170 protein-coding genes, 2 tRNA genes and 4 pseudogenes (2 of these 176 running past the window's edge) are annotated in these 230,686 nt (G+C 46.2%); 92 read left to right on the top strand and 84 right to left on the bottom strand.

Annotated elements, in window-relative coordinates:
* The 15 genes from hpsA to NDI48_02120 all read right to left on the bottom strand — a co-directional run.
* Window positions 1-4,220, bottom strand: the 5' portion of a protein-coding gene (gene hpsA / locus NDI48_02190) for a hormogonium polysaccharide biosynthesis protein HpsA (GenBank protein MEP0830011.1). Its footprint begins 1,618 nt before the window's first position; only the first 4,220 of its 5,838 coding nucleotides appear in the window; its start codon is at window positions 4,218-4,220; the stop codon falls past the left edge of the window.
* A 535-nt stretch (window positions 4,221-4,755) separates the two neighbouring features.
* The gene (gene rpmB / locus NDI48_02185) at window positions 4,756-4,992 is read right to left on the bottom strand and encodes a 50S ribosomal protein L28 (protein MEP0830010.1); all 237 of its coding nucleotides are present in this window, start codon (window positions 4,990-4,992) and stop codon (window positions 4,756-4,758) included.
* A 341-nt stretch (window positions 4,993-5,333) separates the two neighbouring features.
* On the bottom strand, window positions 5,334-7,349 hold the full coding sequence (gene htpG, locus NDI48_02180; GenBank protein MEP0830009.1) for a molecular chaperone HtpG: 2,016 nt from the start codon (window positions 7,347-7,349) through the stop codon (window positions 5,334-5,336).
* A 285-nt stretch (window positions 7,350-7,634) separates the two neighbouring features.
* A complete protein-coding gene (locus NDI48_02175; GenBank protein MEP0830008.1) occupies window positions 7,635-8,390 on the bottom strand; it encodes a cupin domain-containing protein in 756 nt (251 codons plus the stop codon).
* A 298-nt stretch (window positions 8,391-8,688) separates the two neighbouring features.
* On the bottom strand, window positions 8,689-9,888 hold the full coding sequence (locus NDI48_02170) for a hypothetical protein (GenBank protein ID MEP0830007.1): 1,200 nt from the start codon (window positions 9,886-9,888) through the stop codon (window positions 8,689-8,691).
* Window positions 9,888-11,726, bottom strand: coding sequence for an asparagine synthase-related protein (locus NDI48_02165; GenBank protein ID MEP0830006.1), 1,839 nt, complete (start codon window positions 11,724-11,726; stop codon window positions 9,888-9,890). The genes NDI48_02170 and NDI48_02165 overlap by 1 nt, the downstream gene beginning before the upstream one ends.
* A gap of 141 nt (window positions 11,727-11,867) precedes the next feature.
* A complete protein-coding gene (locus NDI48_02160) occupies window positions 11,868-12,833 on the bottom strand; it encodes a glycosyltransferase (GenBank protein ID MEP0830005.1) in 966 nt (321 codons plus the stop codon).
* 24 nt (window positions 12,834-12,857) lie between these two features.
* Window positions 12,858-13,844 (bottom strand): glycosyltransferase, encoded by a 987-nt coding sequence (locus NDI48_02155; protein MEP0830004.1) that lies wholly within the window; start codon window positions 13,842-13,844, stop codon window positions 12,858-12,860.
* A 2-nt stretch (window positions 13,845-13,846) separates the two neighbouring features.
* The gene (locus NDI48_02150) at window positions 13,847-14,833 is read right to left on the bottom strand and encodes a glycosyltransferase (GenBank protein MEP0830003.1); all 987 of its coding nucleotides are present in this window, start codon (window positions 14,831-14,833) and stop codon (window positions 13,847-13,849) included.
* A gap of 30 nt (window positions 14,834-14,863) precedes the next feature.
* Window positions 14,864-15,853 carry a glycosyltransferase gene (locus NDI48_02145; protein MEP0830002.1) on the bottom strand — a complete coding sequence of 330 codons (990 nt, stop codon included), beginning with the start codon at window positions 15,851-15,853 and terminating at the stop codon, window positions 14,864-14,866.
* Between the two features lie 20 nt (window positions 15,854-15,873).
* On the bottom strand, window positions 15,874-17,004 hold the full coding sequence (locus tag NDI48_02140) for a polysaccharide pyruvyl transferase family protein (GenBank protein MEP0830001.1): 1,131 nt from the start codon (window positions 17,002-17,004) through the stop codon (window positions 15,874-15,876).
* Between the two features lie 139 nt (window positions 17,005-17,143).
* A complete protein-coding gene (gene clpB / locus NDI48_02135; GenBank protein ID MEP0830000.1) occupies window positions 17,144-19,804 on the bottom strand; it encodes an ATP-dependent chaperone ClpB in 2,661 nt (886 codons plus the stop codon).
* Window positions 19,805-20,027: 223 nt separating this feature from the next.
* On the bottom strand, window positions 20,028-21,233 hold the full coding sequence (locus NDI48_02130; GenBank protein ID MEP0829999.1) for a 4-hydroxy-3-methylbut-2-enyl diphosphate reductase: 1,206 nt from the start codon (window positions 21,231-21,233) through the stop codon (window positions 20,028-20,030).
* A 93-nt stretch (window positions 21,234-21,326) separates the two neighbouring features.
* Window positions 21,327-22,169, bottom strand: coding sequence for an SGNH/GDSL hydrolase family protein (locus NDI48_02125; protein ID MEP0829998.1), 843 nt, complete (start codon window positions 22,167-22,169; stop codon window positions 21,327-21,329).
* Between the two features lie 160 nt (window positions 22,170-22,329).
* Window positions 22,330-23,727 (bottom strand): ammonium transporter, encoded by a 1,398-nt coding sequence (locus tag NDI48_02120; GenBank protein ID MEP0829997.1) that lies wholly within the window; start codon window positions 23,725-23,727, stop codon window positions 22,330-22,332.
* 459 nt (window positions 23,728-24,186) lie between these two features.
* Here NDI48_02120 and NDI48_02115 point away from each other — a divergent pair, with 459 nt between their 5' ends.
* On the top strand, window positions 24,187-24,642 hold the full coding sequence (locus NDI48_02115) for a hypothetical protein (protein ID MEP0829996.1): 456 nt from the start codon (window positions 24,187-24,189) through the stop codon (window positions 24,640-24,642).
* A gap of 255 nt (window positions 24,643-24,897) precedes the next feature.
* On the opposite strand, the gene NDI48_02110 is transcribed toward NDI48_02115, so the two are convergent.
* Complete coding sequence (locus tag NDI48_02110) at window positions 24,898-26,529, bottom strand: ammonium transporter (GenBank protein ID MEP0829995.1); 1,632 nt, start codon at window positions 26,527-26,529, stop codon at window positions 24,898-24,900.
* 722 nt (window positions 26,530-27,251) lie between these two features.
* Here NDI48_02110 and NDI48_02105 point away from each other — a divergent pair.
* Complete coding sequence (locus NDI48_02105; GenBank protein MEP0829994.1) at window positions 27,252-28,499, top strand: S-layer homology domain-containing protein; 1,248 nt, start codon at window positions 27,252-27,254, stop codon at window positions 28,497-28,499.
* A gap of 68 nt (window positions 28,500-28,567) precedes the next feature.
* Here the strand turns inward: NDI48_02105 and purE are convergent, their stop codons facing one another.
* Window positions 28,568-29,095, bottom strand: a complete 528-nt coding sequence (gene purE, locus NDI48_02100) for a 5-(carboxyamino)imidazole ribonucleotide mutase (protein MEP0829993.1) — start codon at window positions 29,093-29,095, stop codon at window positions 28,568-28,570.
* 91 nt (window positions 29,096-29,186) lie between these two features.
* Between purE and nagA the strand changes: the two genes are divergently transcribed.
* From nagA to NDI48_02070, 6 genes are all read left to right on the top strand, one after another.
* Window positions 29,187-30,368: an N-acetylglucosamine-6-phosphate deacetylase gene (gene nagA / locus NDI48_02095; GenBank protein ID MEP0829992.1), complete on the top strand. Its 1,182-nt coding sequence runs from the start codon at window positions 29,187-29,189 to the stop codon at window positions 30,366-30,368.
* A gap of 121 nt (window positions 30,369-30,489) precedes the next feature.
* Window positions 30,490-31,095, top strand: a complete 606-nt coding sequence (locus NDI48_02090; protein MEP0829991.1) for a site-2 protease family protein — start codon at window positions 30,490-30,492, stop codon at window positions 31,093-31,095.
* Between the two features lie 257 nt (window positions 31,096-31,352).
* Window positions 31,353-32,039 carry a magnesium protoporphyrin IX methyltransferase gene (gene bchM / locus NDI48_02085; protein MEP0829990.1) on the top strand — a complete coding sequence of 229 codons (687 nt, stop codon included), beginning with the start codon at window positions 31,353-31,355 and terminating at the stop codon, window positions 32,037-32,039.
* Between the two features lie 39 nt (window positions 32,040-32,078).
* Window positions 32,079-32,585 (top strand): hypothetical protein, encoded by a 507-nt coding sequence (locus NDI48_02080; GenBank protein ID MEP0829989.1) that lies wholly within the window; start codon window positions 32,079-32,081, stop codon window positions 32,583-32,585.
* A 29-nt stretch (window positions 32,586-32,614) separates the two neighbouring features.
* Window positions 32,615-33,016, top strand: coding sequence for a hypothetical protein (locus NDI48_02075; GenBank protein ID MEP0829988.1), 402 nt, complete (start codon window positions 32,615-32,617; stop codon window positions 33,014-33,016).
* A 17-nt stretch (window positions 33,017-33,033) separates the two neighbouring features.
* Window positions 33,034-33,411 carry a DUF423 domain-containing protein gene (locus NDI48_02070; protein ID MEP0829987.1) on the top strand — a complete coding sequence of 126 codons (378 nt, stop codon included), beginning with the start codon at window positions 33,034-33,036 and terminating at the stop codon, window positions 33,409-33,411.
* Between the two features lie 76 nt (window positions 33,412-33,487).
* Here NDI48_02070 and NDI48_02065 read toward each other — a convergent pair whose 3' ends face one another.
* From NDI48_02065 to NDI48_02055, 3 genes are read right to left on the bottom strand one after another with little or no spacing between them, the layout of a single operon-like run.
* On the bottom strand, window positions 33,488-34,051 hold the full coding sequence (locus NDI48_02065; GenBank protein MEP0829986.1) for a Uma2 family endonuclease: 564 nt from the start codon (window positions 34,049-34,051) through the stop codon (window positions 33,488-33,490).
* A 40-nt stretch (window positions 34,052-34,091) separates the two neighbouring features.
* Window positions 34,092-34,625, bottom strand: coding sequence for an SMI1/KNR4 family protein (locus NDI48_02060; protein MEP0829985.1), 534 nt, complete (start codon window positions 34,623-34,625; stop codon window positions 34,092-34,094).
* 9 nt (window positions 34,626-34,634) lie between these two features.
* Entirely contained in the window at window positions 34,635-34,949 is a 315-nt protein-coding gene (locus tag NDI48_02055; GenBank protein MEP0829984.1) for an HNH endonuclease, read from the bottom strand.
* A 98-nt stretch (window positions 34,950-35,047) separates the two neighbouring features.
* Here NDI48_02055 and NDI48_02050 point away from each other — a divergent pair, with 98 nt between their 5' ends.
* Window positions 35,048-36,055 carry a hypothetical protein gene (locus NDI48_02050; GenBank protein MEP0829983.1) on the top strand — a complete coding sequence of 336 codons (1,008 nt, stop codon included), beginning with the start codon at window positions 35,048-35,050 and terminating at the stop codon, window positions 36,053-36,055.
* 42 nt (window positions 36,056-36,097) lie between these two features.
* Here the strand turns inward: NDI48_02050 and NDI48_02045 are convergent, their stop codons facing one another.
* Window positions 36,098-36,334, bottom strand: a complete 237-nt coding sequence (locus NDI48_02045) for a helix-turn-helix domain-containing protein (GenBank protein ID MEP0829982.1) — start codon at window positions 36,332-36,334, stop codon at window positions 36,098-36,100.
* Between the two features lie 262 nt (window positions 36,335-36,596).
* Between NDI48_02045 and NDI48_02040 the strand changes: the two genes are divergently transcribed.
* From NDI48_02040 to NDI48_02030, 3 genes are read left to right on the top strand one after another with little or no spacing between them, the layout of a single operon-like run.
* A complete protein-coding gene (locus NDI48_02040; GenBank protein ID MEP0829981.1) occupies window positions 36,597-36,884 on the top strand; it encodes a hypothetical protein in 288 nt (95 codons plus the stop codon).
* Entirely contained in the window at window positions 36,881-37,207 is a 327-nt protein-coding gene (locus NDI48_02035; protein ID MEP0829980.1) for a hypothetical protein, read from the top strand. The genes NDI48_02040 and NDI48_02035 overlap by 4 nt, the downstream gene beginning before the upstream one ends.
* A 7-nt stretch (window positions 37,208-37,214) precedes the next feature.
* A complete protein-coding gene (locus NDI48_02030; protein MEP0829979.1) occupies window positions 37,215-37,604 on the top strand; it encodes a hypothetical protein in 390 nt (129 codons plus the stop codon).
* Window positions 37,605-37,682: 78 nt separating this feature from the next.
* On the opposite strand, the gene asnS is transcribed toward NDI48_02030, so the two are convergent.
* Window positions 37,683-39,074, bottom strand: a complete 1,392-nt coding sequence (gene asnS / locus NDI48_02025) for an asparagine--tRNA ligase (GenBank protein MEP0829978.1) — start codon at window positions 39,072-39,074, stop codon at window positions 37,683-37,685.
* Between the two features lie 189 nt (window positions 39,075-39,263).
* Here asnS and NDI48_02020 point away from each other — a divergent pair, with 189 nt between their 5' ends.
* Window positions 39,264-39,668, top strand: a complete 405-nt coding sequence (locus NDI48_02020; protein ID MEP0829977.1) for an NUDIX domain-containing protein — start codon at window positions 39,264-39,266, stop codon at window positions 39,666-39,668.
* A gap of 3 nt (window positions 39,669-39,671) precedes the next feature.
* Here NDI48_02020 and NDI48_02015 read toward each other — a convergent pair whose 3' ends face one another.
* Window positions 39,672-40,064 (bottom strand): DUF2203 domain-containing protein, encoded by a 393-nt coding sequence (locus NDI48_02015; GenBank protein MEP0829976.1) that lies wholly within the window; start codon window positions 40,062-40,064, stop codon window positions 39,672-39,674.
* Window positions 40,065-40,111: 47 nt separating this feature from the next.
* Here NDI48_02015 and NDI48_02010 point away from each other — a divergent pair, with 47 nt between their 5' ends.
* Window positions 40,112-40,405 (top strand): DUF6439 family protein, encoded by a 294-nt coding sequence (locus NDI48_02010; GenBank protein MEP0829975.1) that lies wholly within the window; start codon window positions 40,112-40,114, stop codon window positions 40,403-40,405.
* Here NDI48_02010 and NDI48_02005 read toward each other — a convergent pair.
* A complete protein-coding gene (locus NDI48_02005) occupies window positions 40,394-40,843 on the bottom strand; it encodes an anti-sigma regulatory factor (GenBank protein MEP0829974.1) in 450 nt (149 codons plus the stop codon). The two genes, NDI48_02010 and NDI48_02005, sit on opposite strands and share 12 nt — an antisense overlap.
* A gap of 489 nt (window positions 40,844-41,332) precedes the next feature.
* Window positions 41,333-42,727, bottom strand: a complete 1,395-nt coding sequence (gene rlmD, locus NDI48_02000) for a 23S rRNA (uracil(1939)-C(5))-methyltransferase RlmD (protein MEP0829973.1) — start codon at window positions 42,725-42,727, stop codon at window positions 41,333-41,335.
* Window positions 42,728-42,815: 88 nt separating this feature from the next.
* Between rlmD and NDI48_01995 the strand changes: the two genes are divergently transcribed.
* The gene (locus NDI48_01995; protein MEP0829972.1) at window positions 42,816-43,301 is read left to right on the top strand and encodes an allophycocyanin subunit alpha-B; all 486 of its coding nucleotides are present in this window, start codon (window positions 42,816-42,818) and stop codon (window positions 43,299-43,301) included.
* A gap of 483 nt (window positions 43,302-43,784) precedes the next feature.
* Window positions 43,785-44,234 (top strand): hypothetical protein, encoded by a 450-nt coding sequence (locus NDI48_01990; GenBank protein ID MEP0829971.1) that lies wholly within the window; start codon window positions 43,785-43,787, stop codon window positions 44,232-44,234.
* Window positions 44,235-44,290: 56 nt separating this feature from the next.
* Here the strand turns inward: NDI48_01990 and NDI48_01985 are convergent, their stop codons facing one another.
* Entirely contained in the window at window positions 44,291-45,058 is a 768-nt protein-coding gene (locus tag NDI48_01985; GenBank protein MEP0829970.1) for a hypothetical protein, read from the bottom strand.
* 259 nt (window positions 45,059-45,317) lie between these two features.
* On the opposite strand from NDI48_01985, the gene NDI48_01980 reads away from it, so the two are divergent.
* The gene (locus NDI48_01980) at window positions 45,318-45,722 is read left to right on the top strand and encodes a tetratricopeptide repeat protein (protein MEP0829969.1); all 405 of its coding nucleotides are present in this window, start codon (window positions 45,318-45,320) and stop codon (window positions 45,720-45,722) included.
* A gap of 49 nt (window positions 45,723-45,771) precedes the next feature.
* On the opposite strand, the gene NDI48_01975 is transcribed toward NDI48_01980, so the two are convergent.
* Window positions 45,772-46,743, bottom strand: coding sequence for an FkbM family methyltransferase (locus tag NDI48_01975; protein MEP0829968.1), 972 nt, complete (start codon window positions 46,741-46,743; stop codon window positions 45,772-45,774).
* Between the two features lie 56 nt (window positions 46,744-46,799).
* Between NDI48_01975 and NDI48_01970 the strand changes: the two genes are divergently transcribed.
* Both NDI48_01970 and NDI48_01965 read left to right on the top strand, forming a co-directional pair.
* Window positions 46,800-49,826: a glycosyltransferase gene (locus tag NDI48_01970; protein MEP0829967.1), complete on the top strand. Its 3,027-nt coding sequence runs from the start codon at window positions 46,800-46,802 to the stop codon at window positions 49,824-49,826.
* 29 nt (window positions 49,827-49,855) lie between these two features.
* Window positions 49,856-53,152, top strand: coding sequence for a hypothetical protein (locus tag NDI48_01965; GenBank protein ID MEP0829966.1), 3,297 nt, complete (start codon window positions 49,856-49,858; stop codon window positions 53,150-53,152).
* A gap of 52 nt (window positions 53,153-53,204) precedes the next feature.
* Here NDI48_01965 and NDI48_01960 read toward each other — a convergent pair whose 3' ends face one another.
* From NDI48_01960 to NDI48_01945, 4 genes and pseudogenes are all read right to left on the bottom strand, one after another.
* Complete coding sequence (locus tag NDI48_01960; GenBank protein MEP0829965.1) at window positions 53,205-55,454, bottom strand: O-linked N-acetylglucosamine transferase, SPINDLY family protein; 2,250 nt, start codon at window positions 55,452-55,454, stop codon at window positions 53,205-53,207.
* A 115-nt stretch (window positions 55,455-55,569) separates the two neighbouring features.
* The gene (locus tag NDI48_01955) at window positions 55,570-55,998 is read right to left on the bottom strand and encodes a type IV pilin-like G/H family protein (GenBank protein MEP0829964.1); all 429 of its coding nucleotides are present in this window, start codon (window positions 55,996-55,998) and stop codon (window positions 55,570-55,572) included.
* Window positions 55,972-56,094: pseudogene (locus NDI48_01950) on the bottom strand (prepilin-type N-terminal cleavage/methylation domain-containing protein). Before NDI48_01950 ends, NDI48_01955 begins: the two are co-directional and overlap by 27 nt.
* Window positions 56,095-56,252: 158 nt before the next feature.
* Entirely contained in the window at window positions 56,253-57,575 is a 1,323-nt protein-coding gene (locus tag NDI48_01945; protein ID MEP0829963.1) for a methyltransferase domain-containing protein, read from the bottom strand.
* A 261-nt stretch (window positions 57,576-57,836) separates the two neighbouring features.
* Between NDI48_01945 and trxB the strand changes: the two genes are divergently transcribed.
* On the top strand, window positions 57,837-59,237 hold the full coding sequence (trxB, locus tag NDI48_01940; protein ID MEP0829962.1) for a thioredoxin-disulfide reductase: 1,401 nt from the start codon (window positions 57,837-57,839) through the stop codon (window positions 59,235-59,237).
* Window positions 59,238-59,486: 249 nt separating this feature from the next.
* Window positions 59,487-60,650, top strand: a complete 1,164-nt coding sequence (locus NDI48_01935; protein ID MEP0829961.1) for a glycosyltransferase — start codon at window positions 59,487-59,489, stop codon at window positions 60,648-60,650.
* 2 nt (window positions 60,651-60,652) lie between these two features.
* Here the strand turns inward: NDI48_01935 and NDI48_01930 are convergent, their stop codons facing one another.
* Both NDI48_01930 and NDI48_01925 read right to left on the bottom strand, forming a co-directional pair.
* Window positions 60,653-62,164 (bottom strand): glycosyltransferase family 4 protein, encoded by a 1,512-nt coding sequence (locus tag NDI48_01930; GenBank protein ID MEP0829960.1) that lies wholly within the window; start codon window positions 62,162-62,164, stop codon window positions 60,653-60,655.
* A gap of 83 nt (window positions 62,165-62,247) precedes the next feature.
* A complete protein-coding gene (locus NDI48_01925) occupies window positions 62,248-63,843 on the bottom strand; it encodes a hypothetical protein (GenBank protein MEP0829959.1) in 1,596 nt (531 codons plus the stop codon).
* Between the two features lie 165 nt (window positions 63,844-64,008).
* Here NDI48_01925 and NDI48_01920 point away from each other — a divergent pair, with 165 nt between their 5' ends.
* From NDI48_01920 to NDI48_01895, 6 genes are all read left to right on the top strand, one after another.
* Window positions 64,009-64,887 (top strand): ABC transporter permease, encoded by an 879-nt coding sequence (locus NDI48_01920; GenBank protein ID MEP0829958.1) that lies wholly within the window; start codon window positions 64,009-64,011, stop codon window positions 64,885-64,887.
* Between the two features lie 139 nt (window positions 64,888-65,026).
* Window positions 65,027-65,266, top strand: a complete 240-nt coding sequence (locus tag NDI48_01915; protein ID MEP0829957.1) for a hypothetical protein — start codon at window positions 65,027-65,029, stop codon at window positions 65,264-65,266.
* Between the two features lie 45 nt (window positions 65,267-65,311).
* Window positions 65,312-66,022, top strand: coding sequence for a class I SAM-dependent methyltransferase (locus tag NDI48_01910; protein ID MEP0829956.1), 711 nt, complete (start codon window positions 65,312-65,314; stop codon window positions 66,020-66,022).
* A gap of 182 nt (window positions 66,023-66,204) precedes the next feature.
* Window positions 66,205-69,276 carry a tetratricopeptide repeat protein gene (locus tag NDI48_01905; GenBank protein MEP0829955.1) on the top strand — a complete coding sequence of 1,024 codons (3,072 nt, stop codon included), beginning with the start codon at window positions 66,205-66,207 and terminating at the stop codon, window positions 69,274-69,276.
* A gap of 4 nt (window positions 69,277-69,280) precedes the next feature.
* Window positions 69,281-70,036: a class I SAM-dependent methyltransferase gene (locus NDI48_01900; protein MEP0829954.1), complete on the top strand. Its 756-nt coding sequence runs from the start codon at window positions 69,281-69,283 to the stop codon at window positions 70,034-70,036.
* A gap of 98 nt (window positions 70,037-70,134) precedes the next feature.
* Window positions 70,135-71,070, top strand: coding sequence for an ROK family protein (locus tag NDI48_01895; protein ID MEP0829953.1), 936 nt, complete (start codon window positions 70,135-70,137; stop codon window positions 71,068-71,070).
* A gap of 3 nt (window positions 71,071-71,073) precedes the next feature.
* Here the strand turns inward: NDI48_01895 and xylB are convergent, their stop codons facing one another.
* Entirely contained in the window at window positions 71,074-72,540 is a 1,467-nt protein-coding gene (gene xylB, locus NDI48_01890) for a xylulokinase (GenBank protein ID MEP0829952.1), read from the bottom strand.
* Window positions 72,541-73,154: 614 nt separating this feature from the next.
* On the opposite strand from xylB, the gene NDI48_01885 reads away from it, so the two are divergent.
* The gene (locus NDI48_01885) at window positions 73,155-75,794 is read left to right on the top strand and encodes a PAS domain S-box protein (GenBank protein ID MEP0829951.1); all 2,640 of its coding nucleotides are present in this window, start codon (window positions 73,155-73,157) and stop codon (window positions 75,792-75,794) included.
* Window positions 75,795-75,935: 141 nt separating this feature from the next.
* On the opposite strand, the gene NDI48_01880 is transcribed toward NDI48_01885, so the two are convergent.
* The 6 genes from NDI48_01880 to NDI48_01855 form a co-directional block, all read right to left on the bottom strand.
* Complete coding sequence (locus NDI48_01880) at window positions 75,936-76,832, bottom strand: pirin family protein (GenBank protein MEP0829950.1); 897 nt, start codon at window positions 76,830-76,832, stop codon at window positions 75,936-75,938.
* A 276-nt stretch (window positions 76,833-77,108) separates the two neighbouring features.
* Window positions 77,109-80,066, bottom strand: coding sequence for a CHAT domain-containing protein (locus tag NDI48_01875; protein MEP0829949.1), 2,958 nt, complete (start codon window positions 80,064-80,066; stop codon window positions 77,109-77,111).
* Window positions 80,067-80,132: 66 nt separating this feature from the next.
* A complete protein-coding gene (locus tag NDI48_01870) occupies window positions 80,133-80,906 on the bottom strand; it encodes a tetratricopeptide repeat protein (protein ID MEP0829948.1) in 774 nt (257 codons plus the stop codon).
* A gap of 119 nt (window positions 80,907-81,025) precedes the next feature.
* Window positions 81,026-84,706 carry a tetratricopeptide repeat protein gene (locus NDI48_01865; protein ID MEP0829947.1) on the bottom strand — a complete coding sequence of 1,227 codons (3,681 nt, stop codon included), beginning with the start codon at window positions 84,704-84,706 and terminating at the stop codon, window positions 81,026-81,028.
* 73 nt (window positions 84,707-84,779) lie between these two features.
* Window positions 84,780-85,199: a hypothetical protein gene (locus NDI48_01860; protein MEP0829946.1), complete on the bottom strand. Its 420-nt coding sequence runs from the start codon at window positions 85,197-85,199 to the stop codon at window positions 84,780-84,782.
* A gap of 49 nt (window positions 85,200-85,248) precedes the next feature.
* Window positions 85,249-86,940 carry a CTP synthase gene (locus tag NDI48_01855; GenBank protein MEP0829945.1) on the bottom strand — a complete coding sequence of 564 codons (1,692 nt, stop codon included), beginning with the start codon at window positions 86,938-86,940 and terminating at the stop codon, window positions 85,249-85,251.
* Between the two features lie 379 nt (window positions 86,941-87,319).
* Here NDI48_01855 and NDI48_01850 point away from each other — a divergent pair, with 379 nt between their 5' ends.
* The 4 genes from NDI48_01850 to NDI48_01835 all read left to right on the top strand — a co-directional run bounded on the left by NDI48_01850 (window position 87,320) and on the right by NDI48_01835 (window position 92,024).
* Complete coding sequence (locus NDI48_01850; protein ID MEP0829944.1) at window positions 87,320-87,868, top strand: pyridoxamine 5'-phosphate oxidase family protein; 549 nt, start codon at window positions 87,320-87,322, stop codon at window positions 87,866-87,868.
* Window positions 87,869-87,999: 131 nt separating this feature from the next.
* Window positions 88,000-89,751 carry an N-acetylmuramoyl-L-alanine amidase gene (locus NDI48_01845; GenBank protein MEP0829943.1) on the top strand — a complete coding sequence of 584 codons (1,752 nt, stop codon included), beginning with the start codon at window positions 88,000-88,002 and terminating at the stop codon, window positions 89,749-89,751.
* 60 nt (window positions 89,752-89,811) lie between these two features.
* Complete coding sequence (locus tag NDI48_01840) at window positions 89,812-90,780, top strand: S-layer homology domain-containing protein (protein ID MEP0829942.1); 969 nt, start codon at window positions 89,812-89,814, stop codon at window positions 90,778-90,780.
* Window positions 90,781-91,121: 341 nt separating this feature from the next.
* Entirely contained in the window at window positions 91,122-92,024 is a 903-nt protein-coding gene (locus tag NDI48_01835) for a peptidoglycan-binding protein (GenBank protein ID MEP0829941.1), read from the top strand.
* Between the two features lie 185 nt (window positions 92,025-92,209).
* Here the strand turns inward: NDI48_01835 and NDI48_01830 are convergent, their stop codons facing one another.
* The gene (locus NDI48_01830; GenBank protein ID MEP0829940.1) at window positions 92,210-94,318 is read right to left on the bottom strand and encodes a TIGR00300 family protein; all 2,109 of its coding nucleotides are present in this window, start codon (window positions 94,316-94,318) and stop codon (window positions 92,210-92,212) included.
* 312 nt (window positions 94,319-94,630) lie between these two features.
* On the opposite strand from NDI48_01830, the gene NDI48_01825 reads away from it, so the two are divergent.
* Together NDI48_01825 and NDI48_01820 are read left to right on the top strand one after the other, a co-directional pair.
* The gene (locus NDI48_01825; GenBank protein MEP0829939.1) at window positions 94,631-95,443 is read left to right on the top strand and encodes a hypothetical protein; all 813 of its coding nucleotides are present in this window, start codon (window positions 94,631-94,633) and stop codon (window positions 95,441-95,443) included.
* 554 nt (window positions 95,444-95,997) lie between these two features.
* Window positions 95,998-96,168, top strand: coding sequence for a hypothetical protein (locus NDI48_01820; GenBank protein ID MEP0829938.1), 171 nt, complete (start codon window positions 95,998-96,000; stop codon window positions 96,166-96,168).
* Here NDI48_01820 and NDI48_01815 read toward each other — a convergent pair.
* From NDI48_01815 to NDI48_01805, 3 genes are all read right to left on the bottom strand, one after another.
* Window positions 96,165-98,294: a caspase family protein gene (locus NDI48_01815; protein MEP0829937.1), complete on the bottom strand. Its 2,130-nt coding sequence runs from the start codon at window positions 98,292-98,294 to the stop codon at window positions 96,165-96,167. The two genes, NDI48_01820 and NDI48_01815, sit on opposite strands and share 4 nt — an antisense overlap.
* Before the next feature lie 338 nt (window positions 98,295-98,632).
* On the bottom strand, window positions 98,633-99,256 hold the full coding sequence (locus NDI48_01810; GenBank protein ID MEP0829936.1) for a hypothetical protein: 624 nt from the start codon (window positions 99,254-99,256) through the stop codon (window positions 98,633-98,635).
* Between the two features lie 173 nt (window positions 99,257-99,429).
* Entirely contained in the window at window positions 99,430-100,011 is a 582-nt protein-coding gene (locus NDI48_01805) for a general stress protein (protein MEP0829935.1), read from the bottom strand.
* Between the two features lie 484 nt (window positions 100,012-100,495).
* On the opposite strand from NDI48_01805, the gene sbcC reads away from it, so the two are divergent.
* The 3 genes from sbcC to NDI48_01790 all read left to right on the top strand — a co-directional run bounded on the left by sbcC (window position 100,496) and on the right by NDI48_01790 (window position 110,806).
* Window positions 100,496-103,516, top strand: a complete 3,021-nt coding sequence (gene sbcC / locus NDI48_01800) for an exonuclease subunit SbcC (GenBank protein MEP0829934.1) — start codon at window positions 100,496-100,498, stop codon at window positions 103,514-103,516.
* Between the two features lie 914 nt (window positions 103,517-104,430).
* Entirely contained in the window at window positions 104,431-109,002 is a 4,572-nt protein-coding gene (locus tag NDI48_01795; protein MEP0829933.1) for a PAS domain S-box protein, read from the top strand.
* 286 nt (window positions 109,003-109,288) lie between these two features.
* Window positions 109,289-110,806, top strand: coding sequence for an ATP-binding protein (locus tag NDI48_01790; protein MEP0829932.1), 1,518 nt, complete (start codon window positions 109,289-109,291; stop codon window positions 110,804-110,806).
* A gap of 71 nt (window positions 110,807-110,877) precedes the next feature.
* On the opposite strand, the gene NDI48_01785 is transcribed toward NDI48_01790, so the two are convergent.
* On the bottom strand, window positions 110,878-111,567 hold the full coding sequence (locus NDI48_01785; protein ID MEP0829931.1) for a carbonic anhydrase: 690 nt from the start codon (window positions 111,565-111,567) through the stop codon (window positions 110,878-110,880).
* A gap of 768 nt (window positions 111,568-112,335) precedes the next feature.
* On the opposite strand from NDI48_01785, the gene urtA reads away from it, so the two are divergent.
* Window positions 112,336-115,128 carry an urea ABC transporter substrate-binding protein gene (urtA, locus tag NDI48_01780; GenBank protein ID MEP0829930.1) on the top strand — a complete coding sequence of 931 codons (2,793 nt, stop codon included), beginning with the start codon at window positions 112,336-112,338 and terminating at the stop codon, window positions 115,126-115,128.
* A gap of 79 nt (window positions 115,129-115,207) precedes the next feature.
* On the opposite strand, the gene NDI48_01775 is transcribed toward urtA, so the two are convergent.
* Window positions 115,208-115,465 (bottom strand): hypothetical protein, encoded by a 258-nt coding sequence (locus tag NDI48_01775; protein ID MEP0829929.1) that lies wholly within the window; start codon window positions 115,463-115,465, stop codon window positions 115,208-115,210.
* Window positions 115,466-116,213: 748 nt separating this feature from the next.
* Between NDI48_01775 and mnmE the strand changes: the two genes are divergently transcribed.
* Window positions 116,214-117,635, top strand: coding sequence for a tRNA uridine-5-carboxymethylaminomethyl(34) synthesis GTPase MnmE (gene mnmE, locus NDI48_01770; protein ID MEP0829928.1), 1,422 nt, complete (start codon window positions 116,214-116,216; stop codon window positions 117,633-117,635).
* Window positions 117,636-117,687: 52 nt separating this feature from the next.
* Here the strand turns inward: mnmE and NDI48_01765 are convergent, their stop codons facing one another.
* Window positions 117,688-119,208 (bottom strand): alkaline phosphatase D family protein, encoded by a 1,521-nt coding sequence (locus NDI48_01765; GenBank protein MEP0829927.1) that lies wholly within the window; start codon window positions 119,206-119,208, stop codon window positions 117,688-117,690.
* 155 nt (window positions 119,209-119,363) lie between these two features.
* Here NDI48_01765 and NDI48_01760 point away from each other — a divergent pair, with 155 nt between their 5' ends.
* The 4 genes from NDI48_01760 (at window position 119,364) to NDI48_01745 (ending at window position 124,206) form a co-directional block, all read left to right on the top strand.
* A complete protein-coding gene (locus tag NDI48_01760) occupies window positions 119,364-120,266 on the top strand; it encodes a hypothetical protein (protein MEP0829926.1) in 903 nt (300 codons plus the stop codon).
* Window positions 120,267-120,301: 35 nt separating this feature from the next.
* Complete coding sequence (locus tag NDI48_01755; protein MEP0829925.1) at window positions 120,302-121,615, top strand: aspartate aminotransferase family protein; 1,314 nt, start codon at window positions 120,302-120,304, stop codon at window positions 121,613-121,615.
* A gap of 577 nt (window positions 121,616-122,192) precedes the next feature.
* A complete protein-coding gene (locus NDI48_01750; protein ID MEP0829924.1) occupies window positions 122,193-123,245 on the top strand; it encodes a GAF domain-containing protein in 1,053 nt (350 codons plus the stop codon).
* 103 nt (window positions 123,246-123,348) lie between these two features.
* On the top strand, window positions 123,349-124,206 hold the full coding sequence (locus NDI48_01745) for a DUF72 domain-containing protein (protein MEP0829923.1): 858 nt from the start codon (window positions 123,349-123,351) through the stop codon (window positions 124,204-124,206).
* On the opposite strand, the gene NDI48_01740 is transcribed toward NDI48_01745, so the two are convergent.
* The 3 genes from NDI48_01740 to NDI48_01730 all read right to left on the bottom strand — a co-directional run bounded on the left by NDI48_01740 (window position 124,203) and on the right by NDI48_01730 (window position 126,360).
* Window positions 124,203-124,436: a hypothetical protein gene (locus NDI48_01740; protein MEP0829922.1), complete on the bottom strand. Its 234-nt coding sequence runs from the start codon at window positions 124,434-124,436 to the stop codon at window positions 124,203-124,205. The genes NDI48_01745 and NDI48_01740 overlap by 4 nt on opposite strands.
* Before the next feature lie 10 nt (window positions 124,437-124,446).
* A complete protein-coding gene (locus tag NDI48_01735) occupies window positions 124,447-125,841 on the bottom strand; it encodes a hypothetical protein (GenBank protein MEP0829921.1) in 1,395 nt (464 codons plus the stop codon).
* A 252-nt stretch (window positions 125,842-126,093) separates the two neighbouring features.
* Complete coding sequence (locus NDI48_01730; GenBank protein ID MEP0829920.1) at window positions 126,094-126,360, bottom strand: hypothetical protein; 267 nt, start codon at window positions 126,358-126,360, stop codon at window positions 126,094-126,096.
* Between the two features lie 652 nt (window positions 126,361-127,012).
* Between NDI48_01730 and NDI48_01725 the strand changes: the two genes are divergently transcribed.
* The 8 genes and pseudogenes from NDI48_01725 to NDI48_01690 all read left to right on the top strand — a co-directional run bounded on the left by NDI48_01725 (window position 127,013) and on the right by NDI48_01690 (window position 135,726).
* Window positions 127,013-127,219 carry a hypothetical protein gene (locus NDI48_01725; GenBank protein MEP0829919.1) on the top strand — a complete coding sequence of 69 codons (207 nt, stop codon included), beginning with the start codon at window positions 127,013-127,015 and terminating at the stop codon, window positions 127,217-127,219.
* 189 nt (window positions 127,220-127,408) lie between these two features.
* A complete protein-coding gene (gene ahcY / locus NDI48_01720; GenBank protein ID MEP0829918.1) occupies window positions 127,409-128,686 on the top strand; it encodes an adenosylhomocysteinase in 1,278 nt (425 codons plus the stop codon).
* Between the two features lie 593 nt (window positions 128,687-129,279).
* Window positions 129,280-129,891, top strand: a complete 612-nt coding sequence (locus NDI48_01715; GenBank protein ID MEP0829917.1) for an exopolysaccharide biosynthesis protein — start codon at window positions 129,280-129,282, stop codon at window positions 129,889-129,891.
* A gap of 137 nt (window positions 129,892-130,028) precedes the next feature.
* Window positions 130,029-130,226, top strand: a pseudogene (locus NDI48_01710) (exopolysaccharide biosynthesis protein).
* Window positions 130,227-130,289: 63 nt separating this feature from the next.
* Window positions 130,290-130,904 carry a DedA family protein gene (locus tag NDI48_01705; protein ID MEP0829916.1) on the top strand — a complete coding sequence of 205 codons (615 nt, stop codon included), beginning with the start codon at window positions 130,290-130,292 and terminating at the stop codon, window positions 130,902-130,904.
* Window positions 130,905-130,959: 55 nt separating this feature from the next.
* Entirely contained in the window at window positions 130,960-133,617 is a 2,658-nt protein-coding gene (locus NDI48_01700) for a pentapeptide repeat-containing protein (GenBank protein MEP0829915.1), read from the top strand.
* Window positions 133,618-134,130: 513 nt separating this feature from the next.
* On the top strand, window positions 134,131-134,664 hold the full coding sequence (locus NDI48_01695; GenBank protein MEP0829914.1) for an NYN domain-containing protein: 534 nt from the start codon (window positions 134,131-134,133) through the stop codon (window positions 134,662-134,664).
* 360 nt (window positions 134,665-135,024) lie between these two features.
* Window positions 135,025-135,726, top strand: coding sequence for a pentapeptide repeat-containing protein (locus NDI48_01690; GenBank protein ID MEP0829913.1), 702 nt, complete (start codon window positions 135,025-135,027; stop codon window positions 135,724-135,726).
* 2 nt (window positions 135,727-135,728) lie between these two features.
* Here NDI48_01690 and NDI48_01685 read toward each other — a convergent pair whose 3' ends face one another.
* The 3 genes from NDI48_01685 to NDI48_01675 form a co-directional block, all read right to left on the bottom strand.
* Window positions 135,729-135,866 (bottom strand): hypothetical protein, encoded by a 138-nt coding sequence (locus NDI48_01685; GenBank protein ID MEP0829912.1) that lies wholly within the window; start codon window positions 135,864-135,866, stop codon window positions 135,729-135,731.
* A gap of 178 nt (window positions 135,867-136,044) precedes the next feature.
* Window positions 136,045-136,437 carry a DUF2281 domain-containing protein gene (locus NDI48_01680; GenBank protein ID MEP0829911.1) on the bottom strand — a complete coding sequence of 131 codons (393 nt, stop codon included), beginning with the start codon at window positions 136,435-136,437 and terminating at the stop codon, window positions 136,045-136,047.
* On the bottom strand, window positions 136,434-136,778 hold the full coding sequence (locus tag NDI48_01675; protein MEP0829910.1) for a hypothetical protein: 345 nt from the start codon (window positions 136,776-136,778) through the stop codon (window positions 136,434-136,436). The genes NDI48_01680 and NDI48_01675 overlap by 4 nt, the downstream gene beginning before the upstream one ends.
* Before the next feature lie 677 nt (window positions 136,779-137,455).
* Between NDI48_01675 and NDI48_01670 the strand changes: the two genes are divergently transcribed.
* Window positions 137,456-137,812, top strand: coding sequence for a circadian clock KaiB family protein (locus NDI48_01670; protein ID MEP0829909.1), 357 nt, complete (start codon window positions 137,456-137,458; stop codon window positions 137,810-137,812).
* A 72-nt stretch (window positions 137,813-137,884) separates the two neighbouring features.
* Here the strand turns inward: NDI48_01670 and NDI48_01665 are convergent, their stop codons facing one another.
* The gene (locus NDI48_01665) at window positions 137,885-138,655 is read right to left on the bottom strand and encodes a class II aldolase/adducin family protein (protein ID MEP0829908.1); all 771 of its coding nucleotides are present in this window, start codon (window positions 138,653-138,655) and stop codon (window positions 137,885-137,887) included.
* 565 nt (window positions 138,656-139,220) lie between these two features.
* Between NDI48_01665 and NDI48_01660 the strand changes: the two genes are divergently transcribed.
* On the top strand, window positions 139,221-140,945 hold the full coding sequence (locus NDI48_01660) for an ABC transporter ATP-binding protein/permease (GenBank protein MEP0829907.1): 1,725 nt from the start codon (window positions 139,221-139,223) through the stop codon (window positions 140,943-140,945).
* Between the two features lie 185 nt (window positions 140,946-141,130).
* Window positions 141,131-141,379: a hypothetical protein gene (locus tag NDI48_01655; protein ID MEP0829906.1), complete on the top strand. Its 249-nt coding sequence runs from the start codon at window positions 141,131-141,133 to the stop codon at window positions 141,377-141,379.
* Between the two features lie 40 nt (window positions 141,380-141,419).
* On the opposite strand, the gene NDI48_01650 is transcribed toward NDI48_01655, so the two are convergent.
* On the bottom strand, window positions 141,420-141,794 hold the full coding sequence (locus tag NDI48_01650; protein ID MEP0829905.1) for a cytochrome c: 375 nt from the start codon (window positions 141,792-141,794) through the stop codon (window positions 141,420-141,422).
* Between the two features lie 293 nt (window positions 141,795-142,087).
* Between NDI48_01650 and petG the strand changes: the two genes are divergently transcribed.
* Entirely contained in the window at window positions 142,088-142,207 is a 120-nt protein-coding gene (petG, locus tag NDI48_01645; protein ID MEP0829904.1) for a cytochrome b6-f complex subunit PetG, read from the top strand.
* A 172-nt stretch (window positions 142,208-142,379) separates the two neighbouring features.
* Here petG and rsmD read toward each other — a convergent pair whose 3' ends face one another.
* Window positions 142,380-142,916, bottom strand: coding sequence for a 16S rRNA (guanine(966)-N(2))-methyltransferase RsmD (gene rsmD, locus NDI48_01640; GenBank protein MEP0829903.1), 537 nt, complete (start codon window positions 142,914-142,916; stop codon window positions 142,380-142,382).
* Window positions 142,917-142,973: 57 nt separating this feature from the next.
* Window positions 142,974-143,633 carry an imidazole glycerol phosphate synthase subunit HisH gene (gene hisH / locus NDI48_01635; protein MEP0829902.1) on the bottom strand — a complete coding sequence of 220 codons (660 nt, stop codon included), beginning with the start codon at window positions 143,631-143,633 and terminating at the stop codon, window positions 142,974-142,976.
* Between the two features lie 107 nt (window positions 143,634-143,740).
* Between hisH and NDI48_01630 the strand changes: the two genes are divergently transcribed.
* Complete coding sequence (locus tag NDI48_01630; GenBank protein MEP0829901.1) at window positions 143,741-144,253, top strand: peptidase C15; 513 nt, start codon at window positions 143,741-143,743, stop codon at window positions 144,251-144,253.
* A 24-nt stretch (window positions 144,254-144,277) separates the two neighbouring features.
* Here NDI48_01630 and NDI48_01625 read toward each other — a convergent pair whose 3' ends face one another.
* The gene (locus tag NDI48_01625) at window positions 144,278-144,763 is read right to left on the bottom strand and encodes a hypothetical protein (protein ID MEP0829900.1); all 486 of its coding nucleotides are present in this window, start codon (window positions 144,761-144,763) and stop codon (window positions 144,278-144,280) included.
* A 761-nt stretch (window positions 144,764-145,524) separates the two neighbouring features.
* Here NDI48_01625 and NDI48_01620 point away from each other — a divergent pair.
* Together NDI48_01620 and NDI48_01615 are read left to right on the top strand one after the other, a co-directional pair.
* Window positions 145,525-146,760 carry an LL-diaminopimelate aminotransferase gene (locus NDI48_01620; GenBank protein ID MEP0829899.1) on the top strand — a complete coding sequence of 412 codons (1,236 nt, stop codon included), beginning with the start codon at window positions 145,525-145,527 and terminating at the stop codon, window positions 146,758-146,760.
* Window positions 146,761-146,936: 176 nt separating this feature from the next.
* Window positions 146,937-147,350, top strand: a complete 414-nt coding sequence (locus tag NDI48_01615; GenBank protein MEP0829898.1) for a hypothetical protein — start codon at window positions 146,937-146,939, stop codon at window positions 147,348-147,350.
* Between the two features lie 84 nt (window positions 147,351-147,434).
* Here NDI48_01615 and NDI48_01610 read toward each other — a convergent pair whose 3' ends face one another.
* Together NDI48_01610 and NDI48_01605 are read right to left on the bottom strand one after the other, a co-directional pair.
* Window positions 147,435-149,066, bottom strand: coding sequence for an MBOAT family protein (locus NDI48_01610; protein MEP0829897.1), 1,632 nt, complete (start codon window positions 149,064-149,066; stop codon window positions 147,435-147,437).
* Between the two features lie 231 nt (window positions 149,067-149,297).
* Window positions 149,298-152,423, bottom strand: a complete 3,126-nt coding sequence (locus NDI48_01605; protein ID MEP0829896.1) for a DUF1574 family protein — start codon at window positions 152,421-152,423, stop codon at window positions 149,298-149,300.
* 294 nt (window positions 152,424-152,717) lie between these two features.
* Between NDI48_01605 and NDI48_01600 the strand changes: the two genes are divergently transcribed.
* The 4 genes from NDI48_01600 (at window position 152,718) to NDI48_01585 (ending at window position 160,712) form a co-directional block, all read left to right on the top strand.
* Window positions 152,718-152,957 (top strand): hypothetical protein, encoded by a 240-nt coding sequence (locus NDI48_01600; protein MEP0829895.1) that lies wholly within the window; start codon window positions 152,718-152,720, stop codon window positions 152,955-152,957.
* Window positions 152,958-153,924: 967 nt separating this feature from the next.
* Window positions 153,925-157,077: a phosphoenolpyruvate carboxylase gene (locus NDI48_01595; protein MEP0829894.1), complete on the top strand. Its 3,153-nt coding sequence runs from the start codon at window positions 153,925-153,927 to the stop codon at window positions 157,075-157,077.
* Window positions 157,078-157,298: 221 nt separating this feature from the next.
* Window positions 157,299-159,716: a PEP-utilizing enzyme gene (locus tag NDI48_01590; GenBank protein ID MEP0829893.1), complete on the top strand. Its 2,418-nt coding sequence runs from the start codon at window positions 157,299-157,301 to the stop codon at window positions 159,714-159,716.
* Between the two features lie 237 nt (window positions 159,717-159,953).
* Window positions 159,954-160,712 (top strand): DUF3891 family protein, encoded by a 759-nt coding sequence (locus tag NDI48_01585; GenBank protein ID MEP0829892.1) that lies wholly within the window; start codon window positions 159,954-159,956, stop codon window positions 160,710-160,712.
* A gap of 18 nt (window positions 160,713-160,730) precedes the next feature.
* Here the strand turns inward: NDI48_01585 and NDI48_01580 are convergent.
* Window positions 160,731-160,802, bottom strand: a tRNA-Thr gene (locus tag NDI48_01580).
* Window positions 160,803-161,108: 306 nt separating this feature from the next.
* Between NDI48_01580 and NDI48_01575 the strand changes: the two are divergent.
* The 5 genes and pseudogenes from NDI48_01575 (at window position 161,109) to NDI48_01555 (ending at window position 168,126) form a co-directional block, all read left to right on the top strand.
* Window positions 161,109-161,299: pseudogene (locus NDI48_01575) on the top strand (sulfate ABC transporter permease subunit CysW).
* Between the two features lie 58 nt (window positions 161,300-161,357).
* On the top strand, window positions 161,358-161,654 hold the full coding sequence (locus tag NDI48_01570) for an NIL domain-containing protein (GenBank protein MEP0829891.1): 297 nt from the start codon (window positions 161,358-161,360) through the stop codon (window positions 161,652-161,654).
* Between the two features lie 539 nt (window positions 161,655-162,193).
* Window positions 162,194-163,276, top strand: coding sequence for a photosystem II q(b) protein (psbA, locus tag NDI48_01565; protein ID MEP0829890.1), 1,083 nt, complete (start codon window positions 162,194-162,196; stop codon window positions 163,274-163,276).
* A 338-nt stretch (window positions 163,277-163,614) separates the two neighbouring features.
* Window positions 163,615-166,545, top strand: a complete 2,931-nt coding sequence (locus NDI48_01560) for a glycerol-3-phosphate acyltransferase (protein ID MEP0829889.1) — start codon at window positions 163,615-163,617, stop codon at window positions 166,543-166,545.
* A gap of 195 nt (window positions 166,546-166,740) precedes the next feature.
* Window positions 166,741-168,126: a pentapeptide repeat-containing protein gene (locus NDI48_01555; protein MEP0829888.1), complete on the top strand. Its 1,386-nt coding sequence runs from the start codon at window positions 166,741-166,743 to the stop codon at window positions 168,124-168,126.
* A 156-nt stretch (window positions 168,127-168,282) separates the two neighbouring features.
* Here NDI48_01555 and NDI48_01550 read toward each other — a convergent pair whose 3' ends face one another.
* Entirely contained in the window at window positions 168,283-170,193 is a 1,911-nt protein-coding gene (locus tag NDI48_01550; GenBank protein MEP0829887.1) for a family 10 glycosylhydrolase, read from the bottom strand.
* A gap of 1,249 nt (window positions 170,194-171,442) precedes the next feature.
* Here NDI48_01550 and NDI48_01545 point away from each other — a divergent pair.
* Entirely contained in the window at window positions 171,443-171,955 is a 513-nt protein-coding gene (locus tag NDI48_01545) for a hypothetical protein (GenBank protein ID MEP0829886.1), read from the top strand.
* Between the two features lie 326 nt (window positions 171,956-172,281).
* On the opposite strand, the gene NDI48_01540 is transcribed toward NDI48_01545, so the two are convergent.
* Window positions 172,282-173,199 (bottom strand): sugar ABC transporter permease, encoded by a 918-nt coding sequence (locus NDI48_01540; protein ID MEP0829885.1) that lies wholly within the window; start codon window positions 173,197-173,199, stop codon window positions 172,282-172,284.
* Between the two features lie 391 nt (window positions 173,200-173,590).
* Here NDI48_01540 and NDI48_01535 point away from each other — a divergent pair, with 391 nt between their 5' ends.
* A complete protein-coding gene (locus tag NDI48_01535; GenBank protein MEP0829884.1) occupies window positions 173,591-177,925 on the top strand; it encodes a PAS domain S-box protein in 4,335 nt (1,444 codons plus the stop codon).
* Window positions 177,926-177,964: 39 nt separating this feature from the next.
* Here NDI48_01535 and NDI48_01530 read toward each other — a convergent pair whose 3' ends face one another.
* Window positions 177,965-180,889, bottom strand: a complete 2,925-nt coding sequence (locus tag NDI48_01530; GenBank protein MEP0829883.1) for a CHAT domain-containing protein — start codon at window positions 180,887-180,889, stop codon at window positions 177,965-177,967.
* 241 nt (window positions 180,890-181,130) lie between these two features.
* Here NDI48_01530 and NDI48_01525 point away from each other — a divergent pair, with 241 nt between their 5' ends.
* Window positions 181,131-181,943: a DUF928 domain-containing protein gene (locus NDI48_01525; protein MEP0829882.1), complete on the top strand. Its 813-nt coding sequence runs from the start codon at window positions 181,131-181,133 to the stop codon at window positions 181,941-181,943.
* Window positions 181,944-181,963: 20 nt separating this feature from the next.
* Here NDI48_01525 and NDI48_01520 read toward each other — a convergent pair whose 3' ends face one another.
* Together NDI48_01520 and NDI48_01515 are read right to left on the bottom strand one after the other, a co-directional pair.
* Window positions 181,964-183,736, bottom strand: coding sequence for an NAD+ synthase (locus NDI48_01520; protein ID MEP0829881.1), 1,773 nt, complete (start codon window positions 183,734-183,736; stop codon window positions 181,964-181,966).
* Window positions 183,737-183,848: 112 nt separating this feature from the next.
* Window positions 183,849-185,789 (bottom strand): beta-lactamase family protein, encoded by a 1,941-nt coding sequence (locus NDI48_01515; protein MEP0829880.1) that lies wholly within the window; start codon window positions 185,787-185,789, stop codon window positions 183,849-183,851.
* A gap of 69 nt (window positions 185,790-185,858) precedes the next feature.
* Here NDI48_01515 and NDI48_01510 point away from each other — a divergent pair, with 69 nt between their 5' ends.
* Window positions 185,859-187,118: an MFS transporter gene (locus tag NDI48_01510; protein MEP0829879.1), complete on the top strand. Its 1,260-nt coding sequence runs from the start codon at window positions 185,859-185,861 to the stop codon at window positions 187,116-187,118.
* A 183-nt stretch (window positions 187,119-187,301) separates the two neighbouring features.
* On the opposite strand, the gene NDI48_01505 is transcribed toward NDI48_01510, so the two are convergent.
* Entirely contained in the window at window positions 187,302-187,526 is a 225-nt protein-coding gene (locus NDI48_01505; protein MEP0829878.1) for a CopG family transcriptional regulator, read from the bottom strand.
* Between the two features lie 114 nt (window positions 187,527-187,640).
* Between NDI48_01505 and map the strand changes: the two genes are divergently transcribed.
* The 3 genes from map to NDI48_01490 all read left to right on the top strand — a co-directional run bounded on the left by map (window position 187,641) and on the right by NDI48_01490 (window position 194,026).
* Window positions 187,641-188,468, top strand: coding sequence for a type I methionyl aminopeptidase (gene map, locus NDI48_01500; protein ID MEP0829877.1), 828 nt, complete (start codon window positions 187,641-187,643; stop codon window positions 188,466-188,468).
* A gap of 173 nt (window positions 188,469-188,641) precedes the next feature.
* Window positions 188,642-188,872, top strand: a complete 231-nt coding sequence (locus NDI48_01495; protein MEP0829876.1) for a hypothetical protein — start codon at window positions 188,642-188,644, stop codon at window positions 188,870-188,872.
* Window positions 188,873-189,769: 897 nt separating this feature from the next.
* A complete protein-coding gene (locus NDI48_01490) occupies window positions 189,770-194,026 on the top strand; it encodes a right-handed parallel beta-helix repeat-containing protein (protein MEP0829875.1) in 4,257 nt (1,418 codons plus the stop codon).
* Between the two features lie 88 nt (window positions 194,027-194,114).
* Here NDI48_01490 and hisIE read toward each other — a convergent pair whose 3' ends face one another.
* Window positions 194,115-194,765 carry a bifunctional phosphoribosyl-AMP cyclohydrolase/phosphoribosyl-ATP diphosphatase HisIE gene (gene hisIE, locus NDI48_01485; protein MEP0829874.1) on the bottom strand — a complete coding sequence of 217 codons (651 nt, stop codon included), beginning with the start codon at window positions 194,763-194,765 and terminating at the stop codon, window positions 194,115-194,117.
* A complete protein-coding gene (locus tag NDI48_01480) occupies window positions 194,752-194,916 on the bottom strand; it encodes a hypothetical protein (GenBank protein MEP0829873.1) in 165 nt (54 codons plus the stop codon). The genes hisIE and NDI48_01480 overlap by 14 nt, the downstream gene beginning before the upstream one ends.
* Before the next feature lie 147 nt (window positions 194,917-195,063).
* Here NDI48_01480 and hemL point away from each other — a divergent pair, with 147 nt between their 5' ends.
* Window positions 195,064-196,362, top strand: a complete 1,299-nt coding sequence (gene hemL, locus NDI48_01475) for a glutamate-1-semialdehyde 2,1-aminomutase (GenBank protein ID MEP0829872.1) — start codon at window positions 195,064-195,066, stop codon at window positions 196,360-196,362.
* 292 nt (window positions 196,363-196,654) lie between these two features.
* Here hemL and NDI48_01470 read toward each other — a convergent pair whose 3' ends face one another.
* The 4 genes from NDI48_01470 to NDI48_01455 all read right to left on the bottom strand — a co-directional run bounded on the left by NDI48_01470 (window position 196,655) and on the right by NDI48_01455 (window position 198,811).
* Complete coding sequence (locus tag NDI48_01470) at window positions 196,655-197,137, bottom strand: DUF202 domain-containing protein (protein MEP0829871.1); 483 nt, start codon at window positions 197,135-197,137, stop codon at window positions 196,655-196,657.
* A 155-nt stretch (window positions 197,138-197,292) separates the two neighbouring features.
* A complete protein-coding gene (locus NDI48_01465; GenBank protein MEP0829870.1) occupies window positions 197,293-197,784 on the bottom strand; it encodes a YajQ family cyclic di-GMP-binding protein in 492 nt (163 codons plus the stop codon).
* Between the two features lie 94 nt (window positions 197,785-197,878).
* On the bottom strand, window positions 197,879-198,304 hold the full coding sequence (locus tag NDI48_01460) for an MAPEG family protein (GenBank protein MEP0829869.1): 426 nt from the start codon (window positions 198,302-198,304) through the stop codon (window positions 197,879-197,881).
* A 3-nt stretch (window positions 198,305-198,307) separates the two neighbouring features.
* Window positions 198,308-198,811: a DNA recombination-mediator protein A gene (locus NDI48_01455; protein MEP0829868.1), complete on the bottom strand. Its 504-nt coding sequence runs from the start codon at window positions 198,809-198,811 to the stop codon at window positions 198,308-198,310.
* Between the two features lie 161 nt (window positions 198,812-198,972).
* Between NDI48_01455 and NDI48_01450 the strand changes: the two genes are divergently transcribed.
* Window positions 198,973-199,046: transfer RNA gene (locus NDI48_01450), tRNA-Val, on the top strand.
* Between the two features lie 158 nt (window positions 199,047-199,204).
* Here the strand turns inward: NDI48_01450 and NDI48_01445 are convergent.
* Window positions 199,205-200,581, bottom strand: coding sequence for a TniQ family protein (locus NDI48_01445; GenBank protein ID MEP0829867.1), 1,377 nt, complete (start codon window positions 200,579-200,581; stop codon window positions 199,205-199,207).
* A 190-nt stretch (window positions 200,582-200,771) separates the two neighbouring features.
* Between NDI48_01445 and cas6 the strand changes: the two genes are divergently transcribed.
* The 8 genes from cas6 to NDI48_01405 all read left to right on the top strand — a co-directional run bounded on the left by cas6 (window position 200,772) and on the right by NDI48_01405 (window position 211,108).
* Window positions 200,772-201,422 (top strand): type I-MYXAN CRISPR-associated protein Cas6/Cmx6, encoded by a 651-nt coding sequence (cas6, locus tag NDI48_01440; protein MEP0829866.1) that lies wholly within the window; start codon window positions 200,772-200,774, stop codon window positions 201,420-201,422.
* Window positions 201,419-202,972 carry a type I-MYXAN CRISPR-associated Cas8a1/Cmx1 gene (gene cas8a1, locus NDI48_01435; GenBank protein ID MEP0829865.1) on the top strand — a complete coding sequence of 518 codons (1,554 nt, stop codon included), beginning with the start codon at window positions 201,419-201,421 and terminating at the stop codon, window positions 202,970-202,972. The genes cas6 and cas8a1 overlap by 4 nt, the downstream gene beginning before the upstream one ends.
* A gap of 136 nt (window positions 202,973-203,108) precedes the next feature.
* Window positions 203,109-203,918 carry a type I-B CRISPR-associated protein Cas7/Cst2/DevR gene (locus tag NDI48_01430; protein ID MEP0829864.1) on the top strand — a complete coding sequence of 270 codons (810 nt, stop codon included), beginning with the start codon at window positions 203,109-203,111 and terminating at the stop codon, window positions 203,916-203,918.
* A complete protein-coding gene (gene cas5 / locus NDI48_01425) occupies window positions 203,915-204,562 on the top strand; it encodes a type I-MYXAN CRISPR-associated protein Cas5/Cmx5/DevS (protein MEP0829863.1) in 648 nt (215 codons plus the stop codon). The genes NDI48_01430 and cas5 overlap by 4 nt, the downstream gene beginning before the upstream one ends.
* A 507-nt stretch (window positions 204,563-205,069) precedes the next feature.
* The gene (locus NDI48_01420; protein ID MEP0829862.1) at window positions 205,070-205,474 is read left to right on the top strand and encodes a hypothetical protein; all 405 of its coding nucleotides are present in this window, start codon (window positions 205,070-205,072) and stop codon (window positions 205,472-205,474) included.
* A gap of 249 nt (window positions 205,475-205,723) precedes the next feature.
* A complete protein-coding gene (locus tag NDI48_01415) occupies window positions 205,724-208,114 on the top strand; it encodes a DEAD/DEAH box helicase family protein (GenBank protein MEP0829861.1) in 2,391 nt (796 codons plus the stop codon).
* A gap of 8 nt (window positions 208,115-208,122) precedes the next feature.
* Entirely contained in the window at window positions 208,123-209,943 is a 1,821-nt protein-coding gene (locus NDI48_01410; protein ID MEP0829860.1) for a type I restriction-modification system subunit M, read from the top strand.
* On the top strand, window positions 209,936-211,108 hold the full coding sequence (locus NDI48_01405) for a restriction endonuclease subunit S (protein MEP0829859.1): 1,173 nt from the start codon (window positions 209,936-209,938) through the stop codon (window positions 211,106-211,108). The genes NDI48_01410 and NDI48_01405 overlap by 8 nt, the downstream gene beginning before the upstream one ends.
* Window positions 211,109-211,272: 164 nt before the next feature.
* Here the strand turns inward: NDI48_01405 and NDI48_01400 are convergent, their stop codons facing one another.
* Both NDI48_01400 and NDI48_01395 read right to left on the bottom strand, forming a co-directional pair.
* The gene (locus NDI48_01400) at window positions 211,273-211,722 is read right to left on the bottom strand and encodes a hypothetical protein (GenBank protein ID MEP0829858.1); all 450 of its coding nucleotides are present in this window, start codon (window positions 211,720-211,722) and stop codon (window positions 211,273-211,275) included.
* Between the two features lies 1 nt (window position 211,723).
* Window positions 211,724-212,083, bottom strand: coding sequence for a hypothetical protein (locus tag NDI48_01395; protein ID MEP0829857.1), 360 nt, complete (start codon window positions 212,081-212,083; stop codon window positions 211,724-211,726).
* Window positions 212,084-212,584: 501 nt separating this feature from the next.
* On the opposite strand from NDI48_01395, the gene NDI48_01390 reads away from it, so the two are divergent.
* Complete coding sequence (locus tag NDI48_01390) at window positions 212,585-213,754, top strand: Fic family protein (GenBank protein ID MEP0829856.1); 1,170 nt, start codon at window positions 212,585-212,587, stop codon at window positions 213,752-213,754.
* A gap of 113 nt (window positions 213,755-213,867) precedes the next feature.
* On the opposite strand, the gene NDI48_01385 is transcribed toward NDI48_01390, so the two are convergent.
* The 4 genes from NDI48_01385 to NDI48_01370 form a co-directional block, all read right to left on the bottom strand.
* Window positions 213,868-214,050: a hypothetical protein gene (locus NDI48_01385; GenBank protein MEP0829855.1), complete on the bottom strand. Its 183-nt coding sequence runs from the start codon at window positions 214,048-214,050 to the stop codon at window positions 213,868-213,870.
* Window positions 214,037-214,645 carry a type II toxin-antitoxin system PemK/MazF family toxin gene (locus NDI48_01380; protein MEP0829854.1) on the bottom strand — a complete coding sequence of 203 codons (609 nt, stop codon included), beginning with the start codon at window positions 214,643-214,645 and terminating at the stop codon, window positions 214,037-214,039. The genes NDI48_01385 and NDI48_01380 overlap by 14 nt, the downstream gene beginning before the upstream one ends.
* A 6-nt stretch (window positions 214,646-214,651) precedes the next feature.
* The gene (locus tag NDI48_01375; protein ID MEP0829853.1) at window positions 214,652-215,137 is read right to left on the bottom strand and encodes a Panacea domain-containing protein; all 486 of its coding nucleotides are present in this window, start codon (window positions 215,135-215,137) and stop codon (window positions 214,652-214,654) included.
* Window positions 215,138-215,548: 411 nt separating this feature from the next.
* Window positions 215,549-215,812 carry a helix-turn-helix domain-containing protein gene (locus NDI48_01370; protein ID MEP0829852.1) on the bottom strand — a complete coding sequence of 88 codons (264 nt, stop codon included), beginning with the start codon at window positions 215,810-215,812 and terminating at the stop codon, window positions 215,549-215,551.
* A 104-nt stretch (window positions 215,813-215,916) separates the two neighbouring features.
* Between NDI48_01370 and NDI48_01365 the strand changes: the two genes are divergently transcribed.
* The 3 genes from NDI48_01365 (at window position 215,917) to NDI48_01355 (ending at window position 218,462) form a co-directional block, all read left to right on the top strand.
* Window positions 215,917-216,207 carry a hypothetical protein gene (locus NDI48_01365; GenBank protein ID MEP0829851.1) on the top strand — a complete coding sequence of 97 codons (291 nt, stop codon included), beginning with the start codon at window positions 215,917-215,919 and terminating at the stop codon, window positions 216,205-216,207.
* A gap of 13 nt (window positions 216,208-216,220) precedes the next feature.
* A complete protein-coding gene (locus NDI48_01360) occupies window positions 216,221-216,505 on the top strand; it encodes a helix-turn-helix domain-containing protein (protein MEP0829850.1) in 285 nt (94 codons plus the stop codon).
* Window positions 216,506-216,623: 118 nt separating this feature from the next.
* Window positions 216,624-218,462 (top strand): DUF262 domain-containing protein, encoded by a 1,839-nt coding sequence (locus NDI48_01355; GenBank protein ID MEP0829849.1) that lies wholly within the window; start codon window positions 216,624-216,626, stop codon window positions 218,460-218,462.
* A 37-nt stretch (window positions 218,463-218,499) separates the two neighbouring features.
* Here the strand turns inward: NDI48_01355 and NDI48_01350 are convergent, their stop codons facing one another.
* From NDI48_01350 to NDI48_01335, 4 genes and pseudogenes are all read right to left on the bottom strand, one after another.
* Complete coding sequence (locus NDI48_01350; GenBank protein MEP0829848.1) at window positions 218,500-219,519, bottom strand: TniQ family protein; 1,020 nt, start codon at window positions 219,517-219,519, stop codon at window positions 218,500-218,502.
* The gene (locus NDI48_01345) at window positions 219,516-220,706 is read right to left on the bottom strand and encodes an AAA family ATPase (protein ID MEP0829847.1); all 1,191 of its coding nucleotides are present in this window, start codon (window positions 220,704-220,706) and stop codon (window positions 219,516-219,518) included. The genes NDI48_01350 and NDI48_01345 overlap by 4 nt, the downstream gene beginning before the upstream one ends.
* Complete coding sequence (locus tag NDI48_01340) at window positions 220,706-223,501, bottom strand: DDE-type integrase/transposase/recombinase (protein MEP0829846.1); 2,796 nt, start codon at window positions 223,499-223,501, stop codon at window positions 220,706-220,708. Before NDI48_01340 ends, NDI48_01345 begins: the two co-directional genes overlap by 1 nt.
* Before the next feature lie 694 nt (window positions 223,502-224,195).
* Window positions 224,196-224,465: pseudogene (locus NDI48_01335) on the bottom strand (aldo/keto reductase).
* Window positions 224,466-225,195: 730 nt separating this feature from the next.
* Between NDI48_01335 and NDI48_01330 the strand changes: the two are divergent.
* The 4 genes from NDI48_01330 to NDI48_01315 all read left to right on the top strand — a co-directional run.
* Complete coding sequence (locus NDI48_01330) at window positions 225,196-225,357, top strand: hypothetical protein (protein MEP0829845.1); 162 nt, start codon at window positions 225,196-225,198, stop codon at window positions 225,355-225,357.
* 548 nt (window positions 225,358-225,905) lie between these two features.
* Window positions 225,906-226,061: a DUF4278 domain-containing protein gene (locus NDI48_01325; protein ID MEP0829844.1), complete on the top strand. Its 156-nt coding sequence runs from the start codon at window positions 225,906-225,908 to the stop codon at window positions 226,059-226,061.
* Between the two features lie 130 nt (window positions 226,062-226,191).
* Window positions 226,192-227,832 carry a hypothetical protein gene (locus NDI48_01320; GenBank protein MEP0829843.1) on the top strand — a complete coding sequence of 547 codons (1,641 nt, stop codon included), beginning with the start codon at window positions 226,192-226,194 and terminating at the stop codon, window positions 227,830-227,832.
* A gap of 494 nt (window positions 227,833-228,326) precedes the next feature.
* Window positions 228,327-230,686, top strand: the beginning of a protein-coding gene (locus NDI48_01315) for a translocation/assembly module TamB domain-containing protein (protein MEP0829842.1). The gene runs 3,832 nt beyond the window's last position; only the first 2,360 of its 6,192 coding nucleotides appear in the window; the start codon lies at window positions 228,327-228,329; its stop codon lies beyond the right edge, outside the window.

Genomic DNA, 230,686 nt, shown 5'->3' with positions numbered 1-230,686 from the left:
TCGGATACTGTTTCTGCTTCGTAAGGATTGCGGTAGAACAGTTGATTGGTGTTGTTATAACTGAGACCGTTTGAGGGATCAGCATTGCTATTCGTAATGACATTAGTTGCTGTTGTCGCGAACCAAAGTGCATTGTTTTGAGCGGCAGGCGGAATGCCGCCATAAGGATATGGCTGAATTTTTGTTTTTGTATTATCAGCAGGGTCTACGATAACTCCCAAAGGAATGGGTTGACCGTTTGCGTCTGGTTGCAGCAACCCACCCTGCCGTTGAAAAGCAACGCGACGGGGAAACAGGCGATCACCAAGAGCCACAAAGCGAGCTTGGTCTAATGGAGTTACTGGGGGATCTGCCGTTGGTGGCGCTGTTGTTCCAGCACCCTCTAGTACCCAATCAGTCGGTGTACAGTCCGATACAGGAAATTTCCGACAAATTTCCATCTTGTATTCTGGGAAACCTCCCTTCGTTGTCAGTACCCGGCGTTGGATGGGCGTTACACCATTGGTTAGATAAGAGCTTCGGTCTTGAATTCCTGTTGCTGGGTCTAAATCTGTAGGATATCCATCTGTGCCATACCAGGGATTAGTAGTCACAAAATTGTTCCACCAGAAGCCACTCTTCAGGCGATCTTCTACGGCTAAGTTGCCGATATTGTTGTTGAGGTCAAAGTCTCCGTCATTGCGGTAGCCATCTCTGAAAGTACCGGACAACAGAGTGACCGCATCCGCAAGAATTCTGGCCGGTCGCCACTGATCTCCATCACCGACACAACCCGAAGCATTTTTGCGACAAGCAAAGCTCTTGTCTAGACCGGTACGGTTATAAAACTGGGGCTTGGTAAATCCATCAGGCAAGGGAGTGGTGAACTCTTCCTTAAAGGTCGGGCTTCCCGATGGGTTTGGAGCAGCATGGAGATTGAAAGACCCTTTGATATAAACTGGCAAATCTGAAGCCAGAATCAATCCCTTTTCTGCCAATCGGTTTTCATTCAAATCAGAAGCGTTAATATCCGCCTTCCGCGCTAGAGTTTGACCATTGATCAGTCGGATACCATTGGGGCGACGAGTCGGGTCTAGCTTAAAGTCTGTGGCTGAACCTCTCTCAGGGTCGTCACTGACATCCGCTAATGCATCATCCCTCGTCGCGTAGATAATCCCCGTGTTGGGCAACATATATTCTGTGTTGTCAGCAATCCCCGCCCCCCCTGTGTTAGCTTTCACTACGGTGCTTCTGAGTTGAGCCAAATCGATTTGCGTTACGCGAATTTCTAAAGGCTGACGCTGCTCAATCGGGAGAGAATATTCCGGTGGTAATGATGATTCTTTCTTGGTTGCCGGATCGATTGGTGCCAATGAGCCAAGTTCCGCAATCTTCAGTTTGGCTGGATCGGTAATGTCTTGTAGTAAGGTTTGACGGTCTATCGGAACCGCCGCACCACCCACAGTGCGTGTGAGGGGTTGTCCTGCTGTATCAGTATTCCGTTTGTGGATTGCTTTAATTTGTCTGGCATCCAAGAACGTGCGTTCTTGAATCGCACCAAGGGGTACCAAGGAGTTAGCGACTGGCGTCGGCTTGTACAAAATGAGGAGAGCACAATTGGCTGCATCAATCGATGCGATTTCGTTGAGGGTCAGACTGCTCTCTCCACCAGTTCTTAAGTGCTCCAAAGCATCTTTGAGCGGTTTGTTCACCCACCGGCCGTTGGGGAAGATCATATTCGCCTGTCTTTGGAGGACGGCATTATTCGAGCCGGCTCTTAAGTTCTTTAGAGCGGATTCGTCAAAGGTTATTCCATTGACAGATGTCCCAAAGTTTGTAGGCTTTAGGCCATCTAATTGCTTGTCGGCACCGAATATAATCGCGTTCTGGGCTGTGTCAGCGTTAGTAGGGTCGTAATAAGTGGCAACACAAGCAATTGGTTTTTGAGCAGTTCCTTTGTCGATGGCATGGTGGTAAACCACTGAGGCTCTCATTTGCAGATCGCCTCGTTTAACTTCTCCAGCGCCCCAGGTATATTGACCGTCTCCATTGGTGTCGTCCCACCGGAACATGGGCATCGTGTCTGGCCATACCACTACATTAGTTGGATCAGTTGCGCTCTGAATTTCCTGTGGGAGCTTGACACCGTTTGCATCGCTTGCTGCTATCTGTTTGAGTTGAGCCACTGTGGGTGGTGCTGGCAAGAAGGAATTAACCCCACGCTTTCCAGTCCCTACCCCATTGCTCATAGCCTCGCCATCAATGTAAATCCCAGCTCCTGTGACTATCCGTAAACCACCAGCCAGTTCTTTATAGTTTCTCGCGGCGTTCCCACTGTAGGCTGCCGCTTCTTCCCAGAAGCCTCCGCGAGAGGTGTCGCCTAAGTCATCGAGTTGTTGAGCTTGGCTCTTGCGTTTTGTCGGTCCCTGTCCAGTAGCGCCCGTAATGTCCTGTTCGTCTCCTTTCTTGGCATAAGTGGCGGTGGGAGGAGCTGACTTCAACCACGCAGTAGGTAATGCATTACCCACTGAGATGCGATCGCCTATACGATTCTCTGTCCCTGTAGGAGAAATGGGGGGAGTGGTTGTCGGTAACTTAGAAAGAACTGGAGGCACGTTCTGGTCAGGTGGAAGTGTGGTAGGGAGCTGAGACATCCATGCCACTGGAGGGTTGATTGGAGAACCCATGGCGGCACAGGCTGCCGTTAAATCTGCATAAGGAACGTATGGATTAGTTCCAAAAGGCACTTCCTTATAGGAGACTCGACGAATACGCTTCGCAAAGTAGGTGGTTAAAACCTGAGTTAAGATGCTGCTCCCGGATGTCGGATTGGTGCTGTCATATCTACTCTTGAAATCGCTTTTAACCTCTGGAGGGAAGCCAGCGAAATTGCTTACATTGCTGTCAGTTGCAGCCTGGGTACCATACGAAGACAACGTACATTGGACTAATCCATTTAATCGCTTATCATAAGCTCCACTATTAGAAGCCGCTTCTCTCGGAACGGTCGTAGTCGTTGCGTTTGATCCGCCTGAGGCATCAATGTATTCGTTAGCTGTAGAGGGATACCGATGAACCTCAACTTTATCGGTAACAGTAGGAGTATTTGTAGTGCTGGCGATATTACCAATCAGGACATTACCTCCTACAGTAATTAAACTGTTTTCTCGCGTGTAGTAGCATGATTCGGTAGCACTGACTTGATAGAAGATAATAGGCTCGCCTCCGGTACCCACCATCAAGTTGCTGTTGGTATGTATCCGACCATTCACCCTGAAGGTCGGAACGTTGAATATTACCAAGTCATCGTCATACCAAACAGCATTGTTATCCAGCGAAATTCTGGCTTGGTCTTCCTGCATTTCTAGGGCAGAGAAGCCTTTATTCCCTTTATAGGGTTCATACTTGCTGCTTTGTGCCGTCGTCGGAAGTTGAGTGATGTCGGCTTGAGAAATGGGAACGTTGGCAACATAGACAAAGAACGCTTTTTTCAACTGACCATCAGTGTTATACCAACCCTCTGTGCCACTCGCCGAACCCCCACTACTGGCGGCGCAAGTACCACCCGTTCCCGTTGCCTGTGGTAGTGCTCTCGCTTCTACCGGGGTTCTCTTTCTTTTGGGATTACCATTAGTCTCGACAGGGGGATTGCGGAAATAAATCCCGTACAGGGTAAATGTGTCGTACTTCCCGTTATTATCCGTATCGACCGGAAACTTCCAAACCGTTTCTAGGGTTTGTTTGGCTGGATCATCTGGAGGAGCCACATTTGGATTGTTATAGACCAGCTTGAGCTGCGTCTCATCCCCGAATGTATATGGAGGTTGACTCAGGACATAAGAGATTGTCCCCTCATTAGCGATTGATTTTCCTTCACCGGGAGGGCTTCCGGTCAGTCGGTTTTCGTCCGGTGATAACAAGCGCTCTATCTTGGCCTTAGCCCGGTCAATGGCGGGTGTTGCCGCATTCAGAACCGCTTGATCCACGCGGAAGTTACTGGCGTTTTTGGAGCGATCAAACGACCGAATCACGATCGCCGTCGTCAGCAGCGCTACCACCAGCAGCACCATCACCACCGTAGGCAGCACAAAACCCGCTTGAGTTTGGCGTGAGCGGCGTTTGTTTACCCTTAAACCCCGCAAAACCCCATTGAGCAGTGCCTTGAAGAGAACATTAAAGGATCGCCAAACCCTTTTCAGGAGACGCTGGACAAAATTTGTTGGCTTTTTGCGAGTTGACATGGTGACTTTCCTGTCAAGCGTTGAATAGTTCTGAAGTTTAATAGCAGCACCTTGGCGTTAAGCTGATTGGCGCTGAGTTGGCAAATGGCTCACACCCCTAGTTCCTACAGTAATCGCTAAACGATATACTGTGGTGATCGCCATCCTCAGCTATGTTATTAAGCAGAAATCAAAAACTCAGCAGACAAGCCTGATTTCCTTTTGTGATTAATCCTTCTCCAGATAATCTGGAGCCAGGAAGACTCTATCGGTCTATGTCTCCAAAAGCGGATATTTTTAAACCCGCTTAGGGTTGACAAATGATTTTAAAAGTAGTAATAGAATCGAACACAGCTTAACGACCAGTTTGCGATAGGCTAACTGGACTTATCCTACCCACTTGTTTGGGAAAACTTATCACCCCAAAGAAAAATATCAAACCCATTCAAAATAAGAGGAAATTCTGTAGGGGCACGGGATGCCGTGCCCTGACACATTGCTCAGAAGAGCGATCGCACTCTCGCGAAGACCGCCGAGGCTTGCCGATCACAACATCTTACAAGCGATTCAGGTCAATCCCTGCTTGCTTCGCCATGGCTTGCAAACCCAACTTATCTAAGGTTTTGATCGCCTTAGTCGAAAGCCGGAGTCTAACCCAACGGTTGCCTTGAGGCCACCAAATGCGCTTCCACTGTAAGTTAACTTCCTGTACTTTCTTGGTACGACGGTGAGAGTGAGAAACAGCAAAAGCATTGTTTGCCTTTCTCCCAGTTAGCTGACATTTACGTGCCATAATCAATCTCCAGATAGTAGTCCGTTATCCATCATATCTTTGAGGAAGTGAGGACAGAGGACAATACTGCTCCCAAGGGTGAAATTCAACGATAGAAAGGACGGGCGAGACGCCCATCCCACAATCATTAGACCTATGACAAAATTCAAAAATTCACCTCCTCACTAAAGCTCCGGCTTAATCCCTCCTCACTAAAGCTCCGGTTATAAAGGGGGAAACTGGAAATCTTGCTCCCTCCCCTTAATAACCGGAGCGACCGGAGCGGAAGGTGAGGATGAGCAGAGGGCTGGGGAGGGGTCTTTCCAGGATTTTTGCAAGAGGTCTATTCGTTCTCTCTCTACCTAACGTTGCGTCAAGCGGGTGAGTACCTGGTTAGAACGCTCAACAAACGCCTTCATGCCTTCAGCATCGAAGCCTTTCTGAGCCATCAAGGCTAAATCGTAAACATGCTGACAAATCAGATTAGCTAACTCCCCGGAAGGCGACTGACCGCTACTTTGAACGATACTTCCCTGACTCAGATCATAGAGATTCTCAATCAGCGGGTGAGCGGTATTCACAATCAAGACATGCTCTTCAGGGAACTCGGCATTCTGCTGCTGAAGCAGCGCTGTCATCTCCCGCAGACGCCGCATCGCTTCCGGTAATAACACCATCGCCGGTGGTGTGCCTTGGGCGTCATCCGACTTCAGCGCTTGAGTTTTGATGTTGACTTTGGGCTTATTGAGTGATTTCTCAAATAGCTCTTTAATCACTTCGCTGCGAGTTTTGTTGGTTTTAGGGTCAACAATCTCTTTCTCTTTATCCTGATCAATCAGGGTTTGATCTAAGTCGGAGTCTACCCGCGAGAACTTGACCTCCGAATACTCGCGCTCTAAAAAGCTGATGAAGTGAGGGTCGATGAAGGAGTCCATAAACAGGACTTCCAAACCTTGATTTTTGTGCAATTCTACATAGGTCGCCTGAGACGCTTCATCATTACAGTAGAAAACACGGTTTTCGTTGTGTTCCTTGTTGCGATCTAGATACTCCTTGAGGGTGGTGTAGTTCGATGTTGATTTTTGGGTGTTGGATTTGGGATTGTCTTCTGTATTGCTTGGAGTGACCTCTTGCCAAGCATCGCCTTCTTGGGATTGCACCTCAACAGTTGGGGTTTCAGCTACCACAGGCGTCTCGCCTGAGTTCGGTTCCGGCTGATAGGTGGTGCGATAAATAATGATGTCTTCGACTTGCTTCTTAAACTTGTCGTCGTTGAGGGAGCCAAATTTGACGAAGGTGCCGACATCTTGCCAGCAGCGAATGTATTCGTCGCGTCCTTCATTGTAGAGAGACTTTAAGCGATCGCCGACTTTTTTCGCAATGAAGTCCGCAATGCGCCGCACGGTGCGATCGTTAGTTAGGGCGCTACGGGAAACGTTTAAGGGGATATCCGGGCTATCAATCACCCCCCGCAGTGGCATCAAAAATTTGGGAATGACTTCTTCACAGTGGTCGCTAACAAACACCTGATTGCAGAATAGCTTGATGTTACCCTTTGTCACATCCACATCCGGCTTGAGTTTGGGGAAGTAAAGAATGCCGTTGAGCAGGAAAGGATAGTCAGTGTTCAGATGCACCCACAGTAGCGGGTCTTCTTGGAAAGGGTAAAGGTAACGATAGAACTCTAAATAATCTTCTGTGGTCAGGTTTTGCGGCGATTCCTTCCAGAGTGCCCGCTGCTTGTTAATTTGTTCGCCATCCAGCTTAATCGACACGGGCATAAAATCACAGTAGGCTTTCACCAACTGCTTAATCCGCATCGCTTCAATGTATTCCTGTTCCTCGTCTTGGAGGGTCAGAGTTACAGTCGTCCCGCGCTGGGTACGGGTGGAATCGGTTAGCTCAAAAGCTGGGGAACCGTCACAAGACCAGTGAACGGCTTGTGATCCTGCTCTATAGGAGAGGGTATCAATTTCAACCTTCTTCGCCACCATAAAGGAGGAGTAGAAGCCTAAACCGAAGTGACCGATAATCTGTTGGTCAGCGTCTTTTTGATATTTCTGGATAAATTCCTCGGCGCTGGAAAAGGCGACTTGGTTAATGTATTTTTTCACCTCATCGGCGGTCATGCCGATTCCGTTATCACAGATGGATAGGGTCTTGTTGTCTTTATCAATGGTGATGACAATTTCTGGTTCTTCCAACTCACCGTCAACTTCCCCGGCGTAGGAGACCATTTTCAATTTTTGGATGGCATCGACGGAATTAGAGATCAGTTCCCGCAAGAAGATTTCGTGATCGGTGTAGAGAGACTTCTTGATAATGGGAAAGATATTTTCAGTATGAATAGTGATATTGCCCTGTTCTAGGATCGTCATAGGTGTAGTTTAGTGATTTAAAAGGTCTTCAAGTGTGATTTTGTGCGATCTCAGGGGGTTTTGTTCCTCGGATTACCCCCTAAGGGTGATTCGGATTTCCCTACCCTCCCACCTTTTTGAGCTGAGATAGCCCAGTAGATCTCTGGCAAGCCAATAGCTAGGACGGGCATCTTGCCCATCCCACTCTTAGTCATTTTTGCTTGTGGGGTAGGCGTCCCGCCTGCCCCAGAATTGGATGAAAAGGAATGCGATCAACAGGTCTAGTGGGGAAGCAAGTGAGCAATCCTATCTTAGACCTAGGGCTGAAAAATTCAGTTTAGCCAATTTATTTTTAATTTTTGGGCGGATTGTGGAAAGAATGGATGGTTCAAGGGGGCCATCATTGAAATTCTTAAAGGAAATGCCCAATGTTAAGTGTAAGGACTGTTCTTGTGACGCCACGGCAAAATGCCAATGTCCTCTGGGTATATATAATAAATCCCCTGGGCTTAACATGCATTCTAAATAAGGTTTATTAGTCTGAGTTAATTGGACTTGCCACTTTTTATGACCTTGCAGTTGTAACACGACAACATCAAAGCGATCGTAGTGTAAATGAGCGCCCGGATGATTGGGATGCGAACAGAATGCATACATCTTCGTAGAGGCTTTTAGTTCTCCGGCAATTTGCCTGCAAACCTGTTCTAACGCTGGCACTAATTTTTCAATTCTTTCAATATGAAGGGTTTGGCCTTGATGCCATTGCTCTAATAGTTCTGCCTTTTGCCCTACAATAGGGGCGCTGTTATCAAAACACCTGATGTGATCGTCTGGGCATTCCAATAATAAATTTTGTAGCTGCTCCCAACTCAAGAGTTTCTCAAACTTTTTGGACGTAATACCAGGAATCTGAACGGCTTTTTTTTTCCAGTATTTTCCAAAAAATTCTTTTAAAGAAAGCGGGTATATTAGTGTTTCTAGATGTTCAAAGCGTTTGAACGCAAGATAAGAGGGTTGCTGCCAATCAAAGCTGAACCGTTTGTTTGAGGAAATGGTTGCCATAATTTTTAAGTAGATGCATGAAAATTACCCCTCCACCCCTGGAAGGGTTATGACCTAAGAGAAATGTTGTAAATGTCCTCCGACATGTACAACATTTCCCCAAATAAACTATCCCTCGAATGAGATGGTTTTATGCAATATTTTGTCTGACTAAAGGCGAAGATTCTTCACCTCGTTTGAGTCGCGTCAATTCTATCGCGAATTCTGACTTAAGGATGTTGAGTTGTAAAACTTCTTGATGAGCTATCCCATCTTCCCGCCCCTGCCCCTAGAGATTGTCATCTGCTGTAACGCACTGCTAGTGAGATATCCGCCTTTTGAGTTGGCGTACTAGCTGAATCAGGGGCTTGGGCAAGCGCTTCATTATTGCAAATTTTAACTCTTGGCGTCCATCTTTAGGCTGATTTTTTTGAATACACGTTTCTAAGGCTTGAACCCAAGAATCAGATATCTCAGCGGCTTTAGCGGCTGCCAACACTCGCTCCATTTCAGTCAGTGGCCCTGCGTTTACCTGGATATTTTGAATTTGCTCATCGGTGATATCTTCCTCAAAGCATTCGGGTAAGCCAACGCCCAAAATCCGGAAATTCAAAATAGTCCGAACACATTTCTCGCAGCGTCCACAGTTACGGTCCTTTTGGGAACCTTGCCAGCATACTCTCAGGCTTTGCAGGGCTTCAGGCCAATGGGCAATTTCCCCCATTTTTTCCAGGCGAGGGAAGGCGGCACCATCATGAACGATTTGAAATGCTTTGGTTGAGAGCATCCAATCGGTGATGGGATTGGAGCCATAGGGGAATGAGAGTGCTTGGTAGGGAAAAGAGCTGGCAATTAGCCCAGTTGTATAGCCACCTTGTAACAGCATTAAGCAAGAGGCAAGAGCAGTGCCAAAGGCGTTTTCCCAATCTAGGGGTAACTGACGAAAGTTAGTGGCGAGGGGGATTAATTCTACCCCAAGGCTGGCGAGGAGTACTTTTGACTTTTCTGCGGCTTTGGCAAAGGGCTGCTGCTCTTCGAGGGGAATATCTAGCCCGTGTATCATTAAACCCGCTTGGAGATTTCGCTGCCACCTGCCACAACGATCGCTGCGATGGCGAAAAACGGTGAAGCAACTATCAACGCCCCCCGAGAAAGCCACCAAGGCTTTATCGGATGAGTCAGCCAGGGGTTGTTCCTGCTCCACGTCGGCACTAATTTTAACAGGATGATAGCGCTGTGGTTCCCAAGCTGACCAAGCGGCTTGAAATTCCTCCAAATTTTGCAGGAGTGTGGGAGAAAGTTGTCCGTGTACGGCGACGGGCGCTGCCCATTGCATGGACAAGAGTATAGTCGCAACAACAAAAGGGTCACAACTGGGCGTTAACAGAGAATTGTATTGAGTCGGAAGCCGATACCACAACTGGCTGCGCTCTTGGTTGGGTGACTCAATTGTGACAGGGATGGTAGTTTCGCCATCAACTTCGACGGCAGCTTCTCTCCATAGATGAGTTTGGCGCATTAGAGGTGTTCCCTTGACCAGAGTAAAAATCCAAGTAAAACTTTCAGCTTAGAGGATTCAGTTATTGGGTCGATCGCAAATTGTACCGGCTGATCAGGAGGAGGTAGTAATTCATTCAATACCTCTTCATGGAAGAGATGCCCCACTTGCTCCCGATAAGGTTCTGCTTGCTGCCGTACCAATCGCCATCCTGGGTTATTCAGATCGAATGTTCGGTAGTAGTGGCGTCGTTCATATCCTAGTTTCTGCTGAAACTGTCGCCATTTTGCCTGCGTTTCATAGAAGCGGCGAATATATCGTTGACCTCTACCCGTAAGTTGAAGCGGTTCTGTGTTAAATTGGTTGCGATCCAAAGGTAGCTGGGCGAGTGGGCTAAATCGCGTGCGGACTAATTCATATTGGGCACGGCGCTGAGCCAGCGATTCTACGGGCAATGCTGCTGTTGTTTTCAACACTTCCCAATCCAGACAAGGCAGAACCGGCCAAGCACCAAAACTGAGTTGCCATCCCGCAATCGAGCCGATCAGCAGCCGTTGTCGATGGTAAAGCTCAAACCACCAGGTTCGCTTAAACTCTACATCCGAATAGCTTTCGTAAACCGAACGGATGCGATCGCATCGTTCTTGTACTAAGTCACCGAAAACCTCTCGTCTTAGCAGTCTCTCTAGTAATTGGGGGGTAAACCCACAACGATTAATGCCTTGGGGAAAGAAGCTTTCAAAGGATAGACCTTTTTCAGAGAGATAGTAGGTGGATTTGCCGCCAATCACGCGATCGAGTAAAAAGCCAGAAATCACCCTCGGTGCTAAATTGCTCAGCTGGGAACCAACCCCCCAACCCAAACCCATGATGCTATCGCAGCCGTTCGCGAGGTGCTCCCAATTAACCACTAAGTCGGCGTAGGCAGGGTATTGGTTATCAGGAAGCGCTGTGGTGTGATATTTAAAACCAAGAGTACGAGCAACAGGAATTGCACAGGCCATTTCTAAGTCGGTGCGCCTACCGACAGTTAAGGCAACAGTGTCAATTGCTTGCCGATGCAGGAACCCTGCCAGCATTCGGGAGTCAAGTCCGCCGGAGAGGAACAGGCTATAGCGGTTACCGGTGGGTGCATGACGAGCGATCGGCTTTGCCGGTGCGCTTCGCGCAATCGCGCGATCGAGGACTTGTTCTAAAATATCGAGCTGCTGGGCAAAAGAAGTATTGGTATATTCGCCACTATCATCGGGAATTTGATATTGTCTCGTCTCTTTAGGGGCATTTTTAGCTTGCCAAGTTAAGCAATGTCCTGCTTCTAAACGGCGGACATTTTGCCATAAGGTTTGCCCATCAAAGATACCATTCGTTAGTAAAATTCCGACTAATCCCGTGGGGTTAAAGACTGGCTGAAAAAGTGGATGGTGTCTGAATAGTTGGGGACTCGAACCCACTAAGGCAACATCATTATGAATATAGTAATAAATTGGGAAAAGACCGAGTAGATCGGCGGCAATGCTTAAACCCAAATGAGGGTGGTAAACGGCTACGGCATGAAAGCCATCAAAGGAAGGTAATACTTGATTCGGCGCAGTTTTCCAGATGTTTTTTAGCGTCGAAGCATCTATTCGTTCTGAGCTGGTTTGAGCAATGGCTTCTCCCCAAACCATAGCAGCTCCTCCTGCGTCCGCCAAGTAGCTAATCGGAGCGTGGGGGGATGCTGCCCAGATGGCGTCAAAGTCTCCACTAGAGCAGGAATTGGTGTTTAGTCCTTCTACGAGTGGCAGGTGAGGCTTTATGGTTTTTATATAGTGCGATCGCCGCTCTGGGTCGGGATCGATAATGAGAATAAAATTAGCCATTGATATAGTAATTTGATGGGATTCGCAGGTAGATTTTATTAACCACAGAGAACGCAGAGTTCACAGAGAGAAAAGAATGAGGGAGAGATTCATAAATTATTTAGGTTGAGAGAAGTTTTTTTAGCGTTTACTTAAAGTTGTCTAAGTTGGCGATCGAGAGCTAGATCGCTTTTTGCTGACTTCTAATAAGGCTTGAGCTTGTTGAGAAGGGAGTACAATAGCTGCTGCAATTTTAACGAGTACTATCAACATAATTTTTACTCGGCGCAGCATCGAAGAGTCATATCGAATTACCTGCAAAAGGAAGCGAACCGCAACTAAGCCTTTTTTCCGTTCTAAATTCCCTTCAATCGCCTTAAACATCAGGTACTTGTAGCGGCTACCCAGAGTTTGTCGCTTTAAATGCTGTAGAGATTCAGGAGCTTGGGCGAAATGACGTTCAATGACTTTTAAGCTTCCTGCCTCCATTTTCCATACATTAAATGAGGCTGATTCAGGAGAAATTCGGTATAAAATCTGCGGTGAAGGAACGGCTACATATTCATAACGAGCCGCTAATCGTAGCCATAAATCCCAATCCTCAGCGAATGCTAATGATTCATCGAATGTCCCGACTTCCTCTAAAGCTTGTCTGCGAATTAAGGGGTTAGAACCACTTTCTACAAAATCTCTCAATAATAGCTTTTCATAAGCATTGCCATTGACAGTAATATGACCTCCAGCGCGTAAAAATTGACCCGACTCGTCAATCCAATCGCTCCAACTATAAGCCACAGCTGCTTGAGGGTTTTCCTGCAAGGCTTTCAACTGTGATTCTAGTTTATCCGGCGTCCACAAATCATCAGCATCCAAAAATGAGATAAATTCTCCCTTGGCTTCAGCTAGTCCACGATTACGACTTACGGAAACCCCCGAATTAGGAAATGAAAATACCCTGATACGAGCATCTTTTATCTCGTTAATCGCTGCTAAAGTTGAATCTTCGGAACCATCGTTGACTACAAGCAGCTCAAAGTCAGTGAAGCTTTGGCTTAAAACAGAATCAATCGTATTTTTAATTGTTTTTTCTCCATTGTAAACGGGAACAATAACCGAGATTAATGGCATTTTTAATCTTGATAACAGGTATACTTAAACCGTATTTAATTTCATATATCCTAAGAGAGTTGTGGTATTGGATAGGACTTTAAATTTATTGATAACGGCCTGAGCTAATTTAGGGGTTAGGAGAGTGATTGCCGCAATTCTAAATAATACCTTCCAGATAACTTTTGCTTGAAGTAAAGAAGGGTCGTTTTTGATGGCATTCCAAAGAAACCGAATAGCCGCTATACCTTTGCTGCGTTCTGGGTAGCCCTCAATTGCCTTAAATGTCAGGTACTTGTAGCGATTACCAAGGCATTGCGGCTTCAGGTACTGTAAAGATTCAGGTGCAACAGCAAATGCTTTATCAATGACTTGTAAGCTGGATGCCTCCATCTTCCACACATTAAACGAGGCTGAATTAGGAGAAATCCGGTATAAAATTTGTGGCGATCGCACGGCAACAAACTCATAACGAGCAGCTAACCGCAGCCACAAATCCCAATCTTCGGCAGGTGTTACTGAGGGATCGAAACCGCCAACTTCAGTTAAGGCTTGCCGCCGAATTAAAACATTAGAACCATTGGCTACAAAATCATTCAATAAAAGTTTTGTAAAAACCGCTCCCTGTTCGGTATTGTAGCTACCTTTACCTAATAACTGGCTCGATTCATCAATCCAATCCGTCCAACTATAAGCTACACCTGCTTTAGGATTGGCTTGCAAAGCTTGCAACTGTGCTTCTAGCTTATCGGGTGTCCACAAGTCATCGGCATCGATAAAGGAGATATAGTCACCTTTGGCTATCTCTATTCCCCTGTTGCGACTCGTAGATTGACCGGCATTGGGGTAGGAAAATACCTGAATTCGGGAATCTGGGATGCGCTCAACAATGTCTAATGTACCATCCTGCGAACCGTCGTTAATAACCAGTAATTCAAAATCTGTGAGCGTTTGATTCAAAACAGATTCAATTGTTTCTCTAATGGTTTTTTCACCATTAAAAACAGGAATAACAACAGAAACTAAAGGCATATTTAAAAAGGCTCTAGTTGCATGAGAAATAGTATCGTATGGAAATTTTTGAGTTGCTTGGTTCTGTTGGCTACTCTATAGGCATATCGATGGGTTAGTAGCAAGACAAGCACGCTAGTCAACAACATTTTCCAAGTTACTCTCCTGCGTAGGAGCGAAGAGTCATTTATAACAGCACTCCAGAGAAACTTGATCGCGATTAAGGCACGCGAGCGCGTTGGGAAGCGTTCAAAACACCTGTAAGCGAGAAATCGGTATAAGTTCGCAAGGCTGTGGCGTTTCAGATGCTGTAACGAGTCAGGAGCACGCTCAAATGAAAGCTCAATCACTCGCTCACAAGCCTCGGCCATTCTTAGTAGATTGGCAGATGCAGAAGTAGGGGACTGTCGATACAAAATATGGGGGTAGGGTACAGCTACAAAATGATAGCGTGCTGCCAATCGTATCCATAGTTCCCAATCTTCGGCGGGGGGAAGCGACTCATCAAAAGTACCCACTTCTTCTAAAGCTTTCCGACGAACTAAAGGGTTAGATCCATTGTCTAAAAAATCGCATAATAAGAGCTTGGCATAAACATCGCCACTGGTAGTACTTTGGCTCGCTTCCCGTAAAAAATGTCCCTTCTCATCAATACATTGGCTCCAACTGTAAGCCACTGCTGCTTGAGGGTTGTCTTGGAGTGCTTTGAGTTGAGCCTCTAACTTTTCAGGCTTCCACAAATCGTCAGCATCTAAGAAAGCCAGAAATTCACCAGTGCTGTGAGAAATTCCTCGATTACGACTCGCGGCTTGCTTGGCATTGGGGTAGGAGAACACTTGCAAACGAGGGTCTTTGATACTATTGACAATCTCTAGTGTTGTATCTTGCGACCCATCATTAATCACAATAATTTCAAAATCTTGAAATGTTTGATTTAAGACTGAGTCTATCGTTTCTTGAATTGTCTTTTCAGCATTGTAAGCTGGAATAATAACTGAAATAAGTGGCATATTAGCTCCAGTTGGCAGATTACCTATCAATTAAGGAATATCAGTTTTGAAGTACCTCAGCAAATCCTTGTGGATATGGGGAAGAGGAGGAGATTGCCAAATAATTTCCTCAGCTTTTTTAGGGGGATATAAAATCCACAAAGCTACTCTATGCATCACTTTACGCATAGCAGGCAGCTTCAGAAAACCCTCATCATTCATGATTAATTTTCCGATAAATTTAGCCGCTAGCAAGCCTCGTTTTCGAGTAGTCGGTCCATCTAAGACTTTAAAGGTTAGATATCTGTAAAGGTTAGCCCAGGTATACTTTTTTAAGTACTGTAGGGATGGAGGAGCCTCCTTGTAAGCTCGCTTTAGGACTTTCACACAAGCGGCTTCCTGCCTAGCCACATCACCAGACATTGACTTGGCAGATAATCGATATAATATTTGAGCAGAAGGTACAGCAACAAATGGATAGCGAGCCGCCAGCCGCAAAAAGATATCCCAATCTTCAGCCGCAGGAAGTGATTCATCAAAACCACCTACTTCGATTAAAGCCTGCCGACGAATCAGCGCGTTAGAGCCATTTTCCAAAAAATCAATCACTAAAAGCTTCGGTAAAACATCGCCGCTAGCCGTTAAATAGCCGCCTCGGCGTAAAAAATTACTGGATTCATCAATATAATCAGTCCAGCTATAAGCAACAGCCGCTTTGGGATTTTCTTGAAGTGCCTTCAACTGCGCTTCTAGCTTATCAGGCGTCCACAGATCATCACCATCTATGAAAGAAATATATTCACCCGTAGCATGAGAAAGTCCCCGATTACGACTTGCCGCTAAACCAGCATTGGGATAGGAAAACACTTGCAATCTGTGGTCTTGGATGCTAGATACAACCTCTAACGTAGCATCTTTAGAACCATCATTAATAATGATTAACTCGAAATCTTGGAATGTTTGATTTAAGACAGATGTAATGGTTTCTTGAATCGTTTTTTCGCCATTATAAACGGGTATAACTACAGAGACAGTTACCATATTAGATATTCTCTCAGTTATTATTTGGATGACTCTGCGAATCGGGATAGCAGTTCTTCTACCGATTCTTTAACTTGTGAAGGTTGTTTGACAAATTTACAATAAGGGATTTGATACGTCCAAGTTTCATAGAATGCCTCATTTTTATAGTAAGAATTGGGCAGTAATATGTTAGGGATTCCGAGCAAGGTCGAGAGAATGTGACCGTGTAATCGATTTGTAATGACTAAACGACTCTGAAGCAATTGATAGACTCCAGCGTGCATCAAACTCCACGAGAAGCGAGGAATAAATGAGTCGGGAATTTCATCAAATTTCTGAGCATAGGGATGAAACCGTTCCCATTTTTGGCGAGGAAGCCACTGTTTAGGATGAGCTAGCCCTCGTTGCCAACCTTCCCGAACGAGTAAAACCATGCCGGGAAGACGCCAATACCATTCCTTCAGTTCTCCGAACCGTCCTCTTCCTCGGTAAATCCATTGTTTTGGCGACTCATCCCACTCTTGAACCACTAAATTAGGAATTCCCAAAGCACTCGGTGAGAAGGTTTTCTCTAACTCGGTATCATCTCTACATAGATAAAGAATCGGACGCTTAGAGTTAAATTTATAAGCAGGTATCGGCATATTAACCATGCCAAACACCATATCTGGTGCTTTGATCACCTGACAGTTATAAAAATGTTTCAAAGCTAGTTCATAACTATAATCATCCCGTGTAAACAGTGTTAAATTGGGATGTGCATTAAAGATAGCTGCTGCTCTATTTAAATTCTCCGCATTGGTAAAATAGATACACTGCGGCATGATAATAATCGGGCGATCGCGATATTGTGCAATGATGCGTTCGCGAAAGAGTTGATGGTGAGGCCACAGGTCGCCCAAGTTGCCGCCACCTTGTAAAATGATCGGCGCTTCTTGACTGAGGCGTTGTTCTAGCCGTTGCTCAGAGAAATCATCAATGCTGGCAATATAGTTAATTTTGGCTTTGATTACATCCGTGATGTAAAAAATTGTAGCCAGACCAATCAGGTGATCTCCAATATTGAAATAATCCGGATAGTCCAGTAACGCACACTGCTCGAATATCCCAATTTTTTCTAGAGAACTCTGGAGACTATCCCTGATTTTTTCTAGCTTTGAAAGATCCATAAGATCCTTTTGAATATAATGCTGTCCACAATAATATGCTGTGGATGCATCTATTACAGATACATCTCATGCTATCTGACTTGCTCAACAGATAACTTAATGAGTTCCCTCCTTTTTTGAGAATCCAGCTCAAACTCTATCAGCTAGGAGTTGGGAGTACTGATAAGCTTAGCCGTTGCTTTTTGTTAAAGGTGAGGGCGTTATCGGCACAATCAATGATAATAGTGTCCCCCTCAACAAAAGTATTCTCAAGGATTTTGGTAGCGATCGCGTTTTCCAGTTCTCGCTGAATCGCTCGTTTAAGTGGACGCGCCCCGTATACCGGATCGTAACCGACTTCGACGATGTAGTCTTGAGCTGTTGACGAAAGTTCAAGCTTAATTTTTTGGTCAGCTAATAGACGTTCGATCCGTTTGAGCTGAATCTTGACAATCTGGCTGAGTTCGCTGCGATTCAAGGTGTGGAAGATGATGATGTCATCAACACGGTTGACAAATTCGGGACGGAAGTGTTTGCGTAAGGCCGTCGTCACCCGTTTCCGCATCTCTTCGTACTGCGAATCATCCCCAGCCACATTCAAAATATGGTCGCTGCCAATATTGCTAGTCATCACGATGATCGTATTGGAAAAATCCACCGTTCTCCCTTGAGAGTCGGTGATGCGTCCGTCATCGAGGACTTGCAGCAAAATGTTGAACACATCCGGATGCGCCTTTTCCACCTCATCCAACAGCACGACCGAGTAAGGACGGCGGCGAATCGCTTCAGAGAGTTGCCCGCCTTCTTCATAGCCCACATATCCCGGAGGCGCACCCACTAGCCGCGAGACGGCGTGTTTTTCCATATACTCGGACATGTCAATTCTGACTAAGGCATCCTGGCTGTCAAACAGGAATTGCGCGATCGCTCTTGCTAGTTCCGTCTTACCCACGCCCGTTGGCCCCAGAAACAAGAAGGAACCGATGGGGCGTCCGGGGTCTTTCATTCCCGCCCTTGCGCGACGAATAGCCGCCGCCACGGAAGTAACCGCTTCAGTTTGTCCAATTACCCGTTGATGTAAATGCCCTTCTAGCTGCAATAGCTTCTGGCGTTCCGTCTCTAGCAAGCGGTTAACCGGAATCCCCGTCCAATTCGCCACAATTTCAGCAATATCCGCTTCGGTGACTTGTTCACGGGATAAGGCACGCCCTTCCGCTTGGAGTTCTAAGAGCATACCTTCTTTGCTATCGCGATCGCGCTGTAACGTCTCTAACTTCCCATATTTAAGTTGAGCTGCCTTATTCAGGTCATAAGCGCGTTCTGCCTGCTCAATCTGCACCCGAATTTGGTCTTCTTCTTTTTTCAGGTTGTTGATTTCTTCGCGAAGTTTCTTTTCCTCTTCCCACCGCCCTTCCAGCGTGGCGTGTTTTTCTTCCAGGGTCAGAATTTCTTGTTCAATGCGTTCGAGACGTTCTCGTGAAGCACGGTAGGCGTTGCTGGTGGTGGGCAGATTCTGTTGATTTTCTGTATCTAGAGACAGCTTTTCCATCTTGAGCTGCATCAGCCGTCGCTCAATCGTCTCTAATTCCACCGGCTTGGAGGTCATCTCCATTTTCAGCTTGGCTGCGGCTTCATCGACTAAGTCAATGGCTTTGTCCGGCAGGAAACGCTCGGTAATATAGCGGTCGGAAAGGGTAGCTGCTGCCACCAGCGCCGAATCCGTAATAATCACATTGTGGTGGACTTCGTAACGCTCCTTGAGTCCGCGCAAAATCGAAATCGTATTCTCTACGGTCGGTTGACTGACATAAACTTGTTGAAAGCGACGTTCCAGCGCTGCATCTTTTTCAATGTGCTTGCGGAACTCATCCAGGGTGGTGGCTCCAATACAGCGCAGTTCCCCCCGTGCCAGCATGGGTTTGAGCAAGTTCCCCGCATCCATTGCCCCTTGGGTTGCCCCTGCACCGACAACGGTGTGCAATTCATCGATAAATAGGACAATTTGACCATCGGAGTGGGTCACTTCTCGCAGGACGGCTTTAAGTCGGTCTTCAAATTCTCCTCGATATTTGGCCCCGGCAATCAGGCTACCCATATCTAAGGAAATGAGTTGGCGATTTTTCAACGATTCGGGAACATCGCCATTAACGATACGCTGGGCGAGGGCTTCTGCGATCGCGGTTTTCCCCACTCCCGGCTCTCCGATCAGGACTGGGTTATTCTTAGAGCGGCGAGAGAGGACCTGAATCACGCGACGGATTTCCTCGTCCCGCCCAATCACCGGGTCAAGTTTCCCCGCTTTAGCTTGCTCTGTTAAATCTCGCCCATACTTCTCTAGGGCGTTGTAACGATTTTCAGGATTTTGGTCGGTAACTTTTTGACTCCCCCGTGTGGCTTTAGCGGCGGCTTCCAGCTTTGGGGTGTCCACATTGTGGGTTTTGAGCAAGCGGCGTCCGACTCGGTCATCTTCGGCTAACGCTAAAAGCAAATGTTCTACAGCAATGTATTCATCCTGAAAAGAGGTGCGGAACGCCTCAGCCTTATCCAGCATGATATCCAAGCCGCGACCGAGGTAGAGCTGGTCAAGCGTACTCACTTTCGGTTGGCGGTTGGCGAAGGCTTCCAGTTGTTGCTTAAACCGAGCCACATCAACCGTCACCTTGGTAAGAATTTGATTCGCCAGCCCGTCTTGTTCCAGCAGGGCGACCGCCACATGCTCTACCTCTAGCGTTTGGTTCTTGAAGAGTTTGGCAACGTCTTGAGATTGTGCGATCGCTTTCCAGGCTGTCTCCGTGAACTTGTTCGGGTCTGTGGGCTGCATTTCCTATAATGAATTCCAATTAAAAAGTATCTCCCCAGTCGCAGTATAACAATCTCCTCTACTCAACTAGGTATCTGTTGAGCGGAAAAAATCAATGGGAAAGGATTGTTAAATGCACATCAGCTTAGAAATACTTTTACGCCAGTTTCGAGTGACGACATCGCCTGATAAAATCCTGGGGTCGGGTGAGCATCGCCCAACCCGACTAACCAGCGCGAAAAAGCTAAACCACCGCCACCACCTTAAGCGCAAAAATCTTCTCGATCGCATCCTCTACCACTTTATCCGGCGTGGATGCCCCAGAAGTAACCCCGACAACAATTTCTCCCGAAGGAAGCCAGTTGTGGGTGACTTCCAAATCACGTCCTAAGGGCTTATGCTCCACCTGATTTCCTGGCCCTATTCGTGCAGCACTATCGATGTGATAAGAAGGAATCCCCTGCTCAATCGCAATTTGTTGCAGTTGGGTGGTGTTGGACGAGTTGAAGCCGCCAATAACCACCATCAAGTCTAACTTTTCTTCGACTAGCCCCAACATGGCATCTTGCCGCTCTTGGGTGGCATCACAGATGGTGTTAAAGCTGTGGAAGTGATTGTTTAACTGGGTAGGGCCATATTTCTTCATCATCGTGTGCTCAAACAGCTTACCAATCTGCTCGGTTTCACTCTTGAGCATGGTGGTTTGGTTGGCAATGCCAATTTGCTCTAAATCCCGATCCGGGTCAAACCCTAAAGAGCAAGCGCGGCTAAACTTGGTCATAAACTCGTCACGATTTCCGCCGTGGAGAATGTAATCCGCGACGTACTCTGCCTCTTTGATATTGAGTACCACTAAGTATTTGCCTGCAAAGGAACTGGTAGCGACAGTTTCTTCGTGTTTGTACTTGCCGTGAATAATGGAGGTGTAGTCTTTTTTCTTGTGCTTCTCAACCGTATTCCAAACTTTGGACACCCAGGGACAGGTAGTATCGACAATTTTGCAGTTTTTGTCGTTTAACAACTGCATCTCCTGGACACTAGCACCAAAAGCTGGTAAAATAACCACGTCACCGCCATCGACAACCGAAAAGTCTTTCTTCCCGCTCTGAACTGGGATAAACCCTACTTCCATCTCCTGCAAGCGCTGATTGACGGAGGGATTATGAATGATTTCATTGGTCATCCAAATGCGATCAGAGGGGAAGTGTTGACGAGCTTCATAAGCCATCGCCACGGCTCGCTCTACACCCCAACAAAAGCCAAAGGCTTGCGCCAGCAGGATGGTAACCTCTCCCCGCTGAAGTCGATAGTTGTTATTGCGAATTTCTTGAATCAGGTTACTTTGATATTCTGACTGTAGCTGAGTGGCAACTTCGGCTTCGTGACCAAATCCCTTGCGATGGTAATTTTCTGAACTATGGAGCGATCGCTTGAAGGCTTTTGTATCCATGCAGCGTGTCCTACCCAATGAATGATTGTAAATAAGTCTTAATTCCCCTTGATCATAGAATGTCAGAGTCTTGTTACTGGGAGAGTTATCTTTTCACTTCACCGCGACGGGTTCGAGGACGAGTTGGTTGAGAACTAAGAGTGCATTGCGCCAGACTAAGTAGCCTTGAGGATTGAGGTGCAAGCCATCCGTACTCAGTTCAGTCTTCAGGTTACCATCGGCGTCGGCAAACAGGGGGTAAAGGTCAAGGAAAATCACATTTTCCTCTTTGGCGATCGCCCTCAGCCGTTCGTTCAGCTCTCGGATGCGACGATTGGGGATAGGAAGAAGGCGAGCGCGTCCTTCCCAGGTGATGCGTTCGGCACTGTGGGGCAAAATCGATTGTAGGACTATCTTGCTGCGAGGATGAATTCGCCGTAAGTAGCGAATAATCAGCTCTTGGTTAGCCAAAATGGTCTCGTCTGTGATCCCCCGAATCAGATCATTGATTCCGATCATCACAAAAATCACTTCTGGCTGAGTCTTGTCGAATAGAGCCAATCGATTCAACAAACCCTTTGAGGTTTCGCCGGAAATTCCCTGATTTAGCCAAGTGCATTCTGAGGGCAATATCTCGCTGGGAAACCACAGCGAGAGTGAATCTCCAGCGAGGATGGTCAAACGTTTGGGCTGCTGTCGTGCGATAACATCTGCTTCTCGCCCTAGCAATTCTACCCACTGTTGGTAATTGAGCAGGTGGCGTGGCCCTAATTCAGACGCTGAGTCAGACGCTTTCGAGTCAGATAAGCGTGTTGCTGCCGCTGAGTGAATCATGGGAGAGGCCATTGACCAATCGTACTTGCGTAGTAATACTAAGGCGATCGCTAACATGAGTAACCCATTAGCCGCGAGGGAAAAGAACGCCCAAGTCGGAAAAGTCTTCGAGTGAGTGGACACTTGATCAATCTAGCATCGGGTTTGAATCAGATTTTAGTGGCATTGTACTCATCCACTCAAACAAACTTTTCCAGGTCAATGTCCCAACCGTCTCGCAGTGCCCCATGATGGATCACAAAGTCTCTAAGTGCAAAGGTGTCTGCTCGGTAGAACAGACAGGTTAACGCAATTCCCCAGAGGCTCCAGACAGACCCAATCCGGACGTAAATTCCTCTCCGTAACCTTCTTCACCATGCTCATTAATATCCAAACCTTGTTCTTCTTGTGAGGGTTTGACCCGCAAGTCCATAACAAAACTGAGAAGCTTGAGAATGATGAAGGTACCCACAGCCGCAAAAATGTAGGTTGCGACAACACTTACAATTTGTGGCACTAATAGTCCTGCATTCCCATAAAGTAACCCATTATTTCCGGCACTATTCACCGCTTTGGTGGCAAACACTCCCGTGAGAATTGCACCAACTGTACCACCGACTCCATGTACAGGGTAAGTATCGAGAGAGTCATCAAACTGCAACTTGACTTTCAGGCTGACGGCAAAGAAACAGCAAACCGACGTAATAGAACCCATCAAAATCGCCCCGATGGGAGTGACAAATCCTGCGGCGGGAGTAACGCCGACGAGTCCTGCGAGAAACCCACTGGCAATCCCCAGTGCCGTTGGTTTGCCTCTGAGTACCCATTCCAAAATGACCCAGGTAAGACCTCCAGAGGCTGGAGAAACTGTCGTAGCGACAAAGGCGACGGTGGCGAGAGAGCCGGCTCCTAAGGCACTACCGGCATTAAATCCGAACCAGCCAAACCACAGTAGTCCAATTCCCAACAAAACGAAGGGGAGATTATGGGGTGCAGCGGGTCGATCAGGGTAGGTTTTACGCGGACCAAGCATCCAAGCCGCTACTACGGCAGACACGCCAGAGCTAATGTGGACGACTGTACCGCCCGCAAAGTCCAACGCGCCCAGGGCACCGATCCAGCCTTTGCCCCAAACCCAGTGCGCCAAAGGAGAGTAGATAAAAGTAGACCACAGAAGGATAAAGAAGAAATACGCCTTGAAACTCATCCGTTCCACAATGGCTCCTGAGATCAGAGCCGGGGTGATGATGGCGAACATCATCTGATAAACCATAAACACCTGATGCGGAATCGTTGGGGCATAGCCAATGGGATCGGGTTTGTCGAAGGCAACGTTGTTTAAAAACATCCAGTTGACATTGCCAAAAAACTTTTCAAAGCCTTGGGCAAAACCGTCCTTGAGGGTAGAAACCTCGAAGGCTAAACTGTAACCCCACAAAACCCAGGTCACACCAATTACGGCTATGAGGATCAGGCTCATCATCATGGTGTTGAGGACGTTGCGCGATCGCACCAGTCCCCCATAGAAGAAGGCCAACCCTGGAGTCATCAACAGCACAAGAGCCGACGACACTAACATCCAGGCTGTATCGCCACTATTGACAGGATTAGCTTCCGCTGTTTGAGCCATTGCACTACCCATGAGTGGGCCGCACAAGAACCACAGGGCAATAGCCCCGAAGGCTAAAACTTTTTTTAGCATTTCGTTTGAATCCTCTACGTATGTCTCTAGTCAGAAATGTATCTGATTACACCAATTCCCTAACGGTCTATCTGTATCAGAAACTACAGAAGATGGCATGAAAGATAAATTTTTTAAATATTTCTAACAAACGTTTCCTGATGCTTCCGTTGCCCAGTCACACAAGCCAGTGATCGGCTCTCTCTGGCTGGAGCCAGAAAAATGAGTGAAGCGGGGGTGAGAAGGAACTGCAATTTTCATTCATGCAGAATTTGCATGACAACCTTCCTCCTTTTCATGAGCTGAGCCAAAGGAGGGTGGACACTTAGCAGGATAGGAGACATATAATCGTATCATAAGCTACAGAATATGCGGTTAGCTTGTGAATATGCAACGGTTAGAAAAGATTTTAAGTACGCATAGATAAGTTGAAAGCGAATTTTTAACTCCTCCAGCAGCGGAACTTATCCTCAAGTCTTTATGAAGCGTAAATTTTTTAGTCTTATTTCTGTCTCCTGTGCCACTTCAATATGGCTAGCACCGACGCCAGAAGCCTTCGCGCATAGTATCGAGCTTCAGGCAAATGTAGAAGTGCCACAGACGTTGATGTATGAGAAAGGCAACACTAGAAGTGATAGTCCTGTCTTAACGAACCCTCAAGGATTGAGCCTAAAATCTCAATTCCCTGGTGAGAGTACAACCTCTTTTATTACTGCCGCTTCTCAGTCCGCTGAATCTAGTCAACCGAACTCCTCTACTCAAACCGCTCAGGTCAATACCAATAACATCGTAGGAGGAATTTTTGTCATCTTCCTCTTAATTGGCTACGTCTTAGGAGGCCTTCAGTATAGAAAATATCGTTCGCGTCGGGCGGCAATTCTACTTCAGCAAATTGAAACCTTAGAAAGAATCTGGAAGATGGAGCGCTATCGATAGATCAAGGCAATCGTGAAAATTGCGATCGCAACGACAACCTCTTTGCCAGAGAGTTAGCTTCAGATCATTCCCAGGTTTTTGCCCAAAAAACAGAAAGAGTGGCTTCAACCTGAACACCACTCCTTTATTCGTTAACTAGATAACAGTGAACCAGAGTTGCTACGACTCTCACAGATGCCTTGAAAACTGAAGGTTTTTCTTCGACAAATCAAGCAATTAGGCGTAGAAAAAGTTGCATGTGTTTCCGCTTAACATTTACCGCATCGGGCTATCAATTACATTACCCGTGCTACCAGCTATACCACTAGACCTACTATGAAGGCCGCTTGCACCCGTTTCCTTGAGAAAACCACTGTAGGCTTCCATTCCATGTTCGCCAATATCTAAACCTTCTAGTTCTTCTTCTGGAGTCACACGAATACCCAGGGTTGCCTTGAGTGCCAGCCAGAAGATAGTACTCAGGAGAACAGTTGTTCCTCCTACTGTCAAAATGCCAACAATCTGAGGAATAAGTGTACTGACACCCCCTCCAAAAAGTAGTCCATGTGGTCCTACAGGCTTACCTGCAAGGTCAACCATCCAAGGAAAACCACCAGGACCAACACTGAACAAGCCCACGGCTAGGGTTCCCCACACACCGCAAACGAGGTGAACAGACGTAGCACCTACGGGGTCATCAATCTTGATTTTGTCAAAGAAAGTGACGGCGAAAACAACTAGGATGCCCGCCACAACGCCAATGATCGCAGCGGACGGAATGTTAATCCAAGCACAACTGGCTGTCACTCCAACTAAACCTGCTAGGATACCGTTGATAATCATGGAGAGGTCAGGCTTACCCATATACAGCCAAGCCGTAGCGGTGGCAGCCACACCACCAAATGCCGCCGCTGTATTGGTGGTGATGGCAATATGAGCGATCGCACCAGGGTCAACTGCCATGGTGGAACCTGGGTTAAATCCAAACCACCCTAGCCAGAGAATCAAGCAACCTAAAGTTGCAATACTCATATTGTGTCCAGGAAGTGCGGTGATTTGACCATCCTGATATTTACCCAACCGAGGCCCCAAGAAGGCCGCCCCCATCAGGGCTGCCCAGCCTCCAACCGAGTGAATCACCGTAGAACCCGCAAAATCCCAGAAGCCTAATTTCATCAGCCAGCCACCGCCCCAAATCCAGTGTCCAGTAATCGGATAGGCAATCCCCACGAGTAAGAGGCTGAAAATCAAGAAGTCAATGAACTTAATCCGTTCAGCTACAGCACCAGAAACGATAGTTGCTGCTGTTCCAGCAAACACCAATTGGAAAAAGAACTTGGCTAGCAGCGGTACTCCAGTCCAATTGAGGGAACCGAATATTCCTTTGTAGGCTTCTCCGGTTGCGGGACTGTTATCTGCTCCACTTAAAAAGAATCCGCCAGTCCCAATAAAATTATTTCCATCGGCGAACATCAAGCCAAAACCAATGACCCAGAAGGCGATGCTAGACAGAGCAAACACAATCAAGTTCTTAGCCAGAACGTTGACAGCATTCTTTTGGCGGCAGAAGCCCGTTTCTAACATACAAAAGCCAGCGTTCATAAAGAACACCAACATGGCAGCAACCATGACCCACATGGTATCTAGACCCACCTTGAGGTTGGCTAATTGCTCTTCGGTGCTGGGAGGAGCCTGAGCAACAGCGGCATAACTCCAAACCAAGAAAATAATTGAGGCTAGGGGGATGCAGGCTTTCCAACTGGGACTCAGCCGCTTAATTCCAGCCGTCAATTTCTGGAAAAATAAAGATGTACTCAAAAATTGGCCGGGTTGACTTGCCTGGTGTCGCCTCCTTTGATTGGGCGATTTTTTCTTATTGAAATTTTTTTTGAACCTTAGTCTAGACATCTTCACTGAACTTTCCTTAATGTGTGAAACACATCCCCATGTTTAACCAAAAAGCTGTCAATCAATCCAAATACAATTTGCAATCACAGCTTACTTCATAGAATCTGTACGAGATAAATCGGCTTCTCTTTACAGGTTCTACTGTCAGTTGTTAGAGTACTGCTGGCTTAAGCCAGCAGTCACTTTTCTAAGCTGAATTGTCATCTATAAGACAAAACCGTACAAATAAGTGGGGAGATAGTCAAGAGGCTGAATTCCTCTAAATAGCAGGTTATTCAGAGTCCAGAAGTTTCAAGTTTTGTATGTTCTCAATCCGGTTTCTGTATCAAAATATACTTTTTGCATCTGAGACTGTGAAACTTGAGTCGGTTCCAGAGGAGGGAAAAATATCTTAGGCAGCTTACTTAGTTGTAAATAGCTTTCAGAAAAAGAAGGGGAAAGGTTCTACCTTGTCAATACTATATTTAGATTTTTGATGGATTTTTGGCAATTTTTTTTGTTTATTTAACTAGTTCTTTGAAGCCAGTCATGGCAAATTTTAAGATATTAATTCTCTATGATGGCAGCATTTTTTTAGTTTTTTGTAAAAAAAATTAAAAAATTGGAACTTTTACGGTCTCCCTTTCGTCTCCGTCTGCAATAAGTGAAGGCAAAGTCTGTAGCCTCCGAAAAGCCAAAACTTCGGTAAGGTTAAATAATTCTTTTTTAGAGGACAGTGGTTTATGTCTCGTTTGTCTGTTTGGAACTCAGGAAGCTCTGCCCTGTTGGTTTTGGGATTAGCTGTTGGTGCCACCGCGCCAATTGTAATTTCAGCACCAGCTACCGCTGCTAACTTTGTAGATATTCAACGTCACTGGGCGCGACCCTTCATTGAAGCCTTGGCGCAAGAAAACCTGATTAATGGATTTTCAGATCAAACCTTTAGACCCGATCAACCGGTGACTCGTGCTCAGTTTTCGGCAATGATTCAACAAGCCTTTGACGAGAGTAACGTAGAGTTCGATCAGGTTGCCGCTGACGATTGGATCAGCCGCGACTTTGGCAATAACAGGACTAACAGGGCATCGAGTCGTCAGTCGCGTTTATCTGGCCCCCTGAGCAAAGCGCAGGTGCTTGCTGCCCTAGCGGATGGTTTGGGCTTGTCTCCAAAAGGTTCAGTGAATAATAGCTTAAGCGTCTACAGCGACGCCTCAAGAATCCCTAGCTATGCACGAGAAGCCGTAGCGGCTGCTACACAAGGGGGAATCGTTGTCAACTATCCTGATGTTACCTATCTCGACCCCACTAAGACTGCAACCCGTGCTGATGTTGCCGCTTTTATTTATCAAGCCTTGGCCAATGAAGGAGTATTAGCTCCCATTTCCAGCCGAACACAAGCGTCTAGCTATATTGTGCGAGTGGATTCTAACACTAATCAAACCATAAGCAACCGCCCTAATAACCAAAATGTAAGCACCAACAGAAATACCCGAACGGTGCAATACAAAGTGACAAAAGGAACGCCCATCAATATTGAATACCAGCAATCAGAGCAGATCATTTTAGCTCCTGGCGAAACTCGAAACCTGACATTAGTGGTTGCTGAAGACATCAAAAACTCACGGGGAGAAATCTTAATTCCAAGGGATAGTGAAATAGAGGGTCAAATTGTATCGCGTTATAGTGGCGCTCAGTTTCTAGGCGCTCAATTCGTGGCTCAAAGATTGATCATTGCTGATGAATCCTATAACAATATCAACGTAACATCCTCACTTCTGACCACTCAGCAACCTGAGGCTCCCAAGGCACCACGAAGCCTAGGAGAGGCTGCAATTAATGTCCTGACTGGCGTCTTAACAGGTCGCTCTTCTACGGCTAGCCAACAACAGAAACCCATTGTTCTTGACCCAGCCATCGATTTACAGTTGACCGTTGGTTCTGACTTCTACGTCAATAGCATTACTACCATCTCAACACCATCTGGAAGATAAGGAAACATCCCTAAAGCCGTGATCGTGATTTAACCCTTCCCCTATCTAACACTAGATTTTCTCTTGACTTAAGGCATTTTCGTTAAGTATTGTTGGTAGCCCAGTTCGTCGAGCTGGGCTTGTTTATCTAAAACAGATTGAGCTAAATTGTGGCGATATTGCTGTACTTTTTCGAGTAATTCTGGCTGGTGAGAGGCCAAAATCTGCACGGCTAACAAACCTGCATTTTTGGCATTGCCGATCGCCACTGTAGCCACTGGAATTCCCGCAGGCATTTGCACAATCGAGTAGAGAGAATCAACGCCTTGTAAGTGGCGAGTGGCTACAGGAACGCCAATCACAGGCAAAGGCGTCAGCGAGGCTACCATTCCCGGTAGATGAGCCGCTCCTCCAGCTCCGGCGATAATCACCTTAAGGCCACGTTGATGGGCTTCTTGGGCGTATTTCACCATTCGTTCTGGGGTGCGGTGGGCAGAAACGATCGCCACTTCGCAGGGCACACTGAATTCTTCACAAACTGCGATCGCACCCTGCATCGTGGGTAAATCTGAATCGCTGCCCATAATAATGCCAACTAAAGGTTTGTCAGTAGTCATTGGTCAAAGGGTTGAAGGTTAGAAGGTTGAAGGTTGAAGGTTGAAAGTTATAAGCTGCAACACATTCAACCAAAGAAAGGATAAAGCACACATGTCTCCCAATCTGGATATTATCAATGCTCGTGTGCCCGGTTATCAGGGTTTGCAGCAAATTAGGGTGGATGAGCAGGGCATTATTGCCTGCATTGAGCCGATGGACAGCCAATTATCTATAGGGGCAGCTCATGAATCGTTACAGATGGATGTGGCTGGGGATTGGGTGTCGCTGGGGGGTGTTGATTTACAGATTAATGGGGGATTGGGGTTAGCATTTACGGACTTGAGTCTAGATGATAAATACACATTAAAAGAAATTTGTCAATACTTATGGAATCAGGGCGTTGATGCTTTCCTGCCGACTCTCGTCACGACTTCGGTGGAAAATATTCAGCGATCGCTTTCCGTCATGGCTGAGTTTACTAAGGGGGGGCGAGAAGATGTTGCTCAGATTTTGGGTGTCCATTTAGAAGGGCCATTTCTCAATCCCCAAAAACGAGGAGCACATCCCGCCGAGTACTTGCTGCCGTTGACGATAGATCAGGTGAAGCGGGTGTTGGGGGATTATGCCCATATTGTGAAAGTGATGACGCTGGCACCGGAATTAGACACAACGGGGGAGGTGATTCCTTATTTGCGATCGCTTGGGATTACTGTGAGTTTGGGACACTCTCAGGCAACAGCTACGCAAGCTGAAGACGCCTTTAAACTGGGAGCATCAATGGTAACTCATGCCTTTAATGCCATGCCGGGGCTGCACCATAGAGAACCGGGACTTTTGGGTGCTGCCCTTATTTATCCTGGCGTCTACTGTGGTCTAATTGCGGATGGGCAGCATGTCAGTCCAACGATGATACAGCTACTTCTACGTGCGGGTTGCTACGAGAAAGGGCTGTTTTTGGTTAGCGATGCCTTGGCACCGATCGGATTATCAGATGGGGTTTACCCTTGGGATATGCGCCAGATTGAAGTGAAGAATGGCACAGCACGACTACCCGATGGTACCTTGGCGGGGACAACGCTGCCGTTGTTGGTGGGGGTCGAGAATTTGGTGCAGTGGGGGATGTGTGGAGTAGAAGAAGCGATCGCACTGGCTACAGAAGCGCCTCGACATGCGATCGGTCTACCTGGAATGGCTGTGGATCAAGCGGCAAATCTGTTGCGCTGGCATGTGGATGAAGCAACATCCAAACTCACCTGGCAACACTTAATCCTGGAAAAAACTATAAGCCATTAAAGTGGCGTTTGTGCAAGCCTAACAAGACTGAATAATTCCGTTAATCACCCGATGAATTGCATAAGAAGCAGAGGTTAGGGAGATAAGTACTACAGGTACTGTCTACTCCTAAGCACAACCTATGTTGATTAACGAATTACTCATCAACCCCTTAGTCTTCTTCCGGATTATCGTCATTGTCATCGCTTCTGTTTGCCTACACGAACTCGCTCACGGGTGGGCGGCTGTCAGCCAGGGCGATGAGACGCCTAGAAAAACAGGTCATTTGACACTCAATCCAGTAGTTCACATGGGTTGGTACTCCATCATCTTCCTCTGTATTGGTGGCATTTGCTGGGGTCAAATGCCTGTAAATCCGTCTAAGTTCCGCTCTCCAAAGTGGGGAAATATTCTGGTATCTGCCGCAGGGCCATTGCTCAATCTCGCTCTGGGTATTTTGTTTCTGATATTGCTCAAAGTATCTTACAACTCCCCTTTAGAGGGAATTGTCAGTTCTCAATTTCTGTTGCTAGGGGCACGCATCAACTTGATATTGTTTCTGTTTAATCTTCTCCCCATTCCACCATTAGATGGGTTTCATGTGTTTAGTGAATTTTTCCCTAGCTTTAAACCGCTGGAAAATAGCCCTTATGGATTGTTGGCTTTAATGATTATCTTTAGTGGTGGTTTTGCATCTGGACTGGGGGAGATTGCCGATTTAATTATCACAGCCGTGAGTGGGATGTGATGAACTCATGAGTTCTGCGATCGCGTTAAATTGTTAAATCGAGCATTACCCAAAAAGACAAAAACTTACGTCATGTTATTAACAGGTTGAGTGTTATGAGTTGGATGAGATGAGGAATCAGGGTAATCAGGACAATCTTGCTCTTACCCTCAACCCCCACTCCCACAAGGGGGAGAGCCGGAGCAGGATTTACCCTCTATCCGCAACAACTGGTAAAGTAAGTAACCGTCCCCAATTCCTCATGACCATCCAACTTTATGAACACCATTGATGACAAAATCGTTGTCAAAGAATATTTTAATGCTACGGGATTTGACCGTTGGCGGCGGATTTACGGCGATGGCGAGGTGAATAAGGTTCAGCTCGATATCCGCACTGGACATCAGCAAACCGTCGATACCGTCCTCAGTTGGCTGGAGGCTGATGGCAATTTAGCGGGTTTGTCCATCTGTGATGCAGGATGTGGCGTTGGTAGCCTGAGTATCCCCTTGGCGAAAGCGGGTGCTAAAGTCTTTGGCAGCGATATCTCGGAAAAAATGGTGGAGGAAGCCAAGGATAGAGCCAAGGATAGCTTGGGTAATGCGGACAATCTTACGTTTGCCGCACAGGATTTAGAGGGATTGAATGGCAAATACAACACCGTCATTTGCCTGGATGTGCTGATTCACTATCCCCAAGATAAAGCCGCCCAAATGATTGCCCATCTTGCCTCGCTTGCCGAGTCTCGCCTAATTCTCAGCTTTGCTCCCAAAACCTTGTGCTACAGTTTGCTCAAGAAAGTTGGAGAGTTGTTTCCAGGACCGAGTAAAACTACCCGCGCCTACCTGCATCGTGAAGCCGACATTATCAAAATATTGGAAAGTAATGGCTTTTCAATTCAGCGTAATGCGATGACGAGTACTCGCTTTTACTTCTCTCGCCTTCTGGAAGCTACCCGTCAATGAGGTTAGAATTTTGGTGACCTTGACGCATTCATTGAATCAATGAAGCTCATCAAGAAATTGCCAGCAGGCTTTCTCCTGACGCTAGGAAGTATTTGTTTGTTCGCCGCAGCTTATGCCCCATTTAATCACGAAATTAGCCCGGAGGAGCAACGCAGCGAAGCGCTCGCTTGTCTCCTCTTTGGCTTACCTGTGACTGGCGCAGGCGGATGGATGGCTTGGCGGTTGCATCAACAAGGGAAGAACAAAAGACGCGATCGCCTCCAGTCAATCTTTTACGGACTGCTCAAAAAAGGCAAGGGTCAGCTCACAGTTCTCCAGTTTGCGATGGAGGCAAAGCTAACCGGAACTGAAGCAAGGCAATTTCTGGATGAGCAAGCTAGAGAGTTTAATGGCAATTTTGAGGTTAACGATCAGGGCGAAATTTTTTATTTTTTCAACATTGGAGCTATTGATTCTCAATCTCAATATATAGAGGCTTCAAGTTATACAGTTCCTACCGCTTTACCCAAAAAAAAGAAGCGCAAAAGAAAAAGAGATTTAAACTAAATAGAATTAATCCAGGCAGAATTGTAACCATGAAGGCATTCAAAAAAATCTCTGCGGGTTTGCTCCTTACCATTGGATTTGTGTTTTTGATGGTTCCAGTGGTGGTGCTAACGAGGCAAGACGCAACCCCAGAGGATCGGATGGATGCCATAGGTGGTTCTGTGCTGGGTTTTCCGGCGGCTGCCTGGGGAGGGTGGTTAGCCTGGAGCCTCAAGCGCAAAAATCAAAATGAAGGATATGATCGCCTTCACTCTACGTTTTACCGATTGCTCCAACAAGGTAATGGGCAAATTACCGTCATGCGGTTTGCAATGGAGGCTCAGTTATCGGCGGCGGCGGCAAAGCAATATTTAGATGAGAAAGCTAAAGAGTTTGATGCTGATTTTGGCGTTAATGAAGAAGGTGGTATTTTCTATTACTTTATTCTTTAGGTGATTAAAGTTGATTTATGACTCGAATTTTTATTGTTATTGCTGCCATTTTGGCAGGCTTAGCCGTGGGTGCTGGAGCGTTTGCCAGCCATGCCCTAAAAGAAAAGCTAACTGAGCGTGCCTTGGAAATTTTTGAGACTGGCGCTCGTTATCAGATGTATCATGCCCTAGCGTTGCTGATGGTGGCATTGTTGTTAACCCGTGCTGAGAGTTCGCAAAATTTATTGACGGCATCGGGTTCGGCTTTTATTGTTGGCGTTGCTCTGTTTTCGGGTAGTTTATACGCCTTGAGTTTGAGTGGGATTAAGTGGCTGGGTGCGATCGCGCCGTTGGGAGGTGTGGCGTTTATGCTGGGTTGGGGGTGTCTGGCGATCGCGGCTTGGGGTTTCAAGTGAGGTAAAGGTGCGATAGCTTGCGCTGCTGCTTGTCAGCAGATCGCACTTGTAGTTGGAGCATTTGGATAGTTGACTCTTAATTTTTCGATAATCCTGCTTTTCTGAAAACTTGCTCAGGAGTGAGTTGCAGTTCAGGGAAAATCGGGTCTGCTAGTGACATCGTTCCCGTGCAGGTTTGAGGGGGTGCATCGGGATAAAAGACGGTGATACTTTGAGCTTGCGTATCTACAATCCAAACTCTCAGGATGCCCGCTACTAGGTAGTCGGTGGCTTTAGCTGTGAGTTCTCCAAAGGTTCGTCCAGGAGAAATAATTTCAATGGCAAGTTCGCAAGGGATAGGACAAGCCTCATCCTTTATCCAATCTGCTGCTAGACGTTCGTAGGAAATGTAGAGGAGGTCTGGTGTTGGCACCCAGTCTTTCCCTTGGCGTTTCAGGATAACTGACCATTCTGTACCCATTCGACCTCGACCCTCACACCACTCACGGATAAGAATCAGTAGAGCTGACTGCACCATTGAATGAAAAAACTTGGGTGACATCTTGGGTACAGCTTGACCATCGATTAACTCACAAGCTACATCATTGTCTGGCAGTGCGAGAAATTCTTCTAGGGTGAGTTGGTGTTGAGATTTGACCATTGCGGATGTCTCCAGATGAGTGTGCTACCTTACCTGTTACTCAAGCCGTGAGTTGGGCTTGGTTCTCCCAAAATTTGTCTCCATTGGCTGCTAGAAACTGACTCAAGAAATTTTCTAAGGAGTTGGCAGCAAGATACCATTCCTCACGGGAGTCTAACGGTAGTGCAATTATCACATTGCCGAAGTCTGGGGCAGTGGCATCGCACCGTAGTACAAGAAGGTCACTATCACCCAGGAACTCTGCGATGATTAAGTCTCCGGGACAGAAATCTTCTTGCCTTTGGGTAATTCGTTTGTCTTGCTCTGTAATAACCCGATCTGGAGACCAGAATATTAGACCCCACTGCCCATAGGTTACATCCTCAAATAAATGTAACCCTGATGTTCTATCCCACAGGTAGATGATAGCTAAGGGCAAAGTAATTCCGAGTGACTCCTCAAATGCCTTTTTATCCCAAGGTTGGGGTGGTAGAACTTGACAATGCATTGGCATTGGAATGGATACATCTGGAGAATCAACAATGCCTATAGATTCAATGGTATGGATTAATTTATCGATGTCTTGTTCTGCCATAATTAACTGCTACCAGTCCCGCCAGAAGGCATTGAATTCGTCGATGTGAACCTGTCTCAAAACAGGGACAAGATTCTCGAAATCGTTTGTCCCACCGTATTCTCTGGGTTTGATGTGGTGGATATCATATAGGCTCCAGCCTCCAGGAGGAGTGTCGTAACCTCTGCGATACCATTCTGCAATATACTCCCCACGCTCTTTCCTTCCCCACGCCACTCTGTCAGACTTCGGAACTTTAACTATGTCCCCAGTTGGAAACGGGATTGGGTTGTTTGTTCTTGGGTCAATGACACAGGGATAGGGTTTGCCAGCTCGGTTCACCATAAATTTTATCTCTGTAGCTTATCTATTAACAGTTAAGCTTTTGAGAATGTCATAAATTGGTGGTGAGACAATTCTCAGTTTTCTGAGAAATTATCAGTATGACCCCAAAACAAGTAAACGATATCTTCAATAAGCTACCGTCCAAGCGCCGAAAGGTACTTGTAGGGTTTTTAGCAGGTCATAGTCGGGAAAAAATCATGATTGATGCTGATATTCCCAGTGATGCTGCTCTAACAGGTCATTTGAAGGAGCTGTATAAGAATTTCCGCATCGATACTGCTTGGAATGACGCAGATGATCGGCGCTCAGGGGCACGTAAGTTACCATTGCTGATTTCTTTATTTGCCAGGTATATGCCTGAGTTAATCAGCGATCGCATTCCTGAAGTTCTTGATGCTGTGGAGCAGGAAGAGGCAATCGCCAAGCCGTCCCAAGAATTAGTAGAGAGCAAGGCGGGTTCAGGGGAGATTTTGATGTCTTTTGCTACCAGTATTCTGGAGCAAATTGGTTTCAACCAAAAATTTCAGGTGAATCGAACCTCTCAATATACAGGCTATCGGCTCAAAAAACCTGGAGAAAGAGCTAAAAGCTATCTACTTGTTTTAACCCAATACAAAGAGGGGTTATGTATTTCTATTTCTAGAGATATCTTAAATCCCTATGTACTAGAGTTGAAGTTTTATGATGATGTTTGGGTAAGGAATGAATATGACTATGATGAAGCTGACTGCCAAGAGTTTAACCATCTATATTGGGTGATACCCAGTAAAGAAGATATTTTTTTGGGGATAAGCCAAGATTACAAAGATATTTTTTCTGGTGAATCAACAGGTAGTTTTTATCTCGATCCAAAAGGAATCGATACTGATGACGTAATACATAAACATTTACAAGGATTCAAACTTAAACGTAGCGAAGCTCCTGGTTTTGATTGGCATTTCGATCACGGAGATCTCATAGCTCGTCTAGACCAGAGTGATTGCTGCATAAGCATGAATAACATCGATAGACTTTTTCCACATACTCGGAAAGCGTATATCAATTCAAGGGAAATCCTAGAGGAGTTTATTCATTACTTTGGAGAAATTTTCATGGATAACTATTAAAGAATATTGAGGATGTTCATCGCTCACCTAATCACTTTGGGATTACGATCGCACTGCGCCAAAGTCATCCGGCATTTCTTCTAACGTCCACTTCAGTAGCCGACAAAGCGCTTTGACTTCGCGAGGAGTCATCTTTGGCTCATATATGCCTGTCTCCCAATTACTGATGGTTTGATCGGTCTTCCCCAGAGCTAGGGCAATGTCTCTTTGCGTTAAGCCTAGTTCCTCTCTTCGCTTTCTTAGGGGTGACTCTCGCTCTTGCTGTCGTTCTTCCGTCATTCTTTCCAAGCAATATTATCCAAGCAGACTTGACAAAACAATTACAAGTTTGCTTGGATAAGATATATAGGATAAACAAGTAGGTTATCTGGAAAGCCCCAGTCTGGAGCAGTTGCCTCCAGCGCTTCTCAGATGCCTGCCCATTCCTCAGTGTCTTACATAACCGTCATTCCACCAACACCTAGGAAGTGACCGATGGTCGCCAACTTTGTTATGCCTTCTCGGTGAATTGACGGGCATCCCTCTATCAATCCGAATATCCATGAGGAAATCAAAAGCGACCGAAGCCTTACGAGTCGCGACAGATGTTGCTGCCATCCGAGCAGCACTCAATAAACGCGGCTACACAATTCGTAAACAACCCAAACAAGCAGCCTGGGCTATTTCTGTGAAGCCAAACGAGAGCTATCTGCTGACCTATCAACCCGCTCCCCTCAGCGCCTGGGTACTCCATCCCCAAAACGACCAACCCAACCGCCAAACCCTCTTAACCCTCATTCAAAACACATTAGCCAAACAACCCAAAACCACTACCAGCAAAGTCTCATGAACTACAAAGCTCAACTTTATCCGTGGTGCATCATCTGCCCCTTCCCCAACATGCGGACTCAAATCGTCGGACGCTTCCGCAACCGCAGTGACGCCGAAGGACATCTGCGAGTCCTCAAGCGAATGATTCCAAGTGTTGCCTACCAAATTATGTTCGACATCACGCCAGAATGCAGCGATTCGGAAGACCTCTCCTCCAACCCCTCTCCTCCTAGGAGAGGGGAGTTAGATTCAGGCTCCCCCCTTCCCTTGAAGGGAACCGGAGCGACCGGAGCTTTAGTGAGGATGAGGAGGGCTGGGGGGGTTAGGTCAACCGAGGAGTGAAACCATCATGACCCGATTATTTCGCCGCCTCCAACCCGCTCAGAAATTCCGAATTACAATAGGCGCGATCGCACAACTCCTAAAAATCCCCAAACACCTAATTGTGCGCGTCGAATGCTGGGCGTATGTCCTCTTTGTCCATCGCGGGGATCGGGGCGGACAATTCATCAGTTACCGCCAATTGCGACAATGGCAAAATGCCGTTGCCTGCCAGATTCAAAACTGCTCAACCTGGCAACAACTGCGATCACTATGGCTTGCGATCGAACACGATTACACCAAACACAAAGAACAGTACGCCGATGAGCATTACCCATTTTTGTGCCAATTCTGGGCAAAACATTGGGCAATTCTTGGGAAAAAACCAGACTTAGGTCTCTTACTCCCCCCTTTTTAACCGGAGCTTTAGTGAGGAGGGCTGGGGGGATCTAATTAAAACTCTCCCGTTTTCAAGGGCGGTTAGGACGGGATCTCATTAAAACTCCGCACTCAACGGCGTCCGAGGGAACGGAATCACATCACGGATATTCCCCATACCCGTCATAAACTGCACCACCCGCTCAAATCCCAAACCAAACCCTGCATGAGGTACAGTACCGTAGCGACGTAAATCCAGATACCACCATAAATCCTCTGGATTCATCCCCTGACTCTTAATCCGCCTCTCCAAAACATCCAGACGTTCTTCCCGCTGAGAACCGCCAATAATCTCACCAATCTTAGGCGCGAGAACATCCATTGCAGAGACAGTTTTCTCGTCATCGTCCAAACGCATATAGAAGGCTTTGATCCCCACGGGGTAATTGCTGACGATCACGGGCTTTTTAAACAGTTCTTCTGCCAAGTAACGCTCGTGTTCGGATTGCAAATCTGCACCCCACTCAACGGGAAACTCAAACTTACGGTCTGCTTTTTCCAAAAGTGCGATCGCATCCGTATAAGTAATCCGCTCAAACTGGTTATTGATAATATTCTCCGCCGTTGCCAGAACCGTATTATCAATCCGCTGGTTGAAAAATTCCATGTCCTCTGGACACTTCTCCATCACCGACTTAAAGATGTACCTGAGGAACTCCTCCGCCAAGTCCATGTCCCCTTGCAAATCGCAGAACGCCATCTCAGGTTCCACCATCCAAAACTCTGCCAGATGTCGGGAGGTGTTAGAATTTTCTGCCCGGAACGTGGGGCCAAAGGTGTAGACATTGGAAAATGCCATTGCCATCACCTCAGCTTCCAATTGCCCACTGACGGTTAGGTAAGCGCGGCGTCCAAAAAAGTCCTGGCTAAAATCAACTTCTTGATTGTCAGTCTTAGGAACGTCTTTTAAGTTCAGGTTGGTAACGGTGAACAACTCACCTGCCCCTTCACAATCACTTGCTGTGATAATCGGGGAGTGAACCCACAAAAAACTTCGCTCTTGAAAGAACTGATGGATGGCATTAGCACAAGCATTGCGGACACGGAAGACAGCACCCAAGGTATTTGTGCGCGATCGCAAATGCCCAATTTCCCGCAAAAACTCAAAGGAATGGCGTTTCTTTTGTAATGGGTATTTTTCGGGATCAGCCTCGCCATAAACCTGCACAGACGAAGCCTTTAACTCAATTCGCTGCCCTTTCGCCGGAGACTCTACCAGCACACCCGTCACTTCTACAGAAGCGCCAGTGTTCACTTGCTTGAGTACAGCTTCATACTCTGGCAAGTCAGAATTGAGTACAACTTGCAAATTAGCCATCGATGAGCCATCGTTGACCTCGATAAAAGCAAATCCCTTCAATTCCCGTTTCGTGCGTACCCAGCCTTTGATGGTTACCGATTCGTCAGGCTGACCGTTTCGTAATAGTTCTACAATCCGTTGAGTTACCATGTTTCAGACAATCCCCAATAGGTCAATCTAATAAACAATACAAAATACTAAGAAAAGCAATCAGCATTAACCTCAGTTTAATCACTATTGCCTGCGGGGATCGGAGGAAAACTGAGAGCGCTGAATCAATTTTGAGCAAAAGGAAGGGTAAATTCTGTGGAGCCAGATATTAGATTACGAATCAGCGTTATGGGTTTATTTGTCCAATCTGGCACTGTACTAATGATTCACAAAATGACAGGGCCAGAACCCGACTGCTGGGACTTACCTGGTGGTGGACTCCAACCCGGTGAACCCATAGTTCAAGCTTTAAAACGAGAAATCCGGGAAGAGACGGGTTTAAGGGACGTTAGAGTCGGAAATCTCTTAACCCTTGTGGAAGGCTTTTTTGCCAATTGGCGAGGAAAGCTGTTACATTCTTTGATCATCATCTACGAATGCGCTGTTGAGGGCGAATGTGTGGTTTACCCAACTGGGGATCGCGAAGTGGGAACGAAGGGAGTCCTGTGGTTACCCGTTACTGAGTTAACTCGTGATACCTGCTCAACTCGTAGCTGGAAAGCTTTGCAAGATATTGGCCTTGTTGCAACCTAAAAGTTAGCCAGCACAAGACTTCAGTATCCAACCAACAACCACACCCAGTCCTCCAAAGCGAACAGCTTGCCAAAAGGGTTCCTTGAGACTGCCCCAAGAAAATAGTCGGCTTTCTAAATTTAGTTCTATTGTTTCCAGTTGCTCTTTAATTTGCTTTAATTCTGCTTGCAGCGCTTGCCTATTGCTACTTTGGCGCGGTGAGTGCCTGATTTGTTCTCGACGATGCTGGAGTTCGGCTTTCCGCTGGCGATCGCGCTGTACCTGCTCATAGCGTTCCTTTAAAGCTTGCAGATCTCGCTCTACTTCTGACAAAGCCTGCTCAAAGTCGTCTGCATCGGTATCCGGCTGGTTTGGGTCTGAACCAGAAGGCGAGCGCTGTAGGGGATCTTCAGGCATATTCAATTTGCAGTAAAGTAAGAGTAATTGAGAATGAACCTGAAGTCATGCCTGAACCCACTCAACTGACCAAAATCAATGCGCTTAGTGAATTTAGTACTCTTGAACTCGCGCAGGCGCTTGCAGAGCGTCTGACTATCACGCCCAATGATTGGCACCGATTAAAATCTAATCGCAAAGCCAGAGCTTGTGAACAAGCTACTGCCGCCTTGGTATTCCTACTGAAGGAACAACCTGAAGAAGCTCTGATCCGATTCCAACAGGCGTCACGATGGCTAGATCGCTCAATCTCTGCGCCTCCATGCCCCTCTCATGGGGATCATGGTAGATCAGGGAATTAAGGGCAATCGGGAGCGGCTGTTTACCTGTTTACAGAGTCTTAGTTCTGTCCCCTGGCGATTCCAATGAACTCGATCGAAAATTTGGTGGAGAAGACACAACCCTCTACCATTTTCTGACTCATCACACGGCAGGATACAGCCCTCTTCGTCATGGTTACAACTGGTGTGAGAAAAACCGGAACCTTCGTCTGATATTACCCACCAATATTCATCATGAGCTACTGAAAATTGAACCACTACTGTCTTGCTTGGGTCTAAATTATTGCCGTGCTTTGCCGCATTCACTAAAGCCTCTTGCAGTCCAAGCCGGATTTCCGGCTGCCATTGATGGGGGATCTGTTCAAGAAGCAAATCGAGAATTGGGGCAAGGTAGAGGGTAGAAGCGAAGCTAATCGTTCCCCAGTTGCGCCCTATGGGACGCGTTGATATAGCAATCACTCAAGAAACCTCTAGCTTTTATTTGGTGGACTCTATACTTTACACAGCTAGTTGCTGTGCCTAGTTGCCGTGCCAATTTAGTCTCAGTATTTCCCAAACCAGAGGCTCTAGCTTAGGCATGACTAAGTTGTCCGGGCTGTTGAGCGTCAGCTCCAAAAATCTTTAAAATCCGCACAGACATAGCGTGGAGATTTGGCGATTGTTTGGAACTGCTCTACAACCTTTTCCGTGGATTGGCTACAGCTACTGCTTGCTTGCCAACGGATAGTAATGAAGTGCGCTTACTTCTTGCCTCTAGAGGAGTAGATGTTCTCTCGCTTAATAGCGAGGAACCTTTACTTTCCATTGTATCGAAACACTTTCTTAAACACCAGAGCTATGTCTCAAATCAGTCTAGAGACTGGGTTGAAGGTTGAACATTCCAAACTTTGAGCTGGGTCTTTTTCCTCTGGGCTAACTTTCAACTCTTCTTCCCAATCTCTTCCTGGCTCAGCGCACTAAAAAGGCAGCACACTCAACATGAGGCGTTTGGGGAAACAAGTCAGCCGGCTGAACATGGACTAGTTGGTAACGACCTGTATGACACAGAAGTTTCAGATCCCGTGCCAAGGTAGCGGGCTTACAGCTGATGTACACAATGTGTTTGGGGGCACTCATCAGCAGAGCCTCGATGACTGCGCGATCGCATCCCTTACGGGGTGGGTCGAGTAATACGACATCTGGCTTGATTTCTAGTTGAGGCAGCAAGGTTTCTACTGCTCCAGTCTTAAACGTCACATTACTGATCCCGTTGAGCTGGGCATTAAGTTGTGCTTGCTCCACGGAGGCTGGGTGTACTTCTAAACCCATGGCCTGCCGAACACGTTGTGCTAGGGGTAGGGTGAACGTACCGATGCCACAGTAGGCATCAAGTAGTATTTCATCCCCTTTGAGCGTTAGCTGTTCCACAATGGCATTTAACAGCGCCTCAGCCACTTCGGTATTGACTTGGAAAAACGTTTCAGCTTTCAGTTGTAGCTGAAGACCCGCAAATTCTTCCCGTAAATAAGGCTGACCTGCAATACAACGAGTTTCATCCCCAAAAATCACATTCGTGCGGTTTGGATTTCGATTCACACAGATGCCCACCAGTTTGGAATAACGACTCAGCCACTTTTGGGCTTGGGCATCAAGGTTCTGTAACCTCCAGTCCGTTGTTACCAAGGTCAACAACATTTCCCCTGTCCGCCGTCCAATCCGCAGCGATAGGTGACGCAACCGTCCCTGATGGCGCTCTTCGTTATAGACTGACCACCCCAACTGCTCGATGTCCTGCTTGATTTCTGCCAACAGGGGGTTCAATCGCGCATCTTGTACAGGGCATTGATTGAGATTAATCAGTTGGTGGCTGCCTTGGTGGTAATAACCGGCCTGCACTTGACCCGTTGCTGAACGTTTCAGGGGATAGGTTGCCTTATTGCGATAGGCAAGGGACGTTTCAGTGGTTAAGATCGGGGCCACAGAGGGTGAAGTGAATCCGCCAATGTGTTCTAGAGCTTGGATGACTAAGTTTTGTTTTGCTTCTAGCTGGTAGTGGTAATCAATATGTTGCCACTGGCAGCCGCCGCACTTATCCGCCACGATGCAGTTCGGTCGGATGCGGTGGGGAGACGGCTCCAAGAGTTGGTGAACCTTACCATTGGCATAGTTGGATTTGACGCGGACGAGGCGAACTAAAACGCGATCGCCCGTTACGGTATCGGGCACAAAAATGACCCGACCTTCCAGGCGTCCAACACCTTCGCCTGTATCATTTAGGTCTGTAATCGTCACCTCCACTAGCTGACCTTGCTGCCAAAAGTCTGGGGTGGGATCGCGACTTTTTTGATTTGTATTGCCAGTCATCTGGGTTGTAGACACAGTCTTCTCCTCCCTTTATTTGTGTCGCCTTGAGTCGTTAAACTACAAATGTTACCTAAGTTAACCCGATAAGATGAGCGTAGTTAGCCAAGTTATTCTCAGAGCAGACGACGAACTCCGATATCCGAGCTCCGGCGAACTCAAGAGTATCAATGAGTTTTTGAAAACGGGCGAACAGCGGACGCGGATTGCTTCCACGCTAGCTGAAAATGAGAAAAAGATCGTTCAAGAGGCCAGTAAGCAGCTTTGGCAGAAACGTCCCGACTTCATTTCTCCCGGCGGAAATGCCTATGGAGAGAAGCAGCGGGCACTATGCTTACGCGACTACGGCTGGTATTTACGACTGATTACCTATGGGGTGTTGTCTGGTGACAAAGAACCCATTGAAAAAATTGGTCTGATTGGGGTGCGGGAAATGTACAACTCCCTCGGTGTCCCCGTCGCCGGGATGGCTGAATCAATCCGTTGTTTAAAAAATGCTTCTGTGAGCTTGCTGAGCCAGGAAGATGCCTTAGCAGCGGCTCCTTACTTTGATTACATCATTCAAGCCATGTCCTAATTTTTGGGCAAAAGCACCTTCGTTGTTAGTCAATAGTAACCAGTTCAACGCCAGGTTGAAAGTTAGCAGGTTGAAAAGTTGGCAGGTTGGAAAATGTACTCCCCTGGTCGTTACGGTCAGTTGAGACGTTCTAACCTTCTAACCTTTAACGTTCTAACCTTCAACCGGCTAGCCTTGCCTACTCCTAATCTTCAGCAACAGCTATGCTGAACCCACCCTTGACTCAGAACTTCAGACAAAACACCGACAGCTTCTACAGGAGAATCTGCCGGCTCATTGTGTGTTCCCTATTGATGACTCGCGTCGAGTTCAGTCGTTCTTTAGTATGCAAAAGCCTGTAATGTGTATAGGGCGATCTGGATCAGCCGACCTTTGTGAATCTGATCACTCTCAAAAACTCCCAAAAAAGCATATTCACTGCTTTCCACTCCGCTTTTCGGAAACGATTACACTCGCTATAGCTCACCTTGAGCCCTGTCCCTCGTGAAGAAACTGCCCTGGACTTCACTGTTGCTTCTGCTATGTACCTATAGCATCTTTGGTTGGTTGATCACAGCCTCGGATAGTTCTGGGTTAATTTGGCTGATGGGAGCAGCATATACCTTGCTAATTAGTTCCGCCATGACGGCTCCTTGGGAGCTGCTGAAGGGATTTTATGGGAATTTCCTGCAATCTGATAGCAGAGCGTTTGTATCTGTGATTGTTGGAGCTTTTGTAGCTGTTGTCATCATGCATTGGATCGAGGTTTTTTTCCGAGTTCTGGTTCTGATCTCTGCTAGTGCGTTGGCTAGGTTAGATCTTCAGACGGAAAGTTACAACAAATGGCAAGCCTTTGGGATTCTCCTTGTCGTTTCCCTAACTGGTTTTGGTTTAGGTATCTTGGCGAAGCTGTGGGATTGGCCTATTGACACCAAGAATTTACTCCCTGGGTGAAGAGCATATTGCTTCGGGAGGAAATAATCTTTGACCTAATTCAGAGGTGTTGAAGCTCAATCGCTCTGTGGTGGTCGAATTTTTACCTCTCCTTGAGGTGTCACAATCACTTGACCTCCTAACGCTTCAATGCGGGTTATAACAATCTGACGAGTCCGCTCATCCGTGACGTTACTGAATATCATTGCCCAAGCTCCCACTTGAGCCGACTTACTCAAAGGGTTACGGGCTAGAAACTGAGCCGTTTGGAGTGAAAATGCGGCGATTTTCTGACTTTCTGGAGCGGGATAGAGGGTTGCCCACTCGGCTGCTTTCTCAAAAGATTGTCTTGCTGCCTGAGGATTGCCTAAAAACAACAACTCATCAATTCCCTTAAGACGCCAAACGTAGTAGGACTTGGGGGGTGACTTGGGAGACATTGACTTTAACCCCTGTTCCATCAAAGCGACTGATAAATCTGGCTTTGCAGCGTACAAAGAAATACTGGTAGACAGAGGGATGTAAGCACCTAAAAACCGGGGATCGCGAGCAATAATAATTTTGAAGTAGTCTGGAGAGAGAGCATAACCCGTTTGTAAACGAGCATTATCATCTCCGAAATATTGTAGGAAATTCAGGAAGACCCAATCGGCTAGCAAATTGTCAAAGCCAAAAGCCGGAGTTTGCCCAAGGAGATTGAGACGTAAGTTCTCAGAGTTGACTTCTCGCTGGAGAGCTTCGGGTGTTGCGTCTTGGGTTCCGCTCCTCAGAGCGTTCAGCTGAGGAACCTGTAGCATACCAACGGCTAAAACACACACTACAGCAATAATAGATGTGGGAACCACTTGACTTAGGCTGTGACGAGATGGGGAAAGCATAAACACATCAGTCAACTACTGAGCGATTATAGTTTTCAGCAGGCGCTACTCAGCTGCCACGGTGGAAAATTTAACTGGGGGCGATTGCCTACGGCACCAGCTCTCGCTGATCGCTAAAGGCCATGAACTGGGTAAGTTAAAGATAGCTCTTTCACTGACCCCCAAGGTGCATGAACAAGCCAAAAAGCTCGATGATCCATAACCTGACATAACTTTAGACTAGGGCATGACTCAAAATACATCTTCTCAGAAACCTCTAATGCGGTTTCTCATCATCCTTTCCGGCTTAGCCTTTGCTGGTACCTCAATATTTGGTATGGCTGAGCTATTCATGAAGGGCTTCCAAGAACCTCCAAAAAATGCTCAGACAGCTACCCCCTCGCCCAACTCTCAACTGAAAGAGATAGAAAAGGGATATGAAAGAGTTTTAGAGCGGGAACCAGAGAATCAGTTTGCTTTGCAAAAGTTAGTTGAAATTCGGATACAGATGAACGACCTAGAGGGGGCAGTTGCACCGATGGAGAAGCTGGCTAAGTTAAATCCTGATAATGCTCAATACAAAGCATTGCTGACGGGAATCAAGGAGCGCGTCGGTACAGCAGGTACAACAGGGAAAAAGGGCGATCGCTAAAATAGGAGTATACCAGCATTGAACATGACAATGCGGGTATGAAAATTAATTAAAGGCGAGTACGAATATTAGTAACTACAGGTAGAGAGTCCAATCCTCGTTCAACTAACTCTGGCAGTTGGGATAAACTTTTAATAATGGGGTTAGCTAAGTTGTATTTCGGATCATCACCATGATGCACCGTCAAATATTCTAGTAATTCCAAAGCATAGTCAGGAAAGCCAAGAATGTCAGCGATACAAGCTAATTTTAATATGTGCAATGGTGTTTTTAAGGGGCTATTAATATCTTCTCGAATTAAATCTCTAAAGTATAAAGCGTCTGCCCAAAGTAATTGACCTCCACGCTTCGGTGAATAAATCGGTGATCGAGAACGGGTATATCGGCTACACCCTTCTAGATCGAATAGCGTAAAGTCTTTTTTTCGGAGATAAATGTCTATATCAGCAAATAAAGGTTGATTCATGTAAAGAGCAGAAAATTCAACTTCTGTCTGAATGGCTAAAACACTACGACTTAATAACAAAGATGCACCTTTTAATACATCCAGATCAGCTCCTTGAACATCTATTTGCAAAAAGTCTATTTCGTTAATACCTTCCTGCTGACAGTAAGTGTCTAATGTTGTCGTTTCCATCTCAAGAGTAAGGTTTACCCTAAAAGAATCTGGAATAATTTGAGTAAACCGCGCCAAATAAGTACTATTAGGTGGATATAAAGAGGTGCAAGCTAACTGTTCGGTAACATATAAGGTAGATTCTCCTACAGAACTATTTAGAGCCAGAGGGATATGTTTCTCTTTCCAATTGACCTGCCGTACTGCTATATCGGTATTAGCTTCTTCACAAACATCATCATCAGCATCAAATCCGTAAATAGTCAGATTAGGTGCCAGTAACCTCCAGTCAGCCGAACCATAATCATCACCAATTGATAATTTGCGAGAACCAACAATACCCACCGTCATAAAAACATTATCAAGCTTTCCACTTTCTTTGAGACTAGCGAGGAAAAATGACATAATTAAACTCCTTATTAAGCTATTTTTATAATGCTTGATTGATTTTTGTAAAGCGTATGCCTAGCATTTCTGTTTGTATGATGGTGCAAAATGCAGAAAAAACCCTAGCAATTGCCCTAGAATCTTTGAATTATGTTTATGATGAATTGATAATTGTTGACGGAGGTAGCAATGATGGAACTTGTGACATTGCTTTAAGGTATGGGAGCCGAATCATTCACTCTCCTTGGACTGGTAACCATTCTCAACAAAGAAATATTTATTTGCAGGAAGTAAAAACTGATTGGGTTTTTGTATTGGATTCCGATGAATTTATAGATAAAGAAACTCTCAATCTTTTGATAAATATAAAGGAAAAAGGAAATGCCTTGGAAACCCAACAGGAAGGCAATCCAATAGAAGTTGACAATTTGTGGATAACAAGAAAGTGGATTAGTCCATTTAGTAAGCAACATTATATCGCTCAGAATCCTCATTATCCCGATCCCCAGCGCCGTTTGTTTAAATACAATAAAAATCTTTACTATTCTGGAAAAATCCATGAATTTATTCACGAATTAAAGCATTCAGGTGTGTTTATAGAAGGGGTAAGTATATATCATTTAGATTTATTTATAAATTCTGAGCTTTGCAGAAAACAAAAGGTCATGCAGTATTCTCAGGTAACTTCAAAAGATGGGATGCCACATTACTATTTACCTAACACTAATGATCTCAAGTTAAAAAAATGGAAAAGTAAGGATCTTCTGCCATCTGTAAAAAAAATACTGGACAATATTCCCATGAAATGCAAAGTTTGTGAAGCCGAATCCTTGAAAATTGCCAATTCTAAATTACTAAATAAATATTATGTAGATTATTTTCAGTGTTCAAGCTGCGGGTTCATCCAAACAGAGGAACCTTACTGGCTCAAAGAAGCTTATTCATCACCCATAGCAAAGAGTGATGTTGGATTAGTTTTTAGGAACACTAATTTTTCGCGAATAACTAGCGAACTGATCTTTAAGATTTTCGCTCATGAGGCCAAATTTTTAGACTATGGAGGCGGATATGGCTTGTTTGTTCGGATGATGAGAGATATGGGATTCGATTTCTATTGGCATGATACTTTTTGTCCTAATTTATTTGCGCTGGGGTTTGAAGTTGGGCAAAATGGAGATACTTATTATGAACTCGTTACAGCCTTTGAAGTATTTGAGCATTTCGTCAATCCTTTACCAGAAATTGAAAAAATATTAAAATTTTCTAAAAATATTTTGTTCAGTACTGAATTGCTGCCCGACAATAACCCTAAGCCACATGAATGGTGGTACTATGCACCTGAAGAAGGTCAGCATATTTCTCTTTATACAAACAAGGCCCTGCTTTTCATAGCGGAGAAGTTTAGCCTTAATCTTTACTCCAAAGGTTCAACTCTCCACTTGCTAACTGAAAAAAAATTATCGGCTTCTCAAATTGAGAATTTATTTCGTTTTGAACAGATAGAACTGGAAAAAGAGTCACTAATCTCCAAAGATTACTTGAAAGCTCTGGCTTATTTGGATGATAGCGAAACTATTAGTAGTTCAAACAAGAAGAAACAAGAACGTCAAGAAGCAAGCAAAACAAATATAAAAATTATAGTAGATGGCGTATTTTTTCAGTTATATCAAACCGGAATTGCTAGATTATGGAAATCTTTATTAGAGGAGTGGAGTGATAATGATTTCGGTCGGTATCTAGTTATATTAGATCGAGCTGGAACTGCCCCAAAAATTTCTGGTCTCTGGTATCGGACTGTATCCCAATATGACTACAACAACACAGAAGCCGACCGGAGTATGCTACAGCAAGTATGCGATGAAGAAGAAGCTAACCTATTTATTTCAACTTATTATACAACACCCCTATCTACTCCTTCTGTGTTCATGGCATACGATATGATTCCAGAATACATGGGATGGGATCTTAATCATCCCATGTGGGTAGAGAAACACTACGGAATTAAACACGGCTGTGACTATATAGCTATCTCAGAAAATACGGCAAACGATCTAGCAAATTGGTTTCCTGAAATTCCTGTAGAGTCAATAACCATTGCCCATAGCGGAGTCAAAGCAGTTTTTTCCCCTGCAAACGTTGAAACTATAAATTATTTCAAAAATAAGTACGGCATTACCAGACCCTACTTTATATTAGTTGGGGCTGGCAGTGGCTATAAAAACTCAATTTTGTTCTTCAAAGCGTTTGCCCAACTTGTTAGTAAACACGGCTTTGAAATTGTCTGTACTGGAAGCGGAACTTTACTAGAACCAGAATTTAGAACTTATACATTAGGCAGCGCCGTTCATATGCTGCAACTTAGTGATGAAGAATTGCGAGTTGCTTATTCTGGGGCTGTGGCGCTGATTTATCCATCGAAGTACGAAGGGTTTGGTTTGCCTGTACTTGAGGCAATGGCTTGTGCTTGTCCAGTTATTACTTGCCCCAATGCTTCTATTCCTGAAGTAGCGGGGGAAGCGGCTATATACGTGAATGATGAGGATGTTGATGGAATGGTTGATGCTCTTTGTGAAGTCCAAAAGCCTGATATTCGTAAATCTTTGATAGCCGCCGGACTTCAACAAGCGCAAAAGTTCTCATGGTCAAAAATGGCAAGAATCGTGAGTTCTGTATTAATCGATGCCACTCTTAGACCCTTAAAGTTGAAAGACATCAATTTAATTATCTTCCCGAATTGGTCTCAATCCGAAGACTCACTGGAAATAGCAATCGAACGAGTACTCGCGGTGATCGCCAATCATCCGGATAGAAGTAAGATGACGATTCTGATAGATACCAACGGCATTTCTGAAGAGGATGCCAATCTGGCTTTGTCGGGAATTGTGATGAATCTGCTCATGCAGGGTCTAGATGTAACTGAAGGACTGGAAATTTCTCTGGTTAGCAATCTGGAAGACATCCAGTGGGAAGCGCTTTTGCCTCGCCTCAAGGCTCGCATTATCTTGGAGAATGAAAATGAACAAGCGATCGCTAAAGTGAAAGCGGGGAGTCTTCCCAGCTGCGATCTCGATAGTCTGTTAGAGATGCGAACTTTGCAGTAAAATTCAGCCAAATTGGCGCAATTTGAACAATGAACGATGCTCTTGCTAACGTCCCATCCCCTCCTCAATGTTCCTTTGAAGGTCAAATATTTTTTTATTGCCTGCCAAGCGGTTACCAGCCTTTAAGCATCTGTCTGGCTGAAGGACTCAAGCAACTAGGAATTCCGTTTTACTCCAATGTCGATTTTTGGAAGATTTCACCTGAGAGAGAAGACTATCTATTTCGCTATCATCCCAACATGACTCCCGATGATTGTACCGTTGTCGTCGTCGAAAAAGGATGGGTTATCCAACATCATTCTCTTCCAGAAAATCTTTTTCACCCAGGGCGCAACTATATAACGGTCTATTTAGATGATATGGATGGGCCGATTTCGCCCGCTTGGTATCCAGCTTCTCGAAATTTTGACTTCATCTTTAGAACCCATTTAAATAGCCAAGCGGAGTATCCTACTAACTTTTTGCCATGGGTTTTTGGGCTTTCTAATCGTGTACTTAGAGAAACTTGCAATCTACCAGATTTCCAGCAGCGAAACAAATACATGCTGGCGAATTTCCGCGTTACTCAAGACAAAATCACATTGATGTATTTTGGAGATGTTCAGCCTCCCCTGCCTCCAGGAATGGCTAGAATCAACTCGACGCAGCTAAAGGTTGAGCATCCTCTGAGAAAGCTGTTTGGCGAACAGTTCTGTTCCCGCTTTCAGGCGATTTTACCAGTTGAAGATACCGTTGACTATTTTGATGAACCCCCCTCAGACCCTTATCACTACTTACAGTGGCAGCAAACCGATCGGCGTCATTACCCGAATTACTACCAACGATTGAAAGCGGCAGCAGCTTGCGCTGCTTTTGGCGGATATCTGGTTCCACCCAGAGATAGCCAACCTCCTTACTTGGAATGGTGGGATAGCTGGCGATTTTGGGAGTCCTTGGCAGCGGGATGCGTGACCTTTCATGTTGATTTACAGAAGTATGGTGCTGTCTTGCCAGTAATGCCGGAGAACTGGCGGCACTACATCGGCATTGATTTAGATAATATCGAGGATACCGTTCACCGCATTGCCAGCGATCCAGGACTTTTAGAACGCATTTCTGTAGCAGGACACCAGTGGGCAATTGAAAATTATAGTCCGGTTCCTACGGCGGTTCGGTTTCTGGAGACGATCAGGGGAAACCCTTTGTCGGGAGATAGCAGATTATGGAGAAAGGACTATTCCCTTACGCTTTCACTCCCGGTTCATCTGAGCGAAATTAACTACATTATTTTTCCCAATTGGTCACAGCCAGAAGAGTCGCTTATCGTAGACTTAGAACGGGTTTTTCGTTGGATCGCATCTCACCCAGATAAAAACCAGATGACTTTGCTCATCGACACTAGCGGCATTTCTGAGGAGGATGCCAATCTGATTGTGTCCGGTGCTGCAATGAATCTGCTGATGGAAGAGGATTTAGATGTTACTCAAGGACTAGAAATTTCTCTGGTTCACAGGCTGGGGGAAATTCAGTGGCAAGCGCTTCTGCCTCGCATCCAGGCTCGAATTATTCTAGAAAATGAAAATCAGCAGGCGATGGCACAAGCTAAAGCAGAAACGCTTCAAGTCTATGAATTAGATAGCCTGATCAATAAACAATCTGGACAGGTTCTTCCTCCACTCAGCCACGAACTATTCCAGCAAGCTAAATGGCAGGAGGCAATTGACTACTATGAAAAAATTATAGAAGCTCAAACGGGAACTCCTGAGCTTTATTGGTGCTTAAGTGAGTGTTTTAGACAACTTAATCGTCCCGAACGTGCGTCGAGTATTCTTCAAGAAGGAATCCAGATTTACGGGACAGTCGGCAATTTTTATTTTTCAGCTATCATCAATTTGCAGCTTAATGGTTATATTCAAGAATCTTTATCTTGTGCAAATACTGCCTGCCAGCTTTTACCCCATGATTATACATTTAAACTCCTTAAAAACTTACTTTTACCGATTATCTACCAGACTTCAGAAGAAATTAACCTTCATCGACAGCGATTTATAAAAGGATTACAAACATTAATTCAGCAGACCTCTTTAGAAACTCCTGAAGAACAGAAAAATGCGCTAGCAGGTATTGCTCGGTTCACAAATTTTTACCTTTCCTATCAGAATCAAAATGACAGAGAGCTTTTAGGTCAGTATGGAACGTTAGTCCATCAAATCATGGCAGCTAACTATCCTAACTGGATTGCTCCTTTGTCAATGCCACCGCTTAAAGATAATCAAAAAATTCGCATTGGCTACGTTTCTAACTATTTTCACGCTTATAGTGGCACACTTTGGTTAACGGGTTGGTTGCGATACTGTGACAAAGAAAATTTTGAAATTTACTGTTATTACATTGGGGATTATATAGATCCAGTTACCCAACAGTTTCAAAACTCTAGTGATGTGTTCCACCATTTTCCTCATAATTTGGAAGCTACCTGTGAACAAATCATTGCCGATCAACTTCACATCCTGGTATTTCCCGAAATTGGTATGAACCCGCAAACCCTGCAAATCGCAGCGCTGCGGCTTGCGCCAATCCAATGCGTTGCTTGGGGTCATCCCGTTACATCCGGTTTGCCAACAATGGATTACTTTTTATCTAGTGAGTTAATGGAGTCGGAAAAGGCTCAAGACCATTATTCAGAAACCCTAATTCGGTTACCCAATATTGGTGTTTCTTATCCCAAACCTTACATTCCAACAGTGACAAAAACTAGAGCTGATTTTCAGTTACGGGATGATGCGGTTATTTATCTATGCTGTCAAGCTCCTTTTAAGTACCTACCGCACTATGATTTTGTGTTTGCTGAAATCGCTCGTCGTGTTCCTCAATCTCAATTCTTGTTTCTTCGTGGTCATTTACTTAAACCGCGCCTAAACCGTGCTTTTGCGGAGGTGGGACTCAAGAGCGAGGATTACTGTGTATTCCGCACCATTCCAGAGCGGTTTGATTATCTGATGATTAATTTACTCTCAGATGTATATCTAGATACGTTCAGCTGGTCAGGTGGGAATACAACATTAGAGGCGATCGCGTGCAATCTTCCCGTCGTCACCTGTCCGGGAGAATTCATGCGAACTCGTCACTCCGACAGTTTTCTAAAAAGGCTGGGAGTAACGGACACAATCGCTCAAAATGAAGCAGAATACATTGAAATAGCTGTGAAATTAGGTCTAGACCCCACTTGGCGACGTCACGTTGCTGATCGCATGAACGAGCGTCACAACTATCTCTATGACGACAAAGCCTGTATTGCAGGGCTTGAAGCATTATACAAACAGGTCGTTCGGGAACGTCTGGCGTAGCTAAAAGAAACTCCACTGGGGTTCGTAGTTGTAGCTTAAGCGCTAAAGCCAACTACAAGCCTTTTGGACTAGCGCCAGCATACCTCTGCCACATTTGCTCGTAAGCTTTTTCCATCTCATGGGTAAACTGCTTGCCATTCCATAGAGGTGCGGTTTTCCTTGACTGCCACAGTTTCCAGGCTATATTTTGCCGTAGTGCCTCGTCTTTACCCAGGCGTACTCCCCACTCGACATAGTCTTCATCTGTCCAGGCAATGCCTTCTGTAATGCTAGCATTCATCATCATGGTGTAGCTGTTACGCGCCGCAAATTGTTCGCCCACTCGCGTTACTAAGGGAATGCACATCCAAAGGGTTTCGAGCGTTGTAGTTGCGCCGTTGTAGGGATAAGTATCCAATACCACATCTGCAATGCCTAAATTAGCACGATGAGTGGCTTCTGTGGCATCGGACGACAAAAATCGCAGGCGATCGCTCTCTACCCCTTCTTCTTCTGCTAGCTGGGTAAAGAAGCGTTTTATCGATTCTTTGTCAGATCCTCCTTTGATTAAGAAATAACTCTTAGGTACTTGTTTGAGAATTTTCATTTGCAGTCGTGCTGTATCGGGATGACGTTTGTATCCCCGTTGAGCACTCAGATAAACTACAGCATCGCTCTCAATCCCTAGATGTTCACGGCGTAGGGTTGGCACACCCACCTCAAAACCATCCACCGCAATATAAGTTTGAGGTAATCGCCAGATTTTTTCTTGGTAATACTCTTGGGCTGACTCCGGTAAAACATAAGGATCGGCAATAAAGTAATCAACGGCAGGGATTCCTGAAGCATCCCAACCCAACCAAGTCACTTGAATGGGTGCCGGTTTTAGCTGCATCACCTGATAGGTACCATCCAGGGTTAGGCTATCCAAATCAACGAGAATATCGATTTCATCCTGAAAAATTTCCTCGGCAACATCTCCGCTACCTTTTGATTTGTAAGTTTTGTGAACCTGCTTTAAATACCAATCGTGTAAAGGGTCAAAGATTGGGTCGCAAGCCATGCAATAGGCGTAGAGTTGAAAACGCTCACGGTCATGATGCTGAAATAACCATCGTGCTAGCCAGCCCACCGAATGCAATCTGAAACAGTGAGAGATGTAGCCAATTTTAAGCGGTTTCGTCGTTACCCCTGACCCTTGCTGCCCTGCATGTCGCTGGCGATATCGTTCAGCTTGCTCCTTTGCCTCAATTTCTGTATTGGTTTGGCAAAATGCCGATAATTGATTCTGAAGTTGCCTAAATTGCCTCGGCTTGTCTTGAAAATACGGTGCAAAAAAATTTGAATTGAGTAGACGCGAGATGATAATTGATGGCAGCGGTGTGCGATGTTTCTCAATGACTTCGCTTAAGAGGGACTGTTGCCGTTTAAAGATTGTCAAGGCTTCTTGCCAATTCCCGGCAGCACTCATCAACCCTCTCAAAATCACCGAGTTAGCAGCGGTTTTATCAGGCAAGGATTCTAAGAGAGAATAATAGAGTTTAGCTGTTTCTATCCCCCGCTCGAATTGATCGGAATTTTGATAACAATGGGCTAAGTGACGCAGACACTCCAGATTTTTCGGGTCTAAACGTACACCCAACTCTAAAAAGCGTGCAGCGATTCCAGGCTGACTGTAAGAGTAGGCTATTTCTACTGCCGTTGGCAGCAGGAGATTGAGAAAGTGATATAACCTCGTTCTTTGTGTAATATACGGCAAACAAGCTTCTGCCAATTCCACCGAGGAGGGAAGCACAGGGGCATACTCTAAAACACTCTGCAACCCCGAAAGTAATATGTCCCAGTCTACGTCTATGAGTGGCTCCGACTTGAGCAGTTCAATGATACCCAACTCGATTAATTCATCACCCGTATAGGTATCTTGCTTGATTGCCAACTGCACGAGGCGTAACAAATTATTAATATCTGTGGGACAAATTTCCCGAATGTGATGCCGAATCGTCAAAGCAGCAGCCTCGTCTTCAAGAGTCTCCCGCCGATTCGCCTCTTGTTGCAGCACCTCATGCAATTCTTCTGTCCACTGCTCAACGTGACTGGAGTCCCCCTCCATCATCCCCATCAACCAAGTGGTTTGGGCTTCTGACTCTTGCCCCTGCAACAGCAATACTAGCCCCAGGTACCAATAGTGAAACTTAACATCCGGTTCGGCTGCTATTGCCTGTTCGTAAAGCGTTGCGGCTTGATGGTAGTTTCCTTGCAGCAGGAACTGATAGCCCTGCTTCTGCCATTGCTTGTGAGTTAGGATTGAAGACTGATCGCTCATGAAAAAACGCTTCCAATAGAGAAAAGTGAGTAGTTTAGAGTCACACTACTCACTTCTCTGCAAAACTCTAGCTCGTACTGACCGGGAATACTCCAGCTAAAATACAACTTCTGTCTTACTTGTTGCCAGTTCCAGCCAAGTCCTTGTAGCCTGATGGACAACTAGTACCGTTGGTAAGAGTGGATACGTTTGATACGTTCTCCGCAGCATTTGAGGTGGGGGTATTAGACTCGCAAGCAAAGGCAACTGTGAGAGCTTCACCCGTTTGGGTGTTTCCTATAACAGTACCCACAATTCCAGTATAGGCTTTGAGTCCCTTCTTGTTTAGAGCTGGGTCTGAATAAGCCTTGCTGTTAATTACGCCACTGGCATCCGCGATCGTGTAAAAGAAATTGGTCGTTTGGGTTTTAATCCCGACGCCGAGTTGAGTGAGGTCAGTTGTAAATTCTTGATACTCCAGGAAGTAAGCCTGTTGCGCCCGGTTGATAGCACCAACATTATTTTTGGCTTCCGCTTGCTTGGCTTTATTAACCTGACCAAGCAACGAGGGTAGGGCAATAGCCGCTAGAATACCGATGATGATAATGACGACCAACAGCTCAATCAGCGTGAAGCCCTCATCTTTTTTCTGGCGGTTCAGGTATTGCAGGAACTTGGCTTGAAATTCCGGCTTCATAGTAATTCTCTCCTTGAGGTCTGTGATGCTTGATGAATAACGCCTGGATGTAGCTTACCCAGTCTCTTGGCTTTTCCTATCACCCACCTCAAAAAATTTTGCCGGGTGCCATCTTGAACCACTCATGATTGACGTTCTAACAGTACATATCCCCATTCTTCTAGCCCACTCAGCGTCTCTGTAAGGACTTCAAGAGCCTCCTCTTGAGTGGTTGGCTCCAAAGTTATAGGATTAACGGGTCTTAATTGCAGCCATCGTGCCACTAGAGACGGCAGATCCTGAACTGACTCCCATAGGGGTAATAGGCAAGCCGCAACAGTACTATCCACTAGACTCGACTGTGCCGTTACCTGTAGATACTGACTGATTTCAAAGGGTTGCAGTTGGGTTACGCATCTGATCAGTTCTGCCTGGATTTCAGGTCTTCTCATCTGGGGATGGAGATAAACCTTAGTGTTATGCCAGTCCGAAGCTGTCCACTCAGTCATGGGTACAAAAGGTTGAGCTTGATTCGGATGTCCGCACCAGAAATCCAACACCCGGTGGATGGGATTTAATAGTTCAAACAAATGCAGCCGCTCCTCTGCTGAAGTCTCTGGTAAGCTCAATGCTAAAAATACGGGAAGATTGTCTGGGTCTTTGAACAAATCCATCAGTTCCCATTTCCGCCAACTGACCATGCTGATAAATTCCAGATCCGCAGCTCTTAATGCAGAAAACATGCCTGGAATAGTAAAGCCTTTGTCACCCAGAAGTAACTGATTAGTAAGGACAGCCTCTTTATTCTCTTCAAATACAGAACCCCAAGTTTGCCGTTTCAGCACCACTTTATCTTTTAAAGCGTTCATGGTTTCATGAACTAATTCAATCTCCATTTCTCGTGGATTTCCTTCCATCAAGCCCATCATTTTAAAGACTTCTTGAGCGCGGAAATAATTTGCTCTATTGATTGCGCTATGAAGATTGGATCGGATAATTCCCTCAGGTTTTAACACGGACTGCATCGCTTTTAAACCAATGACTGGGTCGGGTAAGAGATAAAGAACTTCATCACAGTTGATATAGTCAAATTCAATCCCTAAATTAGGGACATTTTCGAGCGCCAATGCATGGAAATCAACATTTGTAAAGCCGTGATATTCTAATCTTTTTTCAGCAAGATTAACAGATTCTTCGGATAAATCCACACCAATAATCTTTGCACCAGGATTAGATTCGGCTAAAACTAAGGATGTAAATCCAGTTCCACATCCTGCATCTAAAATAAATTTCCCTTCGGTTGTAATAACTTTCTTATTTCTTAAATAATAGGGAGTTACTAAGTTTTGAATATAGATCCACCCTAAATTATCTTTGGGAGATTCTTCCAGAGGATTTCTCGGATAGGGGCTGTTATCGAATTGCTGACGAATTTTGTCGAGTGATTCAGAGGTATGTTTATCCATGGCACCTATGTTCATTAATGAAGAATTGTTTAAATCCTAGGAGCAGTCAACCTAGGAGGGATAGATTAACCCAGTTTAAGGATTCCCCTTTTGTCGTCAAGAATTAAACTCATCAGCTCAATTGCTTGCTGCCCTTGCCAATGCAGGCGACTGATAGAGGTTGATTGACCCCAGACTACACTAACAATCAAGGGGCTGCACGAGCGGATGAAAAACCGCTATACTGCAAATAAACGTAGTCGTTATGAGTTTGCTTAGTTTATGTCCAACCCAACTGTAGAAAATCTTGTAATCATTGGTTCTGGTCCTGCTGGTTATACGGCTGCCATCTATGCCGCACGGGCAAACCTGAAACCTGTTATGTTTGAAGGCTTTCAAGCTGGAGGGCTACCGGGTGGACAGTTGATGACTACGACGGAAGTAGAGAACTTTCCTGGTTTTCCGGAAGGGATTACGGGTCCACAACTGATGGAACGGATGAAAACGCAAGCTGAACGCTGGGGGACACAGTGCTATACAGAAGATGTCACGTTTGTGGATTTGAGCCAGCGTCCCTTTATTGTTCGTTCTGAGGAACGGGAATTTAGAACTCACAGCGTGATTATTGCCACGGGTGCTACAGCGAAACGGTTGGGGCTACCCAGTGAGAAGGTGTTCTGGAGCCGTGGAATCTCTGCTTGTGCGATCTGCGATGGTGCAACTCCAATTTTCCACGGTGCGGAACTGGCAGTCGTAGGGGCTGGTGACTCAGCGGCTGAAGAAGCGGTGTATTTGACAAAATACGGCGATCGCGTCCACTTGCTGGTACGTCGCGATCAGATGCGGGCGAGTAAAACTATGCAAGACAGGGTGTTAAACAACCCCAAAATTACGGTTCACTGGAACACTGAACCATTAGATATCTTCGGTGAGAATGATCGCATGACAGGGGTGAAACTCCGCGATACCAAGACAGGCGAAGAGCGTAACCTGCATGTTAAGGGGCTATTTTACGCGATCGGTCACACACCCAACACTTCCTTATTTAGAGGACAGCTAGAATTGGATGAAGTCGGTTACGTTGTGACCAAGCCAGGGTCAGTGGAAACCAGTGTAGAAGGTGTTTATGCCGCTGGCGATGTCCAAGATCACGAGTTTCGTCAAGCAATCACCGCAGCAGGGACGGGCTGTATGGCGGCAATGCTGGCAGAACGCTGGCTTTCGGTGAATCACTTGATTACTGAACACCATCAGCAGCTACAGTCCTCGGAAAGTCCACCCGCAGCTGAACTGACCCAAGAAGAGACGACAGCAACACCCGAAGGGACGTTGGATGTTAACAACACGCGGCATGAAGGTGGATATGCGTTGCGGAAGTTGTTCCATGAGAGCGATCGCCTGATTATGGTGAAGTATGTTTCTCCCTCCTGCGGTCCTTGCCGCACCCTAAAACCAATTCTTAACAGGGTGGTAGAAGAGTTTGAGGGCAAAATTCACTTTGTCGAAATTGATATTACGGAAGATCCAGACATTGCTGAGAATGCCCAGATCATAGGTACACCTACAGTGCAGTTCTTTAAAGATAAGGAATTATTGGAGCAGGTTCAAGGTGTCAAGTCCAAGAGTGAGTTTCGCCGGATAATTGAGAAGTATCTGCCAGCCAGTGTTTCAGCAAACAGTTAAGGTTAGCCTGGTAGCAACTCGCCGCTGGATTTAGCTGAGTTAAACTGAGTGTTTTTATTGAGTTGAATCCAGCTACTTTAATATATAGGTTGTCTTTATTTCTTTTCGTGGATTTATAGCAAAAGGCAGAGAGCAGACGGCAAACGGCAGAAGGGATGCATATTGACGGGTCTTGGTTTCAGTATGTGGCGAGAGTCCTAATCCCCTTGGCGACTGCTATTGTTAAAGCGGCAACAAAGAGGCTTATAGATGAATAAAATTCCAAAATCTCTCCCTAAATTGTCTCTCTGTATGATTGTCAAAAATGAACAACAAAATTTATCTCGTTGTTTAGATAGCGTTAAACCTTACGTTGACGAAATTATTATCATCGATACAGGTTCTCAGGATGGTACACCTGAGATCGCGCTTCACTATGGAGCAAATCTGAAGTTTTTCGAGTGGTGCGATGATTTTGCAGGGGCTCGGAATTATTCAATTTCCCAAGCCACTGGTAATTGGATTTTAGTACTTGATGCAGATGAGGAGCTAGTTGTAACCAAAGATGAGTTAAGAGGACAGCTAACTTCTCAGCCTGAATTTTTAGCCTATTCCTTAATCCGAACTGAAGTCCATGATCAAGAGGGGATGACCCCTTTATATACCCTTAGATTATTCCGCAATCTTCCAGAACTTAGATATGTCAATCGGTTTCATGAGCAACTACAGTATCAGAATCAACCGATTCAGCCGCACTTAATCGGACACCTAGAAAGCCCTAGGATTGTGCACTACGGTTATGCAGAGCAACAGGTACTACAGAAAAATCTCACCCGTAACATTCCCATCTTAGAATCTATCCGAAAGAAAGAAGGTCTGAGTTTAATGCTTCTGTACTGCCTTGCGGGAATGTATAACGCGACTCAGCAACCAGAGCAAGCTCAAGAATGCTATGTAGAAGCGTTTGAGCGACTCCTACCCAATTTAATCGAAGGAAATCCCCCTGAGGACTTCAAGTTTGTTCCCTCTCTTCTTTTTACCTTAGCAGGGCAATCTTTACAGCAGAAGGATTATGAAACGGCCAGATTGCTCTGTCAACGGGGTCTTGAATGGTGCGCCAATTTCCCACCCATAAACTATATTACTGGTTTTACTTTAATAGAATTAGGATTTCCGCTGGGAGCGATAACGTACTTCAAAACCTGTATTCAATTAGGCCAAGAGGGCAATTATTATACGGGAGAACCTTTTGAGTTGGGTTTCACGACAACGGAGCCAGCTTGTGGTTTAGGGGCAGCTTACTTAGCTATGAACCGCTGGCAGGAAGCAGAAGACTCCTTTGAACTTGCACTATCTTTCGATCCCAACTGCAACGTGGCTCAACAAAATTTGAACCAAATTAAACGACTCCTAGTAGAGCGCTCATCCTTTTAACCCTAAATTGAAAGGGAATCGGTTGTAATTTCTTGAATATAGTGTTGAATTCGCTCAACAATATGCTCATCTGCAACGTCTTCTAAGCGCTTTGCTTCTGCTTTTAACACTTGCACCAATTCAGCTTTCCACAAATCGACTTGCTCTGACTCACCATTGATCATTGCTAACATCCAAGTGGCTTGGGCATCCTCTTCTTGATTTTGTAAAAGGAGTGTCAAGCCAAGATACCAGTAGTTAGACATGACTGTAGGGTAACTCTCAATCGCCTGCTCATAGAAGGTCGCCGCTTGAGGATATTCTCCATAAATCAGGCATTGGTAGGCTAGTAACGCCAAGTCGGCTGACTTAATTAGAGTTGAGTCTAGGGGCCCCACAGATGCGGCGATCGCACTTTTTGCCCCAATATTACTCAACCACTGAACCCACTGCTGAGCGCGAACGAACCAACTGTATTCACAATTAACATACTCCACCTGTTGCCTCAGATGTGTTTCGATATCTGTTGTGTCTGTAGCGGTACATTGTCTAAGAAGCTGCACAGTCTCTTCAACAAAACAGTCTTTGTAGAATTCCCAGTCATCTTCAAGGGGTATTAAACGGGCAAATCCAGCTGTGGTTTCCGGCAATGCGCCTAAGTCACTAGTAACAATTGAGCAACCACTGGCCATCGCCTCCATCACTGCAATACAGGAGGTTTCGGCAAAGGTGTTGGGGTAGGCGAATACCATAACTGACTGAAGTTCGCGAGCTAACTCAGGTTGTGGTAGAGAACCTATGTATTCCACTCCTGCTGTTTCCTGGCATCGACGATAGAGTGAACCATACTCAGACTCATCTTCAGCTTCAGCAACCTGATAGACCTTCATACTAGAAAATACCTTGAGTCTCGTTCCCGGTACGGCGCTGCGAATTCTGGGAAAAACGTCTAGTAGGATATCTAGTCCCCGAAAGGGTGTACTGGTGTAGGCAAGGATGGGTGGCTTGGACTTGTGTGTGAGGATGGGAATGCTATCGGAGAACAGTCCACAAAAAGACGGTGCGATCGCATTACGCAAAACCCCAATACGAGTTAGGTTAATGCCAAAGTTCTCATGGAAGCGATCGCGCTGCCAATCGCTGACTAGAGCAATGCCGTCATAGATATCTCGCTCAACGGGGTTTTGCAAAGTCTGCACAGATGGCTGATCGTGAGCGTGTTGTGTCCAGAGAATCAGACGAGTATTCTCTGCAATGAGAGGTTTGATGTGCGTTCCCTGTCCTGCCACTTTTAGCACAATCACAGCATCAAGGGACTGTAGTATTTGCTGAGGCACAGTATTTAAGGGTAGGCAAATCACTCCACGGGACTTGCCAGGTACTGAGGTGTTATTGAGTAAAAATACTTGATGTCCCTGTTTAGCAAGTGCCTCAGCCAGGTAACAAAGGGCTGACTCAGAACCTCCCATCGGCATCTGGTAAGCACTGGCAATGTTGTATTCCCATGTAATCGGGTCTATAAAAGCAATTCGCATTACTCGTATTTATTTAACCTTCATTTCAAGGTAGCTCAGGAGCAAGCCGACAAGATTTTACAAACCTTTAAAAAGTAATAACTCTAGACGCTGTTACTAACTTTTCTGGTATACAAGTATATTTTAAAAACACTATTGGGACTCGTAGCAGCCTTGAATATATTAAGCTTAAATTTATCAATTACAAACGAATTTTCTGCTTTTTGGGTAAATTTTTTATTCAAATCTGGTGTTAATATAACTACACAATCAAATTGGTTTTTGCCTGTAAGTTCACTCGAAAGGTGATAATATTCAAAAATTTTTGCACGCTTAGGGTTAAGAAGCGTAGTACGAAAATCTTTAAATTCCTCATCGTTTAAATATAAATGGTTTCTTCTAGCAATATACTTAAGATATCGTTTTAGAGATAGTATCCACTGCTGATGAGTTGTGGGATCAGCCACTATTAATATTTTACTTTCCGGCTGAGTATTCATTTCTAGGGTATTTAGTAATGCTGTTGTAATCTTGCCAGAATTTGAAAACAGAAAAGAATTATTCCAAGCTAAATAAAATTTTCCGCAAAGGTTCAGGCTAAGGATTAACAAGAATAAAACAGATACAGTTTTATAGGTTTTCAGAAAATCTGTAATAAATAAAATCAAGAGAGCATAACCAAAAACAACAGGGAGTAAATATCTGTAGTCAGACATTCCCGATTTAGAATAGAGCAATAGTTGAGGAAGTAGTACTAGAATAAATGCAGCAAATGGCTTATATAGTTTTTGGGCTATATAAATATATGATTGATTTTTAATTACTCTAGCTACCAAAATGACTAAAATCAGACTTAATAAGATCAGCCAACCTGAAACATACTGATTGATACTATTTAAAGTTTGAAAAAATTTAAGATAATGAAAACCTTCATAACCAGCGTAACCAAAATCAGTACCTACAAAATATTTTATATAAGCAATTTCTAAACTAAAAAAAAATGATAAAAAAACAATTAATGTGCTGTTTTTTTTAAACGATTCATGCCAGGAAAGATTATTTATATCATGTGAAAACCAAACATTTATAAAAATCATAACTGGGATAATCAGGCTAAAACTCTCTTTAGTTAAAGACATTAAAATAGTAAAAAAACAAAATAAAAATTTCCAAATGGCTTTAAACTTTTCTGATAAAACACTAAACACTAAACACATCAAAGTTACTGAAAGAAAAAAAGTTCCTAGGGTTTCAGCTGGCCCTAGCTGCCACCAAACTTCTGATTGTAGCCCCAACACGTTAAAAAATGAGAATAAAAGTGATTCAGTAAAAGTAAAACCGAGTTTCTTGGCAAATATAAATAGGAAAAATGTTGAAAAACCTGCCAAAAACAAGTTATAAACTGACAAGGCAAACAAATTAAATCCCAATATTTTAATAATTAAGATTCTATGGATATAGTAGACAGGTCTAAATCTGCCGAACACATGATCATTTTGAAGCCATTCAAGGATACTCTTAATTAGACCAATCTTCTTAATATCAAGATCGTAATAAATAGAGGCAAACTCATGATCGTCAACCAAATGGTATCCATCATAAAAAGCTCCACTGCTGAGTAACAGGAGTAGCCAACAGGAAAAGCTTATAACTAACGCAGTAATGTAATATTGTTTAATACGAAGAGTAAAGTGAGGCATACTTTTTAAAAGTTTTAATGTGCTATGAGCATTAGGCGCAATGCACTAGCCGCATTTGAGCCAGTCCTATGTCTTGGTGTTTACTTTACATCAACTTAGAAAAAATCAGACATAATTAGACAATACTGATACTTTTTGCAATAGCTTTTACAAAATGATTGCTCTATGACTCAGACTCGACTACGGTTACCCCAATTTTTGAAATTTTCTGAACGTCCCAGCCTCTCAATGCAGCTAATGGCGATAGGGCTAGTAATCACAGTTTTCTTCGTAACCGTCGCTATTCTCGCTCCCACCTTTCAGACGTGGGGATGGCTGCAAAATCCTATAGAATCACTAAGTAACCCAATTCATGAGCCTCCAGGTGCAAAGCACTGGTTCGGGACGACTAACCAGGGTTATGATGTCTTCTCTCGTACTTTGTTTGCTTCTCAAGCTGCCTTACGAGTCGTATTGCTGGCGACAACCCTGAGTCTGATTATCGGTGTCCCCTTGGGTTTGGTCAGTGGTTATCTGGGTGGCAAATTAGATCGGGTGTTGCTGTTTTTTATGGATACCATCTATACACTACCGGGACTGCTATTATCAGTAACGCTAGCTTTTGTGGTTGGACGGGGGATATTAAATGCTGCGATCGCACTCAGCATCTCGTACATCCCCCAGTACTATCGAGTAGTTCGCAACCACACGGCTAGCGTTAAAAATGAACTCTTCATCGAAGCAGCTCAAGCTATGGGCGCTTCCACAAACCGAGTGTTGTCTCGCTACTTATTTCTCAACGTGATTCAGAGTGTACCTGTATTATTTACCCTCAACGCAGCAGATGCCATCTTAATTTTAGGTGGCTTGGGATTTTTGGGACTGGGACTGCCAGAACAGACGCCAGAATGGGGCCAAGATTTACGTCTAGCACTCAGCGCCCTCCCCACTGGAATTTGGTGGACAGCCCTTTTCCCGGGTTTAGCCATGACCTTAATGGTGGTGGGATTGTCACTTTTAGGAGAGGGTTTGAGCGAGTTCATCAATCCTCGGTGGCAGCGATAGAACTTTTCTTGAATAGGGTTTAAACAATTACTCCTCAAACCCGCCAACCTGAGGGCAATTAGCTCTTATTCTTTCTTAAGAGTAATTTTAAAATTTTTGTTGTTAAAACAGATTTATGGCCTCTAGTCCGGAACAACACATGCAGACTGAATTTCTTCCAAAAAACCAGCCTTGGAACTTACGACCAGGAGGCTATTTTATTTTACATGATTATTTCGGTTGGTATGACAATGAAGGACGAAATAATTTCCCTGTTAAAAAAGTCATTGATGAACTTATTGATGAGGGGATTTTTCAACACATGCTCATAGATACAGGATATCAGTCGTTTGTTGTTTTTAGAAATTTCGATATTACAATTGAGAATTATAGCGGATAATTGGATTTTTCTAGGTAACTAAAAAACTCAAATTTTAGTTAAACAATGCACAATAGACGCCAAATAAAAAAGCATCATTGGATACCTTACTCACCCATGCAGCAAGTGATGGCTTCCATTGCATCCGAAAGCTCGTTGGTAGTGGAAATTGGCCCTGGACACATTCCTTTTGCCTTGGCAACTGAATTTGTAGATTGGCAGACTTCACCAAGCTTGGCTGGCAAGACTATTCATTGCCTGGATATCAACAACGATCCGCTACCCTATGAGGACAAATGTGTAGATTTTATCTATTGTCGGCATACTCTTGAAGATTTATACAATCCATTCTGGCTGTGCAAAGAGATGTCACGAGTTGCCAAGGCTGGGTATATTGAGACTCCCTCACCCGTTGCCGAAACTTGTCGCGGTGTGGATGCTGGTTCACCTCCTTGGCGGGGCTACATTCATCATCGGTATCTTGTTTGGAGTGATGAAGACGTATTAACCTTTCTTCCCAAATATCCAGTGATCGAGCATCTTCACTTCGGCGATGAAGAAGATAATATGGTGGAAATTCTCAATTCCGGTCCCCTTTATTGGAACACCTATTTTATTTGGAATAATTCTCTTGAGATCAAGTTAATTCAACACGATAAAGATTTTACGATACAGACAGATTATTTAGATATATTGGCTGAAGCTATGCAAAAGTCAGTTGAAAATAATTTAAATTTAGCATTACATTACAATTTTATTCTATCAAATAAAGCCTAAAAAAGTTTAAAAAATCTAAATTAGGAAAATACATATACGGCAGTTTAAAAAAAAAGAAGCTGAGTCAGCGACATTAGTTAAGGCACTTCAAACCTTCATCTGACTTAGTATAGGTGATGACGATAAATTTTAACTTTTAGTCCGTATTATAATTTAATTACTAATAATTTTGCTTGTTTAGCATGAAATATCAAAGATTTATCGAGCAACTTGCCAACTTTTATGATAACTGGGGTAAAGATTCAGTATATCCAAAATCGAATCAATTTGAACCTATAATAAAGCAAGTTAAGGGGATTACTTCAGCTAACGTAATGCAGTTACTTAACTTCGCAGTGGGGTGCCTGGAAGCCAAGGAAGTCTACTGTGAAGTAGGCTGCTTTCAGGGAGCCAGTTTAATTGGAGCTTTGCTCGAACATCCAGAGCGCATGGCTTATGCTGTTGATACTTTTTCGCATTTTAATTCCTTGGAAGATAGCTTTGATAAATTAATAGAGAATATATATAATTTTGATCTAGAAGAGCAAGTTATATTTTGCAATCAGGAAGTTGAAGACTTCTTTTTTGAATTTAAGTCCAGCAAGATTGAAGAGAAAATTGGATTGTATTTTTATAATGGGGCACAAGATTACCGCTCCCGTTTAATGGGGCTTCTTTTAGTTAAGCCCTTCCTGGCAAGCCAATCTATTATTGTTTTAAGTCAGTGTCATTGGGAAGCCTGTTATCAGGCAAGTCTGGACTTTATAGCCTCTCATCCTCAAAGCCGATTAGTGCTGGATTTCTCAAAAGATCAAAGTAATACTTCTATAGGTTGGAATGGTTTGCAAGTGATTAGCTGGGATGTCAATGCCAATCATACAATGGATTGGTCAAGCTTTCAGGAATTCCGAAAGCCCGCTTTGATTAGTTCCATTTCTCAACTTCATATTAATTCCCGCCAAAAGGTAGTAGATAGCTGGTATAGAGAAGCGATCGAACTGTACTTTTCAGGAAAGCCTGAAAAAGCCGAACAGAAATATAAACAAATATTAAGCTGTGATATGAGCCAAGCAGAGGCTTGGTACAACCTTGGTAAGATCTATTACCAAACTCAACGCTATCAAGATGCTTTGGAGTCTTTACTCAGGGCTTTAGAGCTAGATTCATCAAAAGCAATCTGGCACTATGATCTAGGCGTGGTACTGGAAAAAATTGGTGCTCTTCCCCAAGCGATTCGAGCGTATCAAGAATCGCTCGTGATCGATCCACAATGGATTTCTGCTTATAACAGCTTAGGAAATATTTGGTTTGAATCTGGAGAGTTAGAGCAGGCAGAATCCATGTACCGTCAAGTCCTTTCAGCCTGTCCCGATCATTGCGCTGGCTATATTAACCTAGGGAACATCTTGATGGCTAAACATCACGTTGAGGAAGCCATAGAAGCTTATGAAAAAGCGCTTTCCTTAAAACCTCGTGACCCTGATATCCTTCATAACTTGGGGGTAGCATTTGAGGCAAAAAATGACCAAGCTGAGGCATACAGCTACTTTGGATATTCTTTTTATCGTCAAGGAAACTACAAACAAGCGATTAATTATTATCAAAAATTTCTAGAGACTAAAACAGGAGACGTGGCTTTTTATGTAGCTCTTGCGGATTGTTATAAAGCTCTTAATCACTATACAGAAGCAATAAATATTTACCGAGAAGCAATTAGGCTGTATCCCAAAGCAGGCTGGCTTTACTTAAACTTAGGACTGGGTTTTCAAGATTTTGGGGATACGGAAAAATCAATCGCTGTTTTAACAGAAGCATTACAAGAGTTACCTGATAATTTAACTTTGCAGATTTATCAGCAGTTAATGCTTCCGATTATTTATGAAAATCCTGAAGAAATTGAGATTTACAGACAACGATTCACTCAAGGTCTATCAGCCCTAGTGCAGCAGACAAGATTAGATACCCCAGAAGAGATAAACAATGCTTTAATGGGCATCAGTTCTAGAACAAATTTTTACTTACAGTATCAAGGGAAAAATGATTTAAATCTACAAAGGCAATATGGAGAATTTGTTCATCGAGTTATGGCGGCTAACTATCCAAGTTGGTCAAAATCGCTGCCGTTGTTACCCATCAATGAAGGAGAGAAGATTCGCGTTGGTTATATATCCAATAACTTTAAAAATCAGACAGTCGGTAAGTTGATGTTTGGCTGGGTTAAACATCATAACCAACAGGATTTTGAAGTTCATTGTTACTACACGGGACGTAAAGTCGATCAAATGACTCGAAAATTTCAACTTTACAGCCATGCTTTCCATCATTTACCCGATGATTTGGACGCTGTCTGTCAAAAAATAGTAGCTGATCAATTGCATATACTGGTTTTCCCCGATATCGGGATGGATACCAATACCAATCAAATCGCTGGATTACGTCTCGCTGCTATTCAATGTGTCTCCTGGGGACATCCGATAACTACGGGTTTACCCACAATTGATTACTACATATCCAGTGATTTGATGGAGCCAAATAATGCACAAGAACATTATTCCGAAAGGTTGGTTTGTTTGCCCAACATCGGAATTTGTTATGAAAAACCAAATCTTCCTGAAGTAACCAAATCACGTTCAGACTTTCAGTTGCGAGATGATACAACTGTGTATTTATCTTGCCAATCTCTGTTTAAATATCTACCGCAATATGATTATATTTTTCCAGCGATCGCGCAACAGGTTCCTCAAGCTCAATTTGCCTTCCTTTCTCATCACTTGAGTTTGCCGATTACGGAAAAATTTAGGAAACGTCTCAAGCAGGCATTTGCTCGTTTTAGCCTGAACAGTGATGACTACTGCGTCATAGTACCGCGCCAAGATTGGGTTGGGTATGCCAGTCTGAACTTAGTTTCAGATATTTATTTAGATACATTAAGTTGGTCGGGTGGTAATACGACATTGGAAGCGATCGCATGTAATTTGCCCATTGTTACTTGTCCCGGTGAGTTTATGCGGGGCCGTCATTCTTACGGTATTTTAAGACAGTTAGGAGTAACAGAAACGATTGCTAAAACTGAAGCGGAGTATATAGATATTGCGGTCAGGTTAGGTCTTGATTCTACGTGGCGAGAGAGTCTCGTCCAGCGAATGATAGAACACCACGGTAATCTATATGACGATAAAACTTGTGTAGAAGCGCTTGAAGCATTTTACCGTCGCGTAGTTCAGGAAGTTCAGTCAGCTACTACAGCTATAGAAAATAAAATTGTTGGTCAATAAACACATGCACTATCAGAAATTTATTCAACAGCTCCCCGATTTATATGAAAACTGGAATCAAATCTCAGTTTCTCCCAAATCTCATCGGTTTGCTCAAGTACTACAGCAACTTAAGGGAATGACTACAGCTAATGTAATGCAGCTCTTAAACTTTGCTGTAGACTGCCTGGAACCTGATGAAATTTACTGTGAAGTGGGTTGTTTTCAGGGTTCAACTTTAATCGGTGCACTCCTGGATCATCCTAACCAAATGGCCTATGCTGTAGATAATTTCTCTGAGTTCGACACTTCGGGCGAAAACATAGAAAAATTAATCGAAAATTTGACAAAATTTAATTTAAAAGAACAGGTATGTTTTTGTAATCAAAGTTTTGAAGAGTTTTTTGTTGCTCTGAGAACAATGCAGACCGCAGATAAGATCGGTGTCTATTTTTATGATGGAGCTCATGATTACCGATCTCAACTTTTAGGGCTGCTTTTAGTTAAACCTTTTCTGGCTGACCAAGCCTTAATTATTGTAGATGATAGTAACTGGCTTCCTGTGAAGCAAGCTAACTGGGATTTTATGGCAACTCATCCTCAATGTCATTTGCTATTGGATATACAAACTGCACAAGATGGTCATTGGACATTTTGGAATGGTCTTCATGTTTTAAGCTGGGATATCAACAGCGAGTTTAATTATGATTGGTCAACTTTGGAGCAATTTCGTCAGCCCTCAGTCATAGAATCGATATATCAATTGAGGACAAGTCGCTGAATTATGCGCTCATCATAGTCGCGACATGGGGTAGAGGAACCATAAAGAGCAACAGCTACTCTATGGTAAAACCAGATTAAGCTTTCACGGGTTGCGATATGGGTATAGATAGGGATGGTCTTATAGAGAAATGGAGTGAGTCCGAGGTCATTGGCATCGATTTAGGGGGAACTGCAATCAAGCTGGGACGATTTCACAAAGAGGGGAATTGCTTACAGTCTGTAACTGTGGCAACCCCTCAACCCGCAACACCAACGGCGGTTGTGGAGGCAATAACCCAAGCTATTACCCAACTTAATGCTAATCCCCCAAGTATTGCAGCGATTGGTGTGGGTACACCTGGCCCTACTGATGCAGCCGGTCGGATTGCCAGAGTCGCGATTAATCTGTCAGGCTGGCAAGATGTCCCTTTAGCGGATATGTTAGAAGCCAAGACAGGTTGCCCTACCGTTATTGCTAATGATGCCAACTGTGCCGGTTTGGGAGAAGCTTGGTTAGGGGCGGGGCGGCGGTTTTGCCATCTGATTTTGCTGACGTTAGGCACGGGGGTTGGCGGTGCGATTATTTTAGATGGCAAACTCTTTACCGGTCATCAGGGGGCTGCCGGGGAGTTGGGGTTAATTACGTTAAGCCCGGATGGCCCAATGTGTAATAGCGGGAATCAAGGTTCTTTGGAGCAATATGTCTCGGTTCAGGCTATTCGACGCCGCACTGGAAAGGAACCCGCCGAACTTGGATTTATGGCGAAAGCGGGTGATAAGTCCGCTTTGGAATTTTGGCAAAACTATGGACGCGACTTAGGAATTGGGTTAGCTAGCCTGATCTATGTTCTGACTCCGGAAGCGATTGTGATTGGCGGTGGAGTCAGTGCGAGTGCGGAGTTTTTCTTTCCGGCGGCTTTAGCTGAAATTGAGCAACGAGTGTTGCCAAGTTCCCGTGCAGGTTTAGAGTTACTGGTGGCTGAGTTGGGCAATCAGGCGGGGATGGTGGGGGCAGCAAAATTGGCTTGGCAAAAGCTAGAAGTTGGTGGTTAGTAGTTAGCGGTTCTCTCTGGACTCGTGAATCTTATTTTTGAGCTGCGGATATAGGTTTTGATATCGCCTCCAAGCCTCTAAAAATGCTGACTCATCTGAGTTAGGAGTTGCCGCCAGCGTTGGCGTCGGTGTTAAATTAACTGTTGCCTTCGCATCCTTATATACCCCAATTCCAATCCCCGCCAGTAAAGCAGCACCTCGTGCCGAAGCGGCTACAACCGTCGTGGTGTACAGGGGAACTCTCAACACATCAGCGAGTAACTGTTGCCAATCCCTCTCTAACGTTCCCCCACCTGCCAAGCGCAGTTCTGTCACAGTTACACTGGTTGCCGCAAGGGCTTCCATTCCTTGCTTTAAGGAAAACGCTACCCCCTCCAATGCGGCACGCATGAGATGCGCCCTGGTATGATGTAGTCCCAATCCCACCCAGGCACCTCGTACATGAGGATCGAGGTGGGGTGTTCGTTCTCCTGTAAGGTAGGGCAAAAAGGTCAATCCTTCACATCCTGGGGGAATGGTAAACGCGTCTTGATAGACTTGCTGCCAACTCAAGCCCAGAATAGTTCGTACCCACTCCAGCGCTAACCCCGCATTTTGCATAGCTGCCAAAGTGTACCACTGGTTCGGCAAGGCTGCCCGATAAAGATGGGTACAACCCAGGGGATCGAGAACAGGTTGAGAGCGAATTGTGATAATTTGAGCCGCCGTACCAATGGTTAACTGTACTAATCCAGGCTCTACCAATCCATTGCCCAGCGCTGCTGCTGCCGTATCCGCCGCACCTGCGATTACAGGTACACTAACGGGTAAGCCAAGATGTTCTGAAGCCGTCGCTGTCAAAAAACCTGCGATCGCACTTGATGGCACAATAGTTGGTAGCCAATCATTCCGTAGATTGAGCGCATCTAATGCTTCCCAAGCCCAATCATCTGAGACGACATCATAAAGTAAGGTACCAGAAGCGTCGGATGGTTCTGTGGCAACTTCTCCGGTTAGTTGTAAACGCAACCAATCTTTAGGCTGAAGTACCCAGCGCGCTTCTGCATAGATATGAGGCTGGTGTTCTCGCAGCCATAATAAAGTTGTACCCGCCATTCCTACTGTAATGGGATTACCCAAACGCTTGCGGATACTGACATCAAGGGAGTGATAACCTTCCAGCATCTGCGTTGAGCGAGTATCTGCCCAGAGGATAGCCGAATGCAGCGGTTTCCCCAAACTATCCGTCAAAACGACACCATGCATCTGTCCGGAAAGTGCGATCGCTCTGACTTGATGCTCTCGATCTTCTACGACCTTGCGGGCAGCTACAGCAACAGCTAACCACCAGTCTACGGGATTACTCTCAGCCCATCCAGGATGCGGTGCTTGGACAGGATAAGAACTCGATGCCTCATTAATTACAGTTCCATCTATATCCAAAAGCAAGGCTTTAGCAGAGCCGGTACCTAAATCAATACCTAGTAGCATCTTTTCTGGTGCCGTTTAGAGGAAGTCACTGAGTATTTTCTCTATTAGTCCTCAACCCTAAACTGAATCCCTACAGTAGTAAAAGACGGCTATTTATAAAATAGGGATTAGAAGTTAGGAAATTTTACAATCTAGGAGTCTAATTTTCCCACAAAATCAAGCTGAAATCTGAAGCTTGTAACATTTTAAATCATTGTATCTTTCAATGGAAGATTGCAACTCTCCCAAATCATAAACCGAACTCAAGAGATGGGACGATTGACCCCCTCAGAGCGGAAAAAACTTCACACATCCTGAGAATTTACGTCTAAAGTAGTAGATATGGGTACACATAAAAGGGTAAAGGAAAATTCTTCAGTGCTTTCGAGCAGGTTGTGTTGTAATTTCAAATACTTTGGACTCAGAGCTGAGCGAGTTACAAATGTAGATGTACTCCCTTGCTTGAAACTGCCAACTTATTGCTCGGTTAACACGAAAGCACCAGGCAAGTTCAACGAAAATTCAGCCTCTCCCTGCGCTAGCGATACTTAGCGACGATTGAGCCTAACAGTTATTGAGAATCGGGAATTGGTACTCGCTGTTGACATTAAGACAACAGTACAAATACGTTATTTATGCGAACAAGCGAACAGATCAAGGCAGAAATTGCGGAAAAGCTGGGCTTTTTTCCACCCTTCTTTAGTCCGGCACTACAGACTCCACAGGTGCTAGAAAATTTATGGCATCAGACAATGTATGCCTATCTCAATAATCCGCTACCCGATCTATTTAAGGAAAAGCTTTCTGCTTACCTCTCGCGCTTCTGTGTTGTTCCTTATTGCATGATTTGTCACAGTTGTTCCTTGTATTCCTTAGGAATGCAGGCACGGGAGGTGTTGGAGCTACTTGAATCGCCTCTCCCAAGTCAAATAGATATTGATAAACACCTGAGTTTGCTAGCGACGCAGCTAAATGGCCTAACACTATGGCCACAGGAGAACTCAACACTAGAAAATAGTTTACTGTATTGCTCAATTTTTATTGCCCAGGAACGAGACCAAGCTGAACATTGCCGTAGGGAGTTGCGGCGTCTGTTGGGTTGTGTAAACTACCAGCATTTAGTGACGTTTATCGCTTACGTAAAAAGCTGTCATATGTGGATGGAAGCCCATCCGGAAGTAAGTTATTTAGCTGACAAGCGAGCGATCGCTCATTTTGATGCTTTGGTTAAAGAAGAGCCAGGTTTGGCTGACTTCTTCAAAAACTACTGGGAAAGAGCCAAGCTAGAACAACGTAGTTGGGCGGAACAGTTGGCAGCCAACGCTCTGCGACAGCATCATCAACAGGAGTTGCGGAAGGCAGCAGTAGAGAATCTGCGACTTGCCCGTGCGATCGCCTCCGTCTCTGATGGGGTTTTGATCACCGATCCAAACCAACCTGGCAACCCGATTATTTACTCAAACCCAGCTTTTTCGCGGATTACCGGCTATCAACCCGAAGAGATTTTTGGTCGCAACTGTCGTTTCTTGCAGGGTGCAGAGACTGACTCAGAAGCCCTGAGATCGATTCGTAATGCGATCGCCCAACGACAAGAAGTGAAAGCGACGCTGCTGAACTATCGTAAAAATGGTCAGCCTTTCTGGAACGAGTTGAAAATCTCGCCCGTCTTCTCAGAGCAAGGCGATTTACTTTACTTTATTGGTATTCAGACTGATATCACCGAACGCAAACAGGCTGAAGAGAAAATTCGTTTCCAAGCGGCTCTGCTCGACATCACAACCGACGCTATTCTGGTGCGAGATTTACAAGACCAAATCTTATTTTGGAACCAAGGAGCGAGTCGATTATACGGCTGGCAGGCAGAAGAAGCCTTTGGCAAGAAGGCTCAACCTCTGTTGAACGAAGAAAAAACGCCTCAACTGGCAGCCGTTCTTTCAACCGTTGCGATGAAAGGCAATTGGCAGAGTGAGTTGCATCAAGTTAGGAAAGATGGCAAAAAAATCCTTGTCGAAAGTCGCTGGACGCTGATGTACGATGAGGAGGATAAACCCAAAGCCTTCTTAGTTGTTAATACTGATATTACCGAAAGAAAACAACTTGAAGCCCAGTTTCTTCGTACTCAACGATTAGATAGTATCGGTACTCTTGCTAGCGGCATCGCCCATGACTTAAACAATGTGCTGGCACCCATTCTGATGTCGGCTCAACTGCTTTCACAGACCCAACTCTCGGAGAAAAAGAAGCCAGAGCTGCTAAAGACTATTGAAAGTAGTGCTAAACGTGGGGCGGCTTTGGTCAAGCAAGTTTTATCATTTGCTCGGGGTGTCGAAGGTCAGCGGACAGCTATTCAACTGAAACATTTAATTTCAGAAATTCGGCAAATTGTCAACGAGACATTTCCTAAATCCCTTGAAATTAATACAGATATTTCGCAAGATCTATGGATAGTTTCTGGAGATGCGACACAGCTACATCAGGTTTTAATTAATCTGTGTGTTAATGCTCGTGATGCTATGCCAAGAGGCGGCACTTTGAGTGTAAGTGCTGGCAATATTGTCATCGATGAAAGTTATGCGCGAATGAATCTTGATGCTCATGTGGGAGCTTATGTGGTGTTCACCGTTAAAGATACGGGAATCGGTATGCCTCCTGAAGTTATGGAGCGAATCTTTGAGCCATTTTTCACCACAAAAGAGCTAGGTAAAGGCACGGGATTAGGACTTTCAACTGTACTGTCTATTGTGAAAAGCCACGGTGGATTTTTGGAGGTGACAAGTAAGGTAGACGAAGGAACACAAATTTCTGTTTACTTACCTGCAAGCGAGGCAACCCAAATTCCCCAAATTTCAGATAGTGAATTCTCACAAGGACAGGGGGAATTAATTTTAGTGGTGGATGACGAAGCGGCGATTCGTGAAACGACTAAAACTTCGTTGGAAACTTACAACTATCGGGTACTTACAGCAAATGATGGAATTGATGCGATCTCGTTATACGCCCAACATCAGCATGAAATTAGCCTAGTGTTGGTTGATATGATGATGCCCTTGATGGATGGAGCAACGACAATCCGCACCTTGAAGAAAATCAATTCTCAGGTCAAGATTATTGCGGTTAGTGGCCTTATATCCAGCACTCGACTGACTCAATCCACGAGCTCTGGCGCTCAAGCTTTTTTGGCGAAGCCCTACACAACAACCGACTTATTAAAAACGATCAACGAGGTTATTCCCATTTCCTCAAGTTTTAGTTCTGGTATTATTCGAGAATTTTGAACAACTTCAACCCTGGTTACAACACCACGGTTTTGAGCTTTGAGCTTTGTCTGGTCAGGTGCCAGATCACAGTTGAAGCTGAACAAAAATAAACCTCGGTTCTCTCACAACTCACAAGCCGTAGGAAGGATACTCCTATACCTATAGCGGTTGTCCTTCTTTGGGATTCGATTCTTCTGGTAATGGAATGAATTCTGTTTCATCAGGAACCTGCTCAAACCGTCCCTCTCTCCAATCCTGCTTCGCTTGCTCAATGCGATCGAGGCGGCTGGAGACCAAATTCCACCACTTATGGCGCTTACCTACAGATTCACCTCCAACCACAATACAGCGAGCATTGCGTTCGCAAGAGATATCTATCGATGTACCTGGAGTCAGAACTGCTAACCGATGTTGCTCCAGAGGGACACCATTAACAAGCAATCCTTCAGTTACGCTGTAAACCGCTTGCTCAGTGTAATTGCTTGGTAAGGTAAACTGCGCTCCGGCAGACAGTTGCACATCTAAATAAATCATGGGAGAAAACGTTTGTACTGGAGAAGTACGACCATACGCTTCTCCCGCAATCAGTGTAAATGAAACTCCTGCATCTTCCCAAGTCGGCAGATCAGTTGCCGGATGATGCCGGAACCAGGGGTCTGTTTCCTCATGTTCATCAGGAAGTGCTATCCAAGTTTGGATTCCGTGCAGGGTGGCTTCTTGAGTCCGCACATGCTCAGGTGTCCGTTCTGAGTGAACAATTCCTCGCCCTGCCGTCATCCAGTTCACGGCACCCGGATGTATTTCCTGAACACTGCCCACACTATCGCGATGCAACAAAACTCCCTCAAACAGGTAGGTAACTGTTGCCAGGTTGATATGGGGATGGGGTCTGACATCAACGCCCTTGCCTGGTGGAAATACCGCAGGTCCGAGATGATCGAAAAAGATGAACGGGCCTACCAGTGTCACAACATCTGAGGGAAGAAGGCGACGGGCTTGAAATCCGCCCAGATCTTGAATATGTGGCTCAATGACGTGTTCAATGCAATCAGTCATGATTTCGCTTTAGGAATTAGGTTTTCCAGACTCAGATCATTGAGGTGTTGGCAGAGCAAGGGATAAGGTTTCTCGATCCGCGTATGAGCTGAAGTCGATCATTTCATTGAATGATTCCAATTTTAAGGTTTAAACGGAATATATATTCAAATTTCCAGGTGCCAAGATGTGAGTTCAAGCCAGATTCTAAACTGACTAGAAGAAGCCGGAGCTTATAGGAGGAGCTTTAAACCCATTAATGGCGGTCAACTGAAGCCGTACCAGCAGTAGTATGTCTTATCTCCACTCGCCCTGTAGTGTAAAAGCTGCCCAGTAATACGGGGCTTGCCATTGCTTTTGTTGCCACATTTCTATCTGTGCTGCCCTCAAAGCGGCTGCTGGTTTCAGTCCATCTTGCAGCATTTTTTTGTAAAATTTCACCATCAGCTCCGATGTGGCTCGATCGCTCACACTCCACAAACTCACCACCACTCGTGGAGTACCCGCATACATAAAGCCTCTTGTCAAGCCCACCAATCCTTCTCCCCTGACTTCCTTACCCAGCCCGGTTTCACAAGCACTCAGGACAACTAATTCCGCTGGCAGGTTGAGGTTGAAGATATCACGCAGTTGTAAAAAACCATTTTGCAGGGTACCTTTTTCATCCACCAACGACAGCACGACTCCTGATAATTCTGGCTGCGTACTATTCAGGATGCCGTGAGTCGCCAAATGAACAATGCGATAGTTTTGCAGTTCAGGGTTGGTTGCGATCGCACGATTGGCGGCAAAGTCAAACGCCTGCATTCGCTCCGTTGTAGGGACTAGCGCCAAAATCTGCTCAGCTTCCTGTCGGCTAAAGGGTAAACGATTAAAGCTAACATTAGCTGTTGTAGCCGATCGCTCCAAGGCTCGGCGGTTGATATTACTGTTTTCCGGTTGCGTACCAGAACCCTGTCCCGAACTTGACTTAAGACGCGGATCGTTTGTACCAAAGACAGGATCGGCAAGAACTGCGATCGCTTTAGCAGCACTTTTGCGATCGTTCAATTCCTTTCGCAACACGGCTAGTGTTGAGGCTGAGGGCAAGTTGATGATTTCGTGATTAACCAGTAAGGGCACGACATGTCGTGCCCCTACCCCTAGCGTTCCTGGTACTGGCAGTGCACCGAACGGCACATACTGCAACGCACCATCACTAACAATAAGTAAGCGCTTGTTTCCCAATTGTGCAGCCACAGGTGCGATGAGCATCTGACTCAACTTGGTAGCGGCTTCGTTGGTATCGACGGAGGAACCTGGATGCCCTTCAACCCCAAACCCTTTCTGCGTTCCCAAGTGATAGTCTCGGTTGTTGAGTAACTGATAAAATTCCTTGGCAGCAGTTTCAATCTCCTCGCGTTTCGGCAATTCGTAGCTAGTGATGCCTGTTTTAGTCACTGCCCAGAGATAGCTGCGTTCTTCCCCTAAAGAGTATTCCAACAGCATCGTGTCGTTATCGAGTACCTGCTGCTGAATTTCTGCCAGGGTAAGCGGTTGTGGCTGAGCCAGTGCGGCATAGCGCGGACTGGTGCGACGGATTTGTTCCTGGACTTGCCGATACTCTGTGAGCAGTGCTGCCGTCTCTTTTTCTAGCGCTTCTACCTGTTTGTCAGTCCATTGTCCGTTAAATAGCTCGATTCGGCGTTTTTCCACAGCATCGAGTTTTGAAAGCAAGGTGCGCTCTTGTTCTAAGAGCTTTGGCTCGACTCCTTGCCGAATATCAGCATTAGCCTCGGTTAGGAGTTCCAAAAGACTCCGGGCGCGGGCGCGTTCCGAGGCGTGTAGTGCTAGAGCATCGTACCCAATAGAAGGCTCTTTTTTGTGCAACTGCATCAGCACGTCGATGTAGAACTGGTAGTAATTCTGCACGGAGGCAAAGTAGGAAGTACGCAGTTGTTGGCTGGTGACTCTGGTGCGTATATCCTCAACGATTTTGATTGCTGCTTCGATTTGGGTACGGGCTTCGTTGAGATTACCCTTATCGCGTTGTGTAATCGCTACGTTATAGAGTGTATGCGCTTCCCCTGTGCGATCGCCCAACATCCGCCTGAGTGCTAGATCGCGATCGTAGGTTGAGAGCGCTTTTTCGTACTGCTTCAATGAATTGTAGATCTTGCCCAGGTTGTACAGGGCGTTGGCTTCAGCTAGGCGATTCCCTACCTTCTGGAACCCAGTCACTGCCTTATTAGTGTATTCCAGTGCTTTGTGATAATCCCCCGATGCTGAATACACTCTGCCGCTCATAATGAAGTACATGGCTTCCCTAAAGCTGCTATTCTGTTGGCGCGACAGTGCAAGGATTTGGTTAGCGGCATCAAGCGCCTTGGGATAATCCTTCAATGACTCATACGCTCTAACAATAGAGGCGAGTATGCTGCCTTGCCGCGAGAAATCGTCGTTTTGTCTCGTCAGAGCCAGCGCTTGGTTGTGATACTCCAGCGACTTCTCATATTCTTTTACTTCTTGGTAGAGGATGCCAATCTCGTCAAGGATTTCAGCTTGGTGGGTACGATCGCCAATGCTTTTGAATATCTCTAGTGCTTGGGTCTTTGTATCGATACTAAGCTTATAATCCCCTAAGGACTTGTAGACTTCAGCAATGCTGTTGAGGGTGACGGCTTCTTGAGTGCGATCGTCCACGCGACGCTGGATATCTAGGGCTTGGTTGTAATCGTCGAGCGCCTGCTGAGGCTGACCCATTGAATGATAGATATCAGCGATTTTCCGGAGGGTAAAAGCTTCCCTATCGGGAGCGGGAATGGCACGCCACATCACGAGTCCTTGATTTAAAACGTTGAGGGCTTTCTGCGTTTCCCCCAATTGATTGTAGACAGAGCTGATGTTGAGGAGAAGCGACGCTTCGCCATATTGGTTTCCCGCCTTTTGGTAAAGCGATCGCGCTTGGTTATAAGAGTCCAGCGCTTTGGAATAATCGCTAAATCCAAAGGTGTAGGTTGAAGCGATACCCATGAGAATCAGAGCTTGCTGAGAAAGGTTTAAGGCTGATTCTGTTCCAGATAGATTTTCCTGTGCTGCTTGTTGGAGTTCCAGCGCTTGGTTAAAAGAGTCAAGCGCCTCCTGATACTGACCCAACGAGAAGTAGAGCGAGCCAATGCTGTTGAGAATATTCGCTTGCCCAGCCAAATCCTGCCTTTCCTGTTGGATTTTCAATGCTTGTTCGTAAGCAGCAAGCGCCTGTTGCGATTCGCCCAAGTTATCGTAGATTAAGCCGATAGCCTGGAGTGTCTGGGCTTGTGCGGCGGTATCCTTCTCGGCACGTTAGATCTCCAGTGCTTGATTGTAGGAATCGAGTGCCTCTTGAGACTTGCCCGAATTAAGGTAGAGATTACCGATGTTGCTCAGTGTAAGAGCTTCATTCAAAGGTCGTTTCTCTGCTCGAAACAGCGACAGGGCTTGGTTGTAAGATTCGAGCGCTTTTTGCGTTTCGCCCAAGCGGGAGTAAGTATTGCCGAGGGAATTGAGCAGGATAGCTTCCCCAACGTTGGTGGTTACAAGTGCTTGCTTATACGAGTCGAGCAGTTTTTGTTTGCCGTCTGAGTTGGAGCCAGAATTATCGGCAGAGGTGCGAGCGAGCGATTCCTGAAGGTGGTTTTTCAACTTGCGACTGACAGATAGCCCCCGTTCCAAATAATCCAGCGCCTTCTGAAGCTCGTTCTGGACATAGTAGATCGTGCCCATGCTGAGAAGAGTCGTAGCTTCAAAAGTGCCAGCCACATACGGAGGTGCTTCATTAACCGCCAATTGCTGCCAGATTTTGAGTGCTTCTTCGTATTTGGCAAGTGCCTGTTGCCTCTGTTCTGCCGTTCCTCGCTTCTCTAGTTGCTGTGCTTGCTCGAATAGTTGCCGTGCCCGTTCGTAAGCTTGTTGCTTATCGGTAGTTGTTGCATTTGGCAAGGAAGTCGCTGGCTGTTGGGCAATTGAAACGCTTTTTGCCGTCGCCGTTGCCGCTACCGATGACAGCAACAGAATGCCGAATGGTATTCCAAAGAGCAATTTCCCTATACTCCGGCTGCAACCCCTTTGCTTTGCCACCCCACACCTCTACTCTTGCCAATGTCAATTTTTGTCATGAACCAGTAGTACTTATCTCTCCAACCCCCGCGCCTTATGCAGCTCCAGATAAACTGAAGCCGTACCAGCCGTAGAATGTCCTATCTCCACTCGCCCTGTAGGGTAAAAGCCGCCCAGTAAAATGGCGCTTGCCAACGCTGCTGTTGCCACATTTCTAACTGTGCCGCTCTCAAAGCGGCTGCTGGTTTCAGCCCGTCTTGCAGCATTTTTTTGTAAAATTTCACCATCAACTGCGATGTAGCCTCATCATCCACATTCCACAAACTCACCACAACTCGCGGACTGCCCGCATACATAAAGCCTCTTGTCAAGCCCACCAATCCTTCTCCCTTAACTTCCTCACCGAGTCCGGTTTGACAAGCACTCAGGACAATTAGTTCGGCAGGCAAGTTGAGGTTAAAGACATCATGAAGTCGCAAAAAGCCATTCTGGGGCTTACCCTTTTCATCCACGAGCGACAGCACCACTCCTGATAATTCAGGTTGCTGACTATTCAGGATGCCATGAGTGGCAAAATGCACAATCCGATATTGGCTAAGTTCAGGACTGCTTGCCGCTGCTAGATTGGCGGCAAAATCAAAGGCTTGCAGCCGGGAATTGGCAGAGACTAGTGCCAAAATTTGCTCTGCTTCTTGGCGGGTGAAGGGCAAGCGGTTGAAGTCTACATCAGATTCTCTGGCAGCTCTTGCTAAAGCTCGACTGTCGAGATTCCCGTCGTTCAATGCTGGTGTGGAACGGTGTTCCATACTTCCTGCCAACCGCGTATCATCTCGGTTAAACACAGGATCGGCGAAAATGGCGATCGCTTTAGCAGCCGGTTTCCGTCCGTTCTGTTCTTTCCGTAAAACAGCTAACGTAGATGCTGAAGGTAAGTTGACGATTTCATGCTGAACCAGCAGGGGCACTATATCCTTACCCGATGTTGCAGGTGTCGGCAAGGCGGCAAACGGCACATACTGTAAAGCCCCATCACTCACGATGAGTAAGCGCTTATTTCCCAACTGCCCCGCTACGGGTTGTAATAGCATCTGACTCAGTTGGGTAGCAACTTCGCTACGTTGTGAATCAGAACGAGGTTCAACCGTTAGCCCTCTGGGTGAATTCAGGCCATAGGCAGGTGAATTCAGCCGTTTGTAGAATTCCTGCGCGGCAGCTTCAATTTCTGCACGTTTGGGCAGTTCATAACTGGTTAGGCTGGTTTTAGTGACAGCCCACAAATAGCTGCGTTCTTCCCCTAATGAGTATTGCAACAGCATCGTGTCGTCATCAAGTACCTGCTGCTGAATTTCTGCCAGAGTAAGCGGTTGTGGCTGGGTGAGTGCGGCATAGCGCGGACTGGTAGCCCGAATTTTTGCCTGAATTTGCCGATACTCCTCCAGGAGTGCTGTGATTTTCTGGTCTAATGCTTGTGCCGAAGCGTTGCTGTTGCTGCGCGTCAATCCTTCAAGACGGTGTTTTTCTGCAACATCGAGTTGTTGCTTTAAGGTGCGTTCCACTTCCAACAGCTTTGGCTCAACGCCAGTGCGAATATCGGCTTGAGCTTCCGTCAGTAGTTCCAAGAGACTGCGGGCACGAGCACGTTCAGAAGCTTGCAGAGCCAAGGCATTGTATTCTTTGCCCGGTTGCTGTTTGTGCAGCCGCATCAGTATGTCGATGTAGAACTGGTAATACTTCTGGATGGAAGCAAAGTAGGTGTCACGCAATTCTGGGCTGGTGACTTGGGTGCGGATATCCTCAACGATTTTAATTACGCCTTCGATTTGATTCCGGGCTTCATTAAGATTGTTGCGATCGCGCTCAGCCTCCGCTGTATTGTAGAGGGTTTCCGCTTCCCCGGTGCGATCGCCCAATTGCCGCCGCAATGCCAGTTCTTCAGTGTAAGTCTCGATCGCCTTTTGCGGCTGCTTCCATGCCTTGTAAGTGTCGCCAATGTTCCCTAAAACGTTGGCTTCTGCTGGACGAATCCCCAGTTTTTTCCATACTGCCAGCGACTGGGTAGAAACATCCAGGGCTTTGGCATAATCCCCTGCCGCCAGGTACACGCGCCCCATCATCGCCAAGGCAGAGGCTTCTCCAAAGCTGCTTTGTTGTTTACGGGAAATCGACAGTGCTTGATTGGCAGCGTCAAGCCCCTTGGGATAATCGCCTAATGCTTCATAGGTTCTGATAATACTCGTGAGTGCCGCAATTTCTCGAAAAGAATCTCCTTGTTCGCGCCAGATCGATAGTTCTTGGTTGTAAAATTCCAGCGCCTTGGGATAATCTTTGGCAAGTCGGTAGGCACTGCCGATATTATCTAGGGTTTGGCCGATCTGGGTGCGATCGCCAATAGTCTTAAATATCTCTAGTGCCTGAGTGTAAGTGTCGATACTGAGCTGATAATCGCCCAAAAGGCTGTAAACGGCAGCGATACTATTGAGCGTGAGCGCTTGTTGAGGGCGCTCACTGCCTCGACGCTGGATATCCAGTGCTTGGTTGTAAAAGTCAATCGCCTTCTGCGCCTCACCCAAGGAATTATAAATAGCAGCAATATTACTCAGGGTAAACGCTTCTCTGGATGGGTTGCCAATGGCACGCTGTAGCACGAGAGCAGCTTGCAGAGACTTGAGGCTGGATTGATTCTCACCCATTCGGCTGTAAACAAAACTCATTTGGTTGAGAACTTCAGCTTCCCCAGAGCGATCACCAGCCTTTTGTAGGAGCGATCGCGCTTGATTATAATAATTCAACGCCTGCGGATAGTCGCTGGATGAAGCGTAGGTTCCAGCCATACTCATCAGGATCAGAGCTTGCTGAGACAGGCTCAATATTAAAGCCGTCCCTGACACATTCCTTTGTCCTGTCTGTTGGAGTTGCAGGGCTTGGTTATAAGATTCCAGAGCTTTCTGAGATTCGTTTAATGAGGTGTAGAGTATACCGATTTGAGTGAGCGTCATGGCTTGCCCAGTCAAATCCTGTTCCCCTTTTTGGATTTCCAGGGCTTGGTTGTAAGATTCAATGGCCTTGTTCGGCTCACCTAAGGAAGTATAAACCCTGCCCATGGCCTGAAGCGTTTCCGCCTGTCCAGCCATATCCTTCTGAGCACGCTGAATCACCAGTGCTTGATTGTAGGCATCGAGAGTCTTTTGAGTTTCGCCCGATTTGAAGTAAATTCCGCCCAGACTCACCAACGTGTTGGCAGCTAAAGCGGGTTCGTTTTGTGCTTGAAACAGAGACAAGGCTTGGTTGTAAGCGTCCAGTGCCAATGGAATCTGGTCTAACTTAGCGTAAGCACCGCCAACGGAAAACAGCATAATCGCTTCCCCAGTCCGATCCTTGAGTTCGCGTCGGATGGCGAGTGCCTGCTGGTAATACTCCAAACTTGATTGGTTTTCGTTTAAAAAAGAGTAGAGCGTGCCAATACCTAGCAGTGTCGAAGCTTCCTCCGAACGAGTACCAAGCTGACGCCAGATGGAGAGGGCTTCTTGGTATTTGGCGATCGCCTGTTGACGTGCTTCTCCTGTGCCTTGCTCACTCAGCTTTTGGGCTTGCTGCAACAGTTGCTGCCCTCGCTTATAAGCTTGTTGTTGCTCAGGACTCTGCGTGTTGGGTGAAGTCGTCGTCGGCTGCTGAGTGATTAAAAGGCTTTTGCTACTAGCGGTTGCTGCCATTGACTGTGACAACAACAGAATACCCAGGGGTATGCTCAGGAGCGATCGCGCACAGCGCAGCGCCAAAGGCGATCGCACCAATATCCAACCATCACCTATCCGTCTAGCCACTTTCACGTCCCCTAGTCTCCCACTTTTCGAGTCTCCCAGTCTTCCCCAGTCTCCCCCTCCCCCCTCCACTCCCCTAAGGCAGCATATGCCCCGTCTTGCGAGCAATAAAGTCTATCAGCTTTTGATAAGCATCCGGGTCTTTTTGCTCATTAATCACGATGGGAATCGAACTGTCGGGTAACCAAAACGTAATCCGGTTGGCAGGAGTGTAACAAAAACTACTAATACGATTGAGGTCGATTACATAGTCATTTCGCTCGTAACTCAAATGAATCCACGAACTTGACAGGGAATGAGCGGATACCTGTTGAATGTAGTCCAGAACTTGTTGATAACCCTCTGGATTACTCTGCTGGTTGATGATAATGGGCACAGCACTATTGGGCAACCAGAAGGTTATCTTGCCATTGGGAGCGCAGGCAAATGCACTGAGACGATCAAGATCGACAACGTATTCATTCCGATCGTAAGTCACTTTGATCCAGTACGCCACACAACCTCCTCTCTCAAATGGCGAGTTCTGGCACTACACACGTTTTGGCTCAACTCGGTGTCACAGTAGACAGGGGTGAGGATACCTCGGCGGGAGATGGCTCACTTGAGGTAACGCTGGGCGCTGCGATTGGTGCTTCGCCATGGGCGGCGCGTCCAGAAGCTTGGACAAACCCTTGAAACAACGGATGAGGTGCACTCGGACGAGAACTAAACTCTGGGTGAAATTGAGTGGCAATAAAGAAAGGATGTTCAGGGAGTTCAATCATTTCTACCAGACGACCATCTGGAGATGTTCCACTAATCGCATAGCCTGTATCCAAAAACAGGTTGCGGTAAGCATTATTAAATTCATAACGGTGCCGATGGCGTTCGTAAATGACCTCTTCTTTGTACAACATCAACGCCAGAGTATGGGGAGTCAGGCGGCAAGGATACAATCCTAACCGCATGGTGCCTCCCAAATCTACAACATCCTGTTGTTCCGGCAACAGATTAATCACTGGATTGGGAGCGTGAGGGGCAAACTCGGCACTATTGGCATCCTCTAGTTTGGCAACGTTCTGTGCCCATTCGATTACAGCACACTGCATTCCCAGACATAAGCCTAAGAAAGGAATCTTATTTTCACGGGCGTATCGAATCGCGGCAATCTTGCCCTCAACACCGCGACAGCCAAAACCCCCTGGCACCAGAATGCCGTTCACACCCGCGAGGAAGTGTTCTGCACCATAAGCTTCAATATCTTCCGAGTTCACCCAGCGCACGTTGAGCTCACTTCCCATGGCGATCGCGGCATGACGCAGCGCTTCCACGACAGAGAGATAGGCATCATTGAGCCGGATATACTTCCCGACTAGAGCAATTTCAATCTCGTGGGTGGGGCAATACAAGCGCTCAATGATCGTCTGCCATTGGCTTAAGTCGGGTTCGCGCTGTTGCATTTGCAACAGTTCCAGCGCTTGATGGGCTAATCCTTCTCGCTCTAAGTTAAGCGGCACTTCGTAGATACTGCTGGCATCCTGAGACGTAATCACTGACGCTACAGGGACATCACAAAATTCCGAGAGTTTCTCTTTTAACCCAGGCTGTAAAGGGCGATCGCATCGGCAAACCAACATATCCGGTTGAATGCCTATAGAACGCAATTCCTTCACCGAGTGCTGAGTCGGCTTGGTTTTCATCTCACCGGCTGCCGGAATCCAGGGCAACAAAGTCACATGCATATACAGCACATTATTCCGCCCCACATCCTTACGGAACTGACGAATCGCCTCTAAAAACGGCAGCGACTCAATATCACCCACCGTCCCGCCAATTTCCGTAATTACCACATCCGGATTCGTATTTTTGGCAACTCGGTGGATGCGCTCTTTAATTTCATTAGTAATATGGGGAATGACTTGCACGGTACCCCCTTTATAATCCCCCCGACGCTCTTTATTAATCACCGCCTGATAAATCGAGCCTGTGGTGACGCTGTTGAGGCGCGACATCAAGGTATCCGTAAACCGTTCATAGTGCCCCAAGTCCAAATCCGTCTCAGCCCCATCAGCCGTCACAAACACCTCTCCGTGTTGAAAAGGACTCATTGTGCCCGGATCGACGTTAATATATGGGTCTAACTTGAGAATCGAGACAGAATAGTCACGAGATTTTAGCAGACGCCCTAAGCTAGCCGCGACAATTCCCTTGCCGATGCTAGAGACGACACCGCCGGTGACAAAGACAAACTTAGTCATAAAATTTTTAAGAACACAGACTTGTAGAGAATACCCCCGTCAATTGTGCCACACTCTTCAAAAGTTGTTGGCAGCCACGGGAATGCGTAAAGTCCCATGAATGGAACAAACTTACCATCTTAGCCTTTCTGGCCTGGATTGGGGAATTTAATCCCTTGCTGGCTAACTCTTGCCCATAAACTAGATTCTGCTACGACAGTGCTGCCGTTTCCTAGCATAAAATCTACAGCTTAGAGACTCTATTTTTCCTGATGTACTCATCACCGTACTCCACCCAGTTTAAGTTTATGTTCACCTAACAACTAAGTTCTGATAAATCTCTATTTTAACGCTAAAAACTTGCCTCTTTTTTAGACAAAAAATGCTTTTAAAAGGTTGAATGATGGCTAAATTTTACACCGCAATTCCTGCTTCCTTACAAGATTTTATTAAAGAGCAAAAAATATTTTTCACCGCAACCGCCCCTGAGCAAGGTCGCATTAACTTATCCCCCAAAGGAATCGATACCTTCCGCTGCATTGATCATCAGACAGTCGCTTATCTGGACTTGACTGGTAGTGGTAATGAAACGGCTGCTCACTTAATTGAAAATGGTCGCATCACGATTATGTTTTGTAGCTTTTCAGAGCAGCCCATGATTTTACGCCTTTATGGTCAAGGTAGGGTAATTCATCCCAGAGATCAGGAATGGCAAACCGTCTCACCCCTATTTGATTCTTTACCTGGAAAGCGTCAAATTATTATGATTAACGTTGAATTGGTACAAACGTCTTGTGGTTACGGCGTGCCAATTTATGAATTTCAAGAAGAACGCCAGAAGATTATCGACTGGGCAACTAAAAAAGGAGAACAGGGGATTAAAGAATATTGGGAAGCAAAAAATCTGAAAAGTATTGATGGTTTGCCAACACAACTCTTGGACGATTGAGAAGAGTATTGATAGACCACACCAGCGTACCCTATCGGCTCAATGATAAAATATCCCAAAATATCGATATAATTTTTAACTCAACAACCGATAAACTCAAGCTGAGTAGTAGAAAATAACTGGAATTGAGCATGAGATACGTTTTGGGATTGGCTCTGCTAGGAACAGTGATTGCGTCTCCCGTTTGGGCAGAACAACCCCTTTCTGTTGTCTATCCCCCACCCAACCATAAAACAACAGCCGATCGCATCTTTTTTATTGGCACAGCACCCCCATCAGGAGAGGTGCTAGTGAATGGTAAAGCGATCGCACGGAGTTCGGCAGGGCATTTTGCTCCCAGTTTCCCCTTACAACTGGGGGAGAACCAATTTACATTGCGCCATAAAAACCAGCAAGTCCAAATCAACGTTACCCGGACATCGACACAAGCCACTCTACCCACCGGTTTAGAGTTTGCCAAAGATTCCCTCACACCTGCCGTGGATATTTCCACAATGCCAGGAGAGTTGGTTTGTTTTGGCGCAGTCGCACCCGCCAACTCCACCGTCTCCGTTAAGCTAGCCAATCAAACTATTCCTTTACTGGCTCAATCCCCAGAGGTTGAACTTCCCCCCAATTCAGCCGCATTAACGCAAGCCAATCAACCCACTCCCGCAGGTGGGGGGGTAGGAAAATATCAGGGTTGTGCCACAGCCGAAGCACCTGCTGAGTTGGGTACACCCCAATTCCAGTTAACCCTCAACGGTCAAACCATATCCCAAACCGGTGCAGGAAAAATTTCCATACTATCTCCAGCCAAGCTAGAAGTCGCAGAAGTCATCGCTGATGCAGGCGTTGCCCGAACTGGCCCAAGTACCGACCATTCTCGCCTGACACCCCTGCCTAAAGGGACGAGGGCAACCGTTAGCGGACGAGAAGGAGAGTGGGTAAGACTCGATTATGGCGCTTGGATTAAAGCCTCAGAAGTGCGTGTTGTTCCGGGTGCTGTCCCTGTGCGATCGCTCATTCGCAGTATCCGTTCTCGTCAACTTGAGGGTGCAACAGAAATCTACTTCCCCTTACAAGCGCCAGTCCCCATGAGCGTTCAGCAAGGCAGTAGCACCTTGACCCTCAATTTATACAACACGACAGCCCAAACCGATATCATTCGCCTTAATGATGACCCCCTAATTTCTCGCCTCGACTGGCAACAAACGGCACCCGGACAGGTGCAATATACCTTTAACCTCAAATCTTCCCAACAATGGGGTTACAGCCTGAGATACGAAGGAACAACCCTAGTATTATCTCTGCGTCACCCGCCCAAAGTCTCTTCCGGTCGAAAGCCCTTAACTGGAGTCAAAATTCTCCTCGATCCGGGACATGGTGGTGCTGAAAGCGGTGCACTTGGGCCAACCCGCTATCCAGAAAAAGCCGTTAACCTCGCCGTTTCTAAATTATTACAACAAGAGCTTGTGGCACGAGGGGCGACGGTGTATATGACGCGGGAAGAGGATAAGGATGTTTCACTCCAAGATCGGGTGGCAATGATTGACAAACTCAAACCTGCGATCGCAATTTCCGTTCATTACAATTCCCTACCCGATAACGGTGATGCTGAGAAGACTCAGGGAATCGGCACCTTTTGGTACAACACCCAAGCTCACAGCCTTGCCGTATTTTTGCACAACTATCTCGTGAAAAAACTGGAGCGTCCTTCTTATGGAGTGTTTTGGGACAACTTAGCACTCACTCGTCCGGCAACAACTCCATCCGTACTACTGGAATTGGGATTTATGAGCAGTCCAGTAGAATTTGAATGGGTTACAAATCCCAAGGAACAACCTAAATTAGCCCGTGCGATCGCCGATGGTATAACTGAATGGTTTTTCTCTAGAAAATGAGTTACAGACGTTGGGAGATAGAAGCGGTTAATCTGGAGAGAAATAGTATGTTAACACTCTATGTCTAAGCTTTCTCCTCCTGATCCACCTCCTCTAAAGTTGGATAATTGCATTACAGTTTTTGTGGCTTTTACGGCGATCAATGGCTTGTTATATGCTTGGGCAGCGAATAAACAAAATGACCTACTCAGCCTGAAAAAATTAGGAGTTTCACCACCTTCACCACAACCCAAGTCTGCGCCAGAGGGAGTAGCGATATCAAAACCAACCACTACTGCTCCTGAATCGTCTCCCCTGCCATTGAGGGAACCTCTAAGCACTGATGCTCCTGAGACCTCATCGGCTCTAAGCCGTAGCCGTTTAAGCCAACAGGGACCTAAGCCTGAATCGACAGCGTCGGATCTAGATACTAATCGCTCAAAACCAAAACCCGCTGCTCCTAGCCCAACATCTGTTGTGGAATTTTCTGATGTCCCCGATAGCTCTTGGGCGAGTCGTTTTATTAAATCGCTCAATCAGCGTCAGATGATTGCAGGCTTGCCGGATGGCAGTTTTCGACCGAATAAGTTTGCGACACGGGGAGAATTCGCTACCCTGCTACAAAAAGTATTGAATAAGGAAAATAGACAAACTGCAATAAAGTTTAAGGACTTACCAGCTGATTACTGGGCTGAGGATGCGATTAAAGAAGTTTCCCAAACGGGTCTTTTAAAAGGATATCCAGCCCAAGATTTCCGCCCGGATCAACCGATTACTCGTGCGGAAGTTTTGGTGGCTCTTGCTACAGCCTTGAAGCTTAAAACCCCATCAGTACCCGTCAAATCGTTACAAGCTTTTCAAGATAGCGACCAAGTTCTGAATTATGCCCTGGCTAAAGTAGCAGCGGCAAAAGAAGCGGGTCTGGTTGCTGGCTACCCTAAAGATAAAATATTGATACCCAATAAACCGGCGACTCGTGCTGAGATGGCTGCGATGGTTTATCAAGCCTTAGCGATTTCAGGAAATGGAGAAAAAATCGCCTCTCGGTAGCCGCTTGCGGCTTGACGGAAGAGGAGCAGCAGAGTCGGGAAGGGAGATTTTGGCGCGTCCCTTATTCGACTTGGGTACAAAAGTTTCCACAGGTTGAGCAACAGAGATAAAGAACTTTTGTGTAGAAATCGAGTCTTTTTTTACAATTGTCCTCTATCTTAAGAAAGAAATTTTCTAGAGATCCTGATGGGGGCAAAAAATATTGAAAAACTGTTATCCCTGCTGTCAAGAGTAGTTTTACCGTTTTTAATCAATGTTGCCAAAAACCCTAAAATAATATCAGGAATTTTGCCAAAAGGAAATTACTTCTATTAACCTTATTCTTCCTGAATCCAAGACTCATGAACCTTTACGAATTCTCTAACAAAAAGCTTGAATACAGTATAGACGCGATCTCAGCAGATCTAGAATTAGCGAAACATATTCAAGATGTTTTAATTTGGCTGAAACTCCTCAATCCTCCATCGGATGGCAAGTTTGGTCCCATTTCTGCTGCTGCACTCAAAGAGTTTCAGAAAATCATGAAGTGCGAAGAAGACCACTTCTTAGGACCCAAGACGGCTAAAGCATTGGTTTCAACCAAACCCGAAGACCTGCCGAAGCCCGCTCTTAAACTCGACAATGACTTACCTAGCCGCATCATTAAGTACATGCAGAAAAAGGGCTACCCATTTTCCACCGGAGCTGGAGAGTACAACATCATTTATGTGGAGGGAATGGACGCCGATGGCACCCCTAATTCCGATCAGCCTAACTACTTTAACGACCGTCGGTTCGTGATCGAAATTGTCAATGGAAAACCGAAAATAGTCGGCAACTGGGAAGCCACAACTGAACCGGGTTTGTATTATACTTACAATCCGATTAACAAAGGCAAAGGTGCTGCCCGGATTGCATTTGGACAATATAAATCTTGGAAAGTAGGTACTCATTACGGCGGCGGTGCAGACCCCCACGAAGCTTTAGTTCAAGCCGCCCCAATCACGGTACATAGGGATTTTAACAAAGACCTAAAACGCACAGGCGATAAGCTCGATACGGGCTTCTTCGATGTTAATCAGCACTGGGGGTTTGACTTACCCCGCAACAACATTAGCTTTGCTAGCGCTGGCTGTCTGGTGGGACGCACTCGCGACGGTCATCGGGAATTCATGAAGCTAATCAAGCAGGACAAGCGTTACCAAATGAATAAAGACTACCTCTTCCTGACGACCATTATTCCAGGCAATGAGTTAGAAAAATAATCTCGATCACTTCTTGAATATTTCTAGTTGTTAGTCGGGTGGGTTACGGCTGCGCCTAACCCACCCGATGCATGTTATTCCATCTATATGGATGCGTTACGCTTACGATCACGCTACAAATTCACAGGTCACGAGAATCAAAATAAAGCCCACTATCATAAAGCAGGCTTTAGTTTCACCAACCTCTAGACCATGGCCTGATAAGGACTCGTCAATTTATCGAGTTGCTGTACCAACAGACTGAGGAATAAGCCGACATCTGTGACGACGCCGACGGATTCCACAGAACCGCGATCGCTCAATTTTGTGACCACCGATGGGTTGATATCCACACACACCATCTTCACGCCCGCAGGCGTCATATTTCCCACACCAATCGAGTGCAGCATACTGGAGAGCATCAAAATCATGTCTGCCCCTTCCAACTGCTTGGCATACTCGGTTTGAGCTTTAATTAAATCCATCTCGGTATCCGGCAGGGGGCCATCATCGCGGATCGAACCGGCGAGAGCGAAGGGCACATTGTTGTTTATACATTCATACATCACGCCTTTTGTCAATATCCCCTGTTCTACGGCGGCGGCAATATTGCCACAGCGACGGATTAGGTTAATCACTTTCAGATGGTGCCGATGTCCACCTCGAACCGGAACTCCGCGTTTCATATCCACGCCGAGAGAGGTTCCCATCAGGGATTGCTCAATGTCGTGAACTGCGATCGCATTTCCTCCCAAAAGCGCCTGCACATAACCTTCCCGAATCAGACGCGCTAGGTGCTGACTTCCACCCGTATGAATCACCACCGGCCCGGCTGTTACAACGACCTTACCACCCCGATCGCGCAGTTGACGCAATTCCCAAGCAATTTGCTCAACCACCAATTCCACCCGACGTTCGCTGGAAACACCGGACGCCATAAAGCTAAATTCCTGGGTGTTGCGCTGTTCGCGAGATTCCGTCTTGCGTACTGTGCGAATCCCTTCCACCCCGACAATCACATGTTCACCCACTTTTAAATCCCGCAACAGTTTGCAGTGAGCCACTGAGCCGTCGGAGGTATGGGTAACGGCGATCGCGCCATCCATGCGCTGATTGTGTACCTTAATCCACTTCCCATTAACCCGCACTTCTGTCGGATAGATCGTCGTGACATAAAAATCATCCGGAGCCACACCATCTTGGATCACAGGTTCCAGATTCGTATCACACACCTCTTGGGGCGGAGTCACTGCACCCAAATCGATCAGCAGGGTCATCATCTCTTCCATCAAATCATGGGAAGGAGCCGATACCCTGACCTCTGCACTGGAGGTACTTTGCCGCTGTTCTCCCAGATTGAAGTTGAGAACTTGGAAACTGCCCCCATTTTCTACAATCAAATCCAGCGCCCTGCTGATCAGGCCAGAATCGAGTAAATGTCCCTCCATCCGCACGACGCGGCTTTCCACGGCTGTATTGGCATGGACTTCGGTGCGAACCGGTTCAGTAACTCGCAGCGTCAGGCACTTCGCTGCACCACCTGCTTTCAAAAATTCGGTGAGGGGTGTTTCAACGACTTCAAATCCAAGGGCGGTGAGACGCTTTTTCAAGTCCTCACTGGCTTTATTCATCACCACCACTTGGTCGATATTCACCGCATTGCAGGCGAAGTTCACCGCATCTGGCTCCTCCAAGGCAATCCGTTTTTCAGGTGCCACCCGCATTTCAATCAAGCGGTTGGAGTAGGCGTCGAAGGCGGGGGGGTAGTAGAGTAAATACCCACCCGTGAGGGGACAGAAGCAGGTATCGAGGTGATAGAACCGTTCATCGGCTAACCGTAGCGATACCACTTCGATGTCGAGCCATTTGGCTAGGTAAGGGTGGGAGTCGAGTTCGGAACGGAAGCCATAACCCGCCCATAGCCAGCGCCCTTCTCGGTCGAGTAACGCATCCCCCGCCCCTTCAAAGGGGAGGTCTTTCGGGAGTTCATGGACAGTGTAACCTTGGCTTTCAAACCACTGTTTAAAGTAAGGTTCCTCACCCTGACGCTCTTTGTGGAGGAAGCGGCTGAGGACTACCGTCTTACCCAAAACTAAACCGGCATTGGCTGTAAATACCATATCCGGCCAACCGGGTTGAGGTTCAACCAGATCGACGAGTGCACGGTCTTTCAGGGCATAATGAAGCTTTTGCCACTGTTCAACAGCGCGATCGCGCGAAGACTTGTGTATATTGCCCTCCATCCATGGATTAATCACATAATCCACGTCGTAGTGTTGGGGGGAGCACATGAGAAAGCGAATCGAATCAGTCATAATGGGTTTTAAGCTGAGGTGGATGCTGAAAAGGCGAGAAATCCCCTTTCTACAAGCGAACGCGAAAGGCAATATAGCCACTGCAAGAGCCACTCCTTATCGTTTTCTCCAGGAGTGGGCGGCTGGCTAAGAGAAATACCAAATGTCTATTTTACCGTCCTAGGAGAAATTAGAAGGCTTATTCTGAACAATTTTTAAGGAATGACAGAAAATCTCTGGAGTCTGCGCCAAGGCTTGTGTATACACCGATGTTAGAGTCTAGGGAGATTTTTTCTGGGCTTGATTATTATTTTATTCAGGGAGTGAAGATTGATGAATAAAAAGATTCTTATTTCAGGTTCTTTATTAGCTTTTTTATTAACTGGGTATGCATCTATTCAAAGTGTTCAAGCTAAGCCAAGTCTTTTAATCGCTCAATCAATCTGGAAGCCATTCTCTTCAACAGAAGGCGGATTTAGAGTCTTGATGCCTGGGACACCCACTCAAGAGCGGAGAACGACTAAAACTCAAATAGGTGCTTTCCCGACCAATACATTTACTGTTATTCGAGATCAAGAAGCGGGTTATGTCGTCGGTTATTTAGATTTCCCGAAAAATCTCTCTTTAAATTCTCGAAATCAAAACCAGTACCTAACGGCGGTCGCCACTGGATTTGCCCAGGGTGCTGGAGGACGGCTCGTGAGTCAACGAAATATTCGTTTACGGAATTTACCCGGTAAGGAAATTCGACTGCAATTTGAGCAAGGGGTTATTGGTAGAGGCAGAATGTTTTTGGACAACAAACGTTTGTATGTCGCCCTAGCCATTACAGATAAGGAAAGCAGTTTAACCAAAAGTATTCAAGGATTTTTAGATTCGTTCCAACTCGTTAATCGTTCCACCGGTTCCGGAAAACCCGCACCCCCGAAACCCACCATTGATGAACTCAATGGAGATTTGAAACAAGCTGTTTGTGGTCAAAACTGGCCTCAAGCTCTTAAAGTCATTGATCAAATGATTGCGATCGCGCCTTCTCCAGAAGCCCGCGACCAGTTGGTAACTTATCGAACTCAAGTACAAGGGCTTGCCAATTCTGGGTCACAGATTCCTCCGGAGTCGCTTCCTGGTTGTACCCCTAGCAGCTAAAGATTTTCGCCCTAAATATTGATTTTACCGGAAGTTTCCCTTTAGGGAAACTTCCGGTTTTCTTCAACATTTGAGACTAAATACAAAGCTATACAAATTCTCAGGTGCTTGATTCTAGCGATTAGCTCATTCATCTCAGCAATGAGCTGTTCAGTGTCGCGGTAATTATCCCTACCCTCAGTCGAGAGTTGAGTTGTAGGTTCTTTTTGCATACTGACGACCTGAATTCCATTGATTGTCCCCAAGATTGTGACAAATTTTTATCTATGCAAAGTTCTCCCTAAGGGATTAGATTAATGTATAAATTTTTGGTATCTGCTAATACTTTTTACCCCTTTGTATATAGTCGGCCGCTCCATCGAGTCCCAGAGGTCATGAGCGCTCGCCAAAGTTTGGCCGACCACTACCTAAAGACATATATCTTTAGTCATATCAGTCAACCCGTTCAATGTTAAGAGTTTATAAAGGATACTTACTCATCTATCCTAAGAAAGAACTTGTAGAGCTCGGTGTCAGTAAGAATTGAACCAAGATGTTGACTTGAAAATTTTGATGTGAATAGTAGACGCAAAGCAAATAAAGGTAACCCAACGATTTGGTTGAGCATTGATCCGATGACCATTAAGCAAAGAATCGATACGATTACTGAGCGTCTGGAAAGGGTGCGACGCAAGTTTGAGTCTAAGGTTGAAGCGGGTTACTCTAATAACCAAAAAGAAGATTAATTCCTATTCCTCTTTGTAGCAAGGCAAGCCTCCATTTCTCTCTCGCTGGCGCTGGATATAACATCTGGGTGCGCCCAAGCTAATTTGCCACTGGAAAGTTTCACTTGTATCCAGCCCTGATCAGTTCGCTTGTCCGTTACGGGCAGGGCTCCCTTGAAGGATTCAATCACCTCACTCTCAAGTGAAACCGGATGAGAGCGGAGATTGCCATTCACAAATATCATGCAATCTTGGCTTTTTGGCGATGGAGAAGGCGTCGGATTCGTGTTTGGCTGAGAATTTTTCCCGGTTGGAGCTGAATCAGAGGAAGAGCCAGCCGATGAAGAGGCTCTATCTACCTGATTAGCAGGAGATGTTACTGGATTGCGGCTGGAGATACCAATGGCTAAAGCGACGGTAATTAAAACCCCTGCAATTGCCAGGGGAAGCAGGAATTTATTAGGAAAAGGAGAGGCAGAGGGAGAGTTAGTGGCTGACTCTGCTGAATTTGATGATAAATTTCCGGCAGGCGTTGGGGGAGTGGGTTCTACAGCAACAAGACGAGTGGAGTGTTGCAGCACCGTCTTCTGTCCGGAAGATGCCAGCGTGGGCTGAGTGTCGCTATGGGCGGGAGTTAACGGCTCCGCCTCATCTTCAGCTTCAGGCATTACGGGAGTGGGTTCTACAGCAACAAGACGAGTGGAGTGTTGCAGCACCGTCTTCTGTCCGGAAGATGCCAGCGTGGGCTGGCTGTCGCTATGGGCTGGAGTTAACTTATCCACCTCATCTTCAGCTTCAGGCATTACGGGAGTGGGTTCTACAGCAACAAGACGAGTGGAGTGTTGCAGCACCGTCTTCTGTCCGGAAGATGCCAGCGTGGGCTGAGTGTCGCTATGGGCTGGAGTTAATGGCTCCGCCTCATCTTCAGCTTCAGGCATTGCGGGAGTGGGTTCTACAGCAACAAGACGAGTGGAGTGTTGCAGCACCGTCTTCTGTCCGGAAGATGCCAGCGTGGGCTGGCTGTCGCTATGGGCGGGAGTTAACTTATCCACCTCATCTTCAGCTTCGTGGAGACGGGCTAGCCTCGAACTCATTTGCTCTTCAATTGGCGCGACATCTTGCTGTCTAAGCCCTAAACACTGTTGAACAATCTTTAAATGTTTGCGCTCTGGAGTTGCCAAGGGGTAGTCATAGCTAATCACTTTCGCCAACTCCCGCTTATATTGCTGCAACTTTTCTTGGTACTCGTGATCAGGTTTGAGGACTTCAGCTTCGATAACGCTACACTCTTGAGAAGTAAGGCGTAAACTCTGAGCCAGTTTATCCAAGCTAGAGCGACCCGTGAGAGCAATTTTTCCCTCACTAACCCAACTATTTACGGCTCTGCGGTACTTGAGATTCGGGTCATCAAGGGGTGCTTTGAACAGTACCATCTTCTCTCCACCTTCAGTGGAATAAAACTCTGGTTTCAGGAGGGGAGCTGCGATTTGAGTTCTTTGGGTAGCGTACTCATGTAACTCACGCACTGAAATCGAGCCTTCATGATTGAGATCTGCGGCTCCTGTTTTAATTCCCTCGACTAAGTAACGTGTATAGATGGAGTGGGGATAGTCTCTCGGCTCCGAGATCTCCTGAATCGGAGTGAAACAGGCGAGAATGGATTGTCTGTTACCACCCAATAAAGATTTGATCTCTAGCGTCTGCTCCTCAAGGGTTGCCGTTTCTGGGGCAGATACCAAGTTCAAACAACAATCTAGGATGACGATATGGTGTTGACAAGGGCTATGGCTGATCAAGTCATGCACAAAACTGATAGGAATAGCGCTGACTCTAATCAGTTCCGCTCGAGGACTTTTGGGAGTGATGGCTGTTGCCAAGTAAAGCTTACCGCTATCATCCCAAACAATATGACCGGAAAAAAATAGCAGTACTACGTCATCTTGAGTACGGCCTGAAAACAAGGTTTCTAGAGCCTCTCGCATCACGGGGGGATTAGGATTTGACAGGTGTTTCACTTCGTCAAAACCGCCCATTGTTAAAGGCTGCAAAACTTGCTGCACCGCCTCGACATCTTTCACTGCGTCAGGGAGTGGGTGTAAACCAGACCCATACTCACCGACCCCAATCAGGAGTGCTACCTTGACCATTGTTAATTTCCTACGTTGCTATGAATTCTTGTGCGTCCAAGTCTGGATAATTCAAGACCGTTGTGAACTTAAATGTTGGATGCACCGACTGTCTTAGCCCCTGGAAAGTGATCGAGAGTGTATTACGCTGATTCCAATTCCATACTCAGGTATTTCCCTTGTCCCTCTGTTATATCCTGTTAAAAAGGCAAGCATCCACCCACAGCTTTCCATAGGGGAATCACCATGCGCGATATCTGGGTATGGAATGTCAGGTTTATGAAGATATCAACAAATGCCTGAAGACTCCGCCCTGCTACACGAGGACGGAGTCTTGAATAATCTAGACTTGGCAACAGTTACGACGTTGCAGTCTTTTTGCCATTTTTAGCATCCTTGGGCGGTGCCTGGGATTCTTGGGAGGTGACTTGAGCCTCTGACTCATTCATCTGAGACTCACTGTTTTTGGAGTCTTTGGGGAGCATGGGTGCTAAAAGTTCCCACGCTTGCTCGGCGGTAGGCAGAAATTTATCATGAGCGGCTCTGGCTTCGGCAAACTTAATTAAAGTTTTGGAAAAGTTTTTATCCATTGCCTGCTGCATCTGTTCTGGTGTCAGTGGTTCTGGAGAAAATAACGCCTCAATCACAGGGCGTAATTCTGCTGCGCCTTTATAAGCATCTTCCAAGGAACCCCTTAAACTAGCTAAAGTGGCGATCGCTTTAACGGCCTGAATCACCTCTGGTTCATTATCCTCTGAAGAGTCAGTGGTGGGTGGCTCGACCATAATTAAATCCTCAGTGCTCAACCCATCGGCAAAGCTTTCTCGGTTCAGGGTCGCATCGTCTGGGTCATCCATGCGGCGTTGAATTTCTTCGAGGGCTTTTTGTCGAGTTTTATCATTGTCGGTTCGCCCTTGAACTTCAACAAATAGACCCAGTTCTCTTAAATCCTTGGTCGTATACTGTACTGTAGCTTTTGCCATGATTGTCGGTATTTTTTTGATCGTTTGGTATTCCCGTGCCGTGATTTTACAACGGGGACTTCCCACAGTACAGTTGTATTATTGTTGATTTAATGTTTAGCAACAAAGAGCCTGTCACTTTTTCTCCCAGCAACAGGCTACCCAGTAGGATTGCTATCAATTCTTAATCGACACTAAAGCACACCCGTTCGACCCGCACCCGGACCCATTGTTGTTGGTGCATCGGCATCATAAATACCCCAATCTAGAACCCCTCGATTATCTAGAATCGCTTCGGCTCTCAAGATGTCCTCGGCGGTGCTCTCTACGATAATCAGATAATCCCCTTGGGAAACTCGATCGCCATAATATTTAGCTTTATCTTCCGGAACTCCCCAACCAAGGAGTGCTCCCACAAGCGCACCACCAGCAGCACCAATGGCACCCCCTAAAAGAGTGTTAGCCAGAAGAACACCCGCTTCTGCAACAGGGCCGACTCCAGGAATGGCCAACAAACTCAAGCCGCCGATTAAACCAATTAAACCTCCCGTCACGGCACCGGCAGTTGCTCCGGCTTTGGTTCCGCCTTCAACTTGGTCTTCTTTGCCATCGCTCACACCAGCACCGCCAATTTGGTCATTGGGGTCTGCGTTTTTGACAATGACAGATACTTTATTCATGTCAAAACCAGCATCTCTGAGCTCAGTGAGCGCGTGTTCTGCATCGCGACGGTTAGAAAAAATGCCGACAGCCCGTTGGATTCGTCCTACAGTCATGCTTTCCTCCTTCTGGTTGAGCACACATGAGCCTGCAATCACGCAGAGTCATTTTTGTGCGCTTAGCTACCGTTTCATTTTGCTCATTGAGTTTGACAAATTCATCACTCTGTAGCAGTAAGCGAGTCTCTGTCATTAGAGAGGTGAATTTCTCCTCAGCGACGCTCATTCAATCCCATCACTGGGTTCGCGGTTGAGGGATCATCGGGTTGAGCGGTGAATGGCACCGAATCAGAGCCTTCAGAAAGGATCGATATTAATAAAGCTGCTTTCTTAAAATCCGTCCTTCTATAAACTCAGGCGGAGGACTTCGTTTTCTATCCGCGAATTGTATCCGCCAGTCAGTGAGACTCTCAGGGGATTATTAATAATTGTAAAGTTAAAGACGCAAGGGCTAGAAAGCTCATTATTACGTAGATAAACTAGGCAAGGTGCAGATGTACTCATCATTTCTCATGACAAAGTGTGAGGCATTAAAGCCTGAATGATTCCGCTACAACTAACATTAAAAAATTTCCTCAGTTACCGCGATGCCATTCTAGACTTTCGCGGTCTGCATACAGCTTGTATCTGCGGGCCGAATGGCGCGGGGAAATCTTCCCTTCTCGAAGCGATTACCTGGGTGATTTGGGGGCAAAGCCGTGCTGAATCAGAAGATGATATCATCCACGCCGGCGCGAAAGATGTCCGGGTCGATTTCATCTTTCAAAACAACCAGCAAACCCATCGCATTATTCGCACTCGCCACCGGGGACAAAGTAGTTCTCTAGAATTTCAAATTGAGACAGCAGGAGGCTTCCGCTCTTTAACCGAGAAAGGAGTCCGAGCCACCCAACAGTTAATTCTGTATCATCTAAAACTGGATTACGACACATTTATTAATTCGGCTTACCTGCGTCAAGGTCGAGCCGATGAATTCATGCTCAGGCGTCCGAGTGAACGTAAACAAATTCTGGCTGACTTACTGAAGCTCGACCAGTATGAAACATTGGCAGAGCAGGCTAAAGATTTATCCCGACAGTTTAAAGGTCAAGCGGAACAACTAGAGCAAAGTTTGCAGACCATTAAGCAACAGTTGGAACAACGAGACGAGACACTAGAACAACAAACTCTCCTCAAAGCGACTCTCCAACAACTGCAACAAGCCCAAGATATAGACCAAAAACAACTGCAACAACTGCAAGCCGTTGTAAGCCAACGCAGCACCTGGCAACAACAGTTGACCTTTGTGCGACAACAAGATCAGAATCTGAGTCAAGATTGCGATCGCCTCACTCAAGACATCGCCGCAACCGAAGCGCAACAACGGCAACTCGCCACCCTTCTGAGTCAAGAAGAGTCCATCAAAGCCGGTTATGCCCAATACATCAGCCTGCAACAGCAAGAAGAAATTTTCACAGCCAAATTTCAGGCTTACCAAGAAGCCCAACAGCAAAAACAACAACTACAACAACAGCTAACGCAACAAATTAACGAACTGAATTTAAAAATCCGCGACACACAAGCTCAACTCCAAGCCCTGCGCCCTCAAGAACAAGAAATTCAGGATGCACTCTCGCGTTCCGGGGAAGTATCCGCCGCCCTGGAGCAACTGAACCTGGCTCGCAAGCGCCTGGTTGAGTTGGATCATTTGCAACTGGAAGTCTCTCCCCTACTGCAACGCAGCACCTCACTGCAAACTGAACTGGATCGCGCCCAAGCTCGACTCAGTGCCAGATTAGAAGAACTGTATTCTTCTGAGAAACAGCTCAATGCACAAATTGCTGTCACTCCTGAGTTGCGACAAACCGTGCTACAAGTGGGTGCAGAAATTGGACAGCTCGAAAAAAAGCGTGTTTATCAACAGCGAGTGCAGGAGAAAGGACTCGAACGACGCCACTTTCAAGAACGCTTGCAGGAAAACCAACGCCGTTATGAGAAGCAGTTGGCAGAACTCACGCAAAAAATGGAGATGCTGCAAGTGCAGAATGCGGTTTGCCCCTTGTGCGATCGCCCTCTGGATGAAGCACACTCTCATCACGTCATTCAGAAAACCGTTAGCGAACACCAGGGCGTTCAAGAGCAATTTTGGCTGGTGCGAGAACAGCTAACTGTCTGCGAACGAGAATTACAGGTTCTCAGACATGAGTACGCCCAACTCTCGCAAGAACTGTCTCCTTATGAAAAATTACTGGAACAACGAGGACAATTGGAAGCCCGCTTGGAAGCGACAGACGAAGTTTATGATCGGCTGTATGAACTCTCCGAGGAAAAGGAACAACTGGAGCGATCGCTTCATGCGGGTGCTTACGCAGTCGAGTTACAGGCACAATTACAGCAAATCGAGGTTCAGTTACAGCAACTCAACTACAGTGAACAAACCCACGCCCTAGCACGCAGCGAGGTCGATCGTTGGCGCTGGGCAGAGATCAAGCAAGCTAAGCTGGAAGACGCGCTCAAACGTCGGCGTCAAATTGAGGACAAGAAGCCACAACTCCAAGCTCAGCTTGATGCCCTCCAGGCTTCAGTGCACGAGTTGCAAACGACTTCTGAACTCAAGCAGAAACTCGATGCCCTCGACCTGGATATGACACAAATCGGCTATAACTTAGCTGAACATAACGCCCTGCGAGCTTCGGTGCGTCAAGCCCAATCCTGGCAACTGCGTTATCAGGAAGTTATGTCTGCTCAGCAGCAATATCCCCAAGTTTGCCAACGTTTGCAAGCGCTGATGCAGACACTACAAGCACGACGCACTGAACAGGGTGAAACTAAATCGCAACTTGAGAATATTGTCAAGCAAATTGAACAGTATCCCGACGCCACGCCAGAAATTCAAGCCTTAGAGTTAGGGATGCAACAACGGCGACGACAACTCGATGAACATCTTGCTTTTCAGGGGCGTTTGCAACAGCAATTGACTCAATTGGAATCGCTCCAAACGCAATATGAGGATGAATACAAACAATTTCAAGAGCTGCAACGGCAATATCGCGTTCATCAGGAATTAGCGATCGCCTTTGGTAAGAATGGTATCCAAGCCCTGATGATTGAGAATATTTTGCCTCAATTGGAGGCAGAAGCCAACCACATTCTGGCACGACTGACAGGAAATCAATTACATATTCAATTTGTTACGCAACGAGCAGGGCGTAGGGCATCGAAGAAAACCACGAAACTAATTGATACCCTCGATATTCTGATTGCTGATGCGAATGGTACTCGACCTTATGAAACTTACTCTGGGGGGGAAGCGTTTCGGATTAACTTTTCCATTCGTCTTGCCTTAGCGCGACTGTTGGCACAACGAGCGGGGACATCGTTACAAATGTTAATTGTCGATGAGGGGTTTGGCACACAGGATGCGGAAGGATGCGATCGCTTGATTGCGGCGATCAATGCGATCTCGTCTGATTTCTCTTGTATTTTGACGGTAACGCATATGCCGCAGTTTAAAGAGGCGTTCCAGACGCGAATTGAAGTCCGCAAAACTGAGGGGGGTTCTCAATTAAGTCTGTCGATTTGACATACTCCCCCATGATCCGGGTGCCTGCCTCGGAGCTTTAGTAAGGAGGCATTGCCCCCTACTCCCCCATTCCTTTCACCTGACTGGTGGGGAACTTTCGCCGCCCTGCACTAGTCGCCGATCTGAAAGCCGCAAACCACAGTTATAATATGAGCCTTACGTAGTTTTTCTACATCTCACACACTGACCCACATGCACCACTCGAAAAAACCTTCGAGACCCGGATAGAGCTTACCAAACTCAGTAGGATTCCTGCTCAGATAATTCTCTGAATGTGATTTAATGTAGTACAGGAGTCCGTACAATTACGGTTATTTCATCTGTATTTGTAATACATATACTTTCCGTATCTTTACGGTGTATTTGCTACTTAAGCAACCTTTATGGTATTTATATAGCCCAACCCGAGGTGCAGCAGCCTCAAAGATGTTCAATAAATAGTAGCCAAGCTATTTTCCTATTTTCGCTACGGCAAGAGCTGAGTTGAACAATCACTTGCCAGAGTTGGGGTAACAGATTAGGGCATCTACTACTTAGGCGTTTTGATGTTTTCTTGCCTATTACGGTTGTTTCAAACACAACAACGAATCCTTTAGTGAGAGGAAAATCAATTTCCCCAGTAGCCATTTAAATCTTTCGTCATCCATCAGGAAGGCAGAAATAAAAAGTAGTGGCAAGCAAGAGAAGAAAAACTTGCTCATTGGGGTTCCAAGCCTATTGGAGGGCAACTGTTGAGGGATCTCAATTCCTGAACACACAGGCAAGTGCATAGCATTAAACGGCGAGGTGAGTACTAATACTCGGAGTGTAAATCTCCTAAAGATCTGGAATGGGGATCAAATATGCGAACGACTAGTACCAACAAGCTGCCCCTTCCCGAGCTAAAACTGGCGTATGGCATTACAGTAAGCATTGTGAACAGAGCATATGACTCCTCTGTTCAACGGGTAGAGCAATTCAGCAGCATTCCAGAAAAACGTGATTCTCGTTTCCACTGGCTGCTTGTTGGGAGTGTGAGCATTGGGAGTTTTATCTGGTTAATGCAATTGATCCCCCTAGAAGGATGGAGTATTCAGTGGGCTGGCTTCTCGACTGCCGTGCTAGTCGTACTGCTAACACTTGTATTCCGGCGTCGCAAGCGCCTTGCTGAGGCACAGGCAAAGTCCGTTACGAGGTCAGGCGAACTCGCCTTTGATGTGCCCCTAGAGAGCATTCAGCGCCTGCAAAAACAGAGTCAGGTACTCATGGCTCTGACCCAAGCGCAGACGCTCAACCGTGAAAATTTCCAAGCTATCATTGAGCAGATTTCAGCCTCGGCGGCTGATGCTCTTGAGGTAGAGCGCGTCAGCGTGTGGTTATATAACAAAGACCGCTCCCAGATGGAGTGTGTTGAGGTATATGACCAAAATACCGACTCCCATTCGCCAGGAAGTGCTTCACCCCACGAGAAGACAAAGGAACAGGAGGACAGAGGGAGAGGGGGCACTCTTCACGCTTCACCTCACCTCACCCCCTCTGAGGGGCGTCCAGCTTTACCCACTCGCCCTCTCACCCCCTCACCCCACCATCTCAAGCCAGTGGCGATTGCCAATCGCTTAGATGCCCCGATTTGGCTCCATGAAAAGATAGTTGGGGTTGTCTGCTACGAACATCTCACCGCAACCGCCCCATCGTGGACGCCACAAGATGAAAACTTTGCCAGTGCGATCGCCAATTTAGTTGCTATAGCCCTAGACGTGAAGCTAAAGCTGACGTCCAAGGAAAATTGCCAGAGTAGCTATCCCCTGAGCGTGACCGCTAGCGAATTAGGGATTCGCCATAGTGCAGCCATAGTATCACCAGAACTGCCTAAGGGTAACCGAGCCACGGCATCGAGTGCATTAACACCTCCCTTAGCAGAGCAGGATGCTCCCAAGCCTAAGGAATTAAAGCATCGCCAACAAGCGGCTGGTCCCGCCGACAGTCAAGCGAGTTACCGATTCGTCGCTCCCAACTCCAGCGAACTAATTTGCCAATATACATCCGAAGGTATTTTTTTATATGCTTCGTCCGCTTACTGCACGCTCCTAGAATACGCACCTGATCAGCTAATCGGACACTCGGTGTACGACTTTTGTCATTCTCAAGATGTAGCTGCGCTCCGAAAATCCCACGCCAACCTCCTGAACCAGGAAGCGAGCGAACGCCTCAACTACCGCATTCGTCGTCAAAACGGTGAATATGTCTGGTTGGAAACCACGAGCCACGCCATTCGTCATCCCAATACAGGAGCCGTGACAGAAATTGTAGCTCTTTCGCGTGATATTACCCAGCCCAAACAGACCGAAGAAGCGTTACGAGCCAGTGAACGCCAGCTCCAGAAACTAACGGCTAACGTTCCAGGCATCATTTTTGAATGTTTGCGGCGAGCGGATGGTTCGATGTCCTTCCTGTTTGTGAGTGGTGGTGTGCGCGAAATCTGCAACTTAGAGCCTAGAGAAATTCAGCAAAATCCTGAAGTACTAATTAATTTAATTCATGCCGATGACCGTCTCCGTTTCAATCGCTCTGTTGCTTGCTCCGCCAAGAGGCTACAACCTTGGAGATGGGAAGGGCGGATTATTCTAGCGTCCAGGCAAGTCAAATGGATTCAAGCCGCTTCCCGACCGGAATTACAAGCCAATGGCGATATCCTTTGGGATGGCGTTGTGATTGATATCTCGGAGCGCAAGCAAGCTGAAGCCATATTACATGAGAGCGAAGAGCGGTTTAGAGCCACCTTTGAGCAAGCGGATGTGGCGATTGCTCAAGTCGCAGCCAATGGTCAATTTCTGCGAGTCAACCCAAAACTGTGCGGCATCATCGGCTATAAGCGCAGAGAGTTACTCACCAAAACCCTGATAGAAATTACCCACCCAGAGGATCGCGTCGCCACTCAGGCTTACCTGAGCGAATTTTTTAACAACCAGAGGGAAACCCTGCACTTTGAGAAACGCTACGTCCACAAAACGGGTTCTTTGATTTGGGCGAGGGTGACGGTGTCCCTCGTGCGGGAACCGTCGGGAGTTCCCCAATATTGCATTAGCGTGATCGAAGACATCACGGAGCGTAAGCAAGCGGAAGCCGAGTTACACCGAGCTAACCGCGATCGGATCAATCTGTTAGAAAGCATTACTGAAGCCTTCTTTGCCGTTGATCGCGAGTGGCGATTCACCTACATCAACTCCAAAACTGAGCAATTTTTATCCCGCTGTGCTGAAGAATTATTAGGTCAGAGTCTTTGGGAAGTTTTTCCCTATGCCGTCGATTCCCAGTTTGAACAGCAGTATCGTCGAGCAGTTGCCGAGCAAACCAGCATCAAATTTGAGGAATTTTATCCCCCATTACAGCTATGGCTACAAGTACGTGCTTATCCTTACGAAGGGGGTTTATCGGTTTACTTTAGCGATATCACGGAACGGAAACAAGCAGAAGCAGGCTTGTTAAACCGCTCGCGTCTCTCCAGTCTCGCCGCCGAAGTGGGGATTGCCCTCGCCAATGGTGGAAGCTTACTGAGAATTCTCCAACTTTGCACCGAGGCCATGGTGCAACAACTTAACGCCAGCAGTGCGACGATATGGACATTAAATCCGGCCTCACAAAGGCTAGAACAGCAAGTCGCGACCGGTCAACATTTCCCTCTACAACCTGACCTGATCAATTTAGTTGCACAAACCCGTCAACTTTACTGGACTTCTGACGAGGCTGGGACTAATGTGTCCACCTCTTGTTCCCCATCCTCACTCTGCCCTCATTTTTCGGGATACCCCCTGGTGGTGGAAGACCGATTGATGGGCGTTATGGCGGTGTTAGGCAATCACCCCCTTTCCGAAGAAGCCCGTGATACGCTCAGTTGGGTTGCTAATGCGATCGCAATTGCTATTGATCGATATTGGGCACGCTCAGAACTCCTCACCCGTCGAGAATCCCTCCTATTTGGGTTAGCCAATCAAATCCGCAACTCCCTCGAACTGGATATCATCCTGGAAACCGCAGTCCAGTCCATTCGCAGCCTGTTTCAAATTGACAGATGCCACTTTTTGTGGTATATGCCCCATGAGAGTGAGCCGTATTGGGAGGTCGTCCATGAAGCCAGCAATCCCAACCTCAAAAGCCATATTGGTCGATACACCATGACTCAGGTGAGGCTGTCTGCGGAGCAACTGCTCAATCGGCAAATCATTCAAATTGATCAAGTCGAGACGTTCAGAAATCCTCGCTTGCGAAAGTTCTTACTCAACATGGGCTACACCTCAGTCTTATCCATACCGATTAAGACCTATGGCGGGGCGATTGGGGTGATTAGCTGCGGTCACTGTACGGGTTCACGCCCTTGGGATGAGAGCGAGGTAGAACTGCTACTGGCTGTTGTTGCCCAACTGGCAATTGCCCTCGATCAGGCCGAACTCTACGCCAAAGCTCGTCAAGCCGCGACTGAGGCTCAAGCCAAAGCCCAAGAGGTAGAACGTGCGCTTAATCAACTACGCATGACCCAAGCCCAGCTTGTGCAGAGCGAAAAAATGTCTAGCTTAGGACAACTCGTGGCTGGTGTGGCTCACGAAATTAACAACCCGATTAACTTCATTCACGGCAATCTTGCTTACGCTGGCGCTTATATTTACGACTTGCTCAACCTAGTACACCTTTATCAGGAACACTACCCCGTACCGCCTGTCGCCATTGCCGAGCAAGCTGAGGTGATTAACATCGACTTTATCGCCACCGACTTGCCTAAATTGCTGGGTTCCATGCAGCGGGGAACTGATCGTATCCGCTCCATCGTCCAGAGCTTGAGGAAATTCTCCAGGGCTGACGAAGCCGATATGAAGAAAGTTGACGTGCATGAAGGGATTGAAAGCACTTTATTGATTTTGCAACATCGGTTAAAGGCAAAAGGGAAACATCCGGAAATTACAATCTTCAAAGAATACGGTAGCCTGCCTCCCATAGAGTGCTATCCCGGAGAACTCAATCAAGTGTTTATGAACATTTTGATTAATGCCATTGAAGCGCTTAAACCGTTAGACATTGGCATTCAGCCACATTCCTCTCTATTTGTCCCTCATCCTTCGCCTACCATCACGATCCGTACCCGAATCTTAGAGTATTGTGAATCTCCTACTGTTACAGAAGACTCACCCGGTGCAATCGCCCAAAAGGCTTTACCAGAGGCAATCGCAGAGCATCCTACCTCTACTAGTTCCCAAACAGAAACCTTATCCCGGCAAAGCTCCCAAAGAGTCGTGATCCAAATTTCTGATAATGGCCCTGGCATGACCGATTCCGTCAAGGCCAAGTTATTCGATCCCTTCTTCACCACTAAACCCGTTGGACAAGGTAGCGGATTAGGATTATCCATTAGCTACCAAATTATCGTAGAACACCATCACGGAATTTTGACTTGTACTTCCACACCTGGACATGGGACTGAGTTTTGGATCGAAATCCCGATTCAGCAAGTTCTTTGATGAAACAATGATCATCGACCCAAAACGCCAAGCTCGTACCGTCAAAATTTAAAGGAATGGTAAATACATTGTTAATAACTCTAGATATTTTATAGCATTGACTTGTATGGCTCTGTATAGAGAAGGACAAAACTTGGCGACTAAGTCACGCACAATTTATTAATGAGTTAGAGAGTTTTCGATCACGCTCATCGCTCCCCTGCTGACTATAAATAACTCAGCTTTTGGGCGGCAAGATCTGTTGCCTGATTGAATCAAGTGATCCCATCAATTTTTTCGAGGAACTATGCAGAAAACATTAAGATGTGCTAGTATTTTCGGAAATTTATGCTATTTAAAATTGCTGCCGATTATTACTTTGGCGCTCTGTTTCGACCTCGATAAAATTATCTCAGTACGGGAAATTAATGCTGCTGTAATCAATATTAGTGGTCGCCTGCGGATGCTGTCCCAACGAGCGGCTTTGTTCGCCTTGAAACTCGTTTCTACTCAAGACCCAGGGGAACAGGAAAAGCTGCGTCAAAAAATGTTAGCAGCGATTGACTATATGGAAAAATCACACAATGGGTTGATTCATGGAGATGCTGAGATGAGGCTACCAGGACAACCCTCTGAGCAAATCCAATCTATTTATTTTCAAGCCCCATTCTATCTTGACCGACAAATTCGCCACTACATCTCTCAAGTTAGAGCTTTGGCTCAAACCCCTAGCTCAGAACTGACCTTAAATAATCCCCATTTAACCACTATTCTGACAGCTTCAGAAAAAGACCTGCTTGACGCTTTGGAGGCGTTAGTTAGTCAATATCACAAAGAAAGCGATGAGGCTCAGCTCGAAGTGGAACTGTATCAGGCTCAACTCTATCAAGAAAGTTGTGCTGCCACCGCTGCTGCTCAAGCTCATGCTCAACAGTTAGAGAAAGCCTTACTGGACTTGCGACGAACTCAAGCCCAGCTCATTGAAACTGAAAAACTTTCAAGTATTGGTGAGATGGTTGCTGGTGTCGCTCATGAAATTAATAACCCCGTCAGCTTCATTTATGGAAATTTGCGCTACGCCAGCGACTATGTCGAAGATTTATTAGCGTTGCTGAAGCTCTATCAGGAGTACTACGGGAAACACCATCCACCGGTACAGGCCAAAATTGAAGCGATCGACCTGGATTTTCTGCTCAAAGACCTACCAAAAGTTCTAGAATCCATGCAAGTTGGGGCGGATCGCGTTCGCCAGATTGTCCTGTCGTTGCGTAACTTTTCTCGCTGCGATCGATTGTTAATGGAAGCCGTCGATCTTCACGAAGGAATTGATAGTACTCTGCTCATCTTGCAAAATCGCTTAAAACCTCGCTATCATCGCCCTGGCATTGAAGTGGTTAAAGAATACGGTGACTTGCCATCGGTGAAGTGTCATGCCGGACAAATCAATCAGGTATTTATGAACCTCTTCAGCAATGCCATTGATGCACTAGAGGAAGCCCCTAATCACCACGGTCGTATTACGATCCAGACGAGCGTCAATTCTGCTTGTTCTCACGTCATGATCCGAATTACTGACAATGGTCCAGGCATAGCTCCAGAAGTTCAATCACAACTGTTTGACCCATTTTTCACCACTAAGCCGATTGGCAAAGGCACGGGGCTGGGGCTATCTATTAGCCATCAAATTGTAGTGGAGAATCACGGGGGTATCCTCAGGTGTGAGTCGGCACCGGGTAAAGGCACAGAGTTTTGGATCGAACTTCCCCTGCAAGTGAGTAGGGGTTTATCCACCCTCAAATCAACTGCTATGGCTTTACAAGGATGAAGGATGAAGGATAAAAATAGTTTCATACTTCATACTTCACACTTCATACTTTATCTTTCATACTTCTATCGTTAAGATTTATGAGACCCTTTGTAGATGCGCTCCTGCTGTTCGGGTGTAATCCATGCAGCCCTAGAAAACATCGCTTGAGGCGTCATGTACTTACCCGTGGTCGGGTTGTATTCTAAAACTTGTCCCGTTTCAATCTCATAAACCCAAGCATGAAGTTGGATTTGTCCGCTTTTGAGTCGAGATTGGATAACTGGATAAGTTCGCAAATTTTCTAATTGGGTGAGAACGTTCTCTTCAATCGCGGCATTGAGCAGTTCTTCACCCTCATAGTTTTGATAATGTTCTTTCATAATCCGACGGGTGGCTTCAGCGTGCTTTAGCCATTGGTAAACCGTTGGCATTTCATCCGCAAGCTTGTCAATTTTCAGCAGCCCTTTCATGGCTCCACAGTGAGAATGACCGCAGACGATAATGTCCTGAACAGCTAAAGCATGAACCGCATACTCAACGGCGGCTCCTTCGCCCCCATTCGTCGCCCCATAAGGCGGAATGATGTTGCCAGCATTGCGGATGATGAACATTTCACCCGGTTCTGTTTGGGTAATCAGATTCGGGTCAATCCGGGAGTCGGAGCAGGTGATGAACAAAACTCTCGGCTGCTGCCCTTGAGAGAGCAGCTCAAATAGGTCACGGTGGGTGTTAAAGTAATTGGTCTGGAATTCATGTAGCCCTTGAATGATCCGCTTCATTAGTTCAAATTGCTCCAAGCTGAAAAAGATACATTTCTATACATATAGCGAGTTTAGGTTGCAAATGGGAGAAGAAGGGCTGAAAAATTTTTCTGGATCTAGTGGTAACGCCGTGTAATGATTGGATAGGTCGGTGTATGAACCTAAATACTCTGCGTCAGCCCTGACCCTCACAGAGCTTACCTGAAAGCCTCAGCGTCAGAGACTTGAAGTGGTGCGTCAAAAAACAAACGCTAGGGTGGGAAGTAACAAAATGTGATAACGTACCTGGCTCAACTCAAGTCAGGGAATAATAATTATCTTACTTTTTAGTACCTAAAAAGAAAAGCCCGTTCACAGATAAAGGACGACTGGGGAGTGTTGACTCGTCTGTGTTTTTTCTGTGGCTTTGCGGCTTCAATCAAAAAGATTGGATTAAGAGTAAAAAATACTACAATTCTTACTTTTAGAATTCGGTTACTATTTCAACAGTTTATCTAAAAGACTGTTGCCCAATATCAGGTTGAAGGAGGGAAATTCTACAAAGCTTAACAGTTTATTGACGAGGGATGAGAGATTAGTGATTGGATTAGGAAATAAGAGGAAGACTGGGATTTTTTCTGGAGATGTCCCTGTGTCCTTCTGTCCCCAGTCCCTTAAGGGTGATGGTAAGAGGTTTAACAAATAGCCTATCAAACGTCAATCCAGCTAGCACCTTGAAGCGCCAGAAGGGTGATGGGCGCTTTTGCGTGATCTCCAGAGCAAGAACATTTCGGGAACAGTCTAGAGATGAGTGAAACAAGCCAGCGCTGTGTTAGTCCCGGTGCCAGTGTGCGCGTCGGAATTCTCCACTCGTTAAGTGGAACGATGGCGATTAGTGAGGCATCTTTAAAAGATGCAGAGTTGATGGCGATCGCAGAAATTAACGCGGCTGGTGGTGTCTTAGGTAGAACCATTGAACCCGTGATCGAAGATGGAGAATCTGACCCCATAACCTTCGCCCTCAAAGCCAGAACCCTGATCGAACAAGACCAGGTGGCTACAATTTTTGGCGGCTGGACTTCATCTTGCCGCAAATCGGTTTTACCCGTTTTGCAAGAACACAACGCGCTACTCTGGTATCCCGTTGAGTATGAAGGACTAGAATGCTCACCTCACATTTTCTATACAGGCATTTGTCCCAATCAACAAGTGGGCCCAGCCGTTGATTGGTTACTGGTACACGAAGGAACCCGCTTTTATTTAATTGGCTCTGACTACGTGTTTCCCCGAACCGCCAATAAAATCATGAAAGCTCAGCTCATTCGCCAAGGCGGTACGGTAGTAGGGGAAGAGTACGTACCCTTGGGAACCACAGAATTTGGCAATGTGATTCGGCGCATTCAGCAAATTAAGCCCCATGTCGTGTTCAATGCCCTGAATGGTGATAGCAATCTGGCCTTTTACCAACAATATAAAGAAGCTGGAATTAGTGCCGAAGAAATCCCGATCATGGCGACCAGTATCGCCGAAGAAGAACTACGACGGATTGGGGGAAGCACCGCTGCCGGTCACTATGCCAGTTGGAGCTACTTTCAAAGTATCGACACAGCCAAAAATCGCGCCTTTGTCGAGAATTTTCAGAAGCGGTATGGTAACGAACGTGTAACCTGTGACCCGATTGAAGCCGCCTATACCCAAGTCTACCTGTGGAAACAATCGGCAGAAAAAGCTGGCTCATTTCAGGTCGATTTGTTGCGTGAAGCCGCCTACGGGCAAACGTTTGAAGCACCGGGGGGTATGGTTAGCATTGAAAAAAATAATCATGTCCGCAAGCATTGCCGCATTGGCAAAATTTTACCCAATGGTCAATTTCAGATCGTTTTCACCAGCGCGGGTGCGATCAAACCCCAACCTTGGTTAGGACTTGAAGAATTAAGTGAGAGTGTCTCGCCGGTCGTCTTTGATATGCTGGCGGAAGTCTCGCAATCAATTCAATACAGCTGTCTGCTGGAACAAAAGTCCCGTGAAGTGGAAGCGGCGATGGCTCAATTGCTGGCAACCAACCAACGACTCCAAAAAACCCAGGATGAACTCGTACAAGCAGAAGCGCGATTTCGAGAAGTGCAAGCGCGGGAAGAATTGCTCAAACGCCGTCTCTCTAGCCAAATCCGGAGTTCCCTGGAGTTAGATGAGATTTTAAAAACAGCCGTTCAAGAAGTCCGCAGTCTACTTGAGATCGATCGCTGTCAGTTCTTCTGGTACCACAAATCTACAGACTCCTCTCGATATGAATTGATGCACGCGGCTTACGATCCGCAACGTCCCATTGAATTGTACTGGCCGAGTACCATTGAGCAGGTGAAGACCATCAACGAACCCGTGCATGAGCGGGAAGTCCTGCGAATTGATGAGATTGCCAGCGATGAGCAGTTGGAAATCAATAGTCGCGCTCGCCTACAAGCTTTAGGTTTGAGGGCACTACTGGTTGCACCGGTGCAAACTCGCTCCCACCAAAAGGGGGTGATTGTTTGCGAACACTTTCGCGGGAACCGCCCTTGGAACCCTCATGAAGTGGAATTAATTGGTGCAGTAGTGGATCAAGTGGCGATCGCCATCGACCAATCCGCACTTTATGCTCAAAGTCGCACAGCGGCAAGCTTAGCTACCGCTCAAGCTGAACAACTCAAGAAAGCGCTGCATGATTTGCATTCTTACCAAGCGCAATTAGTGCAAACAGAAAAGATGTCTACCTTAGGCACGCTGGTTGCTGGTGTGGCTCACGAAATTAACAACCCCACCAGTTTTATTTACGGCAACCTGCACTATGCCAACGAATACATTAAAGATTTATTGGACTTAGTCCGTCTCTATCAAAAGTATTACCCCAACCCCGTCCGGGAAATTCAGGCTCATGCTGAAGCGGTGGAATTGGATTTTTTAATCGAAGATTTACCCAAAGTTCTCTCCTCAATGGCCACTGGCGCAGAACGGATTCGCCATTTGGTATTGAGTTTACGCAACTTCTCACGCCGTGACCAAACCAAAATGCAACTCGTCAATATTCATGACGGGATTGAGAGTACTCTGTTAATTTTAAATAACCGCCTGAAAGCGAATAGCGATCGCCCTGCTATTAATTTGATTAAGGACTATGGAGAACTCCCCTTGGTGGAGTGTTATCCCTCTCAGCTCAATCAAGTGTTTATGAATCTCCTAGGAAATGCCATTGATGCTTTGGAAGAAATGCAGGACGAGTCTCAAAATTTCGCATCAGATGTTTCTCCCACCATCTGGATTGGGACAAAAGTTTCATCTCTCAATCAAGTTACAATCAGAATTGCAGATAATGGAGCGGGAATCACAGAAGAGGCTAAGAGTCAACTATTTGACCCGTTTTTTACGACGAAACCCATGGGGAAAGGAACAGGTTTAGGGCTATCTATCAGCTATCAAATTGTAGTAGAGAAGCATAAAGGGAGACTGATATGTGAATCAAATTCCGGACAAGGGACGGAGTTTTTGATTGAAATACCGATCCAACAAAGTAGCGATCGGGCGAATATTAATTCTGCCTCTGTAGCCGTACTTGAGCCATCTTAACCAAACGGGTTTCCTCAGCTTCTTTACTAGAACTGAGGTCAGATTCAGCGGTTTGTTTTCTTGTCCAACCTCAGTAATACTAATCTGATTCATCAACAGATTCTAGAAGAAAGCCTTCCCACCAGCCTATCCACCAAATTTCTTGCTTCCCACCTAATACCGCCTCTAATTGGAAGACTTGACAGGTGATGATGTAATAGTATTGCTCAGAATGAATACCATAAACTTTTACCCACTGTTCCGGATGTAATGTATTTTTATCCTCAAAAGGAATGAATGCATCCATTTCGGGTTCAGCGCTGTTATCGTTACAAAAACTTTCTTTTATAGACAGCAATTGCGTCCTCTTCCTGATGGGCTTTAGTCAATATAGAGCCTCAATGTTTGCGTTTGTGTATAACTTATGTTCAATTTATGTATAATTTATTTACATTTCGTAATGATTAGCCTTGAAGAATTGACCGGAGTTTTAGCAAATCGCACTGACTTTGCTCAACAATTCCGGTAAATAGCTCAAGCGCCGTTCGCCACTGAGTTAGAACAAAATTTTCCACTCAAGATAAAAAATCTAACTAGAGACAGATGACAATAACTTATGCCAGACTGGTTGATGGCTCAGTTCACACTCCGCCTTGAGAGACTTAACTCCAGCAATTTCATGAGTACTTGAAGGGCAACCGGGTCAAGGAGGGAGTTTGGATGGGCTACACGTTCACCCTCTGTTTTGAATTCAATGCTCAATGCTAATGTTACGTGGAAAGTACAACACTGCCCGAAATGTAGCCGCTTTGCTGTCAAAAGTCTGGACGAGTTTTTCGGATGTCTGAAGTGTCGGGAAGTACCCCGAAAGCAAGTGAGCGATTGCGATTCTCCAGAAGGGGGATGTGTCTATTGCGGTCAACCCTTAATTCTATTGATGGACGCTTGCTTGACTTGTGGAAATCAACCCAGGGATGAAAGTTAAAGTGTGAGACACGAGAACTGAATACCGTTGAACTCCGGATCAGGCGTAGCACATCAGTAAAGCCTTTCGCATCCCCTCATCTCCTTGATAGGCTGGGATAAGTGAGGGTTTGAATAGCAAGATGTCCCAAATGTTCGTCCAAGGCGAAACCATTGCTGCGATCGCAACAGCCGTAGTCCCGCAACAAGGGAGTGTGGGGATTGTGCGAATATCGGGGAAACAGGCGATCACCATTGCTCGTACCCTATTCCACGCATCAGGGCGTCAGGCTTGGGAAACGCACCGGATTCTCTACGGCTACCTGCGCCATCCCCAAACCCAACAGGTGGTGGATGAAGCATTACTATTGATCATGCAAGCCCCCCGCTCTTACACTCGCGAAGATGTGGTGGAGTTCCACTGTCACGGCGGGATTATGCCCGTACAGCAGGTATTGCAGTTGTGCTTGGAGCAAGGTGCAAGGTTGGCACAGCCTGGAGAGTTTACCCTACGGGCATTTTTAAATGGACGTTTGGATTTAACGCAGGCAGAAAGTATTGCCGACTTAGTGGGTTCTCGCTCACCCGCGGCGGCACAAGCTGCCCTCGCGGGTTTGCAGGGGAAGCTAGCTGCACCCATTCGCCAACTGCGATCCACTTGTTTGGATATCTTGGCAGAAATTGAAGCCCGCATTGATTTTGAAGAAGATTTACCGCCCCTGGATGAAGCCGCCGTTGTGGTTCAAATCGAGCAAGTAGGGGCAGAAGTCACCCATATCCTAGAAACGGCAGATCGCGGGGAGTTGCTCCGCACGGGTTTAAAAGTTGCCATTGTCGGGCGTCCGAATGTGGGAAAATCGAGCTTGTTGAATGCCTGGAGTCGAAGCGATCGCGCCATTGTCACTCCCCTACCCGGTACTACCCGTGATGTGGTTGAGTCGCAGTTGGTCGTTGGAGGAATCCCGGTGCAAGTCTTGGATACAGCTGGAATTCGGGAAACCGCCGATCAAGTCGAGAAAATTGGCGTAGAGCGATCGCACCGTGCCGTTCAAGCGGCTGATTTAGTCTTACTCACAATTGATGCCTCAACCGGCTGGACACAAGCCGATCAAGAAATTTATGAACAAGTCAAACATCGTCCCGTCATTTTAGTCATTAATAAAATTGACTTAGTAGAAGAAGCAGAAAGGAAAACTCTGCAAGCCCAAATCCAAGGGGCGGTGGAAGCTCACCAAACATTTAACCCAAAATCTACAATTCTCACGGCTGCTGCTCAAAATGAAGGAATTGAAGATTTGGAAACAGCGATTCTTGAGGCAATTCATACGGGCAACCTGAAAGCTGCAAACCTGGATATAGCGATTAACCAACGCCAAGCGGCGGCATTAACTCACGCGAAAACCTCACTGCAACAAGTGCAAGAAACTATTGCCCAACAATTACCCCTAGATTTTTGGACAATTGATTTACGGGGAGCTATTCAAGCACTAGGAGAAATCACAGGTGAGGAAGTGACGGAATCTGTACTTGATCGCATTTTTAGTCGCTTCTGCATTGGGAAGTAGCAGTGAAAGTTTATCCTCAACCTGATAAGATAATCCTGTGTTTAAACACACTCTAAACTTCTGGCGGCAAGTCCACACTGTAAAGAGTTTTACCTTCCAAATTGTGTAGCTTAACCGTCATCACTTCAGTATCACCATCAATTTTCACAGTACCAAAAAACTGAAATTCTTCAGTGGGAGGGCGATTTTGTTTTAGGTTTGGCGGTATGCTTTGAAACTTGACTTGAGGGCCGAAGGTATTATCCATCGCACTTGGTCCAAAGGTTCCCGCATGGAGTGGGCCAGCGACGAACTCCCAGAAGGGTTTAAAATCAGTAAACTGTGCTTTTCCTGGGTCGTAATAATGCGCGGCGGCGTAATGCACATCAGCTGTCAGCCAGACGACATTGCGGATATTGTTTTGTTGGATAAAGCGCAATAAATCGGCAAGTTCGAGTTCGCGTCCCAAAGGCGGGCCATCTCCATTAGCAAAGTTCTCAAACTTGCTCTCGCCATCTCGAACCACTAGTCCGATGGGCATATCACTAGCAATCACCTTCCAAGTTGCTTTTGAGTTTTGCAACTTATTTTTTAACCAGCGTACTTGAGCATTTCCCAAAAAGTCTGTTTCTGCACTCGCCACTGTCTGACGGTTGGGTGTATTAGGCCCCCGGTAACTACGCATATCGAGCATAAAAATATCCAGGGAAGGGCCGTAATTAAAGGAACGGTAAATGCGTTCAGAATCGTTGCAATCTAAGCGCATGGGAGTATATTCCAGGAACGCTTGCTTTGCTCGCGCCGCAAGCAATGATACACTTTTTACCTTGTAACGGTCATCGTCCATTAGCATCTGATCGGGAGACCAATTATTGCGGGTTTCGTGGTCGTCCCACTGCACAAGTTGAGGCACTTGGGCGTTAAAGCGGCGAACATTTTCATCCAGCAGGTTATAGATGAAATTACCGCGAAACTCAGCCAGTGTTTCCGCCACTTTTGACTTCTCTGGGGTGGTGAGGTTTTTCCAGATACTGCCGTCATCCAGCTTCACTTCTGCGGGAATAGGGTTATCCGCATAGATAGTATCGCCGGAGTGGATGAAAAAGTCGGGATTTAACCGCCTTATCGCTTCATAGATTTTCATCCCACCCCACTCCGGGTTAATTCCCCAACCTTGTCCAGCCGTGTCTCCCGACCAAGCAAAGAGGATATCGCGCTTTCTTGCAGAGGGTGTGCGGAAAGTCCCAATAACGGGGGCGCTATAGATATTCGTATCGGCTAAATCTTGAAATGTGACTCGGTAGTATATCTGTTGACTGGGTGGCAGGTTGGCAAGGTTAATGCGTGCTGTATAGTCGCTGGTTTCCAAAGCGGCTGGCCCAAGAATACGCTTCGGGTTACGGAACGACTCGCGGGTGTCATACTCGACTATCATCTTAGCGGCGCGATCGCATCGACTCCAAATCATCGCACTGCCAGTTGTAATGTCGCCACTCGCAACACCATAAGGTATAGTGGGACGCATCTTATCCGAAGTGATAATTCCTGGTGCCTTGACCTGTGCCAGTCCCGATTTTGAGAAAGCGTCTGCCACAATGAGACTCCCGCCAGTTATAACTGAGCGAAGTAGGAAGCGACGACGCGTTATGTACCCCTGATTTTTGCGTTCCATGAGTCCCTTTTGATTTCGAGATGCGTAAACCTTAGCCGTACTGATTAATGAATTGAATCAAAATTATAGGGGATTGCATGACTGTTGATCGAGCAAATTGGATGCAATTAGCTTTACAATGGCGAGGCTCAGTTGCCTCTAAGGTTTTTTTTCGTATCCTGTTGTGTGGAGGATTGGGGGTTGTTGTCTCTCTCTTCGATTATTTTGGATTCTCTTTATCTTGGCAGGGATTTGATACGATTATTACCAATGTTTCCTATAACTTAGTTTTAGGTTTATTATTAGTTTTTCGCACCAATAGCGCCTATGATCGATTTTGGGAAGGGCGTAAAGCGTGGGGAACGATAACCGCTTCCATCCGGAGTTTAGGGCATTTCATTTGGGTAGCCATTGCTGAATCGGAACCCCAAGATAGAGAAGACAAAGCCTTTGCTTTACGCCTGTTAGTGGCTTTTGCGATCGCGACTAAATTAAAATTGCGACAACAGCCCATCAACAGTGAATTAGAATCACTGATTACACAAGAGCAAATTCTCCAACTTCAAACCATTCAATCGACTTCGCTGCAACTTTCTGTTTGGATTGGAAATTACTTACAAAAGCAATATGACCGGAAATTACTCAGTGTTAATCAACTGACCGCCATGAATGGGTTAGTTAACGATATGCTAGGAGGTTTAACGACTTGTGAGCGTATTTTATCAACGCCCATTCCCTTAGCCTATGCGATTTATTTGAAGCGATTGCTGCTGATTTATTGTATTTCTCTTCCCTTCCAAGTGGTTAACACATTGCATTGGTGGACTTCCCCAATTGTGATTATCCTGAGCTTTGTGCTGTTGGGCGTTGAAGAAATTGGCACGGAAATTGAAAATCCGTTTGGAGAGGATGCCAATGATTTGCCTTTAGAAGAAATTTGCACGACTATATCGCAGGATATTGAGGATTTAATTCGAGTTAACAGTCAGGAGAAGTTATAAAATGCTATAATCCCTCATCTGCTGGAGTTGAATCGGTGCCTACCAATCTCGAAGCCTATTGGATGCCCTTCACGGCTAACCGCCAATTCAAAGCAAACCCCCGCTTACTCGCCGCCGCAAAAGACGTACACTACTTCACTCCTGAGGGTCGTCAGATTCTCGACGGCACAGCCGGGTTATGGTGTGTAAATGCCGGTCATTGTCGCCCCAAAATAGTCGAAGCTATTCAAAAACAAGTCGCCCATCTAGATTACGCCCCTCCCTTTCAAATGGGACATCCCGGTGCCTTTGAATTGGCGGAACGCTTAGTCAAGATGATGCCAGGAGGTCATTTCGACCACGTATTTTACGGTAATTCCGGTTCAGAAGCGGTTGAGTCAGCCCTAAAAATTGCGATCGCCTATCATCGAGTCCGAGGAGAAGGTGCGCGTCAGCGTTTAATTGGGCGGGAACGGGGGTATCATGGCGTGGGATTCGGGGGCATTTCTGTTGGTGGCATCGCCCCCAACCGCAAATTCTTCGGCAGCTTAATGCCGGGAGTCGATCATCTGCCCCATACCCATAACCTCGAACACAATGCCTTTACTCGCGGTCAACCGCAGTGGGGGACACACCTGGCAGATGAGCTGGAACGCCTTGTTACCCTGCACGATGCCTCAACCATAGCAGCGGTGATTGTCGAACCCGTTGCCGGTTCAACGGGAGTGCTGATTCCTCCGGTGGGCTATTTGGAACGTCTTCGTACTATTTGTGACAAGTACGGCATTCTCCTGATTTTTGATGAAGTGATTACAGGGTTCGGGCGGTTAGGTGCCAGTTTTGCAACAGAGTACTTTGGTGTTGTACCTGATATGGTGACAGTAGCCAAAGGTATTACCAATGGTACGGTGCCGATGGGGGCGGTGTTTGTCCGCAAAGGGATTTATGACACCTTTATGGATGCGGCGGCAGAAAATGCGATCGAATTGTTCCACGGCTACACCTATTCTGGGCATCCCCTCGCTTGTGCGGCGGCAATGGCAACCCTTGATGTGTATGAAGAAGAAGGGTTGTTTGCCCATGCTAATCATCTGGCAAGTTACTGGGAAGACTGCCTTCATTCCCTCAAAGGCTTACCTCATGTCATCGATTTGCGGAACTTGGGACTGGTGGCGGCAATTGAGTTAGAGTCAATCCCCGGAAAGCCTTCGGTACGAGGGATGGATTGTCTTCAACGGTGTTTTGACAAGGGGTTACTTATCCGCACCACAGGAGACATTATTGCCTTATCTCCGCCTTTGATGATTCAGAAAGAGCATATTGAGCAATTGTTTGAAATTCTGGCAGGGGTGTTGAAAGAGTTGCCGTAGGGGAAATGCGATCGCTTTGTTGACCCCAAAAGCAGGAGCATACCTATAAAACTTGTCTCAAAACAGGGACAAGCTTTAGATGAGGTGCGATCGCTTTTGATTGAATGATCAAACTCCAACTGTGTTGCCGTCACGTTTTTATTCCGCCCGGAGTTTAAACTCCGACCTAATAGATCAAGTCTACTCAAGTGGACTGAAAGCCTTACGCCGGAGGAGTCATGAGTGTTAATGAAACCGATGATTTGACAGAACTGAGACTCTGGTTGGTGCGTTTGGTCGTTGGATTTATTGGTTTGGTAGTATTCGCGGGTTTGCCTTTTCTTTTGCTTAGTTTGCTTATCCGCAAACAATCCAGGTAAGATCCATGTGATTGTTACAACAAATAGTTAATTAGGTTAAGTACACAGAACATCAATGCTCAAACATTTTTAGACTGTCTCGGTAATATTAAGGAAGGTAAAGGACTACTGCTGCTTCGCCTCTACAGGTTAATCAACACTTTTGGAGAAAATTATAGTTTTGTTACGGCACTAATCTAACTTATGATAAATAAGGAGAGACTTTCCGATGCTCAGACATGGCAATGTGGTGTAGTGTACAGACAAAGTACCTCCAAGAAGTTAACCTGGCTTGGAAGCGTAAGAGTGATGGACGCGAGCAAGAGGTAGCTGAGAAATTAGGACTGTCTCTGCGGCTCGTGATCGATAATCTTTTTCTAAAAGGCGAACCCGTTAATCGTGTAAATTTTATTGAAATTTGCCAGTTCTTGGGGATGAACTGGCAAGAAATCGCAGGCTTAGAGGAGCCAGAAATTCAGATTAGCCCCCTGCCTCAAGAGGCTAATACTGACGAGGCAATCCTGCTCCGTAGACCAACAAAGGGAGTTAATGATGTTGATGAGGCCATTAATGAGCTTGTTGGCACTCTCTGCGAAATGCTGCGTCGGATCACGCGCAAAGCGGGAGATTTAATTAGAGCCGATCGCATCAGTATTTTTTTACTGGATAATCAAACCAAAGTACTGGGCACAATTATTGCTGACGATGGCGACGGGGGATGTCTCCTAATTGATATTCCTGCAAATAGAGGAATCGCTAGTTTAGCGGCTACCTCCTTGCAAGTGATCAACATTCCATTCGATGTCTATGATGATCCACGTTCTGAACAGGCGAAGAGAACCGATCAAAGAACAGGATACCGGACTTACACGATGCTGGCTTGGCCTCTATTAAATAAGCAAAAAGATTTAGTTGCTGTTGTGCAATTAATCAATAAGTTAAAGCCCAGCGATAACCCTGAAGATGATTTATCTAACAGAATCGATAAAAAAGGTTTTACGCCAGAAGATGAAGAAAAGTTTGCTAAATTTGCCCCTTCGATTCTAAAAATCCTGGAAAAATGCCAGCTGTGTTATGAATTAGCTCAGAAACTCAAAAAAAACTCAGGGAGAAAGCGAGGGGGTTCTCTCATCCAAGATGCTGCCTTGATTGCGGAACTCAAGCGCCAAGAGCAACAGTTACGTAAGAATCTTAATAAAATTCAGCTCTCCAAAAAAACAGATTCTCTGGGAAAAGGAGTCGTCTATTCCTCTCAAACCCGCTTAAAAATGCATAGAGCGCAGGAGCGTTAGGCCAATTTCCTGAGCTTCTTCGATTGACTTTTGAAACTAGAATGGTTTCAGCTTAACGTTCTGGAAGTCTTGGTAGGCTAAATAATAGTCTCAATTTTTGACCATGAACTTTCTCATCGGGTGTGCAGTTTGGGCTTACAAAGGTTGGGTGGGCGAACTTTATCCCAAAGGAAGTAAAGCCGCAGAATTTCTACCTCTTTATACTCAACGTTTCACCACAGTTGAAGGGAATACGACCTTCTATGCCGTGCCTAATCAGGAAACGGTGATAAGTTGGGCATCACAAATGCCACCAGGGTTTGAATTTTGCCCAAAGTTGCCGCGCCAGTTGACTCACAACGGCTTGTTGAAACCTTCAATTCCGGGTGCTTTAAAGTTTTTAGAACAGATGCGGGTTTTGGGTGAGCACCTTGGCCCCATCTTCGCCCAACTTCCTCCCAGCTACGAACCTGCTGCCTTAGAAGACCTCGCCGCCTTTCTCAAGGCTTGGCCTCGGAATGAAGCCCCCTTAGCCGTTGAAGTCCGCCATGCTGACTGGTACAAAGAACCCTACGCCAGCCATCTCAACACCCTCCTGGAAGAACTGGGGGTTGGACGAGTCGTATTAGATACCCGACCCGTTTATAGTGGTTCAGCTAGCTACAAGCAGCAACCAGTAGACTCACGAAAGCCTCAGGTACCTCTGCAAGCTGTTATAACGGCTCCATTTAGCCTGGTGCGCTTTATCAGCCATCCTGACCAACAGGTGAATCAGCCTTTCATGGAAGAATGGGTAAGTTTGGTTGACCAGTGGTTGCGCTTGGGTAAACGTATCTACTTCTTTATGCATTGCCCACAGGAACAGTATTCTCCTGGAAATGCGCGTCACTTTCAGCTGTTACTTGAAAAGGGGGGTGTTCCAGTTCCACCTTTACCCTGGAATACTATTGACCAAGCACCTATTCAACTGAGTCTTTTCTAATCAATCTTCTCTATTACAACCCCATCAACAACTTCATAACCCCAGCTAGAATTTCGATTCGCTAGTTGCTGGGCGGCATCATATTCCCCTAAACGACAGAGTTCAGCTAATTGTTGATATCCCTCCTCCTTCTGTTGTTGTAATTTAGCCCCTTGTCGTTTTTCTATTTCCTCCTGTGAAATATTAGGGCGTCCTAGATCCATGAAATCAATTTTGCCAACTTTTTCCATAATCCCCCCCCTAAAACGGAAGTACATCTACCACTTGACCATCAATAATTCCATATCCCCATTCTGGATGTTCAGCAATTTGCTTTTTAACCAGAGTTCGACCCATAGGCGTTTTATAAGCCTCCTGTAAAGCCGAAATCAGAGGAACATTAGAAGGTGAGTTTAAAGATTCATCCTCAACATTTTCCTGCTCTAAACTCTGGTTAATCAGTGAATCAGAAGATGAGGATAGGGACAATTGAGGAGTAATTTCAGAAAGTTTATTAATTACACCTTGTTTCGTAACTTGAGGTTTAGGGGTAAACGAGGGTGGAAGATAGGGCGTTTTTACTCCTAACTGCTTAGCTTTAATCGCTTCATCAGCCATGCGATCGCATTTTCTCAAAAATCCTTCCCACAAATCTTTCCCAAGTACTGGATTTCTTAAATCAGAACGTGCTCTAGATACAGCAACCTCTAACGGTTCTCCTTTTTGTAAGTAATACTGAGTACGCTCCTCTTCAAAGGCTGGATAGGGTATCCCAGGTTCAATTTCCCAATCCCGCTGAACTTTTTGGCTTTCTCCTAGCGGCATTCCTGCCACAAATTCATCCCAAAATGGAGATACTAACCCTTTTGTCATACCATCTATAATGCGAAAAACCCATCCTCCAGGATTATCAACTCCCTGCTGTTTAAAATGTTCCAATAAAGCTCGTTGAAATTCCTCAAATTGTTCAGGAGATTCCCAAGGGCCGCTAAATTGATAATGAGGGGTGACTTTCACTGCAACGGGTTGACGACGCACAGGAAAAAATTTATCCGTTTTAACCATTCGGGATGGGGTAGGCAATTCTTCAAGTCTTTCTTCAGAAAGATGGGTGAAAGAATAGGCGGAAGAAGTATATTTTTTGGTGCTGTAATTAGGATTCTCTCTAGTTTCTTCCCTCGGCACCACTACCTCTACAAAAGCTTCTGTTGTTCTCTGTGATGGTACAGAATTTAAATTATTTTCTAAAGGAAGTTCGGATAAATTAGGTTTTTGTAAAGGCATTTCATCGTTGGCAAGAAAAGCCGGGTTATTAGAATTTTCCTGATAAAAATTGTTCAATCGCTGCTCTAGAGTATCAATATCAGGCCAAAACTCCAGCGTATCAAAGTGACCCTTAACAAGCCGTTCTTTTAAGAGTGATCGCTCTATCAGTTGACTCCGTGCCCATTCTTGTTCCAGACGACTGAGACCCGTTTCCTTCTCAATTTCATCAAGCGTCGTTCTCACCCACTGATCAGGATGGCTCAATTGGGACTGCCAGTGAAATAGTTGACAAAAAAGGATAGAAGCGGTTGCCCCACCCGTGACTTTAGCCAACCTGGGGTAGTAAACAGTTGAATTTCCTAGATTTCGCCACAATACTCCAAGTTTCATGCCTAGAGTCTCCTCTCAACCTTTAAGAACCGCCTTGAGCGGCTGCCACACCTTTCACGGGTCAGTTGATAGGTCGCAGATTCTTGTAGGATGAGCCGGAAAGTCTATCTAGACTAGGCCAGCTAGATGTGTAGCCGCTTCAAACCCAGCTTACCTTACCCAGGTTGCAGGAATTGGGCGGGCAGGATGCCCAGCCCCCAAGCAATCTCTGCTCTTGAAACCTGCTTTCTCAGAGGATTGTTAGCTAATTAATCAAGCGACCAATTCCGAGGGGTGCGGCTTGGTCGCAACGGTTGCCACATCTATAGGAACCCTCTGGTGTTGTAGATTTTGCGCTTTTTCTAAGACGGTGACTTCAATATTGACAGCCACTAAATAAGAACCCGTCTCCTCTCCCACCGCTTCAGCAATCAACGTGGCAAAATCTGGGCGTTCGGCTGTCAGGGGGTCGCGCAAGATGTACTGATCCCAGTCGTACTGAGCATTGGGATTGAGGCTGAGAATATAATGCTTCGTCATGGAGAAAAAACCTTCTATTTACAGGGGTTCAGGCGTTAACTGACGGTCAAATCCCACCTTTATTATAGTACATTTGTACTGAATTGGGGATAAACACCCTAGTGCAGCATGGCGGAAATAACTATCCAGTTGAAAAAGCTTAAAAAGCTTACTGTATAAACTTTCTTTCCTTCTGCCTCCTGTCCTCACTCTCATCTCCGGTCTTCCTTCTGCCTTCTTGTACTAGTTGTTTCCCGGCGATTTCGTAGAGAAAGCGTTATTGAACCAAACCTCCTGTTGGGGCATGGGAATCGAAATTCCGGCTTTGTCTAAAGCGACCTTGAGGCGTCGGCGGAGGGGCTTGTACCAGTTGGCAGATTGTCCACTAAAAAACGCTGGTAACTCCAAAGAATTGGTCTAAAGCTATGAAAAATGGAAGTCATTTAAGAGAAGTTGCATAGTGCAACCTTTAAAGCCATCTCATAATTTCTACAGTGAAAGTATCAATCGTTGGAGTTAAACAAATGCCAATCATTATCGGTTCTATTCTTTTTGGTGCTTTTGCAATTACCGCCGCCATTGTTGAAGGAGATTGGCAATCCGAACCCACTAGACTGATCGGTAAAAAACGCAAAAGCCGTAGAGGTCAATAATCAGTCATAGGAGTCGAAAGATGTTTGAAGCGAAAAATATAGAGGACGGTAACACAAACAGATCGGTCGAATCTGTTCCAGATCCAGTAGCTCTCACAAGAGAGGAAGTTGCAGATCTGATCCGCCTCGCTGAAACCCACGGCATATCGGGTACAGCCCAACTTAAACTCATCTTACGGGTGAAAAACCTGAAACAGCGAGCTTACGCTAAATTGAAACAGAATTGAAGAGTGTTCTTAGAATCCCTGTTTTCGGCATCATCCCATTGGTACGATCGCCTGAAGTGGGTGTAGAGAGTTGAGGTTGGGGCATCACAAACGTGCAGCAAAGTAATGTTTTGGTAACCGAGGCGCAGTCAATTAGAGTGATAAAGGTTAATCTAGTTAGACGTTTGTTGTGTTAGACAATCCAATTATATGACTGCAACTTCCACTCAGCCTAAGCACGAGGTAAGAGACCTTTCCCTGGCTCCCCTAGGCAAACAACGGATCGAATGGGCGGGACGGGAAATGCCAGTGCTGCGGCAAATTCGCGATCGCTTTGCCCAAGAAAAGCCGTTTGCAGGTATTCGGTTAGTTGCCTGCTGTCACGTTACGACAGAAACCGCTCACTTGGCGATCGCTCTTAAAGCCGGTGGTGCTGATGCTGTCCTGATTGCCAGTAATCCCCTCTCCACCCAGGATGATGTCGCCGCTTGTTTGGTGGCTGATTACGGGATTCCCGTCTATGCCATGAAAGGCGAAGACGCCGAAACTTACACTCGCCACGTTCAAATTGCCCTCGATCACAAACCCAACATCATCATTGATGACGGTAGTGATGTTGTTGCTACATTGATTCAGGAACGCCAACATCAAATTGCCGATATCATTGGCACCACAGAAGAAACCACCACAGGCATTGTCCGTCTGCGTGCCATGTTCAAAGATGGTGTTCTGACGTTCCCGGCGATGAACGTGAATGACGCCGACACCAAGCACTTCTTTGACAACCGCTACGGCACCGGTCAATCCACTCTGGATGGCATTATCCGGGCAACCAACGTGCTGTTAGCGGGTAAAACCATTGTTGTTGCAGGTTACGGTTGGTGTGGCAAAGGCGTTGCTCTGCGGGCGCGGGGATTAGGAGCCAATGTAATTGTCACCGAAATTGACCCCACCAAAGCGATCGAAGCCGTCATGGATGGTTTCCGCGTGATGCCGATGGATGAAGCTGCATCTCAGGGAGATTTGTTTGTCACCGTTACGGGGAATAAGCACGTCATTCGCTCCGAACATTTCGACATGATGAAAGATGGGGCAATGGTTTGTAACTCCGGTCACTTTGATATTGAAATTGACCTCAAGTCTTTAGGAGCTAAAGCCACAGAAGTCAAAGATGTTCGACCGTTTACCCAACAATATCTACTCGGAAACGGTAAATCCGTCATCGTTTTAGGCGAAGGGCGTTTGGTGAACCTGGCAGCCGCAGAAGGCCATCCCAGCGCTGTCATGGATATGAGTTTTGCCAACCAGGCGATGGCTTGCGAATATTTGGTGAAAAACAAGGGTAAGTTAGAACCGGGGCTTCACTCGATTCCGGTGGAGGTCGATAAAGAAATTGCACGCCTGAAGTTGCAAGCGATGGGCATCACGATTGATAGCTTGACCGCCGACCAAACCGAGTACATTAACTCTTGGACTTCCGGAACTTAGTGCAAGTCGGCAGAAGTTTTGATCAATCTCGGTATCAATCAAGGGGAGAGGCGGATATTTTAACCGATGGATTATTCCTGTTGCGTTGAATTAGTAATCTGTCAATCAATACTTTGATAGGTATTCGTAGGGGCAATCTCCTCGTATGAAATCCGGCGTGGTTGCCCCTTAACATTGGGAGCCAGCACCCGGAGATGAGAGTAGGAGGCGCTACCCCTCTTGGTAAAGGGGGTCGCAAACTTCTGCCAGCCTTCATTAGTCAGTTAGGGTGGGTTCAGCTCACCCTAATGCCTTTAAATTCGCTAGAGACTTAATCACAGTGGGTGTATTAAATCTTGCTGATTCCGCATTCTCTATCTTCTATGAAGCTTTGAGCGACTAATGAGAATTCTGTACGAAGTTGTAATGAAAATTCAATCCGCCTAGGCTCTATTCTCCGAAAAACCTGCTAGAGTTGAGCAAGTTTGGCGATTTGGATAAGAATCTAAACAGAGCAATTTCAGGCTGAGATAGCCTAATAACTGGGTGAGCGCTTACAGCTTTATGGGTGTTCTAACTCTAGGATTTGCAGCTCTTAAAGTTTTCTAAGTGTAATGGATCGACTTTCTGTAGAATTACATTACTATTTTTTCAGGGAAGAACGACCCACCCAAGTGACTCTAGCTGATGTACTCAAAGTTGGCAAAGAGCGAATATTTGGGTTGATATTTGCCTTTTTCGGCTCGATTTTGGCTCTACCCTTGCCCATTCCTGGTCTGGGTATCTTGGTTGGATTTATCATCTTGGTAGTGTCAGTTCAGCTCGCTGTCGGTGCCAAAAGCCCTTGGATACCGAAAGGATTAATCAACAAACCGCTCGCGCTGAAGACCGTTCAAGGCGTTATGAAGCAGGGAATTCTCTGGTTGAGGCGAATTGAGATGTTTTCTCGTCCCCGCCTATTCTATATCTTCAACAGTTTCATCGGTCGCTTCGTGGCGGGAATTGCCCTCGCGTTCGTGGCAATTTTCCTGATGATTGGGCTACCTGGACTGCACACCCTAGCAGGTGTTGGCGTCTTGATGACGGGGTTGGGTTTATTGGTGGACGATGGTGTAATTTGTCTGACGGGTGTAGCGGTTTGTATAGGTGCTGACCTGATCGGTGTCTCTACTGTGCTATCCCTTTTGATGGGGGGTTCTAGTGTTTTCGGCTGTCCCTCAACCTGATTGAGCAGTGGCAGGGTCATTACACAAACCAACACACGATTTACTCACTTAAAAATGTACTCAGATTGACTAGCTTGGGTTTTCTAAGGGTGCTAATTTTAAGATTTAAAGTCTCAACGTTCTCTGAGTGTAATGGCATGATGATTCCCATCCCTGGCACCAATACCCGACCCGCTATGGGCATTTTTGTCACAGGCTTTGGATTAATTGAAGATGACGGCGCAATCAGTTTGAGAGAGTTAGTCCTTTGTCTGATGGGAGGTATTCCTAGCAGCTCAATCCTGATAGCCCTCTTAGAGGGTGGTACAAGTCTACTAGATCTGATCAAAGATTAGCTTCGCTAGAAGTCGCCAAATTTCTAATTTCCTACACTTATCAACCCATCGCTGGCACCGCTTATGAAGGAATGGATCATTAACATCATGACTTCCCTAAGTTATTGGGGAATTGGACTACTCATGTTCGCCGAGAATCTCTTTCCCCCCATCCCTTCAGAATTAATCATGCCGTTAGCTGGCTTTACGGTGTCTCAAGGGAAAATGAGCTTTGTGCCTGCTGTTTTAGCGGGAGTCATCGGCACGATTATCGGGGCCTTACCCTGGTACTACGCCGGGAAATTAGTGGGCGAGGAGCGTTTGAAAGCTTTAGCTGACAAGTACGGTAAGTGGATTACCGTATCCAGTCAGGAGATTGATAAAGTAACCCGTTGGTTTGATCGATATGGCAATAAAGCTGTGTTATTGGGTCGTCTCGTACCGGGAATTCGGACATTAATCTCACTTCCCGCCGGTTTGAGCAATATGCCATTAGTCCCTTTTCTGATTTACTCAACTCTTGGCACGACCATCTGGGTGATGCTTCTCACCTTCTTGGGCTTCATATTGGGTGATAACTATGAGTTAGTGGACGAGTATCTTGCCCCAGTTTCTAAAATCGTGCTGGTTTTTCTGATTGTGGCATTTATCGCTTGGGTCGTGATCAAACAGAAAAAAGCCAAACAAAAGAAACGCTAAGTCATCAGAAGCGGTGGGTTAATACCCTTACTCCTGGTATTTTTATCAAATTGGGATGCACCTATCGATCGCTTGCCCAAATCACAATCGTAAGTTCATCACGACTGAGCCTTTAAATAAGAGTGGTGAAGAGAGTGAACAACAGGTTTGGGATACGATTCGAGAGGTTTTTGCAGATCGAGAATGTCTCGCTTACTGGCGCTATCCCATATTTTCTAAAGTCGGCAAGTCCCGCAAAGAACCCGATATTTTAATTGCCGACCCACAACTCGGTCTAATTGTCATTGAAATCAAATCTGTGACAATTGACCAAATTGTTGCGATCGCAGGTCATCGCTGGCAATTCCAACACTACTACACCATCAGCAGCAACCCTTACGAGCAAGCGGAAAATCAGCTATTTGCCTTGTTGGGATATTGCGATCGCGAACCCTCCCTCCGTCGCAAAGTGAGTGGACGCGCCCTCGTTTGCCTGCCTCTGATTACCGAAGACCAATGGTACGATAGCGGCTTTTACCAACTCCCTAGTTGCCCACCGATTATTTTCCAAAATCATCTGCGTGTATCTGCGTCCATCTGCGGTTCGTTAATCAAACAACTTCAACAAACCTCCCCCATCATCAAAGGTTCTCCCCTCACGGAGAAACAATGGAAACTACTGCAAGCTGTCATTAGCGGCACCCCAGTCTTCCGCACAAGGGCAGGGCGTCAGGCATTTGTGCCCCTACAACAATCTGGAAAAACCCGTGCCAGTGTCCTTGCTGAGGTGCGGCAGCGCCTCTCGGAATTTGACTTACAACAAGAACACATTGGCAAAGAAATTCCCCCAGGCCCGCAGCGAATTCGGGGTATTGCCGGGTCAGGTAAAACCGTGATCCTGTGCCAGAAAGCGGCTCACATGCACCTGAAGCATCCCGATTGGGATATTGCCTTGGTCTTTTTCAGCCGCAGCCTGTACCATCCCATCATTGCTCAGCTCAATAAGTGGCTTTTGCGCTTTAGTGGAGGTGAGGTGGAATATGAGCCAAAAAATGGGAAATTACAGGTGCTTCACGCTTGGGGAGCGAAAAATCAACCCGGACTCTATAGTACGCTTTGCCAAGCGGCTGGAGTGAAGCGTCTAAGGGTTGAAGATACCCAAAGTAATCGACCGAACGAGGCTTTAGCTGAGGTATGCATACAGTTATTGCACAATACGGTCGTCCCTACGCTATATGATGCCATCTTAATTGATGAAGGTCAAGACTTAATTGTGGATGACCCTCTGAAATTTCAGGGTAAGCAGCCGTTTTATTGGATGGCGTATCAAGCCTTACGTCCCGTTGACTCGGCACAGCCCCAACAGCGACGGTTAATCTGGGGGTACGATGAAGCGCAAAGCTTGGAAAGCCTGAAGATTCCCAATGCCAGTGAGTTGTTTGGGGAAGACTTGGGGCATTTGGTGACGGGACAGTATAGCGGCGGTATTAAAAAGAGTGAAATCATGCATCGCTGCTATCGTACTCCTGGCCCCATTCTTACCGCCGCCCATGGGATTGGCATGGGGTTGCTGCGTTATGGGGGGATGATCACGGGGATTACTCGTGCAGAGGATTGGCGTGCGATCGGGTATGAGGTGACGGGGCGTTTTATTCGGGGTGAGCAAATTACTCTACAACGTCCAAAGGAAAACTCTCCCAATCTGGTGCCGGAACTTTGGGAAGGGTCGGCGTTGGAGTTTGTGGCGTATCGATCGCGCCAAGAAGAATTGAGTGCCCTGGCACAAAACATCCTCTACAATCTCCGCCATGATGGACTCAAACCCAGTCGCGAGATTCTAGTCATCGTTTTAGGTTCGGGTTTCGAGGCGATGAAACTGGAAACGGCTGTGGCGGAGTTTTTGATATCCCAAGGTATCGACATCTATATTCCTAGTACTCCAGATTGCAATATCTTGCAAACCGACAAAGAACAGCGCAATCCTAATCAGTTTTGGTGTGAAGGTGGCGTTACCGTCTCTCGCATCCACCGATCTAAGGGGAATGAGGCAGACATGGTGTACGTGGTTGGGTTGGACAATGTCGCTAAAGATGAGAGTAATCTCCAACTGCGAAATCAGCTATTTGTCGCGTTAACCAGGGCAAAGGGTTGGGTAAAGTTGAGCGGGATAGGTTCTTATCCGATGTATGAGGAGATGTGGCGAGTGATGCGGAGTGGGGACACCTTCACCTTTACCTTTCGGCGTCCGCCGCAGCGAGAGATTGGGGTTACGGATACGAGTGAATTGCTGAAGCGCTATGACACTGGAGGGAGGAATTTTCAGAATGCAGATTTATCGGGGGCGCAGTTGGCGGGGGCGGATTTGAGGGGTGCGAATTTAATTGGTGCGATTCTCAGGAATGCAGATTTGAGAAATGCCCAGTTGGATGGGGCGAAGTTGGTGATTGCGGATTTGAGTAATGCGGATTTAAGTAATGCTAATTTGCGGAAGGCGAAATTGGTAGGGGCAATGTTGAGGGATGTGCGGTTGAGTGGCGCGGATTTGAGTTGGGCAAAGTTGGGGAATGCAGATTTGAGGAATGCTCAATTAGTTGGGGCGAAGTTGGTGGGGGCAAAGTTGAGTGGTGCTGATTTAAGTGGGGCGGATTTAACGGGTGCGAATCTTGAAGGGGTGGATTTGAGTGAGGTGAATTTGGATGGGGCGACGATGCCGGATGGGAGTGTGCAGGAGTAGACGCGATCGCTGATATCTTTTTCTACTTTAAATACTGTGACAGAAGAAAATTTTGGTATCCAATTGGTAACTCCCAAAGAGTTTGTACCACTTGCTTATAGTCTGTAGGGCGCGAATTTTGAGACAGCGGATTCGAGTTATGTGAATTTGACTAGAGCGACAATACCAAATGTAATTTATGTAAACAAAAGTTGCTCATGGCTTGACGTTTTTGGAATTAGCTCCTAAAATTATATGTAATTATTAAAATTTTCGCCCACTTAGGGCAGCCCACCTAGGGTAGTTACGGCTACAAAAACTACCAACTAAATACTCAAGGCGAGTTCTCAGGTTTGAGTGAAGGCTTAGCTTCACATGTAGATCTATTGAGCTCATCCTTGTACCATACTCGTTGCTTCTTCAATTTAGCTGAACGGCATCATCGCAGAAGAGGCAGATGAGATGGATTAGCTATTGGCGGGCTGCTCCTATGTGTAAACCTTAAACCTTATAAGTAAATAGGACTTAACAGCTATGGCTAATTTTGTATACGTGGATAACTCGAATCTTTGGATTGAGGGAAAGCGCATCAGCGCCGTTAAAAAAGGGCTTGCTCCCGATATTCGGATTGCAAGTAAAGACAAGATAGTAGACGACCTATGGAGAATTAATCTGGAAAGGCTTTACCAGTTAACAGTAGGTAAGTCGGGACATGGTTACTTCTATGGTTCTCGTACTTCAGGCAATGGCTCTGTCTTGGAGAATGCAGAAAAAGTAGGATTCATTCCAGTCACCTACAATCGAAGCTTTGTCAACAAAGAAAAGGAAGTCGATCAGAGCATCGCTTGCGATGTCGTGGAACACTCTTATGAGCTAATGCAATCTGATGACCGAGTAATTATTCTTAGTGGAGACCGTGATTTAGTTCCTGCCATTAACAAATTAATTAAACGGAGGTTCAAGGTTGAGGTATTGTTCTGGAACCATGCGGCATCTAATAAGCTCAAGCAAGCTGCTTCAAATTTTGTCCCTCTGGATCGATGGCTTAACTATCTAGCACTCAATTAGGTTCAGTATTCAGAGAGGACTGCAACAGCGATTGCTCTCTCCTATCTTCCTCATCCTTCCATGAAAGAATGAGGAAGATAGGAGAGGAGAGTGATCGTATCCTTCACAACTACAGTTCCGTAGGAGCAACGCAGCTTTCAGAGTTGCTTCATCCAAGCCTACATTAGCCATGAATGTCCTAAGTACAGTTGGCATAAATGTATTTTGACAAGTTGGTGCGCGATCGCTTGCTCAAAACTCTGAAGATGCGATCGCAGTTTGAGGTAGCTAATCATTCTTTATACCTATAGACAGACCTGAATCAAGCCTAAGGTTAGGTTATGGTGAAATGGAGGTGAACTACTGGAAAAGGCTGGCGAGATGAACCGTGTGGAACTTTTGCAGCAATATGCAGCAGGAAGAAGAGATTTTCAAGAGATAATTCTACAAGAGGTAAACCTAGAACACAAAGACCTGAGACAGATCAACCTAGTTGGCGCGGACTTGAGAGATGCATATTTAAGACACACACTCTTAAACCGAGCAAAACTAGGATGCGCCAACTTGAGAGGGATTGATTTGAGTGAGGCAAACCTAATTGGGGCAAACCTAATTGGGGCAAGCCTGTGTTGTGCATACCTGAATTTGGCAGAAATGTTTGGGGTAAACCTGAGACAGGCAAACCTAACAGGGGCGAAGCTAATTGGGACAGATTTAAAGCACTCAAACTTGGAACAAGCAATCTTAGTTGATGCCAAACTGATTAATGCAGAGTTAAACCAAGCGAACTTATATAAAGCTAACCTAATTGAGGCAAACCTAACTTGGGCTAACTTGGAGCAAGCCAATCTACAAGGAGCAAACTTAACTGAAGCGAAGCTATATGGGGCAAATCTGAAAAGAGCTAACCTCAGTGGGGCAATCTTGTGTAAAGCTAACTTAGAGGGAGCTGACCTGAGTGAGGCAAACCTGAGTGGAGCTGACTTCAGTGCTGCAATGTTGTGTGAAGCCAAACTGGAAGGCGCTAACCTAGGTGACGCAATCCTAAATGGGGCAATACAGTACTGTCAGAGACACATCTAGTTCTAAACTTCGCCAGCCAAAGAGAATTTTTTGTGTGTGATTGGCTTCCGCACCGCCCAAAGAGCGATTCGCTGACGCGACAGCTGACGCTCGTTCCAGGCTAACGCCTCGGCTTCGCCTAACGCTAACGCTTTACGCATCCTCACAAATCCCCCATCAATTCAGGAAAGCATGGGGAAAATGGAAGTGCGATCGCTCCTCTAGTGTTGCTTGCCTAACAGAATGCGACAGCATTCGCAATTGCTGCGGCTTCTCTTGCTTTTGCGATCGCTTCCCCTAAGTTATTTGGCATAACGGCTTGTGATCGCACACTATAGTTCACTTAACCTTTTGTCGCTTTTGCAGTAAAAACTCAGCGAAATCCTGCACCTCAGCTAACAAATCCTCCGATAGCTCATCCAAAACAGCAGCTAATCTTGCCCGTACCCCCAGCGTTTCTTCGACAGGTTTAACTAATTGCAACTGATGAGGATAGACCATTTCCACAGCAAGGGTTTCCAGAAAAGACTCTGCATCTTGGCGATTAGCTGGGACAAAATTCTTTGCTGCATCGTACTTTACCCAGTCGCCAAACAGTTCTACCATGTAGGCTTCGCCCTCTTTAAAAACTTCGACAACAGCACCCAGTGTCCCTGGTGGTGCCGTACCCCCATCAGTTAAGGCGATCGCTTCGGTCAACTTCACTGAGTCAAACAGCTCAAACCTAGTCATTGCCGTCCTCCCTTCCGGTCTGGAAATGCTGTCACAAATCTAGCTACGTCCTCTCCAAATAGCACAATCCAAACTGTTAGAATCTGCCGGGACAAACCTGTTGGCCCCGTAATAGGAACATAGGCTTGGTAGCGATCGCCAAAAGCATTTTGTCCTTGAGGTTGCAGCATATCAGTTGAGAATACTGCTAGCAATGCCTCTCTAATCTCATCTGCTGATTCAAAACCCATGACGCCTCGCCAAAAATTTTGCTTATCGCCACCCTGTCCTGGTTCAGCTGCACGGGTCAGGAGATACTCGGCCTTAGCTAGGGGAAACTCTAGGCGTAGTCGTTGATTCATCTGCTCCGTACTTCCTAATCCGATTTTACAAGAACATAGATCGGACAAGGAGATCTAGTTGCGATTCGAAGAGCGCGATAGCTCCGCTTCACGCTTTTTTGTGTTGCTTGTCTCACATTGTGTCTTTCTGCGATCGCTTACAAGGCACTGCCCCAAGGAGCGATGGCCTAAACCACCCAAAGGCGATCGCGACTTAACTCAGCCATCTGCATGAGTACTTTCTCCATACAAAAGCACAATTGTCAAGTTTATTAATGGATAATTTGATAAATCTAACTTTTGGATGACCTTTAGCCAGGTTTTGACTACACCCCTGTCTCGATTCTCTGACTCGACAAAATACTTATACTGATTTATTAGTTTTTAATCCAAATTTTGTGGGCGATAACATTAAACATACCTGCCCAAATAATTGTTTCAATTACTCCCCACTTGACAAACCTGGTAACACATAACCTTACTCAAGATGACAACAAAGTGACACAAGCCTATGTTTGCCAAATGCCCAACTGGCATCCAGGGACTTGATGATATTAGGAACGGGAGGCAGCCTCCGAGGCTTCAACATGGATTTGTGCCAAGGCAGGCTGTGGTAAAACCCGAATGGCCATGGCTCTTGTAGTACACAGTGCATTAACGAGGAAGAAAATTTTATGTCAAAGTGCAGCAGGATAGTTATGAATAATCCAATAGAAGGAAAAGACGGCTCCAGTGAATTCACCACCAATGCTGAAGAAAATTTAGAGCAAAGTTACTTAGATCTAGAATCGCAACAATATATGTTTCGTCTGTATGTAGCTGGAAATTCCCCTAAATCTTTACGTGCGATCCGGAATTTGAAAAGAATCTGCGACGAACATCTTCCAGGACATTACGAAATTGAAATTATTGATATCTATCAGCGACCTGAACTTTTAGAGCAAGAACAGATTTTTGCAATCCCCACACTTATTAAAAAACTACCACTTCCTTTACAACGGTTAATCGGCGATATGACAGATACAGAAGAAGTTTTAATTTATTTGGGTCTTTGAGGTTGTTAAAATCAAGGGGTTTTTAACAACCTCCTGAAATGGATAAATTTTTCTTCTGGAGATTAATAGAACTTAATCAAGCAAGTCCGGTTGTTGATGCACAATCATCTCGTAGAGGGGTTGAAAGCTAAACCATCCCATGTGATGTGACCCTACCTGGCGCTGGGTTAAATGAGCGTGTTCGGGGTCAATGAGGATGGGTTGACCGGCTGCCTCTGCCATGAGTTGTGCCTGACAGGTGCGATCCATGGTGATAAACCACCAAGCGGCTTCATCGATGGTATGACCCACCGTCAACAGTCCGTGGTTGCGTAAAATTACGGCTTTATGATTCCCTAAGGCATTGGCAATGCGATCGCCTTCTTCAATTTTGAGAACCACACCTGTAAAGTCATCAAACAGACCATGGTCTTCATAGAAGCTACAGGCATCTTGGGTTAGAGGATCGAGGCGGCGACCCAACGTTGACCAGCTTTTGCCGTAGGTGGAATGGGCATGTGCGGCAGCGACAACATCGGGGCGGGCGGCATGAATTCGCGAATGAATGGCAAAGGCCGCTTCGTTCACAGGCTTATTTCCCTCAACCACCTCACCTCTATGGTTGACGAGAATCAGGTCACTGACTCGGATCAGACCGAAATGCATCCCAAACGGATTGACCCAAAAGTGATCCAGGCGTTCAGGGTCGCGGGCGGTTATATGACCCGCAATTCCTTCGTCAAACCCAAAGCGAGAGAAGAGGCGAAATGCCGCTGCTAGGCGTTGTTTGCGATGGATACGCTCATCCTCAATCGAAGCAAATGTTGGGGGGTGGGGAATTTTAGGAATATTTAATGTCTGCATCGATGTAGCCTCCCTGAAAAGATTACTGCTAATTATGTGGGCAATTCGTAGCTGTCAATTTTAATCATTTTAAGCAACGGTAATCAGGCTGTGTTTCCACAAGCAACGGGCTGCAATGGTGGTGATTGGATTCTACAGTAGCTAAGGCGCAAGAGGGGCTGTCTCTCAAGCCGCAGGGAATCCTGTGGGATGCTGAAGGAAATTTTTTCCTTCTTAAACAGCTATTGACATCCGAGCAAGGACTACAAAGATTAATGTCTTCAGCCAAGTTGCAAATTAACTTCAGATGTTTTCTGAGCAGACCTGAAATTAATTCAATAAATGTATCTTGTGTGAGTTTTTTAAGCCCATATATTCTCTATTTTAGACTCATTGCTTTGAGTTGTTTTCATAAGTTTGTAAAGTTAAATATCTCCCTAATAATAGAGAGAGGCGATCGCTCACTAAGATCGCGGCTCATTTATCCTGACAAAGGCGGAAACCTCTTAAGTCACACAGATGTCTGTGTATCAAGCAGGAAAGCTGATAGCCTAAATCACAGCAAAGATTGTTCTGGACTAGCACCTTGAAGACACGATCGAATTACTGGCAACTGCTGCCTTATATCCGCCCTCATTGGAAAACCATTGCTCAGGCATTGGCTTGCACCTTATGCGTCACGGTGTTCTGGCCGATACAGGCGGCAGTGGCAGGCCAACTCGTAAGTTTGATCGGACAGGGTAGTATGGTCGGGCTGGGTCGATTAGCGGGAACGCTTGTGCTGGTGTTTCTCGTTCAGAAAATCTTGATGTACGGTCAAGACTCCCTGATGGCTAAAGCCGCCTTGTTTGTTGCCTTAGACTTACGCAAGCAGGTATATGCCCACCTCCAACGCCTCAATCTGGGCTTTTTTGAAACCGCTCAAACCGGTGACTTATCCTATCGCCTCACCGAAGACATCGATCGCATCGGAGAAGTCGTCAATAAACTCTTCCATGACTTTACTCCCTGTGTGTTGCAGCTCATCGTTGTGCTGGGCTATATGATTTATCTCAATTGGCAACTAACCCTAGCAACCTTTATTGTTGCCCCGTTGATGGGAGTTTTAATTGGCTGGTTTGGGGAACAGATGCTCAAGTTTTCCCGCCGCAGTCAAAATCGTACCTCCAATTTATCTGCGTTACTCACCGAAGTCTTCAGTGGCATTCGTTTGGTGCAAGCCTTTGCCGCTGAGGAGTATGAGATCGAACGTTTTACAGTCGAAGCCGAACAGAATCGTCAAGCCAAATATGCGGCTGAACGGTTGAAAGCAATTCAGAATCCAGTGGTCGGATTTTTGTATGCCATGAGTGTGTTGCTGCTGTTTCTCCTCGGTGGCTGGCAAATTTCTGTGGGCAACCTGACAGGGGCACAATTTGCCACATTTGTGGCAGCTGCATTACTGCTCATTGACCCCATAGCTCATATCACAAGTAACTATAACGATTTCCGACAGGGTGAGGCATCGGTTGACCGCATCTTTGAATTGATTGCGATTCAGCCGACGGTGGTGGAAAAACCGGGTGCAACTGTCCTGCCGCCAGTCACAGGCAAAGTGGAATATGGCAATGTGTCTTTTGCTTATAATCCTGGGGAACCGGTGCTGCAAAACCTGAGTTTCCTGGCGCTACCTGGGGAGATGATTGCGTTGGTTGGGCCATCGGGTGCGGGAAAAACGACGTTGGTGAATCTTCTCCCTCGCTTTTATGAACCCCAAGCCGGGAAAATTTTAATCGATGGTGTTGATATTCGGGATGTCACCCTGCCGAGTTTGCGGCGACAGATTGGGATTGTGCCGCAGGAAACGATTCTATTTTCCGGGACGATCGCCCAAAATATCGCTTTTGGTCAGAAAGATTTTGACCTCAAAGACGTTCAGGCAGCAGCAGAGATTGCCAATGCTCACCAATTTATTACTCACTTCTCTCAGGGTTATCACACCTGGGTGGGAGAACGGGGGGTTAACTTATCAGGTGGGCAAAAACAAAGAATTGCGATCGCGCGTGCTGTCCTCCTCAACCCCAGCATCCTGATCCTTGATGAAGCCACCTCTGCGCTGGATTCGGAATCCGAAGCCTTGGTGCAAGAAGCACTAGAGCGAATTATGCAAGATCGCACCGTTTTTATCATCGCTCACCGACTGGCAACCGTGCGTAGTGCCGATCGCATTCTTGTTGTGGAACAGGGACAAATTGTCGAATCTGGAACCCATGAGGAACTGTTAGCGAAAGGCGATCGTTATGCCGGATTTTATGCTCAGCAGTTTAGTTAGAAATTAGAAAACCGTTGTGATGCCACAACCCGCGTTATGTTTCATAGAGGGGTCTGGCTGTTCGAGGTGCGATCGCATAAATCAATACTGGGGTGACGAGGAGAATCTTTCTTGGTTATCATCGCGTCAGCACTGTTGATGACTGGTACGAGTATTTAATTTAACCCAGCAAGGACGCTCTCCGGATGATACCCAAAGCGACAATTTACCCGATTATTGATAATGGCTCGACTCACTCTCTGAATTGGGCAGGAGCCTTTTCGGTGGAGTTTCAGCGAGGAGAGTTTCATGCTGTTCAATGCTACCGCTATCAAGCACTGCGGACGGCAAAGAAGGGGCAACATAGAATTGCTGACCTGCTGCAAGGACGAGGATGGGAAGTAGAGATTGTTTCTAAGACAGGAAACCGTGTGAACAATCTGGGATGGGAGTAGGGTAGATAACTGAGCTACAAACGCTTTGTGAACCAACACTCTAGAGTGTCTCCAGGTAGCTCAATAAGTCTGCCATTTCCTGGGGACTAGGCTGGAACTTGGGCATCGGTGGTGTCTGACCGCTAGTGACTTGATAAATCAGACTGATTTTCGACTTTCGCTTAGAGACATGCTGTAAGCTAGGTCCGACCTTCCCATCAGCCTGTAATCCATGACAGCCTGCACAGTTAATTTGAAACATGTCATGACCTCGCCTTGAGTCACCGGTCAGCGACAAGACATTACTCACATAAGGGTCTGAAACCTGAATCAAGTGGAAACCTAAGAGGCTTGCGCTGATAGCCAGAAGCAACGCGAGTACCACTAAGGTAATTCGCCGAATCAAGATTTCAGGTTGGGCAAGCTTGTTCTCCAAACGATCTCCTATCACATCGAGAATTTAGAAAATGTTTTTAATCTGAGCTGAAATCGCAAACCGAATTTGGTATTCAAAAAAGTGATGACGTAAAGGATTGTCCTAAAGTATGTCGATTAATAAACATAGCTTAAGATTTTGAGAGTCACTAAGCAAGCCGGAATTGATCGGATGGTTTCGGATGGGTAGCTGCAATACCATTAAAATCGACGGTGGTGGTCTGTAGAAGTTTGGGCATGAGAGCGAGTACGATGAGAAGCAGGTAAAAAAACTTATCAATCAGGAGGACTAACGTGGTAGAACCGCTGCTTTCAGGGATTGTTTTGGGTCTAATCCCAGTTACCCTGGCTGGACTCTTTGTCGCCGCGTATATGCAGTACAAGCGTGGTGACCAGTTAGGTATCAATAAGTAAAGATACTGGGAGAGACAATCTCCCCTGGTTGCCCCGTCAGGTTGGGGGTAGGCACCCGGAACTCATACGAGGAGGCACTACCCCTACAACCTATAAAATTTACCCTGACAGACCACTCAGATTATCCAAAACCCTTCCTTTCTCACGACCTACTTCCATAATCCCCTCTTGCTTAACAGGGGCGATAGAAGGTTACAGCCGTGTTGCCATAGACTTTCTGACGGTAGATTTCCAAGTTGGAAAGCGGTTGACAAGTCCAGTTGTTGGGGCTATGTTCCACAGCTAGTTCACCTGCGTCGTCGAGAAGTTGGTAATCAGCGATCGCTTCTAGCACAGGCTGGTACAAGTCACTAGCATAAGGGGGATCGAAGTAAATGTGGTCAAACGATTGACCCGCCAGCGATTTTAATCGCACAACCACATCCCCGCGTATGACCTGAAAAGTTTGTTCAGGTTGAGCCACCTGCTCCCAGTTTTGTTCAATGATGGCGCAGGCTTTCGCCCATTTTTCAATTCCGATCACTAGAGATGCTCCCCGACACAGTGCCTCGGCACCCATTGAACCTGTACCGGCACATAAATCAAGCCATCGGCAACCTTTAATATTACCATGCCAGATGTTAAATATCGCCTCCCGTACCCGTGCCGATGTCGGTCGGGTGGTTTGCCCGGATAGGGTTTTGAGCTGGCGATTGCCGTAAATTCTCATTTATATCGGGTTGAAGGTTAGAAGGTTTTAAGGTTGAAGGTTAAAGGGTCGAACTTGCTAACTTTTAACTCCGATTGAGACTAATGACTCCGCGCATCGGTTGACTTGGGCCACGAAGTTAGACAGAATTTGCAGTCCTGTTGTCGAAGATTTTTCCGGGTGGAACTGAACCGCCATCAAGTTGTCACGAGCGATCGCAGCGGTTACCGTCTGAGAACCATGTGTCATTGTTGCCGCCCGCATCGTAGGGTTAAGGGGGTCAACGTAGTAGGAATGGACAAAATAGACGCGTGGACTGCCAGATAATTGCTGCCAAAGTGGGCAATGGCTTTGAGTAAACTCTAACTCGTTCCAGCCCATGTGGGGAATGGTGATTCCGGGTTCTGGCTGGAAGCGGCGCACTTGACCCGCAATAATGCCTAATCCGGGTTCAGTCCCTTCTTCGCTGCCCTCAAACAAAATTTGTAACCCCAGGCAAATACCCAAGAACGGTTTACCACTCGCGATTGCCTGTTTGATCGGTTCTTCGAGTCCACGCGATCGCAAATGTTGCACCGCTGGGTCAAATGAACCGACTCCGGGGAGCACGACAGCATCCGCCCGCTCAATATCTATCGCTAAATCGGTCACTTGAGGTGTCGCCCCAGCTTTCTCCAAACCTTTACAGGCCGAGTGCAGGTTTCCCATGTCGTAGTCTATAACAGCAATTATTGGCATTAACCTGCTTCTCCCACATCTATGATTAAATCTATATCTATTTTATGTTGTTGCCGTCTGTCTCCTGTGGACTCAACGGCTTGTCAAATGTCTATATTTTCAGATTTGTGATGTCACACATTCTGCTAACCTCATTTCAAACCTGGCTACCTCATCAAAAATCTAATTCGTCGGATGATTTACTCGCAGAAGTTGCCAAACTTGAGTCATTCTCCCACTCTTTGACCTTCTTGAGGCACCTACCCGTTGATATTTCCCAAGCGAGTGAGCGTGCGATCGCTAAAATCAACGAACTGCAACCGGATATTATTATCTGTTGTGGTATGGCAGAATCTCGCCGTCAATTAAGTGTTGAGTCCAATGCCAGTCAAGGAGACACCGTACTGCATAATTCGGTGGATTTTGATCGATTATTAGATAGTTCAATTGGAACAACAATTAGCCATAATGCTGGAAAATTTGTTTGCGAAGGATTGTATTATTCCGTTTTGAATCATTTGCAAAAAAATGACCTAAAAAAACACGGTCTATTTATCCATGTTCCCGTTTTGACTCGAAACAATATAGCTGAGGTTCTCACTGATGTTGAATTAATCATGCACAGATTAACCTCTCCATAATTTAATTTGCCAGCTCATTCAAAATTAACGACCAAAAAGCTGCTGTCGCCTAACTCTTAAGTACACCCCGATGGGAAATTGATAAAACTCAGTCACCAGCCATAGGACAATCGCCAGATGGGACAAAAAGGTTAACCCAGTCCAAGCTATGGGTAGCCAAGATAAGGTACTACCCGGTTCTGGGGGAAAAGTGTAAGCTGAAAAACCAATCAGGCTAGTGGGGAAAACGATAAGTCCTAGCCCAAAAATCCAGGAACTCCATCCCCATTCAACTCCCTCCAAGTGCCCCCCTTTCCAAGTCCTACCATTCCAGTGCCAGGTTAGGGGAGGGTTTCGATCCGCCATTTTTAGCTGTTGTCTTTCCAAATCAGCAATAAAAATGTGGCGACAGCAGTCACAAGCCATGGCATCCATTAACGGCATGGCTTTGAGTTGATTGAGGCGGCAGACTGGACAGGGGTAAACTTCCTGATAGTGGAACGGGTGGCTTTTGTTTTTGGAACTGTGCATTGGAAAAGCAATCTCGTTAGTTTTTCGTTCTGTAGTATCTATTGAGTTTTAGTGACCTGAGGGAGGGCTAAAGTCTCTCTTTGAATCATAAAGAGAAATTTCTTTTCTATGCAGAGGTAGCGCCGTCTTCTCTTTTAAGATCAATGTCACTGACTTAATAACTCTCCTCCCTAACCCCTCAACCCTTGCAGACTGGAGCTCATACGAGGAGATCTGGGGGACACGCCGTGCGCTACGTGCCTCGCTTTGCTAACGTCCCCAGCCGGGGGTTTGGGGGGAGACCTCCCAATCTTGGTTTTTCCCAAAGAACGACCCCTTTTCCCTTAAGTGAGTGCCATTCCTTTTAAGGTAGCTTTACCCTGTGGTGATCAAGTTAATGTTCACTATCCCAGCTTGGGAAGGTACTGATACTCTATGTATAATTTTTAACAAAGCTAACCCACAAAAAACCCTTGACGAGCGTTCACTTCACTGCCAAGGGGATTCCCAAACAACCTATGAATAAGGATATGACAACACACAACCTAACACGGTGTTTCCCAAGATGATGATGTTTGGTAACTATATATACAGAAAATTTAAAATACTTAGTCATTAAACAAGATTTCATATAGATGGGGCTGTGTGCTTTAAGGCTATAACCCATGCGCGATCGCTCGTTGTGAAGTGAGCCTGTTAATGATGGGTGTGAAAACAGCCTCCTGGACTCGTAAGGCAGCGATTGGCAGTAAGCTATTTTACGGCATTCATGGCGATTCAACATGGCAACCATTAACGATAATTACCTAAAGCTCAAAGCCGGCTACCTGTTTCCCGAAATTGGTCGAAGGGTTAATGCCTTTGCACAAGCAAATCCTGAGGCAAAAATCATTCGGCTGGGTATTGGCGATGTTACGGAACCCTTACCGGAAGCTTGCCGCACAGCGATGATTAAAGCCGTGGACGATATGGGCGATCGCACCTCGTTCAAAGGCTATGGCCCAGAGCAAGGCTATGACTGGTTACGAGAGAAAATTGCAGCCCATGATTTCCACGCGCGGGGTTGCGAGGTGGATGCGTCTGAAATCTTTATCTCCGATGGCTCAAAGTGCGACACAGGCAATATTCTCGACATCTTTGGTGACAATAACACCATTGCAGTCACTGACCCCGTTTATCCCGTGTATGTGGACACCAATGTCATGGCGGGACATACCGGAGAGGCGAACGATAAGGGGGAGTTTGAGGGCTTAGTTTATCTGCCGATTACCGCCGAGAACAACTTCACGGCTGAAATTCCCACTGAGAAAGTGGATTTGATTTATCTATGTTTCCCCAATAACCCCACGGGAGCAACCGCCACGAAGGAACATCTGAAGGCGTGGGTGGACTATGCGAAAACCCATGGTTCAATCATTTTCTTTGATGCCGCTTACGAAGCTTATATTACCGATCCAGAACTGCCTCACTCGATTTACGAGATTGAAGGCGCGAGGGATTGTGCGATCGAGTTTCGCTCGTTCTCCAAGAATGCAGGTTTTACCGGAACCCGTTGTGCGCTGACGGTGGTGCCAAAGACGCTGACAGCAAAAGCTGCCGATGGTTCGGATGTGGAACTGTGGAAGCTGTGGAATCGCCGCCAGTCTACCAAGTTTAATGGGGTGTCTTATATAGTCCAACGAGGGGCTGAGGCGGTTTACTCGGAAGAGGGACAGGCGCAAATCAAGGCACTGATTAGTTTCTATCTGGATAATGCCAAGATTATTCGGGAGCAACTGACGGCAGCCGGAATCGCCGTGTATGGGGGTGTGAATGCGCCCTACGTTTGGCTGCAAACGCCTAATAATTTATCGAGTTGGGATTTCTTCGATAAGTTGCTGAATACTTGCAATGTGGTGGGAACGCCCGGTTCTGGTTTTGGTGCAGCCGGTGAAGGTTATTTCCGCATTTCGGCATTTAATAGTCGGGAGAATGTGGAGGAGGCGATGAAGCGAATTACCGAGAAGTTTAAGGTGTAATGATTGGGGTGGGCACTGCCCACCCTACTCTTACGTAGCTCTTCGCTGTATATGCATTTAAATTGCACAATCTTCTCCCCCAGCATCCCCAGCTTCCCCTCTCGGAAGTTCAATCCATACGTTTGAGTAGAGTCAATATGGCAAGATCAAAAGAGTAGCGATCGCAATCCTGATCCATGTCTTCAGCCAATCCTCCTCTCGACTTCCCCTTCCAACGCCTACGCGAGGTACGTGCTGCACTGCTGCGTCTCCACAAGGCACTACTCAACTCAGAACGAGATAGTTACGAGCGTTTACACGGACGCATCCAGTCTAAGGGAGAATTTTTTCAGCTAGTAATTCAAGATGAATGGTTTAGCTGGCTACGTCCGTTTTCTCAATTTATTGTCCAGATTGATGAAGCCTTAAGTGCCAAAGAGCCAATCACCTTGGATAAAGCGAATGAACTGTTAACCGAAGTTCGTTCCTTGATTTCTCCGGCAGAAGAGGGAACCATGCAACAGCAGCGTTACTTTCAAGCGATTCAACGTGATCCAGATATTGCACTCATGCACGCAGACGTGTCAAGACTGCTACCGAGTAAACGTTAACGGAGTCAACAACCCCCGATTTCTAATTGGGGGCTACTAGCCTAAACAAGGAGAAGCCAGCGCCCAATTCCACAGCCACACCGCTTAAAAATCAAAGTAAATATAAGGTTGCAGACCCGTGTTCGGAGCCAAAATCCAAACACAAAACAGACATAGGGGTACTAACAGTAGCTTCAACGGCCAGTTGAGTTGTAACTTCAGCTCCCGTTGGATAAAAAATACAAGACCCATTGATGCAAATAAGGTTGCTAAAAGTAAAGCAATTTGAAAGCGCTCCAAACCCAGCGCCTCAATATAAACCTTTTGGGCAAATTGGATATCCGCCGAGTGCCCCCAAAGATTCCGCAAGACTAAACCCGCATCTTGGAGGTTGGGTAACCGGAAAAAAATCCAGGACGTGAATACCATCAACTGGGTCAATAACCAGGCAACTAATAGACCTAATCCACTTTCCCACCAATGTTTCACCCCCTCAAAACGATCAGCCAGTGATTGGGTTAAACGGTGAGCGACTAAAGCCAGTCCATGCAATCCGCCCCAAACAACAAACCCCCAAGCCGCTCCATGCCAAATACCCGTAATCAGCATCACAATTAGCAGATTAAAACAGGTTCGAGCCAGACCTTTCCGTGAGCCACCCAAGGGAAAGTAAAGATAATTGCGTATCCAATCTCCCAACGTAATGTGCCAGCGTCGCCAGAAATCGGCAATGCTAGTACTGAAGTAGGGAAAGTCAAAGTTTTCTGGGAGATTAAAGCCCATCAATATAGCACTACCACGGGCAATATCCACATAACCACTAAAATCCAGATAAAGTTGGAAACCGTAGGCAATTACAGCCAACCATAAATCCCCACTCCCGGCTCGCGGTAAGTTACCAAAGCACAAATCCACAAAAATAGCCAATTGATCTGCTAAAAGGGCTTTTTTTACAGCACCCGAAGCAATCAGCCACAGTCCTTCAGTCAAGGCTGAAGCATTGGGAAAGTTTAAGGTTTTCAGACTCGCTGCAAACTGATGGTAGCGAGTGATCGGGCCGGAAATTAGCTTAGGAAAAAACAATTTATAGGCAGAAAATTGTAGTAGCTGATCGGTCGCAGGTGCACCCCGATACACATCAATTAAATAAGCAATGCACTCAAAAGTGAAAAATGAAAGACCGAGGGGAGCCATTAAGTGATTATCCAGCCAGCTTGCGCTTTCTTGAACAACCGGTAAGCCTAAAAGGGTTGCTAGGTTGGTTAAGAGAAAAGGCAGGTATTTAAAGCTGAGTAACCCAATCACATTCAAAACAATCCCTAACCACAGCAGCTTGAAACGTCGTCGATTCCAAGCCTTTTGAGCACGTTGCCAAGCGGCGTTAGAAAGGCGCTGATTGGTGGCGTGCGCTCCTGGTGTGGTGTTACTGCCAAGCGCTTTTCCTAGAGAAAAGTTAATTAAAGTAATGATTAATAGCAGGGGGATATAGAGTAGTTGAATTTGAAGTGAAGTAGAGGAGTTTTCATGAACTTTCTGTAAGACATAAAAGATTAGACTCGCAATGAGTAAAGCCCAAAGTAGCCGAGATAGGGTTTGCGATCGCCTTCGGGTAGCGGTGCTAGAAGAGTGACGCAGACCGACACTCTTGAATTCTGCGGCTGATGTTCTTCCTAAGAACCAATAAAGACCCAGAAAACTCAGCAAGAAAAGACCATAAAAAATTGAAATAAATGTCATTGCTCAAAGGGGAATTGTGAATTTTCAAGAATTAACTATGAATACTTTAGGGTTTAATCATCCTACTTGAAAAGGGGAATTTTTCTTAGGATTGGTCGTTTAAAAAAGTCTGTAACCTTGAGGAAAGATGAACCAGGATTTCATCTTCCCTCCGACGCTAAACGCCACCTAAAAGTTTATCGATTAGGGCAACGGTAACAGCTAGGCTTAATAGGCTTTACACTTCATAGTTTATGGAGTAGGCCAAGGAATCATTGGGTCTTGAGCCAGATGATTAGATACTCGATAAGCACCATAACGATTGAGGTGGCTGGGGTCGGAAAAGAAATCGGGTTTGGTGAGTAATAACCGGCTTAAGTCACGAAAAATTAATCCCTTTTCCCTAGCAGAAGAGTGCATATACCGTTGGAATTTTTCTTCGTATTCGGTACGCGCTGGGTCTAAATAATCTTTGGTGAGGGGGAGGTTGACAAAAGCCATCCCAATATTATTAACTTGGGCAAATTGCAGAAGTGATTCTAGGGCTGTGTCCTGCTCTCCCTTCAGTTGAAAGGATTGGAAATCTCCATCATAATCCCCGGCTACTCTTGGGTGGTTCTTGTAATAAGTGGCAGGATTAAAGCGACCCGATAGAGGCAAGAATCCATCTAAATCAATGGCCTCTTCCAATGGGGATAATTTCTGAGAGTTCGCCTCAGTTTGAGTAGGGGAAACATTCGTATGTTTAAGGAAGCCGACAAATTGTTCACGTAATAAAGATTTCAGCTTATCTCGTTGAGGATAGGTCGAGGAAACATGACCCAGTGACTGATTCAACCACTCACTGATGGATTGATAACTGACTCCTAAAGCAGGCGAAGATTGGGCAGTTTTTTCATTTTGAGAGTTGTCGAGTTGTGCGGTTTTCCCAAAGCGACGATCGCGATTTGTCCCCATCAGGGCGGGAAAGGTTCCAGCTTGGAGACGCTGGTAGCCTTCGGAGGTGGCGATCGCTCTATACGTAGCATCTTCCCGACCACTATTAAAGGCTCGTGCCCCATCTGCCCAGATAATCAATTTCGGGAGTTGTTCTGGGGTTAAGATGCGGCGGATGATTAAGTCTACAACCTGAGCCGTAGCGCCGTTAATGGCAAAGTTAAACACTTCCAAATTTGGATGACCCTGAGCGGCTAAAGCATCTTGGAGGGCGATGGGATCGACCCCTCGCAAGGCTCTAGAACTGCCGATAATCAGAATGTCAGGAGGCCCACTTTGTAGCAGTCGCTGTTGGTACAGAGCCAGTTTGTCATCTAAGAGTCGGTTGTTGAAGGAGGGATTGGGCGATCGCGCGGCGGCTAAAATAGCCGCTTTGGCGGCATTCACTTTTTCGGGGGTTAAGGAAGCCTCCGCTTCAGTTTTATTAATGATGACGCTTGTCTTGCCATCTCTCGTAAAACCGGAGGAATTGAAGCCGCTTGCTCTAGGAATCTCGCCTTTTTGCAAGGAAAGTTGAGGGAGAGAGACTTTAGTGGATGACTCGCCAGCCGTTGGATCAACGGGGGACTGCGTCGGTCTTTTTAGAGTTTGACCCATGAGCCAATCCGCTTGCACCGTGAGCAATAATCCCAACAAACCCCACACCACTGCGACTCGGAACCCTTGAAACGAGGCGAAATTTTTAGCGCTTGAGCCTTGAGGCACCAGGGTTGTTTCTTGGTCGTCTTCGCTCAGAACAAACAGCTGGGTGGCACAAAAACCCCGTTGCAGGAGGCGTCGTGCTGATTGAACCGTCTGTTTCAGACCGTCTTGAACATCTTCGGGCGTTAAATCGGGACGTAGAATCGGTTCCTCGGTGGGAGCCACCAATTCATTCACGTAGGCATCTGAGGCGGCAAACTCTGGGGTGGCTTCTGGAACCAGACGCTGTCGTTGGACGAAATCAACGCCATAGTTCCACGAGGGGGAAGTCGAACCTGCACGGCGTCCATAGATCCGCACTCCAGCCATTTCCGGAATCCCTAACTGACGCAGGAAGCGGGCAATGGGGGGAGCAACTTCAGCTTGGGGGGGACAAATCGGTGCCTCGCTCATAATGTGCAACAAGTCTTGCTTGCGGCGCAGTTTCAGATGAATGCCGCCAGTCGCTAAGCGTCGATCCAGGTCAGGATTGAGTAAGCGTTCGAGCAAGAAAGCCAAGGCTTCTTGATGTCCCTTTTGGGCGAGGGACAAGGCCGATTCTCCTAAGGTGGGGTTGTTGGTGGTGGATAAGTTGAGCCACTCGATCCAGACGGGCTTTTCTTGCTCAGGCGCAAGTTTACGCTCCTGGAATTCGACCCCATAAACTGTTGCGGCTTGGATACCTTGAGGGGTGATCGATTCCAATACCCTTGCGATCGCATTCATCGCCTTGCGCTTGTCTGGAGCCGTCGTCGGCTGCCGCTCCAAGGGGCTACAGAATAAATGCAGGGTCGCATCTTTGAGAACCGCCCGTACTTCCATGCCCACGTTCAGGATTGCCTGGTTGATAGAGCGAGCGAGCGCCTGCACATCACCCCAGCGTGCCCATTCTTTCAGCATTTCTTCGGGAGGGGTCAAATCCACCCGCAGCATCCATTCTGGAGAAGCTTCCCCGCTTACCTGGCTACAAATCGCCGCATCTCGGAAACCGTTGAGTCGCAAGGAACGCAACTGCTGAACCACCGGTTCAGCTAGCACGGAGGCATCGGGACTGTAGTCAGAATTACAAATCACCCAAAGACGACGGTTAGGAACTGAGGCGTCCCCATCGAAAGGAAAGGTTTCTGATGATTCAGCCGCAGACTCAGTTGCCGTGGAGCCAGAAGCAAGGTCTTGATGCGCTGTGGCTTCAGGAAGAGTTTGGATCAGGACTTTAACCCTGACGCCCAGGGAATTCAACGTTTCGCTCAGATAACGCGAAATGGCTTCGGGTGAACCCGAACGAGCCAAACTTTCGTGGGAAACCCTTAACTCTGATTCCGGGGTTACCGTTTGGGCCGCTGTCTCCGCTGTCTCCTGAGACGTTGAGATTCCTTGGGTGACGGGCGGCTTGAGCCGAATTTGCTTAATCCAATCCGGGCGATCGTGACCGACGGTACGCCCATAGAGAATGATTTGGTAAACAGGGTTTTCCGGGTCGATCGGAAACGCCTCTCCCGCCTCTCGGCTGCCAAGCGCATCGAGCAAACGATTCACCACCGTCTTCGCATCTAAACTCTGGCGGCTCTCACACAGAATGTGCAGGTTATTTCCTCCTAGACGGACTCGGAGGCGTACCCCCGATTGCCCGATTGCACCATATACCCATTGGGCAAGGGAGGATGAACGAGCTTTTGGGATATGCTGATCGACATCCAACATTACAAACCTGTCACCTGGACTGATAAAGAATCTAATGATTTTTCCTGGAGTAATTGCACACCCGGTTTAAGCATACTTATAGCTTTTTTTGCACTATGTAGCATTACCATGGGTAATCACCCAGCAGGCCAGCACAATTACTTCATCAAAATACATCTAAATAGCCTTAACACAAAACTAAGCCCTCAAGGTTGACCAAATTCTGGTCAGGCAGCGTTAGGATATTTGCACGAGGTGGGCAACATTAGCTCCCTCACTGGCTTCAGTTCAGGATGGTTATTTTTAGCTTCACTCATGTCCTCTTATACCAACAAACTCCCGGAAATGACAGTGACTAACCTCTCTCAGTCCCAAGGGCCAACAGAATTCTTCTTAAGTTTAGCCGTTGGCCCCCTGCTGCTCGGCGTTCTCGCGACTGACGCTATTTTCTCCTGGCTGCAAACAACCGGTATCAACAGCGAGGAAGTGTTTCGCGGTGAGCGTTTACCCGTTCTACACTTTCCAGAATCAGGCGAGCAGGATGTGAGTGAATAGAGAGAGACGAAGCTAATGATTATAGAACCTAATCGCTCTGTATTTTAGCCTCGTGAATAAGTCTCATAACGCCTCGCAGGAGTCTTTGAGTTTCAGGAACGCGGAACGCAATTTTGAGCCATGAACAATTAAATCAGCCAACGCTCTGGCGAGAGCGAAGAGATTTCAGAGTGCACGCAGGCCGAAATAACTAACCAGCAAAAATCTGCCCCCTTCCCAGTCTGATCTTTACCCCCAACCTCGGATGATCTCCGGCCCCAATCTTCTCAGAGGTGGTCACTAACGTCTGCTAGTCTGCACTCGTGTCCTTGTCCCTTTTTGGTCGGGAGGTTGTGAGAAAACGCCTCAGGCCATTGAGCGATGGGCAAAACGACTTGTAAAGTTTAAGCATCACTCGTTTAGTTACCTGTGAAACGACGCAGGGACAGGCGAACACCCTACAATGGATCATCTTTACCTAGCCGTCAGGAACCCGCGCCTTGAGGCGAGGGCTTGTAGGATTTAATTCTTGCGGCGTTGCGCTTCCATAACCGCTAGCGTCACGCCTCGGCTATGCCGAAGGCTAAGGAATTAAAGCCATAAGCCCCATACCTGACCGGACTTAGCTGAGGCTTGTCAAGCCTAGGCTACGTTACTAAGACGCGTTAGAATTCTGACCTTGGATGGTGTCGAGCCAGTTCCAAGCTCTGAAAGCGGGAGACTTTATGATGTACGGGGTTAAGTCAGTGTCTGCCGAAAACTACCGCTTAGTAACCTTGTCCTGAGCGTTAGCGGAGATTGAATCGCCCGACCGAGGCGAATTGAATATCGGTAGCCTCTACTCCAGAGTGCGACTGGAGAGTGCAGCAGAGTAGCCCCTGTGAGGCGCACGGCTAGGTTTAAAACGGCGAGAATTCGCCGTATCTTCGTTCTCGTCCTCCTACCACCCCAAAAAGGGAGTGGGTCTCCGAACTGCCAAGAGGTTTTTATGAGTTCCCTCATTCACTCGTCTGATCAGGAAATTGCTGCCTCTTCTACCTCCGAATTGTTTCTGCGCCATCGTCTCAAAGTTGTAGAAGATTTGTGGGGGTCTGTTCTCCTATCCGAATGCGGTCAGGAATTAGTTGATTTGCTTAAGCAACTCCGCGACTTGTGTTCGCCAGAGGGACAAGCCACCGACTTACCAGAATCCTCTGTTCCTAAGGTAATCGAAAAGCTCGACCTCAATGCGGCGATTCGGGCGTCACGGGCGTTTGCTCTTTACTTCCAGCTCATTAACATTGTTGAGCAGCATTACGAGCAGCGCGATCAACAACTCTCACGACGCGCCACTTCCAAGGCTGCTACTGCTAATCAGGCTTTGCCGTCCAAGCAAGCCTTCCCGAAACAAAATGGGAATTTGGCCAACAGTTCTAGCAACACGCTTCATTCAGAAACTCAGAATGCTGACCCCATGGCGGACTTTCTGGAAAGAAGCTGGCAGGATAACGGAACCTCCAAACGACAATCAGGCACGTTTCATTGGTTATTTCCTCACTTGCAACAGCTGAATGTGCCACCGCAGCAAATTCAGCGGATGATCGAAAATTTGGATATTCGGTTAGTCTTCACCGCTCACCCCACAGAAATCACCCGCCATACGATTCGAGCCAAACAGCGACGCATTGCTCGCATTTTAAAACAGCTAGACCAAGCGGAGGAAGCTTCTAGGTCTTTGGGATTGACCTCGTCTTGGGAAATCGAGGGTTATACCGAACAACTCATGGAAGAGATTCGTCTGTGGTGGCGCACCGATGAATTACACCAATTCAAGCCCAGTGTGCTGGATGAGGTCGATTACACACTCCACTATTTTCAGGAGGTACTGTTTGAGGCCATCCCCCAACTGTATTACCGGATGAAGCAAGCCTTAAACTCGTCTTTCCCTTGGCTGACACCTCCCGTCCATAACTTCTGCAAATTTGGCTCTTGGGTGGGATCAGACCGGGATGGTAACCCTTCTGTAACTCCTCAAGTAACCTGGGAAACAGCCTGCTATCAGCGCGGATTGGTACTCGGAAAATATATACAGTCGGTCGGGTCTCTGATTAATTTGTTGAGTCTTTCTTTACACTGGAGTGATGTTTTACCGGAGTTATTAGATTCTCTAGAGCAAGACCGCTCCCAAATGCCAGAGCTTTACGAACAGCTATCGATTCGCTACCGACAAGAGCCTTACCGACTCAAGCTCTCGTATGTGCAGCAACGGCTGGAAAATACGCGCGATCGTAACCGCAGACTTTACAGCCTTTACGATGGAAAGCCCCTGCAACAAGACCTGAACGAAACGAACAATTCTGGTGTTTATCGCTCAGGTGCGGAGTTTTTGGCAGAATTGCGGTTGATCGAGCGCAGTTTAGCCGTGACCGGGTTAAGCTGCCAGGAGTTAGAAAATCTGATCTGTCAAGTGGAAATTTATGGCTTTAACTTGGCACACCTGGATATTCGTCAAGAAAGCAGCCGCCACTCAGACACGCTCAATGAGATTGCGGAGTACCTGCAAATTTTGCCCAAGCCCTACAATGAGCTATCCGAGGCAGAGCGAACCCAATGGCTAACGGCTGAATTAAAAACCCGACGCCCTCTCATTCCTGCGGAAGCGCCTTTTTCCCAGAAAACCAGCGAAGCCATTGAGACTTTCCGCATGTTGCGGCAGTTGCAGCAGGAGTTTGGTCCCCAAGTCTGTCAAACCTACATCATCAGCATGAGCCACGAGGCCAGCGATTTGTTGGAAGTATTATTACTCGCCAAGGAAGCGGGACTCTACGATCCAGCGACGGGAAAAAGCAGCGTGCAGGTTGTGCCCCTGTTTGAAACCGTGGAAGACTTGAAGCGTGCTCCAGGGGTGATGAAATCGCTGTTTGACCTACTGCTGTATCGCGCCTGTCTAGCAGGAGGCTATGAAGCGTTAAACGTTGAACGTTGCCCAGATCACCCTCAACCTACCGACCTACCCTTGGGGGAAACGCTAAACGAACAACCTTCACCCCTACGTCCCAACCTGCAAGAGGTGATGCTGGGTTACTCGGACAGTAACAAGGATTCGGGTTTCTTGAGTAGCAACTGGGAAATTCATAAAGCTCAAAAAGCACTTCAGAGAATGGCGGAGGAGTACGGTATCTGCCTACGCATCTTTCACGGGCGTGGGGGGTCTGTCGGGCGTGGTGGTGGCCCAGCTTATGAAGCTATCCTCGCGCAACCGGGTCACAGTATCAATGGACGAATTAAGATTACGGAACAAGGGGAGGTGCTGGCCTCTAAATACTCTCTTCCAGAATTGGCTCTTTATCACTTGGAAACTGTGACAACAGCAGTGATTCAAGCCAGCTTGCTGCGAACCGGCTTTGATGATATCGAGCCGTGGACTCAAATTATGGAAGAGTTAGCGACGCGATCGCGTGCTCATTACCGCGACCTGATTTATGAGCAACCCGACCTCCTGGATTTCTTTCATCAAGTCACCCCCATCCAAGAAATTAGCCAATTGCAAATAAGCTCTCGTCCTTCGCGTCGGGGGGGGAAGAAAGATTTCTCTAGTCTCCGGGCGATCCCTTGGGTGTTTAGCTGGACTCAAACCCGCTTTTTACTACCGAGTTGGTATGGTGTCGGTACCGCTCTTAAAGCTTTTCTGGATGAAGACCCAGAGGAGAATTTAAAGCTGCTGCGCTATTTCTACTTCAAATGGCCGTTCTTCAAAATGGTCGTGTCCAAAGTCGAGATGACGCTGGCTAAGGTGGATTTACAAATTGCTCACCACTATGTGCGCGAATTGTCAAGTCCGGAAAATCTGGAACGCTTTGAGCGCTTGTTTGATCAGATTGCCAGCGAATTCCACCTGACTCGCGACTTAATCCTGTCGATCGCAGGACACAAACGGCTTCTCGATGGCGATCCAGAGTTACAGCGATCGGTACAGTTGCGTAACGGCACAATCGTCCCCCTGGGCTTCTTACAGGTATCCTTGTTAAAACGCCTACGCCAACACAGCAGCCAGACGGCTTCAGGAACGGTCATCCACTCCCGGTACAGTAAAGGTGAACTCCTACGTGGGGCTTTGTTAACCATCAACGGCATTGCCGCTGGAATGCGAAATACAGGTTGATCTGGGTTGGCGAGTTGTTGGTAATTAAAGTTAGTCGTTAGTTGTGAGTCGGACTGTTACTCAGCAGTTGTCCATTAAACTGGCATGACTCGGACGCGCAAGATGGCCATCCCACAAGAAATCTCGGCTCTTAAAACCGACTTTCTTGGCAGATTGTTAGCTTAGCTTAGTCATTCCCACGAACGACTAACCCCTAACTCATGACCTACTGAAGTCTAAATTTGGATAATCTCTACTGGCTCGATCACATTCAATCTTCAGAACTCCCTCTGGTGGGAAAGAAAGCTTTCCACTTAAGCCAGCTTTTGCAGCGTGGCTACCCGGTTATACCAGGCTTTGTGATTCCCACAAGTGTGTTTTGGGAGTTGATCCAACTGTTGGGTGAGTCGGAACCTCTATTAGCCGACTTGCCCCATTCATCGTTTCATGTAGATGTAGACAATCCACGCCAGTTGCAGCGAGTCGCCCAACACATGCGTCAAGCGATCGCCAATGTGGTTTTGCCACCCGCTTGGACTCGCTCATTCTTAACGGCAACTCAAGAGCTAAGTGCATCGGTCGCGATTTTGCACCCTTCGGTATCGATGCAATTAGCAAACAGTAGCATTTTTCGTCATCCCTTAGACCCTCAATCTCGGACACAACCCTTATCGACGGCACTAAGCAGCCTCAATCCAGCCCGTATTCTGCCGCTGGAGATTTTACAATCCCACAGTTGTCATCTTGTGCCAGACGCCCTCATCCTCTCATTAAAACGAGTGTGGGGAGAACTCTTTCGCGCCAGAAGCTTGTTTTATTGGCAGCGTAACGGCATCAAGATCCAGCAACTGAATTTGGCTGTATTGGTACAACCCCTATGGGAGGCGATCGCCTCTGGCACAATCGAAGCTGACGTGAATGAGTGGAAAATTCAAGCCACCTGGGGCATGGCAGAAGTTTTAACCAAGGGTGAAGTGCTGCCAGATACCTACCAATTGCAAGTAGACAGTGGCACCGTCGTCTCCTCACTCCTCGGCAGCAAAACCCGCGCCTATCGTCTCAAGAACCAACCCGACTGTGATTCCTTAACAGAGAGTGGTTTACAAGCTTATATACTCGGTGAAGAACAACAAAAACAATACGCATTAAACGAGAAATACCTCAAGCAACTCATTGAGCTATGCCAACGCTTAGCCGCTGAACTGACTCAAACCTTTTTTATAGAATGGACACTTTGTCAACCCCCCGGCAGCACAGAACCTCAGCTGTATTTGACGCAATTTGTCCCTCAACCCAGAGCCATTGGCTCTCAGATTGCCATGTCTACTCAACCTCCAACCTCAAGCCTCACGCCTCAGATCATTAGAGGATTACCAGCAGCGGCAGGACGAGTCACAGCGCCCGCTCAAGTGTTTAAGAGTGAGAACCTCAATCTGGAAAAGCTACACCCCGGAAAAATTTGGGTTGCCCCTCACATCTCTCCGGATTGGCTACCTTGGCTCAAATCAGCGGTAGGTATCGTGACAGAACGGGGAGGAATGACTAGCCATGCGGCAATTGTTGCCAGAGAACTAGGTATCCCCGCTGTAGTCGGTGCTACCGATATTACTCAACTCATTCAAACCGACGAGTTTCTCTTTTTGGATGGGGATCAGGGAGAAATCCATCGACTGGGTCGTCAGGATAATAGCATGGGGAAAACTCCAATGCTCAATCCTCAAGCTCTTATCCCTTATAACCCATATCCGATTGCCACTCAATTGCTCGTGAATCTGAGCCAACCTAGCTCTCTCGAACGAATCGGTGTTCTCCCAGTGGATGGGGTTGGGTTGTTGCGTTCGGAACTCATGATGCTTGATGCCTTGGACAATCACCCCTTGAGTACTTGGTTGAAACAGGGACGTAGCAAAGAGTTAGTGGCACGTCTTACCCATCTTCTCCTTCAGTTCGCCACGGTTTTTTCACCTCGACCGGTGTTTTATCGCTCCTTAGATTGGCGATCGCATGAATTACAACTTCTTACAGGTACCACCTCACCCTCAGAACCAGAACTGAATCCGATCGTAGGCAGGCGCGGCACACTTCGCTATTTGGATGACCCCACCTGCTTTGATTTAGAATTGGAAGCGCTAAGAGGCGTTCACCAGATCGGCTATACCAACGTCAATCTGATGTTGCCCTTTGTTCGTACTGTGGAAGAGTTTAGCTTTTGCCGTCGCCGTGTAGAACAAGCTGGATTGACCGATAATCCCCAGTTCCAACTCTGGATTATGGCAGAGGTGCCTTCGGTGCTATTTCTCCTGTCCGATTACGTCAAAGCTGGGGTTCAAGGCATCTCAATTGGAAGCAATGATTTTACTCAATTATTGCTAGCAACTGACCGCGATCGAGAGGAGTTAGGTTCCTCCCTGAATGGAAATCATCTCGCGGTTCGCCGTGCACTTCAACAAATCATCGAGACAGCCAAGAATATCGGCATTCCTTGCTCAATTTGTGGTCAAGCACCCGCTCAATATCCTGACTTAATTGATGCATTAGTCCAGTGGGGCATTACGTCGATTTCCGTCGATATTAATGAGGTAGAACGCACTCATCACGCGATCGCTCGTGCTGAACAACGCCTGCTTTTAGAGGCAGCACGTCGGAAACTAAATTCCTAATCATTTACATTTAATCGTCACTTCGTCGATTAGGAGTGTTGCCCATGGATTGGATGAGCACAAGCATACCTGAGAGCCTTCCAAACGTGCAAATTTAAAGAAGGCTAAGGAGAGTTCATCTCTAAAATGCTCCCCCGCCAACCGTATTGTTATAAAAACGGGATGAACCCAGCATACCTTTCTCCTACCTGTAGAGAGAGGGGAACTCAGGGGGGGAAATGTCACACTTCAATACCAGTGCATTCTGTGAAGGAGAATAAAGATTCTGTGATTGTTAACCAAGATGAGAAGGGCTGGGAAGTGATTTATCATCGCGCCCACGCTTTACTGGCGGCTCAACTGGCGGGACATTGGAAGAAAGAAAATTCACCCGTTCGCTTGTATGAGACGATCGCGGCGATATCCCATCACGACGATTTAGAGAAAGAATGGGAAGAGAACCAACTCACTCCAGCAGGTACACCCCTAGATTTTACCCTCGACCCGTCCACGTCCCTGGAAAAGTTGAGAGAGATGGCGAAAAATGCCCTCTACCGGGGACGGTGGGTGGCATTGCTCATCTCAAAGCACATGAGCTTTCTCAATGAGGGCAAACGTGGCGAATCAGCGGAAATGGATCGCTTTTTGGACGAACAACTGGAACATCAAGAGCATTGGCGTAAGGACTTAAAACTGACGAAGAAGGACGTGGAGGACGCCTATGCGTTTATGCAAATGTTCGATCGCCTCTCACTCATCCTTTGCCAACGTCACTTACCTGTCGGTGAACGGGCACTAGAAATCGCTAAAGGGCCAAGTGGCAAGCGCTACGATGTGGTGCAGATGAACGATGGGAAGGTAACAGTGAAACCCTGGCCTTTTGAACCGGAACCCTTTACCGTCAATATTGAGGCTATTGCCCTGGAGCAAGTAACGTTCAAAGATAACACGGAACTCACACAGGCGCTTCAGAAAGCACCCATCAAGGTGTTGGAGTGGACGTTTGTCCAGTCCTAAAAGCTAAATTCACCTACAAGCTGGTGACAAGATTCGAACTTGCGACCGGCGGTTTACAAAACCGCTGCTCTACCCCTGAGCTACACCAGCATCTAAAGTCAGCATAACAAATTATGCAGGAATATCATTGCTATGTCCAACGCTTTGATATTTTAGCACCTTCTTTCACAACTACCAAGCCCAAAACTATTGTGTTCCTTTAAGTGGGGTGGGCGGAAAGCCCGCTCTGCTAAATGGGATGATTCTTGCCCGGTAAATGGCAGAGCGCATCGAGTCGCTCTATCTGTTGTACGCTGACTACAGACAAATCTTGGTATCTACGCTAATATCCTGTATTGTCAGTATTTTAAAATACGGTATTCCTAGCGATTAACCGTACTTTCTTCAGGAAACAGGACAATTGTCTCTGGCAACTTGATTGGCAAAACTCAAATCTGCCGCTGTTTGTCGAAGAAGCCTATAAACAGTATGAAACTCAGGTCGCTTTCTCAGCCGCTGTTCTGCTTGGCTGTCTGGCCTTCGTCACTCTGATCCTCAAAGAAATTTTAGAGCGTAAAACCCACATTAAAGATGTTGAAGTTGAATAGGAGGCAACCGATGAATACCTATAGCACAAATGGTTTTCCAGATCATTCCCTCAAACCCATGGAATTAAACAGCGATACTGATGTTTTGGGCGCGGATAGACCGACTCAAACTCGTATTCGCCTTCGCATTCCCAAACAATACAATCAGGAACCTGTCATTTCACGCCTTGTTTCTGATCACGGTGTCACAGTGAATATCGCGGCTGCTCTGTTGGGACCCAATGGACGAGATGATGGCTGGTTCGACTTAGAATTGCGAGGTACCAGCCGACAAATCCAAAGTGCTTTGATTTACCTGGATGAAATGGACTTAGAGATTTGGGGCGAATCTAACCGGGAGGAGGATGGCTGGTAAATCAACGACTATACTGAACTTCGAGGAAGCACGACCCTTGTCTTTACTTGCCTAGGAACTGCTAGCTACGCCAGTTAGCGAAACAAACCTATCTTCGGGGGGATGCATTTCTTCCCGGTAAGGACTTAGGCGCAACACTGAAAAAACGAACAACAGATGACACAGAAGGCCGGAAAAAACAAGGGTTTGAGATAGTTTTTGCGTAAGTTCTGCCGATGTTGGTGTGGTGTTCTGTGTACTAGAACTTTAAGAGGTATACAGAACTTACGCAACTGACTATGCTATTTGCTACATGTAGGCGCAAGGCCTTTCCCTCGCTTATTGCTAGTATTCGATGGTCAAATTGCCATCAGTTGCAGTCGTTTTTTAAGGGCATTCAAATAAATCTTAAAATAAATTCATGTAGTATCTTAAATATATCTAAATAAATATAAAAAACAGTAGAAATTCCCAATTCATCTCAATAAGATGTATCGACATACAAGGCAAAAATTGTTTGCCTTACTTAATAAAAAACTTCACTCGTAATCATTCAAACCATGACAACCACCTTACAGCGTCGCGAAAGCGGCAATCTGTGGGATCGCTTTTGCGATTGGGTCACCGATACCAACAACCGTATCTATGTGGGTTGGTTCGGTGTCCTGATGATTCCTACCCTCTTAACCGCTACCACCTGCTTTATCATTGCCTTCATCGCTGCTCCTCCTGTGGACATCGATGGTATCCGTGAGCCTGTTGCAGGTTCTCTGCTGTTTGGCAACAACATCATCTCTGGTGCAGTTGTTCCTTCTTCCAACGCCATCGGCTTGCACTTCTATCCCATTTGGGAAGCAGCTTCTCTTGATGAGTGGCTCTACAATGGTGGCCCTTACCAGCTCGTTGTATTCCACTTCCTCATCGGCGTCTTCTGCTACATGGGCCGTCAGTGGGAACTTTCTTACCGCTTAGGAATGCGTCCTTGGATCTGCGTCGCTTATAGCGCTCCAGTTTCCGCCGCTACGGCTGTGTTCCTGATTTACCCCATCGGTCAAGGTTCGTTCTCTGATGGTATGCCCCTGGGCATCTCTGGAACCTTCAACTTCATGTTCGTGTTCCAAGCTGAACACAACATCCTGATGCACCCCTTCCACATGCTGGGTGTGGCTGGTGTGTTTGGTGGTTCCTTGTTCTCTGCGATGCACGGTTCTTTGGTCACCTCTTCTCTGGTGCGTGAAACCACCGAAACCGAGTCTCAAAACTACGGTTACAAGTTTGGTCAAGAAGAAGAAACCTACAACATCGTTGCAGCTCACGGCTACTTTGGTCGTCTCATCTTCCAATACGCTAGCTTCAACAACAGCCGTTCTCTGCACTTCTTCTTAGGTGCTTGGCCGGTCGTTGGTATCTGGTTGACCGCATTGGGCATCAGCACAATGGCCTTCAACCTGAACGGTTTCAACTTCAACCAGTCCATTCTCGATTCTCAAGGTCGTGTCGTCAACACATGGGCGGATGTACTCAACCGCGCTAACCTGGGCTTTGAAGTAATGCACGAGCGCAATGCTCACAACTTCCCTCTGGACTTAGCTTCGGGTGAGGCTACTCCCGTTGCTCTCCAAGCTCCAGTTATTAATGGCTAAGAATTAGCTTCTAGCTGAATCAAAAGCGCTCTCTGAAAGGGGGCGCTTTTTGTTTATGTGGATTTTTTCAAGTAACAGCGATTTTTAACCGACTTCACTTACTATATTTCCGGCTATCTATCCGTTGTATCAAGAGTACTGATGCTCAAACTACCGAGAATATACGCAATAGCGTAATAGACGGTACCGCGTCCTACTGTGCGATCGCACCGTTTTTTTCACATTTTATGCATTTTGTCAATACAAAAGAGGAGAGCAGCCCTTAACCCCCCAATGTCCCCAACTTCTTTAACGGGCAGTTGTAGGATGAAAGAAATTTTAGTGCTTTGACAAGTCCCATGACGCTAATGCAGGTTTGGGGTGCTTTACTCATTTTTATAGTCTGCCCTCTGCTGGGTGGTCTTCCCCTGATTGCCTGGATTACTTATGTACTGACGGGGCGTCAACTCGCACACGTCGGTACAGGCAATGTGTCCGTTTCAGCTGCTTTTTACCACGGGGGACGCTGGGTAGGTATCCTGGCGGTGCTATCCGAGGCGGCAAAGGGCATTGCTGCTGTTTTACTGGCGCGCTATTTCTTTTGGAATCAGCCTACGCAAGCGGCGTGGGAGCTGATTGCTCTAATTATGCTGGTCATGGGTCGTTACTGGATGGGTAAAGGCGCAGGAACGACGAATGTAGTCTGGGGCGTTGTAGTTCATGACTGGAGAGCGGCGCTACTCGTCTTTGTGATTGGGGGCATTAGCTTTACCATTGTTCGTAATCGCACCACTGGACGCATCGGCGTCTTAATCATATTTCCTTTCATCTTGGCTTTGTTAGCTCCTCATGACTTGGCGCGAGTTGTTGCGGCGGCGGCGTTAGGTGGATTAGTTGCTTGGATTTATCAAAAAATTCCCGATGATTTAGACCTTCCCCCAGGGGAAAGCAAGGCAGAATCTGAACCTATGTTTCGTTTTTTTCGAGGCGATCGCGCCATCATTTCTCTGAGCAAGGAACTAGAAGCTCAAAAGGTTGGACAAAAAGCTGCAACCCTATCCCAGCTCAAACGCTGGGGTTACTCCGTGCCTCCGGGTTGGGTACTCCCTCCTGGTGATGACCCAGAACCTCTGATTAAATACCTTACCGTTTCCGACTCTGAACCCCTAGTGGTGCGTTCTTCAGCCATTGGCGAAGACTCAGAACTCGCCTCTGCCGCCGGACAATATCAAAGCATTTTGAATGTTACCAGTAGGCCCGCCCTGCAAGAGGCCATTACTCAAGTCTTGGCGTCCTACCATAACCCAACGGCTATCCAGTATCGACGGGATTTCGCTCAAGCGAATCGCTCCGCGTCAGGGGAACTGCCAGACCAATCCATGGCTGTCCTCATTCAACAACAAATCCAGGGCGCTTTTTCCGGTGTTGCCTTCAGTCGCGACCCCATCTCCCAACAAGGTGATGCGGTAATCATTGAAGGGTTGCCAGGAAATGCCACACGCATCGTCTCTGGTCGAGTCACTCCAGAGCAGTATCGAGTCTATCTGGCACAAGACGCAACACCGGAAACCGAATCCGAACCTTCAGCTCAAATTGAAGGCAGTGGCGACCTACCCCTGAGCTTAATTGAGCAAGTGGCGATTGTCGCGCGGGAATTGGAGGCTCGTTATCACGGAATACCCCAAGATATTGAATGGAGTTATGACGGTCAGGAATTGTGGATACTGCAATCACGACCCATTACCACCCTGCAACCGATCTGGACACGCAAGATTGCGGCTGAAGTGATTCCGGGGGTGATTCGACCCCTGACTTGGTCAATCAATCGACCTCTGACTTGCGGTGTTTGGGGAGAGATTTTTACCGTGGTTTTAGGAGAACGGGCACAGGGACTGGATTTCACCGAAACGGCAACGCTGCATTACTCCCGTGCCTACTTCAATGCCACCTTATTAGGACAAACTTTTCGGCGCATGGGGTTGCCGCCGGAAAGTCTGGAATTTCTCACCAGGGGGGCGAAATTCTCCAAGCCACCTTTACGTTCCACTCTGCGGAACCTCCCAGGATTGCTGCGCTTGCTGGGTCGGGAATGGCGTTTAGATAAGGATTTTGAATCAGATTATCAACAGTTTTTTACTCCTACCCTAGAGCAATTACAACTTCAGCCAGCGTCTGAATTATCCCCCTGTGCACTCCTAGAGCGAGTAGACCTGATTTTGGAGATGTTGAAACGTGCGACTTACTACAGCATTCTCGCGCCCCTGAGTGCATCCTTCCGACAAGCGGTGATGCGGGTTCAGGATGACGAATTGGATAATAGCCAGACACCAGAGGTAGCCAGCTTGCGATCGCTGGCTCGACTCGCAGAAGATGCCCGCCCCTTGTTACGGCGATCGCCTAATGTAGAGGATAGCGCGGCCTCCCTGTTTGCCGCCTTAGCGGAAATCCCCGATGGTCGAAGCATTTTGGAACAGTTTGACCAGTTTTTGCAAGAGTATGGCTACCTCAGCGAAGTGGGCACTGATATTGCTGTGCCCACATGGAAAGAAGACCCCCGACCGATTCGGCAGATGTTCGCGCAGTTTCTCTCCAACCCCCTACCGCCCGCTCAACCCCTTAAATCCCAGCGTTGGCAAGCTCAGTTCGTTCAGGCACGTCTGAATTTGAAAGGTCGAGTCACACAAATCTACTCTCAACTGTTGGCTCATCTACGCTGGTGCTTTGTCGCGCTAGAGTCAGTCTGGCTAGAATCGGGTTTGTTGGATAGCCCTGGAGATATTTTCTTCTTGGAACTTAGCGAAATTCGCCGTTGGGCTGACAGTGATGACCTCGCACACAGAGAGCATATTCGTGAAGTTTTGCAGGTGAGGCGATCGCAACTCGAACAGCATCGTCAACTCACCACCATTCCCTTATTGTTCTATGGCAATTCACCTCCTGCTCCTCTTTTGACAGATTCTTCCCCTTCTCAGCAGCGACTGCAAGGCATTGGTGCCAGTTCAGGACAAGTCGAGGGTTGGGTGAGGGTACTGAGCAACTTACAAGCGGCTTCAGATATTGACCGACAAACCATTCTCGTTGTACCTTATACAGATTCTGGTTGGGCACCGCTGTTGGCACGGGCTGGAGGTCTGATTGCTGAAGTGGGTGGGCGGCTTTCTCATGGTGCCATTGTGGCGCGAGAGTATGGTATCCCAGCCGTGATGGATATTCACAACGCCACTCAACTGTTACGAGATGGTCAACGGGTGCGAATTGATGGTCAGCAGGGAATTGTCGAAATCCTGTGAAGATAATTTACAATTTAGGTTAATTGCCTAAAACCTTGATCATCAGGTGGTTTTAGGTATTGCCGAAGAAGGGGCAGATAAAATTAGCTGGACTAATTTTGTGATTAGACCGCCAAAGTAATTGCCTTTCTGGTCGGCAGAGCAGCGCTAGGTTAACGCTACAGTAAACGAATCAAGCTGACAGGCTTGCCGTCGATGGCAAATGAGGAACATCTCTCTGTGCTCCGGCAAGGGGTTGAAGCTTGGAATGAATGGAAAGCCAACAACCCCGAAATCAGACCCAATCTCAGTTTTGCCAATGGCAAAAGGATTACCATTCGAGGTGCCAAACTCAGTGGAGTAGACCTGAGTCGAACCAACTTGAGCAGGGCAGACCTCAGCAAGGCGGATCTCATCGGGGCAAAGCTCAATGAGGCAAACTTGAGTGAGGCATATTTGAGTGAGGCCGATTTAATTGGTGCTGACCTTAATAGTGCTGACCTCAGTAGTGCTGACTTAATTGGGGCCAACTTGATTGGGGCAAACCTGAATAAAGCCTACCTGAGTGGCGCGGATCTCACTAAAGCCAACCTGAGCGGGGCTGATTTGGTTGGAGCTAAACTGATTGGAGCCAAACTCAGCGGCGCAAACCTGAGTGGAGCTAAACTGATTGGGGCAAATCTCAGTGGAGCTTACCTCCGGGGAGCTAACCTCAAAGGAGCCAACTTGATTGATGCCAACTTGATTGGAGCCAACCTCAGTAGAGCAAACCTACATAGAACTAAAGCGCTACATTCCAACCTCTACAAAGCGATACTCACAGGAGCTTGTTTGCAAGATTGGCATACGAACAGTGCCACAAATTTAGAAGATGTGATTTGTGATTATATCTACCTACAAGTTGATCAACAGGAACGTCGTCCCATTCAGGGAAATTTTGCGCCAGGGGAATTTACTAATTTGTTTCAAAAGGCTTTAGAAACTGTCGATTTGATTTTTTCTAACGGAATTGATTGGCAAGCGTTTCTCATTTCCTTTGAAAAAATTCAAATTAAAACGGGAATTCTAGAGTTATCGCTTCAGACTATTGAAAATAAGAACGATGGTACTTTAGTTATCCGGCTTAGTGTTCCCAATGAAGTCAATAAAACAGACATCGAACATTCGCTCAAGCGAGAGTACGAGCATCAACTGAAAGTTATAGACAAAATATATCGATATCAGCTCCAAGCGACCTATGAAGAGATAGCTACATATCGCCATCAGAGTATCGATTTAATCGAGATTGTTAAGGTAATGGCTAGTAGAACGATTAATGTTGAAACCCAATATCTAATTGAGCGGCGAACTGTATCAGATGCAGCAGCAAAAATTCAGAAATTACTCCAACAACTAGAGCAAACTTATCCCACGAGTACGCCTCTGGAAAAACAGATTGTTGTTATAGAAGTCATTAAGCATATTGAAAGTAATCCTACCCTAAAAATGCGAGTTGTAGAGGCATTGAAGGGCGTAAGTATTGAGGCACTAAAAGAGTTAATCGATCATCCTTTGGTTAATGTCTTACTAGCAGCTCTAGAAGAGTATCAGGAGATCGATTAAGCTCTGGTTATGGCTCATCGGGAATCTGAAAAGTATCAGATTCCCCCCACCTTGGGAGCGGAGGAGCGGGGGAGAATTTAAGATAAACTCTCCTCACCCTTGTTTCAATTTGCACATTTGGGATGCTCCCGTTACAAACGAGAGGGAGAATTTTGATTAACTCGCTAGTTCTTCTTCTTCTACCAGGGAAACCTCTGGTGATTTCGCTGGCATGGGGAAGATTAAGCGAAACGCCTCTTGACGCTGGTTGGACGATTCTGAGGCATTATTCCACAAGGTTTCGTAGAAGAAGAACGATACCCCAGAAAATCCCCGTTGTCGCACGGCCTCAACTTGCTGCTGAATTTGTGACAGGGAAATGGGTTTATTTTTTAACCCGCTCAAAATGCCGATTCCGGTCGGAATATGACTTTTTGCCGCCTTAAGTTCCGGTTGCTCTAATTCTTTGATGAAGGTGTTGAAGTTGTCCCGATAAATCTGCACAATCAGTTCCTCTACAAAGCCGCGCCGTTCCCAAGTTGCCCAGTCGGCTAAATAGAATTGATAGGAATCTTTCTGGGGGTTGGGAGAAACGGAAATGATCACATCCTTTTTGCGGTCTTTAATGGCTCGGAATAACTTTCCTAAGAAATCAGTAATTTTGTTGGCTCGCCAGCGTACCCATTCGGCATCTTGAGGGTCAGTGGGAGGCGCTTTACCTTGATGTTCTTTTTTGTACAATTGCACCGTGTAAGCATCGTAACCGAAGTCAGAGGGCAAGCCGAAGTGGTCATCTAATTGGATGCCATCAATGTCATAGTTGCTCACCACCTCAACGACTAAATCCTGGATGAACTGCTGTACTTCTGGCTTAAAGGGGTTGAGCCAAACAATCTCATGCAGCTTTCTCTCCTCAGGCTTTACGCCTCCTGGAACCTGAATCTTGACGCCGTCTCGCTTTTGGGTGAGCCAATCTGGATGGCGTTTGGCTAACTCAGAGTAAGAGGGAGCCATAAAGCCAAATTCATACCAAGGGATAACTCTCATGCCGGCTTGATGTCCCTGCTCAATCATCTCCTTGAGCATGTCTCGCCCCTGTGAGCCTAAGTCTGGGTTAAGCTTGGCGTCTAACGGCGTAACCAGTCTCACGGCTTTGCCTGTCGCCTTTTCGGCTACTTGGCTGGGGTAGAGGGTATATCCCCAATTCCAAACGGTAGGGTAAAGTGTATTGAAGTTCAGCTCTTGCAAGCGCTGGATAGCATCGGTTACACTCTGGCTGGAAAACAGGACATTGCTATCAATATTCGTGAGCCATACCCCTCGTAACTCAGTTTTTGCCTGATTAGAGGTTGAGCTTCCCACTTTGGCAATGTACTGGGAAGGGACAAGCGCTGTGGTTTCAGTCGCTTGGCACAAGAAAGCCGCCACATCGCCTCGACTCGCAAACTGATTGGGATTGAGGGTGCGAACATTGGGGTAATTAACTACCAGTTGTTTTTCTGTGGCAGCAGCGATCGCACCTTTGGCATAGTCAGGAATTCCAGTGGCGTCAGCGAAAGCGCCATTCAATGTCTCAAGGGTAGGCTGAGCCGCTACATACTTTAACCCACTGGCTAAAGACACCAATGCCTGCACACGGGGAATCTTTTGATTGGGTTGGAAGACACCACCTGGATAACCAGCGATAAATCCTGCTTGGTAAGCCTTACGAATCGCCTCACTCGCCCAAGAGTTGGTGGGAACATCCGCAAACTTTCCCCCTGTGCGGACGACAGGAGCATCCGGAAAAGCGCTCCCCAACATAGCGGCAAACTCGGCTCTAGTTACGGGCGCATTCGGCTTAAATGTACCATCTGGGTAACCCCTAAGAATTTGCCGTTGTGTGAGCTGTTCAATACAAGGTTGTGCCCAATGCCCTTGAATATCATTCAACTTTGTCTGAGAAAGCGCTGCCGTTGGCTTCAACACCGCTATGCTTAAGCCCAAGATAAATAAGAATACCAACCAAGCCTGACGCCCAAAAGCGCGGCTAAAAGATACAAGCCCGTTTGCACAGGCTTCTAATATGTTTTTGAGAAACCGCTTCATAGGTACCGCACTAGATATAAAACTATTCACGCCAGCATCTTGGACTAATCAGGATTGACTTGACTAGCGGGGGAAAGGTTGCAGAGCAAAGACTATAGCATTGCAAAAAACCGTACCGTAAGCAATTGGGGATTGCCGATGGAGATCAAGAGGCGATCGCACTCTGCTAGAAGCCACTCCGAGAAGCGATTGAAGGGTTGAATGGCTCGATGCTGAACTTCTGACATCTAAGTCGCTCGTCCGATTTTCCCGGAAGAAGTGAGATGGAGTAGGAAGTTCAATAAGCCTGATTATGAAGGTTCTGTGAAGGAACGATTTTAACGAAATTTAGGAGGTAACATAAGTCCAACTTATAAACTACAGGGATTTTTGTTATTTAATGAACATAAAATATTCACAAATTGTTACCACTATCGACAATTTGTAAAGCTATCTATCTTTAGAGGACAGTTAACATTTTATGAACCGTTACATTGATCACTTTTTCCAACATTTACTTAGATAAAAATTAGATAAAGTTCCTGATTTAAATGAGTTTTTCGAGCTAATAAGCTCTAATATACTCAGGAAGTTGTACCGCTCAGGGAGGAACCAGAAAGAATAAGAGGAGTTGGAATGAAGTATAAAAAACATCTGTGTCATTGCTGTCTGATTGAACTGACTCCGAGAACGAGTCAATTCTGGGATTATTGGTTCACCTAATAATTGAGAGAGGTCGTAAATTCCTGTAGTTTGTTTGAGGCGACGTTGCCCAAGTCAATCCCTTATTTCGCTGGTCGCGCTGGAAGAGTTAGGCTCGAACCTCAAAAAATGGCAGATTGCAAACTTGACATCCTCCTTTTGGCGGAAGCTAAAAAAAATTGTTACCTGTCAAAATCTTTATAACCCCTTAATGGATTTGAACAGAGTTGTGTCCTCCGAATCTTACTCTAAAGCAACAAGGCGGCTTGAAAAGCTCTTTATACAGAAAACGCGAGGAAAGAAAGGTAAACAGTCTTTAAGCTGCCACCCTAACTAGTGAGCGTGAGGGGTACGGACTCGCGCAGTAGCTACAAATTAAAGAATACCTAGTGGGTGGTGCTTTTGGAAAATTTCTGTGAGATTATAAGTTTTATTACAATTTTAGGAATTTCTCCAACCATTGAGTGTTGTTTTAAGCAGCAAACCTCGGCCAATCATGCGATATCAGGAAGTTAACGAAATTTCTCTACGAATAATCAATTGAGTAACCGATTGAGTTTTTAGAAAAATGGAAAAAGATTTTACTACAGAAAACGAAAAATTGGAAGCTGTATTTGTCAGCAACAAGCGCTCATTCAAAAAACTGGAAAGAGCCATCCAAATGTCCCAAGGTCAGTTTTCCCTAATCTTGATGTGCTGCAACTGCTCATCAATGCGGCGGCAGGTGGTGAAACAATTGTCAAAACGTTGCGTTATTCAAATCCAGGAACTGATTCTGCATCCATCGGTAAATACTCTATTTACCACTATCCTCTCCGCTATTGAAGAACCACCACCGCCAGCTTTGATGGTCTTCGGTCTAGAGTCAGTCGTTGCGATCGAGGAACTATTAACTGCAACAAATTTAGTTCGGAATGAGTTTCCCAAACATTTTCCTTTTCCGCTGATATTGTGTATTAATGATGAGATTTTGCAACAGTTGATTCGACTAGCGCCTGATTTCAAGAGTTGGGCCACTAACCCAATTCGGTTTGAAGACCCTAAAAGTCAATCTCTCAATATGACACCCATCACAGCTTAATTGTCAGGAAATCCTGAAAATACACTTCTGGTTGACGGATAAGAAAGTTGGGAACAGCTCATTGAAAATAATATCAAGAATAATGATCAAAACTACTCCTTCCCCGACGGACTGAAGTGCCTGTTGTAACCACTTGAAGATAGACATAGCTTTTCCTCCGTTGGCAACAGTTATTATCAAGAAAAACTCAAAAATCTATCGCTTTCTATAAGCGGATTTTTTCTCTCCATCTTTAATTTAATGGGTTTCTTGTCTGTGGAAGGAAAAGCTTACGGTTCTTTAGTTGACGCATGTTTCGGGCACCCGCGTTGAAGGATGTAATCGAGCTAACGATTAGCGATCGCGTCGCTAATCCGCCCTCGTGATAATTTTAGATTTAAAATCGATAACCCCAAAATAGCTAAAAACAAGACCAGTCCAATTGTACAAGCATAGCTGATTTCCAACTCGGAAAAGGCTTGCTCATACAGATAATAGACAATGGTTTTGGAACTATTGCGCGGCCCCCCTTGAGTCATGATGTAGATTTCTTCAAATACCTTCGTTGCCGAAATGGCAGAAATCACGCCTACCAAGATGAGATAAGGTCGCATTAACGGAACAGTAATATCCCAGTGCTTCAAGTAGCCATCCGAACCATCCAGTGCCGCCGCCTCGTAGAGATCAGCCGGAATAGATTGTAAACCAGCCAGATAAATTACCATGTAATAGCCCAATCCTTTCCAAATCGTGACCGCCATCACGCTAAAAAGTGCCCATTTGGGGTGAGTTAGCCAGGGAATACCATCTTTGAAACCTAGTTGAGCAAGGAATTGATTGAAAAGACCATTTTCTGCATAAAGCCACTTCCAGGCAAGCCCAGCAACCACCATTGAAATCACCACAGGCGTATAAAAAGAGGCTCGAAACCAGTTGATTCCCCTTAGCTTCTGGTTGACTAAAAGCGCTAGACCTAAGGGCAGGATGACTAAAAGGGGTACAACGATAATCAGATACAACAGGGTATTCACCATGGTATTCCGAAACACGGAGCCTGGTTTCCCAAACTCTATCCATAGACGTTCAAAGTTTGCCAAACCGATCCACTGGGGTGTTTGAGTGAGGTCATATTCATATCTAGTAAAACTTAGATAAAACGCTTGAAGTGCTGGCCAAAAGACAGTCAGGCTCAAGACGAGCAGGGCAGGAAGTAAAAATAGGTAGGGTGTAAGGTGTCTTTTTGTAAGTAGTAAATTTCTGGGCATCTAACAAAATCAACAGATAACAAAATTGTGAAATTAAACGCTAATTGATATCAATTAAAGCTGACCAATTGCTGTTGCCGTTAGCTGGCTCGAACCAAAGCGTTTCTGATAATAAAAAAAAAGTGTAGCCTATTTAGCAGTTTATAGGTACAGAACTTAGTGTAATCTTGTAATTCTAAAGTCCATATCTTGGCAAACAGCAGAGCTGAGCACTACGAAGCTAGCTCGTTTGCGGTTTTAGCAGGTTTTATTTTTAAGCGTGAGCATTGTAATTCTTGCGCTTTGTGTTCAGGTCAAAAAGTTTACTCCCTTCACGGTGCTATCTCTTGTCAACTCGGTCACTTAGTTGTGTACAAGTTGGCAGCTTGAAGTTGGATCTTGCATTCAGCCAATGGCAGCTTTGATTCATGAGAATCGTAAAAAGGCGTGGAGCATTCGAGAAGTCAGACACAGCAGCCGTTTATTTGAGCTAACTATAGCAGTGGAACCAGCTACGATCGCACAAAAAATCCTTTCCGATCCGTCCCCGCCAGCACAACTGGTGGTTGGTGAGCATCAAAACGATGTTTGGCAAGATCTATATGCCGCGATCCCAGTTCCCTTAGTCATTTCTCGGTTTTCAGACGGTGCAATTCTCTATGCCAATGCATGTTTTTGCTCAACCTTTATTCTTGACATTCAGGAGATTAGCGAAAGGGCAGGACAGCCCAGCCGAGGCGATCGCCATACCCTAGACTTTTACTATCACCCAACTGACTGGCAGACATTGTTGCAAGTGTTCACCAGCCAGAGATACCTCCGCGATTACACAGTCAGAATGCAGAAGGCAGATGGTACCCCCCTGTGGAGTTCTGTCTCCCTGCAATGGCTGAGCTTTAACGGCGAAGCTGCCATGCTGGTCGTCTTTGGTAACATCACAACGTACCAGCCACAACTGACAACACAACTTCTGTGTGAAAGTGAAGTCAAGTTTTGCACACTGGCAGAAACGATGGCGGCAACCACGTTCATTTACCAGAACTCTCATCTGTGCTATGTTAACTCGGCACTGTGCACGATGACAGGTTACTCTCAAGTTGAGTTACTGGGGATGAACGTCTGGGATTTGTTGCATCCAGACTACCACGCCCTGATGCGAGAGGGAGACATGGAAAGTGGAGCTTTAGGAAAGAGGGAAGAATTCCTCCACTCAAATCCCGAATTATCAACAAACCTTCATCCCTTCGCCCCCTCATCCCCAAACCCCCAAAACTTCGCTCCAGTCCCTACCAACCCCCATTCTCTGGTTAAGAGTCGCTACGAAATCAAGATTCTGACAAAAATGGGTAAAGCTCGCTGGCTGGATGTGACAACGCGAACCATTGATTTTCAAGGACAATCAGCAGTCTTAGCCAGTGCCTTTGACATTACTCGCCACAAACAAGCAGAGGAGGCTTTGTCCGAAAGCCAGCGTACCCTCTCAACCTTGATGAAAAATCTGCCGGGAATGGCATATCGTTGCCGCCATGACTGGGGCTGGATGATGGAGTTTGTCAGCGAAGGATGTTTGAGTCTGACGGGTTACCACCCGATAGACTTAATCGAAAACCGCAAGATTTCTTGGAGTACCATTATTCATCCAGGCGAGCGTGATCGCGTCAGGCATGAAGTGCAAGCTGCTCTCCAGCAGAACCAACCTTATCAGATAGAATATCGGATCACAACGGCAACCGGAGAACAGAAATGGGTCTGGGAACAAGGTCACGGTATCTCCTCTGCCACAGGAGAATGGTTGGCTCTAGAAGGCTTCATTACTGATATCACACAGCGTAAGCGAGCAACCGAAGAACTTCAGCTCTTGCAATCGCTGACTCAGTCTATCAGTGAAGCGCCCGATTTTGACACGGCAATCAAAGTCGCCTTACGTAAGGTATGCGAGGCAACCCATTGGGATTTTGGCGAAGCCTGGATTAAGAGTACCGACGGTGCCGTTTTAGAATGCTCAACCGCTTGGTGCAGCCAGGAAGTTAGGGATACCGGGACTGAGGACAAGGAAAAATTTCCTCAATTACCTCTTACCCATCCCCTGAGAGAATTTCGGCGTCACAGCCAGACGTATACTTTTGCTCCTGGGATTGGACTACCGGGGCAAGTTTGGTCATCGCGCCAACCCCTGTGGATTAGAGATGTTTCGATTGAGCCAGAGAGCTTTTTTGCCCGTTCCCCTCTGGCAAAAGTCTATGGACTCAAGGCTGGGTTTGGTGTGCCGATTGTGGCGGATGAGCAAGTCCTCGCGGTGCTGGCCTTTTTCATGTTTGAACCCCACCCAGAAGACCGACAATTAGTTGAACTGGTTTCCGCCGTGGCAACCCAATTGGGGTTAGTGCTTCAGCGTAAGCAAATCTTGAGCCAAGCCGCACAAAGTGCCGCTGCACTGCGGGAAAGTCAGCGACGCCTTGCGAGTTTGATTGATGCTCTGCCTGGAATTGTCTTTTCTTGTGCCAGTGATCCCGCGTGGTCAATGACTTACCTGAGTGAAGGTTGCCTGAGTCTAACAGGGTATAACAGTGAAGAATTAATTGGCAATCGCTCTGTCTCATTTGATGCGATTACCCATCCAGAGGATTTACCCCAAGTTTTGGCCTCTATTGACACGGGTGTGGCTCAAAAACAACCCTATGTCGTGGAGTATCGCATCCGCACAAAATCCGGTCAGGAAAAGTGGGTGTGGGAGAAGGGGCATGGGGTATTTGATGATACTGGGGAGCTTTTGGGGATTGAAGGCTTTATTACAGATATTACGGAGCGCAAGCGTGCGGAAGATGCCTTACGACAAGCCGAAGCCAAATATCGCAGCATTTTTGAGAACGCCTCCGAAGGAATTTTTCAATCGACGGCGAAGGGACACTATCTCTCGGCGAATCCAGCCCTAGCACGGTTGTATGGCTACTCATCTCCGGCGGAACTCATGGAACGACTGACGGATATCGAGCATCAGTTGTACGTCGAGCCAAACCAACGCACTGAGTTTATTCACCTGCTGCAAGAAAATGATGCGGTTTTAGAGTTTGAGTCCCAGGTTTATCGTAAAGATGGCAGTGTGATTTGGATTGCCGAAAATGCCCGTGCGGTGAGGGATACCAACACGGGGGAGCTACTGTACTACGAAGGCACGGTGGAAGATATTACGGAACGCAAGCGAGCCAAAGAGCAACTGCGGGAACGGGCCTTTTATGACCCCTTGACAGGACTTCTCAATCGTGCATTATTTATGGATCGCTTGAGCCATCGGGTGGAGCGGGCGAAACGGCATCCTAACTATCGATTTGCGGTCTTGTTTTTAGACCTGGATCGCTTTAAAGTCGTTAACGATAGCCTGGGGCATCTGATTGGGGATCAGCTACTGATTGCGATCGCACATCGGTTAACCAGTTGCTTACGCGCAGAAGATACCGTTGCCCGGTTAGGGGGAGACGAGTTCACCATCCTGCTAGAGGATATCCAAGACATTAACCCAGTTATCCATGTCGCCCAGCGAATTCAGCAGGCGTTAAAAGCACCGTTCAATCTAGACGGACATGAGGTTTTCACCGGGGTGAGTATCGGTATCGTCCTAAGTCGAGAGGTAAGTCCGGACGCTGATCCCATCGATTATGGCCGACCCGAAGACCTCCTGCGGGATGCTGACACGGCGCTATACCGGGCAAAAGCGTTAGGGAAAGCCCGTTATGAAGTGTTCGACCTCACCATGCACCAGAAAGCCGTGGCTCTCCTGGAATTGGAAACAGATTTGCGGCGCGCTGTGGAACACCAAGAATTTCAGCTTCACTATCAGCCGATTGTATCTTTGCTCACCCACAAGATTACAGGTTTTGAGGCACTTTTGCGCTGGCAACATCCCACACGAGGTCTGATTTACCCTGCGGAATTCATTCCCATTGCAGAAGAAACCGGACTCATCATTCCTTTAGGGTGGTGGACGCTGCGTGAGGCTTGTCGCCAGTTACGCCAATGGCAAGATGCGTTGAAAGTTAGTCGGTTGCAGGTTGAAGGTTCTCAAGAGGTGTTGTTAGCGCAACGGGGCGCTAGTGAAGCCAGCCGAAACGTTACCCAGGTTAACAGTTCAAACCCATTTTCTAACTTTCAACCGTCTAACCTACAACTTGCAACCCAAACAAACCTGCAACTTGTAGAGCCTCTCATCATCCATGTGAATTTTTCTAGTAAACAGTTTTTGCAACCCGATGCCCTCCACCAAATCAAGCAAATTCTTCAGGAAACGGGTTTAGAAGGACGTTATTTGAGGTTGGAAATTACCGAAAGCTGCTTACTCGAAGACCCGCCAACCTCTGCCGCTTTGGCTCAACAACTAAAAGAGCAACAGATTGGTTTATGTATTGATGATTTTGGGACTGGCTATTCCTCTTTAAGTTATCTGCACCAATTTCCCATCAATACTATCAAGATTGACCGTTCTTTTGTGAGTCGTATGGGCGCAATTGAGAGTGATTCTGCTTCAGGTTCAGCTCTGAAAAATATTCAGAATTTCCCCTTGCAAATTGCTCGCACCATTGTGATGTTAGCCCACAATCTAGAAATGGAAGTGATTGCAGAAGGAGTAGAAACCACTCAGCAATTATCTCAACTCCAAGCCCTCAATTGCCACTATGGTCAGGGCTATTTATTCTCTCAACCTCAGGATGCCTTAACTACTAGTTTATTATTCAGATGGGAAAGCCAAGAGTAATTCAATTGTGCTGCTCTGGGGTTATCTTGCTCGGACTCGTTAAAGTCCGCGTCCCATCAGAATAAAGGGTGCCCAATAGTAGGGATGAGCCAAGGTAATGTTTTGCTCGGTGCGTGGCAAGCGGGAATCTTTGGGATAGTTCTCTTGTGTAATCTTCGTGTGGAGAAGTTCCAGTTGAGCTTGACGGAGAGCCTCGGCTTTCGATATCGGTGAGGTGGCCGTTCCCTTGGCTAAATTATCGTAAAATTTCTCCATCAACAGGCGAGTACTGTAATCATCCACTCTCCACAAAGATGCCATGACAGTTTTGGCTCCACCTTTAAGAAAGTAATAGCCAACACCTGCAATTTCTCTCCCGTCGAGTCCCTTACCTCCCAAGGCAGTTTCGCAAGCTGATAGTACAGCCATATTGATATTACGTAAATTTAGCCTAGTTTCGATCTCAGGAATCGCTAATCTCTCACCTGTACCAAGTAGGAAAAAAGACTGATTAGCTCGTCCTGGAACAAATTTGCTATGAGTCGCGATATGTAAGAAATCATGATTGGGTAAGTTATCCCGTAAAGTGAAAAAGGTAAAATCTTGATTGAGAAATTCTTGGCCTGGATAAATTCCCGATGTTTCATTCGTATCCTGGCGCACGATTGCATTTAACTCTTCGGGAACATGAGGCAGGGGGGGAAAACCACCAGCAGCCTCAGATAAGCCTAACGCCAGAACTTGGTTTTCATCCTCATTCAGAGTCCCCTTGGTATCCGATGAACTGCTCACAACACGCGGCTTATCTGTAGGGGATGAAGTGTCTGTCAACTGAGCAGAGAGTACAGTAGAAACACTATAGTTTTCAATTAAATACTTTTCGCCATCAAATAGGGCACCCATGGGGATGTAGCGGGTTGAACGGTCTAGAGCAAACACTAAGTTGTGAATATCATTGGCTTTGAGTTCCTTTTCCAAAGGTTTGAGCAGCCAGTCATACAATTGCTGACCCGTGGCGTGCAACTCGTCCATATTGGAGAGACGATTTTGTAATAACTGACGAAATCTAGCAACCGTTTCTTCTAACCGACCTTGATTGACTCCCGAAACTTCTACACTCGTGAAAATGCCCCCTTTTGATGCCCACATCAGCCAAATTTTATCATCCAAAACCAACGGATAAATCAATAGGGTTCCGGGTTGAGATTCTACCAGCTTTTTAGCTTTTTGAGCGAATTGGTTAGGGTCAACAAACGCCTCATCTGAATTTCGCTTGTTCCGAATTGCTGTTTCTAGTTGTTCTAGGGTTTGATAATATTGCTGAGTCAAGACTCCTCGCTGTTCCAAGAGCTGCGTCAACTCTGAGCAGCGAGTTTTCTGGCAATCCGCTAAGCGATTTCCAAAGCTGATCAAGCTGCCATATTCTTGAAAAATTTGTTGCTCGGTCGGTGTTATGGTTAAGCTCGCGGGCTGACCTTGTGGGGTGTTGTTGACTCTGGGGTTGCCCGTATATTCTCGTAACTCTTGACCTTTGAGCAGTTCTAATACTTGCAGCGCTTCTAATCGGCGTGTTTGGGCAAGCAATAAATGGGTAAACGAGCGATAAACGTTGGTGGTTTCTAAGCCATTAATGTTTTGTATGGCTTGAGGAAACGATTGTTGCAACCAAACAGGTAACCCAGCAATTATTCTAGGATTTTGTTCTTCATTTTTGTTAATAGCCTGTTTATAATAAACGATCGCTGTTGCTAATAGATTCGATTCTTGGTAAAGGCGGGATAGTCCAGCCAGAGTACTAAAATTATTAGTAATGGAGAGAGCCTCTTGATAGGAGGCAATGGCTTGTTGTGTCTGTCCAGCTTGCCGATAAATCTCACCACGAACTTCCAAAATTAATGATTCTAAGTCTTTGTTGTTGATATCTTGGGCAATCACGAGGCTTTGGTTTATTAACTCCAGAGCTTTTTGTTCATCTCCATTGCGGGAATAACCCGAACTCAAAACGATCAGTGCTAAGGCTTCAATCCGAAAGCTTTTAATGTCTCGTGCACTGGCTAATCCCTGTTCGGCTAAGTTAAGGGATTGTTGAACATTACCCTGTCCTAAAAAAGCCAGAGCCTGCATCACAGTAGCCGCGCTTACTTCTTCTTGTTTCTGGAGTTTTTGTAAAACATCTGTACCTTCTTGTGTAGATCTAATAACGTTCTGATATCTTCCCTCTTGGAGGTAAACGCCAGCTAACGTTAATAGTGAAACGGCCGTGGCCGTAGGAATATCGTTTTCTTTAGCTACCTTTAAGCCTTGCCGAGCAAAAAGAACGGCACTTCGATTATCTCGACGAGAATGGTAAACGCTACCCAGAATTGCTAGTGCATTGGCTTGGGAGTCATAGTCTTTAATTTGCCAAGTTGTAGTCAAGCTTGATATGGCTGCCATCGTTGCTTTTCGATAGTCACTTGGCGGTGAGGCTAAAGACTGGGACGCTCTAGCTAACGTCAAAAAAGCAACAGCTTGAGCATGAGGATTTTGTAGTGCTTGGGCGAGTCCTAAGCTGGCGTTAGCGGACTTCAAGGCTTGCTGATAGTTTTCGGTAGAATTGTAAGCTTCTCCTAAAGCGAGCAGCAATTTTAATTCTGTATCATGCTCTCCCCATTCTTGTGCCATGGGTAAGATAACTTTGGAAAGTTCAATTGTTTGCTGAGAGTCTTTTAGGGACGTATAAACATTTAGTAGTTCCTGGAGAATTTCCATTCTCTCCGCATGAGTAGTGGCCTTTTTAGTATAAGGAACACTCAAGAGTTGGGAAATGTCTGGAACTGGCTCCAAGTTTTGTGCAACTTCCGGCAATTGGCTGCGCTTTAAAGGCTGTATGCCATCTTCAGAGGTGACTTTGTTCAGCGTGGTGGCGAAAACGGGCATAGAAAAACTTACAGCATACAGCAAGGTCGCCGCCGCACAGCTAAACAATTTTACGGATTGATGCATAGGAGATAGACAAGTCTGGCACGAACGAGCCAAGTGCCAAAAGTACTTGAGACAGCAGCATATCTGTCTTGTGCAAACTCCTAATCTACCTAAGGTAATACTTATGCTCGTTGGTGTTGCCTGACCCCTGAGTGTTAATACTTGTTTCCAGTTAGAAACAAAATCGGCTCAAACTTTGTCATTAGGCTTGGATTCTGCCATCTTGTAGAAATATCCTGCTCTTTGTTGAAATCCTGTGTTCATGGCTTGGTTCAATCGTTCATTACGCATCATTATCCTGACAGCCATCGTGGCGATGACTTTAACAATGGGGTTTGGAGCCAATCTTTCCGCGCAGGTGCCAAAGCAGTCGAGACCTAACACCTCACTCAGTGGCAAGTTACCCAGCCAATGGAATTTTACGCCACCACGTCGAGGAATTCCTGTCAATCGACAGGGTGGAGCAACGAGAGGGAACCCATGCATCCAGCCTCCTGAAGCGACAGTCACAGCATTGGTTCCAGATTCTGGAGTAGGAGCAACGGCAGCACCGTATCCGACTGTCTTTTGGTATATGCCCAAGTCATCCGCATCCGAGGTGGAGTTGCTGGTGCGGGATACCAAAGAGCAGGACATTTACTCGGTTAAGTATACGTTGGCGAAGTCATCTGATGGATGGGTCGTGGGTTCTCCGGGCATAATGAGTTTCTCTCTTCCGGCCTCTGCTAACTTCTCCCCGTTGCAGATGGATCAGGGCTATCACTGGATGTTAAGGGTCATTTGTCCTCCCGATCCTTCTGGGCTTTCTGATAGCTCAAACGATATCTTAGCCGATGGCGGGATCGTGCGAGTTAGACCCGACCCAACCCTTGCCCAGAGAATTCAGCAGGCAACACCTAAAGATCGTGTTGCTCTCTATGCCAATGCTGGGCTGTGGTATGAGACGGTAGCCAGCCTCGTTGAACTACGGCGCGATCGCCCTAATGATAATGAATTAGCCCAGGCTTGGAACAAACTACTCAATTCGGTAAAGCTGGATAATACTTTCAAGAAGCTACCAACATCACCCCGATGAGTGGGTCTGTACTGATTAAATTAGATCGGCTTAGACTGTGGCTTGGGTAACTCAGTACTTCCGGTTACCCACCGACTAGCGATCGGCATACGCCAGCCGGTACCGAAAGCTCGGTCAGTAATTTTCAATCCCGGCGGTGCCTGTCGTCGCTTAAATTCGGATCGTGCCACTAACCGCACGACTTGATCAACCACCACTGGCGCATGACCGGCGGCAACGATTTGTTCGAGTGATTGGTGCTGTTCAATCCATCGATACAAAATGTCGTCGAGGGCATGATAAGGCGGCAGAGAGTCTTGATCGACTTGACCGGGTTTGAGTTCAGCGCTGGGGGGTTTGGCGAGAATATTGGCTGGGATAATCTCGAATTCAGGAATTGTGCTTTTGGATTGTAGATGACAAAATGAACTCGATGTTAAATCGGTGTTCAACCACTTGCACAAGGTGTAGACACGGGTTTTGGGTACATCGGCAATCACGGCTAATCCACCATTCATATCACCGTAGAGGGTGCAGTAACCCACAGCCATTTCCGACTTGTTACCGGTGGAGAGGAGGAGATAACCGAATTTATTAGCGATCGCCATTAACAAGTTACCTCGAATCCGTGATTGTATATTCTCCTCGGCAAGGCCAAACTCTGTCCCCGCAAACAACCCTTCTAAGGTTTTGTCATAATTCTGCATTAACTCCCCAATCGCCAGCAGGTGAGTCTTAATCCCTAAATTAGCCGCTAGGGCTTGAGCATCCTGAACCGAGTGATCAGAACTATAGGGAGAAGGCATGAGAACACCCAGGACATTGTCCGCACCCAGAGCTTCTGTGGCAATCGCCGCCACTAAGGCTGAATCAATCCCCCCACTCAAACCAATCACGACTTTCCTAAAGCCACACTTGCGGGCATAGTCCCGAACACCGAGAACCAGGGCTGACCAAATTTCCTCATCGGCGCTGGCGGGGAGGGGTGCGATCGCCCCCGGTAAAAAATCTCGTGCTTGCGGATCAATTTCCAACAAAACTAAATCCGTCTCAAAAGCACGGGCGCGACACATCATCTCACCCGCACCGTTAAACGCCACACTGCTGCCATCAAACAACAAGTCATCATTGCCCCCCACTTGATTGACATAAAGGATAGGTTGCTTGTAACGAAACGTACTATGCCGCAACATAGCCTCCCGTAGTTTTTGCTTCCCTACTCTGTAAGGAGAGGCAGACAGGTTCACCATTAAATCGACGCCATGTTTAGCGAGGTCAGCAATGGGATTAACCGAATAATTCCGTCTACCCCAAAACTCTTCATCATTCCATAAATCTTCGCAAATCGTCACACCAATACGGAGTGGGGTGGCTGACTCCTCCAACTCCAGCGTGAACAAATTACTCTGAAGTCCCGGTTCAAAGTAGCGGTATTCATCAAAAACATCGTAGGTGGGCAACAGGCGTTTGTGGAAAATCTGCTGCACCTTACTCTGATCCAGTAAGCTGATGCTGTTGTATAGCGGCTTACCTCCGGCAACATGGGCACTAGGGTTAGGTTCCACCGTTCCCACCAAAACAGCCAGGGATGGCGGCAATTGTTCTGCCAACTGTTTTAGAGTTGTTGCCATGGACTCCACGAAACTGGGATTAAGCAGTAAGTCTCTCGGCGGATAGCCACATAAGGAGAGTTCCGGCGTCAGTAAGAGACGCGCACCCTGATCGGCGGCAAGTCTTGCCGCTTCTAAAATCTGTTGAGCGTTACCTGTAAGGTCGCCAATGGTGGGATTGAGTTGAGCGATCGCCAGTTTCATAGTCGGTTGAAGGTAGAAGGTTTTTTGCAGGAGCTTCTGAAGGTAGGTTCCTTATAGTTGAAGATTAGTGGTGATCGCCCTTAGCGTGTCAACCTCCCGACTACTGTTTTTCCTAGTACATGCGAAATCCCAATAGGTTCCAGTAGTTAAGGAAGAAAATGAATCCAACTGCCGCTACAGTCATCAACGAGTAGTGCAGCCGTCCGATCAGGGAATAGTATTTGTTTTTCCAAGCCAGAACTGTAAGAATAATCAGTCCCAGCGTCAAACCTGTGGTGATGGGTGGAAGGACAAGTAAGGCGATCGCGACCCTCGGCAGTCCGAAGAAAAGCTGCCAGTAGTCGGTGCCAAAAATAGCCAAGCCCATACCGATCGCAAACACTAGGTTCAAGGTACAGACTAACACTGCCAACCATTGCGCCCGTCGAGCCATGATTGAAGTTAGGGGCAATTGTTTGCGGATACGGCGCATCAGCCAACTCACCAATCCCACCAAGCTAGCCGACAAAAAAGTCAATGCACAAAATACTCCCAATGTCAACTGAAAAGCATTGGTTTCATACCAAGCTAACTTTTCCAGGGCGGCAAAGACGGAATCGCCAATGAACATGTGAGTAATCCGACCTTGCTCGTTTTGTCGAAACGACAACTGAGTATCCGAGTAAATCGAGCGAAATAACAAGGGTTCCACTTCTTGCCACTTGAATTCTGGCACGTACAAGGCTAGAGTCCCATCGTTCCCCGCGCCTGCCATCACCTGAACCTCCGGCGCGTCCCCCAAAACTGCCGCCAACTTTTCCACCGTGAGGTGGGAATAGCGATTGTAGCGATAAGTGCCGTACAAACGTGGATCGGCTTTATGAGAACCCTTGGTCGTTGGGGAAACCGAAGCGGGTTTCTCCTTCACGGGATAGTAATGCTTTAAAAACTGAGTTGCCAGTTCTCTGGGTAAAGAAGTCGGATTATTGTTGCACGAAACAAAAAAGCCCAAGTTCTGTTCGGGGAGTAAATACAGGCGTGTTGTATATCCGTTTAAGCGACCGCCATGTTCCAGTGCTTTTTGCTTGTTTTCCCAGCTTTCGGAGAAACCATAAGCTGAACCTACCATACCCGGATGGTGGGCAAACTGCTGGCGATGCATTTCCTGGGCTGTTGCCTCGTTTAAGATACGCGCTGCACCGTAACGACCATCTTGTAAATGGGCGATCGCAAAATGCGCTATATCCGTAGCCGTTGCCATCAAGGCACTACCGGGGACATTATTGTTGAAGGCAAAGGGTCGTCGCTGATAGGTGCCATTTTTATACCTGTAGCCTACGGCTAAATCCGGTGCTAGCTGAGATGGCAGTGGTTGGAAAAAGCTACTGCGACGCATATCCAGCGGCTGCAAGATGTTTTCCTGGATGTATTGCTCAAAGGGAACGCCGGAAATTGCCTGTACCAAGTAGCCTGCCAGCGTCATCCCCACATCACTGTAGAGAAACACTTCACCCGGTGGTAGGATGCGCGGTGGAAGCCGTTTAGCGAGATACTCCCCCAGCGGAGTCATTTCAGATTTACTGTGAGCGAAAGCTTTAATGCCCCAGCCGGAATCGAACCCATGGGTGTGAGTCAGTAAGTTGGCAACGGTGACTGGCTTAGGATAGGTGTTCGGGATTTGAAAGTGCTTGAGGTACTTGTTGACATCATCGTCTAGTTTAAGCTTGCCCTGTTCAGCGAGTTGCATGACGGCTGTGCTCGTGAGCAGCTTGGAGATAGAACCCACACGAAATAGTGTTTTGTCTGGAACGACAGGTATTTTCTGCTCCAAGTCAGCATAACCGTAACCCTTGCTGAAAAAGATTTTGCCATCTTTGACTAGAACAAACACAGCACCAGGGATATGCTCTTTGAGCATCTGTTCGGCAAAAAATTTATCCACGAAAGCTTCGAGTTCTTGTGGGTCAGTTGGCCCTGAAGGTGCAGGCGTGGGTAACCCTTGGGCAAAGCAGGGCAATCCGGAGAGCAACCAAACCAGAGTCAGCCCAACTAATACAGCGTGCAGTTTTCGCAAAGCTTTCTTTATTCGATGATAAAAATTCCCTCTATCCTAATAAGGTTGTGAGTTTTCCGCCAACATCCCATGCCCAAGCACAAGCTGCTATCCTGGCTACCGCAACTGAGTTACCAAGTCTGGATTCTCGCTGCGGGTCGATTGCTCTCGCAAATTGGCACCGGATTTACGATGTTCTATGCACCGATATTTTTTGTCAATCAAGTGGGGTTATCGGCGACAGCCGTAGGAATTGGCTTGGGCAGTGGCTCTATTTCTGGGGTTATTGGTCGCTTTTTGGGCGGTTCTTTTGCGGACTCAAATTTCTGGGGACGCAAGCGGACACTGTTGCTCTCGGCGGCGGTTTCTGCGGTGGCGGATGTGGTATTAGCCTTAACTTTTGACTTTCCCAGCTTTATTGTGGGTAACCTGCTCATGGGTTTGGGGATTGGTCTTTATTGGCCTGCTACAGAAGCGGCTGTCGCTGATTTGACGACCATGGAGCAACGCAGCGAGGCTTTTGCAATCACGCGGTTGGCGGATAGTGCTGGCTTAGGGTTGGGGGTGATACTTGGAGGGATGTTGATTGGAACGACGGGTAATTATCGGGTGCTATTCGCGATCGATGGCATCTCTTTTGTGGTGTTCTTTGCGGTTGTGTATGCCGCGATCGCAGAAACTCGTAAATTTAATCAGCATTCTCCCACACTACTGGGCAGAGGTTGGGCGGAGGCATTTGGCGATCGGCGTCTGATGGTGTACCTGTTGGTGAATATCTTATTCACCATCTACATCTCTCAGTTACAAAGCACGATGCCCCTCTATTTCACTAACTTTGTACCAGGGGGAAGCACAGGGAAGGGATTCTCACCCCAAATCATCAGTGGTTTGTTTACCTGGCATGTGGCTTTTTCCGCCTTGTGTCAGTTGCCAGTGGCTCGTCAGCTCAATCGTTTCAGTCGTCCCCATGCCTTGATGATTTCCATGCTGATATTTGGGGCTGGTTTTGTCCTCGTTTGGGTGACGGGAACTGTTGTGACCAATGCCCTGATTTGGGCGATTTTAGCCTTGGGGATTTTAGCAATCGCCACTGTCGCTTATACCCCTTCAGCTTCTGCCCTGGTTGTAGATATCGCCCCGGAATCACTGCGGGGCGTTTACCTGTCGCTGAACTCTCAGTGTTGGGCGATTGGCTACTTTATTGGCCCTCCTCTCGGTGGGTGGGCATTAGATCAGTCACGTTACATGGCTGAGAATTTTTGGTTGGCGGCTGTTGCCAGTACCAGCGTGGGTATCCTGATTTTGCAGTTGCTTCATCGGATGCTGCGAACCCATCCGCGATCGCTCTAGTGCAAGAAGGCAGAAGGCAGGAGGCAGGAGGCAGAAGGCAGACCGGAGCTTTAGTGAGGACAGAAGGTAAGAAAGTTTGTACAGTAAATCTTTTTAACCTTTTTCAAGTGGATGGTTATTTCTGCCGAACTGTACTCGTCCTCTGGGCTAACTTTTCATTCCACTCAGCATTCTCCCCATGGGTTAGTTTTTTGCGGATGCTGTTTTGTCGTTACTGACTAGGCTCAATGGCTCAGCACTTTTTTGTGGCGGTGCTTCCTGACGCCTCTGTTCAAGTGCATTTCCGATTAGCTTTAACAGGAGCCAAGACACAGAGCGCTCTTCGTCCTGTGCCCACTCTTCTAGCTCTTTTTTCCACTCTGGTGGAATGTAAGTTGTCACACCCGCCAGTGAAGTTTTACCGCCCATTACAGATTTCTGTATTGTGTCTCCTTATTAAGTATAGTGACCCTTTTTGGTTTAGTACAAGACGCTAAGCCATGCTACGCTATGCTAAAGTAGCAGCCCGATTCAATTCCATCCATGAATATTCTTAACGACCTCCTGTCCCAGCCTGTTCAACCCTCCCCTGCCAAAAAGCAACGTCGTGCAATCGAAATCAAATCACAGCGTGAAATCGGCATTATGCGTCAGGCGGGGAAGATTGTGGCAACCGTATTGAAAGAGATTTCAGAAATTGCTCAGCCAGGAATGACAACGCTGGATTTGGATATTTATGCGGAGCAGCGCATCCGGGAAATGGGCGCAGTTCCCAGCCTCAAGGGGTATCGTGGCTTTCCGGCAACCCTGTGTACCAGTATTAACAACGAGGCTGTACATGGCATCCCTAGCTCTAAGCGAGTGATTCAAAGTGGTGATGTTCTCAAGGTTGATACCTGTGCTTACTACCAAGGCTTTCACGGTGACTCTTGCATCACAATTGCGATCGATGAAGTCTCTGCGGACGCGGCAAAATTCATTCGTGTCGCACAGGAAGCGCTTTACAAGGGTATCGAGCAAGTTAAAGCCGGAAATTATTTAATGGATATTGCTGGTACTGTGCAAGACCATGTGCAAACAAATGGTTTTAGCATCGTGGAAGATTTCACCGGTCACGGTGTGGGACGGACTCTACACGAAGAACCTTGTGTTTTCTTCTTCCGCACCCGTGAATTACCCAATGTTAAGCTGCGCTCTGGAATGACATTAACGATTGAACCGATTCTCTGTGCAGGTTCTAAGGAAACACGATTGTTAGCCGATGGTTGGACGGTGGTAACTGCTGATGATTCCCTGTCAGCGCAGTTTGAACATACGGTACTGGTAACTGAAGATGGCTGCGAAATCTTAACGGATCGCACAAAGCTCTAATTCCAATTCCAGGGTGCATACCCACCCATATCTAATCTCTAACAGGGCAACTTAGGTGAGGTTAACCCTACTTTGTTTAGTGATTACCGTAAATTGACACTCTTGTAAAATACTTGTTACATTTATTTACAGATAAAGTTACAAAACTAAACATAACGCAAGGGGAAACTTCCATGACTATCCTAATTGCCTTATTTGTGGTGGGCTGGGCAGCAGCAGCGATTATCGGCACTCAAGCGTACTTCCGGGGTGAGCAAACCAAGCCCATCCACGAGCGCAACTGGCGTTCTGAGTCCTTTGAAACACTGGCTCAATCCATTACTGGCGCTGAAACAGACTACACCCAGCGTACTCCTGCCTTTGAGATCGACGCCTACGGTAGCCAATATCTGCCTAAGTCTTAGGAAAAGAAGGGTAGATCATGCCTACCCTTTATGAAGTCAGCTTTTCAACGCCGCCGCAAGACCTATCGGCGGCGTTATTGTCATTGGCGATAAATAGCCACCAACTCAACTGTGTGATCAGCTATAGCCACAAAGTTGCATCAAACCGATCACTCACTTCAGGCGCGATCGCATTCAGGTCATCATCTTTACAAATCAGGACCACTGCCACTGCGTCTTCACCAACTCTTTGAAAATCTTGTTATCCCGCTCTGTATAAAGGTTTTACCTGACTTAAGAGCTTTGTGCAAAAGTCGCTTATTGGCACCAACCCGTCTTTGAGATAATAATAAATAATATCAGTGATCAGGGTAATTATTCCTATCTTACCTTTCAGCTTTTTAAACTGAATACTAACGGCTAAGCTACACAGATCGTAGCGGGTGAAAACTGAGCCATAAAAGTATTTTGACTAAGGGTTCATCGTGACCATTTACCCTAATAAAATCCATACATAGCGCTCACTAACTTTAGGTTACATGTCTGTGAGCGGGGTGATGCACTTAGTGGTTGCTCAGTTGCAAGGAATCTGCACGAAATTCTTCAGCCAGGGAATTCTATCTTTCTCTCTTTTGCCAGGTACAGAGCATCCTGGGCAATCCTAAAAAATAAACGTCTTTCCTGATATTGGCTTTTAAGTTAGAAGGAAAAAATAGGTCAGGTTACAGTCGGCTAAATATCTGTAGAAAGCAGTTAGAGGAATAAACCTTAATAAGATATATCTCTTTTCGAGTTTTTTTAGGCGTGAGTTATTAATTTTTGCCCAAATTAATTGGGTATTTTGTCAACTCGTTAGCGCAGCGAGTTGCGGGGCGTGCTTCGACCAATTGTTGTTTTAAGGATAGGAGTTCACTGAGAGTGAAAAGCACACCTTTGTCTGTCTGTACAGGTTTATTGCTATCCCTAACTTTGAGTAATCCAGTAGTTGCTCAAGTCCAAAATCCGGAAGATATTACCCCGAAATCAACAGCTTCAGCGGTGGACTTGCGGATTACGCCTCGCCTAGGAGTGGGATACAGTACTTCTGGCGGAGGTTACGATGGTTTTACTCGCTTCGAGGGTTTTGTGCCGCTACTACAAAACCCTGGTACGAACCTGACGTTCCTAGAAGGGCGGCTGCTGTTAGATAATAGTGCTGATTTGGGTGGTAACCTGCTGTTGGGCCATCGTCTCTACAACTCCGAGTTAAACCGCACGTTTGGTGGTTATGTCTCTTACGACAATCGCAGCACGGGTAAAAGCAGCTTTAACCAATTAGGATTAGGCTTGGAAAGTCTGGGCAAAGTTTGGGACTTTCGAGTCAATGGCTATATCCCTCTGGGCAATAGCCGCAAGTTGGTGAGTGAGACGGGTTTTGATACAGGTTTACAGGCGAGTGGTACCCCTTTCTTCCAAGGCAACTATTTAATTACACAGGCAATCCGAGAAAGCCAACAAGTCCGGCGTTATGAAGCGGCACTGGGGGGATTTGACATTGAGGCAGGAGCCAAAATTGCCAAGCTAGGGGATAGTGGCGATTTACGTGGCTATGGTGGAGTGTACTATTACGGTGGTAAAGGCACTGACTCTGCTCTGGGTTGGCGTGTAAGGCTGGAAGCGCGTCCTACAGACAACCTGAACATTGGCGTAGCGGTGCAAGATGACCGGATTTTTGGCACGAACGTACTGTTTAATGTGGGAGTTACCTTCCCTGGAACTCGTCCCAAGAGATTCAAGAATGAATCGGAATCGGTTGTCGCCCGATTGGGAGAATCCATCTCGCGCACCAACAGTATTGCTGTCGATTCCCAAACCGAAGCGACATCGTTTAGCCAAAACGTCACTGTCGCGGCAACCAATCCCCAAACGGGTGCTCCTTATGTGTTCCAACACGTCAATTCAGGGCAAGCGGGGGGAAATGGTACGATTGAAAATCCCTTTGCTGCCATTGAAGCGGCTCTTGGTGCCACCCAGTCTGATGGCAACAGTATTGTTTATGTAAGCTCTGCGAGCAATTCTCCCGCATTATCCAGCTTTCAGATTCGGGATGGAGTGCAGGTATTATCGAGTGGACCGATACAGGAAATTCTCACCAAGGAGTTTGGTTTAGTACGGCTTCCGGGTTCAGGCAGTGGCAATGTGTCGAATGTGGCGGGAACCGTCACGCTGGGAAATAATACCGTACTATCGGGGTTTGCGATCGCATCCACCAATACTCCTGGAATTGAAGCCAGGAATATCAGCAATGCAATCATTCGCGATAACACTGTCACCAGTACCGCCCAAGGCGTCCGCTTGGAAAATGTCACGGGAACGGTAACGTTAACCAATAACAACATTACGAGTACCGGTGAGGCAGCCCTAGAAGCGACTAACATCAATAATGCCAGCATTAGCCAAAGCAGTTTTTCCAGTACCAATTCCGCGACGAATGGCATTACTCTGAATGGCGTCAGTGGTAACTTGGATGTGACGAACAGCACGCTGACGGTAATTAATCCCACGATTAGTGGACTCTCGGCGCAGAATATCACGGGTACCGTAAATATCGCTGCCAACAGTGGCAGTCAGATTAACACCAGTGGTAGTGCCGTCGGCATCTCCTTAAGAGAAAGTACGGGTAGTGTCAACCTATCGGGATTACAAGCTAATTCTACCGGTGGGGCTGTGTTGGAAGCGACTAATATCAACAACGCCAACATTAGCCAAAGCACCCTCAGCAGTACCGATTCCGCCACGAATGGCATTACCCTCAATGGTGTCAATGGCACGGTGGATGTATCCAACACAAGTGTCAATGTCACCAATCCGACGGGGAATGGGATTTCGGCAGAGAATGTTACAGGTACGGTAAATATCGCTGCCAACAGTGGCAGTCAGATTAACACCAATGGGACGGCGGCTAGTCTTTCTTTGAGAGAAAGTACTGGAAGTGTTAACCTATCCGGATTACAAGCCACGGCAACCGGTGGGGCAGTGTTGGAAGCCACCAACATTAACAACGCCAACATTAGCCAAAGCACCCTCAGTAGTACCAATTCTGCCAGCAACGGCATTACCCTCAACGGTGTGAGTGGTACTGTTGGGGTAAGCGATACGACGGTTAATATCACCACGCCTGCACAAAATGGTATTTTAGCTAGCAACATTACAGGCACCGTTAACCTCAACGCCAAGGCGGGTAGCACCATTACTACCAATGGCACCGAGGCAGGCATTGCCCTAGAGCAAAGTACAGGTAGTGTGAATCTATCAGGATTGCAGGTGAATAGTACAGGTGGAGCCGCACTGGAAGCGACTAACCTGAATGAGGCCAATATTAGCCAAAGTATCCTTAGCAGTACCAATTCTGCAACCAATGGCATCACCCTCAATGGTGTTAGTGGCAGAGTTGATGTATCTAACAGTACTGTCAATGTCACCAATCCCACTGGGAATGGGATTTCCGCAGAGAATGTGACAGGAACTGTCAACATCGCTGCTAACAGTGGCAGTCAGATTAATACTAATGGCACGGCGGCTAGTATCTCTTTAAGAGAAAGTACTGGCAGTGTCAATTTATCAGGACTACAAGCCACGGCAACCGGTGGCGCAGTGCTGGAAGCGACTAACCTGAATGAGGCCAATATTAGCCAAAGTATTCTTAGCAGTACCAATTCTGCAACCAACGGCATTACCCTCAATGGTGTCAGTGGCAAGGTGGATGTATCCAACAGTAGTGTCAATGTCACCAATCCGACAGGAAATGGGATTTCCGCAGAGAATGTGACGGGAACTGTCAACATCGCTGCTAACAGTGGCAGTCAGATTAATACCAATGGCACGGCAGCTAGCCTTTCTTTGAGAGAAAGTACGGGTAGTGTCAACCTATCGGGATTACAAGCCACGGCAACCGGTGGGGCAGTGTTGGAAGCGGCTAATATCAACAACGCCAACATTGCTCAAAGCACCCTCAGCAGCACTAATTCCGCTACTAATGGCATTACCCTCAACGGTGTCAGTGGTACTGTTGGGGTAAGCGATACGACGGTTAATGTCACCACGCCTGCACAAAATGGTATTTTAGCTAGCAACATTACAGGCACTGTCAACCTCAACGCTAATGCGGGCAGTACCATTACCACCAATGGCACGGAGGCAGGTATTGCCTTGGAGCAAAGTACGGGTAGTGTGAATCTATCCGGATTGCAGGTGAATAGTACAGGTGGGGCGGCTTTAACTGCCACGAATGTGAACAATGGCAGCCTCACTCAATCTACGCTGACGAGTACTAATTCCGCGACGAGTGGTCTTAGCTTCTCCGGCGTTAGTGGTATTTTTGATGTGAATAACAGCACCATTACAGTTGCCCAACCCACGAATGATGGTATTTCAGTGGTTGATTCTACTGGAATTGTTAGCATTGCTGCTAATCCAGGGAGTCTGATTACCAATGCGGTGAATGGTGTTCGGATTAACAATGTTTCAGGGGGATTGACTGCGTCTGGATTGGAAATTGTGGATTCTAGCCAAAACGGTATTTCTGCAACCAATAGCCGCAATCTCACGCTGCAAGGGAACACAATTAGCAATAGTGGTGTTGATGGGATTAACTTAAATGAAGTGACAGGCAACATCACGATTGCTAACAATTCGATTACCAATTCGGTTAACAATGCGATTCAATTCACGAATACAACTGGTCAGACTGAGTTGAGTGTTTCTAACAATCAAGTTACCAACGCAGGCACTATCAATGGATTCGATGGAATCAGCATTGCCACAGCCGGTGATGCTGTATCGACGTTGACCTTTTCGGACAATCAGTTTACGAATGTTGGTGATAGGTATGCTTTTTACCTAGATACTAACGGTAATTCTTCCTCGAATTTCATCTTCTCTAATAATCAGGTTACTAGCAGCCCTGGAGTTATCGGTGGCGTCGTTTTAGAGAATAATGCACCAGCAAGCCGATTGTGCCTACAAATGAATGGAAATACCAGCAGTGGGGCAAGCTTTGTTCAATATGCCCTCAGTAATAATGGCAATTCACAGTATCAGGTTGTTGATTTGGCAAATGTAGCCGTCAATAACACGGGTAGTCTTCAATTCTTCGGAGGGCCTTTTACTAGCGTGCCAGTTTGTCCTGCACCTTAAGTTGATTGAGCCCACCTTTAAACAAGGTGGGCTTTTTCGAGGCTTTTCTGGAAGCTATTAACACCGCTGAAATAGCTATCTATTTGCTTTATTTTCGGCGTTCTTGCAATTTACGATAAACCTCTTTCACATCAACATCATGGTGGGCTAACGCGACAAGGGTGTGATAGAACAAATCGGCAACTTCAGAGGCGATCGCATCCTTATCGTCATCCTTACAAGCCATTACCACTTCGGCAGCTTCTTCACCAATTTTTTTAAGAATCTTATTATCGCCCCCAGCAAACAGCTTACAGGTATACGAGGTTTCAGTGGGGTTGTCTCGGCGATCGCAAATCACGTCAAACACCTGTGACAAGGTATCGGCTGGGGGAGCGGCTTTTGTCCCATCCACTTGATGGAAACAACTCCGTTCTCCTGTGTGACAGGCAATATCGCCAATTTGCTCGACGGTAACCAGTAAGCAATCACTATCGCAATCATAGCGGAGCGATCGCACTTTCTGGAGATGACCTGAAGTTTCTCCTTTATGCCACAGTTGGGAACGCGATCGGCTCCAAAACCAGGTTTCCCCCGTTTCCAGGGTTTTCTGTAACGACTCCTGATTCATCCACGCCATCATCAAGACAGTACCATCCAAATAGTCTTGTACAATTGCCGGCACTAATCCCCGCTCATCGTAGCGAATTTTATCCACGGGGATGGCTTGGTGTAAGGAATTCGATTCAGAAGCAGACAACATAGGGAGGGATGACCCAAGCAATGACTCTTCCGTCCACGATACCATCTCGTGAGGTCGTCAGGCTGGGAGTTAGTGATGTGTCCAGCGATCCAAAGAACTCAGCACCGGAAAGGTTATAGATTTCAACAGCATCTCCACGGACTCCCATCAAAACTTCGAGTTTGTCATTGATTATTTGATAGATCCTATTTCTGGAATTTTGCTGAGTGAGATAATCAACTAGCATAGGCATTCACAACAAGGTGTACCCTTATCCCCAGATAGACCTTGAAACGTCCTACTTACGGAGACAACCTTGGTTAATACCACAATTAAAACGACCAAATCAGAAGAAATCTTCGCCGCTGCCCAAAACCTGATGCCAGGAGGTGTCAGTTCCCCCGTCCGGGCGTTCAAATCGGTGGGAGGACAGCCCATTGTTTTTGACCACGTCAAAGGAGCCTACATTTGGGATGTAGATGGCAACCAGTACATCGACTATGTGGGTACTTGGGGGCCAGCCATTTGCGGTCATGCTCACCCAGACGTGATTTCGGCTCTGCATGAGGCTCTGGAAAAAGGCACTAGCTTTGGAGCTCCCTCTGCGCTAGAGAATGTGTTGGCATCGATGGTGATTGATGCTGTCCCTAGCATTGAAATGGTGCGGTTCGTTAATTCCGGAACCGAAGCCTGTATGGCTGTTATCCGGTTGATGCGGGCGTTTACTGGACGTGACAAAATTATCAAGTTTGAAGGCTGCTATCACGGTCACGCGGATATGCTCCTAGTTCAGGCCGGTTCTGGCGTTGCGACGTTAGGCTTGCCCGATTCCCCTGGTGTTCCCAAGTCTGCGACTAGCAATACCGTAACCGCTCCTTACAATGATTTGGAAGCCGTAAAAGCGCTATTTGAATCCTCTCCGGATGAAATTGCCGGTGTGATTTTGGAGCCAGTAGTCGGGAATGCTGGTTTTATTCCTCCAGATGCTGGGTTCCTCGAAGGTTTACGAGTACTAACCCAAGAGTATGGTGCTCTGCTGGTGTTTGATGAAGTGATGACAGGATTCCGCATTGCTTACGGCGGTGCTCAAGAAAAATTCGGCATTACGCCTGATTTGACAACACTGGGCAAAGTCATCGGTGGTGGATTACCGGTGGGAGCTTACGGCGGACGTAAGGATATTATGTCAATGGTTGCACCCGCAGGCCCCATGTATCAAGCGGGTACGCTTTCGGGTAATCCCCTAGCGATGACAGCAGGAATTAAGACGTTGGAGTTGCTGCAAAAACCGGGCACCTACGAACAGCTCGATCGCATTACCAAGAAGCTATCAGACGGTTTGCTACAAATTGCCAAGGAAACCGGTCACGAAGTCTTTGGTGGACAAATCAGTGCCATGTTCGGCATGTTCTTCACCGGTGAACCCGTGCACAACTACGCAGATGCCAAAAAGTCTGACTTAACCAAGTTCAGTCATTTCCATCGTGGAATGTTGGAGCATGGTGTTTACTTGGCACCGTCTCAGTTTGAGGCAGGGTTTACTTCCCTAGCTCATACGGATGAAGATATTGACCGCACACTGGAAGCGGCACGCGAGGTTCTATCGAGTTTGTAATTTAATTAGGAATTTCGACTCGATTTATCGATGAAAAATCTCAAATTAGCCATCTGAAGATTAATTTCTCCAGAGATATGGGTAGGGGCGAAACATTCGTGGAAGAAGCCTGGAAAGCGAACTAGATTTACTGTCACGAATGCTTCGCTTTTATTGTTTCCCCAGAGGGATTAAAGAGGATTAAGGTTAAGCCGAAATTGCTAACAAATTGGATAGCTTATCAGGAAGAGACGAAGCCTCATGCATCCATGTGCGGTCTATGGACTCGACTAACTCGATAAAAAAGCAGCGCTCACCTCAGCCTAAACTTAGTTTGCTGCTTGAGGTTTAGTGACGTAGACAAATGTTTTCCAAAGTAGCGCTCAACTCTACTACGCGAAGAAGGAGAGTTAGCCGGAGAAGTCTGTCGGAAGAGAAGTAAGGGAATACTGAGGAAGCCAAGAAAGATTACGGTTGCCGCCGTAACCCAAACCAACAGACGTGAAGGTCGATAATCACCTCGCTCAATTTGCCAGAAGACTTGGTTGTAACGCCACACGGCTAGGACAATGAAGATGATGCCGATAATCACAAGACCAATACCCAGGCTTTGGGAACTGATGAAGGAGTGGGTTGGCAAGTCTTTCTCGTTGAGACGAGTTTGCAGTTCATGCAGAAATAGGCCAAAGCGAGCGATCGCAAAACCGAACCCAATCAAGGAAATAGAGGTACGCATCCAAGCGAGAAATGTCCGTTCATTAGCTTGATGCTCTCTCTGGCGGTCAATTTCTGGCATTCTCGCCCTTTGTTCACTGCTTGAAAATTAGCTTTTTTGCTCAAGAGCGATCGCACAGATTGACTGGGATTGTAGTTTTGAGTCTGAATAGATTGGTGTTAAGCCAATTCGCTCATGAATCTCCAACAATCCCACAGCTATTCATGCCAAACGCTCTAACGATAGTTAGTAAATTGCAGTGCTACAGGAAAATCCTCCTGTTTCAATCGCTGCATAACTCCTTGTAAGTCATCTTTAGAGCTACTCGAAACTCTAACCGCATCCCCTTGAATGGAGCCTTGTACCTTTTTGAATTCGTCACGAATCAGCTTAGTGATTTTCTTGGCTATTTCCTGACTAATTCCTTTTGTGAGCTTAATTTCTTGGCGGACGCGATTACCGCTAGCGGACTCGACTTTGCCGTAGTCAAAGATTTTCTGCGAGAGGTTGCGCTTCGCCGCTTTGGTTCGGAGAATCGTATGAACGGCTTCTAGAGTGAATTCGCTATCTGTATTGACAGTAATGACTTCTTCACCTAATTCGACCGTAGTTTTTGTGTCTTTTAGGTCATAACGGCTGCTGATTTCCCGAATCGTTTGGTCTACCGTGTTGACCAATTCTTGTCGGTCAAAGTCGCTGACAACATCGAATGAAAATGTGGAAGCCATAAAGGAAAGAAGTTAAGAATCGTTCGTTTATTACTAACAACTAACAACCAACGGCTTAAAGTTCAAGACGGGAGTTTTGGTTGATCTCCAAAGCTTAGAGTAACTTGATGGGGTTATTGGCACTCAGTAGGCTTAAGACGAACAGAGTGCCGCTACAAGCTGAGCCGATGGCGAACATTAGCGATCGGGCTAAGGGGATGTCAAGGATATAAAAAACCGAGTATAGCGAGCGGGCAATGACAAAAGCGATCGCCGCTCCCACAGCTAAGGACGAATTTTGTCCCGTCACATAAGCCATCAGTGCCGCCGCCGTGAAAATCATAAAGGCTTCAAACGAGTTCTGATGTGCCCAGGTCGCTCGCTGAGCATAGGGAGGTAACTTGTCAAACATCGCACGCGGCGCACTCAGGTCATATCCGACTTGGACACGCCCAGATGCTACGACCAGAAACGGCAGATAAATTAGTGCTGCCGCCGCGACAATACAGTAAAGCAGAATTACAGAATCCTGTAGATTCATAATTTAGTCAAAGTAAAACAGAGTGACAAGCTTGCGCTGCTCTTCTGCATCTTCGCAAGTTTTGAGCAGGGTTCGGCTGTCATGAAACGCAAAGCAAATGAGCTGCTGACACCGGGAGACAATTTCCTGATTGCACAGCGCACTCGCTTCACTGAGGGACAGATTATCGTTTTCTGAATTTTCCACCAAATGCATCACCAGCTCCAGCTGCTTGCGTGATTCTCGTGGCTGACGTTCTAGGCTTTGGGGCAAAATCACAGTGAGTAAGCTGGGGTCAGCACGCATGGCACCGCGAATTGCGGCGGCGTTTGTGCCGGTAGCACCAGAAGTGATGAGACGATTACCCTCTAGAACTAGGGCGTAGCTCATCATCTCAATGAGGTTTTGATGGGTGATGGGAACGTGACGCGACCCTAAAAGCGCAATCCGCTTAGAACCCGTTTGCTGGATTGTCGCAAGCTCTTGCGCTAATGTATCGACACCGACGATGTCTACTGATTGAGTCAAAGATGCCGTTTTTTAGCTGAACAACCCAGCTATTCTAGCAGAAGCCGTCGCCCTTAAGACGCACTAATTTAGGTTTTAGTTTCGGATCGCCCATCAAAATCCGTCAATTTTTTTTATTTGTGTTTTGCATGATGTCTGTGCTAACATTCTAAATTGTGTTCGGACGCATAGCTCAGTTGGTTAGAGCACTACGTTGACATCGTAGGGGTCACTGGTTCGAGTCCAGTTGTGTCCATTTACGTAAATATGCTCAAAATAATGACTGACTGTCACTACAACCATAAGTTGAGCAAAATGCTCACTTTATGCTTGTAATTCGCTCTGCTCAACTTATGCTTGTAATCGGTCGAGTGTGAAGCAGTAGTTTTTCAACTTGATTGAGTAACTATCTGCTTACCTACTCAGTTCAGATTGTAATTCCTGCAAGGTTACCCGGAGTTGTTTGTTGCGTAAGTCTCCTGGTTTGGTCATTAGTTCTGATACACGACCTTCAGAGGGATACACATTCTCTTTATGGAGCTTGACCGCAATCTGCCGCAGTTCCTCACAGGATTGCTCTATGTTTTTCTGATGGGCGGTTTTCCTGTAGCAACGGGATTTAGCAGAAATGGCGCGACACAAGTCAGGAAAGTGCCGATAAATTGTCCGTCTGTCATATTCCAAGCGTTCAGCCACCTCTTTCATTGTCAGTGGCGGCTTCTCATCACTGGCAAGCGTTGCTTGTAGAGCCTCTTCTACTTTGTCTGAATCGAATGACCTGGGTGATACTCTTTTGTTGTGTGATTGCTCAGGAGATGTCTGTAGGCTTATCTTCAACGGTTTAGCTGCCACCTTTTCGGGTCTCAGGAAGTCCAACAACGATATCTCTAGGCAGTAACAAATTTTCAGGAGAACGTCCAGTTGGGGTAAAGCTTTCCCCGTATGCCACATCCATACGGTATTTTTAGGAATTCCTAGACGACTAGCGAAGGCGGCGATATTCCCTTGAGTAACAAGGTTTATCGCTGCACACATGCCTTTCGCTACGTTTTCTCTCGACAGTGTAGATGAGAGGCTATGTACGGCAGTAATCAATTCTCCTATGCTACCCGCTACCCAGATTTCCTTTTTTAAGTCCTCTGGCGATAAGTTACTACAAGCAAAAGAATCACAAACGCTTCCTAACCATTTGCCACAAATTGAACAGTACCCAGAACGTGAGTGCCACTCTAGCAGGGGAGGCTGCTTGTGACAGTGAGGACAGTATAAGCAAAGGGATTCATGGTGTTGGGGACATACCCTGACTGTCTCGATTGCCCACAGGAGAGGCTCATAAACAACTTGCCTCGATAAGCGCCACTTTTGATAGCAAGCAGGACACCAAGCCTTGTAAGCACGGAACAAACCTCGTGGTGGCAGGATGGAAGCGCAATTGAGCAGAGTCAGAAAGCATAAATCATTCCGAAGCGTTAACGTTTCCAGAGCTTGGACAAAATCCATTGCTATATCTCCGGTGCCGTTCACAGCTCTAGCGCGATCAAACAAGGCTCGTAACCTTCTGCTGGAAAGTCTTTTAGCAAAAACTTTCTTCAGATAGGGCGTGATTTCCTTGGATATCAACACACTGGGGAATACGCTATGAGACTCTGCTAATCGAGCAATGTAGCTCGTTAAGCTTTCTACGAAAGGAGTTCCTACTCCTACAGGTGCTAAATGATAAAGACGGCTACGTTTAGGTAACTGAGGCTTTTCTATACTCCATAATTCTTCAGGATGAGGGTCAACTATCATCTTAATTTTTAAATTCACTAAACTGTTATTCACGAAAAGTTTTAGATTTACAAAGAAACTATAAGTTATTTTGAATGAATCGATTTCGTTTAGTCAGTTACTTTAAAATGAATTATCTTTTCTTCAAGGATTTTAAATCTTATCTCTATAACATTCTATTGCACTCTTAAAAAACCAAAGAAAATGAGTCATGTTAACTGAGGATTATCCCTATCTAGACTTAGTTTTTTCCCTAACAGGTCAAAGCCTTCCTCTTGATAATGGCTACATCGTCTATTCAGCTCTTTCCCGTATCTGTCCTGCTATCCATCAACTAGATAACATCAGTATTCATCCTATCGCAGGCATTCCCGAATCCTCAAAAGAACTTCGTCTCACGCAACGTTCAAAGTTGCAAATACGCCTGCCTGTAGACCTAATTCCCTTTATCTATGAATATCTAGCTGGACAAACTTTCAGTATTGGTCAAAACCAATTTCAATTAGGCATTCCTGAATATAATCCTTTACATCCCTTTCCAGACTTATACTCTCGTCTTGTTATAATTAAACGTTTTCAAGAACCTCAGCGCTTTTTAGAAGCCGCCAAACGTCAACTAGAACGCTTAGGTATTCAAGGAACTATTAATCTTTCCACTAGAAGCAACGGTCAACCCCAGTGCCGACAGCTTATAATCGAAAATAAGGCTGGAATCTTTCCTGTGCGGGGGTTTGGGGTGCAAGTAACGGGCTTGAGTGCAGAAGACTCAATCACCCTACAAAAATACGGTATGGGTGGAAAGCAGAAGATGATGTGTGGCGTGTTTGTCCCTTCACGGTGCAACCAGAGGGAAAGGGAATGACAACAACCACACAACCCAAAATTCACCTCACTCTCAAGGGTTCGGATACAACTATCATGCACCGTGCGGGCATGGCGGGATTATGGATGACTCTAAAACAACTAGAACGTCAATTTCCCACCCCTGCAAATCGTCCAGGCAATCTATCTTGGTTGCTGACTAACAGTAGTATCAGTCTTGACTGGCAAGGGCCAGATTTCCAAGTTTTAGATTGGTTACTCAGACAATCCTTTCAGATTAATGAAAAAGGACTGATTAGTTTAACTGGCTTGGATTCTTCATCAATGGAGCTGATGAATCAAATCCATCTTCATCAAGCTATAGGAGCCACTTTTTTACGGCACAATCAATTTTATAAATCAGGAGAGCGAACCTCTGAATCTTTGAGTGTTGATGGTATTAAAGAAAGGCTGATATATAAAAAAATAGAATGGTATGTCCATCAGACTTTTGCTAATCAGCTTTGTGACACGACAGGGCAACTACTAAAAGATTACATTCAGATTGTCAGTTGGATTTATCCAGGAGCAACAGTTCGTCATGCAATATTGGAGAAATATAATAAGCTAGAAGAAAAAGTAGAATACGCCCTAGCTTTACTTTTTTTACCTCTTGTCTGTCAATATTTTATCTGGCATTCTAACTCTTCAAGATTTGATACAAAACAAGCCGCCCAATATATTTTTGTAATTCCTGAAGTTACCAATTTACCAATTGCCGCTCAACGATGTTGGGAATTGCGAAGATTAGATTATAAAGATTTCCATGTAACAAGTTGGGGAGAAGCTGCATTAAAATACTACAGTTATGACCAAATTGAGAACCCAAATGAGTATCACGAAGTTTGCCAAGCATTGTTATACAAAAAATTGAATAAAGGCTCAAAACAAAGAAGTTTAACAGATATTCAGGATATAGAAATTGAGTCAAAAACCATCCTGACTTATCAATTAATTGATAAATTTTTTCAAAAAAATAGAGTTTTCTGCGATGGGTTAACTTTGATTGTTAAAGTCAATCTTATTAAAGGAATGATTTCTGACAACCTAATCAAGGGCGTACCTTGGTGGTCAGATTTTTGGGTAATTTTTAATCAAAATACATTAGGAAATTTACCTCAAGAACTGTTTTATAACCAAGAAGGTTTACGAAGTATGATGGAAACCGATAAGGAAATGGAAATCTATAAATCTTTTATCAGAGCTTGCCATGAAGCATTAAGAAAAATATATGGCAAAATTTACAGTCGCGCTAAGGAAGGAGAAGCTCCTCGATTTGAGCGAGAATATGAACGAATTAGAGGAGAACTGGGGCGATGCTATGACCAGCAATCCTTTAACGATTTTCTGTCTGATTTTCTCTCCAGAGCAGGTCTTAATTCTGCATTATACGACCAGTGGGAATCTATATTACCCCTTTTGACGGGGCAAATTTCTTGGGAAAAAGCTAGGAATTTAGTATTGATTGCTTTAGCCAGTTATAAACCAAGCCAAAAACCATCAGAAGAATTTAGTCAAAAGTCTGAGTTAACTCCAGAAAGTCAATTCTAGATTAATCAATGTTATGTACCAGTTATTCGGAAACCTATTAACTCACTATGGTTCTGCCTCACTGAATCATGGACAATCAAAAGGAAATGTGTCTTTTATCAAGACACTTTTGTGGCACGATAAGGAGCATTCCACAGTGTCTGGGGATGCTATCCGTTGGGCATTACGTTACTATTGGCAACAACAATGTTATGCAGTAAATCGCTTTTGGAATGCGGATACTTTCAAAAATATATTAATTGATGAAGATTTTGATCCTGTTCGATTTATTGATGATGATGTATTAGGTTACATGAAGACTGAAGCTGCGAAAGAAGAAATAATTGAAGAAGACTCAGAAACTCAAGGTAAACAGGATAACGGAAAAAGAAGCAAAAAAACTAAAGGTAAGTCAATCTCACGATTAGGAGCATTAGGAGTGAATCGTGCGATTTCTTTAACTCCCTACAATAGAACTAGGACGTTTAATGCTAAGAGTGGAGGAGACAAAGACAGAACATCGCTTCATTTCCACGAATATCATAATACCCGTTATCAATATGGATTTGCGCTAGACCCCAATCACCTCAAAGACAAGTCTCGAATTTTTGCTGTTATAGATGGATTGATGTCTATCCGTAAAGTAGGGGGACACAATAATGTGTTTTGCTATGATTTTTCTCCTGAAAGTATGGTGTTTCGCTGGACTCAAAAAAACTCGCCCCATTTTTTCTATTGTTTTGAACAACATTCATTAGAAGTAGAACCCATCATATCTTCTGACTTGATTGAACAAGTTGAAGTAGAAGATATTGATGGAAATGAGCTGTGGATTGGGGGTAAGATTGCTAAAAATCTACATCTCAAAGATGCTCATATATTTCTAGGTAGAGAACAAGCCGTTGCTGATTTAAAACGAGTTATTGCTAGAGATTTAGATTTAACTGAGTTTCAACCATCATCATGAGTTTGATAGCTCTCTATGTTGAAGTTCCTTTTGCTACGTTCCGTCAATCTCACGCGAGAGAATATGGCAAAACTTATCCCGTTCCTCCTCCGTCAACTGTCTATGGAATGTTGCTTTCTTTAGTGGGAGAAACAGATGCTTACAAACATTGTGGAGTACAGCTAGCCATAGCCATGCTGTCTCAACCGAGAAAATCTAAGGTACTACGGAAGTTGCACCGTTTTAAAGTAAAAGATTACAGCGATTCTAGAAACACCATACTTGAGTACCAAGAGATACTGACGGATATCAAGTTTATGGTTTGGGTAGCGTCTGGAGAAGAGCGAGTACAGCCGACTCTTGCCGAAAGGGTAGAACAAGCACTGATGCATCCTACTTCTGTTCAGCGATTTGGCTGCTTGTACCTGGGAGAGAGTAATGATTTGGTTAACGTGGTGAAATTGGTATCGGATGATTATCGGGGTGAGTCTAGGCGGTGGTTGATTCGAGATGATGAAGGATTAATTACTTTACCCTATTGGGTTGACCATGTTGGCTCAAGGGGAACACGCTGGCTGCGTTATAGGTTGCAGGAAATATCTACTCAGTCTCCACCAGAGTCTTCTTGGACGACAATTTCAGTTCCTTTTTGCAAGCATCTGTGAATGATGAGTAGATTGAATCAGGAAAAATGGCTGTAAAGCTTATTGAGTGAGTGATTCAGAGTTTGAGGAACGATTGACGGTGCTTGCAATTCTCTGAAAGTACTGTGGAATATGGATTTGAGCTATTGAGAGAATCACTAACTTAAAGAATATTTGTAACTTCAGGCAGCGTCTCAGAGAGATGCTTGTAAAATTGGCTGTAAGCCCTTAGCTAACTAGGCGTTTGAGAAGGGCTGTGCTTCGTGGCTTTATGTCTATAGGCGTTGCTCAGAGCCGATTTTTACGCGTGGGTTATGCCCACTATATGTGCTTCGTGGCTTTATGTTTATAGGCGTTGCTCAGCCAAGTTTGGGTGGACAATGGTAAAAATAGTGTGGTCTTGACAAAATATTTGTCGGGAGTGTTCCAATTGTTTTCTGCCGTTTGCTACGATCGCAAAACGTCAGAAACCTTATTGATATTGGTTGGGCTGACTGCCGTTCGCGTCCTCCATCCTGACAACTGAAAATGCTGGCATCTAGTATTATTCCAATCCAAATTGCAGCCCTATCCTTGTCTATCCTCCTCGCCAGCCGCCAGGAGGAAGACGGTAGCGTGATTGCGCCACTTTCAGTACAAAATGCGGCGAAGTTAGGTCTTCGTCTCTATGAGCGATATGGCGGGGACAAAAAATTAAGGTTGCCCCAAGCCCTTGCAGATGGCAAGCGAGTAACGTCCGAAGATATTGATGAGATACTGGATTTTTTTGAAAATGCCGAAATAGATAAGGAGAAGCCAGGGTGGGACAATCAAAACTATCCTTCTGTGGACTGGATTCGCTGGCTTCTGATGGGAGGCGATACAAGTTGGCACTGGGCTAACACCGTTAAAGAACTAGCAAGAGAGATTGATGAAAATCCCAGCGACGAATGAGTAGGGCGTCGCATCCAGCAACTACAGCAGTAGATTGAGACATGGCAGGAAATGCGGTCGAAGTTGGGAGGGATTGACGGTGAAGGATCGATCGCTCATTGCTCATAGACTTTAACTGAGATCGTCGTGCATATTCATGGCTAAAAGTCAATAAAAAAGTCAGAATAGTTGGAAGTGATTTGCGCCTTCCTGGGTGGGAACACTAAGGGGTAGTGCCATAGTGCCACTGGTTGGCTGGAATGATAAAGCATGAGCAATGAAGCGAATACTTGCCGCGAGTATGTTGAGCCGAAACTAGAAACGGCAGGCTGGGGAAGGAGAGCAGATTCACCGCCTTTTTACACAGAGCAGTATTATTTCACGGACGGACGCATCCGACCTAAAAATAGGCGCAAACCTCGTGGTGAAAGAAAGTATGCTGATTATCTCCTTTGCTACACCCGCGATTTTCCGCTTGCTGTAGTGGAAGCAAAGCGTGCAAGAAAATCACCTGACGAGGGACTGGAACAGGCTAAGGACTATGCCCAGATTCTGGGGGTCAAGTTTGCCTATTCTACTAACGGTACGGGCATTGTAGAGTACGACTTCACTACGGGATTGCAGTCTGAGGTGATGGATTCATTTCCCAGTCCCGGTGACCTTTGGCAGCGATTGAAAGACTCTGAGGAATTGGGTGATGATGTAGCTGGGAAACTGCTGACTCCCTTTAGTTTGACCAATCAACGAGTCCCTCGCTACTACCAGCGGATTGCGATTAATCGGGCAGTCGAGGGAATTCTTAAAGGTGACAAGCGCCTGCTGCTGACGATGGCGACGGGGACTGGGAAAACCAGCGTGGCGTTTCAAATCTGCTGGAAGCTGTCGAATATGGGTTGGAATCGAACCGGAGAAGTTCGTCCTCCCAGAATTCTGTTTTTGGCAGATAGGAATGTGTTGGTGGATGACCCGATTCTCAAGGACTTTAACGCCTTTAGTGAGGATAAAATCCATAAGATTCAAGGGACAGCTAACAAGAGTCGCGAGATTTACTTTGCGATTTATCAGGCGATCGCAAAAGACAAAAACCGCCCCGGACTCTACAAAGAATACAGTCCGGGTTTTTTTGACCTGATTATCGTGGATGAATGTCACCGAGGAAGCTCACGCGAGGAGAGCAACTGGCGGGAAATTCTGGAGTATTTCCAGCCTGCTTACCAGCTAGGGCTAACGGCGACACCGTTGCGGGATGATAATGTTGATACCTATAAATACTTTGGCAACCCGCTTTACATCTACTCGCTAAAGCAGGGAATTGAGGATGGTTTCTTAGCGCCCTATCGGGTGCATCGGATTAGCACGAAATCGGATAGGGATGGTTGGCGTCCGAGTGCGGAGGATGTGGAACGCTATGGGCGCGAGATTCCGAATGAGTATTTTCTCACAGGGGATTTTGAGCGGAGACTTGTCCGAAAAGTGCGGACTTGGGCGATCGCTCGTCACATTACCGATTTTCTCAAGAAAACTGACCGCTTTGCTAAGACAATAGTCTTCTGTGTCGATGAAGACCACGTTAAGGAAATGCGGAAGGCGTTGAACAACCTCAACAATGACATCACTAAGGATAATCCTAACTACGTGTGTCGCATCACATCTGATGCAGGCAAGGTTGGTAAGGCACATCTGTTTGAGTTTATGGACAAGCAGAAGCAGACGCACGTCATTGCTGTTACCTCGAAGCTGCTGACAACGGGAGTAGACGTACCGACTTGCAAGAATATTGTTCTAGCTCGTGTGATTCGGTCAATGACGGATTTCAAGCAGATTATCGGACGCGGCACCCGTGTTTGTGAGGAGTACGGCAAGACATCCTTTACTATCCTTGACTATACGAAAAGCACGGTTCTGTTTGATGACCCAGAATTTGATGATGAACCGGACGAAATTGAGAATGAGGAAATAGACGACCAAGCGCAGATTTTTGACGTACCTGAGAACGGTAGCGAGGCAGAACCGCTTGACGAAGAAGATGAGGAGGGAGAGGAACCTTCCGGTTTTAGGGGTATCCCAGAAGATGAGGATGAGCTACCTAGGAAACTTTTTGTGGATACGGGACATGATGAGATTGTTGGGGAAGTCGTCTATGAACTCGATGCCAATACGAATCGCCTCGTCCCTTCTCGGTTGATTGACCATACTAAAGAGCAGGTTCGCACGCTTTACCGTTCTACCCTAGAAATACAGCAAAGGTGGGCTGACCCGACGCAACGGAATGAAATTATTGATAGGTTAGCGGAGCGGAATATTGATTTTGATGAGTTGAAAGCAGCGACTAACCAACCGGATGCAGACCCCTTTGACTTGTTGTGTCATATCGCCTTTGGTGCGCCTGTGCTGACTTGCCGACAACGGGCGGAACAGTTGCGCCGTCAGAAACCGGACTTTTTTGAGCAGTATGGGGCTGAAGCCAGAGAGATTTTGGAAACGCTATTGGACAAGTATGCAGAGGATGGCATCGGGCAGTTGAAAATTCCAGGGGCTTTCAAAGTTAACAAAGAGTTTGGAAAATATGGCAATGTGTCTAAGATTGCCCAGCACTTTGGAGGCACTGACCAACTGAGGGAAGCAGTGAAGCAACTGCAAATTTTGTTGTACACGGCATAGGCGGATTGATGGCGAAACAAACCAAAAAGCAAGATAAACCTGTAACGACCGCACAGAAGCTTGGAAGCAAGATTAAGTCAGCGCGGGACATCATGCGGAAGGATAAGGGACTCAATGGAGAACTCGACCGCTTGCCGCAGTTGACTTGGATTTTGTTTTTAAAACTGTTGGATGATTCCGAGCAGTTGCGGGAGGAAGAGGCAAGTTTAGATTTAGAACGGACGGAACCCTTTAAACCTGCGATTGAATATCCCTATCGCTGGCGAGATTGGGCGGCAAATGATGAGGGAATGAGCGGCGACCAGTTGAAGAGCTTCATCAATAATGATGAGGTAACGTTGCCGGATGGCACTCGCTGCAAAGGGCTTTTTGCTTATTTGCGGAGTCTTCAGAGCATTACGGGTAAGGGTCGCGAGGATGTAATTGCTAAAGTTTTCAAAGGCGTTAATAACCGCATGGATAGCGGTGCGCTGCTGCGGGAGGTAATCAATCTGGTTAACGATATTCACTTCAATGATTCAGAAGAGGTGAATATCCTCAGCACCTTCTACGAGTCCATGCTCAAGGAGATGCGGGACGCAGCAGGAGATTCAGGCGAGTTTTATACACCCCGTTCCGTTGTCCGGTTTATGGTTGAGGTGATGGAACCTCAAATCGGGGAAAGTATTTTTGACCCCGCTTGCGGTACGGGTGGCTTTTTGGTGGAAGCTTACGAGTATCTGAAACAGCAATGTAAGCTTCCCCAAGATTTGGAGATTGTTCAAGCGACGATTGCCGGGGGTGAGGCGAAGTCTCTACCCTATATGCTGGCGCAGATGAATTTGCTCTTGCATGGGTTTGAATACCCCGATATTGATGATAAGAACAGTCTGCGCCATTCGCTCACGGAGTTGGGGATAAAAAACCAGGTCGATATTATCCTCACGAATCCTCCCTTTGGTGGGGAAGAGGAAGGCAAGATTCAAAAGAATTTTCCACCGGATAAACGCACAAACGAGACAGCGCTGCTATTTCTCCAGTTGATTATGCGGTTGCTGAAACAAAAACCGAAACCAGGGAGAGCAGGTATAGTTTTCCCCAATGGGGTTTTATTCGGTGATGGTATCTGCGGTCGAATTAAGGAAGAATTACTCAAAGAGTTTAACCTGCATACGATTGTGCGCTTGCCGAATGGGGTGTTTGCTCCTTATACCAGTATTCCGACCAATCTGTTATTTTTTGACCGTTCTGGCAGAACTGAGGAGATTTGGTACTACGAGTTACCTCTGCCAGAAGGACGGAAGACTTACACGAAGACTAAACCGTTGCAGTATGAAGAGTTTGCTGATTGTTTAGCTTGGTGGAAAAACCGAGAGGAGAATGAACAAGCCTGGAAGTATAACTTTAGAGAGGCGTATGACAAGGCAATAGCTGAAGCAACTCCCCATAGGGATGCGGCGAAGGAAGCCGAGGAAATGGCGAATCAATGTGCTAAGAGTGCTAAGGAGTTAGAGGAGAAAATTCAGAGTTTGCAGAATTTGATTCTGGACTTTTCACCGAAAGAAGAAATTAAGCGAATTAAAAGTCAGATTGAGGGGCTGAAGGATGAGATAACACAGGCTCGTTCCGAGGAGCAACGTCAGCGCGAAATTGCTAAGGATGAGCAAGCGAAGGGGGATGCAATTTACTGGGCGATTTACAATCTTGACCGCAAAAACCCGAATCGCCAGGAGGATTTTGAGCATTTACCGCCTGAGCAGTTATTAGCCGATATTTTGGAGAAGGATAGGCGGGTGGCTGAAATCATGGCAGAGATTCAGCAAGTTTTAGCAGGCAAGGGGAATGAGTAAACATTGGTCACTGGTGCGATTAGACAAAATACTTCAGCTTCAACGACGTTGGTTGAAGTTAGACCCAACTGAAACGTATGCCGAAATTGGTATTCGTTCGTTTGGTAAGGGAATATTTCACAAAACTCCGGTTGTAGGAGCTTCATTAGGAAATAAGCGCGTCTTGCAGATTCAACCAGGCGATATTGTGTTTAACAATGTGTTTGCCTGGGAAGGAGCTGTTGCAGTTGCCAGTGAAGCAGAAGCAGGAATGATAGGTTCACACCGCTTTGTAACCTACACTCCTATTGGAAATCAATGCAGTGTTGAGTACCTACGGCTGTTCTTCCGTTCTCAGTCAGGGTTAGAGGTTCTCAGGAGAGTATCACCTGGTTCTGCGGGACGTAATCGCACTCTAAACATAGCCCAGTTTGCCAAGCAGGAAATCCCACTACCTCCTTTAGAGGAGCAGCTAAGGATTGTAGCGCAGGTTGAGGAAGTGGCGGGAAAGATTGAGGAGGCGCGAAGACTACGCAAGCGAGCGGAGGAAGAAGCAGCCACACTCCTTGTACAAAATATTGGACACATATTTAAAGCAGCAGCAAGTCAAGGAAAATTTCAAATCAGATTAGGCGAAATATGTGATTTTCAGGGTGGTTCACAACCCCCCAAAATGAATTTCTCTTATGAAGAAATTCCCGATTATGTAAGATTAATTCAAATTAGAGATTATAAATCGGATGATTATATAACTTATGTCCATAAAAATTCAGTGAGAAGATTTTGTAATGCAGAAGATGTAATGATTGGTAGATATGGTCCTCCAGTGTTTCAAATTCTTCGAGGTATTGAAGGTGCATATAATGTTGCTTTAATGAAAGCAGTTCCAGACGAACGTAAGTTGTCCAAAAACTTTCTTTTTTATCTTCTGCAAGAACCAATTTTACACAAAAAAGTCGTAGATGATTCACAACGAACGTCAGGACAAACTGGGGTAAGGAAAGAACTGCTAAAAAAACATGTGACATTTGTACCACCTATCCCAGAACAGCACAGGATTGCTGCTTTTCTTGACAATCTCCAAGCCAAAGTGAATGAGATGCACACTTTGAGAGCAGACGCAATTGAAAAAGTAGATGCCCTGCTACCTTCTATCCTTGACAAAGCCTTGAAGGGAGAACTGTGAGGGGAAAGAGGGATGCGATTTTCGGGAGGATGAGGGGATGCGATCGCTTTTTGGGGAGAGGGAGGTGTGCGATCGCGTTTTTGGGGAGGATGAGGGGGTGCGATCGGGTTTTGGGGAGAGGCAGAAGTGCGATCGCGGATTTAAAGTACCACTAGGACACAAAGTTATCTATTTTTCCTGTCCATATATCCCTTGAAACCAATTCCACTACCAAAACCACCGCCAAATATGATAAGCACTTTGAGTATATCTTGATAAATAGCTACATCTTTATTCACTAAGAAAACCGTCAAAAAGCTAAAAAATAACAAAATAATAACAATATATATTACAGAATATTTTCGAGCTTCTTGAGTGTCTTTAAATACTCTTTCACTATCTTTTTCTACACTCTCAAGTATTGTTGAAATATGCTCTCCAGTAATTTTTTCTTGAAAGGAGGATGTCAAAGGCATAGAAATGCGCTGCATTGAGAGAGTTGCTTCCATAACTCTCTTTACTTCTGGAGGAAGGTTCTCTAGTTCAGCAGTAATATTCTCTAAATCTCCTCCTTCCCTTTCTTCTTCCCTATTACTATCTGAACTTTCATTAGATTCAGGCTTCTTTTCAGACATACTATTTGCTCCTCAAAAGCCTCAATACCTCTGAGCCATAATCAACTCTTTCAATGTTAGAAAATTCTTCTTCAACAAAAGAAAACAATTTAGAGCGCAAAAACTGCGATAGCTTACGCTCTAGAGCTTCTTGAAGTCTTTCTTCTACTTCATTTTCAATAAAAATAGAGCAGGCATGACGAACTAGAGCCTTATATGTCTTATCGCTTATTTCCCCATTTGAATATAAATATGAAAAGTAAGACAAAGAACCCTTAAGTTTTTCTAGATTCAATTCCGTGAAACTAGAATTACTTGAGGCTACACCTTTTTTAAAAGCCGATTTTGCTATTCTTGCCATTCTTTTGTCTTTTACAAACACTGGAAGATTCCTCCGTTAAGAATATATAGTAGATTACCCTCCCTAACTTATTTTTTTGATTGTTTACACAACAAAAATAATAGGATATAGATACTAATGTACTAAAATAAGATATATTACTCTCTGCATAACCCCTTATCTCTATATCAATAACATTTTATTGTAACATTTTATAATAAAATGTTCAATTTTTATTATAAAAATAAATAAAAAGCTTATTTTTAAAAGTTTTAAGTAATCTAACAAATAATAAGGTTTGAAAGTACAAGCACTTGCTAGATGAAGGGATGCGTGAAGCGGAGCTATCGCCGCTAGGTAAATTGCTCATTTACTGTCAATCCCTTTCAACTTCTCCAGCAAAGCTTCCCAAGCATTAACCTGCTGTAGTTGCTGGATGTGAGCGCATTTGGCAGGATAAAGACATGCAATCATGCTTGGCAAGATGGAAAGAGAAGCGATCGATTATCGCTGTGCTATCTACGCTCTGATACAAAAATCAGGATGAACCCAGAACACTTTCAAAATAGCCCTACAGGGGAGTTGGTACCAATTGGACAGAATGAAAATCCCTGCTTTGCGTTTGTACCCAAACCCCTAGCACCAGCGCTGCAACTTGATACAGAAATTGTGTGTACGCTATCTGAGGCTGATCGCGCTCTGGGAGAACTTGCAGGATTAGGGCGCACCATGCCTAATCCTAATCTTCTCATCCGTCCATTCATTCGTCGTGAGGCAGTTCTCTCCTCGCGCATCGAAGGTACACAGGCAGATATTGCCAATCTCTATGCCTATGAGACTGGACAGCTAACGCTTCCTGGTATTGTTCCTCCCCCACCAGAATCTGATGTGAAAGAAGTACTCAATTACGTGCGTACACTGGAATACGGCTTAGAGCGACTCAATACTCTGCCTGTATGCAAACGTCTGATGTGTGAACTCCATGAACGGTTAGTAGACGGCGTGCGTGGTGAGACAGCTACTCCCGGAGAGTTCCGTCGCCTTCAAAACTGGATTGGTTCACACGGGAGAAGCATGAATGATGCCCGCTTTATTCCTCCTCCAGTGCCAGAAATGTTGGGATGTCTTGATGAGTTAGAATCATACCTCAACAGCGATTGTGCCTACCCACCGCTTATCCGCATTGGTCTGATTCACTACCAATTTGAAACTATCCATCCCTTTCTGGACGGTAACGGACGTATCGGGCGACTACTCATCTCGCTTCTGCTATTGAGTTGGAACTTGCTGCCACTACCCTTGCTCTATCTAAGTGCGTTTTTTGAGCGCCATCGGCAAGACTACTATGAGCTATTGCTTGGTGTGAGTCAACGTGGAGCGTGGCGTGACTGGCTATTATTCTTTTTACGCGGTGTAACAGAACAGTCCAGAGATGCTGTTGTTCGAGCGAAACGGTTACAAGATTTACAACTAGAGTGGCGGCAACTGTTAACACAAGCCCGTGCTTCGGCTCTAGTGCCACGTCTGGCAGATAGTTTGTTTGAGTCACCCGTACTCACCATTCCCAACGCTCAGGCTATCCTGGATGTCAGCTATCGATCTGCACAACAAAACGTCGAGAAACTCGTTAACGCGGGTATTTTAGTACAAGCAGGAGAAGCCTCCTACAATAAAGTTTTTCTCGCACCGGAAGTTTTAAAAATCATTGGCTAAGTAGCGTCAAATTATACTTTTAGGTCAAAAAGTATAATTCAGTAGGATAGAATTGTACTTAAGTGAGATTCTAGTAGTCTGACCTGCCGCCCTAATTGCTGGGTTATTTGAAGTCACTGCGTTTGGCAGGATGAAGGGATGCGATTGGGTTGAGGAAGGAGGATGAGGGGATGCGACGCTTTTTGGGGAAAGGGAGAAGTGCGATCGTATTTTGGCAGGATGAGAGGATGCGATCGTGTTTTGGGGAGAGGGAGGTGTGCGATCGCATTAAAGCCAACGTCTTTAATGCATATCATCTATTAATTCCTCTAATACTCTGTTTTGGTCATCCTCTGATAGATTAAAGTACACTTTCTTCAAAAGTTCTGGAGTTGCATTTTGAACAAACCAGTCTTCATTAGGAGTTTCATGTATTCCCAAAAAAAACTTTAAACGCTCTTCTATAGCTCCCCTATCTGGTTTTTCTAGTTGACCAATCCGGATTAACCAATCTCCATTTGAGTCTTTGAAAGAGTTAGCATCAACTGTGCATATCTGGTGAACTAGGGCAAAAGAATCTTCATCAAGACCATTTTTACTGGTGGCTTTAATAGGCCATGTTGTTGGTAGACCTTTATTTCGTTCACTTGAAGTCAATGGAATAAGTGTAAATGTATCTATATAGTTAGAGCCATCTTGAAATTGCTTACTTGTCCAAACGATGTGGGGATGACCTCCCCGGAAAACTCGGCTAGAGTTAATCTTCAGTTGGCAAGAGTGATGTTGACATTCAACTTCACCTGGTTCGGGTAAGTCGTAGATGTAAGTATGACTCAACTTACATCTAAGAACTACCCTGTGAGGATTTATATAGTAGATCCAACCTTGTCGGGGGGGTTTCTGTCCAGACACTTTGCTTTATTGGTCTAATTCCTGAATTAATCTCTCTCTCTCCTTTTCTAGGTTAAGGGGCACTTTCTCTTCTGGCTTATGTGCCTCCTTAACCTCCAGCATCGGAGCAGTGCTATAAACATAGTCAAGTAATTGCTTAATTCTATCCTGACCTGCACCTGCCCACTCTCTCCTAATGTTCTCAAGTATTAACTTGAGACTTGCAGGTAATTCAAGTTCCTCGGCATTAGCTGCTTCTGGACCAAGTCTAATCAGCACAGCGTCCCCCTCTGAGTCTTGGAGAATTTCCTTACCGTTCATTTTAGCTAGAGCCGCATCTATATCTTCATGCCAAGGTCCATGCAGATAGTAATACCAGTCTAGTTTAGTAAGCTGCTTTCCTGTCCATTTGACAGAGTAAAGATCGGCTAAATACAAGAATTTGACGAGTTGGGTTTTAGTGATATGTCCTCTTGTCGCGTACACGAAATACTTTATAAGTTGGTCTAACATGGCTCTTTCGCCTTCTGAGTACTAGGCAACTTGGGGTTCAGCATAGGTACAAGCAAGCATCTTTGCAAGAGCCTCTTCATTACTTCACTTGATTGTATATATTCAAGTAAAACTTATAATCTTAACAATTTCGTTTGAAAAATGTAAAGGATTTGGCTCTTGAGGCTTGAATAGAACAATTGTACTATCAATGAAGCCATATAGCTGATTAGGATTTGTAGTATGCAGATTTGGATACTACAAATGTCCATCTATTGGAAAAAGCGTTCTGGTGGGTCTGGGGAATCTGTTTACGCTTATCTCTACCGGAACAAGCGAATGAATAAAGGATTCTTCCTACTTCACCAACGATGATGATGGTTTAGCTCAACGGTGGTACGAGCGCGTGTGGTGTAACCCATCGTTCAACAGTCAATCACCTTTCTCCGGCTCACTCTCCACCTCAACACCATACTCAATAAATAGACGAGTAATAGATATATCCAGTGCTTTAGCTAGCTTCTCAACATTCTCTAGAGAAGGATTACGTCCTCCTCTCTCAATGTCTGAAATATAGGTTTGGTGAAGCTCAGCCCGCTCGGCAAGTTCCTCTTGAGATAGGTCTAATTCTCGCCGACGCCGCCTGATGGCTTTCCCAAAACGCTTGTTAATTTCTGATTGTTGTTTTTGACTCACCGCACGATTGTCAGAAAGTGCGAGTCATGAGTCCATAGACAATAAGTTAAGCTTTATAGACTATAAGTAATAAAATAAAGCAAATTGCTTTCGGGAACTTAGCTATGCCTGATATCCCCTCCCACCTGCCGCCATTTGCTCTGCCAGAGGTCGTTCCTGAACACGTTCCCCGACAACAGTTTCAACTCGGCGAACAGGTGCGCTGGCGTCAAGTCCCCAATCCTGACTTTGGTTGCATCCTTGGTGTTGTCTACACTCACTCCGCTAGCTGCTCAGTCACAGGTCTTCACTACTTGATTCTCCTCGATCAACGAAGTCCTTCTCACTCCATCACGCATTATGACTTTGCCTTTGAAGAAGATATCGAAGCGCTAAATCCACCCCCAATAGCTTGAGACAGCAATCATCATGTCTGAACCAGAGGCACGTCAACAAGTCCTCCAACTCCACAATCAGATGTTCATGTCTCCCCAAGTGTTTAGCCATCGCTGGGGATTCGGGTCATTAGAATTAGCTCAAATCTGCTGCGTCTCGCAATCAACCACGAACCATTGGTTAGGGGGAAGAACCAGCCGCCGAGAAGCAGGGCTTCCTTACCAGAGAATAATGGCAGTAGCGGATTTTTTGTTGGAAAACGCTTCTCAAGTTCACCCGCTCTTAGAACAGTGGCACTCAAACAGACAACAAGGTTAATTCATCCGTGTTTTGCCAACAATTTTGTCAAATTGACAAGACTTTTTCTTGAACTCTTGACCTGCACGAAAGATGGGGAGTAGTTTGCCAAAAGTAGTAGCGATCGCTCCCTGTTTGAATGAACTCGATTAGCACCTTCGACATCACCAAATATCCTCTGCTGGATATCCTCAAAGACATCAAAATCGGACGCATCCAACTGCCGGATTTCCAGCGGGATTGGGTTTGGGATGATGCTCGCGTCAAAAGGCTGCTGACGAGCCTATCCCTGGCTTACCCCGTTGGTGCGGTCATGCTACTCCAACAAGGTAATCCTCAAGTGCGGTTCAAGCCTCGCCTGCTCAATGGCGCGACGCTACAGCAATCCCCTGCACCCAACTTATTAATTCTCGACGGGCAACAGCGTTTAACCACCCTGTTCATGGTGCTGCTATCCGAGCAACCCGTCCTGGTTAAAGACTCCAACAGCAACAAACTCAGCCGCAAGTGGTACTACCTGGACATTGAAAAATCCCTCGACCCCAATACCGACCGAAAAGAAGCAATTCTCGCCTTACCTGAATCAAAAAAGCTGCGAACAGCTCATGGGGTAATTGATTTTTCTACACCATGCCAAGAATATTTAATCGGACTGTTCCCCCTATCAAAGGTCTTCTTTTTTTCGGAATGGAGAAGCAAATACTCTAAATTTTGGGGATACGATAGCGAAAAACTCAAACTCCTGGATACCTTAGAGCTGGAAATCCTCAAAAAATTCGAGCATTATCAGATGCCGGTCATCCAATTGCGAGACTCCTTGCCAAAAGACGCCGTTTGCCAGGTCTTTGAAGATACCAACACCTCCGGGTGCGACCTCAATTTTTTCGACCTGATGACGGCTAGTTACTGTGCTGACAACTTCAGTCTGCGTGACGATTGGAAGCGCCGAGAGGTTCACCTGATGTCTTTTAAAGCCTTGCGTTCTTTAAGGAATACAGATTTTCTTCAAGCCGTCACCTTAGCAGCTTCTTATGCCCGTCGCCAAGATGCCTTTCGTGCAGGCATAGTTTCCGAGAAATTACCCGGTGTTAGCTGTCGGCGCTCAGAAGTTTTGAAACTCTCAACCGAAGAATACCAGACTTGGGCAGACCCCATCACCAGAGGGTTTGAGGAAGCCGCCCGATTCCTGCACGCCCAGAAAATCTTTGACGCTAACCATTTGGCATACCCCATCCAATTAGTGGCAATGGCGGCAATTTTAACTGTACTGGGAAAGCGATCGGATAGCGAACGAGTTCGTTCTCAATTAGCGCGTTGGTTATCGTGTGGGATGTTTGGAGAGCTGTATCTACGCGGGGAGGTGCGAGCCGCCTGTGACTTAGTGGAGATACCCCTTTGGTTATTCAGCGGTGCCATGCCAACGACGGTGACTTCTGCCAGATTCTCGGTAGAGCGGCTCCTAAATGCCAGAAAACGCTATGGTGCGGTCTACCAAGGCTTGTCAGCGCTATTGCGCCTATCTGGGGCAGTGGATTGGAGTACGGGGGAAGAAATTAATGACGTACTTTATTTTGAACAAAGGGTAGAATCGCACCACATCTTCCCAGTTTCGTGGTGTCGAAAGCATGACATTGACCCGAAAAAATACAACTGCTTGGTCAATCGCACCCCCTTAAGCGCGAAAACGAATAAAAAAATCGGCTCCAAAGCGCCTTCGGTTTATCTCAAGGAGTTTGAGATGTCGGGAACCTCGCCAGAGAAACTGGATGAGATGTTGCGATCGCACACTATTGAGCCAGAGTTTCTGCGCCAAGACGACTTTGAGGGATTTTTCGCGGCACGGACAAAAGCCTTAATGGAGTTAGTTGGCAAGGCAATGGGCAAGAATTTAATCCTTGAACCGTTTGAGCCATCCGTGGCGGAGTATAAAAACGGTAACGGCAGTAGCCTACATGGGGGGATAGTGACGAATTATTGAGCGATCGCCGAATCTTGTCAAAAATCAACAATACAGGTTAAGTAAGCCTGTAATTTATCTTAAAATTCCTCAGTAAAATTTCACTTAATAAATTAAATTCTTCTAAAAATAATTGAGTGATAGATATATCAGTTTGATAACAAACTGGAATAACTAAGTTGCTCAGATGAAAAGGCTTATCATAATGTTGAGTTAAGGCTATCTTCAGTTGCTCCATAATCTTGCCCAAGCTAATAAACTGAGTCAAATCTTGATTAACGGCTCTTTCAAAACAAAATAAAATAAGCTGGAACTTTTTATTCAAAGCGTCAAGAGTAGGCTGATACTCTAATTTAGGAGCAACTGCAATCAAATCCCCAATACTCTTTATCTTGTACTGATTCCACGCCAGTTCATCAGCTGTTAATACTTGACTCTCGTCTTTTTGGCTTCCCAGCCAACGCTTACAACGAGAACAAAACCCTAGTTGTAAGGAATTAGCAATCACAGGTAAGCGGGAACTACAGTAGGGACATTCATTAACTAAGAGACAGTTGTGATTCAGACAAGCATCAACCTGTCGAAAAGACCACAGTAAAGGTTCATAAATCACCTTCTTCTCTTGTCGCCATTGCTCATTACACTGAGGACACCAGGCTCGATATTGACGAAATAATTCTCGCTCATTAATTACTCCTTTCCAAGTTAAAAGGCTTAAAAACACTAAGTCTTTACGCTGAGTTAGCTCTTTTAAAGCTTGGATAAGAGATTGCGTCTTTTCCCTCATCCCATTAATGGCTGGCTTGGCATCACTGTTACTGAAAATGGTACTAACATTCTTTTTAATGAAAGTAACCTTATATCCTTCACCCATCATCTGTGGAGCAATTTCTCCTACAATCAGTTTCCCAGAGGTAACACAATGCTCCTGAGCTAATCGACAGAGATAACTGCTTAAGCTTTCTGTATAGGGTGTCCCCACTCCAATAGGTTCTAAGTGATAAAGACGGCTACGCGGTGGAATAGCGGGTTTTTGCAAATCCCACATCTCCACCGAAGTGGATTCATCAACACTCATAATGATTCACTTGCTACTGGGTCTCGCTTGGGATTGCGTTGACCCACTCGTCGTCTGCTCGAACCCTTTGACTTGCTACCGTTGTTCTCTTGCTTATCGTCTTTACCTGAGTTAGTTTGAGCTTCCTGAACTTTTTGTTTCTTTGGGTTGAGAAGTTCACGCAATTGGCGTTGGCTCTCTTTACTATCAGTCAGCCTTTCTTCACCCTCGATCGCATCTTTTGCCATTTGTATGCACTCAGAGGTTAACTTTGCTGTTTTTTCGAGATGATTAAGGGTGAGAGTCGTTGCTTTTTCTTCAAGAGCGAGGTCAAGTGCTTGTACCAGCCAATCTTTAAGTGTACCAATACAGCCAATGCTACGTTCGTAGCAGTACTCCCAGTATTTGTTCACTAGGCGGGGTGTTTCTGGTAATGGCATCCGATACAGCAAATGTTTTAGAGCTTCTTTAAACGCCTCAATATCCTTCTCGTCCTCTAGGCGGTAGCGAGGCAAGTGAATAATCCGAGTACGTCGGCTTAATTGGGGACTCAGTTCGAGGAAGTCCAGAAGTTGATAAGTCCCAAACCCAGTCCAGGGAATTTTGGTCGTATTCACGGCTGACTTAATAGAGTCCATGTGAGCTTCCAAAACCTTTTGGCTAGCCATCTTACCAATATCCTGAAATTCATCTACCGCTAGAGTGTAGGGTCTACGGTGAGACAACGCTTGCTCCATCGCTAAACGCAAGCTATCTTCAGTTGCCCTTGACTTAACAATAAGTTTCCCTTCGCTATCACGGCGGATACCGTCTTCGGTATAGCTAATTTTCTCCTGAATCAGTGGTTCATCGATAGCAATCAGGGTACGTTTATAGAAGTCTTTCCACCTGAAAGTATCCTTACCTGGTGCAACTGCCTCAACACAGACAATCGGAATCCAACCGGGGTCGAGTTCCATCTGTGGCAAGCTTTCCTCAAGAATATTTTTCTCGACCAAGCGCAGTAATGTGGTTTTTCCTACACCGGATGGCCCCATGACTAGAATTATCGAAGCTCCTGCTGGTTCTCGAATGGCACGCAAAACTTGGTTATACACTAATTCCAGATTCCGGTGCCTTACGGTTTTACCGGGAGCCTTGAAGTAATCTAAGCGCTTTTGTGTTGATTGAGTGAGTAATTCTGGTGGGAATCCCTGCTTAGTTGCCATCACCATTCCTCTAGAGGTTGAAAATTTTCAAAATCATCATCCTCATCATCCAGCGGAATAGACTCTGTGGACAGGGGTAAACTTTCACTTTCATAGCTTTTAGACTCTTCAAGATGGTCTACAGAAGAATCAGTATCTTGTTCCACATAATCACCGTCAATCAGTGCATGTACCGGCTTGACTTCCAAATCCCGCTTGCGCTGCGCTAGCACAGCTTTTTTCGCCTCTCGTGAAGGTGGCGATAAAGCAACCTCTTCCTTTTCTACAGAGGCAAAGAACTGAGCAAGTTTTTTGCCTGTGATTTCAGTAAATTGCCGATTTTGAATCTCGTTAAGCTTTTTTAGTTCAGCGGTAGCAATCATCAACTCTCGTACTGAGTGACCTTGGAGTTCTTGGAGGTAACCTGAAGAACATTTCACCCACTCTTTATTGACGTAGGCATAAGCCACAGTGATATCGAATGGCTCATATTTCACTTCTACATCTGTATCCCGAACCTTTATCCCACTGAAGGATTTGTGCCAGTAGTAGAGGTGGTTAATTTTTACCCCTTGCCGCGTAACTTTTCTTTTGCCTTCTCGGTCTGTTGGTGAGGGGAGCGATAGTAGCCGAAACTCGTCTGGAGAAATGAGCAAATGGTCTCGACTACCTCCTCTGGCTAGGCCAGCCTTGAAGGCATCTCTAGGACTCTGCCTTAAGGCAGGATGAGGTGAGGCTTCATACACTTCATAAACATATTCACACAGGTATTCGTATACCTTGCCCAGCGTCCAGACTGCCTGATTTTTCGGATTGACGCCTTTGGTTACCTGCCGAACATTTCGCATAATCTGGGTGTTGCCCTTTAGATTGTGCCAAAACTCCTGGTTGGCAACCCCAAAGAAGCGTTCAATGACTGAACCAAAACGTCCCTTAGCTGATGGTCTTTGTTTCTTAGTGCATCGGTAGTAAGCGAGGAGGGTTTCAAAGTCGCTGCTGTTAAATTCTGCACCATTATCTACCACGATGATTTGGGGAAGGCGACCAAAGCGTTGGACGCAAATTCTCAAAACCATCATGCAGGAGCGGTAGCTGGGTGGATCGAAAGTCAAGTAAGCAGCAAGTATTCGCCTTGAGTAAGCGTCCATCAATAAGGTTAACCAGGGACGCGCTTTATTGCCGTTACCATCACACAAGAACTCTAAGTCACCGCCAAGAGTCGCCATAATTGAGCTGACTAACTCAACATCGGCTTCGGTGTGGTCGATGTGGCAGATTTCAAACGGACGTTCACCGTGGGGAGGTGTTTTTTCTCTGTCCAAGCGCCAGTAGAACAGTTCCTCTTGATAAGCGGCTCGATGTCCCTGGCGCTTTAGAGTTTTCTGATAAGCAGGACGCCCGTGAACGGTTTTACGAAACAATTCGTAGCTTGGGTGCTTAATTCCTTGTTGGATGCATTCTTCTTTAAAAGACCAGTAAATTCGGCTGATTGACTGCTGCTTGAGGGTTTCATACTTGTCCTCAATAAACGCCTCCATCAGGGTTCGGACTTCTTCACTGATTTTTGGCTGGTAATTTCCCTTCTGTTGATGGTTCGGTAGGAGTCCGATGAAGCCTCGCTGGTAAATCTTTTCGGCTTCTCGGTAGCTCGCAATCCAACGACGTTCGGAGCTATTAGGTTTGGTGGATGAGTTGCGATTGAGGAAGGGTTCAATCGTTTTGTAGCGACGATTGGCTTCTTCCCGGTCTCTCTTACTGGCTTTGCGGAGTATTTCCTCAACTTCAGCATTAAGGCTTGATTCGGTTTGGGCTAGAAGCCCCGTGATTTGTCCTTTCTCAACTAAATCCTCGAACACCTTATTGGGTAGTTGGATAAAATCGTCATTGTCTTTCAATAGTCCAATCGAGGTGTTCCCCGTATTAACAATCTGCCAGTTTGCACCATCCCAGGATATTGGTGTTCCGGCACTAACTTTAACGGCGCAAATTTGGCTTACAGACGTTGGGGGAGCAATCTTGGTCACTTGAGCATAAGTGAAAGCTTCTTCTTGGTCGAGAAAAACTTGCACCTGCTCCGGCTGCCTCAAGGGAACTGCACTGAGGTCAACGTACACTCGATCAGTAGCAATCAGGATATTGAGGTCATCGACCTTAGCTTGCTCAACACGATTGAGTAAGTCGGTTAGGACAATTCCCGGCTCGGCTTCTACAACTGAAAGGACGGCACGAGACACCTCCTCATCTACTTGTGGCAACTTGGCTTGAAAGTAATCCTCCAGCCAAACAAAGTTTCTCTGGAATATCCAATCAATTTCAGCAGATGAGCGAAAACAGTAGTACAAACCCAATGCGTGTGCGTACTCTTCACCTGGAGGGCATTGCCACTTACCAGGCTCTGTGAGCTGGTAACGGTTCGGACTCTCCTGTGCTTTTTTGAGTAACTCCTCTTGTGTCTTGCACTCTTCCCAGCCTGCGGTGTTTTTCCGAATGACGAAAAAGTCCGGCGTGTGTAACTGGCGAATGCGTCGTCCTGACTTACTCAGGTAAATAAGTTCAATGGGGGGAGGCTGGTCGTAGTACTCCAGCACATCTTGGTCATGCTCTAGTTTATAGATATGCGCTAGCTCGTTACGGTGTGACTCGAACTGAATCGTTCTCCTCATCTTGCGGCTGGGATAGCGTCCTGAAACGTTCTTTCTACCCCCGCCAACAAGCCGCGATGGTTCGGATGAGCGAATTATTTCTATGCTCTTCCTCGCTAGTTCCGTCATATTAAGGCGGCGACACCAGTTTTTGAACTCATCTTCAGTGAGCATCCACCAGTCTCCTCTTACTCCTGAACTAACGGTTTGTTCCTCACCTAGCTGGGTTTGAAACTGATGAGAATTTTACGAGTGCTACACAGGTGGTCAATTAATAGGTTGAGTGATTCCTTGAATATAGGCAAAAACTTCCATAATTTAAAATAAGTTTCCTCTACTTAAAAGGCTTTTTATTGAGAAGTATTACAATTTCCTTTACAAATGAAGATAGCTATGCTCACTTGAAGATGAGCAGGGTAGCTCCTCAGTCGCTGGTCGGACTGAGGTGAGAGTTGGTCTAATACCTATGGTTTTTGTCGGGGATACGGTTTGCGATTTTGTGCCAACTTATGCCTAGGATTTCTCTTTTTGCTCAACTTATGGTTGTTAAATGGAGATCGGGATATATTCTCCTGAACAAGAGAATGCCTATTACAGCGGCTCTTATGCTCAACTTATGGTTGTAGTTTTGCTCAACTTATGGTTGTAGTGACAAAAACCTTGATTGCTTGGTGAGGCAGCTTAGTATTTTTATTAGCGGCTAAGGAGTTCTGAGGTGACAGCATTAGCTATCAAGTAGTAAATTAAATATAAATTTAAAGGTAAAAATAAAGATGAAACAGAATAGAAAAAGGAGGCAATTAATAGATAATTTCTATTGTATTAAATTTCCTTGTAATCGATAAATAAATAACTATTCTAAGCTATCAAAAGCATCTATCGATAACTTGAGTCGCTCTTTCCCACGAGTATTGATAAGTTGACGCCGAAATTCTCCAATAAAGTCTTCTGCTGGGCCATAATGGTCGGCTAAGTCCCAAGTCGTAAAGCCTGCATCCATATACTGGAACATACTCTCGATAGCGCGCTGTGAGTCAATGCGTCCGTGTGCACCCGATACTTGCCACATGCCGTTTAAGACACTACAGATATTCAAATCTGGGGTGAATTGAAGTCGGCTTGATGCGGATAGGTTCATCGGGCTTGTATGATTTGACAATGGCTTAAAGGCTTTACAGCCGCAGGCACCCGTGGCGCTAGGCTATATTAATTGTTACAGATTGTTATATAAACGTTAAGTTCGGCTTCAGCGTGGGCTGAAGGGTTAGATTAAAAGTCACATGGCTCAGGAAGCGATCGCCAACCCATCCGCAGAGGATGTGAAGAGAAACATTTAGATGTGCGATCGCTGCCAATTGTTCCTGAAGAGCCTAAGTTTTATGAAAATTACATAATGCTTTGAGGAGAATAAAAAGCTTTTGATTAATTCTCCCGAAATTAGTTGCCGTCCCTGTAAAAGGTAGCATAATGAATCCAAGTTCATCCTACCGACTGGGAATTCTACGATGAAAGTCCTGAGTATTGAGTCAGGAACGCAGCAGGGATATCTCTGGCAGGGTTTTAAGTCGCCGACTTGATGGGTAAAGAGACAACCAATCTTTTTTCTGAACAATTCCCTAGAGCGATCGGTGGATGTTACTCAGTACTCAAGACTCCTACAGCCTATATCTATCAGCCAATTTTTAGCTCGACCCATGCACTACCGAGTCACTAGAGCATTCACTCTTCTAATAGGATGAGTCTTCAAAGAATTTCGTTCGCATCTGCCACAAGACCCTAGTTGCTCTCTACAAGGCGTTACGTATTGTAGCTGTTTAACTCGTCGAACGCTTTCCATCGTTGAAATATCAATTTTTGAGGCAGAACAAATGGAAATCATAGCTATTGTTGTTCTTGGTCTTTCCGCATTGGTGGGCTTTTCTACCTCTAAACCCAAGCCCAATTTTAAGACAGATCCCCGTAGAGAGGAAGATCCAGATTGGGCTTTCACAGAAGCTTGCGATTCTGATAGCAACAGTGGTAAAGCATAAGGATTGCTCTAGAAGATAATTCATGCCCCCGTTGCCGCTTGCCGTGTTGGAACAAAGGCGACTGCGCTGTAGCACCAGAAAAAGCAGCTCGCTGGGTGAGGAGGAGAGGTTCAGCCTTCTGAGAGTGGCAATGGGAGTATCGTGTCTTAACAATAAGAGTTTAGTACTCTTTCGGCTTCTCCCTGTTTAAAGTTAAAATGTAATAATTTTTATTTAAAAAAATCTAAACTGTACCCTATTAGGGTAGATTCACACGCCAAGAAGATTTAATCCTATTAGGTGATATAAAGGTAGATGATCATTAGCCATCATTTCAATACAAGCTTCTGCTCCTAGTAATGGAGGGAATAGGTATGTTATGGGTTTTCATAATTTCATTGGTGACTGTCCTACTTTGTGCCTATATCTGTAGAAATTCCTCGGATGGAATCGCTACTCTCGCCAGTTCAATTTTAGTGATCAGCTTATTCTTGAGTTTGCTTTGTGCCCCTTGGCCGCTCCAGTGTTTACTTCTGATCCTAGTATTGCTGAGCAATAGACAATACTTTTTGCCTTCTGAATCCGTAGCCGAGTCTCAGGAGAACAAAAAAACCCAACTCATTTATCGTGGCGCTAAGTATGAAGCAACTACTCCCCCGATTGAGGTGGGTCAGGATAAAATAACTGGAAAATATCGGGGTCAAGTCTGGCGGGTTCGTACATAGACAAACATCTTTCCATGAATGCTCTGGTATGAGCATTCAGAATCACATTTTGTAATGTAAATTCTGCATTTTACCTGAGTATCGGTGGATTATCCTGTAACGAATGCCGACTCTGGAGTAAAAAGACAATATGGCAAAACCCGTCACCTCTGACATGCTCGACCCTAAAACGCCGGAGGATGTCGTAATTCGTGCACAGGCGCGTGAACCTGTTACAGACCCAACCCTTGGTATCGCTGTTAATGTAAATAGACAAGGAACTCCCCGACATCGTCTGGTTACCATTGGGGACTCTCTAACTCAGGGCTTTCAAAGTGGAGCAATTTTTAATACAAATCTCTCCTATCCCAGAATAATTGCCACAGAATTGGGGTGGAATCAGTTCCGTTATCCAACCTATGAGGGGCCAGGAAATGGACTACCACTCAACTTAGAGCACCTAGTTCGACAGATAGAAAATAAGTTAGGTGAAACCATCGATTGGTGGGAATTTCCTTCTTTCTTATCCCTTGTACGTAATTACTTAGATGAAGTAGAAGATTATTGGGAGCGTGGTTCTGGCTCCATTCCACCCGATCCTAGCGGAAAGATCAACCACAACTTAGCCGTTTATGGATGGGATCTACGCAATACCCTCTCAGGCACAGCACAAACCTGTCAAAGAGTTTTAGATCAGAATCCGGCAAAGGATGATTATTTGCGGCAGGTTGTCGAATATCACAACGAACGTGCGGCTATACGAGTGTTGAACACAGCACGAGATATACGCGGCAACGCCCTCACGCCCCTACAGGCAGCGGCAGCACTCTCGCAGGTGGGAACAACAGAAACCCTGGACGGAGATGGGATTGAAACGCTGATTATTCTCATCGGTTCAAATAATGCTCTAGGCAGTATTCTCACCTTCAATGTGAAGTGGACGGCTGAGGGTTATGACGATATGGCAATTAATGACCGCTATACCGTTTGGCGTCCGATTCACTTTAAGGCAGAACTGGATAAGCTGGTCACGGAAGTCAAGAAAATCCGTGCCCGTCATGTGATTTGGGGAACGGTGCCTCACGTCACGATCGCGCCTTTTGCTCGTGGTGTCAATAAAGATACTCAGGGTAACAAAGCCGACCCAGGGTCTCGCTACTTCCCCTTCTACACATTGCCGTGGATTAGCGACGATGATTTTGACCCCAAGAAGCATCCGAAGATCACAGGGCCTGAAGCGAGGGCGATTGATTGCGCGATTGACCAGTACAACGACTACATTACAGAAGTGGTACGCCAAGGCCGCAACGAAGGTAGAGATTGGTATTTATTTGAAACCGCTGGCTTACTTGATCGCTTAGCCTCTCGACGCTATATTGAAGACCCCGAAGCTAGACCCCATTGGTGGGACAAAGTGGGGGGCGAGTATCAGTTGCCACCTCAACTGCAAGCGCTGTCACCGGTGCCAGATTCTCGCTTCTATCGTTCAGGCCCCAAGGGTCGTACCAGTGGGGGGTTATTCTCACTCGATGGGATTCATCCAACGACCATTGGCTATGGGATTATGGCTCAGGAATTTATCAAACTTATGCAGTTGGCGGGGGTCAAGTTTTATGAGAGTGATGGAAAAACAGAGCGTTCAGGCGAAGTTAAAGTGGATTTTAATCGTTTAATTGCTGAGGATACTCTGATTTCTAATCCACCACGATCGCTCTCCAATGCAGTGGGTTTAATCAATTCGATTGACAAAAACTTCAATATCTTTAGTAGTATGCTCAAGGGTAGCTACTAAACAATCAACACTTTATATCCTCATCTTCGATTTTCAATAATATTCCAATAGGTTCCCTTCCAATCCAAGTGAGTGAGTGGGAACCCTTTGTTTTTGGTCTAAGCTGAGATGCCTCTCAATGGCATACCTGGAGCAAGGTTTCGGTGAATCAGAGGAATGGATCAGGTTTTATAGGGAACCCCCCTTACCCCAAATAGCGTCTTTAGAAGTGTGCAGAGGTTAAACCAAGAGAGGTCTTTTCTTGGAACACAACCTACTTCAAAACTCATGACGAGGTACTCGGCGTTGAGAGTTTGGGGACTCAAAAATGAGTTCCTTTGCTGAAGCCATGAATATTCGGTGTGGAGTCCAGTGGCGTATTCTTGATTAATATTTGCAAACCCAGCTTTAATTGGACTGGTTTTATCAGTATTGAAAAGTACTCCTACTAGTAGGATGGATTACGCCAGCAACCGCAATGCTTTTTGTAATGTGAGGCGCGAGACAAGACTAACATGACCAACGCCCCAAATCCAGGCAACGAACCGGAACCCACTTCTGAAAACCCACCCGAACAGCCCTCTACATCTGTGCAGAGGCGACGGCACTGGCAGCGTTTAGCGATTGTTCTCAGCCTAATTTTGTTGTCTGGGATTGGAGGAGGTTTAACATGGGTATGGTTTTTTGTCTACCGACAATTAGCACCACAGGTCGAGACGACGGTTAGTAAGCTCATCAATCGTCCAGTCAACCTGGGGCGTGTCGAAGGCTTTTCCCCCACGGGCTTACGGTTTGGTGCCTCCAGCTTACCTGCAACCGCCACAGACTCCGATCGCGCTACCGCTGAAGCAGTAGAGGTGTCCTTTAAGTTACTGCCGCTGCTGACCAATCGCACCTTACCCCTTGATATCACCCTAGTCAAGCCCAAAGTCTACCTCGAACAGGCTCAAGACGGAAGGTGGTTTGACCTCGACCTTCAAACGTTACCGAAAGGTCAGCTCGATATCAAACTCAACGTCTTGCGGGTACGGGATGCCGATGTTGTCTTGGTACCGAGGGGAGCATCGGGGAACTCGAAGAAACCCATTCCCCTCTCTCTGTCCTCCGGAAAGGCTCTTTTCCTCAATAACAATAAGCTAATTAAGTTTGATACAGGCGGGCAGTTGGCGGCTGGGGGAAATCTCACCATTAGCGGAAATACCATTCCCGCCACAGGAGAAATCAATGCCGCCATTTTGGGCAATGACCTCAGTGCTCCAGAGGTCGGTCGCTTAATCCAGTTGCCGCTGATTTTACAAGCCGGAGCGATCAATGGCAATCTGGAAGTTAAATCCATACCTAAAAAGCCATTGACGTTTTTGGGCACCGCTGGCCTGAAAAACGTTACAGCCCAACTCGATCCTTTGCCCCAGTCCTTTGCCAATACAACCGGTCAGTTGCGTTTTAAAGGCACGCAAATTCGGTTAGAGAAAGTCAACACACTATTTGGTCAAATACCCGCCCAAGCCAATGGAACCATAGATACCCAAGCGGGCTTTAACTTATCAGCGCAGACTCAGGCGATTCAATTGCCGCAGGCTTTACGAACTTTTAATATCAAAACCTTGCCTGTACTCGCCTCAGCCCAACTAAAAGCTGACCTTCAGGTAACTGGGACTCCGAATAAACCCGTTGTTTCGGGTAAGTTTACCACCACGAATGTGGCTCAAATTGATAAGGTGAAATTTCGGGTGATCGCCTCTGACTTTGGTGTCGTGGGTTCCACGTTATCAGTGAGCAACCTGCGCGCCTTGCCCAGCTTAGGCGGTTTGGTGACTGGCAACGGGCAGGTACAACTCGGTTCTAAGGGCGGGGGTGTGACCTTCAACTTCCAGGGGAATAACCTGCCGGGAGATGCGATCGCCTTAACTTACGATTTTAAACCCCCAGTTCCCCTCGGTCTGATTTCTGGTCGAACGCAAGTTGTCGGTTCCCTCAATGATGCCGATAATGTGCGAGCTACAGGTTCAGCCAATCTCAAAATCGCCGAGGGTTTCGTGGCTGTTAGGGATATCCAGGCCACCCAAAAACGCTTCACCGCACAAGTCCAAGCCTCGGATTTACAGGTAGGGCGTCTAGCAGAAGTCCCCCCCCAGTTTCGTGTCCCGGTTTCAGGCAACTTGCGGATTTCTGGCCCTCTGACGAACATCACTGCTGCCACGATTCAGGGCAGTGGTAGCGGAAGTTTAAATCTCGCTGGCGGCAAAGTTCGAGCGACAAATATCCAACTGGCGAATGGTCGCTTTACAGCACAAGTCCAAGCCTCGGATCTACAGGTAGGGCGTCTGGCAGAGGTTCCCCCTCAGTTTCGCGCTCCCGTTTCCGGTAACTTTACCCTTTCTGGCCCACTGACGGAGTTTAGTACAGCGAAAATTCAGGGCAGTGGCACAGGCAGTTTGAATCTGGCCGGAGGGACGGTGAGGGCAACGAATGTGCAACTGGCAGAGGGTCGCTTCACGGCACAAGTTCAAGCCTCTGGGGTTGAGGTACAGCGTCTCGCGACAGTTCCACCTCAACTCCGGGGGCCTGTTTCCGGCAACTTTAATCTTTCAGGCCCTTTAACCGAGTTGAGCATGGCTACAATTCAGGGAACGGGTACTGGCAGATTGAATGTCGCTGGCGGGACAATTCGGGCAACTAACCTCCAACTAGCAGAGGGTCGCTTCACGGCACAAGTTCAAGCCTCTGGGGTCGAGGTACAGCGTTTGGCAAAAGTCCCGCCCCAAATCCGGGGGCCTCTTTCCGGTACCTTTAATCTGGCAGGTGATTTAGCGAACTTGAGTCCTGCGACCCTTCAAGGCAGTGGTTCGGGGAGTTTGAATATAGCCGGAGGGAC

Source organism: Microcoleus sp. AS-A8 (assembly GCA_039962225.1).
Lineage (GTDB): Bacteria > Cyanobacteriota > Cyanobacteriia > Cyanobacteriales > Coleofasciculaceae > Allocoleopsis.
Note: the sequence above shows the minus strand (reverse complement) of the source record. Positions and strands in the feature narration are given on the sequence as shown.

What these genes read in the sequence shown, in the direction of transcription:
- rpmB (MEP0830010.1), bottom strand. Translation starts at nt 4,992, where the DNA reads ATGGCACGTAAATGTCAGCTAACTGGGAGAAAGGCAAACAATGCTTTT.
- htpG (MEP0830009.1), bottom strand. Translation starts at nt 7,349, where the DNA reads ATGACGATCCTAGAACAGGGCAATATCACTATTCATACTGAAAATATC.
- NDI48_02175 (MEP0830008.1), bottom strand. Translation starts at nt 8,390, where the DNA reads ATGGCAACCATTTCCTCAAACAAACGGTTCAGCTTTGATTGGCAGCAA.
- NDI48_02170 (MEP0830007.1), bottom strand. Translation starts at nt 9,888, where the DNA reads ATGCGCCAAACTCATCTATGGAGAGAAGCTGCCGTCGAAGTTGATGGC.
- NDI48_02165 (MEP0830006.1), bottom strand. Translation starts at nt 11,726, where the DNA reads ATGGCTAATTTTATTCTCATTATCGATCCCGACCCAGAGCGGCGATCG.
- NDI48_02160 (MEP0830005.1), bottom strand. Translation starts at nt 12,833, where the DNA reads ATGCCATTAATCTCGGTTATTGTTCCCGTTTACAATGGAGAAAAAACA.
- NDI48_02155 (MEP0830004.1), bottom strand. Translation starts at nt 13,844, where the DNA reads ATGCCTTTAGTTTCTGTTGTTATTCCTGTTTTTAATGGTGAAAAAACC.
- NDI48_02150 (MEP0830003.1), bottom strand. Translation starts at nt 14,833, where the DNA reads ATGCCACTTATTTCAGTTATTATTCCAGCTTACAATGCTGAAAAGACA.
- NDI48_02145 (MEP0830002.1), bottom strand. Translation starts at nt 15,853, where the DNA reads ATGGTAACTGTCTCTGTAGTTATACCCGTTTATAATGGCGAAAAAACG.
- NDI48_02140 (MEP0830001.1), bottom strand. Translation starts at nt 17,004, where the DNA reads ATGGATCTTTCAAAGCTAGAAAAAATCAGGGATAGTCTCCAGAGTTCT.
- clpB (MEP0830000.1), bottom strand. Translation starts at nt 19,804, where the DNA reads ATGCAGCCCACAGACCCGAACAAGTTCACGGAGACAGCCTGGAAAGCG.
- NDI48_02130 (MEP0829999.1), bottom strand. Translation starts at nt 21,233, where the DNA reads ATGGATACAAAAGCCTTCAAGCGATCGCTCCATAGTTCAGAAAATTAC.
- NDI48_02120 (MEP0829997.1), bottom strand. Translation starts at nt 23,727, where the DNA reads ATGCTAAAAAAAGTTTTAGCCTTCGGGGCTATTGCCCTGTGGTTCTTG.
- NDI48_02115 (MEP0829996.1), top strand. Translation starts at nt 24,187, where the DNA reads ATGAAGCGTAAATTTTTTAGTCTTATTTCTGTCTCCTGTGCCACTTCA.
- NDI48_02110 (MEP0829995.1), bottom strand. Translation starts at nt 26,529, where the DNA reads ATGTCTAGACTAAGGTTCAAAAAAAATTTCAATAAGAAAAAATCGCCC.
- NDI48_02105 (MEP0829994.1), top strand. Translation starts at nt 27,252, where the DNA reads ATGTCTCGTTTGTCTGTTTGGAACTCAGGAAGCTCTGCCCTGTTGGTT.
- purE (MEP0829993.1), bottom strand. Translation starts at nt 29,095, where the DNA reads ATGACTACTGACAAACCTTTAGTTGGCATTATTATGGGCAGCGATTCA.
- nagA (MEP0829992.1), top strand. Translation starts at nt 29,187, where the DNA reads ATGTCTCCCAATCTGGATATTATCAATGCTCGTGTGCCCGGTTATCAG.
- NDI48_02090 (MEP0829991.1), top strand. Translation starts at nt 30,490, where the DNA reads ATGTTGATTAACGAATTACTCATCAACCCCTTAGTCTTCTTCCGGATT.
- bchM (MEP0829990.1), top strand. Translation starts at nt 31,353, where the DNA reads ATGAACACCATTGATGACAAAATCGTTGTCAAAGAATATTTTAATGCT.
- NDI48_02080 (MEP0829989.1), top strand. Translation starts at nt 32,079, where the DNA reads ATGAAGCTCATCAAGAAATTGCCAGCAGGCTTTCTCCTGACGCTAGGA.
- NDI48_02075 (MEP0829988.1), top strand. Translation starts at nt 32,615, where the DNA reads ATGAAGGCATTCAAAAAAATCTCTGCGGGTTTGCTCCTTACCATTGGA.
- NDI48_02070 (MEP0829987.1), top strand. Translation starts at nt 33,034, where the DNA reads ATGACTCGAATTTTTATTGTTATTGCTGCCATTTTGGCAGGCTTAGCC.
- NDI48_02065 (MEP0829986.1), bottom strand. Translation starts at nt 34,051, where the DNA reads ATGGTCAAATCTCAACACCAACTCACCCTAGAAGAATTTCTCGCACTG.
- NDI48_02060 (MEP0829985.1), bottom strand. Translation starts at nt 34,625, where the DNA reads ATGGCAGAACAAGACATCGATAAATTAATCCATACCATTGAATCTATA.
- NDI48_02055 (MEP0829984.1), bottom strand. Translation starts at nt 34,949, where the DNA reads ATGGTGAACCGAGCTGGCAAACCCTATCCCTGTGTCATTGACCCAAGA.
- NDI48_02050 (MEP0829983.1), top strand. Translation starts at nt 35,048, where the DNA reads ATGACCCCAAAACAAGTAAACGATATCTTCAATAAGCTACCGTCCAAG.
- NDI48_02045 (MEP0829982.1), bottom strand. Translation starts at nt 36,334, where the DNA reads ATGACGGAAGAACGACAGCAAGAGCGAGAGTCACCCCTAAGAAAGCGA.
- NDI48_02040 (MEP0829981.1), top strand. Translation starts at nt 36,597, where the DNA reads ATGAGGAAATCAAAAGCGACCGAAGCCTTACGAGTCGCGACAGATGTT.
- NDI48_02035 (MEP0829980.1), top strand. Translation starts at nt 36,881, where the DNA reads ATGAACTACAAAGCTCAACTTTATCCGTGGTGCATCATCTGCCCCTTC.
- NDI48_02030 (MEP0829979.1), top strand. Translation starts at nt 37,215, where the DNA reads ATGACCCGATTATTTCGCCGCCTCCAACCCGCTCAGAAATTCCGAATT.
- asnS (MEP0829978.1), bottom strand. Translation starts at nt 39,074, where the DNA reads ATGGTAACTCAACGGATTGTAGAACTATTACGAAACGGTCAGCCTGAC.
- NDI48_02020 (MEP0829977.1), top strand. Translation starts at nt 39,264, where the DNA reads ATGGGTTTATTTGTCCAATCTGGCACTGTACTAATGATTCACAAAATG.
- NDI48_02015 (MEP0829976.1), bottom strand. Translation starts at nt 40,064, where the DNA reads ATGCCTGAAGATCCCCTACAGCGCTCGCCTTCTGGTTCAGACCCAAAC.
- NDI48_02010 (MEP0829975.1), top strand. Translation starts at nt 40,112, where the DNA reads ATGCCTGAACCCACTCAACTGACCAAAATCAATGCGCTTAGTGAATTT.
- rlmD (MEP0829973.1), bottom strand. Translation starts at nt 42,727, where the DNA reads ATGACTGGCAATACAAATCAAAAAAGTCGCGATCCCACCCCAGACTTT.
- NDI48_01995 (MEP0829972.1), top strand. Translation starts at nt 42,816, where the DNA reads ATGAGCGTAGTTAGCCAAGTTATTCTCAGAGCAGACGACGAACTCCGA.
- NDI48_01980 (MEP0829969.1), top strand. Translation starts at nt 45,318, where the DNA reads ATGACTCAAAATACATCTTCTCAGAAACCTCTAATGCGGTTTCTCATC.
- NDI48_01975 (MEP0829968.1), bottom strand. Translation starts at nt 46,743, where the DNA reads ATGTCATTTTTCCTCGCTAGTCTCAAAGAAAGTGGAAAGCTTGATAAT.
- NDI48_01970 (MEP0829967.1), top strand. Translation starts at nt 46,800, where the DNA reads ATGCCTAGCATTTCTGTTTGTATGATGGTGCAAAATGCAGAAAAAACC.
- NDI48_01965 (MEP0829966.1), top strand. Translation starts at nt 49,856, where the DNA reads ATGAACGATGCTCTTGCTAACGTCCCATCCCCTCCTCAATGTTCCTTT.
- NDI48_01960 (MEP0829965.1), bottom strand. Translation starts at nt 55,454, where the DNA reads ATGAGCGATCAGTCTTCAATCCTAACTCACAAGCAATGGCAGAAGCAG.
- NDI48_01945 (MEP0829963.1), bottom strand. Translation starts at nt 57,575, where the DNA reads ATGGATAAACATACCTCTGAATCACTCGACAAAATTCGTCAGCAATTC.
- trxB (MEP0829962.1), top strand. Translation starts at nt 57,837, where the DNA reads ATGTCCAACCCAACTGTAGAAAATCTTGTAATCATTGGTTCTGGTCCT.
- NDI48_01935 (MEP0829961.1), top strand. Translation starts at nt 59,487, where the DNA reads ATGAATAAAATTCCAAAATCTCTCCCTAAATTGTCTCTCTGTATGATT.
- NDI48_01930 (MEP0829960.1), bottom strand. Translation starts at nt 62,164, where the DNA reads ATGCGAATTGCTTTTATAGACCCGATTACATGGGAATACAACATTGCC.
- NDI48_01925 (MEP0829959.1), bottom strand. Translation starts at nt 63,843, where the DNA reads ATGCCTCACTTTACTCTTCGTATTAAACAATATTACATTACTGCGTTA.
- NDI48_01920 (MEP0829958.1), top strand. Translation starts at nt 64,009, where the DNA reads ATGACTCAGACTCGACTACGGTTACCCCAATTTTTGAAATTTTCTGAA.
- NDI48_01915 (MEP0829957.1), top strand. Translation starts at nt 65,027, where the DNA reads ATGCAGACTGAATTTCTTCCAAAAAACCAGCCTTGGAACTTACGACCA.
- NDI48_01910 (MEP0829956.1), top strand. Translation starts at nt 65,312, where the DNA reads ATGCACAATAGACGCCAAATAAAAAAGCATCATTGGATACCTTACTCA.
- NDI48_01905 (MEP0829955.1), top strand. Translation starts at nt 66,205, where the DNA reads ATGAAATATCAAAGATTTATCGAGCAACTTGCCAACTTTTATGATAAC.
- NDI48_01900 (MEP0829954.1), top strand. Translation starts at nt 69,281, where the DNA reads ATGCACTATCAGAAATTTATTCAACAGCTCCCCGATTTATATGAAAAC.
- NDI48_01895 (MEP0829953.1), top strand. Translation starts at nt 70,135, where the DNA reads ATGGGTATAGATAGGGATGGTCTTATAGAGAAATGGAGTGAGTCCGAG.
- xylB (MEP0829952.1), bottom strand. Translation starts at nt 72,540, where the DNA reads ATGCTACTAGGTATTGATTTAGGTACCGGCTCTGCTAAAGCCTTGCTT.
- NDI48_01885 (MEP0829951.1), top strand. Translation starts at nt 73,155, where the DNA reads ATGCGAACAAGCGAACAGATCAAGGCAGAAATTGCGGAAAAGCTGGGC.
- NDI48_01880 (MEP0829950.1), bottom strand. Translation starts at nt 76,832, where the DNA reads ATGACTGATTGCATTGAACACGTCATTGAGCCACATATTCAAGATCTG.
- NDI48_01855 (MEP0829945.1), bottom strand. Translation starts at nt 86,940, where the DNA reads ATGACTAAGTTTGTCTTTGTCACCGGCGGTGTCGTCTCTAGCATCGGC.
- NDI48_01850 (MEP0829944.1), top strand. Translation starts at nt 87,320, where the DNA reads ATGATGGCTAAATTTTACACCGCAATTCCTGCTTCCTTACAAGATTTT.
- NDI48_01845 (MEP0829943.1), top strand. Translation starts at nt 88,000, where the DNA reads ATGAGATACGTTTTGGGATTGGCTCTGCTAGGAACAGTGATTGCGTCT.
- NDI48_01840 (MEP0829942.1), top strand. Translation starts at nt 89,812, where the DNA reads ATGTCTAAGCTTTCTCCTCCTGATCCACCTCCTCTAAAGTTGGATAAT.
- NDI48_01835 (MEP0829941.1), top strand. Translation starts at nt 91,122, where the DNA reads ATGAACCTTTACGAATTCTCTAACAAAAAGCTTGAATACAGTATAGAC.
- NDI48_01830 (MEP0829940.1), bottom strand. Translation starts at nt 94,318, where the DNA reads ATGACTGATTCGATTCGCTTTCTCATGTGCTCCCCCCAACACTACGAC.
- NDI48_01825 (MEP0829939.1), top strand. Translation starts at nt 94,631, where the DNA reads ATGAATAAAAAGATTCTTATTTCAGGTTCTTTATTAGCTTTTTTATTA.
- NDI48_01815 (MEP0829937.1), bottom strand. Translation starts at nt 98,294, where the DNA reads ATGGTCAAGGTAGCACTCCTGATTGGGGTCGGTGAGTATGGGTCTGGT.
- NDI48_01810 (MEP0829936.1), bottom strand. Translation starts at nt 99,256, where the DNA reads ATGGCAAAAGCTACAGTACAGTATACGACCAAGGATTTAAGAGAACTG.
- NDI48_01805 (MEP0829935.1), bottom strand. Translation starts at nt 100,011, where the DNA reads ATGACTGTAGGACGAATCCAACGGGCTGTCGGCATTTTTTCTAACCGT.
- sbcC (MEP0829934.1), top strand. Translation starts at nt 100,496, where the DNA reads ATGATTCCGCTACAACTAACATTAAAAAATTTCCTCAGTTACCGCGAT.
- NDI48_01790 (MEP0829932.1), top strand. Translation starts at nt 109,289, where the DNA reads ATGCAGAAAACATTAAGATGTGCTAGTATTTTCGGAAATTTATGCTAT.
- NDI48_01785 (MEP0829931.1), bottom strand. Translation starts at nt 111,567, where the DNA reads ATGAAGCGGATCATTCAAGGGCTACATGAATTCCAGACCAATTACTTT.
- urtA (MEP0829930.1), top strand. Translation starts at nt 112,336, where the DNA reads ATGAGTGAAACAAGCCAGCGCTGTGTTAGTCCCGGTGCCAGTGTGCGC.
- mnmE (MEP0829928.1), top strand. Translation starts at nt 116,214, where the DNA reads ATGTCCCAAATGTTCGTCCAAGGCGAAACCATTGCTGCGATCGCAACA.
- NDI48_01760 (MEP0829926.1), top strand. Translation starts at nt 119,364, where the DNA reads ATGACTGTTGATCGAGCAAATTGGATGCAATTAGCTTTACAATGGCGA.
- NDI48_01750 (MEP0829924.1), top strand. Translation starts at nt 122,193, where the DNA reads ATGGCAATGTGGTGTAGTGTACAGACAAAGTACCTCCAAGAAGTTAAC.
- NDI48_01745 (MEP0829923.1), top strand. Translation starts at nt 123,349, where the DNA reads ATGAACTTTCTCATCGGGTGTGCAGTTTGGGCTTACAAAGGTTGGGTG.
- NDI48_01740 (MEP0829922.1), bottom strand. Translation starts at nt 124,436, where the DNA reads ATGGAAAAAGTTGGCAAAATTGATTTCATGGATCTAGGACGCCCTAAT.
- NDI48_01735 (MEP0829921.1), bottom strand. Translation starts at nt 125,841, where the DNA reads ATGAAACTTGGAGTATTGTGGCGAAATCTAGGAAATTCAACTGTTTAC.
- NDI48_01730 (MEP0829920.1), bottom strand. Translation starts at nt 126,360, where the DNA reads ATGACGAAGCATTATATTCTCAGCCTCAATCCCAATGCTCAGTACGAC.
- NDI48_01725 (MEP0829919.1), top strand. Translation starts at nt 127,013, where the DNA reads ATGTTTGAAGCGAAAAATATAGAGGACGGTAACACAAACAGATCGGTC.
- ahcY (MEP0829918.1), top strand. Translation starts at nt 127,409, where the DNA reads ATGACTGCAACTTCCACTCAGCCTAAGCACGAGGTAAGAGACCTTTCC.
- NDI48_01715 (MEP0829917.1), top strand. Translation starts at nt 129,280, where the DNA reads ATGGATCGACTTTCTGTAGAATTACATTACTATTTTTTCAGGGAAGAA.
- NDI48_01705 (MEP0829916.1), top strand. Translation starts at nt 130,290, where the DNA reads ATGAAGGAATGGATCATTAACATCATGACTTCCCTAAGTTATTGGGGA.
- NDI48_01700 (MEP0829915.1), top strand. Translation starts at nt 130,960, where the DNA reads ATGCACCTATCGATCGCTTGCCCAAATCACAATCGTAAGTTCATCACG.
- NDI48_01695 (MEP0829914.1), top strand. Translation starts at nt 134,131, where the DNA reads ATGGCTAATTTTGTATACGTGGATAACTCGAATCTTTGGATTGAGGGA.
- NDI48_01690 (MEP0829913.1), top strand. Translation starts at nt 135,025, where the DNA reads ATGAACCGTGTGGAACTTTTGCAGCAATATGCAGCAGGAAGAAGAGAT.
- NDI48_01685 (MEP0829912.1), bottom strand. Translation starts at nt 135,866, where the DNA reads ATGCGTAAAGCGTTAGCGTTAGGCGAAGCCGAGGCGTTAGCCTGGAAC.
- NDI48_01680 (MEP0829911.1), bottom strand. Translation starts at nt 136,437, where the DNA reads ATGACTAGGTTTGAGCTGTTTGACTCAGTGAAGTTGACCGAAGCGATC.
- NDI48_01675 (MEP0829910.1), bottom strand. Translation starts at nt 136,778, where the DNA reads ATGAATCAACGACTACGCCTAGAGTTTCCCCTAGCTAAGGCCGAGTAT.
- NDI48_01670 (MEP0829909.1), top strand. Translation starts at nt 137,456, where the DNA reads ATGAATAATCCAATAGAAGGAAAAGACGGCTCCAGTGAATTCACCACC.
- NDI48_01665 (MEP0829908.1), bottom strand. Translation starts at nt 138,655, where the DNA reads ATGCAGACATTAAATATTCCTAAAATTCCCCACCCCCCAACATTTGCT.
- NDI48_01655 (MEP0829906.1), top strand. Translation starts at nt 141,131, where the DNA reads ATGATACCCAAAGCGACAATTTACCCGATTATTGATAATGGCTCGACT.
- rsmD (MEP0829903.1), bottom strand. Translation starts at nt 142,916, where the DNA reads ATGAGAATTTACGGCAATCGCCAGCTCAAAACCCTATCCGGGCAAACC.
- hisH (MEP0829902.1), bottom strand. Translation starts at nt 143,633, where the DNA reads ATGCCAATAATTGCTGTTATAGACTACGACATGGGAAACCTGCACTCG.
- NDI48_01625 (MEP0829900.1), bottom strand. Translation starts at nt 144,763, where the DNA reads ATGCACAGTTCCAAAAACAAAAGCCACCCGTTCCACTATCAGGAAGTT.
- NDI48_01620 (MEP0829899.1), top strand. Translation starts at nt 145,525, where the DNA reads ATGGCAACCATTAACGATAATTACCTAAAGCTCAAAGCCGGCTACCTG.
- NDI48_01615 (MEP0829898.1), top strand. Translation starts at nt 146,937, where the DNA reads ATGTCTTCAGCCAATCCTCCTCTCGACTTCCCCTTCCAACGCCTACGC.
- NDI48_01610 (MEP0829897.1), bottom strand. Translation starts at nt 149,066, where the DNA reads ATGACATTTATTTCAATTTTTTATGGTCTTTTCTTGCTGAGTTTTCTG.
- NDI48_01605 (MEP0829896.1), bottom strand. Translation starts at nt 152,423, where the DNA reads ATGTTGGATGTCGATCAGCATATCCCAAAAGCTCGTTCATCCTCCCTT.
- NDI48_01600 (MEP0829895.1), top strand. Translation starts at nt 152,718, where the DNA reads ATGTCCTCTTATACCAACAAACTCCCGGAAATGACAGTGACTAACCTC.
- NDI48_01595 (MEP0829894.1), top strand. Translation starts at nt 153,925, where the DNA reads ATGAGTTCCCTCATTCACTCGTCTGATCAGGAAATTGCTGCCTCTTCT.
- NDI48_01570 (MEP0829891.1), top strand. Translation starts at nt 161,358, where the DNA reads ATGGAATTAAACAGCGATACTGATGTTTTGGGCGCGGATAGACCGACT.
- psbA (MEP0829890.1), top strand. Translation starts at nt 162,194, where the DNA reads ATGACAACCACCTTACAGCGTCGCGAAAGCGGCAATCTGTGGGATCGC.
- NDI48_01560 (MEP0829889.1), top strand. Translation starts at nt 163,615, where the DNA reads ATGACGCTAATGCAGGTTTGGGGTGCTTTACTCATTTTTATAGTCTGC.
- NDI48_01555 (MEP0829888.1), top strand. Translation starts at nt 166,741, where the DNA reads ATGGCAAATGAGGAACATCTCTCTGTGCTCCGGCAAGGGGTTGAAGCT.
- NDI48_01550 (MEP0829887.1), bottom strand. Translation starts at nt 170,193, where the DNA reads ATGAAGCGGTTTCTCAAAAACATATTAGAAGCCTGTGCAAACGGGCTT.
- NDI48_01545 (MEP0829886.1), top strand. Translation starts at nt 171,443, where the DNA reads ATGGAAAAAGATTTTACTACAGAAAACGAAAAATTGGAAGCTGTATTT.
- NDI48_01540 (MEP0829885.1), bottom strand. Translation starts at nt 173,199, where the DNA reads ATGCCCAGAAATTTACTACTTACAAAAAGACACCTTACACCCTACCTA.
- NDI48_01535 (MEP0829884.1), top strand. Translation starts at nt 173,591, where the DNA reads ATGGCAGCTTTGATTCATGAGAATCGTAAAAAGGCGTGGAGCATTCGA.
- NDI48_01530 (MEP0829883.1), bottom strand. Translation starts at nt 180,889, where the DNA reads ATGCATCAATCCGTAAAATTGTTTAGCTGTGCGGCGGCGACCTTGCTG.
- NDI48_01525 (MEP0829882.1), top strand. Translation starts at nt 181,131, where the DNA reads ATGGCTTGGTTCAATCGTTCATTACGCATCATTATCCTGACAGCCATC.
- NDI48_01520 (MEP0829881.1), bottom strand. Translation starts at nt 183,736, where the DNA reads ATGAAACTGGCGATCGCTCAACTCAATCCCACCATTGGCGACCTTACA.
- NDI48_01510 (MEP0829879.1), top strand. Translation starts at nt 185,859, where the DNA reads ATGCCCAAGCACAAGCTGCTATCCTGGCTACCGCAACTGAGTTACCAA.
- NDI48_01505 (MEP0829878.1), bottom strand. Translation starts at nt 187,526, where the DNA reads ATGGGCGGTAAAACTTCACTGGCGGGTGTGACAACTTACATTCCACCA.
- map (MEP0829877.1), top strand. Translation starts at nt 187,641, where the DNA reads ATGAATATTCTTAACGACCTCCTGTCCCAGCCTGTTCAACCCTCCCCT.
- NDI48_01495 (MEP0829876.1), top strand. Translation starts at nt 188,642, where the DNA reads ATGACTATCCTAATTGCCTTATTTGTGGTGGGCTGGGCAGCAGCAGCG.
- NDI48_01480 (MEP0829873.1), bottom strand. Translation starts at nt 194,916, where the DNA reads ATGGGAGTCCGTGGAGATGCTGTTGAAATCTATAACCTTTCCGGTGCT.
- NDI48_01470 (MEP0829871.1), bottom strand. Translation starts at nt 197,137, where the DNA reads ATGCCAGAAATTGACCGCCAGAGAGAGCATCAAGCTAATGAACGGACA.
- NDI48_01465 (MEP0829870.1), bottom strand. Translation starts at nt 197,784, where the DNA reads ATGGCTTCCACATTTTCATTCGATGTTGTCAGCGACTTTGACCGACAA.
- NDI48_01460 (MEP0829869.1), bottom strand. Translation starts at nt 198,304, where the DNA reads ATGAATCTACAGGATTCTGTAATTCTGCTTTACTGTATTGTCGCGGCG.
- NDI48_01445 (MEP0829867.1), bottom strand. Translation starts at nt 200,581, where the DNA reads ATGATAGTTGACCCTCATCCTGAAGAATTATGGAGTATAGAAAAGCCT.
- cas6 (MEP0829866.1), top strand. Translation starts at nt 200,772, where the DNA reads ATGTTAACTGAGGATTATCCCTATCTAGACTTAGTTTTTTCCCTAACA.
- cas8a1 (MEP0829865.1), top strand. Translation starts at nt 201,419, where the DNA reads ATGACAACAACCACACAACCCAAAATTCACCTCACTCTCAAGGGTTCG.
- cas5 (MEP0829863.1), top strand. Translation starts at nt 203,915, where the DNA reads ATGAGTTTGATAGCTCTCTATGTTGAAGTTCCTTTTGCTACGTTCCGT.
- NDI48_01420 (MEP0829862.1), top strand. Translation starts at nt 205,070, where the DNA reads ATGCTGGCATCTAGTATTATTCCAATCCAAATTGCAGCCCTATCCTTG.
- NDI48_01415 (MEP0829861.1), top strand. Translation starts at nt 205,724, where the DNA reads ATGAGCAATGAAGCGAATACTTGCCGCGAGTATGTTGAGCCGAAACTA.
- NDI48_01410 (MEP0829860.1), top strand. Translation starts at nt 208,123, where the DNA reads ATGGCGAAACAAACCAAAAAGCAAGATAAACCTGTAACGACCGCACAG.
- NDI48_01405 (MEP0829859.1), top strand. Translation starts at nt 209,936, where the DNA reads ATGAGTAAACATTGGTCACTGGTGCGATTAGACAAAATACTTCAGCTT.
- NDI48_01400 (MEP0829858.1), bottom strand. Translation starts at nt 211,722, where the DNA reads ATGTCTGAAAAGAAGCCTGAATCTAATGAAAGTTCAGATAGTAATAGG.
- NDI48_01390 (MEP0829856.1), top strand. Translation starts at nt 212,585, where the DNA reads ATGAACCCAGAACACTTTCAAAATAGCCCTACAGGGGAGTTGGTACCA.
- NDI48_01385 (MEP0829855.1), bottom strand. Translation starts at nt 214,050, where the DNA reads ATGATATGCATTAAAGACGTTGGCTTTAATGCGATCGCACACCTCCCT.
- NDI48_01375 (MEP0829853.1), bottom strand. Translation starts at nt 215,137, where the DNA reads ATGTTAGACCAACTTATAAAGTATTTCGTGTACGCGACAAGAGGACAT.
- NDI48_01365 (MEP0829851.1), top strand. Translation starts at nt 215,917, where the DNA reads ATGCCTGATATCCCCTCCCACCTGCCGCCATTTGCTCTGCCAGAGGTC.
- NDI48_01360 (MEP0829850.1), top strand. Translation starts at nt 216,221, where the DNA reads ATGTCTGAACCAGAGGCACGTCAACAAGTCCTCCAACTCCACAATCAG.
- NDI48_01355 (MEP0829849.1), top strand. Translation starts at nt 216,624, where the DNA reads ATGAACTCGATTAGCACCTTCGACATCACCAAATATCCTCTGCTGGAT.
- NDI48_01350 (MEP0829848.1), bottom strand. Translation starts at nt 219,519, where the DNA reads ATGAGTGTTGATGAATCCACTTCGGTGGAGATGTGGGATTTGCAAAAA.
- NDI48_01345 (MEP0829847.1), bottom strand. Translation starts at nt 220,706, where the DNA reads ATGGCAACTAAGCAGGGATTCCCACCAGAATTACTCACTCAATCAACA.
- NDI48_01340 (MEP0829846.1), bottom strand. Translation starts at nt 223,501, where the DNA reads ATGCTCACTGAAGATGAGTTCAAAAACTGGTGTCGCCGCCTTAATATG.
- NDI48_01330 (MEP0829845.1), top strand. Translation starts at nt 225,196, where the DNA reads ATGGAAATCATAGCTATTGTTGTTCTTGGTCTTTCCGCATTGGTGGGC.
- NDI48_01320 (MEP0829843.1), top strand. Translation starts at nt 226,192, where the DNA reads ATGGCAAAACCCGTCACCTCTGACATGCTCGACCCTAAAACGCCGGAG.